This is a genomic window from Isoptericola sp. NPDC057653, assembly GCF_042799955.1.
In the GTDB taxonomy this organism is placed as follows: Bacteria; Actinomycetota; Actinomycetes; order Actinomycetales; family Cellulomonadaceae; genus Isoptericola.
On sequence record NZ_JBHVHP010000001.1, the window covers coordinates 2,316,379 to 2,477,874 of the forward strand.

The window sequence follows — 161,496 nt, forward strand, 5'->3', positions numbered from 1 at the left end:
GCGGGGGGTTCCCCGCCCTCGTGGCGGCCCGGCGGTTCCGCCTGGTCGCGGGGCGCCGGGGGGGGCCCGCGGGCGACTGCCCGCCGCCGTTTGGGTGGGGCCCCCCGCCGCGCCGCCCGCGGGCCCCGGGGGGGCGGCGCGCTGGTAGCATGGTGGGGCCGTATGAACGGCCGCGGATCCAGAGCGCCCCGGTGAACGAGTCCCGGAGCACCGCGCAACGACACCGAAGGAGAGCCATGCCGCTCGACGCTGCCACCAAGCAGTCCATCATCACCGAGTACGCCACTCACGAGGGCGACACCGGCTCGCCCGAGGTGCAGATCGCGCTGCTCACCCAGCGCATCAACGACCTGAACGAGCACCTCAAGGAGCACAAGCACGACCACCACTCGCGTCGTGGCCTGCTCCTCCTCGTCGGCCAGCGCCGCCGCCTGCAGGGCTACCTGCAGAAGGTCGACATCGAGCGCTACCGCGCGCTGATCCAGCGCCTCGGCCTGCGCCGCTGACACCGCCCGCCAGCCCGGTCACCTCTCGCAGGGGCCGGGCTGGTCTGGTGTGATGTCCCAGACGGCGCGACCGTGACGGTTGCGCCGGAACACACAGACCGCACGATGACGGGCGATCGCCCGTCACGCCACCACCGCGCCGCCGGATTCTCGTCCGGTCCTCGGTAGTGGCCCCCCGAACCGTCCGGCCCCCGGGCCGGGTCCGGCTCCGTGGGCCTCGATCGAAGACCGCCGAGCCGTGGCGGCGCCCTCGAGATCAAGGAGGGCACCCGTGGAGGGTCCCGAGATCCAGTTCGCCGAGGCCGTCATCGACAACGGCCGCTTCGGCACCCGCACCGTCCGCTTCGAGACGGGCCGCCTCGCCCGCCAGGCCGCCGGCTCCGTCGCCGCGTACCTGGACGGCGAGACGATGCTGCTGTCGGCCACGACGGCCGGCAAGCACCCCAAGGACCAGTTCGACTTCTTCCCGCTCACGGTGGACGTCGAGGAGCGGCAGTACGCCGCCGGCAAGATCCCCGGCTCGTTCTTCCGTCGCGAGGGCCGCCCCTCGACGGAGGCGATCCTCGCCTGCCGCCTCATCGACCGCCCGCTGCGCCCGCTGTTCGTCAAGGGCCTGCGCAACGAGGTCCAGGTCGTCATCGACGTCCTGGCCATCCACCCGGACGACGCCTACGACGTGCTGGCGATCAACGCCGCGTCGGCGTCCACGCAGATCTCCGGCCTGCCGTTCTCCGGCCCGGTCGCCGGCGTGCGCGTCGCGCTGATCGACGGCCAGTGGGTCGCGTTCCCGAAGTACTCGGACCTCGAGCGCGCCGTGTTCAACATGGTCGTGGCCGGCCGCGTCGTCGGCGACGACGTCGCGATCGCGATGATCGAGGCCGAGGCGACCGACGACGCCTGGAAGCTCATCAAGAACGAGGGCGTCGCCGCGCCGACCGAGGAGGTCGTCGCCCAGGGCATCGAGGCGTCCAAGCCGTTCCTCAAGGCCCTGTGCGAGGCCCAGGCCTCGCTCGCCGCCCAGGCGGCCAAGGAGGTCAAGGACTACCCGGTCTTCCTCGACTACCAGGACGACGCGTTCGCCGCCGTCGAGGCCGAGGTCTCCCCGGCGCTGCGCGACGCGCTCGCGATCGCGGACAAGCAGGACCGCGAGAACCGCCTCGACGAGCTCAAGGAGGGCCTGCTCAGCGCCCTCTCCGAGCGCTTCGAGGGTCGCGAGAAGGAGCTGTCGGCCGCGTACCGCGCGCTGCAGAAGAAGCTCATCCGCCAGCGCGTGCTCACCGAGGGCGTGCGCATCGACGGTCGTGGGCTCGCGGACATCCGCACCCTGTCGGCCGAGGTCGAGGTCATCCCGCGCGTGCACGGCTCCGCGCTGTTCGAGCGCGGCGAGACCCAGATCCTGGGCGTCACCACGCTGAACATGCTGCGCATGGAGCAGCAGATCGACTCGCTCGGGCCGGTCACGCGCAAGCGCTACATGCACAACTACAACTTCCCGCCGTTCTCCACGGGCGAGACGGGCCGCGTCGGCAGCCCCAAGCGCCGCGAGATCGGTCACGGCGCGCTGGCCGAGCGGGCCCTCGTGCCCGTGCTGCCGTCGCGCGAGGACTTCCCCTACGCGATCCGCCAGGTCTCCGAGGCGTTGGGCTCGAACGGCTCCACGTCGATGGGCTCCGTCTGCGCCTCGACGCTGTCGCTGCTCAACGCGGGCGTCCCGCTGAAGGCTCCGGTCGCCGGCATCGCGATGGGCCTCATCTCCGACACCGTCGACGGTGAGACCCGCTACGCCGCCCTGACCGACATCCTGGGCGCCGAGGACGCGTTCGGCGACATGGACTTCAAGGTCGCCGGCACCAGCGAGTTCGTCACGGCCATCCAGCTCGACACCAAGCTCGACGGCATCCCCGCGTCGGTCCTGGCCGGCGCGCTGACCCAGGCCCGCGACGCGCGCCTGACCATCCTCGAGGTGCTCGCCGAGGCGATCGACGTCCCGGACGAGATGTCCCCGAACGCGCCGCGCGTCATCTCCGTGAAGGTGCCGGTCGACAAGATCGGCGAGGTCATCGGGCCCAAGGGCAAGATGATCAACCAGATCCAGGAGGAGACGGGCGCGGACATCTCCATCGAGGACGACGGCACCGTCTACATCGGCGCCACCGACGGCCCCTCGGCCGAGGCCGCCCGCGCGGCGATCAACGCGATCGCCAACCCGCACGTCCCCGAGGTGGGCGAGCGCTTCGTCGGCACCGTCGTCAAGACGACGTCGTTCGGCGCGTTCATCTCGCTCTCGCCGGGCAAGGACGGTCTGCTGCACATCAGCCAGATCCGCAAGCTCGTGGGCGGCAAGCGTGTCGAGAACGTCGACGACGTGCTGTCCGTGGGCCAGAAGGTCCAGGTCGAGATCGGTGAGATCGACCCGCGCGGCAAGCTCTCGCTCGTCGCGGTCACCGAGGACGAGAAGTCCGACGAGGCCGCCGGGTCCGACGCCCCCGCGGAGGCCTGACGCTCTGATGACCTGGCACCTCCCGCTCGTCCCCGCGGGCGAGCCCGGTGCCGACCTGACCGCCGGGCAGGACGGTGCGACCATCCGTCGCACCGTCCTGCCCGGCGGTGTTCGTGTGCTCACCGAGACGATGCCGGGCCTCCGCTCGGCGACGGTGGGCGCCTGGGTCGGCGTGGGCTCGCGCGACGAGACCGACGGTCACTTCGGCTCCACCCACTTCCTCGAGCACCTGCTGTTCAAGGGCACGCCCCGCCGGTCGGCGATGGACATCGCCGAGGCGTTCGACGCCGTTGGCGGCGAGGCCAACGCCGCCACCGGCAAGGAGCACACGTGCTACTACGCGCGGGTGCTCGACGCCGACCTCCCGATGGCCGTCGACGTCATCGCCGACATGGTCACGTCGGCCCGGCTCGACGAGGGCGAGCTCGAGACCGAGCGCGGGGTGATCCTCGAAGAGCTCGCGATGAACGACGACGACCCGGGCGACGTCGTGCACGAGGAGTTCTCGGCCGCCGTGCTCGGCACGCACCCGCTCGGGCGCCCGATCGGCGGCACCCCGGACACGATCCGCGCCGTCCCGCGCGACGCCGTCTGGGAGCACTACCGCTGGCACTACCGGCCCGAGACGCTCGTGGTCTCGGCCGCGGGCGGCGTGGACCACGACGCGCTGGTGGCGCAGGTCGCCGACGCGCTCGACACCGGCGGCTGGGACCTCGCGGCCGGGGCCGCGCCGCGCGACCGCCGGGCCACCGTCGCCGACCGCGTCGGCGTCCCGGACGAGGGCGTGGAGCTGACCGTGCGGCGCCAGGTGGAGCAGGCGAACGTCATCGTCGGGTCCACCGGCCTCGCCGCGACCGACGACCGTCGCTTCACCCTCTCGGTGCTCAACGCCGTCCTGGGCGGCGGCATGTCGTCGCGCCTGTTCCAGGAGGTGCGCGAGCGCCGCGGGCTGGCCTACACGACCTACTCCTTCGCCTCCGGGCACGGCGGCCTCGGCACGTTCGGCCTGTACGCGGGCTGCTCGCCCGCCAAGGTCGACCAGGTGACCGAGCTGCTGGTCGAGGAGCTCGAGCGCATGGCGTCCGAGCCCATCACCGACGCGGAGCTGCGGCGCAGCGTCGGCCAGCTCTCCGGCGGCCTCGTCCTCGGCCTCGAGGACTCGGGGTCGCGCATGAGCCGCCTGGGCAAGGCCGAGCTGGTGTACGGCGAGCTGCTCAGCCTCGAGGAGTCGCTCGAGCGCGTGCGTGCCGTGACGGCCGAGGACGTGCGCGCCCTCGCGGCCGACCTGGCGTCGCGGCCCCGCTCGGTGGTCCGCGTGGGCCCCTTCGGCGACTGAGCGCCGCGCGGCGGCCGGCCCGACGGGCCGGCCGCCGACCCGAAGAACGAGATCGGAGACCTGATCGCATGAGCAAGACCCTCTTGGTGGCCGTGCTCGGCGCGGCGGGGCGCATGGGCGCCACCGTCTGCCGCGCCGTCGAGGAGGCCCCGGGCCTCGAGCTCGTCGCCCGACTCGACGCCGCGGACACGGTCGACGCGGCCGCGCTGGCGGGCGCGGACGTCGTCGTGGACTTCACGGTCCCCGCGGCGACCGAGGCCAACGTGCACGCCGTGCTGGACGCGGGCGCGCACGCCGTCGTCGGCACCACGGGCTGGGACGACGCGTCCCGCGGCCGCGTGTCCGACCACCTGGCGAGCGTGAACGCCGAGCGCGCCGGCGCCGGCCAGGCCGGGCTGGGCGTGCTCATCGCGCCGAACTTCGGGCTGTCCGCCGTGCTGGCGATGACCTTCGCGGCCCAGGCCGCGCGGTACTTCGAGTCGGCCGAGGTCGTCGAGCTGCACCACCCCGACAAGGTGGACGCCCCGTCCGGCACCGCGCGGCACACCGCGGCCGCGATCGCGCGTGCCCGGGCCGAGGCCGGCCTCGCGGCGATGCCCGACGCGACCGAGACGGGCCTCGAGGCGCGCGGCGCCGACGTCGACGGGGTGCGCGTGCACGCCGTGCGGCTGCGGGGCCTCGTGGCGCACGAGGAGATCCTCTTCGGCAACGTCGGCGAGCAGCTGGTGATCCGGCAGGACTCGTTCGACCGGGCGTCGTTCATGCCCGGCGTGCTGCTCGGGGTGCGCGAGGTCGTGTCCCGGCCGGGGCTGACGGTGGGCCTCGAGAACGTGCTGGACCTGTCGTGAGCGACGCGCCGCGCCGGCGGCCGCCGCGCGGGCTCGCGGGGGCGCTCGTCGTCACCGCGCTGCTCGCGCTGTACGTCTGGGCGATCGCCGGGCGCGGCGTCGCGATGGTCCGCACGGGCGAGCCCGTGCTGATCGCCATCGGGATCGCGGTGCTCGTGATCCCGCTGCTGGTCATCCTGCTCATCGCGAAGGAGTACCGGCTCGCGACGCGCGTGCAGCGGATGGCGGACGTCCTGGCCGCCGCCGGGGAGCTGCCGGTGGACGACCTGCCGCGCTCGCCCGGGGGCCGGATCGACCGGGCCGCGGCCGACGCGGCCTTCGACGAGCGGCGCGCCGTCGTCGAGCAGGACCCGCAGAGCTGGAAGGCCTGGTACCACCTGGCGTTCGCCTACGACGCGGCGGGCGACCGTCGGCGTGCGCGGGCGACGCTGCGCAAGGCGTCGTCCCTGTTCACGCCGTCCTCGGGTTCCTGATCGGAGCCGCCTCCACCGCGACCGGCTCGTCGAGCGGTCCGGCGGGGGCGTCGGGCCCCGCCAGCCGCGTCCAGCAGTAGAGGGCGTGCCGGACCCGTCCCGCGCGGTCGGCCAGCTCGCCGAGCGCCACGAGCGCGGGGGCCAGCCGGTCCGGCGGGACCGGCACGGGAAGGGCCGCGCCGGAGCGCGCGACGGCCGCGAGGCGCTCCGGCGTCGCCGCCGCGAGCGCCCGGGCGAGCTCGTCCGAGACGGTCACCACCCACGGGCCCTCGTCCGCGCCGTCGACGACGGCGCCGTGGCGCGGGTGGGCCGTGACCTCCGCGTAGGGCTGCCCGCACAGGGCCGCGGCGATCCGGCCGAGCATGACGAACGGCTCCACGGCCGGGAGGCGCACCGTGTCGAAGAGGGGCCGCCCCGACCCGCGCGCCACGACCGACGGGCCCACCTCCTGGTGCACCACCGTCGCGGCGACCGCGTCGGTGGGCGCCGCGAAGTAGTCCGTGACGATCGGTACCCGGAGGCCCCTTCGCGCAGCGCCGGCGTGATCCATGCGAGCACGGTGGCACCGCGGTGCTACGGGCGCGTCACGGCGTCGTGACGGTCCGGCTACGGGTCGGGCGCGGTGCCTGCCGGGGTCGGGCTACGAGGCCTGCCGGGGGAAGGCCTGGCGCGCCACGAGCACCGCGACGAGCGCGACGGCGACGATGGCGGCGCCGGCGAGCGCGAGGGTGCGGGGGCCGGGCCCGGCGACGATCGCGGCGCCCACGGCCGCGCCGAGGCCGATCCCGAAGTTGGAGGTCGCGTTGACGAAGGCGCCCGCGACGTCGGGCGTCGCCCCCTGGGTCCGCAGGGCGGCCGCCTGGAAGGTCGCAGGGATCGCGCCGAACGCGGCGAGCCAGACGCCCGCCGCGACGAGCACGCCCACGGCGCCCGGGAGCGCGAGCGCCACGCCGACGAGCGCGACGGCGATCGTGGCCATCGCGACGATCGTCAGGGCGCGAGGGCTGCGGTCGAGGTAGCGGGCGGCGCCCCACAGGCCGACGAGGCCGAGCGCCCCGAACACGAGCAGCGCGGGGCCGACGGCGGGCTCCGACAGGCCGGCGGCCAGCAGGATCACCGAGATGTAGGTGTAGACCGTGTACTGGCCGCCGAAGAGCACGGTGTTGGTGCCGACGACGAGCCCCAGCCGGGCGCGCCCGCGGCGGGCGGCCTCGGCGTCGCGCGGCGCGGCCGGCTCGACCGCGACGGACGGCAGGAGCCGCGCGACGAGCAGCGCGGTGACCGCGCAGACGGCGGCGAGGACCCCGAACGACCAGCGCCAGCCCACGGCGGCGCCCAGCGAGGTGGACAGCGGCACGCCCAGCACGAAACCGAGGGTGCCCCCGGCGGTGACGAGGGTGAGCGCCCGGCCCGTGTACAGGGGGCTGACGAGCCGCGCGGCGTACGCGATCGACACGGAGAAGAAGATCGCGTGCCCGAGCCCGCCGAGCACCCGCGCCCCGGCCACGACCGCGTAGGACGGCGCCACGGCGACCAGCACGTTGCTCGCCGCGTAGGTGACGAGGGTGCCGAGCAGCAGCGGCTTGCGGGCGAGCGAGCGGGTGGCGACCGTCAGCGGCACGGCGCACGCGGCGACCACGAACGCGTACACGGTGACCAGCAGCCCCGCGGTGGACTCGCTCACCCCGACGCCCCGCGCGACCTGCGGCAGCAGGCCCACCGGCAGCACCTCGGTGGTGATGGCGACGAAGTTGGCCACGCCGAGCACGGCGATCCCGGCCGCCGCGTCGCGCACGGTGCGGTGGGTCAGGGGGGCGGGCTCGCGGGCTGGTTCGCGGGCAGGGTCGGACGGGGGACCGGCGGGGTGTGGCACCGCCTCATCCTGCCACCGGCGCCCCCGCGGCGAGGGGCGCGTCCGCCGCGCCGTCGGCCACCAGGCGGCCGTCGACGAGGCGCACGACGGCGTCCACGGGGCCGAGCGTCGACTCGTCGTGCGTGACCAGCACGGTGGCGGCGCCGCACTCGCGGGCGAGGGAGGTGACCAGCTCGACGACGGCCAGCCCGCGGCCGTGGTCCAGGGCGGAGGTGGGCTCGTCCACGAGGAGCACGTCGGGCCGGGTCGCGAGGGCGCGCGCGATGGCCACGCGCTGGCGCTGGCCGCCCGACAGCGCGGCGGGTCGCCGGTGCGCCTGGTCGGCGAGGCCGACCGCGTCGAGGAGCTCGAGGGCGCGTTCGCGCAGGCTGGAGGGCCGCCGCCCGCGCAGGTGCGCGAGCAGCTCGATCTGCTCGACGGCGGTCAGCGAGGTGAGCAGCTGCGGCTGCTGGAAGACGATCCCGACGTGGTCGCGGCGCACGCGGGTGGCCTCGGCGACGCTCGTCGTGGGGGAGAGGACCGGCGCGTCCGGGCCGGTGCCGATGGTCACGGTGCCCGAGGTCGGGCGGGTGAGCCCGCCCGCCACGGCGAGCAGGCTCGACTTGCCCGAGCCGGACGGGCCGACGAGCGCGGTCGTCGTGCCCGCGGGCACGGTGAGGGAGACGTCGTCGACGGCGGTGAGCGTCGAGGCGCCGTCGGGGTAGACGAGGGTGATGCGGTCGAGGTGCAGGTCCATGGGGATCTCCAGGCAGTTCGGGGCGAGGGCTGGTCGGGGCGAGGGGTGGTCGGGGCGAGGGCGGGTCAGCGGGCGGCGAGCGCGGCGTGCGGGTCGACGCGGGTGATCCGCGCGACGGCGAGGCCGGCGCCGGCGACGCCCAGCACGACGAGCAGGGCCGCGGGCAGCACGGTCGTGGCGACCGAGACCACCACCGGCACGGCGGCGGGGAGCAGGGCGGCCGCCCCCGCGGCGAGGAGCGCGCCCAGGGTCACGCCGCCGAGGAGCACGACGACGGCCTGCCCGATCGCGTCGCGCAGCAGGTAGCGGGTGGAGGCGCCCAGGGCCTTGAGGACGGCGACGTCGCCGCTGCGCCCCACGGTCCACACGGTGAAGAACGCGCCGACGACCAGCGCCGAGATCGCCAGGAGGAACGCCTGCATGGTGGTGAGCGAGCCGTTCTCCGCCGCGAACGAGCCGACGGCGGACCGCGCGTCGCGCGGGGTGAGCACGGTGGTGCCCGTGGCGTCCGCCGCGGCGGCGAGCGCGTCGCCGTCCAGGTCGTCGCTCAGCGCGACGGCGGTCGCGACGTCACCACCGGCGGCGTCGGCACCGCGGCCGGCGGGCGCGCCCACGGCCTGCCAGTCGTCGAGGGTCGTCCAGACCACGGGGGTGTGGGCGTAGGAGGCGTCGTCGGTCACCACCTGCGCGACCTCCAGGTCCTGGCCCGCGACGACGAGGGTGTCCCCGGCCTGCGCGCCGAGGTCGTCGGCGGCGCCCGCGGAGAGCACGACCTCGCCGTCGGCGACGTCGGCGGCGTCCGGCACCAGGCCGGACCCGGGCTGCACGCCGAGCACGGTGACCGACGTGCCGCCCGTGGCGCCGTCGAGCGTCGCGCGGGTGGTCGCGATGCCGAGCGGCTCCGCGTCGGAGACCCCGTCCTGGTCGGCCCACGCGGCGACGTCGGACCCGTCCACCTGGGAGGCCGTGAAGTCGACCGCGGCACCGTCCGGCACGGACAGGGCGACGTGGTCGACGGGGAGGTCGGTGATCGCGGAGGTCGACTCCCGCGCGAGCCCCGCGGTGAGGGACGCGAGGAACGTCACGAGGAACGTCACGAGGACGACGACGACGGACACGAGGGCGAACCGGCCACGGGCGTGGCGCAGGTCGCGCAGGGCGACGAACACAGGGACCTCCGGGTGCTACGACGGGGACTTCGGCGGGTACCCCTCGAGACTCCCGCCGGAGGGCGCCGGGCGGATCCGGCCCGCGGCCGGTCCGCGGCGGCCGCGAGGCGGAGGCCCGGCTCCACCTTTCGGCCGATGCGGCGCGCCCGCGCGTGGCTACGGTGAAGCCATGCCCGCACGTCCCGCCCCCGCGCCCGGCGACGCCGCGTCTCCCGCGGACCGTCGTCCTGCCCGGACCCCGGCCGACGGGGCCGCGGCAGCACGGCAGGCGGCCGCGCACCCGGTGCTCGCCACGACGCGGGTGCTGCAGGGCGGCCTCGACGTGCTGGTCGTCGGCCTGGTGCTGCTCGCGGTCGGGCAGGTGCTCGTGGCGGGCGGCGGCCGAGGGGGGCCCGTCGTCGTCGTGCTGCTCGCGGCGGCCGTGCTCGCCGTCTACGCCCTGGGCCGCCTGCGCGTGCGCGTCGCGGACCGCCCGATCAGCGCGCCGCGCGGCGCCTGGTGGCCCGGCGGGGCCTGGATGCTCGTGCTGGGCGTGCTGTGGCTGGCGCTCGCCGCCGCGGCCCCCGGGGCCCTCTGGGTCGCGTTCCCGCTGATGCTGCTCCAGATGCACGTGCTGGGCCCGCACCGCGGCGTCGTGGCGGTCGCGCTCACGGCGCTCGCGGCGGTCGCCGCCTGGGCGTGGTGGTCCGGCGCGCTCGTCGTGGGGGCGGTGCTCGGCCCGCTGCTGGGCGGCGCGGTCGCCGTCGGCGTCGTGCTGGGGCTCGAGGCGATGGTGCGCGAGACGCAGGAGCGCCAGCGCATGCTCGCGGAGCTGCAGGCCACGCGGGCGGACCTGGCCGACGCCGAGCGCGACCGCGCCGTCGCCGCCGAGCGCGAGCGGCTCGCCCGCGAGATCCACGACACCCTCGCGCAGGGCTACTCGGCGATCGAGCTGCTCCTGCGCGCGGCCCGCGCCCGGGTGGGCAGCGACGACGACGCCGCCCGTGCCGGGCTCGACCAGGCGCGCGACGTGGCCCGGGAGAACCTCGCCGAGGCCCGGCGGTTCGTCCGCGACCTGGCCCCCGCGGACCTCGCCGGCGCGGACGGGACGGCACTGACGGCCGCGCTGCGCCGCGTCGCCGGCCGGGTCGCCGAGCGGGGCGGCCCCACCGTCAGCGTCACCGTGACCGGCACGCCCCGGCCCGTCGGCGCCCCCGTCGAGACGGCGCTGCTGCGCGTGGCCCAGTCCGCCCTGGCGAACGTCGCCCAGCACGCGGGCGCGCGGGCCGCCGCGGTGACGCTCAGCTACCTCGACGACGCCGTGGCGCTCGACGTCGTGGACGACGGCGTCGGGTTCGACCCGGACGACACGGCGCCCGACGCGCCCGCCGTGCAGGCGGGGTCCGGGGGCTACGGGCTGGTCGCGATGCGCTCGCGCGCCGCCGAGCTGGGCGGCACGCTGAGCGTCGAGTCCGCGCCCGGCCGGGGCACGGCGCTCGCGGTGGAGCTGCCGGTGGCGCCCGCCGGCGAGCCCGGCGGAGGGACGGAGGGGGAGCGGCCGTGATCGACGTCGTGCTGACCGACGACCACCCGGTCGTGCGGGCCGGGCTGCGGGCCGTGCTGGACGCGCAGCCGGACGTGCGCGTGGTCGCCGAGCTGGGCCGGGCCGAGGACCTCGTGGCGCGCGTGCGCCGCGGTGAGCCGGCGGACGTGCTGCTCCTCGACCTGCGCTTCGGCGACGGCCGGCTCGGGGGCGTGGAGGCGACGCGCCAGGTCGTGGCGCTGGGCGGGCCGCCCGTGCTCATCCTCACGACCTACGACTCGGACGCCGACATCCTCGCCGCCGTCGAGGCGGGCGCCGCCGGCTACCTGCTCAAGGACGCGCCGACCGACGAGCTCGCGGCCGCCGTCCGCGCCGCGGCGACGGGGCAGGCGGTGCTCGGACCGGCGGTGCAGCGCCGGCTGCTGGGCCGCATGCGCGCGCCCGGCGTCGCGCCCACGCTGCGCGAGATCGAGGTGCTGCGGCTCGTCGCCGACGGGCGCAGCAACGACGAGATCGCCCGCGAGCTGTTCCTCACCCGCGCCACGGTGAAGTCCCACCTGGCCCACGTGTACGACAAGCTCGGCGTCGCCTCGCGCACCGCGGCGGTCGCCGAGGCGCGCCGCCGCGGCATCCTCGCCTGACCCGCGAGGGCCTGCGTCAGACCTCGAGGCCGTGGCCGAACCGGAACAGCGGGTCGGCGGTGTCGAACGGCACGTCCTCGCGGGAGGCCTCGACGGCCGTCATGGAGCGCGGCAGGTCGAACGGCAGCCGACCCTCGGGCGGCACGGCGCCGGTGAGGGCGTCCAGCAGCGCGGGCGTCGAGGCGCCGAAGTTCGCCACCAGGGTGCCGTGCGCCCCGAGCGCGTCGAGCACGGGCGCGAGGATCGCCGGCCGGTCGAGGTACACGTCGACCACGGTCGGGACCTGCGCGGCGACCTCCGTTACGCGGGCGACGACGTCGGCGGGGAAGTCGAGCGACCCGGCGTGGAAGAAGCCCTCGAAGCCGGGGCCGCGGTCCTCGTACGGCGCCTTGAGCCGCAGCAGCGCGACGTCGGCCTCCGCGGGGGTCGCGACGAGCGTCGCGCCGTCGAGCCCGGCCACGGTGCCCAGGTCGCCCGCGCCCTCCACGAAGACGCGCAGCCCGCGGGCGAGCGGCAGCCGGGCGGTGCCGGCCGCGGCGGACGCGAGCACGGTCACCGACCGCGACTGCGCGCGCCGTCCGGCGGCGACCAGGTCCGTGTGCCCGACGACCGACGCCGCGGCCTCGGGGTCGACGAACCGTGCGTCGTCGAACAGGCCCAGCGCGAACTTCTCGCGCAGCAGGCGCGCGACGGACGCGTCGAGGCGGTCCTCGGTGACCCGCCCGGCGCGGACGAGCTCCAGCACGAGCTCGGGGCAGGCCTCGCCGCCGAGCTGGTCGGCCCCGGCGGCGAGGATCCGCTCGACGCGGTCCAGCGGCGTCAGGTGCTCGACGCCCCAGGCGCGGGCCGGGAAGGGGCGCCCCATGATCTCGGCGTCGGTGACCAGGCCCCAGTCCGTGCAGACGATGCCGTCGAAGCCGAGCTCCTCGCGCAGCAGCCGCGTGAGGACCTGCCGGTTGAAGCCGAAGCCGACCTGCTCCACGGCCTCCGGCCCGTCGCCGAGGTCGGCCTCGAGGCCCACGGGCATGCCGTAGTAGGGCATCACCTGGCGGGTGCCGGCGGCGAGCAGCTCACGGAACGGAGCCAGGTGCTCGGCGAATCGGCCCCCGGGGTACACCTGCTCGCGCCCGTACTCGAAGTGCGGGTCCTCGCCGTCGGCCTGCGGGCCGCCGCCGGGGAAGTGCTTCGTCATCGTGGACACCGAGCCGGTGCCGAACGTGCCGGGCAGCCCGGCCTCGCGGGCGACGTCGCCGGTGGCCTGGAAGCCGCGCACGTAGGCGGCCCCCATCCGGCCGGTGAGCTCCGCGTCCTCGCCGAAGGTGCCGTTCGCGCGGGCCCAGCGGGGCTCGGTCGCGAGGTCCACCTGGGGGTGCAGCGCGGTGCGGATGCCGACCGCGAGGTACTCGCGGCGGGCCGCGTCCGCGTGCTCCTCGACGAGGCGCTCGTCCCGCGTGGCGGCGAGGCCCAGGGTCTCGGGCCACTGGGAGAACGGACCCGACAGCATCGCGGTGCCGGGGTTGTCGGTGAACGCGTGCCGCGGGTCGGTGGAGACCGTCACGGGGATCCCGAGCCGGGTGGACGCGGCGAGCTCCTGGAGCCGGTTGTGCCAGAGCGCGAACTCGCGCGCCGTGGGCGGCGCCATGAGCACGTTGACGTGCGTCATGGCGCGCTTCACGACCATGTCGGTCGTGGCGGGCACGCCCATGGCGGACGGGCCCTCGGACAGCGTGCCGCCGTCGCCCACCTCGATCATGGTCTGGAAGAGCTGGCCGGCCTTCTCCTCGAGCGTCATGCGGCCGAGGAGGTCGGCGACGCGCTCGTCGACGGGTCGCGACGCGTCACGGTACGGGGCGTCGGCGGGGACGGCGGGCAGGGTCGCGGCGGACGGGTCGGCGGCCATCAGCGGGCTCCTCGGATGAACATGGTGGCCACGGCGCCGACGGCGACGATGCCCGCGGAGATGGCGAACAGGGCGGTGTAGTTGCCGCCCCCGCCGAGGGCGAGGAAGGCCGGGGCGAGGGCCGGCGCCACCGACTGCGGCAGGGCGTTGGCGATGTTGAAGACGCCCATGTTCTTGGCGGCCTCGGTCTCGGCGTTGGGCAGCACGTCGGTCACGAGCGCGAGGTCGACGGCGAAGTAGGCGCCGAGGCCGGCGCCGAACAGGGACGCGCCCACGTAGAGCACGGCCGGGTCGTGCGCGACGGCGAACACCGCCAGGCCGGAGCCGGCGAGGAGCGTGGCGACCACGACGAAGACCTTGCGGCGCCCGGTGCGGTCGGAGAGCGCGCCGCCGACGGTGGAGGCGACGACGAGGAGCACGGCCTGCACGACCATGAGGCGCAGCTGCCAGCTCAGCGCCGTGGCGCTGTCGAAGCCGAACCGGTCGGACAGGAAGTAGAGCTGGTACGTGTTGTACAGCGCGAAGCCGAACAGCATGAGGAAGCGGCCGGCGAACGCCCACGCGAAGTCGGGGTAGCGGCGCGGCGACACCCAGAAGCCCTGGAGGAACGCGCCCAGGCGGAACGCCTCGAGGTCGCCCTTCGGCAGGTGGCGGTCCTTGAGGACGGCGACGAGGGCGAGCACGCCGACCAGGGCGAGGGCGGTCGGGACCACGAAGATCCAGATCTGGTCGGCGCCGGCGGCGGTGAACCCGAAGGCGAGGCCGATGCCGACGAGCGGCGCGAGCTGCTGCACCATGCCGAGCAGGCCGGAGACGCGGGCACGCTGCTGCTCGGCGACCTGGTCCGGCAGGATTGCCTGGAGCGCGGCCTGGGTGCCGTTGAACGCCATCTGCGCGATCGCCCAGCCGAGCACGACGACCCCGATCGTGGGGGCGGCGGCGATGAGCAGGAGGCCGACGCTGCCGAGCAGCACGCCCCACAGGAGCCACGGGCGGCGCATGCCGAGCCGCGACGTCGTGCGATCGGACAGCGCGCCGGCGAGCGGGTTCGCGACGAAGGCGAAGAACGCGCCGACGCCGGTGACGAGGGCGAGGTTGCCCGCGCGGTCGCCGGGGGTCGACAGGGCGTCCACCTTGAGCGCCAGCGTGCTGATGACCGGCGTGAGGAGCGCGATGTACAGCGTGAAGTAGGCGAGGACGTAGGCGACCACGACCCCCTTGCCGGCGACACGGCCGTCGCGAGCCGCCGGGCCGGGGGCGGCGCCGGTCGGCACCGGTGGCGCCGGCGGAAGGGTGGGGGACGCGGGGGACTGGCCGGCCGGTGCCGGGGCCTGAACGTCTGCCATGGACGACTCCTGTGTGTCTCTGCCGGGTCCGCCGTCGGGCCCGCGCCTGCGACCAATACCTACCGGATGGTCGGTGAACGGAGGCTACCGCATGGTAGGTATTGATTCCAAGAGGTTCGGCGTGACAGGGCGCGCGGGGACGGGCTCCGGGGAGGCGGCGGGGGACAATGGCGCACGTGAGCGACACGACGACGGACACGACCGGCCGCACGCGCGGGTACGCGAAGGGGCGCGCGAAGCGCGAGGAGATCCTGCAGGCGGCGATCGTCGCGTTCGGCGAGGTCGGGTACCACGGGGCGTCGCTGCGGGAGATCGCGGCCCGCGTCGGCATCTCCCACCCCGGGCTGCTGCACCACTTCCCGACCAAGGCGGCGCTGCTCGAGGCGGTGCTGGAGCACCGCGACGCGGTCGACTTCGCGGACTTCGACACGGACGTCGAGCAGGGGCGCACGATGTTCGAGGCCCTGGTGCGCCTGGTGCAGCGCAACGCGCTGCGGCGGCCGGTCGTCGAGGTCTTCACCGGGCTCGCCGCCGAGGCGACGTCGACCGACCACCCCGCCCACGCGTACTTCGCCGACCGCTACCCGGTCACGGTGGCACGCCTGCGGGCGGAGCTCGACCGGCAGGCCGAGGCGGGTCGCCTGCGCGCCGGCGTCGACCCGGGCGTGGCCGCCCGCGCGATCGTCGCGCTCATGGACGGGCTGCAGGTGCAGTGGCTGTACTCGCTCGAGCGACCGCGCGCCGAGCGGGTCGACATGGCCGGCGACCTGCGGGCCTACCTCGACCTGATCCTCGTCGACCCGGGCGTCTGACCGCCGTTCCGGACGGGCGAGCCCCTGGGGCGCCCTTGTCCCCTTCGAGCACGGGATCCGTCCCGCCGTCCGGCCGGACGGCGGGACGGATCCCGTGCTCGAAGGGGACCTCGGTCAGGCGTTGGCGGCCGCCACGAGCTGGGCCAGCGCGGCGCGGTCGAACCCGGCGAGCCCGAAGTCGGCGATGACGGCCAGCGGCATGTCCGTGGCCATGGCGAGCATCGTCGGGTCGATCGGCGAGGCCTCGAGCGCGGGCCGGATCGCGGCGGCGGCCACGGGGTGCGCCAGCGCCTCGCCGAGGGTCGACAGCTCGTGCAGCGGGAGGGTGACGTCCTCGCCGGTGACGTCGACCGCGAGCTCGGCGCGCAGGTCGCGCGACGACGCGCCGACGCCGACCCGGAACTCGCCGCCCTCGAGCACCCAGCGGCGCAGCACGGGGTGCCAGTACGACAGGTCGCGGGCGTCGAGGTCGAGCGTCACGACCCGCGACTCGGCGGGCTGCAGGAACACCTTGGCGAACGCCTTGAGCTCGCGCTCGGGGCGCTGCACCTGGGCCTGCGGGTCGCCCACGTACACCTGGACGACCTCGGCGCCCGCGACGGCGCCGGTGTTCGTCACGCGCACGGCGACGCGCACGCGCGCGCCGGCCCCGGCGCCGGTGACCTCGGCGGTCGCCTCGTCGTAGGCGAACGTCGTGTACGTCAGGCCGTGGCCGAACGGGTAGGCGACGTCGGCCTTGCGGGCGTCGTACCAGCGGTAGCCCACCAGCAGGCCCTCGCCGTAGCGGACGTGGCCGAGCTCGCCCGGGAAGTTCCCGTACGCCGGGGTGTCCTCGAGGCGCAGCGGCAGGGTCTCGGTGAGGCGGCCCGACGGCGCGACGGCGCCGGTGAGGACGTCGACGACGGCGGAGCCGCCGGCCTGCCCGCCGAGCCAGCCGGTGAGCAGCGCGGGAACGGCGTCCTGCCAGCCGGCGACGGAGATCGCCGAGCCGCCCGCCAGGACGACCACCACGCGCGGGTTCACGGCCGCGACGGCCGCCAGCAGCGCCACCTGGTCGGCGGGGAGGTCGAGGTGGTCGCGGTCGTAGCCCTCGGACTCGTAGGCGGCGGGCAGCCCGAGGAACACGAGGACCGTGCCCGCGCCGCGCGCCGTCTCGACGGCCTCGGCGACCAGGGCCTCGACCGGCCGGTCGTCGTCCGGGCCCTCGGCGAGGGTGTAGCCGGGCGCGAACGGGACGTCGGCCCCCGCGGCCTCGCGCAGGGTGGTGAGCGCGTCGTCGAGCCGGGTCGGGTTGACCTGCGAGGAGCCCGCGCCCTGGTAGCGCGGGGTGCGGGCGAGCTCGCCGACGACGGCGACGTCGGACACGCCGGCGAGCGGGAGCAGCGGGGCGCGGCCCGACGCCGTGCCGACCGGCTCGTTCTTCAGCAGCACGGTGCCCGCGGCGGCGGCCTCGCGGGCCAGCGCGTGGTGGTCCTCGACGTCGAACGACCCGGGGGCCTCGGCGGCCGGGAGCGAGCGGGCGACGAGCCGCAGCACGCGGCGGGCGCCGGCGTCCACGAGCGCCTCGTCGAGCTCGCCCGCGCGGACGGCGGCGACGACCTCGGCGTCGGTGCGACCGCCCGAGGAGGGCATCTCCAGGTCGAGGCCGGCGGCGACGCCGGCGACGCGGTCGCGCACGGCGCCCCAGTCGGACACGACGAGGCCGTCGAAGCCCCACTCGTCGCGCAGCACCGTGGTCAGCAGCCAGTCGTGCTGCGACGCGTACACGCCGTTGACCTTGTTGTAGGCGCACATCACGGTCCACGGCTGCGCCGTCGTGACGACGCGCTCGAACGCCGGCAGGTAGATCTCGCGCAGGGTGCGCTCGTCCACGTCGGCGGACACGCGCATCCGGTCCGCCTCCTGGTTGTTGGCGGCGAAGTGCTTGAGCGAGGTGCCGACGCCCTGGGACTGGATGCCCTCCACCAGCGCGGCGCCGAGGTCGCCGGCCACCACCGGGTCCTCGGAGAAGTACTCGAAGTTGCGCCCGCACAGCGGCGACCGCTTGATGTTCACGCCCGGGCCGAGCAGGACGGCGACGTCGTTCGCGCGGGTCTCGCGGCCCAGGGCCTCGCCGACGCGGCGCAGCAGGTCGACGTCCCAGCTGGACCCGAGCGCGGCGGCCGTGGGGAAGCAGGTGGCGGGAACGCTGCCGCCCAGGCCGAGGTGGTCGGCGGACTCGTCCTGCTTGCGCAGGCCGTGGGGGCCGTCGGTGACCATGACGGACGGGACGAGGGTGCTCCCGTCGCGCTCGATCGGCTGGGTGTGCCAGAAGTCGAGGCCGGACAGCAGGGACGCCTTCTCCTCGAGCGTGAGGGACGCGAGCACGTGCTCGACGTCGAAGGGCGCGCCGGGGGCGGTGGCGGGCGTGGGGGCTGGCGCGGTCTGGTCGAGGGTCACGGGGCGCTCCAAGGGTCGGCGACGGTGCAACGGGCCCACCCTAGCAAGAAACCTACCGTGCGGTAGGAAAAGGGTCGTCGCGCCGTCGCGCCCGTGCCGCGCCCGGGGGAGCGCGGGTCAGATCCCGGCGGACCAGCGCCGCTCGACGACGTCGCGCACGCCCGTCGCCAGGGTGCGGGTCATGCCGTCGGGGCCGAGCCCCGCGGAGGAGAGGAAGCGCTCGCGGGCGGAGTCGTCGTCGAGCACCCACGTGACGAGCTCCTCGGCGCCGTCGGTGCGCAGCCGGTCGACCGCCGCCGACAGCAGGCGCGAGCCGTGACCGCCGCGCTGGTGCCGCGGCTCCACCTCCAGCGCGACGAGCTGGCCGGGGCCGACGGCCGCGAAGCCCACGACCTCGGCGCCGTCGAGGGCGACGAACACCGCGAAGCCGGGCCCCGGCGGCGCGGAGATCGCCCGCGACCAGCGCTCGCGCATCGTCGCGGTGTCGAGCGCGTCGACGACGCCGTCGCCCAGCGCCGTCTCGTGCGTCGAGCGCCACGCCGACACCTGGACGCGGGTCACCGCGTCCTCGTCGCCGGGGACGGCCGGGCGGACCGAGACGTCGGCCGTCTCGCGGAAGAGTGCCATCGGGCCACCCTAGTGAGTCGGGGGCGGGGTCCGGGGCCGGTCCGGGCCGGGCCGGTCCGAGGCCGGGACCGGGGCCTCAGCCCCAGCCGAGGGCGCGCAGGCCGGCCGCCGTGGCGGCCGCGAGCACGACCACGAGGATGAACGGCGCCCGGAGCGCGAGGGCGATCGCCGCGACGGCCAGCGCGGGCACGCGGGCGTCGACGACCAGCGCCTGCCCGTCCGCGAAGGTCTGCACCACCACGAGGGAGACCAGCAGCGCCACCGTGACGAGCGTCGAGGTGCGCTGCACCCGCTCGGTGGCGAGCCAGTGCTCGGGCACGAGGTGGCCGGCGAGCTTGAGCGCGAAGCTGAGCAGGGACGCGACGAGCACGGTGACCCACAGCACGGTCGTGGTCATGCCGTCTCCTTCCGGCCGTCCGCGGGTCGCGGTCCGGCGACGACCCCGACGACGATCGCGGCGGCCGCCGCGGCGAGCACCGGCAGGCCGGCGGGCACCAGCGGGATCAGCGCGGCGGTCACGGCGACCGCGACCGCGGCGACGAGCTGGGCCTGCCGCGACGCGAGCCGCGGCCAGACGAGGGCGAGGAACGCGGCGCCGGCCGCGGCGTCCAGGCCCCAGGCGCGGGGGTCGCCGAGCGCGTCGCCGGCGAGCGCGCCCAGCAGGGTGAACGCGTTCCACAGGACGAAGACGCCGACGCCCGTGACCCAGAACCCGGCGCGCGTCGCGGCCCGCTCCCGCTGCCCGACGGCCACCGCGGTCGACTCGTCGATCGTGAGCTGCGCGGCGGCGAGGCGCCGCCAGCCGTGCGCCCCGAGCAGGGGCGCGACGACGGCGCCGTAGAGGGTGTTGCGGACGCCGAGCAGCGTCGAGGTGGCGATCGCGGCGACGGGGGAGCCGCCCGCGGCGACCACGCCGATCAGGGCGAACTGCGAGCCGCCGGAGAAGAGCAGGAGGCTGAGCGCCATCGTCTGCGGCACGCTCACGCCCGCCACGACGGAGAGCGCCCCGAAGGAGATCCCGTACAGGCCGGTGGCCAGGGCGACCGACGCCCCCTGGCGGACGGCGGCCCGCACCGCCGGGTCTCGTCGAGGGGCACCAGTCACGCCGGTAGTGGACCACGGGTCCCCGCACCGCGGGAAACCGTCCCGGTGCGCGGCCGGCCGCGTCCGCGACGCAGGGGTCGGCGCGCGACGACGCTCAGAGCGCCACGTACACGGTCTCCAGGTACTCCTCGAGGCCCGCCTCGCCGCCCTCGCGACCGAGGCCGGACTGCTTCACGCCGCCGAACGGCGCGCTCGCGTCCGAGACCATGCCCCGGTTGATGCCGATCATGCCCGCGTCCAGCTCCGCCCCGACGCGCAGCGCCCGGTCGAGGGACGAGGTGTAGGCGTAGGCCGCGAGCCCGTACTCCGTGTCGTTGGCGAGGGCGAACGCCTCGTCGTCGTCGGCGAACCCGACCACGGGCGCCACCGGGCCGAAGATCTCCTCGCGCACGGCGCGGGCGTCCGCGTCGACGCCCGCCAGCACCGTGGGCTCGAAGAACGTGCCGGGGCCGTCGGGGCGGCCTCCGCCGGTGAGCACCTGGGCGCCGCGGCTCGTGGCGTCGTCGACGAGCTCGGTGACCTTGGTGACGGCCTTCGCGTCGATGAGCGGGCCGACGTCCACGCGGTCGGCGTCGCCCCGGCCCACCCGGAGCCCGGAGAACCGGTCGGCGAGCCGCTGCGCGAACTCTCGGGCCACGGAGTCGTGCACCAGGAAGCGGTTGGCCGCGACGCACGACTGCCCGGCGTTGCGGAGCTTGGCCACGGTCGCGCCGTCGACGGCCGCGTCGAGGTCCGCGTCCGCGAAGACGACGAACGGGGCGTTGCCGCCCAGCTCCATCGACGTGCGCAGCACCTGGTCCGCCGCCTGCCGCAGGAGCGTGCGCCCGACGGCCGTGGAGCCGGTGAAGGAGAGCTTGCGCAGCCGGTCGTCGCCGAGGAGCGGGGCGACCAGGTCGCCGGAGGTCGCCGTCGGGACGACGTTCAGCACGCCGCGGGGCAGGCCCCGGTCGGCGAGCTCGGACCGGACCACCTCGGCCACCAGCATCGTGGTGAGGGGTGTCTGGTGGGCGGGCTTGACCACGACGGTGCAGCCGGCGGCGAGCGCCGGGCCGATCTTGCGGGTCGCCATCGCGATGGGGAAGTTCCAGGGTGTGATCAGCAGCGCCGGCCCGACGGGGCGCCGGTGCACGAGCTGGCGGTTCGCGCCGGCGGGCGCGGTGCGGACCAGCCCGTCGGCCCGGACCGCCTGCTCGGCGTACCACCGCAGGAAGTCCGCGCCGTACGTCACCTCGGCCCGCGCCTCGGCGAGCGGCTTACCGCACTCGGCGGTGATGAGGGAGGCGAAGGCGTCGGCGCGCGCCACGATCCGCTCGTAGACCGCGCGCAGCAGCTCGGACCGCTCGCGCGGCGCCACCGCGCGCCAGGCGGCCGCCGCGTCGGCGGCGGAGGCGAGCGCCCGGAGGCCGTCCTCGGGGGAGGCGTCCGCGACGTCGAACAGGACCTCTCCCGTGGCCGGGTCGGTCACCTCGAACGTCCGCCCGCCGGAGGCCGCGGTCCACTGCCCGTCGACGAGCATGCCGGTCGGCAGGTGGGCCACGAGCGCGGGGGAGAGCGAGCTCATGCCCCGAGTATGCACAGGCGCCCGTCCGCTCGACACGGGGAACGGCAGACCTCGCCCGCGGCCGGTTCCCGGCGACGTTCCCTACGATCGACGGGTGGGCGACGGGCGGAGCGGGGACGGGGTGACGCTGCTGCTGCTCAACGGGCTGCCCGGCGTCGGGAAGTCGAGCGTCGCGGCGGCGCTCGCGGCGGTCCGGCCGGGCACGCTCGTGCTCGACGTGGACGTCGTGCGCGCCCTCGTCTCGGGGGACCCGGCGGGCACCGCGGAGCCGGCACGCCGGCTCGCCCTCGACATGGCGCGCTCGTACCTGCGCGCCGGCGGGGACGTGGTGGTGCCGCAGCTCGTGGCGCGGCCGGACCAGGTGGCCCGGTTCGCCCGGGCCGCCACGGACGGCGGCGCGCGGTTCGCGCACGCGCTCCTGGAAGCGGACCCCGCGACCCTCGCGCGCCGCGTGGCCGACGACGACGCCGCACACCGCCGCGGGCTGGACGCGGACGCGGTGGCCGCCTACGCGGCCGGCCTGCGGCAGGTGGCGCGGCTCCCCGGCGTGGTCCGCGTCGACGCCGGGACGGGCGACGCGGACGCCGTCGCCGGCCGGGTGCGGGCCCTGCTCGAGGGCTGAACCGGTCCGTCCCCGCCGGTCGCGCCCGGTACGGTTGACCTCATGACGCTCGCCCCCACCGCCGCGCGCCCCTTCGGCGCCGTCCTCACCGCGATGGCCACGCCCATGACCCCCACGGGCGACCTCGACCTCGACGGTGCGGTGCGACTGGCGAAGCGCCTGGTGGACGACGGCAACGACGGGCTCGTGCTGTCCGGCACGACCGGCGAGTCGCCCGCCACGCACGCCCCGGAGAAGGCGGAGCTCGTCGCCGCCGTCGTGGCCGCCGTGGGCGACCGCGCGTTCGTCCTGGCCGGCGCGGGCTCCAACGACACCGTGCACGCCGTCCGCATGGCCGAGCAGGCCGCGGAGGCCGGCGCGCACGGACTGCTCGTCGTCTCGCCGTACTACTCGCGCCCCAGCCAGGAGGGCCTGTACCGGCACTTCGCCACCGTGGCGGACGCGACCGAGCTGCCCGTCATGCTCTACGACGTCCCCGGCCGCACGTGCGTCCGGATCTCGGCGGCGACCTACGAGCGCGTCGCGCGGCACCCGCAGGTCGTCGCCACCAAGGACGCGACCGGCGACGTGGCCTCGGCCGCGCGGCTGGCGGCCGGGACCGGCCTCGCCTGGTACTCGGGCGACGACAGCCTGCTGCTGCCCTTCCTGTCGATGGGCGGCGCCGGCATCGTCTCCGTCTCCGCGCACGTCGTGGCGGGCGCGTTCGCCGAGGTCGTGCGCCGCTGGGACGCGGGGGACACCGCCGGCGCCCTCGCCGCCTTCCTGCCCACCCTGCCCGTGATCGAGGCGCTGAACGGCGCCGGGGCGCAGGCCGTGATGGTCAAGGCCGCGCTCGAGGCGCTCGGCGTCCTCGACAACCGTGAGCTGCGGCTCCCCAACGTGGCCGCCTCCGAGGACGACGTCGCGCTCGTGCGCGACGCCCTCGTGACGGCGGGCTACCTCGACGACGGCGTCCGTGCGGGCGCCACCACACTTCCGTAAGACCGACTGGCCAGGAGGCCCCGTGAGCCACCCTCACCCCGAACTTCCCCTGCCCCCCGCCCTCCCGTCGAAGGGGCTGCGCATCGTGGCCCTCGGCGGCCTGGGCGAGGTGGGCCGCAACATGGCCGTCCTCGAGTACGAGGGACGGCTGCTGATCATCGACTGCGGCGTCCTCTTCCCCGAGGACCACCAGCCCGGCGTGGACCTGATCCTGCCGGACTTCGACTACATCAAGGACCGTCTCGACGACATCGAGGCGATCGTCCTCACGCACGGGCACGAGGACCACATCGGTGCCGTGCCGTACCTGCTGCGGCTGCGCCGGGACATCCCGCTGGTCGGCTCGCGCCTCACGCTCGCGTTCGTCGAGGCGAAGCTCAAGGAGCACCGCATCAAGCCGGTGCTGCGCGTGGTGGCGGAGGACCAGACGGAGCGGTTCGGCCCCTTCGACTGCGAGTTCGTCGCGGTCAACCACTCCATCCCGGACGCGCTCGCCGTCGCCGTGACGACCGGTGCCGGCACCGTGCTGCACACCGGCGACTTCAAGATGGACCAGCTGCCGCTCGACGGCCGCATCACCGACCTGCGCGCCTTCGCGCGGCTGGGCGAGAAGGGCGTCGACCTGTTCATGGTCGACTCCACCAACGCCGAGGTGCCCGGGTTCGTCACCAACGAGGTCGAGATCGGGCCGGCGCTGGACGCCGCCTTCGCGCAGGCGGAGAAGCGCATCGTCGTCGCGTCGTTCTCCTCCCACGTGCACCGCGTGCAGCAGGTGCTCAACGCCGCGCACGCGCACGGCCGCAAGGTCGCGCTCGTGGGCCGCTCGATGGTGCGCAACATGGGCATCGCCGCCGAGCTGGGCTACCTCGACGTCCCGCCGGGCGTCCTCATCGAGCTGAAGCAGGCCGCCAGCCTGCCCGACGACCGCATCGTCTACATGTCCACCGGGTCGCAGGGCGAGCCGATGGCCGCCCTGAGCCGGATGGCCAACGGCGACCACAAGGTGCAGGTGGGCCACGGCGACACCGTGATCCTGGCCTCGTCCCTCATCCCGGGCAACGAGAACTCCGTGTTCCGGGTCATCAACGGGCTCACCCGCCTCGGCGCGCGCGTCGTGCACTCCGGCAACGCCAAGGTGCACGTCTCCGGGCACGCGAGCGCCGGCGAGCTCCTGTACTGCTACAACGTGCTCAAGCCGCGCAACGTCATGCCGGTGCACGGCGAGGTGCGCCACCTGGTGGCCAACGGGGCCCTCGCGGTCCGCACCGGCGTGCCCGCGGACCGTGTCGTCCTCGCCGAGGACGGCGTCGTCGTCGACCTCGTGGACGGCAAGGCCTCCGTGGTCGGCGCCGTGCCCTGCGGCTACGTCTTCGTGGACGGCTCGACCGTCGGCGCGGTCACGGAGAACGAGCTCAAGGACCGCCGCACGCTGTCCGAGGAGGGCTTCGTCTCGGTCTTCGCGGTGGTCGACACCGCCACGGGCAAGGTGCTCGCGGGCCCGCAGATCCTGGCGCGCGGCATGGCCGAGGACGCGGCGGTCTTCGAGGAGGTCCAGCCCGACGTCGTCGCGGCCCTCGAGAAGGCGATCGCCGGTGGGGCCACCGACACCTACCAGCTGCAGCAGGTGATGCGACGCGTCATCGGCCAGTGGGTGAACCGGCGCCTGCGCCGCCGCCCGATGATCGTCCCGGTGGTCGTCGAGGCCTGAGGCCGGTCGACCGCACCGCCCTCGGGCGGGACCGGAGGCGGCGGGGCCGCGCCACTATGCTGGCGCGGCCCCGCCGCCTTTCCTGGAGGTCTCCGATGACGCAGCCCGACCCGTTCGCCCCGCCGTCCGGCGCGGTCCCGCCCGCCTCCGCGCCCGTCGTGCCGCCGCCGCAGCCGCGGTACGGCGCCTACGCCCCGGCCGGGAGTCCCGGCGCCCCGCCGGCCGAGACCGTGCCGGGGCCCCGGGGGCCGGCCGGCTGGGTCCCGGCGCCCGCCGTCCCGACCGGGCTCGCGACGGCGACGGTCGTGATGGCCGTGGCCTGGACGGCGATGCAGGTGGTCCTCCTGGCGACGTCGTTCGCCGCGGTCGAGCCGTACCAGCGGGCCCTCGCGTCGGGGACGTCCGCCGTGTCGGTCTGGACGGCGTACGACGGCCTGGGGTCGGTCGCGATCCCCGTGCAGGTGGCCACGTTCGTCGTCGCGTGCCTGTGGCTCCAGCAGTCCCGCGCCGCGGCGACGGCCCTGTCGCCCGGGGCGCGCCAGGTCCGCGGCCCGGTGTGGGTCTGGCTCGGCTGGGTGGTGCCGGTGGTGTCCCTGTGGTTCCCGTTCCAGGTGGTGCGCGACGTGCGCGCCGCGGCGGTCGGGCGTCGGCCGTCCGCGGGGTTCGGCTGGTGGTGGGCGTGCTGGCTCGTCGGCCTGTGGGCGTCGAACCAGGCCGCGTTCGCGGGGTCGGGCCTCGGGACCCGGGACCCGGGGACCATCCCCGTGTTCGAGGGGATCGCCGCGGTGGCGACGGTGGCCGGCGCGATCCTGTGGGTCGGCATGGTCCGCGAGATCACCCGGGGCCTGCAGGCCCGTACCGCGCCGGGGGCCTGACCCGCGGCGGACCTCAGCGGGCGAGCAGCGCGGGCCCGACGGCGCCGGCGGCGGCGTCGTAGCGCGCGGCGCGCGCGCCCTCGTCCCCGGGCAGCAGCCCGGACAGCTCGAGCGACACGAGCCCGTGGACCAGGCCCCAGAGGCCGACGGCCACGGGCTCGACGTCGTCCGGGGGAGCGGCGAGGACGCGCGCGACGGCGTCGCGCAGCACCCGGAACGTGGGCTGCTCGGTGGCGGCCGGGGCGCCGGCGCCGGGCCGGACGGCGCGGTCGAACATCGTCCGGTAGAAGTGCGGGTCGGCCAGCGCGCTGCGGCGGTACGCCACCCCGAGGGCGCGCAGGTCGCCGGCCGGGTCGTCCGTGCGCGGCACGTCGGCGAGGTGGGTCGCGAAGCGACGGAAGCCCTCGGCGCTGACGGCGGCGAGGAGGTCCTCGCGGGAGCCGAAGAGGGCGTAGACGGCGGAGGCGCTGGTCCCCGCCGCAGCGGCCACCGCCCGGACCGTCACCGCCGGCTCGCCGCCGGTGGACAGCGCCTCGGACGTGACCTCGAGCAGGCGGGTGCGCAGGGCGTCGTCGTGGAGGCGCGGGCGGGGCATGCCGCGAGCGTAGACCCCTTGACGACAGTTTGCGAACGTTGTTTTATAACAGTGTTCGTAAACGTCTCCCGTCTCCCGACCCCTGGAGGTCTCCGTGCTCGAGCTCACCGACGCGACCCGCATCACCGCGGGCGTCGTGCTGCTGACCGTCGTCGGGATCGAGTCCGGCGGGTACTTCCTCGTGAAGGTCGTCACCGGGAGGGTGGCGGCCACACCGTTCCAGACCTCCTTCTTCCGTGCCGGGCACGCGCACGCCGGGGTGCTGGTGATCCTCGGGCTGGTCTGCCTCGTCCTGTCCGAGGCCACCGACCTCACCGGCGGCTGGCGGTGGCTCGCGGCCACCGGCGTGCTCGTCGCCGCGATCCTCATGCCCGCCGGGTTCTTCCTGTCCGCCGCCGGCGCCGGGCGCACCGCGCCCGGCCGGGCGGTCGTGCTGCTCCCCGCGGGGGCGGCGGTGCTGGCCGCCGGCGCGGTCACCCTGGCCGTGGGGCTCCTGGCCGCGGGCTGACCCGGCAACACGCGCCCGGGACCTGCGGCGTCGTGACCCCGCGCCCGGGTACCGTGGGAGCATCATGGCGACCCGGACACCCGCCCGCAGGATCACCGGGACTCCGCGGGGCACGGCGAGAACGGGGCGGACCGCATCCGTGGCCGCCCCCACCCGGCGCGCGCCCGCTCGCACCTCGTCGTCCGGCCGGTCCGGCAAGGGGTCGGGCAGGAGCTCCGGGAAGGGCACCGGCCGGGGGAGCGGGCGCCGCGCGCCGGCCCGACGGCCGGCGCGGTCGGGGCCGTCCTGGCCGGTCCGCGCCGTGCGCGGCCTGTACCTGGGCGTCGCGCACGGGGTCGGCAGCCTGACCCGCAGCATCACCAAGGGAGCAAGAGACCTGGAACCCGAGCACCGCCGAGACGGCGTCGCCTTCTTCCTCATCGCCCTCGCGCTGGTCGTGGCCGCGCGCGAGTGGTGGGGGATCTCCGGCACGTTCGGCACCGTCGTCCACGCCGTCGTCGCGGGCACCGTGGGCCTGGCCGGCGTGGCCGTGCCCGTGCTGCTGCTGTGGCTCGGCTTCCGCGTCATGCGCCACCCCGAACGCGCCCGGGCGAACTCCCGCGTCGCCATCGGCCTCACCTTCATCGTCGTCTCGGTGTGCGCCCTCGTCGCGATCGCCGAGGGCACCCCGGCGCCGGCGGACGGGTTCGCCGCGCTGCAGGACGGCGGCGGCATCATCGGCTACCTCGCGGCCACCCCCGTGGTGACCGGGCTGACCGAGTGGGTGGCCGTGCCGCTCTTCCTGCTGCTCGGCTTCTTCGGGCTCCTGGTGGTCACGGCCACGCCGGTGCACCGCATCCCCGACCGGCTGCGCGGCCTCTACGACCGGCTCACCGGGAACCACCACGACCCCGAGGGCCTCGACGAGGACGGGCTCCCGCTCGCCGACGGCGTCTCCCGGCACGACGGCTCCGACCCGGCCCCGCGCAAGAAGCGGACCCGCAAGACCAAGGCCCAGCGGGCCGCGGAGGCGGCCGAGGCCGACGGCCTCGACGAGTACGCCGGGGACGAGGCGTTCGAGAAGGCGGCGACCCTCGAGAAGGAGGCGGCCGCGGCGCGCGGGGCGAAGGCCGCGCGCGGGAAGGCCACCCAGCGCGTCGGCGCCGCCGCGACGGCCCCGGTCGAGTCGGTCTCCGCCGCGGCGGGCACCACGCCGGACGACCCCGCCGCACCGGCCCCGGCCGGCGACCTGCCGCCGATGGGGCGCGCGGAGCAGCCGATGCTCGACGGCGACACCGTCTACCTGCTGCCGAACGAGGACTCCCTCGTGGAGGGCGCGCCGCACAAGACCCGCTCCGCGGCGAACGACCGCGTCGTCGAGTCGCTGACGAAGGTCTTCGAGGACTTCGGGGTCGACGCGCAGGTCACGGGATTCACCCGTGGCCCCACCGTCACCCGGTACGAGATCGAGGTGGGCGCCAAGACCAAGGTGGAGCGCATCACGTCGCTCTCCAACAACATCGCGTACGCCGTCGCGAGCGCGGACGTGCGGATCCTCTCGCCGATCCCCGGCAAGTCCGCGATCGGCATCGAGATCCCCAACTCCGACCGCGAGACCGTGGTCCTCGGCGACGTGCTGCGGTCGTCGGCCGCGCGCCGCACCGAGCACCCGATGGTCATGGGCGTGGGCAAGGACGTCGAGGGCGGCTTCGTCGTCGCGAACCTCGCGAAGATGCCGCACATCCTCGTCGCCGGCGCCACCGGCGCGGGCAAGTCGAGCTTCATCAACTCGATGATCTCGTCGATCCTCATGCGCGCCACGCCCGAGCAGGTGCGGCTCATCCTGGTCGACCCGAAGCGCGTCGAGCTGACGATCTACGAGGGCATCCCGCACCTCATCACGCCCATCATCACCAGCCCCAAGAAGGCCGCCGAGGCGCTGGACTGGGTGGTGCGCGAGATGGACGCCCGCTACGACGACCTCGCGACGTTCGGGTACAAGCACGTCGACGACTTCAACGCCGCCGTGCGGGCGGGCAAGGTGAAGCCGCTGCCGGGCTCGGAGCGCAAGATCGCGCCGTACCCGTACCTGCTGGTCGTGGTCGACGAGCTCGCCGACCTCATGATGGTGGCGCCCCGCGACGTCGAGGCCTCGATCCAGCGCATCACGCAGCTGGCCCGCGCCGCGGGCATCCACCTCGTGCTCGCCACGCAGCGGCCGTCCGTGGACGTCGTCACCGGCCTCATCAAGGCGAACGTGCCGTCGCGCCTCGCGTTCGCGACGTCGTCGCTCGCCGACTCCCGCGTCGTGCTCGACCAGCCCGGCGCGGAGAAGCTCATCGGCCAGGGTGACGCGCTCTTCCTGCCGATGGGCGCGGCCAAGCCGATGCGTGTGCAGGGCGCCTGGGTCACCGAGTCCGAGGTGCACAGCGTCGTCGAGCACGTGAAGGCCCAGCTCAAGCCGATCTACCGCGAGGACGTCACCGCGCCGGCGGCGGCCAAGAAGCAGGTGGACGAGGACATCGGCGACGACCTCGACCTGCTGCTGCAGGCCACGGAGCTCGTCGTGACCACGCAGTTCGGCTCCACGTCGATGCTGCAGCGCAAGCTGCGGGTGGGGTTCGCGAAGGCGGGCCGGCTCATGGACCTGCTGGAGTCGCGGGAGATCGTCGGGCCGTCCGAGGGGTCCAAGGCGCGCGAGGTGCTCGTGACTCCGGACGACCTGCCGTCGGCGCTCGCGCTGATCCGCGGGGAGACGCCGCAGGCCTACGACCAGGACGCCGACGCGAGCGCGGACGCCCCGGCCGACCCGTACGCCGACGGCACGGACGGGCACGCCCCGCCCGTGGCGACCGACTACCACGACGACGCCGACACCGACCCGGAGCACGGCTGGCGCTGAGCCCTCGGCGCCGTGCCCTCGGCGCCGTGGTCGTCGCGCGGGGCCCGAGGGCGGCGAGGTCAGTCGTCCCGCCGCACGACCTCGGGCGGGGGCCCGGTCGTCACCGTCGGCTCGCGTCGCTCGCGCGCCACGTCGCCGACGGCCTCGCGGACCCGGTCCTCGCGGGCCCGGAGCTCGGCGGCGGAGAGCGTCGTGCTCCCGGGGTCGTCGAGGACGTCCGGCAGGGCGTGCACGCGGTGCCCGGCCGCGATGTCCACCGTGGTCCCCGTCCACCGCAGGCCCGTCACCCGCGTCGCCGCGTCGGGGGTCCGCTGCGTGAACGTCGCGGTGAGCAGGACGCCGTTGCTGGTGCGGGCGTCGCAGCAGTCGGCGCTCTGGTTGGACAGCAGGTTGCCCAGCCCGTAGGCCACCCACATGCCGCGGCCGCCGGGACCCTTGCCGACCCGGTCGATCCGCTGCGGCACGTGCGCGTGGTGCCCGATGACGAGGTCGACGGCCCGGGACCTGGCCAGCCGCCGCACGACCTCCTCCTGCTGCTCGGTGAGCACCTCCGTGTACTCGACGCCGGCGTGCAGGCTCACGACGACGACGTCGGCCCCGGCCTCGCGGGCAGCGCGCGCCTGGGCGATCAGGCGGTCGGCGTCGATGAGGTCCACCGCCCAGGGGGCGTCGGACGGCATCGCCAGGCCGTTCAGCCCGTAGGCCGCGGCCAGGTGGGCGACGGTGATCTCGCGGTCCTCGCGCCGGAGCACGTAGAGCTGCGGCGCGTCCTGCTCGGCTGCGCTGCGCGCCGTCCCGACGTGCCCCATGCCCGCGGCGTCCAGGCGGCGCAGCGTGGCCCGCACCCCGGCGTAGCCGCGGTCGACCGAGTGGTTCGACGCGGTCGAGCAGCCGTCCCACCCCTGCTCGTGCAGGTCGCGGACCAGCCCGGGCGGCGCGCCGAAGAGCGGGTACCCGCTCGGCGGGGTTCCCTTCGGCGCGACCGGGACCTCCAGGTGGCAGAGCGCGAGGTCGGCACCTTGGACCCAGGGGTCGACGCCCGCGAGAAGGGGCGTGAAGTCGGGATCGGCGTCGCCGCCCGCCGAGTCGACGACGGGGCCGTGCGGCAGCACGTCCCCCGCGGCGAGGAGCGTGAACGTGGCCGGCCCGGGCGTCGGGGACGGGGACGGCGCGGGCGTCGAGACCGCGGGCGTGCCGTCGCCCTGCGCGGCGGGGGCGTCACCCGGCCGGCCCCCCGGCAGGAGGCCGCCCAGGGCCAGGGCGGCGGCCACGCCGACGCCCGTACCCACGAGCGCAGCGAGGCCGGCCCGGCGTCGTCGCCGAGGTCCGTCGTCGGACACGTGGTGGGGCACGGCAGGAGGGTACTGCCGCCCACCGGACCTCTGCGCGCGCTGCGCGGTGGGCGGTCGGGGCGCGACCGCGGACCCCTCGCGCCGATAGGGTGTTCCGGTGGTCAACGAAGCGCCCTCGCCCTGGAACGTCGCCAACGCGGTGACCCTCGTGCGCATCGCGCTCGTTCCTGTCTTCGCCTGGACCCTCCTCATGGAGGGCGGCGACTCCGTCACCTGGCGCCTCGTCGCCACCGGCGTGTTCGTGCTGGCCGCCGTGAGCGACCGGGTGGACGGCTACCTCGCCCGGTCGCGCAACCTCGTCACGGACCTCGGCAAGCTGCTGGACCCGATCGCCGACAAGGCCCTCATCGGCACGGCCCTGATCCTGCTCTGCTGGCCGTTGGGCGAGCTGCCCTGGTGGGTGCCCACCGTCATCCTCGTGCGGGAGCTCGGCGTCACCGTGCTGCGGATGGTCGTGCTGCGGTACGCCGTGATGCCCGCGTCGCGCGGCGGCAAGCTCAAGACGGTGCTGCAGTCCGTGGCGATCACGCTCTTCCTGCTCCCGCTGGCGGCCCTGCCGAGCGCGGTGCTCGTCGTGGCCTGGGTCGTGCTGGGCCTGGCGATCGTCGTCACCGTCGTGACGGGGGTCGACTACTTCGTGCAGGGCTGGCGGCTGATGGCCGAGGGTCGCCGGCCCGCCGGACCGCGCCCCGCGGCATGACCGCGCCGCCCCCGGTCGGGGACCTCGCGCGCGCCGTGCTCGACGGCGCCCGGTCCCGCGGGTGGACGCTCGGCGCCGCGGAGTCGCTGACCGGCGGCCTCGTGGTCGCCGCGCTCGTCGACGTCCCCGGCGCGTCCGCCGTGGTGCGTGGCGCCGTCGTCGCGTACGCCACGGACGTCAAGGGCTCGGTGCTGGGCGTCGACGCGGCGCTGCTGGCGCGCCGGGGGCCGGTGGACCCGAGCGTGGCGGCGCAGATGGCGGCCGGGGTGCGCCGGGCGCTGGGGACCGACGTCGGGCTCGCCACGACGGGCGTCGCCGGCCCGGACCCGCAGGACGGGCACGCACCGGGGGAGGTATACGTCGCGGTGAGCACGCCCGCGGGGGACCGGGTCCGCCGGCTGGGCCTCCCGGGCGATCGACCGGCGGTGCGGGCCGCGGCCGTCCGGGCCGTGCTGGCCCTGGCCCTCGAGGCCGAGGAGGGCGGCGACGCACCCGCACCTGTGAAGGAGGCGTGACGAGCCTGTCGGGGCCCGGGAGCGCGGGAACAAGGCCCCGGGTGCGCGCGTTGCGCAGGTGTGATGAGTGACAGGGCACGAACCAGTCTCGATCCGCGCCACGCCAGGCCGGGCGGACCGCGCGCGCGGTACGGTAGTGCCACCCCTGCTGCCAGGGGAACGACAGGACGGACGAGGAACCCGGTCACGACCGGTCCGAACCCGGGACGATCGGCCACGGAGAGGGGGCGCGAGATGGTCGTACTGCGACGTGAGATCGGCGACGTGCTGCGTGATGCGCGGCAGCGCCAGGGGCGCACCCTGCGTGAGGTGTCTTCTGCCGCCAGGGTCTCGCTCGGCTACCTGAGCGAGGTGGAGCGCGGGCAGAAGGAGGCGTCGTCGGAGCTGCTGGCGTCGATCTGCGAGGCGCTCGACGTACCGATGTCCCTCGTGCTCCGTGAGGTGAGCGACCGCATCGCGGTGGCCGAGGGGCTGCACATCCCCGACACCATCCCGGCGGACGTCTTCGCCGGCATGCTCAGCCGCGGCGAGTCGCGCGACACCGACCAGGCGCTGCGAGGCGACCTCGCACCGGTCGGCTGACCCGCAGCCGCAAGGAACTCCACGGAGCCGGTCCCGCGAGCACGACTCGCGGGGCCGGCTCCTGCCGTGTCCGGCACCGTCAGGGCGGTGCCTGGCAGGTGGGGCACCAGTAGATCGCGCGCTCCCCGCCGTCCGGGCGGAGGCCGGGACCGGCCGTGCTGCCCAGCGCGACGGGGGTGCGGCAGCGGCGGCAGGGCGCGCGGTGGCGCCCGTGCACGGCCTGCTCGACGGCGCCGAGGCCCGCGCGGCGTCCCACCTCCACGCTGCGGGACATCAGGCGCCGGGCCGTGGCGAGCAGCTCCCGGCGGGCCGCGTCGTCCAGGTCGCCCACGGGGGTCCAGGGCCAGCGGCGGGTGGCGAACAGCGACTCCGCCGTCCAGATGGTGCCGATGCCGGCGACGGTGCGCTGGTCGAGCAGGGCGACGCACACCGGGCGGCGCGGGTCGGCCCCGAGCCGCCGGGCGCCCTCGTCGAGACGGTCCGGGAAGTCGTCGCCGAGGACGTCGGGCCCGAGGTGGCCGAGCAGGCGGGGCTCGTCGCGCGTGCGCAGCACGTCCAGCATGCCGAGCTGCAGGCCCAGGCAGGTCCAGGTGCTCGTGGCGAGCACGGCCCGCACCGCGGGGGAGCGGCCCGCCGCCTCCCGGGACCCCGTGCGGGCCACGCGCCACGACCCGTCCATGCGCAGGTGCGTGTGCAGCGTGCGTCCGTCGTCCGTGCGCAGCAGCAGGTGCTTGCCGTACGCGACCGACTCGCGCACCGTCGCGCCCACCAGGTCCACGCCCGCCGCCGACGGCCAGCGCAGGTCGGCGCGCACCAGCGGCGAGCCGCACAGCGCTGCCCCGAGCCGTTCGGCCGTGAGCCGCAGCACGTCTCCCTCGGGCACGGTCGCAGCCTAGGCCGGTCGCAGCCCGCGGGGCGTGACGCCGAAGCCGGAGTCCAGGAGGGCGGCCGCGGCCGGTGTGCGGTCGCGCGCGGCGGAGAGCGCGGGGACGCCGTCGACGCGCTGCACCGTCACGCGCCCGAGCCGGCCGGCGCGGGTCTCGGCGGCGAGCAGCCGCGCCGCCGCGGCCAGCCGCGCGCCGTCCCCCGCGTCGCCGCGCCCGAAGGAGAGCACCGTGCGCCCGCCCCGCTCGACGAACAGCACCAGCTCGCCGTCCACGAGCACCACGACGCCGCCCGCCTTGCGGCCCGGGCGGTGCGCGCCCGCGCCGTCGTCGCCGGCCGTGCTCCCGGTGCCCGAGGTGCCCGCCGCGCCGGCCCGGCCCGGAGGAACGGTGGCCCTGCCGGCGCGCGGCCACGCGACCGCGGCGCCGTACGGGTTCGCCGGGTCGGTGGCGGCCAGGAGCACCGCGCCCGGCGCGACGCCCGCGCCGGCCGCCGCGACGCCGCCCGCGCCCTCCACGAGCGCGTCGAGCGCGCGGTCCCGGTCCGCCGCGTCGGTGCGCAGCTGGTCGACCGCGCCGGGCAGCGCGAACTGCGACCCCCCGAGGCCCTCGACGAAGTAGCCGCGTCGCGCCGCGCCGCGCTCCTCGAGGCCGGTGAGCACCCGGTACACGTCCCGGAACCGTGACGTCACGCCCTCCGCGGGCGCGGCCGCGCGGGTCAGCACCCCGTGCCGCTCGAGCAGCACCTGCGTGAGCGCGTGCGCCCGGACGGTCGGGTCCTGCTCCACGGCGGGCAGCGCCGCCCAGCGCCCGCCGCCCGTGCGCGGCACGGCCGCGGCCGACGTGGGCCGGGCCAGGCCGAACCGGGACGGCCGCACCGGCCGGGCGCGGGCCGGCGCCGCGGGGGCCCGGTGGGCGCCGCCACCGCGCCGCGAGGAGCCGCCGAGGGACTCCCGCAGCGGGCCGAGGCGGTCGTTCGTGACCCATCCAGCCCACACCAGGTCCCAGAGCGCGTCGAGGGTGGCGCCCTGCCCGGCGTCCGCGAGCTCCGCGAGCCGCGGCAGGAAGTACCCGCCCGACCCGGTGAGGAGGTCGAGGACCGCGCGGTGCAGGTCGGTGTCGAGCGGCCCGCCCTCCTCGACCGCGTCGGGTTCGCGCAGGGTCAGGGGAGCGCCGTCGGCCAGGTGCAGGCTCACCATGCCGTCGCCGCCGCCCGAGCCGGGCAGCCGCCCGTGCCCGCACCACAGGACCTCGCCCGCCGTCGTGAGCTCGTCGAGGACGGCCGGGGAGTAGTCGGAGACCCGGGCGGGCAGCACGAGGGTCTCGAGCGCGGACGCCGGCACCGCCGCCCCGGAGAGCTGCTCCACGGCCCGCAGCACGCCGTCGGCCCCGCGCAGGGAGCCGCCGGCGGACCCGGCGCCGCCCACGCGCACGCCGATGCCGTGCCAGCGCGGCAGGAAGACGCCGAGCGACTCGGGCTCCACCGGCTCCACCTCGGCGCGGAGCGCGGCGAGGGACCGGCGCCGCAGCGTGCGCAGCACCTCCGGGTCGCACCACTCGTCGCCCGTCCCGCCCAGGGACGACGGGCGCAGCGCCCCGCGGGCGACCGCGCCCAGCGCCTCGAGCCGGGCCAGCACCTGGCCCACGACGGCGATCCCGAGGCCGTAGCGCCGGGCGACGTCCGCCGCGGGGAACGGCCCGTGCGTGCGGGCGTGCCGGCGCACGAGGTCGCCCAAGGGGTCGGCGACCGGTTCCGTGAACGTCTCCGGCACCCCCACCGGCAGCGCCACGCCGAGGGCGTCCCGCAGCCGGCCGGCGTCCTCGACGACCGCCCACTGCTCGGCGTCGTCGCCGCGCGCGCCGCCCCCGCCGAGGCGCACCCGGATCACCCGCCGCGACCGCTCGAGCTCGGCGAGCCAGCCGGCGACGTGGTCCCGGGACTCCTCGCGCGTGCGGGCCCGCAGGCCGGCGAGCGGGTGCGGCCCGGAGCGGCGCAGCACGTCCCACAGGCCCTCCGCGTCCCGGGCCTGCCGGTCGGGTGCGAGCGCCTGCAGCTCCGCCTCGGTCCGCTCCACCGCGCCCGGGTCCAGCAGGTCGGCGAGCGGGGTCGCGCCCTGCTCGCCGAGGAGCTCGGTGAGCAGGTCCGGGTCCAGGGACAGGGCGGCCGCGCGCCGCTCGGCCAGCGGGGCGTCGCCGTCGTACAGGAACTGCGCCGTGTAGCCGAACAGGAGCGCCTGCGCGAACGGCGACGGCGTGGAGGTGGTGACCTCCACCAGGCGCACCCGCCCCGCCTGCAGGTCGCCCATGAGCTCGGCGAGCGCGGCGACGTCGAAGTCGTCGCGCAGGCACTCGCGGGCGGCCTCGAGCATGATCGGGAAGTCCGGGAACTGCGACGCCACCTGCAGCAGCTGCGACGCCCGCTGCCGCTGCTGCCACAGCGGCTGGCGCCGGTCGGGCCGGCGGCGGGGCAGCAGCAGCGCCCGCGCGGCCGCCTCGCGGAAGCGGGCCGCGAACATCACGGAGCCGCCCAGCTCGTCGCGCACCGCGCCGAGCACCTCGTCCGGGTCCACCAGCAGGTCCTCCGTGGTGACGGCCGGCCCGTCCCCGCCCGCGCCGCCGTGCCCGCCGTGCCCGCCGTCCTGGCCGGGCGCGCCGTCCCAGCCCGGCCCGCCGAGATCCCACCCGGAGTCGCCGGCGTCCGGCAGGCGCAGCACGATGCCGTCGTCGGCGTGCATCGCGGCGACGTCGGTGCCGTACCGCGCCCGCAGCCGCGCGGCCACGACGAGCGCCCACGGCGCGTGCACCGGGGCGCCGAACGGCGAGTGGATGACGACCCGCCAGTCGCCGAGCTCGTCGCGGAACCGCTCGACGACGACCGTGCGGTCGTCCGGGAGCCGGCCGGTGGCGCGGCGCTGCTCGCCCAGGTACGACGCGAGGTTGTCGGCCGCCCACCTGTCCAGCCCGGCGTCCCGCAGGCCGGCGCGCCCGCGCGCCTCGTCGTCGGCCAGCAGCGCGTCCGTCTCGCGCACGAAGGCGCCCACGGCCCGCCCCAGCTCGGCGGGGCGGCCGGGGGAGTCGCCCTTCCAGAACGGCAGGCGCCCGGGGAGGCCCGGGGCCGGGGTGACGAGGACGCGGTCGGGCGTGATCTCCTCGATGCGCCAGGTCGACGAGCCGAGGGTGAAGGTGTCGCCGACGCGCGACTCGTAGACCATCTCCTCGTCCAGCTCGCCCACGCGCTTGCCGCCCCGCGGCCGGTCGCCGCCGGCCTCGGCGGGGGAGCCCGCGGCAGGCGGCTCCGTCGCCAGGTAGACGCCGTACAGGCCCCGGTCGGGGATGGTGCCGCCGCTGGTGGCCGCGAGCCGCAGCGCGCCGGGCCGGCCCGACAGGCGCCCCGACGCGCGGTCCCACACGATCCGGGCGCGCAGCTCCGCGAAGTCCTCGCTGGGGTAGCGGCCGGCGAGCATGTCCAGCACGGCGCGCCAGGTCGCGTCGCCGAGGGCGCGGAACGGATGGGCCCGGCGGAACGCGGCGAGCAGGTCGTCGGCCTGCCAGTCGTCGGTCGCGAGCGCCGCCACCACCTGCTGGGCGAGCACGTCCAGCGGGTTCGACGGCACGTGCAGGTGCTCGATCTCGCCCGCGCGCATCCGCTGCGCCACCACGGTGGCCGGCACGAGGTCGCCGCGGAACGTCGGGAACACCACGCCGTGCGACACGGCGCCGACCTGGTGACCCGCCCGGCCGATGCGCTGCAGGCCGCTCGCGACGGACGGCGGGGCCCCGACCTGCACCACGAGGTCGACCGCGCCCATGTCGATGCCGAGCTCGAGGGACGACGTCGCGACCACGGCCGGCAGCCGCCCGGCCTTGAGGTCCGACTCGGTGCGGGTGCGCTCGACGCGGCTCATCGACCCGTGGTGGGCCCGCGCGAGCACCTCGGCCCCGCCGCCCTCGGCGGGCGGCAGGCCGACGGCGGCGCCGGACTGCCCCTGCGTCAGCGCGGGCCACTGGGTGCCGGCCGCCGGCAGCTCGACGCCGGAGCGCTCCGCCCAGATCTCGTTCACGCGGGCGGTGAGCCGCTCGGCCCCGCGGCGGGAGTTGGTGAACACCAGCGTGGAGCGGTGCTCCGCGACGAGGTCCACGACCCGCTCCTCGACGTGCGGCCAGACCGACGCCCGGCGCAGCGGGGACGCGGCGTCGCCGCTGAGGTCGACCTCCTCGTCCCCGAGCCCGGGGGACGGTCCGGGCTGCGGGGCCGTGGACGCCGGGCCGGGCGCGGTCGGGTCGGGCACGGTCGACGCCGCGTCCAGGTCCGCCAGGTCGGGCACCGGCACGACGACCTCGATGTCCCACTTCTTGGTGGCCTCGGGCTGCACGACCACCACCTCGCGGCCGCCGTCGTCGGGCGTGCGGTGCCCGGCGAGGAACTCCGCGACCGTCTCGACGGGGCGGACCGTGGCCGACAGCCCGATGCGCTGCGCCGGCCGGTCGAGGAGCTCGTCGAGGCGCTCCAGGCTGAGCGCGAGGTGCGCCCCGCGCTTGGTGCCGGCGACGGCGTGGATCTCGTCGAGGACGACCGTCTGCACCCCCGCCAGACCGGCCCGCGCCTGGGAGGTGAGCACGAGGAAGAGGGACTCCGGGGTGGTGACCAGCACGTCCGGGGGCCGGGTGGCGAACGCCCGCCGCTCGGACGCGGGGGTGTCGCCGGTCCGGGCGCCGACGGTCACCTCCTCGACGGACAGCCCGTCGCGGGCGGCGGCCTGCCGGATCCCGGCGAGCGGGGAGCGCAGGTTGCGCTGCACGTCGGCGGCCAGCGCCTTGAGGGGGGAGACGTACAGCACCCGGCAGCGCCGCGCGCGCTCGGGCGGCGGCTCGGTCGTGAGGCGGTCGATGGCCCAGAGGAAGGCGGCGAGCGTCTTGCCGGACCCGGTCGGCGCGACGACCAGCGCGTGCCGGTCGGAGCTGATCGCGTCCCACGCCCCGGCCTGGGCCGCCGTCGGCGCCTCGAACGCGCCGGCGAACCACGCGCGCGTCGCGGGGCCGAACCGGGCGAGCACGTCGTCGGGGCTGCCGGGGACGGCGGACGGGGGGACGACCACCCCGCCATCCTGGCAGGGGGGACCGACAGCCCGCAGGGCGGGGCGGCCCCGGGGACCGGGCACCCCCGGACCCGTGCGAGGCTGGTGACGTGCGCTATCGCGAGTTCGCCCAACTGGTCGACGAGGTCTTCGGGCCGGCCTACGGGCGTGCCCTCGTCCGCGAGCAGGTGCTGCCGCGGCTCGACGGGCGCACCCCCGCGGAGGCGCTCGAGGCGGGCGTCGAGCCCCGCGACGTCTGGCACGCGCTCTGCGACGCGCTGGACGTGCCCGAGCCCCGGCGCTGGGGCCACGACGACCGCCGGCAGGCGCCGCCCCCGCGCTGACCGCGCCCCGGCCTGGCCGCGCCCGCGCCGACGTCCGCCGCGCGCGGCATCATGGCGCCATGCCCCGCGCCCGCCCCCCGCTCGTCACGGTGGCGGACGTCCGCGCCGCCCTCTGGTCGCTGGTCTCGACCGCCGCCGGGCTCGGCGTCGCGATCGCGCTGGTCGACGGGGTCCACGCCACCAACCCCTGGTCGGTGCTGCTGGCCGCGCTCGTGGTCGGCGTGGGCGACGCGCTGCTGCGCGCGCCCCTGCGCCGGCTCGCGCGGGCCGGGGGCGCCGTCGGGGCGCTGGTCCTCGGGCTGGGGGCGCAGGTCCTCGTGGTCTGGGCGGCGCTGACCTTCCTGCCCGGGATCACCAGCACCTCGTGGACGGCGGTGCTCGCCGTGCTGGTCGTCGCCGGGGTCGTGATGGCGTGCGGGCACTGGGTGCTCGGCGCGCGCGACAACGCCTACGTGGTGGGCGACCTGCTGCGCCGGGCCCGCCGGGCCGCAGGGCTCCCGCGGGCCGCCCTGCGCACCGCGGCCGGGCCGGACGGCGCGGGCGACGACGGCTCGGGGCCCGCGGCGGACGAGCGGCCCGCGGGCGTCCTCGTCGTCATGCTCGACGGCGTCGCCCGCCCGACGCTGGAGCACGCGCTGCAGGCGGGGCTGGCGCCCACGCTCGACCGGTGGCTCGGCTCGGGCTCGCACCGCCTCGAGTCCTGGTGGGCGCGGGTGCCGTGCACCACCCCGGCCAGCACTCTCGGCCTGCTGCACGGCACGACCGACGCGGTGCCGGCGTTCCGGTGGTGGTCGCGGCGGCTCGGGCGCATGGTCGTGACCAACCGCCCGGCGGACGCGGCCGCGGTGGAGCGCGGGGCGTCCGACGGCCGGGGCCTGCTGGCGGACGGCGGCGTGGCGGTGTCGACGATGTTCTCCGGGGACGCGCCGACCAGCCTGCTGGTGATGAGCCGCGCGTCCGAGGGGCTGGGTCCCGGCCAGCTGTTCGTCCGCTTCTTCGCCAGCCCGTTCGTCCTGGTGCGGGCCGTGGCGGGCACGGTCGGCGAGACGCTCAAGGAGCTGTACCAGGGGTGGCAGCAGGTGGTGCGCGGCGTGCGCCCCCGCGTCTCGCGGCGCGGCTGGTACCCGGTGCTGCGCGCCGTGACGAACGTGCTGCTGCGGGACCTCAACACCGCGCTCGTGGCCGAGCAGCTCGTGCGCGGGGCGCCCGTCGTGTGCGTCGACCTGGTCGACTACGACGAGATCGCGCACCACGCCGGGCCGCTGCGGCCGGAGGCGCTGCGCGCGCTGGAGGGCCTCGACCGGGTGCTCGGGCTGTGGGAGGAGATCGCCCGCGGCGCGCCGCGGCGCTACCGGGTGGTGGTGGTCTCGGACCACGGCCAGTCGCTCGGCGACACCTTCGAGCAGGTCGTCGGGCGCTCGTTCGGCGACGAGGTCCGGCGCCTGCTGCGCGAGCGGCCCCCGGCGCGCGACGTCGCGCCGCGCGGCGCGGCGTCGCGTCGCGGCCGGTCGGACGGCGAGGCCTGGGGCCCGGCGAACACGGCCCTCCACGCCCTGCGGCCGGGCCGCGCGGGCGAGGGCCGGGTCCTCGTCGGGCCGGACCGCGACGTCCCGCCGGGTCCCCCCGCGGAGGGGGCGTCCGCGACGCCGCCCGCCGCGCAGCCCGAGGTGGCGGTCATCGGCTCGGGCAACCTCGGGATGGTCTGGTTCTGCCGGGAGCCCCGCCGCCTGGGCGCCGCCGAGGTCGCCCTGCGGTGGCCGGCCCTGGTGCCGGGGCTGCTCGCGAGCCCGGCGGTGGGCCTCGTCGTCGTGCACGACGACGAGGGGCCGGTCGCGCACGGGCCGGGCGGCACGCACCACCTGGCGTCGGGCCTCGTGTCGGGCCGCGACCCGCTCGCGGGGTACGGCTCGCGGGCGCGGGCGGACCTGGTGCGCGTCGCGGGGCTCGAGGACGCGGGCGACCTGGTGGTGGTCTCGGCGGTCGGTCCCCTGGGGCGCGTGCACGCGCTCGAGGAGCTGGTGGGCTCCCACGGCGGGCTCGGCGGCGCGCAGTGCGAGGCGCTCCTGCTGTACCCCGACGACCTCGTGGTGCCGGACGACGAGCGCGACGACGTCGACGGCACGCGCATGCTGGTGGGCGCCGAGGCGGTGCACCGCCGGCTCGTCGGCTGGCTGGCGCAGCTCGGCCTGCGGGAGGGCGCATGAGTCCCGCCCCTGGGACCGGCCCCGGCCCTGGCCTCGGCCCCGCCCCAGCGCTGCGCGTGACGTGGCTCGGCCACTCGACCGCCGTGCTGGACCTGACCGGCCCGGACGGCCGCACGACGCGGCTCGTGACCGACCCGCTGCTGCGCCGGCACGCCGGGGTGCTGCGGCGCCGGGGCGACCGGCCCGCGGCCGACGCGTGGCGCGGCGCGGACGCGGCGCTCCTGTCGCACCTGCACCACGACCACGCCGAGCTGGGCTCGCTGCGCCTGCTCGGCGACGTGCCGGTCCTCACCGCGCCGGCGAACGCCCGGTGGCTGCGCGGCAAGGGCCTGCGGGGCGTCGGGCTCGAGCCGCCCGCCGGCTCGCTCGGTCGCACCGGGCCGGGCGGGCGCCCCGCGCAGGAGGGCGTGGCGCACGGCGGCGCCTGGTACGAGGTGGGCGGCGCGCGGGTGCGGCTGGTCACCGCGGTGCACGGCGACCGGCCCATGCCGCACCGCCCCAACGCGGCGACGGGCCACCTGGTGCGCGCCGGCGGGGACGGGGGCGGCGCCCCCACGGTCTGGGCCGTCGGCGACACGGAGCACTTCCCCGGCATCGGCCGGGTGCGGGAGCTGGCCGGCGGCCGCGTCGACGTGGCCCTGGTGCCGGTCTCGGGGTGGGGTCCGCGCCTGTCGGGCGGACACCTGGGGCCGGGCGGCGCGGCGGAGGTGTGCGCCCGGGTGCGGCCGCGGGTGGCGATCCCGGTGCACTGGGGCACCCTGCACGTGCCCGGCGGGGAGCACCTGCCGCGAGGGTGGATGGACCACGCCGGGGAGGCCTTCGCGGCGGCCGTCCGCCGGGTCGCGCCCGAGGTGCGGGCGGTGGTCCTGCGGCCGGGGGAGTCGTGGCGCGACACGCCGGACGGCGAGGGGCTCGTCGAACACGTGTTCGGGTAGAGTCTGTCCCCAGGAGGTCCTCGAACGTCGTCGTCCACACCCGCGACGGGCCGCCCCGACCGTGTCGGTGGCCCCGCGTACGGTCGGCAACAACATGAGCACGCAGCCACGAACGCCGGCGCGCAGCCGCCGCGCCCAGAACGCAAAGGTGACCGACATGCCCGCAACGGCAGACCGCGAGAAGGCACTCGAGGCCGCGCTCGCCCAGATCGACCGCAGCTTCGGCAAGGGCTCGGTCATGCGCCTCGGCGACGAGGGTCGTGCACCCGTCGAGGTCATCCCCACCGGCTCGATCGCGCTCGACATCGCGCTCGGCATCGGCGGCCTCCCGCGCGGCCGCGTCGTGGAGATCTACGGCCCGGAGTCCTCCGGCAAGACGACGGTGGCGCTGCACGCGGTCGCCAGCGCCCAGCGGGCCGGTGGCATCGCGGCGTTCGTCGACGCGGAGCACGCCCTGGACCCGGAGTACGCCAAGAAGCTCGGCGTCGACACCGACGCTCTGCTGGTCTCGCAGCCGGACACGGGCGAGCAGGCGCTGGAGATCACCGACATGCTGATCCGCTCCGGCGCGCTGGACATCATCGTCATCGACTCCGTCGCGGCCCTCGTGCCCAAGGCCGAGATCGAGGGCGAGATGGGCGACAGCCACGTGGGCCTGCAGGCGCGGCTGATGTCGCAGGCGCTGCGCAAGATCACCGGCGCGCTGAGCGCGTCGGGCACCACGGCGATCTTCATCAACCAGCTCCGCGAGAAGATCGGCGTGTTCTTCGGCTCCCCGGAGACCACCACCGGTGGCAAGGCGCTGAAGTTCTACGCCTCGGTGCGCATGGACATCCGCCGCATCGAGACCCTCAAGGAGGGCACGGACGCGGTCGGTAACCGGACCCGTGTCAAGGTGGTCAAGAACAAGATGGCGCCGCCGTTCAAGCAGGCGGAGTTCGACATCCTGTACGGCGTGGGCATCTCCCGCGAGGGTGGCCTGATCGACATGGGCGTGGAGCACGGCTTCGTGCGCAAGTCCGGCTCGTGGTTCACCTACGAGGGCGACCAGCTCGGCCAGGGCAAGGAGAACGCCCGGGCGTTCCTGCGGGACAACCCCGACCTGGCGAACGAGATCGAGAAGCGGGTCAAGGAGAAGCTGGGCGTCGGCGCGAAGCTCGACGCCCCCGCGGAGGACGCGGGTGACCCGGCCGCAGGCGTCGGCTCGGCGACCGGGCTGGCGGTCGACCCGGTGCCGGTCAAGGCCGGCGCCAAGGGCAAGAAGGCGCCGTTCTGATCCGCGCGGTCACCGGCGTGTGCGGCGCCGCCCTCCGGCGGCGTCGCGCAGGATGGCGTGTCGCGCCCAGGAGGCTCGCGTGACCACGGATGCCCTGGGCGGTCGCGGCGTGGGGAAGCGTCGCGGCCGCCGGCAGGGCGCGCGCCCGCAGGGCTGGGGCGGTGCCCGCGAGGACGGGGCCGGCCTCGCCGAGGACGGGGCCGGTGATGCAGGCCTCGCGGCCGCCGGAGAGACCGAGGACGACCCGTCGGGCGGCCGGCGCCGGTCGGGGACCCGACAGCCGCGGCGCACCGTGGCGGAGCGGCTGGAGTCGGGCGACCTGAGCCTCGAGGACGCCGCGGAGAAGGCCCGCGAGACGCTGCTGCGGATCCTCACCGCCGCACCCAAGAGCCGCGCGGAGCTCGAGCAGTCGCTCGCGCGCAAGGGGTACCCGGAGGCGGTCGTCGCCCCCGTGCTCGACCGGTTCGACGAGGTCGGCCTGGTGGACGACGCGGCCTACGCGGACATGCTCGTGCGCACCCGGCACGCGGAGCGCGGGCTGTCGCGCCGCGCCCTCGCGATGGAGCTCCGGCGGCGGGGGATCGACGAGGAGACCGCCGCGGACGCGCTCGAGCAGGTGGACGGCGACGACGAGCACGAGGCCGCGCTCGCCCTCGCCCGCAAGCACGTGGCGCGCACCCGCGGGCTCGACCGTGACGTGCGCGTGCGGCGCGCCGTCGGCGCCCTGGGGCGCAAGGGGTACGCGCCCGGGGTCTCGTTCGGCGTGGTGCGCGACGCCCTCTCCGAGGAGGGCGCGGACGACGCCGACGACTACCCCGGCGGGTTCGACTGACCCGGCTCACCGGCTCGACTGACCGGCTCGTCTGACCGGTCGGCCCTGGGACCCCACAGGGGCTGAGCGGTCGCGGCCCACCGGTCAGCGGTGCGCCCCCGGACCGACCCGAGGTCCCGCCGACGACGCCGCCGGCGGACGCACGAGGGGCTCCGGACGTCGCGGACGTCCGGAGCCCCTCGTCGTGACGGGTGCGGTCAGACGCCCCCGCCAGGGTCGCCCGCGACGACGTTGGTGCCCTTGCCGCCGGCGCCCACGGCCGCCACCGGGTTACCGATCCCGGGGCCTGTGGCCGTCTGGCCCGACGTGCGGCCGCTGAGGTACCGGGACAGCCAGCGCGCCACCGCGGTGAGCGCCCAGTTGATGACGATGAAGACGAGCCCCGCGACGGTGAGCGTCTGGAGGTTGTTGCTGTTGAGGTTCCCGAAGATCTGCGCCGCCCGCAGGAGCTCCTCGTAGCTGATGATCTGGCCCAGGGCCGAGTCCTTCAGCACGACCACGAGCTGGGACACGAGGGCCGGGAGCATCGCGATGAGCGCCTGCGGAAGCTGGATGGAGCGCAGCGTCTGGCCTCCGGTGAGTCCGATCGCCAGGCCCGCCTCGGACTGCCCCTTGGGCAGGTTGCCCACGCCGGAGCGGACGAGCTCGGCGATGACGGAGCCGTTGTACAGGATCAGCGCGACGACCACGGCGAGGAACTGAGGCTCGTCGCTGATCTTGTTGAAGCCGAAGAGCAGCCAGAAGAAGATCATCATCAGCAGCACGGGGACCGCGCGGAAGAACTCGACGATCACGCTGCTGATCCACCTGACGGTCCGGGACCGGGCGAGGCGGCCCGACCCCAGGATGAGGCCGAAGATCACGGCCCCGACGATGGCCCAGCCCGCGGCGCGGAGGGTGTTTTCCAGGCCGGGGATGAAGTAGTTCTGCCACGCGCTCGAGGTGAAGATCGGGCTCCACAGCGCGGCGGCGAACTGTCCCCTGTTCGCGAGGGCGACCACGACGACCGCGGCGACGCCGAGCACGACGAGCGCGCCGACCACGTTGCCGAGGAGGATGCGCCGCCGCGCGCGGGGGCCGGGCGCGTCGAACAGGACGGTCTGCTGCGTGCTCATCGGCGCACCGCCAGTCGGTTGGAGAGATACGTGGTCAGCAGGCCGATGGGGATGACGAGGATCACGAAGCCGATCGCGAACAGCGCGAAGATCGCGTAGATGTAGTTCGCGTTGCTGTCGATCATCTCGCGCATGAGGGTGGAGGTCTCCGTCGAGACGCTCACCGCGGCGGCCACGGTGGAGTTCTTCAGGAGCGCGATGAGCGTGTTGCCCAGCGGCGCGATCGCCCCGCGGAACGCCTGCGGAAGGATGATGAGCCGTGCCGCCGGGAGGAACGGAAGGCCGATGGCACGAGCCGCCTCGGCCTGGCCGAGGGGCACGGTGTTGACGCCCGAGCGGATCGCCTCGCACACGAACGCCGCGTGGTACACGGTCAGGCCGATCACGCCGAAGAGGAAGAAGTTCGTCGCGAAGTTGTCCGACAGGCTGATCTGGAGCTGGGTCCAGACGGCCAGGAACAGGAACGTCATGATGACGGTCAGCGGCGTGTTGCGGAGGATGTTGACGTAGGCCGTCCCGGCCCACCGCAGGCTCGCGATGGGGGAGATGCGCATGAGTGCGAGAAGGGTGCCGAGGACGAGCGACCCGATGGCGGCCCAGAACGTCAGCTGGATGTTGACCCAGAACGCGCTCGCGACGGGGTAGTCGCCGAGCAGCGCCCCGAACTGGGACAGGTAGTCACCCACGGTGTGTCAGCCTCCCGGGGGGTGGCGCGGCGGAGCCGCGATGGACGGACTGGTGGTCGACGACCGAGGGGAGCGGCGCGGCACGCCGCTCCCCTCGGTGGGGTCGGTCGGTCGGTGTCAGGCGCAGGGCTCCGGCGTCGGCGGGTTGAGGTCCGCGTTCGGCGTGTACCCCGTGCCCTCGGTGTTCGAGTCGATCGCCTTCTGCCACGAGCCGTCGTCGATCATCGACTGGATCGCGTCGTTGATCTTCGAGCAGGTGTCGTTGTCCTTCGGCAGACCCACGCCGTACTTCTCCTCGGAGAACGGGCTGCCAACGACCTTGACCTTGCCCTTGTTGGCGGGCTGGGCCGCGAGGCCGGCGAGGATGATGTCGTCGGTGGTGACGGCGTCGACCTGGCCCGCGGTGAGCGCGGTGACGCACTCGACGTAGCTGGGCCGCTCGACGAGCTGCACGCCGGTGGCGTACTCGTCCTTGATCCGCTGCGCGGAGGTCGAGCCGGTCACGGAGCACAGGTTCTTGCCCTCGAGCGACTTCGGGCCGGTGATGTCCGTGTTGTCCTGCGCGACGAGCAGGTCCTGGCCGGCGACGAAGTACGGGCCGGCGAACGCGACCTGCTCCTTGCGCTCGTCGGTGATGGAGTAGGTCGCGAAGATCATGTCGACCTGACCGGTCTGCAGCATGGTCTCGCGGTTGGCCGACGGCGCCTCGACCCACTGGATCTGGTCCTCGGAGTAGCCGAGCTTGTCCGCGACGTAGCGGGCGACGTCGGTGTCGAAGCCCGTGTAGTCGCTGCCCTCCTGGAGGCCGAGTCCCGGCTGGTCGAACTTGATGCCGATCTTGATGGAGTCCCCACCGCCGGAGCCGCCGGTCTCCTCGCCGCCGCCACCGCCGACGTCGCCTCCACCGCAGGCGGCGAGCGTGAGTGCGGTCAGTGCGGCGAGCGTGGCGGCACCCATGTGTCGTGTACGCATCGTTCTTACCCTTCGTCGTTGAGAGGCCGGTCCCGTTGTTCCGGTCCCTGCCGGGGTCAGTGGGAGAGGATCTTGGACAGGAAGTCCTTCGCCCGGTCGCTCTTGGGCGCGGTGAAGAACTCCTCGGGCGTCGCCTCCTCGACGATCTGGCCGTCGGCCATGAAGACGACGCGGTTGGCCGCCTTGCGCGCGAAGCCCATCTCGTGGGTGACGACGATCATCGTCATGCCCTCCTTGGCGAGGGCGACCATGACGTCGAGCACCTCGTTGATCATCTCCGGGTCGAGCGCCGAGGTGGGCTCGTCGAAGAGCATCACCTTGGGCTTCATGGCGAGCGCCCGGGCGATCGCGACGCGCTGCTGCTGCCCGCCCGAGAGCTGGGCGGGCATCTTCTGGGCCTGGTTCTTCACGCCGACCCGGTCGAGCAGCTTCAGGGCACGCTCCTTCGCCGCCGACGACTTCTCCCGGCGGACCTTGACCGGCCCGAGCGTGACGTTCTCGAGGATCGTCTTGTGCGCGAAGAGGTTGAAGGACTGGAACACCATGCCGACGTCGGCGCGCAGCTTGGCGAGGGCACGACCCTCCTCGGGCAGCGGCTGCCCGTCGATGAGGATCTCGCCCGAGTCGATCGTCTCGAGGCGGTTGATCGCGCGGCAGAGGGTCGACTTGCCCGAGCCGGACGGCCCGATGACGACCAGGACCTCGCCGCGGCGCACGGTGAGGTCGATGTCCCGCAGCACGTGCAGGTCGCCGAAGTGCTTGTTCACGTCCTTGAGCTCGACGAGGGGTGCTCCGAGGGAGGACGACGCCCCCGCGGGGTCGTTCGTCGTGGTCGCGCCGTCGTGATCCATCTCTCGAACCTATCCACTCGGTGTTTCCGCGACCAGCACCGGTCGGTGCGGTTCCGCAACGGTTGCGTAACAGTGCCGGCACGGTCGTGCGTGCAGGCCCGAGCCCTGGCGTCGTCGACCACGTCGCGCAGGAAGGGTGGGTCGCCACGTCGGGGCCCGGCCGTCGGGCACCGTACCCTAGAGGCGATGTCCAGTACCACGCAGAGCCCCGCCGCGCCGGTCCGTACCACGGACGAGGCGCCCGGCCGCCGCACCTATCTGGTGCGCACCCTGGGCTGCCAGATGAACGTCCACGACTCCGAGCACATGGCCGGCATGCTCGAGCAGGCCGGATACGCCCGCGCCACCGCCGAGGACGAGGCCGCGAGCCGTGCCGACGTGGTCGTGATCAACACGTGCGCGGTGCGCGAGAACGCCGCCACGCGGCTCTACGGGAACCTCGGTCAGCTCGCCGGGATCAAGGCGGACCGGCCGGGCATGCAGATCGCCGTCGGCGGCTGCCTCGCCCAGAAGGACCGCGGCGAGATCGTCTCGAAGGCCCCGTGGGTCGACGTCGTCTTCGGCACCCACAACCTGGACGCGCTGCCGGTGCTGCTCGAGCGCGCGCGGCACAACGCCGAGGCCCAGGTGGAGATCGCGGAGTCCCTGCAGGTCTTCCCCTCGACGCTGCCCACCCGCCGCGAGTCCGTCTACGCGGGCTGGGTGTCGATCTCCGTCGGCTGCAACAACACCTGTACGTTCTGCATCGTGCCGCACCTGCGCGGCAAGGAGCGCGACCGCCGGCCGGGCGAGGTCCTCGCCGAGGTCGAGGCGCTCGTGGCCGCGGGCGCGGTCGAGGTGACCCTGCTGGGGCAGAACGTCAACAGCTACGGGGTCGAGTTCGGCGACCGGGGCGCGTTCGCGAAGCTGCTGCGGGCCTGCGGCGCGATCGAGGGGCTGGAGCGCGTGCGGTTCACGTCGCCCCACCCGGCGGCCTTCACGGACGACGTCATCGAGGCGATGGCCGAGACCCCCAACGTCATGCCGAGCCTCCACATGCCGCTGCAGTCCGGCTCGGACCGCGTGCTGCGCGCGATGCGCCGCTCCTACCGGTCGGCGAAGTTCCTGGGCATCCTCGACCGGGTGCGCGCCGCCATGCCGGACGCCGCCATCACCACCGACATCATCGTCGGCTTCCCGGGCGAGACGGAGGAGGACTTCCGCGAGACGCTGCGCGTCGTGGAGGCCTCCCGCTTCAGCTCGGCGTTCATGTTCCAGTACTCGCCGCGCCCGGGGACCCCGGCCGCGACGATGGAGGAGCAGCTGCCGAAGGAGGTCGTGCAGGAGCGCTTCGAGCGCCTGCTGGAGCTCCAGGAGCGCATCGCCGGCGAGGAGGCCGACCGCCAGGTGGGCCGCCGCGTCGAGGTCCTCGTCGCCGAGGGCGCCGGCAAGAAGGACGGCGCGGCGCACCGCCTCTCCGGGCGGGCCCCGGACAACCGCCTCGTGCACGTGGCGCTGCCCGCCGACGTGCTGGCCGGGGAGGACCGCACCACCGGCGCGCCCGTGTCGCTCGACGACCCGCGCCTGGCGGACCGCGACGCGCTCGACCCGCGGCTGCCGCGCCCCGGCGACGTCGTGACCGTGGACGTCACGCGCGCCGCCCCGCACCACCTCATCGCGGACTCGGCGCTCGACGGCAGCACCTACGCCGTCCGGCGCACCCGGTCGGGCGACGCGTGGGCGCAGCGCGAGAGCGCGCGCCTCGGCGGCGGGGACGACGAGCACGGCCACGGCGGAGCCGCCCCCGCGGGCGGGCCCGTGGTGCTCGGGATGCCGTCGCTGCGCGCCTGAGAGGGCCGGAGCGCCCGGTCAGTCCAGGTCGTCCGGCTCCGGGCCGGGCGCGAGCGCGCCCACGGTGCTGAAGAACTGGGACGACGTGACGAGGCCGCACGACACCGTCGCGGCGAGCTGCTCGTCGGTGGCGCCGTGCTCGAAGTCCGCCGACACCTCGGTGTAGAGGGCGAGCCCGTCACCCTCCGGGCGGGTGTACACCTTGGGCCACACGCGCTCACGGTTCCAGTCGTTGGCCGCCTGCAGCACGGCCATCCGCGAGCCCTCGGGCACGGTGCCGGCCCAGCGGCCGCGCACCTGGAGGATCTCCTCGTGGTCGCCGAGCAGCAGGAACCAGAACCGGTTGCCGTCCCAGGTGCCCGTGACGTCGCCGTCGTCGTCGGTGCGGAACCGGTAGCCGCGGCGCGAGAGGTCGTCCGCGACGCGCGCGCTCGACAGCGGCCGCGGGCCGGCGGCCGGCCGGCCCGGGCGGACGGGTGCCGTGTCGGTGCGGGTCGCGACGCGCGTCCCGACGTCCTGCACGGCGCGGCCGACGGCGTCGGCGGCCCGCCGGGCGCCGCGCAGCACCCGCCGGCCGAGGCCGCCCGACCGGTCCGTGCCGGTCACGACGCGTCCCGCAGCGGGTCGCGGAACGTTGCGTCGAGGTGCTCGAAGAACATCGAGCCGGTGCTGAGCCCGCACTGCAGGAGCTGGTCGAGCTGCGCCTCGCCGACGACGCTGCCCACGTCGACGGTGACCTCGGCGCAGACGACGACGGAGCCGTCGTCGCGCACCCGCACGTAGGCCTTGGGCCAGATCCGCTCGGCGTTCCACTCGTTGCAGATCTCGAGGATCTCGCCCAGGCGGTCGATGGTCAGGTCGCGGTGCCACTGACCGCGCACCTGCAGCACCTCGGCGCGCTCGCCCAGGACGAGGAAGTAGAAGAGCCACCCGTGCCACAGGCCGCCCACGTCGCCGTCGGAGTCGACGAAGTAGGAGAAACCGGACCGCTCCATCCAGTCGGTGACGCGGTCGCGCGACAGCGGCGACAGCACGTCGTCCGGACTGCCGACCTGGTCGGCGAGCAGACCCTCGATGCGGTCGTGGAGCTCGTCGTCGCGCAGGTCGTCCGCGAGCTCGTCGTCCCGGCCGACGGAGGTCGGCCGGATCCTGCTTGCCCGGCGTGAACCGAAGAACCTCACCCGTCCACGCTACACGTCGTCGGCCGGGTGTCGCCGGGCGCGGCCGGGTGATGGTGCGGGCGCGGCGCCCCACCTGCCCCGGCGCGGTGCGCCGGCCAGGGCCGACGGTAGGTTGGACGGGTGCCTGCCCGCGCCGTGGTCCTGCCCGCAACGCCCCTGCTCGTGCCCGGTGCCGGCGGGGGAGCCGACCGGCTGGGCGAGGTCCGGCGCGCCGTCGACGGGGCGCTGGACCGGCTCGTGACGGCGGCGCCGTCGGGTGACGGACCTCTCGTCGTGCTGGCGCCGGTCCCGCGCGGGGCGGGCGGGCGGCTCGGCCGGCTGCGCCCCTCGCTCGCGGGCGCCGGGGTGGCGGACCGCTGGGTGCCCGCGGTCGCCGCCTGGCCGGACCCGCGCGGCGAGGCCGCCCACGTGCCCGCGTCGGTCGCGCTCGTCGCCCTGCGGTCGGCCCTCGACCGGGCGGGGCTCGAGGCCGACGTCGCGGTGGTGGAGGTCGTCGCCGACGGGCCCGGCGACGACGCCCGCGCCGCGCTCGCCCGGGCGTGCGCCGTCGTCGTGGCCGGCGGGGCCGTCCCCGGCACGCCCGGCGCGGCGGCCGACCCGGGCGCCGAGGGCGCGCCGGTGCTCGCCCCGGCGGTCCGCGCCGCCCTCGACGCGGCGGCCGCGCCGGGCGCCTGGGCGTGGCAGGTCACGGACGTCCCGGGCGGGCACGAGCACCTGCCGGCGTCCTACGCGGTGGCCGAGGGGGAGGCCGTCGAGGCCGACCGGCCCGTGCGGGCGTAGCACCCGCACGGGACCGGTGCCTCAGGAGGCCCGCAGCCTCACGAGACCAGGGACGCGGCGACCGCGTCGGCCTCCCCGTCCCGCCCGAGGGCCCGCAGGGTGCCCACGAGCTCGTCGGCCACGGCGGCCCGCGCGTCGCGGTCGTCGGTCACGCCGAGCCCCTCCAGCGCGGCCCGCAGCGGGTCCACCGCGGCCGCGGCGTCGCCGGCGGAGCGGTGCGCGCTGCCGGTCAGCCAGAATGCGTGGGCGGCGTCGCGGGCGAGGCCGGCGCGGCCGAACTCCTCGGCGACGCGCTCGGCCTCGGCCGCCGCCTCCGCGTGCCGGCCCTCGGTCGCGACGAGCCGGGCCCGGACGTCGCGCAGCTGCAGGACCTCGGCCGCGACCTGGGCGGCGCGCCGCTCGGCGAGCTCCCGCGCGAGGTCGGGGGTGGGCGCCTCGGGCAGGCCGTCCGTCGCCCTGCCGAGGTCGTCGAGGGTGCGTCCGACGGCGGCCTGCGCGGCCTCCAGGTCGCCGGCGCGCGCCTGCACCGCGGCGGCGGCGCGTACCACGGGGCCGACGAACACCGGGTCGCTGCCGGCGGCCCGGAGCAGGCCGACGGCGCGCACGAACGCGGGTGCGGCACCCTCGTCGTCGCCGAGGACCGCGGCGATCTGCGCGGCCTCGGCCAGCGCGAAGCCGGCGTCCTCGAGCCGGCCGGCCTCCTCGGCGAGGCGCGAGGCCTCGAGGTAGACGCCGGACGCCGCGACCGGGTCGGGTGTCTCGTCCGCGCGGGCCAGCGCCGCGGCGACCGGGTCCGCGTCGACGAACCCGCCGACGTCGATGCCGGCGGGGGACTGCGCGTCGACGCCCGCGGGCGCGTCGGGCACCGCAGGGTCCTTCGCGGGGCCCACCTCGGCGGCGGCGCGCGCCGCGGCGGCGAGCACGCCGATCTCGACGGGGAGGAGGCGCGACCGTCGCTCCCACGCGGCCTCGAGGAGCCGCGCGTGACGGTCGGTGCCGTTGCGCGCGTCGAAGGCGGCGGCGAGGGGCGCGGCCTGGGCGCGCGCCCAGTCGTCGAGCTCCGCGACCGTCGTCGCGGGCACGCCGGGCAGGTCCACCCGCGCCCCGGGCCGCGACTCGCGCAGGACCCCCGAGGCCACGGCCACGTGGGTGAGGACGGCGAGCCGCTCGCCCGGCGAGTCGGAGACGGTGAGGTGCTCGGCGTGGGCGTGCAGCAGCCGCAGGGCCCGGTCCGGGTGGCCGGCCCGGGCCAGGAACTCCACGTGCCGGGCGACGGAGATCTCCTTCGAGACGGCCGCGTCGAGGTGGCTCATGGCGCTGCGGTGCGCGGCCGCGGCGCCCGCGGCGTCGCCGAGGTCCAGCAGGAGCAGCTCCAGCAGCGCCTCCATGCCCGCGGGCTCGTCCCCGCAGCTCGCGCCCGAGCGCACGGCCGCGGCGACGAGGTCGGCCGCCTCCCGGACGTGGCCGGTCTCGGCCAGGTACTCGGCCTGCTGGCTCGGTGTGCAGGCGGCGCAGTCGGAGAAGCTGTCGCGCGGCGTGGTGATCCACGTGCGGTAGGCGGCCTCGGTGCCCGGGTCGCCCTGCGAGCGGAGCCAGGCGAACCGCTCGCCCGCCACCGCGCTGGTCCCGTTGCCCGCGAGGGCGTAGCGGCGCTCCATGTCGTCGAGCGTCGCGTCGATCTGGGCCGTCGGGACGGAGGGGAACCGGGCGAGCAGCCCGACCATCCACTTGAACGACCAGAACAGCGAGTGCTGGTCGCTGCCGTCGAAGAGGTCCGGGCGCTCGTCCCACCAGCGGACCATCTGGGTGAAGGGCAGGAACGCCTTCTCCGCCTCCGGGGTCGAGGTGTAGGAGTCGACCAGCGCGAACAGGGCGTACGCGCGCGCCTCGTCCGGCCCCTCCGCGGTGATGCGCGCGGCCTCCTGCTCGGCGGCGGTGCTGCGGGCCACGCCGTACGGCATGCCCATGATCGTCGAGACGGCACGGTTCGCCTCGTCCAGGGTGCGGGTCATCGTGCGTCGTCCTCGGTCTCGTGGCCGGACTGGGTGCCAGACGGGTCGGGCGGGGCGGGCAGCGCGCGCTCCAGGAGCGTGCGCAGGGCGTCGTCGAGCAGCCCGGCCTCCGCGCCCGCCAGCGGGCGGCCGGAGGCGAGGAGCGCCGTGACGTAGAGGGACCGTGCGCCGGCCGCGCGGACGGGGGCGTCCGGGGCGGCGAGCAGGGCACGGACCGTCGGGTTGGCGTCGTTCAGCACCAGCCGTCGCGCGCGGGCCGGACCCGTGAGGCCGGCGAGCACCGCGCCCCACACGTCCGCGGGCCCGTCGACCGGCGAGGCCACCTCCCGGGCCTGCCGCGCGTGCTCGCCGTCCCGGTCGGACAGGAGCATGGCGGGCACCTCGACGGGCTCGAAGACGCGCAGCTCGACGTCGCAGTCCTGGTCGGCCAGGTCGTCGCGCAGCGCGGACAGGGCGTCCGTCACCTCGAGCTCGCGCACGGGCGCGACGGCGGCGAGGACGGCCTCGAGGTCGCCCGGTGCCACGGGCGCGAGGCGCCAGCCCGGGTGCCGTCGCGCGACGCGGGCCAGCAGGTCGGCGTCGTACACGTAGCCCGCGTTGAGCACGGGCAGCCCCTGCGCGGCCGCGACGGCGGCCACCCGGCGGTACTCCTCGACGCTCGTGGTCCACAGCACGCGCGCCGGAGCGGCGCCGTCGGCGGGCTCGGCGAGGTCGGCGAGGGTGCGGGTGCCGACGGTGGTCTCGAAGGGCAGCACGCGGGCGGCGAGGTCGAGCATCGCGTCGTCCTGCGCGGCCAGGGCGCGGACGGCCAGGTGGTGCGTGGACAGGAAGGCGCGGGAGAGCGGCGACGGCTCGGCGAGCGTCTCGAGCGTCCAGGCGCGCACCCGCTCGCCGAGCGCCTCGCGCGCGGCGAGCAGGATCTCGTCCTCGAACAGGCCCTCGCGCGACGCCGTGGGGCGCAGCGCCGTGGCGTCCACGACGCAGCGCACGAAGAACGCCCAGTCGGGAAGCAGGCCCTCGACACCCGTGCCGAGCAGCATCCGCTTGAGCGACACCCGGTGGTGCGCCGAGGTGGACGGCGCGACGGCGGCGGGCAGCACGAAGGCGACGCCCGTGAGGCCCGCGACCGGCAGGTCGAGGTCCACGTGCGCCAGCGGCGTGAAGCCGAGCGTGCGCTCGCAGTAGGCCGCCAGCGCCCGGCCGCGCTCGGCGTCGTCCGCGTACGCCCGCCGCCACGGCAGCTCGTCGCCGCTGAGCCGCCGGCCGACCCTGTCGCCGTCGTCCAGGCGCACCTCGATCGACACGTCCACCGGGAGCAGGCCGCCGAAGTCGGCCGCGAGGGCGGCCACCGTGCCGGGCTCGAGCCAGTGCTCCGCGTCCCGCAGGGGCCGCAGCCGCACGACGCTGCCGGGCTCCGTGGGCGCCTGCGGGTCCGCGGGGTCCAGCTCGGTCAGCTCGTACCGGCCGTCGGCGTAGCCGCGCCAGCGCACCGGCGGCGCCCCGGGGGAGCGGGCCGAGCGGGAGACCAGGTCGATCTCGTCCGCGACCATGAACGCCGACAGCAGCCCGATGCCGAACTGGCCCAGGAACTCCTCGCGCCCGCCGCCGAAGCCGCCGCCGAGCGCTCCCGCCAGGGGGTCGGTGGCGGGGTCCAGCGGGTCGGCGTCCCGCTTCGAGCTGCGGCCGATGGTGGCCAGCAGGTCGCGCGCCTCGTCGGTCGTGAGGCCCACGCCCGTGTCGTGCACCTCGAGGCCACCGTCGTCCAGCGGCCGCAGGAGCACGCGAGCGGGCGCGTCGGCGTCGAGGGCGCGGCGCGCCGTGATCGCGTCCACGCCGTTCTGGAGCAGCTCGCGCAGGTAGACCCGCGGGCTGGAGTACAGGTGCCGGCTGAGCAGCTCGACGAGCCCCCGCAGGTCGACCTGGAACGCGTCGGTGCCGCTGCTCACCGTGCGTCGCCGGCGGTCTCGGGCGCGGGGTACCGCTCGTCGAGGGTCTCGAAGAACGACAGGCCTGTGGCGAGGCCGCAGTCGACGATGCGCTCCAGCTGCTCGTCGTTCGCGCCGCTGCGCAGGTCGGTCGCCACCTCGGCGTACACGACGACGCCCGAGCCGTCGTCCTCCGGGCGGGCGAAGACCTTGGGCCAGATCCGCTCGACGTTCCAGGCGTTGAGCAGCCCGGTGAGCGTCTCCAGCTCGGCCACGGGCAGCGTGCGGCTCCAGCGGCCGCGGATCTGCAGGATCCCGCGCGGCTCGCCCACCAGGAGGAAGTAGAACGTGTTGTCGTCCCAGACGCCGCCGAGGTCGCCGTCGTCGTCGATGCCGAAGTACCAGTCCCGGCGCGTCATGAGCGCCTCGAGCCGGTCGCGCGTCAGCGCGGCGGGGGCGGCGGACGCCGCGTCGGTCGGCTTGGTGAAGTAGCCCATGGGTCCTCGGTTCCGTGCGATGGCCGGGGCGCGCGAAGATCGTCGCGCCGGGCAGCGGTGTGGGTGGCGAAGGACACCCTAACCAGCCCGTCCGACAGGCGGCCCGGGCGGGTCGTGGCCGTCGGGCTAGGGTCGTCGCGTGAGCGCACCGCCCCCCGCCCCGAGCCCGTCGGGCGCCCCCGTGATCGTGGCCGTCGTCGGCCCCACCGCCACAGGGAAGTCCGACCTCGCGCTCGACCTCGCCCAGGCCCTGTCCCGCGGGGGCGAGGCCGACCTGCGCGGCGCGGCCGACGCCGAGGTCGTCAACGCGGACGCCTTCCAGCTCTACCGCGGCATGGACGTCGGCACCGCGAAGGTGCCGGCCGTCGAGCGCCGGGGGATCGTGCACCACCAGCTCGACGTGCTGGACCCGCGCGAGGACGCGTCCGTCGCGCGCTATCAGCTCGAGGCCCGCGCCGACCTCGACGCCATCGCGGGCCGCGGCGCCCGCGCCGTCGTCGTGGGCGGCTCCGGGCTCTACGTGCGGGCCCTGCTCGACCACATGGACTTCCCCGGCACCGACCCCGACGTGCGGTCCCGCCTCGAGGAGCGCGCCGAGCGGGAGGGCCGGCGGGCGCTGCACGACGAGCTCGCCCGGCTGGACCCCGGCGCCGCGGCGTCGATCGGACCCCACAACACGCGCCGGATCGTCCGGGCGCTCGAGGTCATCGAGCTCACCGGGCGCCCGTACACGGCGAACCTCCCGCGCCAGGAGCACGTGCGGCCGGCCGTGCAGATCGGGCTGGACTGCGACCGTGAGGTGCTCGACGCGCGGGTGGCCCACCGCGTCGAGCGGATGTGGGACGAAGGGCTCGTCGCCGAGGTCCGCGGGCTCGCCTCCCCGGAGCAGGGCGGCACCGGGCCCGGGCTCGGCACGACGGCGGCCCGCGCCGTGGGCTACGCGGAGCTGCTCGCGTGCTGGCGCGGGGAGCTCACCCTCGACGCCGCCCGCGAGGCGATCGTGGCGAACACGCGCCGCCTGGCGCGCAAGCAGATGGGCTGGTTCGGCCGCGACCCGCGCGTGCGCTGGCTCGACGCCGGGTCGCCCGACCTGCTCGAGGAGGCGCTCGCGGTGGTCCGCGCCGCCGACGGGGGCACGCTGCCGGCGCCCGGCACGCGGGCCGTGCGCCGTAGTCTGGGCTCATGACGCTGCGCTTCACCAAGGGCCACGGCACCCAGAACGACTTCGTGCTGGTCGCCGACACCCGGGGAGACCTTGAGCTGACCCCCGAGCACGTGCGGCGCCTCACCGACCGGCGGGGCGGGATCGGCGGCGACGGCGTCATCCGGCTCACCCCCACGGCGGCGATCGCGCGCTCCGGGGAGCCGGTCGCCGACGCGGTGCTCGCCGAGGAGCCCACGGCGATCTGGTTCATGGACTACCGCAACGCCGACGGCTCCGTCGCGCAGATGTGCGGCAACGGCGTGCGTGTCTTCACCGCGTTCGCCGAGCAGCTCGGCCTCGCCGACCTCGCCGACGGGCAGGAGCTCGCCCTCGGGACCCGGGCCGGCGTGCGCCGGGTCCGCAAGGAGCCGGGCGGCTGGTACGCCGTCGACATGGGCGCCTGGTCGCTGCCCGGCGGGGACGAGGCCGCCCGGCGCGGGGCGGACGCGGCGGTGCTGGTGCGCGGCTGGTCGGCGCCCCGGCCGGCGCTGGGCGTCGACATGGGCAACCCGCACACCGTGGTCGCGCTCGCGCGCACCGAGGAGCTCGAGGACGCCGACCTGACCCGCGCCCCGGAGGTGGACCCGCTGCCGCCCGAGGGCACCAACGTGGAGCTCGTCGTGCCGCTGCCGGAGGCCACGGGTCCCGACGGGAGCCCGGTCGGGCGACTGCGCATGCGCGTGCACGAGCGGGGTGTGGGCGAGACGCGCTCGTGCGGGACGGGCGCGTGCGCCGCGGCGCTCGCGGTGCGCGCCTGGGCGCTCGCCGGCGCGGCCGGCCCCGTGCCGGACATCTGGGAGGTGGAGGTGCCCGGGGGCCTCGTGCGGGTCCGTCTGCTCGAGGGCGGGCACGTGGAGCTCGCCGGCCCGGCGGAGCTCGTGTTCAGCGGCGAGACCGAGCTCTGACCCCTGACCCGTCGAGCCCGCGGTCGGTCAGACGACCCGCAGGACGCGGAACCCCTTCGAGGACGTGGTGCGCTCGACGTCGCGCCCGAGCTCGTCCTCGATCCACCGGGCGAGGGAGTCCGAGCCCAGGTTCTTCTGCACCACCAGCCACGCCTCCGCCTCGGGGGCGAGGCGCGGGAGCCAGGCGCGCATCAGGTCGTGCAGCACCGCCTTGCCCACCCGGATCGGCGGGTTCGACCAGATCGCGGCGAACCGCACGTCGTCCGGGACCTCCTCCGCGCGCACCGCGCGGACGTTCTCCAGGCCGAGCCGGTCCGCCGTCGAGCGCAGCAGGTCGAGCGCCCGCTCGTTGACGTCCACCGCCCAGACGGTCGCGTCGGGCGAGGTCAGCGCCATCGTGAGGGCGATCGGGCCCCAGCCGCAGCCGAGGTCGAGGAGGTCGCCGGTCGCCGGCGGCACCGGCACCTCGCGCAGCAGCACCTGGGTGCCCTTGTCCACGCCCCCGGGGGAGAAGACCCCGCCCGCGACGTCCACCTCCACGTCCTGGCCGGCCAGCCGGACGACGGCGCGGCGGCGCTCGGCGTCGGAGGCCGGGCGGGCGGTGAAGTAGTGGTCGGGCTGCTCGGTCACCCGCCGATCCTAGGTCGCCCGCGGCCCGGACCCACGAAATTCTCTCCGCCGGGACGATCTCGCGTGGGACCCTTGTTGGAGCAGAAGGACGGCCAGGCCGTCGATCCCGACCCGAGAGGCACACCTTGACCCACACCCCGACCAACCCCGACACCCCGCAGGCCGACGAGACCTCCGGCGCCGAGAGCACGGCGGCCGACCGGCGCGCGGCCGAGCGCGACGCCCAGGCGATCGCGCAGGACGTCGTGGCTCGGGTGCTCGCTCGGGCCGGGACGGCGCGCGCCGAGGGCGCCACGGTGCACACGACGCACGACGGCGACCAGCTCGACCTGGAGGAGCGGATCTCGCTGCGCCGCGTCGGCGGGCTCTCCACGGAGCTCGAGGACGTCACCGAGGTCGAGTACCGGCAGCTGCGCCTGGAGCGCGTCGTCCTCGTCGGCCTGTACTCCGGCGGCGAGGCCGCCGCCCGTGACGCCGAGGTCTCGCTCCGCGAGCTCGCGGCCCTCGCGGAGACGGCAGGCTCGCAGGTCCTCGACGGCCTGCTGCAGCGCCGGCAGAAGCCCGACCCGGGTACCTACCTCGGGTCCGGCAAGGCGGCCGAGCTGGCCGAGGTCGTCGCCGCCGTGGGCGCCGACACGGTCGTCGCGGACACCGAACTGGCGCCCTCCCAGCGGCGCGCGCTCGAGGACATCGTCAAGGTGAAGGTCGTCGACCGGACCGCCCTGATCCTCGACATCTTCGCCCAGCACGCCAAGTCGCGTGAGGGCAAGGCGCAGGTCGAGCTCGCGCAGCTCGAGTACCTGCTCCCGCGCCTGCGCGGCTGGGGCGACTCGATGTCCCGCCAGGCCGGCGGCCAGGTGGGCGGACAGGGCGCCGGCATGGGCTCCCGCGGCCCCGGTGAGACGAAGATCGAGCTGGACCGCCGGCGGATCCGCAACCGGATGGCCAAGCTGCGCCGCGAGATCGCGGCGATGGCGCCCGGGCGCGAGACCAAGCGGCTGGACCGCAAGCGGCACGGCGTGCCGAACGTCGCGATCGCGGGCTACACGAACGCGGGCAAGTCGTCGCTGCTCAACGCGATGACCGACGCCGGCGTCCTCGTGGAGAACGCCCTGTTCGCCACGCTGGACCCGACCGTCCGCAGGGCGCGCACCGAGGACGGGCGCCCGTACACCCTCACCGACACCGTCGGGTTCGTGCGCCACCTGCCGCACCAGCTCGTGGAGGCGTTCCGCTCCACCCTCGAGGAGGTGGGCGACGCCGCGCTGCTCCTGCACGTGGTCGACGTCTCCCACCCGGACCCCGAGGGGCAGATCGCCGCGGTCCGCGAGGTGCTGGCCGAGATCCCCGGCATCGCCGACGTGCGCGAGGTCGTGGTGCTGAACAAGGCCGACGTCGCCGACCCGGCCGTGGTCGGTCGCGTACAGCGTCGCGAGCGGCACAGCGTCGTCGTGTCCGCCCACTCGGGCGAGGGCATGGCCGAGCTGCGCGAGCTGGTGGCCGCCGAGCTGCCCCAGCCGCAGGTCGAGATCGACCTCGTGGTGCCGTACTCCCGTGGCGACCTCGTGCACCGCGCGCACGAGACCGGCGGCTCCGTGGCCGAGGAGCACCTCGCCGAGGGCACGCGCCTGCGCGGTCGCGTCGACGAGGGCCTCGCGGCGGAGCTGCGGCACGTCGCCGTCACGGGCTGACCACCCGGCGGCGGGCGCTCCCTCCGGGGGCGTCCGCCGCCGTCCCCCGTCCTTGGCGCGCGGCGTCCGGGGGTCGGTGACCCGCCCTAGGATCGTCGGGTGACCTCCGCCGACACCCCCGACGCCCAGCAGCTCCTCGACCTGGCGGTGGGGGCGCTCGGCGGCGGCCGGCGCGACGGGCAGCACCAGATGGCGGCCGCCGTCGCGGAGTCCGTCGAGGAGGGCCGGCACCTGCTCGTCCAGGCCGGCACCGGCACCGGCAAGTCGCTCGCCTACCTGGTGCCCGCCGTGCGGCACGCCGTCGTCGACGGCAAGCGCGTCATCGTCTCGACGGCCACCCTGGCGCTCCAGCGCCAGGTCGTGACGCGCGACCTGCCCCTGGTCGCGGAGGCGGTGGGGCCGAAGCTGCCGCGCGCGCCCAAGGTGGCGCTGCTCAAGGGCTGGCACAACTACCTGTGCAAGCACAAGGTCACCGGCGGGTACCCGGTCGAGGGCGCGACCCTGTTCGACCTGCCCGCCGACCCCGGCCCGGGCGAGGGCGCCGGTGCCGAGCAGCACCCCGCGCCCACCGCGTCGCGCGGCCGCGGCGGTCGTGCGGACGACGCCGCGAGCCTCGCCGACCACGTGCGGCGGCTGCACGCCTGGGCGGACGAGACCGACACCGGCGACCGCGACGACCTCGTCCCCGGCGTCCCGGACCGCGCCTGGCGCCAGGTGTCGGTCACGGCCCTGGAGTGCCTCGGCAACCGCTGCCCCCTGCTGACGGAGTGCTTCCCCGAGCACGCCCGCGCCGCGGCGCGCGAGGCCGACGTCGTCGTGACCAACCACGCGATGCTCGGCATCGCCGTCTCTGGGAGCCCCGGCGTACTGCCCGAGCACGACGCGGTCGTCGTCGACGAGGCCCACGAGCTCGCGGAGCGCGTGACCGCGGCCGCCACCGTCGACCTCTCGCTGACCGTGGTGGAGCACGCCGCGCGCCTCGCGCGCCGCCACGGGGGCACCGAGACCTCGGCGCTCGACGCGGCGTCCCAGCAGCTCGGCACGCTGCTCGCCACCGCCCCGGCGGAGCGCTTCCCCCAGGGCCTGCCCGACGACCTGCGCGTCGCCGTCGCCGCCGTGCGCGACGCCGCGCGGGAGCTCCTCACCCGGCTCAAGCCCGCGGGGGAGCCCAAGGGCCAGGCCGCGCCGGACGCGGGGATGAAGATGGCGCAGTCCGCCGTGCTGCAGCTCTTCGAGGTCGCGGAGCGGATGGCGGCGGAGGACACGACGGCGGACGTCCTGTGGTGCTCCCGGCCGCCCGAGAACGCCCCCTGGGCCGGCGACGGTGTCACCCGGCTGCACGCGGCGCCGCTGGCGGTGGCGGGCCTCATCCGCACGCACCTGCTCGGGGAGGCCACGGGCGTCTTCACCTCCGCGACCCTCGCCCTCGGCGGCACCTTCGACCCGGTGGCGCGGTCCCTGGGCCTGGCGGGCTCGGGCGGCACGGGCGAGACGGCCGACTGGACCGGTCTCGACGTGGGCAGCCCGTTCGACTACCCGCGCCAGGGGATCCTCTACGTCGCCCGGCACCTGCCCGCCCCGGGCCGCGAGCCGACCACCGACGCCCAGCTCGACGAGATCGCGGGCCTCATCGAGGCCGCCGGCGGCCGCACCCTCGGGCTGTTCTCCTCCCGGCGCGCGGCGCTCGCCGCGGCCGAGGCGATGCGTGAGCGGCTCGACGTGCCGATCCTGTGCCAGGGCGACGACCAGCTGCCCACCCTGGTGAAGGCGTTCGCCGACGACCCGGCGACGTGCCTCTTCGGCACCCTGTCGCTCTGGCAGGGCGTGGACGTCCCCGGGCCCAGCTGCCAGCTGGTGCTCGTCGACCGGATCCCGTTCCCGCGCCCGGACGACCCGGTGAAGGCCGCCCGGGCCCGCTCGGTCGAGCAGGCGGGCGGCAACGGGTTCATGCAGGTCTCCGCCACGCACGCGGCGCTGTTGCTGGCCCAGGGCGCCGGCCGCCTGGTGCGCACGGGGGACGACCGGGGCGTCGTCGCGGTCCTCGACCCGCGGCTGGCGACGGCCCGCTACGGGTCGTTCCTCACCCGGTCGATGCCGGACTTCTGGCCCACCACCGACGGCGAGCTGGTCCGCGCTGCGCTGCGGCGCCTGGACACCTAGCCTGGGCCCGTGGACGGCACACGCAGCACGACCAAGCTCGCGATCGTCGGCGCCGGCGCGGTGGGTTCCACCCTCGCGTACGCGGCGCTCGCCCGGGGGGCGGCGCGCTCCGTCGCCCTGATGGACGTCAACCGCGCCAAGGTCGAGGCCGAGGTCCTCGACCTGCGGCACGGGAGCATGTTCATCCCGCAGGCGGAGATCGAGGGCTCGGACGACGTCGAGGTGTGTCGCGGGGCGGACGTCGTGGCCGTCACCGCCGGGGCCAAGCAGAAGCCGGGCCAGAGTCGCCTGGACCTGGCCGAGGCGACCGTGGGCCTCACCCGCACGATCCTGCCGCAGCTCCTCGAGGTCGCCCCGGACGCGGTCTACCTCATGGTGACGAACCCCGTCGACGTGGTGACGTACGCGGCGCAGGAGATCAGCGGGCTGCCGCGCGAGCGCGTCTTCGGCAGCGGCACCGTCCTCGACTCCTCCCGGCTGCGCGACGCGCTCGCCCGGCACTGCGGGGTCGCCGTCGGCAACGTGCACGCGAACATCGCGGGCGAGCACGGCGACTCGGAGATCGTGCTGTGGAGCTCGGCGACGATCGCCGGGGTGCCGCTGCTGGACTGGCGCCCCTTCCGCGGGCGGCCGCCGCTCGACGAGCCCGCCCGGCACCGGATCGCCACGGACGTGGTGGAGTCCGCCTACCGGGTCATCGCCGGCAAGGGGGCCACGAACTACGCCGTGGGGCTGGCGGCGACCCGCATCATCGAGGCGGTCCTCAACGACGAGCACCGCGTGATGAACGTGTCGTCGCGCCTGGACGGCTTCTACGGGATCAGCGACGTCTGCCTCTCCGTGCCGTCCCTCGTCGACCGGCGCGGTGTGGCGGAGACGATCGACACCCCGCTGTCCGACGACGAGGTCGCCGGCCTGCGGGCGTCGGCCGAGGGCATGCGCGAGGTGCAGCGCCGACTCGGCCTCTGAGCCCCTGACGCGCCGGACCCCCGGCCCGGTGCGGGCCGGGGGTCCGGCGTCTCGTCAGAGGCTGCGGAGCACGGCCACGACCCGGCCGAGCACCTGGGCCTCGTCGCCCGGGATGGGGGAGTAGGCGGCGTTCTGCGGCATGAGCCACGTGTGGCCGCCGGTCTGCTTGAAGGTCTTGACCGTCGCCTCGCCGTCGATCATCGCGGCGACGACCTCGCCGTTCTCCGCGACCGGCTGGCTGCGCACGACCACCCAGTCGCCGTCGCAGATGGCGGCGTCGACCATCGAGTCGCCCGCCACCTTGAGCAGGAACAGGTCCCCGTCGCCGACGACCTGGCGGGGCAGGGGGAAGACGTCCTCGACGACCTGCTCGGCGAGGATCGGGCCGCCCGCCGCGATCCGGCCCACGAGCGGGACGTAGGAGGGCGCCTCGGCCGGCTGCGCGTCCGAGCCGGCGACCGACCCGGCGACGAATCCCGGCGTGCGCGGCGCGGAGACCTGTCCCTCGCCGTCCGACGTCGCGGGCGCCTCGGGGTCGACGACCTCGATCGCGCGCGGCCGGTTGGGGTCGCGGCGCAGGAAGCCCTTGCGCTCCAGGGTGGTGAGCTGGTGCTTGACCGACGAGGGGCTCGCGAGGCCCACGGCCTCGCCGATCTCCCGCATGGTCGGCGGGTACCCGCGGTCCTCGACGGAGCGCCGGATCGTCTCGAGGACGCGCCGCTGGCGCGGGGTGAGCCGGTCGGCCGAGGGGACGATCTCGCTCACCGACGCGAGCGCGGCCTCGGGGGCGACAGGCGTGTCCTCGGGGGTCTCCTGCCGCGCCGGCCACGGCGTGGCAACCGTCGTGGACGCCGGGGCCTGGTCCCGTCCGCTGGTCATCGCGTTCTCCGTCCTGCAGGGGCGCGGCCCGCGGGCGGGCCGATGAAATCCGACAAACCTTCCATCGCGCTGCTGGTCACTCTAGGCCAGTTCCGGCCCGACATCAAACATCTGTTCGATCAGCCCTCGACCGTGTCGCCGGGACGTGGTACACCTAGTACAGCAGTTCGACGTACAGGTGTTCGACGAACGGATGTTCGACGGCAGCCGCCCGACGGGCGACGACGCGACGTGAACCGGAGGCAGGACGATGCAGAACCCGCGCAGCACCACCGACGCACCCGGGTTCCTCGGGCTGGGCGGGCTCCGGCTCAGCCGGCGGGGGCGCGTCGTGATCGCCGCCCTCGTCCTGCTCGTGCTGGTCGCCGCCGGGCTCGTGGGCCAGCGCGCCGTCGCGGACGCGCCGGGGTCGGGCGTGGAGGTCCGGCTCCACACGGTCCAGCCGGGCGAGACCCTGTGGCAGTACGCGCGCTCGGTCCGGGACACGGGCGACGACCTGCGTGACGTCGTCGCCGACCTGCGCCAGCTCAACGGCCTCACGACGGCCGAGCTGCAGGCCGGTCAGGTGGTCCTCCTGCCCGAGGACTGAGCGCGCGCTGCGCGACCTGGGCGGCGACGGTGCGAGGATGGACCCTGCTTGCGCCGGGCGCGGCGTCCCGCTTACCTTGTCGGGCAGCCGGGCGCCGGTCCGGAGCCGAGCGCAGGAGACCAGCGATGCACTGCCCGTTCTGCCGCCACGCGGACTCGCGAGTCATCGACTCGCGCACCTCCGACGACGGTTCGTCCATCCGCCGACGGCGGCAGTGCCCGGCGTGCCAGCGCCGCTTCACGACGATCGAGACGGCGAGCCTGTCCGTCGCCAAGCGCTCCGGCGTCACCGAGCCGTTCAGCCGTGACAAGGTCGTCGCCGGGGTGCGCAAGGCGTGCCAGGGCAGGCCCGTGAGCTCCGACGACCTCGCGCTGCTGGCGCAGCGGGTCGAGGAGACGCTGCGGGCGTCGGGTCGTCCCGAGATCGAGGCGAATGAGGTCGGGCTGGCGATCCTGGGGCCGCTGCGCGAGCTGGACGAGGTGGCCTACCTGCGGTTCGCGAGCGTCTACCAGTCGTTCGAGTCCCTCGAGGACTTCGAGAGCGCGATCACCTCCCTGCGCGCGGAGCGCGAGGCGCGCGCCGACGACGCGGAGCGGGACGGGGACACCGAGGGCGCGGAGCCCGCGACCGTCGGCCGCGACGCGTCGCGCTGACCCAGGGCTCCGCGACCGTTCGCGGCCCCGTGTGCCCGCTCCGGGCGCAATGCTCTTGGCGCGACGCGCGGCGGTAGAGCATGCTGGTCGGCACCAGGTGCTGCGCGGTCTGCCGTGCGAGCACGTCCACCCCGACGATGACGAGGTGATCGTGATGACGACGGACGACGCCAAGGGCGCCAAGCCCAGCGAGGACACGAAGGCGCGCTTCCGGGAGGCGCTGGAGCGGAAGAACGCCGCCAGCCACCCGACCGCCGGCAAGGACGGCAACACCGGGCAGGTGCACGGCTCGGAGACCTCCGGCCCCGTGCAGAAGATGTTCCGCCGCAAGTCCGGCTGAGCAGTCCGGTCCCACGACCACGCGAGGGCGTCCCCGGGTCTCCGGGGACGCCCTCGGCGTGTGTCGGCGTGTGTCGGCCTGTGTCGGCCTGTGTCGGCCTCGTGTCAGCGCGCGGCCGGTCCGGGCGGGAACTCGGGCCGCTCGAAGGCGTCGCGGATGCGCAGCCGGATCGTCGACGGCATGGCCTGCAGCTTCGCGGAGGCGCCGCGCTGCGTGACGTCCGAGATGTCCGTGACCACGTAGCCGACCTCGCCGCGGGTGGCGAGCATCTGCGCCTCGATGTTGGCGCCGTGGTCCGCGAAGACCTGGTTCACGGCGGCGAGGACGCCCGGCACGTTGCGGTGCAGCAGCATGATGCGGCCCACGCCGGTGTGCGCGAGCTGCAGGTTGGGCAGGTTGACCGAGAGGGTCGTCGAGCCGGTCTGCACGAAGTCCCGGAGCTTCTTCGAGACGAACTCGCCGATGGCCTCCTGCGCCTCCTCGGTGGAGCCGCCGACGTGCGGCGTGAGGATGACGTTGGGCAGGCCGCGCAGCGGGGAGGTGAACTCGTCGCCGCGCTTCTTCGGCTCGGCCGGGAAGACGTCGACGGCGGCGCCGCCCAGGTGGCCCGACAGGATGTGCTCCCGCAGCGCCTCGAGGTCGACCACGAAGCCCCGCGAGAGGTTGAGGAAGATCGCTCCCGGCTTCATCCCCGCGAACAGGTCGGCGCCGAAGAGGCCGGCGTTGCCGGGGCGCCCGTCGACGTGGATCGTCACGGCGTCGGCCTCGGCGAGGAGCTCCTCGACCGTCTCGACGCGGTGGGCGTTGCCCAGCGAGAGCTTCTCGGCGGTGTCGTAGAAGACGACCCGCATGCCGAGGTTCTCCGCGAGGACCGACAGCTGGGAGCCGATGTTCCCGTACCCGATGATGCCGAGGGTGCGGCCGCGCACCTCGTGCGCGCCGTCGGCGGTCTTGTCCCACACGCCGTCGTGCAGCGCCTTGTCCCGCACGCTGAGGCGGCGGGTCAGGGAGATGATCTCCGCCACCGCGAGCTCCACCACCGAGCGCGTGTTGGAGTAGGGCGCGTTGAACACGGCGACACCGTGGGCCGCGGCCGCGTCGAGGTCGATCTGGTTGGTCCCGATGGAGAAGGTGCCGACGGCCTGCAGGCCGGGGACGCTCTCCAGGACCTTGCGGGTCACGGTGGTCTTGGAACGGATGCCGAGGATCTGGAAGTCCGCGAGGGACTCGATCAGCTCGGCCTCGTCGAGCGCGCCGGAGCGCGTGACGACCTCGATGCCCGCATCACGAAGATTCTGGGCAGCGACGGGGTGGACGTTCTCGAGAAGGAGGGCTCGCAGCACGAGGCCATGGTGCGCCGTGCGGGCCCGCCCCCACAAACGCGTCTCACGCCGCGGCGAGCTCGACGATCCCCGCGGGCAGCGGCTGCTCGTGCACCACGACGAGGCGCTGGGTGGGCCGCGTCATCGCCACGTAGAGGTCGGAGGCGCCACCGGGCCCCCCGGTGACGGCCACCGGCTCGACGAGGACGACGGCGTCGAACTCGAGGCCCTTGGTCTCCCGCGGGTCGAGCACGACCACCTGCGCGTCCTCGGGGCGCTGCGCGCGCAGGCGGTCCGCCTCCGCGCGCCCGAGCGCGCCGGGGAGCACCTCCGCGACGATCGCGCGGAGCGCGTCGACCTCGTCGGCCGCGGCCACCACCGCGACCCGCCCGGCGCCGTCCGATCCCACGAACCGGGCGGCCAGCGCGGCCACCTGGTCGCGCACCTCCTGGACGAGGGCGGGCCGCGCGGGGCCGGACGGCGTGACGCGGGCGAGCTTGAGCGCGCCGGGCACCTCGCGGGCCGCCGTGAGCGGCGAGGTGGGTAGCCCCGCCGCCGCGGCCATGCGCTGAGCGGCGTCGGCGACGGCGGCCGGCGTGCGGTAGCTGACGGTGAGCTCCTCGAGGCGCCAGGAGCCGCCCAGCACGGGGTCGAGGGCCTGGCCCCACGACCGCGCGCCGGCGGCCGACGACGTCTGCGCGACGTCGCCGACGATCGTCATCGAGCGGGTCGGCACGCGACGCACGAGCATGCGCCACGCCATGGGGGAGAGCTCCTGCGCCTCGTCGACCACGACGTGGCCGTAGGTCCACGTGCGATCCTCGGCCGCGCGCTCCGCGGTGGTCAGGCGAGGCCCGGTCGACTCGAAGCGGGACGCCAGGGTCTCGGCGTCCACGAGGCCGCCGCCGGCGCCCGTGGACTCGAGCACCGAGCGGGCGTACTCGAGCTCGGCCGCGCGCTCCGCGGCACGGGCCTTCGCCTCGGCGCGCGCGATCGAGCCGTCCTCGCCGAGCAGCTCGGCGGCCTCGTCGAGCAGCGGGACGTCGGCCTCGGTCCACGGCGCGCCGGGCTCGCGGCGCACGGCGGCGCGCTCGGCGGCGGACAGCTCGGGGGCGGCCTCCGCGAGCCGGTGGGGCTTCGCGAAGAGGTCGGCGACGAGCTTCTCGGGCGAGATCGGGAACCATGCGAGGTTGAGCGCCACCCGCACGTCGCGGTGGGAGCGCAGGTCCTCCGTGACCATGGCGACGTCCTCGGGCGCGAGCTCGGTGTCCGCGGCGGACCGGTACTGGTCGACGAGGCGGGCGAGCATGTCCCGGACGAACGACGCGCGGGCCTCGTTGTGCGGCTTGTGGGTGCGGCGGGCGCGGGCGATGGCGTCGCGGACGTCGCGCCGGCGCACGACGAGGTCGTAGCCCTCGAGCCGGAACCGCACGTCGCGCTCGGGGACGCGCTCGCGGGCGCGCACGGCGCGGCGGACGACGTCGCGCCACAGGAGGCGGCCCTTGATCTCGGTGGCGACGGGGTCGTCGACGGCGGTGGCACGGATGCCGGGGAGCAGCTCGCCGACCGTCGTCGCGACCACGCCGGTCTCGCCGAGCGAGGGCAGCACCTGGTCGATGTAGCGCAGGAACGCGCGGCTCGGGCCGACCAGGAGCACGCCGCTGCGCTCCAGGACGCGGCGGTGCGCGTACAGCAGGTAGGCGGCGCGGTGCAGCGCGACGGCGGTCTTGCCGGTGCCCGGCCCGCCCTGGACGACGAGAGCGCCGGCGAGCTCGGCGCGGATGATCCGGTCCTGCTCGCCCTGGATGGTCGCGACGATGTCGGTCATCCGGCCCGTGCGCCGCGCGGCGAGCGACGCGAGCAGGGCGCCCTCGCCGGAGAGCGTCGAGGCCGCGAGCGTGCCGCCGCCCTCCTCGCCGTCGTCCCCCTGCAGGGCGTCGAGGTCGAGCACCTCGTCCTCCAGGCCGGTGACGCTGCGCCCCGAGGTCACGAGGTGTCGCCGGCGTCGGACGCCGGCGGGGTGCAGCGCCGTGGCGCGGTAGAACGGGGTCGCGGCGGGCGCGCGCCAGTCCGTCAGGAGCGAGCGGTGCTCGGCGTCGGCGAGGCCGATGCGACCGACGTACCGCGTGCCGCCGTCGTCGAGGTCGAGGCGGCCGAAGGCGAGCCGGTCCTCGACGGCGTCGAGCTGCGCGACCCGGTCCTCGTAGAGGGTCGCGAACGCGTCCCGCTCGCTGCGGTTCTGCGGAGAGCCCGAGGGGCCCGAGCGGCGGACCTCCGCGAGGCGGTCGCGCGTCGCGCGCCGCAGCTCGTCCAGTCGGGCGTAGAGGGTGTCGACGACACCCTGTTCGCGTGCCAGCTCGTCGTGCCTGCCCGCCACGCATCCTCCCAGCGTCCTTGCGCCGCGCTCACCGGGTGACGCGGCCCCTTTGCGGCGGACCATCATTGCAGATGCGGAGGCCTCCTCGGTGCACGGTCCGGGCGGTCGTGCGCGCCGCGGGCCCGGGCGCGAGGCGACGCGCCGGGGCGCCGGGCTCCGGCCGTGCGGGGGCGGCCGGGCTAGGATCTGGCCCATGAGCAGCGGCGACGTCCTGCGAGCAGGGTCCGAGGGACCCGCCGAGGACGCGACGGCGACCGTGCTCCTCGTCGAGGACGACGACGGGGACGCGCTGCTCGTCACGGAGCTGCTCGACGACGCCGACGTGGCGATCGTGCTGCGGCGCGCCCGGTCGGTCGCCGAGGCCGTGGAGGCCCTGTCCCGGCCGGGCGGCTCGCCCGGCGTCGACTGCGTCCTGCTGGACCTCGGGCTGCCCGACGCCGTCGGGCTCACGGCCGTGTCCCGGCTGCGCGAGGTCGCCGAGCGCGTGCACGACGTGCCCGCGCTCGTCGTGCTCACCGGCCTCACCGGGGGCGACCAGGGGCTGCAGGCCGTCGCCGCGGGCGCCGACGACTACCTGGTCAAGGGCGAGACCGACGCCGGGCTGCTCGGCCGGTCGCTGCGCTACGCGCTGCAGCGCCGCCGGTCCGCCGCGCAGCAGCGCGCGCTGTACCGCAGCGCGGTCCGGGCGGAGGAGACGGCGCGGCTGGAGCGCGCGCTGCTGCCCAACCCGCTCGTGGGCGACGAGCGCGTCTCGGTCATGGTGGGGTACCTGCCGGGCGGCGGCGGCCTGCTCGGCGGCGACTTCTTCGACACGGTGGAGCGGCCGGACGGGAGCGTGCTGTCCGTGGTCGGGGACGTCGCCGGGCACGGACCCGACGAGGCGGCCCTCGGGGCCACGCTCCGCACGGCCTGGCGCACGCTCGTGCTGACCGGGACCCCGCCCGAGCACGTCCTCGAGCAGCTGGAGCGGGTGCTCCTCACGGAGCGGGCCCGCCCGGAGGTCTTCGTGACCCTGGCCCAGGTGGTGGTGACGCCCGACCGGTCGGGCGTCGACCTCTACCTGGCGGGGCACCTGCCGCCCCTCCTCATCACGGGGCCGGTGGGGGACCTGAGCTGCGAGCTGCTGGCGCCCACCGGCCGCGGGCGCGCTCTGGGCGTGCCCGTCGAGGGCGGGTGGCACCCGCGCCGCATCGACCTCGACGGACCGTTCGCGCTCATGCTGTACACCGACGGGCTCGTCGAGGCCGAGGTGAACGTGGGCGCGCCGCAGCTCGCGGCCGACCCGGTCACGGGGGAGCCCTCGGTGGACGGGCTCGGCCGGGACGCGCTCGGGCTCGTCGCGCTCCAGGGCGGGGGCGCCCCGCTGGGCCCGCTGCGCCGGCGGGTGCCCCGGCTCGGGCAGTCCGGGCTGCACGACCTCGTCGCCGACGACCTGGACCGGCACGGGATCGTCGGCGTCGTCGAGCGCGTGCTGCGCCGCGTGCGCGCGCTGCACGGAGGCCCCCTGACCGACGACGCGGCCCTCCTCGTGCTCGGCTGGACCGGGCGCGACACCCCGTACCTGGGCGAGCGGTCCTCGACGCTCGCCGACTCGGCCGAGTGGGCCCGCCCGTGAGGCGCGAACGACCGCTGCACGACATCGTCCTGCGGCTGCTGCTCGTCGTCGGCGCGGTGCTGCTCCTCGCCCTCGCCGTCGCGCTGGTGGCGATCCAGCGGTCCCTCTCGCTGCTCCGGGTCGGGGCCGGCGACGAGGCGATGGACGCGGCACACGCCTGGAACCGTGCCCTGCTCGTGGTGGTCCTCGTCCTGGTGCTGCTCGTGGTGCTCATGGGCTGGTTCATGTGGCGCGCCCTGCAGCGCGGGGTGACGCGGCCGCTCGCGCGGCTGGCGGACTCCGTGCGGGCCGCGGCCTCCGGGGCGCACGACCACGAGATCCGGGTCGAGGGCACGGGCGAGGTCGCGGCGCTCGCGGCGGACGTCGAGCACATGCGGCGGGAGCTGGTGGCGCAGGTGGCGGAGGTGCGCGCGTCGCACGAGGAGACGGAGCGCACGCACGCGCAGCTCGCCCAGCAGGCGCGGGAGCTGGCCCGGTCCAACCAGGAGCTCGCGCGCTCGAACCGCGACCTGGAGCAGTTCGCCTACGTCGCGTCGCACGACCTGCAGGAGCCGCTGCGCAAGGTCGCGAGCTTCACCCAGCTGCTGCAGAAGCGGTACGGCGAGCAGCTGGACGACCGGGCCGACCAGTACATCGCGTTCGCCGTCGACGGTGCGCTGCGCATGCAGCGGCTCATCCAGGACCTGCTGAGCTTCTCGCGCGTGGGGCGCTCGGGCGGTCCGAAGGAGGACGTCGACCTCGGGCAGATCCTCGAGCAGGTGCGGCACGACCTGGGCGAGCGCATCGCCGAGGCGGGTGCGGAGGTCACCCACGACCCGCTGCCGGTGGTGCACGGCGAGCGGGCGCTGCTGGCGATGCTGCTGACCAACGTGGTGGGCAACGCGGTGAAGTTCCGCGACCCGGAGCGGCCTCCGCGCATCCACGTGTCGGCGCGCCGCCTGCCCGGCCCCGAGGCGGGCTGGGAGATCTCCTGCGCGGACAACGGGATCGGGATCGACCCGCAGTACGCGGACCGCGTCTTCGTCATCTTCCAGCGGCTGCACCCCAAGGACGTCTACACGGGCACCGGCATCGGGCTCGCCCTGGTCAAGCGGGTGGTCGAGCACCACGGCGGGAGCGTCTGGCTTGAGCCGTCGGAGGCCGGCGGGACCACTGTCCGCTGGACCCTGCCCCACGGTGACGAGGCGACCGGCGCCGTCGTCGGTTAGGCTCGGGGCACGTCGCTGACCTGCGACGACGCACCTGGAGTGCGCCCCGACCGGGGAGCTCGACGACGGCGAGGAGTGGCGATGGCGGACCAGCAGGCGGGTATCGAGGTCCTCCTCGTCGAGGACGACCCGGGCGACGTGCTCATGACGCGCGAGGCGTTCGAGGAGCACAAGGTCGTCAACCGGCTCTCGGTGGTCGCCGACGGCGTGAGCGCGATGGCGTACCTGCGCAAGGAGGGCGAGCACGCGGACGCCGCCACGCCGGACCTGATCCTGCTCGACCTCAACCTGCCGCGGATGGACGGCCGCGAGGTGCTCGCCGCCGTCAAGGCCGACGAGCGGCTCAAGCACATCCCGGTGGTCGTGCTCACGACCTCGGAGGCGGAGGAGGACGTCCTGCGCTCGTACTCGCTGCACGCGAACGCGTACGTGACCAAGCCCGTGGACTTCGACCGGTTCATCCAGGTGGTCCGCCAGATCGACGACTTCTTCGTCACGGTGGTGCGCCTCCCGCGCCGTTGAGGTCGACCCCGGCGGACGGGAAGGATCCTGGCGGCGGGACGGTTGTGACTCGTGCGGGTGCGAGCCCGCCGGCGTGAGCCGGAACCCGAGGAGGAGACCGTTGCTGGACCCGCAGAGCATCTACGAGGTCGACGAGGCCGCCGTCGAGCGCGTCCTGCCCCGCCGTGGGCCCGACGCCCCGCCGACCGCCGACGGACCCGTGCTGCTGCACGCCCTCGACGGGTTCGTCGACGCCGGCTCCGCGGCGGAGGTCGCCGTGGAGCACGTCACCGACGAGCTGACCACCACCCGCCTCGTGACCTTCGACGTCGACCGGCTGCTGGACTACCGCTCCAAGCGGGTCGGCATGACGTTCGACGCCGACCGGTGGTCGTCCTACGACGAGCCGTTCCTGGTGATCGACCACGTGGCGGACCGCGAGGGCACCGGCTTCCTCCTGCTGCACGGGTCCGAGCCGGACCTGCAGTGGGAGCGCGTCGTCGCGGCGGTGAAGGGGCTCGTCGAGCGGTTCGACGTCTCCCTGACGGTCGGCTTCCACGGCATCCCGATGGGCGTGCCGCACACCCGCCCGCTGTCGTTGACGGCGCACGGCACGCGCCCGGGGCTGGTCGAGGACTACACGTCGTTCTTCGGGACGGTGCGCGTCCCGGGCTCGCTGGCGGCGCTGCTCGAGTACCGCCTCGGCGAGGCGGGGCACGACGCGATCGGCTTCACCGTGCACGTGCCGCACTACCTGGCGCAGTCCCGTTACGCCCCGGCGGCGGTGGTGGCGCTGCGGCACGTGGAGCGCGCCACGGGCCTGGACCTGGCGACCGGCCTCCTGTCCGAGGCCGCGGCCGACGCGACCATCGAGGTCGAGAAGCAGGTGGGCGAGTCCACCGAGGTCAAGGCCGTCGTCAGGGCGCTCGAGGAGCAGTACGACGCGTTCACGCGGTCGGTGGGGCGCCCGAGCCTGCTCGCCGAGCAGGCGCCGCTGCCCACGGCGGAGGAGCTCGGCGCGGAGTTCGAGCGGTTCCTGGCCCAGCAGGACGACGACTGACGCCCGCAATCGGCGTTCCGCGGCATCCGCGGCATATCCGTGGCACGTCGGTGTGGTCCATGCCACACTGACCGCGTTGCAGAGGCGTTCCCCGCCGGATCGCGGCGGGGGCCTGTGCGGCGACGGGTGGCCGCCCGGTGTGCCCGTGACCGCGTGACGGAAGGTCGAAGGATCAGCATGGCGCAAGGTTCTGTGAAGTGGTTCAACTCCGAGAAGGGCTTCGGCTTCATCGCACAGGACGACGGCGGCGCCGACGTCTTCGTGCACTACTCCGCGATCCAGTCGCAGGGGTACCGCTCCCTGGAGGAGGCCCAGCGGGTCGAGTTCGAGATCACCCAGGGTCCCAAGGGTCCGCAGGCGGAGCAGGTCGTCCCGCTCTGAGTCCCCGGCTCGTCTGACGACGGCCGCGTCCCGACGGCGGGGCGCGGCCGTCGTCGTGCGCCGGGAGGTTCAGGCGCCGGCGAACCGCGCCAGCTCGTCCCCGACCAGGAGCCGTGCGGGGACGGGCAGGCTGCGCAGGCGGCGCGCGAGCGCGGCGTCGTCCAGGTCGAGCGGCGTCGGAGGTGCTCCGCCGGTGCCGTCGCCGTCCTCGCCGTCCGTGGTCTCGCCGTCGGGCACGGACCGCACGGCCACGAGGACCACGTTGCCGTAGCGGCGCCCCTTGAGGATGGCGTGCTCGGCGAGCACGCCGAGCCGGCCGTCCTCCATCGCGTCGGGGCCGAACGCGGCGGCCAGGTGGCCGACCTCGCGGCGTGCGAGGTGCAGCGGCGGTCGGTCCGCGCAGTTCGCCAGCAGCACGCCTCCGGGCCGCAGCACGCGGTGCGCGGCGGCGGCGAAGCCGGCGTCGGCCAGGTGGTCGGGGGTGCGGTCCCCGGCGAAGACGTCGCGCACGACGACGTCGAACGACCCCGGCGCCAGGGAGGCGAGGGCGTGGCCCGCGTCGTCCGCCCGCAGCCGCAGCCGGGGCGCCCGCGGCAGCGCGAACCAGCCGCGGACGAGCTCGAGGAGCCGGGCGTCGACGTCGACGCCGAGCTGGCGCGAGTCCGGGCGCTCGTGCTCGACGTACCGGGCCAGCGCGCACCCGGCCGCGCCGAGGTGCAGCACGCGCAGCGGGCCGGCGGGCAGGCCGGCCAGCACCGCGGCCATCTGCTGCATGTACTCGAAGGACAGGAAGCCGGGGTCGGCGAGGTCGAGGGCGGAGCTCGGCACGCCGTTGACGTGCAGCGTCACGCGGTCCGGGTGGTCGGGGTCGCGCTCGACGCGGGCCGTGCCCGTGTCGATCGGCACCTCGCCGTCCGGGAGTGTCGGTGCGTCGGTGGATGCTGGGTGGCGTCGGCCGGACCGGCGGTCGGGGCGGGAGCCGCCTCGGGAGGTGCGGGACATGGGCCCAGTCTCCCCGTTCGGCGGCCGGCGCCGGACCTCGGGTCCGGCGGTTGACAGGAATCGAACAGGTGTTCGACACTGGTCGGACGCGGGGAAGGCCGCGGAGCACGGGAGGTGCAGGATGTCGGCTCGCACGGGATCTGCCAGGGCGACGGGCGGTCGTGGCCCGGCCGGCGTGGGCGTGCTGCCCCCGAGCCCCGAGGTGACGAGGCTGCTGGACCGCTCGGACGCCGAGCTCGCCGAGGCGTCGACGGCGACCGACCCGGCGGACCGGTTCGTGCACGCGCACCTCGCCGCTCTGCGCGCGGCGGCCGCGGTCGTCGCGCTGCGGGGCCGCCCCTCGTCGCGATCCCGGGCGCGGTCGGTCTGGGACATGCTGGCGCTCGTGGAGCCGGACCTCGCCGCCTGGTCCGGGTACTTCGCCTCGGGGGCACGGGTGCGGGCGGCCGTCGAGGCGGGGCTCGAGCCCGAGGTCGACGCCCGTCGTGCCGCGGAGCTGGTCGCGTGCGCGGAGGACTTCCGCGACGAGGTCGGCCTGCTGGTCGACCCCCGCGCCGGGTTCGCCCGGCCGCTCGCGGTCGCGCCGGCGGCGTCGTGAGCAGAGGCCCGCGGTCCGCGGAGGCGTTCCGCGACTGGGGCTCGGACGAGTCGGGCACGTCCGTGCTCCACGTCGACATGGACGCGTTCTTCGCGTCCTGCGAGCTCGTGCGCCGGCCGGAGCTGCGCGGGCGGCCCGTGATCGTCGGCGGCCGGGAACGGGGCGTGGTCCTCGCGGCGACCTACGAGGCCCGGGCGTTCGGGGTCCGGTCGGCGATGTCCATGGCGGCAGGGCTGCGGCTGTGCCCGCAGGCGGTCGTCGTGCCCCCGGACCACCGGCTGTACCACGACGTGTCCGAGTCGGTGATGGAGCTGTTGTCCACGATCACACCGATCGTGGAGCGGATCTCCGTCGACGAGGCCTTCCTCGACGTGAGCGGGGCGCGCCGTCGGCTCGGGCCGCCGACGCGGATCGCGGCGCGGCTGCGCGAGCAGGTCCGCGCGGAGCACGGGATCACGTGCTCGGTCGGCGTCGCGCAGAACAAGTTCGTCGCGAAGCTCGCCTCGACCCACGCCAAGCCCGACGGGATGATGCTGGTGCCGGCGGACGCCACGGTGTCCTTCCTGCGCACCCTGCCGGTGGGCGCGCTGTGGGGCGTGGGGGAGAAGACGGAGGCGGCGCTCGCCCGGTGGGGCATCACCACGGTCGCGGAGCTCGCCGACACCGACGTGCCCACCCTGCAGGCGGCGATCGGGTCCGTGGCCGGTGCGCACCTGCACGATCTGGCCTGGGGGCGGGACCCGCGGCCCGTCGTCCCGGGGCACGAGGAGCGCAGCGTGGGGGCGGAGACCACGTTCGAGCGCGACCTGTGGGACCTGGGCGAGGTGGAGCAGCGGATGCTGCTCCTCGCGGACCGTGTCGCGGCCAGGATGCGTCACCAGGGCGTCGTGGCGCGCACCGTCGCGGTCAAGGTGCGCACCAGCGACTTCCGCACGCTGACCCGGTCGCGCACGCTCGCCGGGGCCACCGACGTCGCGCGGGAGATCTACCTCGTCGCGCGGGAGCTCCTGCATGCCGCGGACCTGCGCGGGCTGCCCGTACGGCTGATCGGCGTGCGCGGAGAGAACCTGCAGGTCAGGTCCGGTCTGGCGGAGCAGGTGACCCTCGACGAGGCCGTGGATCCGCGCCAGGAGGCGCGGCGGGAGGCCGAGCTGGCCCTCGACGCGGTGCGGGAGCGGTTCGGGAGCTCGGCGATCACGCTCGGTGCCGCCTCGGGTCGCCGCCGAGGTTCACCCTCGTCGACTACCGCGCCGGGCAGCGCGGGCATATCCTGAGGGCGTTACCGTTCCACCGCGAGACCCGGGGGGACTCGATGCCACTGTCCGAGTACGAGCAGCGAGTGCTGGAGCAGATGGAGCGCGCGCTGAGCAGCGACGACCCCCGTCTGGCCAACACCCTGCAGCAGGCGCGCCGCCGGTCGCCCCTGCGGTATGTCCTGGCCGGCGTAGGAGTCGTCGCGGGGCTGTTGCTTCTCGTGCTCGGTGCCGCGCGGTCGGAGGCCTGGGTCGGCGTCGCCGGCTTCGTCCTCATGTTCGCCGGAGTCGCGTACGCGTTCGCTGCGCCCCGCCGGTCGAAGTCCGGCCCCACAGGCGTCGTCCGCCCCGATGGCACCGTCGACCCGTCGACCAATCCCGACCGGGCGCGCGCCGGTCAGACGGCCCCCCGCCCCGCCCCCGCGGCGAAGAAGGAGGGCTTCCTGTCCCGGCTCGAGGAGCGTTGGGAGCGACGTCGCGACCAGGGTCGCTGAGGCCCGGCTCCGGGGCGCCGCGCCGGCGTCCGGCACCGCGCACCACCTGAACACCGCGAGAGCCCGACCGGTCCACCGACCGGCCGGGCTCTCGCGTGTCCTGGCACGTGCATCCCCGGGCCGGGGACCCGGAGGCCGGAGTCCCGACGAGGTCGGTCCGGACGGGTGCCGTCGGGCTGGAGGGACCTGACCGGCTTCGCCGGGTCAGCGTGCGCCGAGCGTCTCGCCGAGCCCTGCGGTCACGGTGTCGGTGAGCCGTTCCAGCTCGTCCTGCTCGGGGGCGTCGGGCTCGCGCGCGTACCGGCTCGACTCGGCCGCTCCGGCGAGCGTCGTCAGGTCCTCGAGCACCTCGGGTGGCAGGGCCCGGCCGGACCTGGCGGTCACCGCGGAGGCGATCGCCTCGGGCGCGCGGCGGAGCGTCGTGTCCGGCGGGAGGCGCACGCCCTCGGACGCGAGGGCGGCGAGCACCTGCTGCCAGGCGAGCTCGGGGTCCAGGTCCTGCGAGGCGCGTCGGCGTCGTGCCAGGAGGAACACCAGCCCGCCGGCGAGCAGGACGATGAGGGAGCCGGCCGTGATCCACACCCAGGCGGGGAGCCCGGTGTCGACGATCGGCGTGGCGGTCACCGCGGTCGAGGCCGTGGGCGTCGCGTCGTCCGTGGCGGTGGCGTCCGACGTGGGCCGGTGGTCGCGGAGGTCGTTGGACGTCGGCGCCGGCGCGGGCTGCCCCTGCACGCGCGGTGTCGTGTACGACGGCGCGGAGCCGGTCTGCTGCGCCGGGGTGGGCTCGAACCGTACCCACCCGCTGCCGGGGAAGTAGACCTCGGGCCAGGCGTGGGAGTCCTGGCCGGTGATCTCCCAGGTGGTGTCGCCGGTGCGGTCGCCGGGCAGGTAGCCCACGGCGATGCGCGCGGGGATCCCGAGGGACCGCGCCATGACCACCATCGTCGTGGCGAACTGGATGCAGTACCCCGTGCGGTTCTGCAGGAAGTCCCAGACCGGGTCGCCGGTGCCGCCGCGCGGGATCGTCGTCGAGTAGGTGAACCGGGTCGGGTCGCGCAGCCAGCGCTGCAGGGCCACCGCCTGGTCGTACACCGTGTCGGCGTCGTCGACCACCTCGCGCGCCGCCTGCTCCACGTCCGCCGCGTGCGCCGTCTCCGGCACCTGCGTGTAGATCGGGTCGAGGTCGGCGGGCGGGGCCTCCCGCAGCCGGTCGGGGGTCAGCTCGCGCTCGTGCACGGTGAGCGTGTAGGAGTCGCCGGCGCCGGTGAGGCCGCCCACGACCTCGTCGCGGACCGGGTCGTAGCCCCAGCTCCCGCCCGCGTCCTGGGCGTCGACCGCGCGGGGGTCGATGGAGAGGGGGAGCTTGTCGTCCCGCAGCTCGCCGACGTCGAGGGCCACCGAGCGGACGGGGCCCTTCCCCGACGGCGGGTCGTCCGGCCACAGGACGTCGTCGGCGGTGAAGTCGCGGCCGGCGCGCTCCTCCCCGCGCTGCCAGCGGCGCCCGTCGAAGGCGGTGGCGGTGTAGCTGCGCAGGGGGCCGACGTCCGCGTCGGACCCGGTGTCGTAGGTGAGGACCACGGAGCTCGAGCGCTCGGTGAGGCTGCGCAGGATGTCGAGGTCCTCGGAGAGCCGGATCGTGTCGCCCGTGGTCGTGAAGGCGCGGTACCAGCCGGCGGGCCCGCCGGGCAGGGCGGCCGACGCGCTGCCGACGAGGCCCGCGACGATGGCGAGGACGGCGGCGGCCGCCGTCGTGGCCACGGCGCGGGAGCGCTCCGCGCGCCGCACCGGGGCGGGGGTGCGTTCCTGCCGCCGCGTGCGCGCCGCGAGCGGCCCGTCGAGGGTGAGGAGCAGCAGGAGGGCGGTGACGGTCACCACGAACACGCCCCACGGGACCCGTCCGGTGAGGACGAGGGGAGGCGCCCAGAGGGCGAGGAGCGGCAGGCCCACCGCGGCGGGCCGCCGCAGCGCCCCCGCGATCGCGTCCGCGAGCAGGAGCACCACGAGGGTGCCGCCCACCGCGAGCAGGCCGATCGGCACGCTGCCGGCGACGGGGGCGACCTCCGTGCGCGCGATCTCGCCGGCCTCGCCCAGCCTGGCCACCACGCGCGCGACGTGCTCGGGAGTGACGAAGAACGTCGGGTCGGCCGTGGGCCCGCCGAAGCGGGCCAGCACGAACCACGCGGCGACGACGCTGCCGAGGAGGCTGGGCCACGCGGACCCCGTCTCGCGGGCGCGGCGGCCCCGGGCGCGGGCGCGCCGCTCGAGGACCACCCGCGTCGTGACCGTCGTCGCGCTGACGAGGACGATGCCCACCAGCCCGGCGCGCGTCCAGCCGCCGGGCACCACGATGCTGGTGAGCGCGAGCATCGACGCCGCGACGGCGACGGCGACGAGCACCCCGGAGGCGATGGTGCGGGCGGTCGGGCCCGCGTGGGCGGGGATCATGCGATCCCCTCGGCGAGCAGCGCCCAGGCGCGGTCGGGCGGCGTCCCGGGCGGGCAGGTCGCGACCCGCCAGCCCGCGGCCCGCAGGTCGCCCACGACGGTCTCGGCGCCCGTCGGCGCGGCGGCGTCGCGCGTGCGCGCCTCGGGGGCGGCGACGACGAGCGCCCAGCAGGTGCCCTCGACGCCGAGCTCGGCGATCTCCCGCAGGGCCGCCCCCGGCTGCGACCCGAGCACCGCCACGAGCACCTCGTCCTGCGACCGGTTGGCACGGAGGGCCCGGACGGTCTCCAGGACGGCGCGCTCGGCGTCGGCCGCGCCACGATGCCCGTGCAGGTCGACGGTCGAGTCGAGGATCGTCGCGCGGCCGGTACGGGCGCCGGCCGCGAACGGCACGGGCGCGGGACCGGTGCCCGTGGGCACCAGGCGGGCGGGGTGCCCCGCCTCGAGGAAGGACACGGCGATCGAGGCCGCGAGCTCCACGGCCAGCTCGCCCTCCGCGTGCGTGCGGACGCCGCGCGAGGACGGCCAGACGCCGGTGCGGGGGTCGACGGGCGGCGGGAGGAGGGACCGGTCCAGGAGCACCGTCACCGGCCGCACGCCGGCGCTCTCGTCCGCGCGGACCATGAGCCGGCCCTGCCGGGCCGAGCCGGCCCAGTGCACGCGACGGGGGTCGTCGCCGGGGACGTACTCGCGGAGCACGGAGTCGTCGGTCGAGGCGAACCGTGCGCCGGTGGCGGCGCGGTCGACCTCGCCGAGGACGCGGGTCCGCGTGGGCAGCTCGACGGTGCGCGGCCAGACGGCCACCTTCGTGGCGACGCCGAGGGGCTGGGTCGTGCGGACGAGCCCGAAGGCGTCGGTCCTCGTGGTGAGCAGCGGGCCGAGCGGCCAGCGCCCGCGCCGCGAGGGGGTGAGCGCGTAGGAGACGGCGATGCGGTCCGGGTGCGCCGTCACGCGGGCGCGGATGCCGTGCGGCCCCGCGAGCTCGTGCGCCGCCTGCTCGGAGAGCTTGAGCCGCGCGAGCCGCTCGTAGGCGGCGCCGGTGCGGGCCCGGGCGCCCACGACGAGGCGGACGGACGCGATCTGGTCGCGCACCACCGGGTTCGGCGTGAGCTCGCGGGTGACGACGAGGGCCCCGCGGCCGGCGTCGAGCCGTTGCGTGCCCATGAGCGCCCACGCGAGCAGGACCGCCAGCACGGCGGCCGCGCCGAGTCCCACGACGTCGGGCAGCTCGAGGAACGCCCCGAGGGCCGCGAGCACGAGGCCCGCGACCAGCAGGGCCGTGCCGCGGCGGGTCGGGCGGACCCGGGTGAGGCGGCGCATCGCGGGGTGCGCATCGTCCCGCGGGGCGGTCCCCGGGGAGGTCGGGCCGGTCGCGCCGGCCTCGGCACGGCCCGGGTTGGGCCGGACGGCGGCGTCGTCGCCGGTCATGGTCGGTGCCCTACCGGCCGCGCGAGGGGCGTGCGTACGACCCGGCGGGCGGGAGCGCGGACACCGCGCGGCCGCCGGGCACGTCCGTGCGCCGGACGATCTCCTCGACGACGTGCTCGGGCGTCACGCCGCCGAGCCGGGACTCGGTGCTGAGGATGAGCCGGTGCGCGAGGACGGGGACCGCCAGGCCCTGGACGTCATCGGGGAGCACGTGCTCGCGGCCCGCCATGGCGGCGACGGCCTTCGCCGCGCGCAGGAGCTGCAGCGAGGCGCGCGGGGACGCGCCCAGGCGCAGGCCCTCGTGGCCGCGCGTCGCGCCGACCAGGTCGAGGACGTACTGCTTCACGGGCGCTGAGGCGTACACGGCGCGCACGACCTCGGCGTACCGCACCATGTCGTCCCCCGTCGTGACGGGAGACAGGTGCGCGAGCGGGTCGGCGGACTCCTGCCGGTCGAGCATCTGCATCTCGGCGTCCGTGTCGGGGTAGCCGACCGTGAGACGGGCCATGAAGCGGTCGCGCTGCGCCTCGGGCAGCGGGTACGTGCCCTCCATCTCCACGGGGTTCTGGGTGGCGACGACGAGGAACGGTCGCGGCAGCACGTGCGTGGTGCCGTCGATCGTCGTCTGGCCCTCCTCCATGCACTCCAGGAGCGCCGACTGTGTCTTCGGCGAGGCGCGGTTGATCTCGTCGCCGATGACGACGTTGTTGAACACCGGGCCGGGCCGGAACTCGAAGTCGTGGGTGGCCGTCCGGAAGATGTTGACGCCCGTGAGGTCGCTCGGCAGCAGGTCGGGGGTGAACTGGATGCGCCCGACGCGGCAGTCGATGCTCCGGGCCAGCGCCTTGGCGAGGGTCGTCTTGCCGACTCCGGGGACGTCCTCGATCAACAGGTGACCCTCGGCGAGGAGGACGGCGACGGTGATCTCGGCGAGGCCGGGGCGACCCGAGACGACGGAGTCGACCGCCTCCCGCACCCGCGTGGTGGCGGCGACGAGCGCGTCGAGGTCGCGTGCCAGGGCGACCGGGTCGGCCCCTTCCGCGCGGAGGCCCCGAGCCGCGGTGCCCTCCGTCTCCGTGCGTGCGCCGGCGAGCGTGGGGGAGACGGGTTCTGGGTGCACGGGTGACCTCCGGTTCACGTGCTCGTGACGGTCCTCGCAGCCTAGTGGAATCGCGGCCCACCGTGATCACGATCACTCGGTTCACCCGCTCCACGTTCCTCCACGACCCGCCCCGCGACCGCCGTGGCGGCCACGGAGGGGCGCGGGAGCCGCATCACCCCGCCCCTGTCAGCGTGTGCGGCGCCGGCGGCGGCGCGGTTCCTCCACCGCCCTCCACCGGGCCCTCCACCACGCTCCGGAGCCCTGACCTGGGGCGATGTGTGCGGACTGTGAGGGGAGCGGGTGAGATGGGGAGAACTGCCCGTCCTTTGCCGCGCCCGGTGGAGCAAAGTGGAGTAGCGTGGAGGATGCGGGAGCGCGAGGGGAGGTGCGAGCCGTGGCAGGTCTGGAGGACACGTTTCCGGGAGCCGGGCTGCTGCTTGGCACCTACACCCCCAAGCTCGACGAGAAGGGCCGCCTGATCCTCCCCGCGAAGTTCCGGGCCCGACTCGCTCCCGGCCTCGTCATGACGAGGGGGCAGGAGCGCTGCCTCTTCCTCCTCCCCATGGACGAGTTCGGCCGCATGTACGAGCAGGTGCGGCAGGCTCCCGTGACCAGCCGGCAGGCGCGCGACTATCTCCGCGTGTTCCTGTCGGGTGCGAGCGACGAGCTGCCGGACAAGCAGGGGCGGGTCGTCATCCCGGCCGCCCTGCGCGCGTACGCCGGTCTCGACCGGGACGTCGCCGTGATCGGCGCCGGGACCCGCGTGGAGATCTGGGACCGGAGCACCTGGGAGACCTACCTGGCCGAGCAGGAGTCGTCGTACTCCGAGACGTCCGAGCAGATCTTCCCCGACCTGCAGTTCTGACCGACCACAACCGCACAGCAGCACCGGCGCCCTCCACGGGGCGTCACCGGGCCCCGCACGACGAGGCCTCCTCCCGCAAGGGTCTGGCGCACTTCCCCGGCGCCAGAACGGCGCGGAGGGAGACCTGGCCGGGCGGGGCCCGAGCACCACAGGCAGACGAACGACGATCGACGAGAGGGGGCCACCGATGACGACACCGGACGACGCGCGGCCGACGGGCGACCGCCACCTGCCCGTGCTGCTCCAGCGGTGCGTGGACCTCCTCGCGCCCGCGCTCGCCGAGCCGGGCAGCGTGCTGGTCGACTGCACGCTGGGCATGGGCGGGCACACCGAGGCCGTGCTGGAGCAGGTCCCCACGGCCCGGGTCGTGGGCATCGACCGCGACACGCAGGCGCTGCGGCTCGCGGGGGAGCGGCTGGGCCGGTTCGGCGAGCGGTTCACGCCCGTGCACGCGGTCTACGACGAGATCGGCGACGTCGTCGCGGACCTCGGGCTCGACGGCGTGCAAGGCGTCCTCATGGACCTCGGGGTGTCCTCGCTCCAGCTGGACGAGGCCGACCGCGGCTTCGCGTACGCGCAGGACGCCCCGCTCGACATGCGGATGGACCAGACGCGCGGCGTGACGGCCGCCGACGTCCTCAACACCTACGACGAGCGCGCCATCGCGCGGCTGCTGCGGGAGTACGGCGAGGAGCGGTTCGCGCCGCGCATCGCCCGGTCGATCGTGCGGCGCCGCGAGGAGCGCCCCTGGGAGCGGACGGGCGAGCTCGCCGACCTGGTGCGCGCGTCCATCCCGGCCGCCGCACGGCGGACGGGCGGCAACCCGTCGAAGCGGACGTTCCAGGCCCTGCGGATCGAGGTGAACGGCGAGCTCGAGGTGCTCGAGCGTGCCGTCCCGGCCGCGATCGAGGCCCTGGCCGTCGGCGGGCGGATCGTCGTCGAGGCCTACCAGTCCCTGGAGGACCGCATCGTGAAGCGGGCCCTGGCGCGGGGGACGACGTCGAGCGCCCCGCCGGGCCTGCCCGTCGAGCCGGAGACGCACAAGCCGTACCTCGAGGCCCTCACCCGGGGCGCCGAGGAGGCCGACGAGGCGGAGCTGGAGCGCAACCCGCGCGCTGCCTCGGTGCGCCTGCGCGCCGCGCGCCGCGTCCGCCCCACCCCCGACCACCTGCGCACGACCACGCGTCCGACCACGACGCGCACCACCAAGGAGGACCGCCGATGAGCGCCCTGCGTGCCCCCGCCACCCCCGGGACCCGTCCCGCCGCGGCACCCCGCCGCGCGCCGCTGACCTCGCTGCCGGGCGGTGCGGCCGACCGGGGGCGCCGGCTCGACGCGGTCCGGGCCCCGCTCCAGGCGACGTCGGGCGTGCCCTTCCTCGTGCTGTGCGCGCTCATCCTGGCCGGGGCGCTGCTCGCGGCCCTGCTCCTGAACACCACGATGGCGCGCGGGTCCTACGAGGCGGCGCGGCTGCAGGCCCAGGTCGGCCAGGTCGCCCAGGACGTGCAGGGCAAGCAGGAGGACCTGCGGGCGGCGGAGGCGTCCCTCGCGAAGCGGGCGACCGACCTCGGCATGGTCCCGGCGCAGGACCCGACGATGATCAGCATCGAGAAGCGCGCCACCGTCGGCATCGGCGAGGGTGGCGCGAAGGCGGGCGGCACCGCCGGGTCCCGGTGAGCGAGCGGCGCACGTCCTCGTCCTCGTCGTCGCGCGGCGCGGGTCGTGGATCGGGGCAGGGATCGACGGCCGGGCGTGCGACACGCCCGGCCTCGGGTCGCCCGGGGCGGGCGGCCGCCCCGCAGACTCGAGGAGTGAGCTCCTCCCGCACCTCGTCCGGCACCTCCGCGCGGTCCGCGGGCCGCAACGCGAACCCGGCGACGCCGCGGGGCGCGTCCGGGACGTCGCGGGGCGCCGGCGGCCGGCCGACGACCGCGCGGCGCACGGGCTCGAGCGCCGTCCGACCGGCAGGCGGGCGTTCCCCCGCCCGTGGCTCCGGGACCCCGCCGCGCCCGCGTCCGGGCTCCGGGACCCGGGGCGGCCCGGGCGACCCGAGCCGCCGGCAGCGGTGGATCATGGTCCTGGCGGCGCTCGTCCTGACCGTGTTCGTCGGGCGGCTCGTCCAGGTGCAGATCTTCCAGGGCCCGGCCCTGGCGGCGAAGGCGCAGAAGGAACGGACCACGCAGTCGGTCGAGATCGCGCACCGCGGGGACATCGTCGACGCGAACGGCCGCGTGCTCGCGACCTCGGTGGACCGCTACACGATCTCGGCCGACACCAAGGCGATCCAGGGCTTCCGCGGCGGGCAGCGCGCGGACACGGAGACGGGGAAGGCGGTCCAGGACGGCGCGCTGGGGATCGCCCAGCTCCTCGCTCCCGTCCTCGACGCCCAGCCGGCCGAGCTCGCCGCGAAGCTGAACGGCAACGACCGGTACGTGATCCTCAAGCGGGACGCGGTCCCGGAGATGCAGCGGGCCGTCACCAAGCTGCAGCTGCAGGCCTACATCCGCACCGACCTCACGTCGCGCCGCACGTACCCGGCAGGGGTCGTCGCCGGCACGCTGGTGGGCTACGTCGACCGCGACCAGGTGGGCCAGGGCGGGCTCGAGCGCGCCTACGACGACGTGCTCGCGGGCACGGACGGCAAGGTCACCTACGAGCGCGGCCGCGACGGCGTCCAGATCCCGAACTCCGAGCAGGACTCCACCCCGGCGGTCCCGGGGAGCGACGTCCGTCTCACCATCGACTCCGACGTGCAGTGGAAGGCCGAGGAGCTCATCGACGACGCCGTGTCGTCGTCGGGCGCGAAGTACGGCATCGCCGTGGTGCAGGACGTGCGCAACGGCACCGTGCTGGCGGTGGCGGACTCGGGGGACGTGGACCCGAACGACCGGTCGACGTCGGCGGTGGCCAACGGCTCGCGCGCCGTGAAGGACGTGTTCGAGCCCGGGTCGACGGGCAAGGTCATCACGATGGCCGCCGCGCTGGAGGGCGGCTACTGGAAGCCCGACAGCCAGTTCACGGTGCCGTACCGCTACACCGCCCCGAACGGCGAGACGTTCAAGGACTCGCACGAGCACCCCGTGCAGCAGCTCACGCTCGCGGGCGTCCTGGCGCACTCGTCGAACACGGGCACGGTGCAGATCGGCGAGAAGATCCCCGAGCAGGTCCGGTACGACTACCTGCGCAAGTTCGGGTTCGGGGAGCAGACGGGGCTGGGTCTGCCGGGGGAGTCCGCCGGCATCCTGCCGAGCAAGCAGAGCTTCGCGCACGACGCCCGCACGCCGTACACGATCCTGTTCGGCCAGGGCGTGGCCGTCAACGCGATGCAGGCCACGCAGGTCTTCTCCACGGTCGCGAACGGCGGCGTCCGGGTCGAGCCCAGCATCTACGCCGGGACCACGGCGCCGGACGGCACGTTCACGCCCGCGGCGGCCCCCCAGAAGACCCGCGTGATCTCGGAGAAGACGTCGACCTCCCTGATGCGCATGATGGAGTCCGTCACGGGGGAGGAGGGCACCGCGGCCAACGCGCGGGTGCCCGGCTACCGCGTCGCCGGCAAGACGGGCACCGCCCAGATGTGGCTGCCCGGCGGCGGGACCACCTACATGGCGTCGTTCATCGGCGTCGCCCCGGCGGAGGACCCGCGCTACACGGTGTCCGTCTTCCTGCGCAGCCCGCAGTCGTCGATCTACGGCGGCGTGGTCGCCGCGCCGGTGTTCAGCGACCTCATGGGCTACACCCTGCAGAAGATGGACGTGCCCCCGAGCACGAAGCCGTCCGACCCCTACGACCTCACCTGGTGAGCCCGGCGCCGATCGCCCGCGGGGCGGCCGTGACGGTCGTCATGCCCGGCACGTCCCGTGCCGGGCGGGCAGCGAGCAGACGGTAGGTTCTTCTCCGTGACATCCCCGCTTCCCCGTATCCGGCCCGCGGGCACGACGCCCCGACGGGTGCGGGACCTCGCCCTGACCTTCGGGCTCGAGGTGACGACGCCGGCAGGACCGCAGGACGGGCCCCGGACGCAGGTCCCCGCCGACGTCGTCGTCACCTCGGTCGCGTCCGACAACCGCGTCGTCGCCGACGGCGACCTGTTCGTCGCGCTCCCGGGAGCCCATGCGCACGGCGCGCGGTTCGCCGCCGACGCGGTGTCGCGCGGCGCCCGCGCCGTGCTCACCGACGCGGCCGGCGCCGCGGCCCTCGCGGCCGGGCCGGACGCGCTCGACCGCGCGGTGCCCGTGCTCGTCGCCGGGGACCCGCGCGCGGTCCTCGGCCCCGTCGCGGCGTGGGTCTACGGCGAGCCGGCCGAGCACCTCATGACGTTCGGCGTGACCGGCACCAACGGCAAGACCACCACGACCTACCAGGTGGACCACCTCCTGCGCGCCCTGGGCTGGACGGGCGGCCTGATCGGCACGGTCGAGATGCGCGCGGGCGACCGCGTGCTGCCGAGCCGGCTGACCACGCCCGAGGCCGCCGACCTGCAGGCGCTGCTCGCCGCCATGTGCGAGGACGAGGTGCGCACGCTGGCGATGGAGGTCTCGTCGCACTCGCTGTCCATGCACCGCGTGGACGGCATCGAGTTCGGCGTCGTCGGGTTCACCAACCTCAGCCAGGACCACCTCGACTTCCACGGCGACCTGCAGTCCTACTTCGCGGCGAAGGCGTCGCTGTTCACGCCCGAGCACGCACGCCGCGGCGTCGTCGTGGTCGACGACGTGTGGGGCGAGCGGATGGCGGCGGCCGCGCAGGTGCCCGTCGCGACGCTGCGGACCCGCGCGGCCCGCGACGGCGAGGCCGGCGCGGACTGGACCGTCACCGACGTCGCCCCGCACGGCACCGGCTCGGCCTTCACGCTCACGCACGCCGACGGGCGCTCCCTGCGCACGTCGACCTCGCTGCCCGGCGCCTTCAACGTGGCGAACGCCGCGCTGGCCGTCGCGATGGTGCTCGAGGGCGGCGCGCACGTCGAGGACGTCGCCGAGGCGCTCGCCGGCGCGGACGGCCTGTCGGCCGTGGTCCCCGGCCGCATGGAGGTCGTCGGGGCGGGCGGCGACGGGCACCCGCGCGTCGTCGTGGACTTCGCGCACAACACCGAGGCCCTCGAGCTCGCGCTCGCCGCGCTGCGCCCGACGACGGCCGGCCGGCTGGTCGTCGTCTTCGGCGCGACCGGTGACCGGGACAAGGGCAAGCGGCCCGCGATGGGCGCCGCAGCCGCCGCCGGCGCGGACGTCGTCGTCGTGACCGACGACGACCCGCACGGCGAGGACCCGGCCGCGGTGCGCGCCGTGGTGCTCGAGGGCGCCCGCGCGGCGGCGGACGCCGCCGGCGCGGCGGGGCGCGACGTCGTGCTGAGCGAGGTCGCGCCCCGCGCGGCCGCGATCGAGACCGCCGTCCTCGACGCGGGTGCCGACGACACGGTCCTGGTCGCGGGACGAGGCCACGAGACCATCCAGGAGGTCGCGGGGGTCGACCTCGAGCTCGACGACCGGGAAGAGGCCCGCCGCGCGCTGCAGCGGCGGCACGAGAGGACGACCGCATGATCGCGCTGACCGCCGCCGACGTCGCCGAGGCGACCGGGGGACGGCTGCACGCCGCCGCCGACACGCCGGTGACCGGGCCCGTCGAGGTGGACTCCCGCCGCGTCGGGGCCGGGAGCCTGTTCGTCGCGCTCCCGGGCGAGCGGGTCGACGGGCACGACTTCGCCCGCGGCGCGGTCGAGGCCGGAGCCACGCTGGTCCTGGCCGCCCGTGAGCTCGAGGGCGTGCCGACGGTCGTGGTCGACGACGTGCAGGCCGCGCTGGGCGACCTCGCCCGCGCCGTCCTGGCGCGCGTGCGCGCCGGGGGCGACCTGCGGGTCGTCGCGGTCACCGGCTCCGTGGGCAAGACGACCACCAAGGACCTGCTGGGCCAGCTCCTGGCCGACCTGCTGCCCGAGGGCGTCGCGCCCGCCGAGGCGCTCGTGGTGCCGACGGGCTCGTTCAACAACGAGGTGGGCCTGCCGCTGACCGTCCTGCGGGTCACCGCGGCCACCCGGTACCTCGTCCTGGAGATGGGCGCCGACGGCCCCGGCAACATCGCGTACCTCACCCGGGTCGCGCCGCCCGACGTGGGCGTCGTGCTCGCCGTCGGCGTCGCCCACGTGGGCAAGTTCGGCTCGGTCGAGGCGATCGCGGCGACCAAGGCCGAGATGGTCTCGGGCGTCGTGCCCGCGGGCACCGTCGTGCTCAACGCCGACGACCAGCGGGTCGCGGCGATGGCGTCGCTCGCGACGCCGGAGCACACCGTCACCACCTTCGGCACCATCTCGTCGGCCGACGTGCGCGCCGCGGACGTGGAGGTCGACACCTCCGGCCGGGCCCGGTTCGGCCTCGTCGTCGGCGGAGCGGACGCGACCCCGGTGGAGCTGCGGCTCGTCGGCGCGCACCACGTGAGCAACGCGCTCGCGGCGGCCACCGTCGTCCTCGCCCTCGGGGGCACGGTGGAGGCGGTCGCGGCCGGGCTGTCGCGTGCGACGCCCGTCAGCCCGCACCGGATGGCCGTCACCGAGCGTCCTGACGGCGTGACCGTCGTGGACGACGCGTACAACGCGAACCCGGACTCGATGCGCGCCGCGCTGCGCGCGCTGGCCGTCATGGCCGGTCGGTCGCGCCGGTCGGTCGCCGTGCTCGGCGAGATGCTCGAGCTGGGGGACGGTGCGCGCGCCGCGCACGACGCGATCGGCCGCCTCGTGGTGCGATTGAACGTCAAGCTGCTCGTCGTCGTCGGCGACGGGGCGTACCACATCCACGAGGGAGCCATGCAGGAGGGTTCCTGGGGAGAGGAGTCGGTCTTCGTGCCTGACCTCGACGCCGCGCGCGCGGTGCTCGCCGAGGCGCTCGAGCCCGGCGACGTCGTCCTCGTGAAGTCGTCCCTCGGGTCCGGGCTGTGGGAGCTCGGCGACGAGCTCGCCGCGGGTGGTCCGGCGTCCGCCGAACCCGCCGTGGAGGTCGCCCCGTGATCGCGATCCTGGTCTCGGCCGGCGTCTCCGGGCTCGTCGCGCTCTTCGGGACGCCCCTGTTCATCCGGTTCCTCATCCATCGCAACTACGGCCAGTTCGTCCGCCAGGACGGTCCGACGGCACACTTCACCAAGCGCGGCACCCCGACGATGGGTGGCGTCGTCATCATCGCCGCGGCGCTCGTCGGCGTGGCGGTGTCGATGCTGGTCGCCGGCCGGCCGCCGAGCGCGTCCGCGCTGCTGTGCCTCTACCTGATGACCGGTCTCGGCGTGGTCGGCTTCCTCGACGACTTCACGAAGATCCGCAAGCAGCGGTCGCTGGGCCTGACGCCGAAGGCGAAGATCATCGGCCAGGGCTTCGTCGGGATCAGCTTCGCGGTGCTGGCCCTGCAGTTCCCGAACGCGAACGCCCGGACGCCCGCGTCCACGCGCATCTCGTTCCTGCGGGACACCAACCTCGACCTGGCCTTCGCCGGCGTGACGGTCGGGCTGATCCTCTTCGTGGTCTGGGCGAACTTCCTCATCACGGCCTGGTCCAACGCGGTGAACCTCACCGACGGCCTGGACGGCCTGGCCACCGGTGTGTCGATCATCGTCTTCGGCGCGTACGTCCTCGTGTGCATCTGGCAGCTCAACCAGTCGTGCCAGCGGCTCGCGGCGGCCGGGCCGCGCTGCTACGAGGTGCGCGACCCGCAGGACCTGGCGATCGTCGCCGCGGCGGTGGCGGGCGCCTGCATCGGCTTCCTGTGGTGGAACGCCAGCCCCGCGAAGATCTTCATGGGCGACACCGGGGCGCTCGCCCTCGGCGGCGCCCTGGCCGGCATCTCGATCCTGTCGCGCACGGAGATCCTCGCCGCCATCATCGGCGGGATGTTCGTCATCATCGTGATGTCGGACGTCATCCAGATCGGCTTCTTCAAGATGACCGGCAGGCGCGTGTTCAAGATGGCGCCGCTGCACCACCACTTCGAGCTGTCCGGGTGGGGCGAGGTCACGATCGTCATCCGGTTCTGGCTCATCGCGGGCCTGTTCGCCGCGCTCGGCATGGGCATCTTCTATGCCGAGTGGGTGGCCACGTGACGCAGCCGGTCCCCGCGACCCTGCCGGACGGCGCGCGCGTCGTCGTGGCGGGTCTCGGCGTCACCGGCCGGGCGGTCGTCGAGGCCCTCGCCGGCCGGGCGGGCTCGGTCGTGACGGTCGACGGCCGGGCCGCCGACGCCGACGTGCGCGACGCCGACGACCCGGCGACCGCGGCGCGGCTGGTCGCGGAGGCGGACCTCGTGGTCGCGTCGCCGGGGTGGGCGCCGCGCGCGCCCCTGCTCGCGGCGGCGCGCGCCGCGGGCGTCCCCGTCTGGAGCGAGGTGGAGCTCGCCTGGCGGCTGCGGGTCGACCGCACGCCCGGTCCGGACGGCGCCGGCCCCGAGGAGCGCCGCGGGCCCGCGCCCTGGCTCGCCGTCACGGGCACCAACGGCAAGACGACCACCGTCGAGATGCTCGCGTCGATCCTCGCCGCGGCGGGCCTGCGCGCGGCGGCCGTCGGGAACGTCGGCACCCCTGTCGTCCAGGCCGCCCAGGACCCCTCGCTCGACGTCCTCGCCGTCGAGCTGTCCAGCTTCCAGCTGCACCACACGCTCAGCACGTCGTTCGAGGCGGCCGCGGTGCTCAACGTCGAGGCCGACCACCTCGACTGGCACGGCACGCTCGAGGCGTACGCCGCCGACAAGGGCCGGATCTACACCCGCGCCCAGCGGGCGTGCGTGTACAACCTGGCGGACCCGCGCACCGAGGAGCTCGTGCGCGACGCCGATGTGACCGAGGGCGCGCTCGCCGTCGGGTTCACGCTCGGTGCCCCCGGCCCCGGCCAGCTCGGCGTCGTGGAGGACGTGCTCGTCGACCGCGCCTTCCACGCGGCGCCGGGCGCCCGCGACCGGCAGCGCACCGCTGCCGAGCTGGGCACCCTCGCCGACCTGGCACACCTCGCCCCGGGCCCCGAGGGGAGCGCCGTGCCCGCGCACGTCGTCGCGAACGCGCTGGCCGCGGCCGCGCTCGCCCGCGCCCACGGCGTGTCGCCCGCCGCCGTGCGGGACGGCCTGCGGGCCTTCCGGCCGGGGGCGCACCGCATCGCCCGGGTGCGCGAGCTCGACGGCGTGGCCTGGGTGGACGACTCCAAGGCGACGAACGCGCACGCCGCGGCGGCCTCGCTCGCCGGCTTCCCCGCGGGGACGGTGGTGTGGGTGGCCGGAGGCCTGGCCAAGGGGGCGTCGTTCGACGCGCTGGTCGCGGACCGTGCCGACCGCCTGCGCGCCGCCGTGGTGATCGGCGTCGACCCGGAGCCGATCCGGGGCGCGCTGGGCCGACACGCCCCCGAGGTCCCCGTCGTCGTGGTCGATCCCGGCGACACTGGGTCCGTGATGCGGCGCGCGGTCGCGGCGGCACGGGACCTGGCACGGCCGGGCGACACCGTGCTGCTGGCGCCCGCCGGTGCGTCGCAGGACCAGTTCGCCTCCTACGCCCGGCGCGGGGAGGCGTTCGCCACGGCCGTGGCGGAGCTGTAGGCGGCAGGCAGCCGTCGCAACGCGAGCGAGGGGTGTCGGGATGGCGGTCACGACGGGCACCCGGCGCGGACCCCGCGGGTCCGCGGGCCGGCCGTCGAAGGGCCGGACCCCCGGCCCGTCGAAGGGGGCGTCGAAGAAGTCCGCCGAGCGGCCGTGGCTCGGGCAGTGGAACTCCACCGTCACGAGCTACTACCTGCTGGTCGGCGCCACCGGGCTGCTGCTCGTCATCGGGCTCGTCATGGTGCTCTCCAGCTCGACGGTGACGTCGATCGCGGCGGGGAGCTCGCCGTACGCCGCGTTCCTGGTGCAGGCGCGGTACGCCCTCATGGGGCTGCCGGTCATGCTGATCGCCGCCCGCCTGCCCGTGCGCTGGTACAAGCGGTTCGCCTGGCCCGCCCTGATCGTCGCGCTCGCGCTGCTGGCCGCGGTGGTCCTCTTCGGCGACACGGTGAAGGGCAACCAGAACTGGCTGTCGCTGGGACCGCTGCGGATCCAGCCGTCCGAGCTCGCCAAGCTCGCCCTCGCCGTGTGGCTGGGCGCGGTGCTGGGCCGCAAGCAGCGCCTGCTGGGCAGCTGGACCCAGGCGCTGGTCCCGGGCGCGATCGGCCTCGCCGCGGTGCTCGGGCTCGTCATGATGGGCAACGACCTCGGCACGGCGCTCATCATCGCGCTGCTGGGACTCGGCGCGTACTGGGTCTCGGGCGCCCCGGCGTCGATGCTCGCCGTCGGCGGGGTGGGCGCGGCCCTCGTGGTGGGCTGGGCGTTCATCGTCAACCAGGGGAGCTCCGACCGTCTCACCCGCATCCTCGCGACCTACGGCTCCACCTGCGACGCCGCGAGCGAGTGCTACCAGTCGATCCACGGCCTGTACGGGCTCGCGACGGGAGGGCTGTTCGGCGTCGGGCTCGGCGCCAGCCGCGAGAAGTGGAAGTACCTGCCCGAGGCGCACAACGACTTCATCTTCTCCGTGATCGGGGAGGAGCTCGGCCTGCTCGGGACGCTGCTGGTGCTCGCGCTGTTCGCCGTCCTCGGGGTCGCGATGGCGCGGGTCGTGCGCCGGCACCCGGACCCGTTCGTGAAGATCACCACGGCCGCCGTCGGCTGCTGGGTGGTGGGCCAGGCGTTCGTCAACATCGGCGTGGTCACCGCGGTGCTGCCCGTGATCGGCGTCCCGCTCCCGCTGGTCTCGGCCGGCGGGTCGGCGTTGATCACCACGATGGTGGCCCTCGGCATGGTGATCAGCTTCGCGCGCAGCGAGCCCGGCGCCGCCGAGGCCCTCGCCGCGCGCCGCAGCGTGGTGCGGAGGTCTGTCGCCGTGCTCTCGCGCCGCGGGCGTCGCGGAGGCGGGCAGGGCCGCGGGGACCGCTCCGGCCGATAGGGTCCTGCGTGTGAAGAGCTCTGCAGTCACGTCCGTCGTCCTCGCCGGGGGCGGCACCGCCGGCCACGTCAACCCCCTCCTCGCCGTCGCGGACGAGCTCCGCGCCCGCGAGCCGGAGGCCAGGATCCTCGCCCTCGGCACCACGTCGGGGCTCGAGGCCGACCTCGTCCCGGAGCGCGGCTACCGGCTGTGGCCGATCCCGCGCGTGCCGCTGCCGCGGCGCCCGAGCGTCGACCTGCTGAAGCTGCCCGGCCGGCTCAGCGCCGCCGTGAAGGCGGCGGAGGCCGCGATCGACGAGATCGGTGCCCAGGCGGTCGTCGGGTTCGGCGGGTACGTCTCGACGCCGGCCTACCTCGCCGCCCGGCGCAAGGGCGTCCCGGTGGTCATCCACGAGCAGAACGCGCGCGCCGGCCTGGCCAACAAGCTCGGCGCCCGGTGGGCGGCCCGCATCGGCGCGACGTTCCCCGGCACCCCGCTGCCCGGCGCGCAGGTCGTGGGCCTGCCGCTGCGTGCGGAGATCGCGGACCTCGTCGCCCGCCGCGAGGCGGACCCGGTCGGCGCGCGGGTCGAGGCGGCCGACGCGCTCGGACTCGACCCTGCGCTGCCCACCCTCGTCGTCACGGGCGGCTCCTCGGGCGCCGCCTCGGTCAACGCGGCGCTCGCCGGCGCGGTCGACGCGCTGCTGCGCGCAGGCGTCCAGGTGCTGCACCTCACGGGCAAGGGCAAGGACGGCCCGGTCCGTACCGCCGTCGAGGCCGCCACGGCCGCAGGCGGGCACGAGGCCGCGCGCTACCAGGTGCGCGAGTACCTCTCGGAGATGCAGCTCGCGCTGGCCGTCGCGGACCTCGTCGTCGCGCGCTCGGGGGCGGGCACCGTGTGCGAGCTGGCGGCGCTCGGCGTGCCGGCGGTCTACGTGCCGCTGCCCATCGGCAACGGCGAGCAGCGGCTCAACGCCGCGCCCCTCGTCGAGGCGGGCGGCGGTCTCCTGGTCGACGACGCGGACCTCACCCCCGCCTGGGTCGCCGAGCACGTGCCGGCGCTCCTCGCCGACCGGGCCCGCCTCGAGTCGATGGCGGACGCGGCGCGGGCGACCGGCGTGCGCGACGGCGCCGCCCGCGTGGCGGACCTCGTCGCGGAGGCCGTCGCGGCGGGCGCCGGGTCCCGTGCGGGGGACCCGGCGTGAGCGCCGCGGACGTGCTGCCGGTCGAGGCCCTCGGGCGGGTGCACCTCGTGGGCGTGGGCGGGGCGGGCGTCTCCGTCGTCGCCCGGCTGCTGGCCGCCCGCGGGGCGGACGTGCAGGGCTCGGACGCCGTCGCCGGGCCGGCGCTCGAGGCGCTGCGCGCCGACGGCGTGCGGGTGTGGGTCGGCCACGACGCGGCGCACGTCGTGGGCCCGGACGGCGCGCCGCTGGTCGACACGGTGGTGGTGTCCTCGGCCGTGCGGGAGACCAACCCCGAGCTGGCGGCCGCGCGCGCGGCCGGCGTCCGGGTGCTGCACCGCTCGCAGGCCCTCGCGTCGCTGATGCTGGACCGTCGTGCGGTGGCCGTCGCCGGGGCGCACGGCAAGACCACGACCTCGGCCATGGTGGCGACCGTGCTGCGCGCCTGCGGCGTGGACGCCTCGTTCGCGATCGGCGGGACCGTGCGGGTCCTCGACGCCGACGGCCACGAGAGCGCGGTGCCCGGCGGGCACCTGGGCGCCTCCGACGTGCTGGTCGCGGAGGCGGACGAGTCCGACGGCTCGTTCCTCAACTACGCGCCCTTCGTGGCGGTGGTGACCAACGTGGAGCCCGACCACCTCGACCACTACGGGTCCCAGGAGGCGTTCGAGCGGGCCTTCGAGGAGTTCGCGGGCCGGATCGTCCCGGGCGGCACGCTCGTGGCGTGCGCGGACGACGCCGGATCGGCGGCGCTCGCGGCCGCGCACCGGGAGGCCGGGCGCGCCGTCGTCACCTACGGCGAGGCGGCGGGCGCGGACGTCCGCGTCAGCGACGTCGTGGTCGGCGCGGGCACGGTGTCCGCGGTCGTGTCGGGAGGCCCGCTCGGGGCGGCCGCGCTCGAGCTGCGGCTCGCCGTCCCCGGCGCGCACAACGCCCTCAACGCGACGGCGGCCGTCGTGACCGCCGTGCTGCTCGGGGCCGACCCCGCCGCGGCGGCCCGCGGCGCGGCGACGTTCGTCGGCACCGGCCGGCGCTTCGAGCCCAAGGGCGAGGCCGACGGCGTCCGGGTCTTCGACAGTTACGACCACCACCCGACCGAGGTGGCCGCGCTGCTGCGGGCCGCGCGCCCGCTGGCGGGGGACGGCCGCATCGTCGTCCTCTTCCAGCCGCACCTGTACTCGCGCACGCGGATCTTCGCCGACCGGTTCGCCGCCGCCCTGGCGCTCGCCGACGAGGTGGTCGTCACGGGGGTGTACCGGGCCCGCGAGGACGTCGACCCGGCGGTCGGCCCGCGGACGATCACCGACCTGCTGGAGCGCACGGCCTCCGGCGGGGGAGTGCGTGCCGTGGAGGACCGGCTCGAGGCGGCGCACGTCGCCTCCGCGCTCGCCCGGCCGGGCGACCTGCTGCTCACGGTGGGCGCGGGCGACGTGACCGAGCTCGGACCCGTGATCCTCGCGGACCTCGCCGCGCGTGGCTCCGGCGTGGCGTCGCCCGCCGGCTCGCCCCGCGACGAGAGCATGGGGTGATGCGACCGCCAGCCCCACCTCGCCCCGGCCCGGGCAAGCGTCCGGCGACGGGCGCGACCCGCTCGGCGTCGTCGCGCCCGGCCCCGGCGACCGCCCCCACGGGCTCGCCGTCGGCCCGCGCGAGCCGCGCACCGCGGACCGCCGCGCGCGGCACGGAGCGGGCCGAGCCGGCGCGGACCCAGGCGACCGCGGTCGTCCCGGCCGGGCTGGAGGTGTCCCCGCGCGTGTCGACCGCGATGGCGGACCGGCTCGCCGAGCGCACGGCGATGCGGCGGCACCGCGCCTGGCGCCGCGTGCTCGCGTGGGTGCTCGCGGTGGTGCTGGTGGTGGGACTGGGCGTGGCCGCCCTGTGGTCCCCGGTCCTGGCGCTCGAGAAGGCGCAGGTCTCGGTCTCGGGCGTGGACCAGTACGTCGACGAGGGGGCGGTCCGCGAGATCGTCGAGGCTCCGGACGGCACGCCCCTGCCGCGGCTCGACACGGTGTCGCTGCGGGAGCAGGTGCTGCGGCTGCGCGGCGTCAAGGACGTGCGCATCGCGCGCTCCTGGCCCCACGGGCTCGCCGTGGAGGTGACGCCGCGGGTCCCGGTGGCGGCGGTGCCCGACGGCGACGGTCTCGCCCTGCTCGACTCCTCGGGCGTCCGCGTGGCGACCCGCGGCTCGGCGCCCCAGGGGCTCCCGCAGGTGGACGTGCCGCTGGACGACGCGCTGGCGCTCCAGGCGGCGCTGCACGTGCTCGCGGCGCTGCCGCCGGGGCTGGCGAAGCAGGTGGAGCAGGTCAGCGCGGACACCCAGGACGCCGTCACGACGGTGCTCGACGACGGCACCACGGTCGTGTGGGGCGGGAGCTCGAGGCTGGCCCTCAAGGTCGAGGCGGTGCGCACCGTGCGCAAGCTGGACGACGGCGCGCGCACCATCGACGTGTCGTCGCCCGAGCTGCCGGTGACCCGGTGAGCCGGGCCGTCCCGGGCGCAAGCACCGGGCGCGCGCGACACGCCGGGAGACGTCCGGCGCCGCGCCCGACGCGGCGCCTACCGTCGATCGCAGCAGCAACCTGACATAACTCTAACCCTCAACTCGAACCTTAAGGTTAGACCCTGGCGGGGTCGACGAGGGGGAGCGAGGACCGGACGTCGGGACAAGGAACGACCCGAGAGGCAACGACGTGGCAACTCCGCAGAACTACCTGGCAGTGATCAAGGTGGTCGGTATCGGCGGTGGCGGCGTGAACGCCGTGAACCGCATGATCGAGGTCGGGCTCAAGGGTGTCGAGTTCATCGCCATCAACACCGACGCACAGGCGCTGCTGATGTCGGACGCCGACGTCAAGCTCGACGTCGGTCGCGAGCTCACGCGCGGCCTGGGCGCCGGCGCCGACCCCGAGGTCGGCAAGAAGGCGGCCGAGGACCACGCCGAGGAGATCGAGGACGTCCTGCGCGGCGCCGACATGGTCTTCGTGACGGCGGGCGAGGGCGGCGGTACCGGCACGGGCGGCGCCCCCGTGGTGGCGCGCATCGCCCGCGCGCTCGGCGCGCTGACGGTGGGTGTCGTCACGCGGCCGTTCACGTTCGAGGGCCGTCGCCGGTCCGTGCAGGCCGAGCAGGGGATCGAGGCGCTCCGCGAGGAGGTCGACACCCTGATCGTCATCCCTAACGACCGGCTCCTGTCGATGTCGGACCGGAACGTCTCCGCGATCGCGGCGTTCCACTCCGCCGACCAGGTGCTGCACTCCGGCGTCCAGGGCATCACGGACCTCATCACGACCCCGGGCCTCATCAACCTCGACTTCGCGGACGTGAAGTCCGTGATGCAGGGGGCGGGGTCCGCGCTGATGGGCATCGGTTCGGCGAGGGGCGAGGACCGCGCGGTGCAGGCCGCCGAGCTCGCGATCTCGTCGCCGCTGCTCGAGGCCTCCATCGACGGCGCCCACGGCGTCCTGCTGTCGATCCAGGGCGGCAGCGACATCGGCCTCTTCGAGGTGCACGAGGCCGCGCGCCTGGTCCAGGAGGCCGCGCACTCCGAGGCCAACATCATCTTCGGCACCGTCATCGACGACGCGCTGGGCGACGAGGTGCGGGTGACCGTCATCGCCGCCGGGTTCGACGGCGGCGTGCCCCAGGCGCGCAAGGACGGTCGCGGCCTCGGCCAGATCGCCGGCGCGTCCGCCAAGCCGGCCACGTCGGCCGACGGGACGCCGGCCACCGCGCCCGTGCCGCCGCCCGGCGTGCAGACGGCGCCGCCGCGCCCGCCGCAGCCCGCCACCCAGTCGGTGCCGGCGGCGAGCGTCCAGCCCCGGCCGATCCCCGCCGAGCCCGACGACGTCCCCGTGAGCCTCGACGCGCCGCCGGCCCCGCCGGTGAGCGCGCGGCCGGCGGACGGGCGTCGTCCCTTCACGGTGGTGGAGGACGCCGAGGGCGAGGGCGTCACGGTGGAGCGCCCCGTCGAGGTGCCGCGGCTGTTCGAGGAGCCGCGCCGCCCTGCCGAGGAGCTCGACGTGCCCGACTTCCTCAAGTGAGCGCGGAGTGAGCGGGACGGTCGGCTGGGCCCAGGAGGCGTTGTTGCCGGCGCAGTTCGGCGCAGGGTTGCTGCGGGTGGACCTCGGGGAGGGCGTCGTGGCGGGCTTCACCACGCGCCACGGCGGGGTGTCGCCCGCCCCGTGGTCCTCGCTCGACCTGGGTACGTCGACCGGCGACGACCCGGTCCGGGTGCGGGAGAACCGTGCCCGGCTCGGGGAGTGGGTCGGCGCGCCGGTGGCCTTCGCCGCGCAGGTGCACGGCGACCGCGTGCTCGACCTCGGCGCCGCGGAGCTCGCGGAGTGGTCCTCGGCCGAGCCCCCGGGGGCGGCGGGCGAGGCCGACGCGATGGTCACCGCGGAGCCGGGGCTCGCGCTCGGGGTGCTCGTGGCGGACTGCGTCCCGGTCGTGCTCGCCGACCCGGTGGCCCGCGTGGCCGCCGTCGCGCACGCGGGGCGCAAGGGCGTCGCCGTCGGCGTGGTCCACCGGGTCCTCGACGGGATGCTCGCGCGCGGCGCCCGCGTCGAGGACGTGCGCGCCGCCGTCGGTCCGGCGGTCTGCGGCACCTGCTACGAGGTGCCGGCCGAGATGCGTGCCGAGGTGGCCGACGTCGTCCCCGAGACGTGGTCGACCACCGCGGCGGGCACGCCCGCGCTCGACCTCCCCGCCGGTGTGCTGGCCCAGCTGTCCGCGCGAGGGGTCGACGCGACCCGGGTGGACCGGTGCACGCTCACCGACACCGACCTCTACTCCCACCGTCGCGCGACCGCCCAGGGCACGACGACGGGCCGGCAGGCCGGGGTCGTCGTCCTGATCTGACGTGGTGCGAGGAAGACACGCCCTGCGAGCGCGACACACCGGCGTGTCGTGCGCCGATGCCGCTGTGGGCGTGGTTAACGTCGTGACACCGTCCGGGACGGAGGGCGGGACGTGGCGACGAACGGAGCAAGGCGATGGGCGGAGCGCTTCGCAAGACGATGCTGTACCTGGGGCTCGCCGACGACCAGGGGGAGTCGGAGGAGTACCTCGACGAGTACGAGGAGCTGGAGGCACCGGTGCGTGACCGTGACGACTACCAGGCGCAGGTCACCCCGCTGCACCGCGGCGGGTCGAGCGAGTCGGTGATCGCCTCCGACCTGCGGCGCATCACGACGATCCACCCGCGCTCGTACAACGACGCCCGCACCATCGGTGAGGCGTTCCGCGGCGGCACCCCGGTGATCATGAACCTGTCGGACATGGACGACGCGGACGCCAAGCGCCTCGTCGACTTCTCCGCGGGCCTCATCTTCGGTCTCCGCGGCTCGATCGAGCGCGTCACCAACAAGGTCTTCCTGCTCTCGCCGGAGCACGTCGAGATCTCCGGCGAGGAGCCGCCGCCGCCGGAGAAGCCGACCGGCCGCGGGGCCTTCTACAACCAGAGCTGATCGCTCGAGCCGGTCGACAGGCCGGCCGCCCACCGATCGCGCCGACGGATCCGTCCGCCGCAGGGCCGGGGCTTTCTGCCCCGGCCCTGCCGCGTGCTCGGGTAGGTTCGTCCCGTGAACGCAGTGTTTACCGTCATCGGCTTCCTCCTCGGCCTGTTCCTGCTCTGCCTCGTCGTGCGCCTGGTGTTCGACTGGGTGCAGTTCTTCGCCCGCGACTGGCGGCCCCGCGGGGTCATGCTGGTCATCGCGGAGGCCGTGTACACGGTCACCGACCCGCCGCTGCGGGCGCTGCGGCGCGTGATCCCGCCCCTGACGCTCGGTCAGGTGCGCCTGGACCTCGCGTTCCTCATCCTGTTCATCGGGACGTCGATCCTCCAGCAGCTGTTCCTCAACCTGGGTCGGTGACGCTCGCCACGGCGCTGACGTGTGAAGACGTCGTGTGGGCGGGACGACCCGACCTCCCCGGACGAGTCGCCCGGCAACGTGTCCGCTACCGTGGTCACCCAGACGGCCCGCGACCCGGGTCTCCGACGATCCTGCAAGACGATGAGGTGAGACGATGGCGCTGCTGACGGCAGAGGACATCCTGAACAAGAAGTTCGCCGCGACCAAGTTCCGCGAGGGCTACGACGTCGAAGAGGTGGACGACTTCCTCGACGAGGTCGTGCGGACCCTGACGGCGGTGCAGGAGGAGAACGACGACCTTCGCTCCAAGCTCACCGCGGCGGAGCACCGGGTCGCCGAGCTGAGCCGCTCGGACGCGGCCCAGCAGTCGCAGCCCACGCCGACGCCGGCCCCCACGCCGGCGCCCGCGCCGGCCCCCGCGGCGGCGAAGCAGCAGCCGGCGGAGCCGGAGTCCGCGACCGGCATGCTCCAGCTGGCCCAGAAGCTGCACGACGACTACGTGCGTTCGGGCCAGGAGGAGGGCGACCGCCTCATCTCGGAGGCCAAGTCCGAGGGCACGCGCATCGTCCGCGAGGCGGAGGAGACGAGCCACCGCACGCTGTCCCAGCTCGAGCAGGAGCGGTCGCTCCTCGAGCGCAAGATCGACGAGCTGCGCCTCTTCGAGCGCGACTACCGCACGCGCCTCAAGAGCTTCCTGCAGAACCTGCTGGGCGACCTCGACGCCCGGGGCTCGGCCCTGCCGCCGCAGCGGCAGAACGCCGCGGCCGGCCGCGGCTCGGAGCTCTGAGCGGGGGGCCGTCACCCCGCGCACCCCGCTCCCTCGTCCTAGCCTCTCGCCGAGCGGTCCGCACGACTCACGCGCCACCCCGCGCGTGCTGTTGTGCGGGCCGCTCGGCGCACTTACGCTGCGGTGACTCGTCGTCGACGCACCACGGAAAGGGCACCGATGGCCAAGCTCTCGACCACCACTCGCGCGGCACTGCGCGAGAACTTCCCGCACCTCTCGCGGGACGTGAAGTCGTTCCCGGTCCGCGAGGGCGAGGAGCCCTGGACCCTGCACGAGGTGGAGGAGCTCGCGGCCTTCCTGCTCGAGGACAAGGAGCGCCTCGAGCGCGAGCTCGCCGTCGCCGACCAGGAGCTGTCCGACCTGCTGCGCAACTCCGGCGACGGGGCGGGTGACGACCAGGCCGACTACGGCTCGAGCGCCCTCGAGCGTGAGCAGGAGCTCACGCTGGTCAACAACATGCGGGACCTCCTGGCGCAGACGGCGCACGCCGTCGACCGCATCCGCAAGGGCACCTACGCCACCTGCGAGATCACGGGGCTGCCCATCGGCAAGGCCCGCCTCCAGGCCTTCCCGCGCGCGACGCTGTCCGTCGAGGCGAAGGCGCGCGAGGAGCGGCGCTGACCCTGCTCGCGTCCGGCGGCGCCGGTTCGGCGCCGCCGGTCCTGCGGCGGGCGCCGTCCGCCTAGACTGGCCGACGATGTCGACCACGCCCGCCGGCTCCGCCCCGGCCCCCGAGCCCGCGCCGCGCGACGGCGCCACCGAGCCGCCCGTGACGGGCGCGCCCGCCGACGCCGCCCCCGAGAGCGCGTCGACCGAGCCGGAGGCGGACGCCGCGCCCGTGCCGGCCGAGCGCCGTCGCCGCCTCATCACCTGGACTTTCGTCCTGGCCGCGCTCGTGCTGCTGGTGGACCAGCTCACCAAGTGGTGGGCGGAGTCCGCGCTGGTGCTCGGCGGCGAGCCGAAGCCGCTGGTCGGGGAGCTGCTGCAGCTGCGGCTGATCTACAACCCGGGCGCGGCCCTGTCGATCGCGACGGGGATGACGTGGGTGCTCACGATCGTCGTGGTCGTGGTCGTCGTGGTGATCCTGCGAGCGATCCGGCGGATCGGCTCGGTGGGCTGGGCCGTCGCGCTGGGCCTGCTGCTCGGCGGCGCGGTGGGCAACCTCGGCGACCGCTTCTTCCGCGAGCCGGGCTTCGCGCGCGGGTACGTGGTCGACTTCATCGACTACGGCGTCTTCGTCGGCAACGTGGCAGACATCGCCATCGTCGCGGCGGCGGCGCTCATCGTCATCCTGTCGTTCCGCGGGATCGGCCTCGACGGCCGCCGGCACGTCGACGAGGGGCGCTGAGGAGTGTCCACGCGCACGCTGCCCGTCCCGGACGGGCTCGCCGGCGAGCGGGTCGACGCGGCCCTCGCGCGGATGCTCGGCTTCTCGCGCACCCAGGCGGCCGACCTCGCGGCGTCGGGCGCCGTGCTGCTCGACGGGCGGGAGGTCGGCAAGTCCGACCGCGTGGTCGCCGGCGGCTGGCTCGAGGTGACGGTCCCGGAGGCCCGCGCGGCGACGCCGGCCGTGGTCGCGGAGCCCGTGCCCGGCATGTCCATCGCGTACGAGGACGACGACGTGGTCGTCGTCGACAAGCCGGTCGGCGTCGCGGCGCACCCGTCGCCCGGCTGGACCGGGCCCACCGTCGTGGGCGCGCTCGCCGCGGCCGGCTACCGGATCGCGACGTCCGGCGCCGCCGAGCGCCAGGGCATCGTGCACCGGCTCGACGTCGGCACGTCGGGGCTCATGGCCGTCGCCAAGAGCGAGGCCGCGTACACCGGTCTCAAGCGGGCGTTCAAGGAGCGCACGGTCGAGAAGGTCTATCACGCGCTCGCGCAGGGCCACCCCGAGCCGACCACCGGCACGATCGACGCACCCATCGGCCGCCACCCCAGCGCCGACTACAAGTTCGCCGTCGTGGCGGACGGCAAGCACTCCGTGACGCACTACGAGGTGCTCGAGATGCTGCCCTCCGCGTCGCTCGTCGAGGTGCACCTCGAGACCGGGCGCACGCACCAGATCCGGGTGCACTTCCAGGCCGTGCGGCACCCGCTCGTGGGCGACCTCACCTACGGGGCGGACCCGGTGCTCGCCTCGAAGGTCGGGCTGGAGCGCCAGTGGCTGCACGCCGTGCGGCTCGGTTTCGAGCACCCGCTCACCGGCCGCTGGGTGGAGGTCACCAGCGAGTACCCCGACGACCTGGCGCACGCGCTCGAGGTCGTCCGCGGGGCGTACCGGTAGGTACCCCGGTGCGCGACCTGCCGGTCTGGGCCGACCTGCTCCTGGGGCTCGTCGTCGCCGTGCTCGCCCTGTGGGGCGTGCTGTTCGTCGGACTGCTCGTCGTGCGCCGGCGCACCGGCCGCGGCTCGCTGCGCGGCGCGGTACGGCTGCTGCCGGACGTCCTGCGCCTGGTCCGGCGGCTCGCGGTGGACCGGACCCTCACCCGCCGCGTGCGCGCGCTGGTCGCGGTGTTGCTCGCCTACCTCGCGATGCCGTTCGACATCGTGCCCGACGTGATCCCCGTGCTGGGCTGGGCCGACGACGTCGTCGTGGTCGTGCTCGTCCTCCGGGCGGTGGTGCGCAGCGCCGGGCCCGACGTCGTGCGCCGCCACTGGCCGGGCACGGAGGACGGGCTGCGCGTGCTGCGCCTCCTCGTGCGCTGGTGACACCGGTGTGAGGCGGCTCTCGGCGCGTGCGTCCGGGGGCGTCGGTGGCGCCTCCTAGACTCGTCGACATGCCGGCCGAGACTGACGACTTCGTCCATCTGCACGTCCACACCGAGTACTCGATGCTCGACGGCGCGGCGCGGATGAACGAGCTGTTCAGCGAGGTGCAGCGCCTGGGCCAGAAGGCCATCGCGATCACCGACCACGGCTACCTGTTCGGCGCCTTCGACTTCTGGAGCACCGCGCAGAAGTACGGCGTGAAGCCGATCATCGGCGTCGAGGCCTACGTCACGCCCGGCACCAGCCGCAAGGACCGCACCAAGGTGCTGTGGGGCGAGCAGCACCAGCGGCGCGACGACGTCTCCGCGGGCGGCGCGTACACGCACATGACCCTGTGGGCGCGGGACAACGAGGGGATGCACAACCTCTTCCGCGCGTCGTCGCTCGCGTCCCTGGACGGCCAGATGGGCAAGTGGCCGCGCATGGACCGGGAGCTGCTCGAGACCTACGGCAAGGGCCTCATGGGCACCTCCGGCTGCCCGTCGGGCGAGGTGCAGACGCGGCTCCGGCTGGGCCAGTGGGACGAGGCCGTGCGGGCTGCGGGCGAGCTGCAGGACATCCTGGGCAAGGAGAACTTCTTCGTCGAGCTGATGGACCACGGGATCGACATCGAGTCCCGGGTGACGAAGGACCTGCTGCGGCTGGCGGAGACGATCGACGCGCCGCTGGTGGCCACGAACGACCTGCACTACACGAAGCAGGAGGACGCGCACTCCCACGAGGTCCTGCTCGCGGTGAACTCGGGGTCGACGCTCGACGAGCCGACCTACGACCAGGGCGGCAGCCGGTTCGCGTTCAGCGGCGACACGTTCTACGTGCGCTCGGGCGCGGAGATGCGCCGGCTGTTCTCCGAGCACCCGGAGGCGGTCGACAACACCCTGCTCATCGCGGAGCGCTGCGACGTCTCGTTCGACACCAAGGCGAACTACATGCCGCGGTTCCCCGTGCCCGAGGGGGAGGACGAGGTCAGCTGGTTCGTCAAGGAGGTCGAGGCGGGCCTGCGCCGCCGCTACCCGGACGGCATCGGCGGCGACGTCCGCAAGCAGGCGAACTACGAGGTCGAGGTCATCATCCAGATGGGCTTCCCGGGGTACTTCCTCGTGGTGGCCGACTTCATCAACTGGGCCAAGGACCAGGGCATCCGCGTGGGGCCGGGCCGTGGCTCGGCGGCGGGCTCGATGGTGTCCTACGTCATGGGCATCACGGAGCTCGACCCGCTCAAGCACGGCCTGATCTTCGAGCGCTTCCTCAACCCGGAGCGCATCTCGATGCCCGACGTCGACGTGGACTTCGACGAGCGCCGGCGCGCCGAGGTCATCCGGTACGTCACCGAGAAGTACGGCGACGACCGCGTGGCCATGATCGTCACCTACGGCTCGATCAAGGCGAAGCAGGCGCTCAAGGACGGGTCCCGCGTGCTGGGCTTCCCCTTCGCGATGGGGGAGAAGCTCACCAAGGCGATGCCGCCGGCCGTGATGGGCAAGGACATCCCGCTGTCCGGGATCTTCGACCCGAAGCACGAGCGGTACGCCGAGGCCGCCGAGTTCCGCGCCGTGCACGACGCCGACCCCGAGGCGCAGCGCGTCGTCGAGACGGCGCGCGGCATCGAGGGCCTGAAGCGTCAGTGGGGCGTGCACGCCGCGGGCGTCATCATGTCCAGCCACCCGCTGATCGACATCATCCCGATCATGCGGCGCCCGCAGGACGGCGCGGTCATCACGCAGTTCGACTACCCGACGTCCGAGGGCCTCGGCCTCATCAAGATGGACTTCCTGGGCCTGCGCAACCTCACGATCCTCGACGACGCGCTCGAGAACATCGTGATGAACGGCAAGGACCCGGTGGCGATCGAGACGGTCGAGCTCGACGACAAGCCCACCTACGACCTGCTGGCCCGCGGCGACACGCTCGGCGTGTTCCAGCTCGACGGCGGCGCGATGCGCTCGCTGCTGCGCCAGATGCGGCCCGACAACTTCGAGGACGTCTCCGCCGTCATCGCCCTGTACCGGCCGGGGCCGATGGGCATGAACTCGCACATCAACTACGCGCTGCGCAAGAACGGCATGCAGAAGATCGAGCCGATCCACCCCGAGCTGGAGGAGCCGCTCGCGGAGGTGCTCGGCGAGACCTACGGCCTCATCGTCTACCAGGAGCAGGTGCAGCGCGCCGCGCAGATCCTCGCCGGCTACTCGCTCGGCCAGGCCGACCTGCTGCGCCGCGCGATGGGCAAGAAGAAGAAGGAGATCCTCGACAAGGAGTTCGTCCCGTTCCAGGCGGGCTGCCGGGAGCGCGGCTACTCCGACGCGGCGATCCAGGCGGTGTGGGACGTGCTCGTCCCGTTCGCCGGGTACGCGTTCAACAAGGCGCACTCCGCCGGCTACGGCGTGGTCTCCTACTGGACGGCCTACCTCAAGGCGAACTACCCGACCGAGTACATGGCCGGCCTGCTCCAGAGCGTGCGGGACGACAAGGACAAGATGGCGCTCTACCTGGGCGAGTGCCGTCGCATGCACATCACGGTGCTGCCGCCCGACGTCAACGACTCCGCGGCCAAGTTCACCGCCGTGGGGAAGGACATCCGGTTCGGCCTCACGGCGATCCGCAACGTCGGCGCCAACGTGGTGGACGCGATCATCGCCGCCCGCGAGGAGAAGGGCGCCTTCACCTCGTTCACGGACTTCCTCGACAAGGTGCCCGCCGTCGTCTGCAACAAGCGGACCATCGAGTCGCTCATCAAGGCGGGCGCGTTCGACTCGCTCGGGCACCCGCGACGTGCGCTGCTCGTGGTGCACGAGCAGGCGGTGGACTCGGTCATCTCGGTCAAGCGCAAGGAGGCGGAGGGCCAGTTCGACCTCTTCGCCGGCTTCGGCGGCGCGGACGACGACGCGGCGATGACGTTCGCCGTCGACGTCCCGGACCTGCCGGACTGGGACAAGAAGCAGCGGCTCGCGTTCGAGCGGGAGATGCTCGGCCTGTACGTGTCCGACCACCCGCTGTCCGGGCTGGAGCACGTGCTCGCGCGCGCGGCGGACACCTCGATCGCCGCCCTGATGGCCGACGAGGGTCGCCCGGACGGGTCCACCGTCACGGTGGCCGGCCTGCTCACCAGCGTGCAGCGCAAGATGAGCAAGAACGGCAACCCGTGGGCCGCGGTCACGGTCGAGGACCTCGAGGGCGGCGTCGAGGTGATGTTCTTCGGCGAGACGTACCTGGCCTACTCGACGATCCTCGCGGAGGACCAGGTGGTCACGCTGCGCGGTCGCGTGCGGCGCCGCGACGACCAGATGCAGCTGCAGGCCATGGAGGTGTCGCTGCCCGACACGTCCGCCGTGGCCGACGCGCCCGTCCTGGTGACCGTGCCGCACACGCGGTGCGTCGAGCCGGTCATGGCGCGGCTGCGCGAGGTGCTCGCCTCGCACCCGGGCTCGGCGGAGGTGCACGTGAGCGTCGCGGAGCCGGGCAAGCGCACGATCGTCCGGGCCGCCGACACGCTGCGGGTGGAGAAGTCGCCCGCGCTGTTCGGCGACCTGAAGGCTCTCCTCGGCCCGGCGTGCCTCTCGTGACCGGGTCCGCTCCCGCGACGGCGGGCTGGGACGACGGCTCCGCCGATCACCGCTTCCGGGTGGTGCCCGCGGCCTACCTGTACCTGCGCCGGGAGGGGCAGGTCCTGCTGCAGCTGCGCCAGGGCACGGGCTTCATGGACGGGCACTGGGCCGCCGCGGCGGCCGGGCACGTCGAGGCGGGGGAATCCGTGCAGGAGGCGGCCGTGCGGGAGGCCCGGGAGGAGCTCGGCGTCGTCGTCGACGCCGCGGACCTGGTCCCCGTCACGACGATGCATCGCGGGCTGCCCGGCGGGCCGGCCCTGGAGCAGCGGGTCGACTTCTTCTTCACCGCCACCCGGTGGTCGGGCAGCCCGGAGATCCGGGAGCCGGGCAAGGTCGCGGACCTGCGGTGGTTCCCGTTCGTGACGCTGCCCGACCTGGTGGTGCCGCACGAGCTGACCGTGCTGCGCGCCCTGCACGACGAGGGCAGGCACGGCACCCGGGTGCCGCCGATCCTCTCCGACGGGTTCTGACGGGCGGCGACGGGCGCTGACTCCGCCGCCTGCGGGAGCGCCCCTCAGTGATGGTGCCCGAGCGCCGCGTGCGGGTCGTACGGCGCGGCGCCGGGCCGGGCCCACTGCGGGACGGGGCGGCCGCGGTCCTTCCACCAGGTCGCGGTGGGGTGCTGCGGCCAGCCGGCCGGGGAGTCCTCCCACCGCTCCTGGCGCCCGTAGACGGTCATGTCGAGCAGCTGCGCCTGCGCCATGATCGCCTCGACCCCGCGGTGCGTCGTCTCGTTCGTGAGGAAGACCCGGTCGCCGACGCGCAGGTAGCAGGAGATGAGGCCGCGGTCGTCGCTGAGCCCGCCGCCGACCGCCTCGTCCGTCACCCCCTGCATCGAGTACCACGGGACCTCGTAGCCCATGAACGCGACGTACGGTGCCACCTCCTCCCACGGACCCTCGCAGAAGACGGCGAACGTGGCCCCGCGATGGTGGAGGTAGGCGGCGTCCTGGACGCTCCAGATGCTCGCGGTGCACCCCTCGCACTGGCCCTCGACCGGCTGCCCGGCGTGCCACATGTGCTTGTACGCGACGAGCTGGTCGCGGCCCTCGAACACCTCGAGGAGCGGCGTCGGCCCGTGGGGCCCGACGAGGACGGCGCCGGCGTCGACCTCCGTCATCGGCAGGCGGCGGCGCGCGGCGGCGATCGCGTCGCCCTCGCGGGTGTGGGCCTTCTCGCGGTCGCGGAGCGCCGAGCGCTCGCGCAGCCACCTGGCGCGGTCGACGGCGGCGGGCACGGGCGCGCCGCCCGGGGCGGGGGACTGCGCGGGGCGGCTGGCGGGGGTGGGCTCGGAGGGCATGGCGTGGCTCCTCGGCAGGGCGGACCGGTCGCGGATGAGACCGGCGGCCCGTCCCGGACTCATCGGCGTCCGCCGTAGGCTCGTGGCGTGTTCCGCCTCAACCCCGAGCAGCTCGTGTTCGTCACCGAGCGCCATCTCGCCACCCTGACCACGCTCCGCGCCGACGGCAGCCCGCACGTCGTGCCCGTCGCCTTCACCTGGGACGCCGACGCCGGGGTGGCCCGCACCACCGCGCGTCGCACGTCCGTCAAGGTCGCGAACGCCCGCCGGTCGGCCGCGGACGGCTCGCGCCCGCGGGCCGCGCTGTGCCAGGTGGACGGGGGCCGGTGGCTCACGCTCGAGGGCACGCTCGAGGTGAGCGAGGATCCCGCGGAGGTGGCCGACGCGGTGGCGCGGTACACGAAGCGGTACCGGCCGCTCGAGCACGACCCGGACCGCGTGGTGCTGCGCCTCACCCCGGACCGCGCGATGGCGTCGACCTACATGGCCTGAGCGTCGTCGCGGGCCGCGGGAGCGCCTCGTCAGGCGACGACGACGGACTCGTCGCCCTCGGGGAGGGAGACGGTGACACGGTCGCCGCGCACGAGCTGGCGGCCCCGTCGCGTCTCGACGTCGCCGTTGACCTGCACCTCGCCGTCCGCCACGAGGTCGCGGGCGTGGGTGCCGGACTCGGCGAGGCCGGCGAGCTTGAGGAACTGCCCGAGGCGGATCATGTCGTCGCGGATGGGGACGTCGGTGGCGGCGCTCATGCGTCCATTCTCCGGCAACCGGCCCCGGATCCCGACCTGCGCTGCCTAGACTGGCCCGGTGATCCGACGCATCGACCTCCGCGGGCAGGAGCTGTCCCGCACCGAGCTGCTCGGGGTGCTGCCGCGCCCCGAGATCGGGGTGGACCAGGCGACCGCCGCCGTCGCCCCGATCCTCGCCGACGTCCGGACCCGGGGCGCCGCCGCGCTGCGCGACCTGGCCGAGCAGTTCGACGGGGTGCGGCCGGAGCATCTGCGGGTGCCGACGGCCGCGCTGGCGGAGGCCCTGGAGCAGCTCGACCCGCAGGTGCGGGCGGGGCTCGAGGAGGCGATCCGCCGCGTCCGCGCCGTGCACGCGGCCCAGGTGCCCACGGAGCACACGACGCAGCTCGGTCCGGGCGCCGTGGTCCGCCAGCGCTGGATCCCGGTCCAGCGGGTGGGGCTCTACGCGCCCGGCGGCCTCGCCGTCTACCCGTCGTCCGTGATCATGAACGTGGTCGCGGCGCAGGAGGCCGGCGTGCCCGGTCTCGCCGTCGCGTCGCCGCCGCAGAAGGAGTCCGGCGGGCTGCCGCACCCGACGATCCTCGCCGCATGCGCGCTGCTCGGCGTCGACGAGGTGTACGGCGTGGGCGGGGCCCAGGCCGTGGGGATGTTCGCCTACGGGGCCGCGGGCACCGAGCCGCAGGACGGCACCGTGCTGTGCGAGCCGGTGGACGTCGTGACCGGGCCGGGCAACGTCTACGTCGCGGCCGCCAAGCGGCTCGTGCGGGGTGTGGTCGGCATCGACGCGGAGGCCGGGCCCACCGAGATCGCCGTGCTGGCCGACGAGACGGCCGACCCGGGGCACGTCGCGCTCGACCTCATCAGCCAGGCCGAGCACGACCCGATGGCGGCGTCCGTCCTCGTGACGCCGTCCGTGGAGCTGGCCGGCGCGGTCGAGGCGCGGCTGAGCGACCTGGTCGGCGCCACGAAGCACTCCGCGCGGGTGCTGCAGGCGCTGAGGGGCCCGCAGTCGGCGGTCGTGCTGGTGGACGACCTGGAGCGTGGTCTCGCGGTCGTCGACGCCTACGGCGCCGAGCACCTCGAGATCCAGACGGAGGACGCCGCCGCGCTCGCGGAGCGGGTGCGGTCGGCCGGCGCGATCTTCGTCGGGCCCTGGTCCCCGGTGTCCCTCGGCGACTACATGGCCGGCAGCAACCACGTCCTGCCCACCGGGGGTTCCGCGCACTTCTCGAGCGGCCTCGGGGTGCACGCGTACCTGCGCTCGGTCCAGGTCATCGAGTACACCCGGGACGCGCTCGAGGAGCTCGCGGACCGGATCGTCGCCGTCGCGGACGACGAGGACCTGCCCGCGCACGGCGAGGCCGTGCGCGGCCGCTTCCTCTGACGCCGGTGTCGCCCTCCCGCCGCCCGCGACCGTGATCGCCGGCGACGAATAGTGTGCCAAGCGGCGGGCGTCGACCCGCCCGCCGCGTCGGAGGCGCGTGCGAGCATGGACGCATGCCCGCCCCGCCGCCCCGCCTCGACCCCGTCGTCGTGGGAGGCATCGTCGGCACCGCCACGTTCCGGCGCGCCCAGGGGTACGAGCGCTCGGGGATGGTCTCGACGTGGCGGTGGGACCCCGACGGGCTGGTCCTGACCTCGCGGGTCGCGGGGAGCGGGTCGCAGCCGTACACGTGCCGGGTGACGTTCGAGGTCGACGCCGAGGGCCGGTACGCCTACGTCGGCTCGTCGTGCACCTGCCCCGTCCGCGAGGAGTGCAAGCATGTCGCGGCCACGCTCCTGCACGTGGGACGCCGTGCCGAGGCGGCCGAGCTCGACGGCTCCGCGGGCGACGGGCCCGTGGCGGCGACCGGCTGGCGGGGCCGGCTCGCGGCGGTGACCGGAGGGACCCGGGGGCACGGGGCGGGGGAGCCGCCGGTCGCGTCCGGCGGCGGGATCCTGCCCGTCGCGCTGCGCTTCCGCCTGGACGAGGCGTTCGGCGACCTGCCGGCCCAGCTGTCCGTGCGCCCGGTGGTGCGCGGCCGCACGGGCTGGAAGGTGGCGCCCGAGGCGAGCTGGGAGGCCCTGGCCACGGGGCTCTACGCCTTCGCCGACGTCCGCGCCACGCCCGCACCCGCCGTGCGCCGCTGGTTCGCCGACCTGGGCTCCGCCCTCGCCGACGGCGGCTTCGGCCGCGGGCGGCAGGCGTGGCGACCGCTCGCCGCCGGGGGGCGCGGCCTCTGGGCGCTCCTCGCCGAGGCCGCGGACCTGGACATCCCCCTGGTCGCGCACGGCTCGCGTGACGAGGTCCACCTGGCGCGGGGGGCCGAGGCGCGGCTCCTGGTCGGCGCCGCCGACGACGGCGTGCGGCTCGACCCCGTGGTGGCGTTCGACGGCACGGACGCCCCCGAGGGCGCCGCGCTGGGCGCCGTCGGCGACACGGGGCTGTACGCCGTCGAGACGGAGGGGAAGCGCACGGTGCTGCGGCTCGGGCCCACGGCGCGGCGGTTGTCCGACGCGGCGCGGGAGCTCGTGGCCGTCGGCCGGGTGGAGGTGCCGGCCGACGACGTCGGCGAGCTGTTCGCGGAGCACGTCCCGGTGCTGCGCCGCGCGGTGCGCGTGCTCTCGGACGGGTCGGTGACCCTCCCCGACCCGCCACGCCCCGTGCTCGTCGCGGAGGTGGGGTTCGCGTCCCCCGAGCACGCACGGCTCGCGTGGGCCTACGAGTACCCCGCGCCCCCGCACCTCGCCCCGTCCGCGCCGCCGCGCCGTGTCCCGCTCGAGGGCGCGGCGTCGGACCCCCTGCGCGAGCCGGACGTCGAGGAGGAGATCCGCGCCAAGGCACAGGCCGCCGTGCGCGGCGTGCCCGGCTTCGAGCGGTTCGACCTCGCCGCCCGGACGGAGCTGCGGGGGCTGGACGCCCTCGACCTCGCGCACGGCGTGCTCCCCGTGCTCGCGGCGGAGGCCGACGTCCGCGTCGAGTCCTCCGACGTCCCGCACTACCTGCACCTCGACGCGGCCCCGCGGGTGGTGGTGTCCGGCGCCCCCTCGGGCGACTCCGACTGGCTCGACCTCGGCATCGCGGTGACCGTGGCCGGCAAGGAGCTGCCCTTCGCCCGCCTGTTCACCGCCCTCGCGCGCGGTGACAAGCGCCTCCTGCTCGTCGACGGCTCGTGGCTGCGCCTCGACCAGCCCGTGCTGGGTCGGCTGCGGGACCTCATCGCGGAGGCCAACGCGCTGAGCGACCGGCCCGGCCGCGCCCGGGTGAGCCGGTACGACGCGCACCTGTGGGGCGAGCTCGAGGACGTCGCCGACGTCGTGGAGGCGGCCGAGGCGTGGCGCCGCTCGCTGGCCGGGCTGCGGTCGTTCGCCGCCGGGCAGAGCGTGCCGGAGCCGACCGCGGTGCCGGCGGGGGTGCGCGCGGAGCTGCGCCCCTACCAGCGGGAGGCGTTCGAGTGGCTGGCCTTCCTGTGGAGCCACGGGCTCGGCGGGATCCTGGCCGACGACATGGGGCTGGGCAAGACGGTCGAGGCGCTCACGTTCCTCGCGCACGCCCGCGCCGCCGCGCCGGACGCACCGCCGTTCGTCGTCGTGGCGCCGGCGTCCGTCGTGGGGAACTGGGTGGACGAGGCCGCACGCTTCACCCCCGGGCTGCGCGTGGCGTCGATGCCGGCGACGGCGCGCACCCTGGGCTCGGGCGTGGCGGAGCTCGCGGCGGACGCGGACGTCGTCGTCACGTCCTACGCCGTCTTCCGGCTCGAGTTCGACGCCTTCGACGCCCACGCCTGGAGCGGGCTGATCCTCGACGAGGCGCAGGTGGCGAAGAACCCGCGCACGAGGGCGCACGAGACGGCACGCCTGCTCGACGCCCCGTTCAAGCTCGCGATCACGGGCACGCCGCTCGAGAACAACCTGCTGGAGCTGTGGGCGCTGCTCGCCGTCGTCGCGCCCGGCCTCTACCCGTCGATGCACCGCTTCCGCGCGGAGACGGCCCGCCTCGTCGACGCCGCCGCCACCGACGACGACCCGCAGGTGGTGGCGGCCGGCAACCGGGCGCTCGCGCGGCTCAAGCGCCGGATCCGCCCGCTCGTGCTGCGCCGGACCAAGGATCAGGTGGCCCCCGAGCTGCCCGAGCGCCAGGAGCGCGTGCTGCGGGTGCCGCTCACCGCGGACCACCGCAAGGTGTACGACACCCATCTCCAGCGCGAGCGGCAGCGGCTGCTCGGGCTGCTGGAGGACTTCGAGGCGAACCGCGTGGCCATCTTCCGCTCGCTGACCACGCTCCGGCGCCTGGCGCTCGACGCCTCCCTCGTCGACGACGCGTACGCCGGGGTCGGATCGGCCAAGCTGGACGTGGTGACCGACGAGCTGGTCGAGATCGCCGCCGAGGGACATCGTGCCCTGGTGTTCTCCCAGTTCACGTCGTTCCTGCGCCGCGTGGAGACGCGCTGCGCCGAGGCCGGGCTGCCCGTCGCCTACCTCGACGGCGCCACCCGCCGCCGCGCGGACGTGATCCGCGGCTGGAAGGAGGGCGACCAACCCGTGTTCCTCGTCAGCCTCAAGGCGGGCGGGGTGGGCCTCAACCTCACCGAGGCGGACTACGTCTACCTGCTGGACCCCTGGTGGAACCCCGCCGCCGAGGCCCAGGCCGTCGACCGCACCCACCGCATCGGGCAGACCCGGCACGTCGTGGTCACGCGCCTCGTGGCCCAGGACACCATCGAGGAGAAGGTGATGGCGCTGGCCCGGCGCAAGGCGGCCCTGTTCGACGCCGTCCTCGACGACGCGTCCGGCGCCTTCGCGGGAGCGCTCGCGGCCGACGACGTCCGGGGGCTGCTCGAGCCGTAGGGCATGTCCGGGCACACGAGAGCCCCCGGTCCCGGTGGTCGTGACCACCAGGACCGGGGGCTCTCCGTGCGAGAGGCGTCGGCTCAGCCGACGGGCCTCACTTCGCGGGGTTGGTGCCCTTCTCCCAACCCACGTTCTCCACCGGCTGCAGGCCGAAGAGGTCGAGACCGGTGTAGGTCTCGGGCGTGAGGTTGGCGAGGCCCTTCGTGGCCATGGAGATCCACGGGCCGTTGTACAGCGGCAGGATGCCCCAGGTCTCGGAGATGATCTCCGACTCGAGCTTCATGCCGGCCGCGGTCTGCTCCTCGGCCGTGGGCAGCGCGGACACCTGGTCGGCGATCTTCTTGTCGATCTCCTTGGTGCCGGTCGCCGACAGGTTCAGGCCGGAGTCCGAGCAGTACAGCTGGCACATGTACGCCACGCCGTACGGGTCGCTCGACGAGAAGCCGAGGATGACCAGGTCCCAGTCCTTGGTGGACAGGACGGTCGAGAAGTCGCTCGCGGGGCGCTTGTCGATGTCGAGCTTGAAGCCGATCGCGGCGAGCTGCTGCTGGACGACCTTGGCGCGGGCCTCGGTGATCGGCTCGTCGCCGAAGATGGGCAGACGGCCCTCGAACTTCTCGCCGTCCTTCTCGCGGACGTCGCCGTTCTTGGTCCAGCCGGCCTCGTCGAGCAGCTTGTTGGCGCCCTCGACGTCGAACTTGTAGCCCGCGTTGGCGAGAGCGTCGACGTAGCCCTCCTGGAACGGGAACAGGTTCAGCGAGCCGGCGTCGGGCTCGGTGTAGTTGAGGCCGTTCCAGACGACCTCCTTGATCTGGTCGCGGTTCACGGCCTTGAAGAGCGCCTCGCGGACCTTGAGGTCCTTGAACTGCGGCCGCTCGGCGTTGAGCTCGAGGAGGTTGGTCGACGTGCGCTGCGCGCGGTACGTCTCGGCGTTGTCGACGTCCTTGAGCTGCTCGAGGTTGTCCGCCGACAGGTTGTCGACGTAGTTGACCTCACCGTTCTGGAAGCCGTTGACCGCCGCGGTGGGCTCGAGCACGCGGAACGTGACCTTGTCGAGCATGGGCTTGTCGCCCCACCACTTGTCGTTCGGCACGAACGAGATGACGCCGCCGTTGAGGTCGAAGTCCTCGATCTTGTACGGGCCGGCACCCCAGTCGGCGTGCGCGTCCTCGATGTAGCCCTCGTTGAAGGCCTTCGGGGAGTTCACGGCCGGGTTCATGATGTGCCAGAACAGGCCGTCGGTCCACGGGAACTCGGTCTTGAAGGTGACGACGGCCTGGCGCTCGTCCGCGCCCTGCTCGACCGACTCGATCTGCGAGTAGCCGTCGGTGGAGCTGGGGACGTAGCCCTCCTCCGTCGAACGGTTGGCCTTCCAGAGCTCCTCGTACGACTTCCAGGTGATCGGGCTGCCGTCGTTCCAGACCGCCTTGGGGTTGATCGTGTAGGTCACGACCGTCTTGCCGTCCTTGACCTCGGTGGTCCAGTCGGACAGGTAGTTCGGGTTCGCCGACGCCTCGCCCTCCGGGGACATGAGGATCATCTGCGGGTTGTACCACTCCCAGATCCGCGCGGTGTCGACCGAGCCGTCGGAGTGGTTCGGGTTCATCTGCGGGGTGATCTCCGTCAGCGGGAAGGTCACCTCGCCACCCTGCTCGAGGTTCTCGCGGGGCTGCGGGTTGTAGTCCGCGCCCTGGATCGTCTGGGCCTCGGCCGTCGGCTTGTCGCCGCCGCCGTCGTTGCCGCCACCGCCGCAGGCGGTGAGGGCCAGGGCAAGCACGCCGGCGACGGCGACGCTGCCGGCCAGTCTCTTCTGCAGCCTCATGGGTGCTCCTTTCGCGCCTCGTGGGCGCTGACTTGATGGTTGGGAGTGAGCGATGGATGGAGAAGCATGGTCAGCGGTGGTGGCAGGCGTTCACGTGGACGCCCGTCCGTCCGCTGAGTGCGGGCACCTTCGTGTCGCAGGCGACCCGCTCGGGGTCGTCGAGCGTCTGGTAGAGCGGGCACCGCGAGACGAAGGCGCAGCCCTGGATGGTGTCCGTCGGGCTCGGGAGGTCGCCCTTGAGCACGATGTGCTCGCGGCCTCGCTCCACCACCGGGTCCGGCACCGGGATCGCCGACAGGAGCGCCTGCGTGTACGGGTGCTGGGGGTCGTCGAACACCGCGTCGACCTCGCCGTGCTCGACGAAGCTGCCGAGGTACATCACGGCGACGCGGTCCGCGATGTGCCGCACGACGGACAGGTCGTGCGCGACGAAGAGGTACGACAGCCCGAGGCGGACCTTGAGCTCGTCGAGCAGGTTGATCACGCCGGCCTGGACGGAGACGTCGAGCGCGGACACCGGCTCGTCGAGCACGACCAGCTTCGGGTTGGTCGCCAGGGCGCGCGCGATGCCGATGCGCTGCCGCTGGCCGCCGGAGAACGCCGCGGGGAAGCGGTCGCTGTGGGCGGGGTCCAGCCCGACCAGGCCCATGAGCTCGTCCACCCGGGGGCCGACCTCGGCGTGCGGGGTCCCGACGGTGCGCAGCGGCTCGGCGATGACGTCGAAGACGGTCATGCGCGGGTCGAGCGAGCCGACCGGGTCCTGGAAGACGATCTGGACGTCGCGACGCAGCTGCCGCTCCTCGCGCCCGCCCTTGATGTCGGAGACGCTGGTGCCGACGATCCGGATGTCGCCGTCGTCCTGCGCGGCGAAGTCCATGATCTGCAGCAGCGTGGTGGTCTTGCCCGACCCGGACTCGCCGACGATCGCCATCGTCTCGCCCTCGCGGATGTCGAAGCTGACGCCCTTGACGGCGTGCACCTCGCCGACCTTCTTCTTGCGGAAGGAGCCCTTGAGGAGCGGGAACGACTTCGTGAGGTTCTCGACCTCGAGGGTGGGCTTGCGCAGGTCGCGCGGCACCTCCTCGAGCGTCGACGCGGGGATCTCCGGGACCGGGTACACCGGGCTGTCGTCGATGCGGCCGGCACGGATCTCCTCCGCGCGGATGCAGGCGGCGCGGTGGTCCGGCTGCCCGGCCACGGCGAGGAGCTCCGGCTCGGCGGTGCGGCAGGCGTCGGTGACGATCGGGCAGCGCGCCGCGAAGGGGCAGGCGTCCGGGAGGTCGACCAGCAGCGGCGGGCTGCCCTTGATGGGCACGAGCGGCTGCTTCACGGACTTGTCCACGCGGGGGATCGCGCCGAGGAGGCCGATCGAGTACGGCATGCGCGTGTCCGCGAACAGCGTCTCGACGGGGGCCTGCTCGATGGCGCGGCCGGCGTACATCACGACCACGTCGTCCGCGATGTTGGCGACCACGCCCATGTCGTGCGTGATCATCATGACCGCGGCGCCGGTCTCGTGCTGGGCCGTCTTGATGAGGTCCAGGATCTGCGCCTGGATCGTCACGTCGAGGGCGGTGGTCGGCTCGTCCGCGATGATCAGCTTCGGGTTGTTCGCCATCGCGATGGCGATGACCACGCGCTGGCGCATGCCGCCCGAGAACTCGTGCGGGAACGACTTCACGCGCTCCTGCGGCCGGGGGATCCCGACGAGGCGCAGCAGCTCCACGGCCCGGTCCCAGGCCGCGCGGCGCGACATGCGGGCGTTGTGGATCGTCAGGGCCTCGACCAGCTGGTCGCCGACGGTGAACACCGGCGTCAGCGACGTCAGGGGGTCCTGGAAGATCATCGCGATGCCGTTGCCGCGGATCTTGGACATCTGGGAGTCGCTCTTGCCGAGCAGCTCCTGGCCCTCGAACATCACCGAGCCGCCGATGCGGGCGTTGTCGTCCAGCAGGCCCATGACGGCCAGCGACGTGACCGACTTGCCGGAGCCGGACTCGCCGACGATCCCGAGGGTGCGCCCCTCGGCGACGTCGAAGGAGACGCCGCGGACGGCGTCGACGCGCCCCGCCTCGGACGGGAAGGAGACGGTGAGGTCGCGGACGGAGAGAACAGGGGTGGTCATGCGCGGCCTCCCGCAGCGGAGGTGGGATCGAGGGCGTCGCGCAGGCCGTCGGCGACGAGCGCCATCGAGACGGTCAGCAGGGTCAGGGCGGCGGCCGGGAAGTAGAACATCCACGGGGCGCTCGAGATGCTCGAGGCGCCGATGCCGATGAGGGACCCGAGCGACACGTCGGGCAGCTTGACGCCGAAGCCGAGGAAGGACAGGCCGGTCTCGGCCATGACCGCGCCGACGACGCCGAGCGTGAAGTTGATGACGAGCAGCGACCCGATGTTCGGGATCAGGTGGCGCATCACGATCCGCAGACCGGGGACGCCCATGTACCGCGCGGCGTGGACGTACTCCCGCTCGCGCAGCGACAGGGACAGCGTCCAGATCGTGCGGGCCTGGAAGAACCAGCTGACCAGGATCAGGACGAGCGCGATGACCTTCCAGTCGCCGCCGGAGTCGTTCGACATCATGGCGAGCAGCAGGAACGTGGGCGCCACCATCAGGAAGTGGATGATGAACAGCGCGACCCGTTCGATGCGGCCCCCGAAGTAGGCGGCCGCGGTGCCGATGACGGCGGACAGGACCGTCGTGCCCGTGGCGACCACGACGGCGATGAGCAGCGAGCGCTGCAGGCCCACGACGACCATCGCGTAGAGGTCGTTGCCCGCGTTGTTGGTGCCGAACCAGTGCTCGGGGCTGGGCGGGTCGGACAGCGCGAGGAAGTCGAGCTCGACGTGGTCGTACTTCTGGAACAGCGAGCCGAACAGGGCGAACAGCACCAGCAGCACGAAGATGACCACGCCCACGAGGGCGGGACGGTTGCGCGCGAACCGGCGGCTGTACAGCCGCCACTTCGACAGGCGCTTGCGCTCGCCGGTCTCGGCGACGGGGGGCACGGTCTCGGCCTCGGCCAGAGGGTCGACCATGGAGGGATCGGTTGCCATGTCAGCTCACCCGCACTCGGGGGTCGAGGGCGACGACGGCGATGTCCGCCAGGATCGCGCCGATCGCGGTCATGACCGCGCCGAACGCCGCGACCGCGACCACACCGTTGATGTCGTTCTTGGAGATCGTGTCGATGAAGTACTGCCCCATGCCCTTCCAGGCGAAGATCGACTCGGTCAGCACGGCGCCGGTGAAGATGCCGGGGATCGAGAACGCGACCTGGGTGGTGACGGGGATCAGCGACGTGCGCAGCGCGTGCTTGCGGATCGCCTGCTGCTTGGTCAGGCCCTTGGCCCGCGCCATGCGCACGTAGTCGGACTTGATGTTGTCGAGCAGCAGGGAGCGCTGCAGGAAGTGGTACTGCGCGTAGCCGACGATGATCAGGGCCAGCGTGGGCAACGTCAGGTGCTGGATCGTGTCGACCAGGGTGGGGAAGAACCCGCTCACCCCGGGACTCGATGATCCGGTGACGTAGAAGACCGTGGTGCCGACGGCGCCGTTGAAGGCGATCGCGAGCAGCACCAGGCCGAGCGCCGCCACGACGATCGGGATGTTCATCGTGATGATCGACGTGCCCTGGGCGATCCGGTCACCGACGCGGTACTGGCGCGAGGCGCTGTAGACGCCCAGCGCGATCCCGATGAGGGTGAGGAGGATCGTGGCGCCGAGCATCAGCTCAGCCGACACCCACATGCGGTACGAGACCTGCTCGTTGACCGACTGACCCGTGGGGCTGACGCCCCAGTCCCAGTGGAAGAGGATTCCGCTGAACCAGTTCCACCACCGCACGAGGAGCGGCGTCTGGTCGTCCAGGTTGCGCGGCTCGAGCAGGTTGTGGATCTGCTCCTCGCTGAGCGGGGGCCGCCTCCCCACGTAGTTGCTCCGGGGGTCGAGGTAGGCCCAGGCGAGGAAGTACGTCAGGTTCGTGACGGCCACGACCATGAGCAACCAGCCTGTGGTGCGGCGCAGCAGATATCGGGTCAATGTCGGAGGGGCTTTCTTCAGGGACGATGGCGGTGCCGTGAGATTACAGGCGTCCGGAGTGGCCTCCGACACATCTGCGCCGCGCGGACTCGGATCGTTACGGTTTTGTGCCCGAGGCTCACATTCCCGAAACATGCGGGACCGCCGCCGGAGCGAGGGCTCCGCGGCGGTCCCGTACGGCCGGTGGGGTCAGCGCACGCCCAGCACGAACGGGTGCACGGCCGTCGCCCCCGCCTGGCGCAGCAGACGGGCGGCGACGGTGAGCGTCCAGCCCGACTCGGTCCAGTCGTCGACCAGGAGCACCGAGCGCCCGGGCAGCCCGCGCAGGGCGGCGTCGTTCAGCTCGAGCCGGAGCCGCCGAGCCACCCCGGCGAGGCGCATCGCCGAGTTCACGTCGTGCCGGGCCGGCTCCTCGGCGCCCTGGGCGGGGCCCACCGCACCGATGAGGGGCACGCCGAGGTAGGCGGCCAGGCCCGACGCCAGGTGGTAGGACAGCTGCGGCCGGGTGGTGGAACGGACGGCGACGACGCCGTCGACGAGGGTGCGGCGCGCACCCTCGGCACCGTCGTCGGACGACGTTCCCTCGGCGGGACCGCGGACGGCTTCCCAGTCGTCCAGCACCCGTGCCGCGGCGCGGCGCAGGGGCACCGGCACCTCGCCGTCGGGGGCGCCGGGCGCGAAGAGGTCGCGCAGCGGCCCGGACCAGCCCAGCCCGTCGAGCCGGGCGACGGCGCGGCCCGGGGCGGCGCGCTCCTCGGGCGCGATCTTGCCCTTGAGGTCGAGCCCGAGCGCGGCCAGGCCCGACGGCCACATCGCGCGGGGGCCGACCTCGACCCCCGGCCGGTCCATCTCGGCGCGCGCCGAGGCGACGGCCTCGGCGTCGGGGACGGCGGGCAGCGTGACGCCGCCGCACCGGTCGCAGCGGCCGCAGGTCCAGCCCTGCGGGAGCTCCGGGTCGTCCAGCTGCGCCCGCAGGTACGCCATCCGGCACCCGTCGGTGGCGACGTAGTCGACCATCGCCTGCTGCTCGGCGTGCCGGGTGGCCTCCACGCGGGCGTACCGCTCGGCGTCGTAGGCCCACGGCGTGCCCGTGGCGACCCAGCCGCCCTGCACGCGCCGCACCGCCCCGTCGACGTCCAGCACCTTGAGCATCGTCTCCAGGCGGGAGCGCTTGAGGTCCACCTGGGTCTCGAGCGCCGCGGTGCTCTGCGCGCCCTCGGACGCGGACAGGGCGCCGAGCGTCGCGCGCACCTGGGGCTCGGCCGGGAACGCCTGCGACCCGAACCAGTCCCAGATGGCGCGGTCCTCCTGCCCGGGCAGCAGGACGACGACGGCGTCGTCGACGCCGCGGCCCGCGCGGCCCACCTGCTGGTAGTAGGCGATGGGCGACGACGGTGCGCCCAGGTGCACGACGAACGCCAGGTCCGGCTTGTCGAAGCCCATGCCGAGTGCCGACGTGGCGACGAGGGCCTTGACCCGGTTCTCCTTGAGGTCCTCCTCGAGCTGCTCCCGCTGCGTGGGGTCCGTGCGCCCGGTGTACGCGGCGACGGCGAGCCCGGCCCCGCGCAGCTGCTCGGCCACCTGCTCGGCCGCGGAGACCGTGAGGCAGTACACGATCCCGGAGCCGTCCACGTCCTGCAGCGCCTCGACGAGCCACGCGACGCGCGTCGGCTGGTCCGGCAGCTCGAGGACGGCCAGGTGCAGCGACTCGCGGTCGAGCCCGCCGCGCAGCACGAGGACCTCGTCCCCGCCGGCGGGGCCACCGGTGCCCTCGGCGCCCTCGGCGGCCGGCAGCGACCCGTGCACGGCGAGCTGCTCGGCGACGTCGGCCGTGACGCGGGCGTTCGCGGTCGCGGTGGTCGCGAGCACGGGGATGCCCGGGGGCAGGTCGGCGAGCAGGGTGCGGATGCGGCGGTAGTCCGGGCGGAAGTCGTGGCCCCAGTCGGAGATGCAGTGGGCCTCGTCGATCACGACCAGGCCGGCGTCGGCGGCGAGCCGGGGGAGCACCTCGTCGCGGAAGGCCGGGTTGTTGAGCCGCTCCGGCGAGCAGAGCAGCACGTCCACCTCGCCGGCGGCGATCGAGGCGTGCACCTGGTCCCACTCGGTGACGTTCGAGGAGTTGATCGTCACGGCCCGGATCCCGGCCCGGGCGGCCGCCGCGATCTGGTCGCGCATCAGCGCGAGCAGCGGGGACACGATGACGGTCGGCCCGGCACCCCGGGAACGCAGCAGGGAGGTGGCCACGAAGTAGACCGCGGACTTGCCCCACCCGGTGCGCTGCACGACCAGGGCGCGCCTCCGGAAGGCGACCAGCGCCTCGATCGCACGCCACTGGTCGTCGCGCAGGGCGGCGTCCTCGCGGCCGACGAGCGCCCGGAGCGACTCCTCCGCCTGCTCGCGCAGCGTGCCGCCGCCCTCGCCCGCGCTGTCGAGGAGGCCGCGCAGCATGGCGAGCTTCGCGCGCTTCGTGGGGTCGGCGTCCCCGGCCGCCGGCCCCGGGGCGGCAGGCGGCTCCGGAGCCTCGGAGGCCGGGGCGACCGGCGCCGGGGCGGGAGGCGCGTCCGCGGGCGGCGCGGGACGCACCGCCCGGCGGGCCTCGGGCTCGGGAGCCTGGTCGTCCGGCGGCGGGGCGTCGTCGTCGGTCGGGTCGAAGACGAGGTCGGCGTACGGGTCGTCGGGATGGCTCACGCTCCCGATCGTAGGGGGCGCCGCCCACGGCGGGCGGCCGTCCTCCACAGCGTGCCGCGACCTGCCGGGGGGTCGGTCAGCGCACGTACTCGCGCAGCAGCGCGACCGCCGACGCCACCACCGCCACGACCTCGGACACCGCCGCGAGGAGCTCGTTCGTCCCCGCGAAGGTCTCGTTCACACCGTAGAAGCCGACCGTCGTCGACAGCACGAACGCCAGCAGGGTCAGGCCGCCGAACCCGATGCCGCCGACGAGGGGCAGCCAGTGCCGCCAGACCACCAGGAGCACGGCGAGCACGAGCCCCGCCACGGCGTTGAGCAGGAACAGCGGCCCGACGACCGCGATGGCGTCGTAGCCGTCGACGTACAGCAGCACGTGCACGATCGCCGACACGAGCGCCGCGGCGGCCGCGGCCAGCCGCCATCCACGGGCGAAGGGCGGCCGTGCACCACCCGTGGCCCGGGGGCTGGGTGGCACCGCGCCGTGGGACGAGTCCATGATGATGATGCTCCCACTCCTCGGGCCCGCCGTCTCCGGAGCGGGACGCGCACGCGGCGTCGTCCGGGGACCGACCAGCCCGGAGGCCCCATGCCCACCACGCCCTTGCCCAGCTCGACGATGCCCCGCACGCCGTCGCCCACGCCGACCGCCGAGGCGGTGCGCGCCTGCGCCTGCGGGCCGACCCGCCGGCAGCTGCTGCGCGGCACCGGCGTGCTGGCGGGCGCGGTCGCCGGCGCGGGGGTGCTCGCCGCCTGCGTCGAGCAGAAGCCCACCCCGCAGCAGGCCGCGGCCTCCGCGAGCGCCGCGGGGGCGGGGACCGTCGTCGTGGCGCTCGCGGACGTGCCCGTGGGCGGTGCGGTGTCCGCGAAGGTGGCGGGCCAGGACGTGCTGGTCACCCGGCCGACCGAGGGGGAGGTGCACGCGTTCAGCGCGATCTGCACGCACGCGGGGTGCACCGTGGCGCCCGGCGACGGCGAGCTCGTGTGCCCGTGCCACCAGTCGCGGTACGCGCTCACGGACGCCGCGGTGCTGGGCGGGCCGGCTCCCGAGCCGCTGCCGGCGATCCAGGTCGAGGTGTCGGGGTCGGACGTCGTCCTCGCCTGAGCGCCCGGGGCGTGCGGCAGGTCCGGTGACGCGACGAGGCCCGGCGGCACGCGCCGCCGGGCCTCGTCGCGTCGCGGACCGGGGAGCGTCAGCTCCGCATGTCCATGACGACGCGGCCGTCGATCTTGCCGGCGATCATCTCGTCGAAGATCGCGTTGATGTCGCCGAGCGGGCGGACGGTGTAGGTCGGGTCGACCTTGCCGCGGGCGAAGAAGTCCAGGGCCTCGGCCATGTCCTTGCGCGTGCCGACGATCGAGCCGCGGACGGTGAGGCCGAACAGGACGGTGGTGAAGATGTCGAGCGGGAACTTCTCGGGGGGCAGGCCGACGAGCGAGACCGTGCCGCCGCGGCGCAGGGCCCCGACGGCCTGGGGGAAGGCGTGCGCGTTGACCGCCGTGACGAGCGCGCCGTGCACGCCGCCGCCCGTCTTCTCCTGGAGCTCGGCGGCCGCGTCGGCCGACGTCGCCGCGTTGACCGTCACCTCGGCGCCGTGCTTGCGCGCCAGCTCCAGCTTCGCGTCGTCCACGTCGACCGCGGCCACGCGGCGACCCATCGCGACCGCGTACTGGACGGCGATGTGCCCGAGCCCGCCGATGCCGGAGATCAGCACCCACTCGCCGGGCTTGGTGTCGGTGACCTTGAGGCCCTTGTAGACGGTGACGCCGGCGCAGAGGATCGGCCCGACGGCGGACAGGTCGACGCCCTCGGGGACGATCGGCGCGTAGCGGGAGTCGACGAGCATGTACTGGCCGAAGGAGCCGTCGACCGAGTAGCCGCCGTTCTTCTGGTTCGGGCAGAGCGTCTCCCACCCGGTCTCGCAGTACTCGCACTCGCCGCAGGCGCTCCACAGCCAGGCGTTGCCGACGGTGTCGCCGACCTTGACGCGCGTCACCTGGTCGCCCACGGCGACGACGTGGCCCACGCCCTCGTGCCCGGGGACGAACGGCGGGGCCGGCTTGACCGGCCAGTCGCCGTGGGCCGCGTGCAGGTCGGTGTGGCAGACGCCGGTGTAGTCCACCTTGACGAGGGCCTCGTGGGGTCCGGGGGCGGGGATCTCTCGGTCCTCGACGACGAGGGGCTCGGTGAACGAGTGGACGACCGCGGCCTGCATGGTGCTCATCTGCTTCTCCCTTCACGGGCCGCGCGACGGGCGGCCCACACGGCGTGCTGCTGATATCTCGACGGTAGGCGCAGAGCACCGCCGTCGCACCGGGAGCGGCTTGTGAAGACCATCACAAGCCGCAGGATCCGGCCCGTCGTGGCATGTGAAGGCATTCACAAGCGATCGGGCGTGGGACGCGGAGCGGCATCCGGGGGTGCGGGGCGACGTCGGGGCGGGGGTGTGCGACAGGGCACGCGGCCGAGGGGCGGACGGCGCTCCCGGCGTCCCGCCGGTTCCGTAGACTGACGAGGTGACCACCCCTCTGTCCGCCCCCGCGCCCGCGGGCGGGGTCGACGGCGCGCGGCTGCCGCTGCGCCCGGAGCTCGCCGACGAGGCGCCCTACGGCGCCCCGCAGCTCGACGTCCCCGTGCTGCTGAACGTGAACGAGAACCCGTACGCGCCGTCCGAGGCCGTCGTCGCGACGATCGCCCGCTACGTGGCCGACGCGGCGCGCGGGCTCAACCGCTACCCGGACCGCGACTTCGCCGCCCTCCGCGGCGACCTGGCCGACTACCTGGAGCTCGAGTCCGGGGTCCGCCTCGCGCCCGAGCAGGTCTGGGCCGCGAACGGGTCCAACGAGGTCATGCTGCACCTCCTGCAGGCGTTCGGCGGCCCCGGACGCACGGCGGTGTCGTTCGCGCCCACCTACTCGATGTACCCCGAGTACGCGCGGGACACCCACACGCGCTGGGTCACCGGCCGGCGGGAGAGCGACTTCACGCTCGACGTCGACCACGCGGTCGCGACGATCGAGGAGGTCCGCCCGTCGGTGATCCTCCTGGCGAGCCCCAACAACCCGACCGGGACGGCGCTCCCGCTCGCGACGGTGGAGGCGATCCTCGCCGCCGCGGCCCGGGTCGAGGTGCCGGACGCCCCGGCGCACGCCGGCCGCCGCGCGGGCGCCGTCGTCGTCGTGGACGAGGCCTACGCCGAGTTCCGCCGCCCGGGCACGCCGTCGGCGCTCGAGCTGCTCGCCGCGCACCCGCACCTCGCGGTGACGCGCACGATGTCGAAGGCCTTCGCCGCGGCCGGGCTGCGGCTCGGCTACCTCGCGGCGTCGCCCGCGCTCGTCGACGCGCTGCGGGTCGTGCGCCTGCCGTACCACCTGTCCGCCGTGACGCAGGCGGCCGCGCGGGGCGCGCTCGCCCACCACGAGGAGCTGCGCGCCCAGGTGCGCGACCTGCGCGGCGAGCGCGACGCGCTCGTGGGCTGGCTGCGGGAGCAGCGGGTCGCGGGCCGGCCCCTGCAGGTGGCCGACTCCGACGCGAACTTCGTGCTGTTCGGCACGTTCGGCGACCGGCACGCGGTCTGGCAGGGCCTGCTCGACCGCGGCGTCCTCATCCGCGAGACCGGCCCCGACGGCTGGCTCCGGGTCTCCGTGGGCACGCCCTCGGAGAACGCCGCGTTCCGGGCCGCCTTCACCGAGGTCGTCACCGGCGCTGAGGCGCCCGAGAAGGAGGACTGATGCAGCACCGCACGGCCCGCGTGGAGCGCACGACGAGCGAGTCGAGCGTCGTCGTCGAGCTCGACCTCGACGGCACGGGGCGCACGGAGGTCTCGACCACCGTGCCCTTCTACGACCACATGCTCACGGCGCTGGGCAAGCACTCGCTGATCGACCTCACCGTGCGCGCCACGGGCGACACCCACATCGACGCGCACCACACCGTCGAGGACGTCGCCATCGTGCTCGGGGAGGCCCTGCGCGAGGCGCTCGGGGACAAGCGCGGCATCTCCCGCTTCGGCGACGCGACGGTGCCGCTCGACGAGGCGCTCGCGCTCGCCGTGGTCGACGTCTCGGGCCGCCCGTACCTGGTGCACTCGGGGGAGCCGGAGGGGCAGGAGTACCACCTCATCGGCGGGCACTTCACCGGGTCGCTCACGCGGCACGTGCTCGAGTCGATCGCGCACCACGCGGGCATCTGCGTGCACGTGCGCGTCCTCGCCGGCCGCGACCCGCACCACATCGTCGAGGCCCAGTTCAAGGCGCTGGCCCGTGCGCTGCGCGCCGCCGTCGCCCCCGACCCGAGGGTCGAGGGCGTCCCGTCCACGAAGGGTGCGCTGTAGAAGCATGACCACCGATCCCGACCAGCACCCTGACCAGCAGCCGGGCCTGCCGGACGAGCTGCCCGAGGGCTTCGAGGTCCCCGACGACCTCTCGGGCCTCGACGGCACGTCGGCCGACCCGGACCTGGCCGTCCTGATCACGCAGATCGCGGGGGCGGAGCCCCTGGCGGCCGCCTGCGCGCTCGCCGAGCTCGACGTCGACGCCGCGCCCACGCCGGTCGGCGCGCTCGCCGTGCTGCGCTCCACCGGCGACGACGCGCCCGCGCAGGCCGCCGCCGCGATCTCGAAGCTCGTGGCCGGGGTGCCGCTCGTCCTCGTGACCCGCCAGGGGGAGCAGCTCACCTGCGTGCGCTATGTCGACGGCGCCGCCGAGGGCGAGCTGCCGCCGGGGCTGGTGCTCGGCGGCGCGCCGGAGGCGCTCGAGGACCTCGTCACCGGTCAGATCACCGTGGCCGACCTGCCGGGCGTCGTGCCGTCGGCGAGCATCGGCCGGTTCAAGGCGATGCGGATGCTCACGGGCGCCGCGCGCAAGGCCCGCAAGAAGCAGCAGTAGGGGGACGGATGCCCGACACGCCTCGCGAGGGGGCCGACCTGGCCGCCGTGCAGGCCGCCGCGGGGATCTCCCCGCTGCTGCCGCACGGTGGCGCCGCCGCCGACCTGAACCCCGCGCCCACCACGCCGTCGGCCGGGCGCCGCCGCGTGGTGGTGCTCGACTACGGCTTCGGCAACGTCCGCTCGGCCGTGCGCGCGCTCGAGCGCGTCGGCGCGGAGGTGGAGCTCACCGCCGACCTCGCGCGCGCCGCAGAAGCGGACGGGCTCGTCGTCCCCGGCGTGGGTGCCTTCGCGGCCTGCATGGCCGGCCTGCGCGCGGTGCGCGGCGACCAGGTGGTCGACCGTCGCCTCGCCGGCGGGCGACCCGTCCTCGGCATCTGCGTCGGCATGCAGGTCATGTTCGACGCCGGAGTGGAGCACGGCGAGCGCGCCGAAGGGCTGGGCGAGTGGCCCGGCGTCGTCGAGCGCCTCGAGGCCCCGGTCGTGCCGCACATGGGCTGGTCGCCGGTCGAGGTGCCCGACGGGTCGCGCCTGTTCGCCGGCGTCGAGCACGAGCGGTTCTACTTCGTGCACTCCTACGCCGCGCAGGAGTTCACCCAGGGGCACGACGGCGACGCGGACCCGCGGTACACGCCGCCGCTGGTGACGTGGGCCCGGCACGGCGCGCCCGGCTCCGAGGCGCGGTTCGTCGCCGCCGTCGAGAGCGGTCCGCTGGCCGCCACGCAGTTCCACCCCGAGAAGTCCGGCGACGCCGGCGCCACCCTGCTGGAGAACTGGGTGCGCTCGCTCTGACCCCCGCCGCCCGGCCCGCGCAGCGCCGGGGGCACCCCGACCTCACCGACCGATGGAGAGAACCCCGTGACCGACCGCCTCGTGCTCCTGCCCGCCGTCGACGTCGCCGACGGCCAGGCCGTCCGCCTCGTGCAGGGGGAGGCCGGCTCCGAGACGTCCTACGGCGACCCGCTGGCCGCCGCCCGCGACTGGCAGGCCGGCGGCGCCGAGTGGATCCACCTCGTCGACCTCGACGCCGCCTTCGGCCGCGGGTCGAACGCCGAGCTCCTCGCGCAGGTCGTGGCCGAGCTCGACGTGCAGGTCGAGCTGTCCGGCGGCATCCGTGACGACGCGTCCCTCGAGCGCGCCCTCGCGACCGGCGCGCGCCGCGTCAACATCGGCACCGCGGCGCTCGAGGACCCGGAGTGGACCGCCCGCGTCATCGCCGAGCACGGCGACGCCGTCGCGGTGGGCCTCGACGTGCGCGGCACGACGCTCGCCGCCCGAGGCTGGACGCAGGAGGGCGGCGACCTGTGGGAGGTGCTCGCGCGGCTCGACGACGCCGGGTGCGCGCGCTACGTCGTCACCGACGTGACCAAGGACGGCACGCTGCGCGGCCCCAACGTCGACCTGCTGCGCGAGGTCGCGTCGCGCACGCCCGCCAAGGTGGTCGCGTCGGGCGGGATCTCGTCCCTCGCCGACCTGGAGGCGCTGCGCGCCCTGGTGCCGGACGGCGTCGAGGGCGCCGTCGTGGGCAAGGCGCTGTACGCCGGGGCGTTCACGCTCCCCGAGGCGCTCGACGTGGCGGGCCGGCCGTGACGACCCCCGCCGGCGGCACCGGCGAGGCCGACGAGGGGCGGGCCCTGCCGGGCCACCTGAAGTCGATCCAGCCCACCTCGCAGTTCGCGGGCGACGACGGCACCGCCGACCCGGAGCTCGCCCGGCTGCTCCGGGCGCACGCCGACGGCGCCGGGTCGCTCCGGGACGTCGTCCGCCGTCTCGCCGCCACCCGCGTGCTGGTGCCCGTGCTGGCCGAGCTCGCGGTGGCGGACGTCGTCGAGCACGAGGGCCCGTCCGGGACGCAGGAGCTGCACGTCGACAAGGAGGCCGCGGCCGGCGTCGTGGCGATCGAGGCGCCCGACGGACGCCGCGCCCTGCCCGTCTTCACGTCGGTCGACGCGATGCGGGCCTGGCGCGCCGATGCGCGCCCCGTGCCCGTCGAGGCGCCCCGCGCGGCGCTGTCGGCGGTCAGCGAGGACTGGTCGTTGCTCGTGGTCGACCCCGCCGGCCCGGCCACCGCCCTCGTGCCGCGGCCCGCGGTGTGGGCGCTCGCGCAGGGGCACGAGTGGCTGCCCGCCCTCGTGGACGGCCCGGAGGGTGCCCCCGAGGTCGACGCGGAGGTCGCCACGGCCGTGGCGGACGCCGCGGCCCCCGTGCAGCACGTCGTGCGCGCGCACGCCGAGCGCGGCCGGCGCGCGGAGATCGCCGTCGTCCTGGCGCTCGACCCCGGCCTGGACCGGGCGGGGCTGGACCGCGTGCTCGCCCAGGTGAACGCCCGGCTGGGCGCCTCGGCGGTGATCTCCTCGCGCGTCGACTCCCTCGAGCTGCGCGTCGGCGCCGCTCGCTGACCGCGCGCCCGGCGCGGCTACGGCTCGTCGGTCGCGGTGCCGGAGGGGCGGTCCGTCGCCTCGCCCGAGGGCGGGTCCGTGGGCTGGTCGGTCGGCTCGGCGCAGGGCGGCAGCGCCCGGAAGCCGTCGGTGTCGTCCAGCACGCGCTCGAGCGTGGACACGGGCACCAGCAGGGACCGGTCGTCGGAGGTCTTCGCGTACACGACGCCGATCACCCGGCCGTCCTCGTCGAGGGCGGCGGACCCGGACGACCCGGGCTCGACGGTCGCGTCGGTGAGCAGCACCTCGCCCAGGTTCTCGTGCAACGGGTCCGTCGTGGGCCCGATGACCTCCCCGGCCGTGATCGTGAGACGGCCGCCCTCCGGGTAGCCGACCACGGTCACGGCGTCGCCCGGTGCCGGGTCGGCGTCGGCGAGGGTCGGGTGGCTGGGCAGCGGGTCGGCGGTACGCACGAGGGCGAGGTCGGCGAGCGACGCGCTTCCCGCGGCCGCGACCGTGAGGTCACGGCCGTCGTACGTGCTGACCTCGAGCGTCTCCGAGTCGGCCACCACGTGCCGGTTGGTGATCAGGGTGTGCTCGTCGACCGCGAAGCCCGAGCCTGTCGACAGCCCGCTGCAGCCGACGTTGCGGATCCGCACGGCCATCCGCTGGACGGCGTCGAAGCCGTCGGGGGAGAGGCCCTCGGCGCCGCTCGGGTCGAGCGACGGGGCGGCGCTGGGGGCCACGCCGGTCGGCACGACGTCGCTCGGCACCGGGTCGGGCAACGAGGGCAGCACCCCGCACCCGGCGAGGGCCGCGGCGAGGAGCAGGACGGGCGCCGGCCGCAGCGCCCGTTCGGCCCGGCGGCCGGGCGGCCGGGTCACTGATCGAGCTCCCGCTGGAGCTGGTCGCTCGCCTTGGAGGCCTGCTTGCACAGCGTGCCGACGTCGGACGCGAACCGGTCGAGGTCCTTCGCGTCGTAGGCGTCGCGGTCCTCCAGCGCGGAGATGAGCTGGGACTGCGCGTCGACGCAGTCCCCCAGGGCGGTCGTCACGACGCCCGCCGCCTCGCTCACGCGGCGCTGGTAGTCCACGTACTGCTGCGAGGCCACGTTCTCGTCGCCGAGCTGGGCCTTCTCGTTGGCGAGGTCGGTGATGCGGGCGGTCGCGGTGGCGAGCTGCTCGCGGGCGGCGACGAGCTCGGCGTCGGTGGCGTTCAGCTCCGCGTCGAGGGCCGCGACGCGGTCGGCGTACCCACGGGCCTCGCCCTCCCAGGTGTCGCTGTGGGCCTGCCAGCGCGCCGTGGTGACCCACAGGTACGCGCCGACGCCGAGCGCGCCGGCGAGGAGCAGGGCGAGCACGACGACCGCCGTCCGCCGGTCGCGGCGTCGCGCCGGCCCGGCGCCGGCCGGCGTCGCCGGGTCCGGTGCCGGGTCCGGCGACGGAGGCGGCGGCCAGGCGGACGGGGCGGACATGTCAGACGACGGAGCCCGTGTACTTCTCGCCGGGGCCCTCGCCCGGGGCGTCCGGCACGACCGACGCCTCGCGGAACGCGAGCTGCAGCGACTTGAGCCCGTCGCGCAGGGAGCGGGCGTGCTGGTTGCCGATGTCGGGGGCGCTGGCCGTGACGAGCGCGGCCAGCGCGGTGATGAGCTTGCGGGCCTCGTCGAGGTCGAGGTGATCCTGCGCCTCGGCGTCCTCCGCCAGGCCGCACTTCACGGCGGCGGCGCTCATGAGGTGCACCGCGGCGGCGGTGATCACCTCGACGGCGGCGACATCGGCGATGTCGCGCGTCGCGGAGTCTTCGGTGGTGGTGGGGGTCGCGTCGGGCGTGGTGCTCATGGGGACCATCTTCGCATCGGGGCGGGCGGGCGACGACGGCCGAGGCCGGGCCCCCGGCGGGGACCCGGCCTCGGCTGCGCGTGGTGCGACGGTCAGATGCCGACGGGCTCCACGTCGGGGCCGGAGCCGACCGCCGTGGGGCGGGGGGCACGGCCGGCCTCGACCTCGGCGCGCAGCTTGGCGCCGAGCTCGGCGTCGACGCTCGTCCAGTAGCCGAAGAAGCGCTCGCGGATCTCGTCGATCGTGATCGCGAGGCCCTGGCCCGTGAGGGTCTCGAGGAAGCGCGCCTTGGCGCCGTCGTCGAAGACCTCGCGGTAGAGGGTGCCCGCCTGGCCGAAGTCGGAGTCCTCGGAGCGCAGGGTCTGGGCGGAGCGCAGCAGGGCGCCGTCCGACTCCCACGCCGCCTCGGCGCCGCGGGCCGGGTCGGCCACGGGGCCGCCCTCGGTGCCGAAGGAGTTCGGCGTGTAGACGCGGTGCTCCGGGCCGTTGAAGTGGTACTGCATCGGGCCCTGGTGCATGTAGTTCGCCACGGGCGCGGCGTGCGCCTGGTTCACCGGCAGCTGGTTGAAGTTGGCGCCGATGCGGTGGCGGTGCGCGTCGTTGTAGGCGAACACGCGGGCCATGAGCATCTTGTCGGGCGAGATGCCGGTGCCCGGCACCTGGTTGCCCGGCGAGAACGCGGCCTGCTCGATCTCCGCGAAGAAGTTGCGCGGGTTGCGGTTCAGCGTGAACGTGCCGACCTTGATGAGCGGGTAGTCCGCGTGCGGCCAGACCTTCGTCATGTCGAAGGGGTTGAAGCGGTAGTCCTTGGCGTCCTCGTACGGCATGACCTGGACCTTGACGTCCCACGAGGGGAAGTCGCCGCGGTCGATGGCCTCGTACAGGTCGCGGCGGTAGTAGTCCGCGTCCTCGCCCGCGATGCGCTCGCCGTCCTCGGCCGACATGTGCTCCACGCCCTGGGCGGAGATGAAGTGGTACTTCACCCAGAAGCGCTCGCCCTCGGCGTTGACCCACTGGTAGGTGTGCGAGCCGTAGCCGTTGAGGTGGCGCCACGACTTCGACAGGCCGCGGTCGCCCATGACGTAGGTGACCTGGTGGGCCGTCTCGGGGGAGAGGGTCCAGAAGTCCCACTGCATGTCGGCGTCCCGCAGGCCCGAGGCGCCGAGGCGCTTCTGGGAGTGGATGAAGTCGGGGAACTTCATCGCGTCGCGGAGGAAGAACACCGGGGTGTTGTTGCCGACGATGTCGAGGTTGCCCTCGGTCGTGTAGAAGCGCAGCGAGAAGCCGCGCACGTCGCGCCAGGTGTCGGGGGAGCCCTGCTCGCCCGCGACGGAGGAGAAGCGCAGGAGCGTCTCGCTCGTCGCGCCCTTCTGGAAGACGGCGGCGCGGGTGTAGCGCGAGACGTCCTCGGTGACGACGAGCTCGCCGAAGGCGCCGCCGCCCTTCGCGTGCGGGTTGCGCTCGGGCACGCGCTCGCGGTTGAAGGAGGCGAGCTTCTCGACCAGGTAGCGGTCGTGCAGGACGGTGGGCCCGTCCGCACCCACGGTCAGGGAGTGCGCGTCGCTCGCGACCGGGGTACCGGTCTGCGTCGTCGTGAACGGCGTCGTCATGTGATGACGTCCTCTCTCAGGGGGGTTCCGGTTCAGATGGTCGTGCCGGTGGACCCGGCCGCCGGGACGGGGTCGGCAGCGGTGCCGCCGGCACAGGTGGGGCACAGGCCCCAGAAGGTGACCTCGGCGAGGTCGACGGCGAAGCCGTGGGACGCGCTCGGCGTCAGGCAGGGCGCGTGCCCCACCGTGCAGTCGACGTCGGCGACCGTGCCGCAGGAGCGGCACACCACGTGGTGGTGGTTGTCGCCGGTGCGGCGCTCGTACCGCGCGGGGTGGCCCGCCGGCTCCATGCGGCGCAGCAGGCCGACGGACGTGAGCGCGTGCAGGCAGTCGTAGACGGCCTGCACGGACACCGAGCCGAAGTCGGCGCGCACCGCGCGCACGACGTCGTCCGCGGTGGCGTGCTGGTGCTCGGAGAGCGCGCGCAGGACGGCGAGCCGCGAGCCGGTGACGCGCAGTCCGCGCTCCCGGAGCAGCACGTCGTCCGTCCCTGCCGTGGTCATGACGGCGACCCTGCCACACATTCTGGAACGATTCCAGTAAAGTCCGCGGGGTGGCGTCGGGGGCGCGCGGGAGCCGCACGTCACACCCGGCGGGCCGGGGCCGAGACCGTGCCGGCGCCGATCTCGTGCTAGTCTCGATGGCTGACCGACCTGTATCCGTGCGCACGGTGCTCCGAGCGAGCCGCCGTCGCCGGGTCCAGGTGCATCAAGTGGATTCCATCCCACCCGAGCACCGACCGAGCGCCCATGGCGCCGACAGGGGCCGGGTCCCGGTCGGACGCTCGTCGTGGGCGTCCGCCTCGGTCGCCGGAGCGTTCGCGCCCCGGCGTCGGTAGATGGCCTCCACCTGTGCTCAGGTCGGGGGCCTTTCCCGTCCCTGGCGGTCTACCGACGAGTTCCTAGGAGCATCACCATCAGCGAGCCTCGCATCAACGATCGGATCCGCGTCCCCGAGGTCCGACTCATCGGCCCGGGCGGGGAGCAGGTCGGCGTGGTCGCCACGGGAGTCGCCCTGAAGCTTGCCCAGGACGCCGACCTCGACCTCGTCGAGGTGGCCCCGGACGCCCGTCCGCCCGTCGCCAAGCTCATGGACTTCGGCAAGTTCAAGTACGAGTCGGACATGAAGGCGCGCGAGGCGCGGCGCAACCAGGCGAACACGGTCCTCAAGGAGATCCGGTTCCGCCTGAAGATCGACCCGCACGACTACGGCACCAAGAAGGGCCACGTCGTCCGCTTCCTCGAGGCGGGGGACAAGGTCAAGGTCATGATCATGTTCCGCGGTCGCGAGCAGTCGCGCCCGGAGATGGGCGTGCGCCTGCTGCAGCGCCTCGCGGAAGAGGTGTCGGACCTCGGCTTCGTCGAGTCGATGCCGAAGCAGGACGGCCGCAACATGACCATGGTGCTCGGCCCGGTGAAGAAGAAGGCCGACGCCAAGGTCGAGCAGCGCAAGCGGTCCAGCGAGATCAACGCGCAGCGCAAGACCAAGTCGGAGGTCAAGGCCGAGGCGCGTGCGCGCGCCGAGGGCGACACCACGCCGGTCTCCGCCGAGCCCGTCGTCGACGAGGCCCCCGAGACGCCCGTCGTCGAGGAGGCGCCCGCGGTCGAGCAGGCGCCCGTCGTCGACGAGGCTCCCGAGACTCCCGTCGTCGACGAGGCCCCCGAGACGCCCGTCGTCGAGGAGGCGCCCGTCGCCGAGCCGGCTCCGGAGCCCCGGAAGGTGGCCGAGAAGAAGGCGCCCGCCCCGGCCAAGGCCGCTCCGGCGAAGGCTGCTCCGGCCAAGGCCGCTGCGGCGGCGCCGGCCAAGCCCGCCGCTGCGCCGAAGCCCGCGACCCCGGCCAAGCCGGCTGCGGCCGCGACGCCGAAGCCCGCGACGCCGAAGCCCGGCACCCCGCGGCCGCCGGCCCCGCGTCCGAAGCCGACCCCCCGCGCGGGGCGCTGAGGCCTCATACCGACCATCTGGCACCGGGCCGCTCGCCGGCCCCGGTCCGCACCACGTCCCCGCCACCCGGCGGGTGACCGACACGAGGAGAGACGGCAGTCATGCCGAAGAACAAGACGCACTCCGGCGCCAAGAAGCGTTTCCGGGTCACCGGCAGCGGCAAGGTCATGCGTGAGCAGACGAACGCTCGCCACTACCTCGAGCACAAGTCCAGCCGCCGTACCCGCCGTCTGGCCCAGGACCAGGTGGTCTCGGCCGCCGACGTCAAGACCATCAAGAAGCTGCTCGGTATGTGACGCCCTCGGCGGTCACCCGCTCTCCGGTACCACACCGGCGAGCTCGACCGCCGGGTCCACTTCCGGTCCCGACACTGCAAGGAGCATCACGTGGCACGCGTGAAGCGGGCGGTCAACGCCCACAAGAAGCGCCGTACGACCCTCGAGCGCGCCAGCGGCTACCGCGGCCAGCGTTCGCGCCTGTACCGGAAGGCGAAGGAGCAGGTCACCCACTCCCTCGTCTACTCGTACCGCGACCGCAAGGCGAAGAAGGGCGACTTCCGCAAGCTGTGGATCCAGCGCATCAACGCTGCGTCCCGCGCGCAGGGGCTGACCTACAACCGCCTCATCCAGGGCCTGAAGGCCGCTGGTGTCGAGGTCGACCGTCGCATGCTCGCCGAGCTCGCGGTCAACGACGTGGCGGCGTTCAACGCGCTCGTCCAGGTCGCCAAGGACGCGCTGCCGGCCGACGTCAACGCGCCCAAGGCCGCCTGAGCCGACCGCTCAGCACCCCGGACGCCCGGACACCCCTGATCTGTCGATGCCCCGCATCCCCGACGTGACGCTCGCCAACCCGCGAGCCGACCGGGTCAAGCAGGTCAGGGCGCTGTCCGGGCGTCCTGCGCGTTCCCGGCACGGACAGTTCCTCGTCGAGGGACCGCAGGGCGTGCGCGAGGCGGTGCGCCACGCGCCCGCCGACGTCCGGGACCTGTACCTCACCCCGGCGGCGGCCGAGCGCTACGACGAGATCGTGGCGGCGGCCGACGACGCCGGGCTGCGCCTGCACGTGGGCACGCCCGAGGTGCTCGAGGCGATGAGCCCCGACGCCCAGGGCGTGCTCGCGGTCGTGCGGGCCCGCCCGCTCGCGCTCGACGACGCCCTGCGCGGGCTCGACGCGCGGCCCCTGCTGGTCTCCGTGCTCGCGAACGTCCGCGACCCGGGCAACGCCGGCACCGTCATCCGCGCGTCCGACGCCGCCGGGGCGGACCTCGTGGTGCTCGCCGGCGAGAGCGTCGACGTGCACAACCCGAAGGTCGTGCGCTCCACGGCCGGCTCGCTCTTCCACCTGCCGGTCGTGACGGGGGTGCCCCTGGCCGACGTCGTCGGCGCGGTGCACGACGCGGGCTGCGTCGTCCTCGCCGCCGACGGCACGGGCGTCCACGACCTCGACGACCTGCTCGACGTGGCCGGCTCCGCGCCGGCCGGGCAGCCAGACCTCGCCGGCTCCACGGCCTGGGTCTTCGGCAACGAGGCGTGGGGTCTGCCCGAGGCGGACCGCGCCCTGGCGGACGCCGTCGTGCGCGTGCCCATCCGCGGCCGCGCCGAGTCGCTCAACCTGGCCACCGCCGCCACGGTCTGCCTCTACGCGAGCGGGCGCGCGCAGCGCGCGGTCCGCTCCGACTGACTCCACGCCAGCGGCCGCGCCCAGCGCTAGCCCACGGGTCGCGCGAGGCGCCCCTCCGCCCGGTCGCGGATGCCGCGCAGCATCGCGGCCGACATCACCCAGCTCACCAGCTGGGTGGCCTCCACGACCAGGCGTCCGGCCGCGCCCCGCGCCCGGTAGCGCTCGCGCACCAGCAGCCGCGTCCCGACGGCGCGCCCCTCCCACGGGAGCAGCACGAACGCCCACGAGAAGTCGAACGGCGGCGGACCTGCCGCCGGCCCACCAGGCCCGGGACCGCCGCCGTGCAGGACGAGGTGGCGCCCTTGCTGCATGGCCGCCACCCGGAGCCCGAACCCGTCGGCGAGGTCGACCTGGTCGCCCACCGCGAGGTCCTGCCACGCCGCCTCCACGCGGTCCGCGGAGCGGATGTCCAGCCCGACCATCCGCTCCAGGCGGTCGTGGGAGTAGAACCCCCCGCGTCCGTACCCGAGCTGGACGAGCCAGGGCCACACCTCGGACGGCGGCGTGCCGATGCCGACGGCGCGGGTCGCGACGACGTCGGCCGCCGGCACGAGGTCGTCGCCGGGCAGCGGGAGGTCGGCCTCCAGGGCCGACGTGCCCCAGGTCTGCGTCATCCGTCGCGTCAGGAGGGCTGCCCCGACCCCGAGGGCGGCCAGGGTCGTCGCGGCGAAGACACGTCTGGACGAGGGCATGAGCTCAGCCTGCCGTCACCCGGGGCGGGGCGCGCGGGAACGGGCGCGGACCTGCCCGGTCGCCCGGTGCGGGCCTAGCATCGCGCCATGCGCCTCTTCACGGCCGTGTACCCGTCCGCCGCCGCCGGAAGCCACCTCGAGCTCGCCCTCGCGGGGGTGGGCGGCGGCGCGCGCTCGGACCCGGGCCGCGGCCTGCGCTGGGTGCCGCCCGAGCAGCGCCACGTGACGCTCGTCTTCCACGGCGAGGTACCCGACGGCGCCGTGCCCGGCTACGTGGAGGCGCTGCGGCTCGCGCTGGCCGACGTGCCGCCGTTCGGGCTGGTCCTGGCCGGGAGCGGGTCCTTCGGCGGCCGGACGCTCTGGGTGGGGGTGGCGGGGGCGGTCGACGACCTGCGCCGCGCGGCCGGGCTCGCGCAGGACGCCGCGGTCGGCGCTGCCGGCCTGCCCGCCTCCGACCGCGCCTCGGGCCGCCCGCACCTCACCGTCGCGCGGGCCACCCTGCGCGCCGGGGACGGCGGCCGGGCCGTGGCCGGCGCGCGCGGCGGCTCGCGGCGCCCGCGCGGCCGTGAGCCGGAGGCCTCGCCGCTGGTGCCGTGGGCGCAGGCCCTCGCCGTCTACCGCGGGCCCACCTGGGAGGTGGACACCGTCCACGTGGTCGCCTCGCGGCTCGGCGAGGGGCGCTCCGGTGGCCCGCTGCACGAGGACGTCGCGGTCGTCCCGCTCGCGGGCCACGACGGCGCCGAGCCTCCCGTGCCATGATGGGGGGCGTGACACACCGCGACCGTCGATTTACCGGGCCCGCCACGGGCCCGGTCCCGGCTGCGCCCGCGCGCTGAGCGCGCGCGGCACCGCGGACGCCGACCTGACAGGCCCTGGCGGGCACCTAAACTGACCCCGCCGCCACACCCCTTCGCAGGGACCCTCTCAGGAAGGCACGCATGTCCACGCCCGCACCCCCCTCAGACCTCGGCCCCGACCCGCTCGACGTCCCGGCCCTCGACGCCGCGGTCGACGACGCCCTCGCCGCCGTCGCCGCGGCGAGCGACCTCGACGAGCTCAAGGCCGTCCGCAGCGCCCACACCGGGGACAAGAGCCCGCTCGCGCAGGCGAACCGCGCCATCGGAGCCCTCCCCGGCGCCGACAAGGCCGCCGCCGGCAAGAACGTCGGCCCCCGCCGCGGCCGCGTGAACCAGGCGATCGCCGCGCGCCAGGCCGAGCTCGAGGCCGAGCGGGACGAGCGCGTCCTCGTCGACGAGGCCGTCGACGTCACGCTGCCGACCGACCGGCGACCGCTCGGGGCGCGGCACCCGATCGAGCTGGTCCAGGAGCGCGTCGCGGACTTCTTCGTCGGGATGGGCTGGGAGATCGCCGACGGGCCCGAGGTCGAGGCGGAGTGGTTCAACTTCGACGCCCTGAACTTCGACCCGGACCACCCGGCCCGGCAGATGCAGGACACGTTCTACGTGGAGGGCGAGGGCGGCAAGCCGTCCAACCTCGTGCTGCGCACGCACACGTCGCCGGTGCAGTCGCGCTCGCTGCTCTCCCGCGGCGTGCCGCTGTACGTCGCGTGCCCGGGCAAGGTGTTCCGCACCGACGCGCTGGACGCCACGCACACCCCGGTCTTCCACCAGGTCGAGGGCCTCGCGGTCGACAAGGGCCTGACGATGGCGAACCTGGTCGGCACGCTCGACGCGTTCGCGCGCGCCATGTTCGGCCCGGAGGCGCGCACGCGGCTGCGCCCGAGCTTCTTCCCCTTCACCGAGCCCAGCGCCGAGATGGACCTGTGGTTCCCGCAGAAGAAGGGCGGGGCCGGCTGGATCGAGTGGGGCGGCTGCGGCATGGTCAACCCGAACGTGCTGCGGGCGGCCGGGATCGACCCCGAGGAGTACCAGGGCTTCGCCTTCGGGATGGGCATCGAGCGCACGCTCATGCTGCGTCACACGATCGCGGACATGCACGACATCGTGGAGGGCGACGTGCGCTTCTCCACCCAGTTCGGGACGGAGATCTGATGCCTCGCATCGTCACTGACTGGCTCGGCGACCACGTCGAGCTGCCGGCGGACCTCACCGCGGAGCAGCTCGCGGCGGCGCTGGTGAAGGTCGGCCTGGAGGAGGAGGAGATCCACCCCGCCGCCGTCACCGGCCCGCTCGTCGTGGGCCGCGTGCTCGCGCAGACGCCCGAGCCGCAGAAGAACGGCAAGACCGTCAACTGGTGCCTGGTCGACGTCGGCCCGGAGCACAACGCCACGCAGATCAAGGGCGTCGACGACGCCGACGTCCCCGCCGGCGGCGCGCGCGGCGTCATCTGCGGTGCGCACAACTTCGGCGTGGGCGACCTCGTCGTGGTGTCGCTGCCGGGCACGGTGCTGCCCGGCGGCTTCGCGATCGCGGCGCGCAAGACCTACGGCCACGTCTCGGACGGCATGATCTGCTCCGTGCGCGAGCTGGGCATCGGCGAGGACCACGACGGCATCCTCGTGCTCACCCGCGCCGGCTTCGACGCCGCGGACCTCACCCCGGGCCAGGACGCGATCGCCCTGCTGGGGCTCGGCGACGAGGTGCTCGAGATCAACGTGACCCCGGACCGCGGGTACGCGTTCAGCTACCGCGGCGTGGCGCGCGAGTACTCCCACTCCACGGGCGCGCGCTTCACGGACCGGGGGCTCGCCGCGAACCTCCCCGTGCCCCCGCCGGCCGCCACGGCCGACGGGTTCGCGGTCGAGGTCGACGACGCGGCGCCGATCCACGGCCAGGTGGGTTGCGACCGGTTCGTCACCCGCGTCGTGCGCGGCATCGACCCCGCCGCCCCGACCCCGGACTGGATGAAGCGGCGCCTGGAGGGCTCGGGCATGCGCTCGATCTCCCTGGCCGTCGACGTCACCAACTACGTGATGCTCGACCTGGGACAGCCGCTGCACGCCTACGACCTGGCCGGGGTCGCCGCGCCGATCGTCGTCCGCCGGGCGGCTCCGGGGGAGCGCCTCACGACGCTCGACGACGTGGACCGCGCGCTGGACGCCGAGGACCTGCTCATCACCGACTCGCCCGCGGGCGGGCGCGGCGCGCGGGTGCTCGGCCTGGCCGGCGTCATGGGCGGGGCGTCGTCCGAGGTGGGCGACGCGACCACCGACGTGCTCGTCGAGGCCGCGCACTTCGACCCGATCACCGTGGCCCGCACGGCGCGCCGCCACCGGCTGCCGTCCGAGGCGGCCAAGCGGTTCGAGCGCGGCGTGGACCCGCTGCTGCCCGCCGTCGCGGCGCAGCGCGTGGTCGACCTGCTGGTCGAGCTGGGCGGCGGCACCGCCGACCCGGCCGTGAGCGACCTGGACGCGACGACGCCGCCCAAGCCCGTGCGGCTCGACGTGACGCTGCCCACCCGGCTGTCGGGCGTCGAGTACGACCGGGCGCAGGTGGTGGGCATCCTCGTCCAGATCGGCTGCACCGTGACCGACGCGGTGGCGGGTGCCGCCGTGGACGCGGTGCGCGTGACGCCGCCGTCGTGGCGTCCCGACCTCACCGAGCCGGCGGCGCTGGTCGAGGAGGTCGTGCGCATCGCGGGCTACGACCAGATCCCGTCGGTGCTCCCGGCCGCGCCCGGCGGGCGCGGCCTGACCACCGAGCAGCGCGCGCGCCGCTCGGTGGCGCGCGCCCTCGCGGAGGCAGGGCTCGTCGAGGTGCTGTCCTACCCGTTCGTCGGGCAGGCGGACCTGGACGCGCTCGGCCTGCCCGCCGACGACGTCCGCCGCGAGACGCTGCGGCTGGCCAACCCGCTGGCCGACGACCGCCCGTTCCTGCGCGCCGACCTGCTCTCGACGCTGCTCGAGACCGCGCGCCGGAACGTGTCGCGCGGGCTGCCGGACGTCGCGGTGTTCGAGGTCGGCCTGGTCACGCGGCCGGTGCCGGGCACGCCCGCGCCGCCGCAGCTGCCCGTCGGCGTCCGACCGTCCGACGAGGACCTCACGGCGCTGGTCACCGCGGTGCCCGCCCAGCCGCGGCACGTCGCGGGGGTGCTCACCGGCAGGGCGCGCCCGGCCGGCTGGTGGGGCGACGGCCGCGCGGCCGACTGGACGGACGCGCTCGCGGCCGCCCGCCTGGTGGCCGAGCGGACCGGGGCCGAGGTCACGGTCGTGGCCGACGCGGTCACCATGCCGTGGCACCCCGGGCGCTGCGCGGCGCTCACGCTCGCCGACGGCACCGTCGTCGGGCACGCGGGCGAGCTGCACCCGAAGGTCGTCGAGGCGCTCGCCCTGCCGGCCCGCGCGGCGGCGTTCGAGCTCGACCTCGGTGCGCTGATCGCCGCGGGCGGGGACGAGCCGGTCACGGCGTCCCCGGTGTCGGCGTTCCCGGCCGCGAAGGAGGACTTCGCGTTCGTCGTCGACGCCGCGGTGCCCGCCGCGGACGTGCAGGCCGCCGTCGTGGCGGGCGCCGGCTCGCTGCTGGAGGACGCGCGCCTGTTCGACGTCTTCACCGGCGACCAGGTGGGGGAGGGCAAGAAGTCTCTCGCCTACTCGGTGCGGCTGCGCGCCGCGGACCGCACCCTCACCGCGGACGACGTGCGTGCCGTCCGCGAGGGCGTCGTCGCGGCGGCCGCGGAGCGCGTGGGGGCCGTGCTGCGTGGCTGAGCAGGCCGGGTCGCGCGTCGGCCCCGGGCCGCGGGAGGTCGTCCCCACGACGGTCCCCGCGGCCCGGACCGCGCTCGTCACCGGCGCGAGCCGGGGCATCGGCCGCGCCGTCGCGCTCGGGCTCGCGGCGGCGGGCCTGGACGTCGCCCTCGTCGCGCGCGACCCCGGCCGCCTCGCGGAGGTGGCGGCCGAGGTGCGCGCTCTCGGCCGGGTCGCCCTCCAGCTCCCGACCGACGTGACCGACGTGGCCGCCGTGGCGGCCGCCGTGCGGTCCGCCGAGGCGGCACCGGCAGACGGCGGGCTCGGCTCGGTGGACCTGCTCGTGAACAACGCGGGCCGCATCGACGCCGAGGTGCCGCTGTGGGAGGCCGACCCCGACGAGTGGTGGGCGGTGGTCGAGACCAACGTCCGCGGGCCGTTCCTGCTGGCCCGGCACGCGGTGCCGGGGATGCTCGCCCGGGGCGGCGGGCGCGTCGTCGACCTCAACAGCGGCGCGGGCTCGCACGACAACGCGGACGCGACGGCCTACAACGCGAGCAAGACGGCGCTGATGCGCCTCGGCGCCGGCCTCCACGACGCCGGCCACTCGCGCGGCCTGCGGGTCCTGGAGGTCGCGCCCGGGGTGGTGCGCACGGACATGACGGGCGCGATGCGCGCGCACGTGGGGCGGACCGAGTGGACGCCGGTCGAGCGGACCGTGGACCTGGTGACGGCGTTCGCGCGCGGCGACCTGGACGCCTGCTCCGGGTGGTTCGTCCGCGCCTCGCACGACACCCCGGACTCGCTGTCGCGGCTCGCGCGCGCCGCGACGGCGCCGGCCGCACGCCGGCTGCGGGTGCAGCCGGCGGCGGACGACGACCCGCTCGGCCCGATGCTCGTCGGTCGTTGACGTGCTCACCGGTCGCTGACCGGCGGCCGGCGGGCCCAGGGCGGACGGGTCAGTGGCGCTCGTCGCGCCAGCGGATCCACTGCTCGACGAGGGACAGGTCGTAGTCGGGCCCGCTCGTGCCGATCGTGAACAGGGTGGCGCCGGCGTCGAGCAGCTTCTGCCCGACCTCCTCCGGCGGGGCACCCACGCCGACCGAGCGCTCCACGAGCGCGGCGGTGTCGCGCCCGACGGCCGCGCCGTGCTCGTCGAGGATCGCGGACTTGCGGGTCAGGGTGTCGACGTCGCCGAACGAGTGCCAGACGTCGGCGTGCTCGGCCACGAGGCGCAGCGTCTTCTTCTCGCCCCCGCCGCCGATCAGGACAGGGATCTCCCGCGTCGGGGCGGGGTTGCCCGCCGCGAGCCGCGCCTTGATGCGGGGGAGCGCCTCGCCCAGGTCGGCGATGCGCGAGCCCGCGGTGCCGAACTCGTACCCGAACTGCTCGTAGTCCTTGGCGAACCAGCCCGCGCCGATGCCGAGGATCAGCCGGCCGCCGCTGATGTGGTCGACCGTGCGGGCCATGTCCGCGAGGAGCTCGGGGTTGCGGTAGGAGTTGCACGAGACGAGCGCGCCGATCTGCACGCGCTCGGTCTGCTCGGCCCAGGCGCCGAGCATCGTCCAGCACTCGAAGTGCTTGCCGTCGGGGTCGCCCGAGAGCGGGAAGAAGTGGTCCCAGTTGAAGATCACGTCCACGCCGGCGTCCTCGGCGCGCCGGACGGCGTCGCGCATCTGGGCGTAGTCGGCGTGCTGCGGCTGGAGCTGGACCCCGATGCGGATCGGGTGGGTGGTGTCGGTCACGTGCCCGAGCCTACGACCGCCGGACGGAGCCCGGGTCATGCCGTCCGCGTGGCGACCGCGAACACGCGGCGGAAGGCCAGCGGGGTGCCGAACGGGCGCCGCGGGTAGGCCGCCCGCAGCTCAGCGCCGAACTCGGCGTCGAACCGCGCGCGCAGGCCCGTACCGTGCGCGGCGTCGTGGGCGTCGAGGGAGTGCAGCACCGGCTGCGCGCCCGTGGCCGAGATCCAGCGCAGCACCGGGTCCTCGCCGTCGAGCACGTGCGTGTAGGTGGTCTCCCAGGTGTCGACCGACCAGCCGGGCGCGGCGAGGATCTCGAGGTACTCCGCGGGGTCGGCGACGGCGCGGCGCTCCACGGTCCCGACGGCGTCGGCGTAGGGCTCGCGGCCCGCGACCTCGCGCAGCAGCCGGTGGCTGGGGGCGTCGTGGTTGCCGGGGACCGAGAACGCGAAGGTCTGGCGGGCGGTCGCGGCGAGCGCCGGGAGCAGGTCGAGGTGCCCGGGCACCCACTGGAGCGTGGCGTTGCTGATCACGAGGTCGGCCTCGGGAGCGGGGCCGCGGCCGGCGGCGTGGTCGCGCACGTCGGCGAGCTCGTACCGTCCCGAGGGGTCGGCGGCCCGGGCGCGCTCGATCATCGCGGGCGACGCGTCGAGGCCGACGAACGAGGCGTGCGGCCAGCGCTCGCGCAGCACCGGGGTGAGGTGGCCCGGGCCGCAGCCGAGGTCGACGACGCTCGCCGGCTCGCGCAGCACGCGGGCGACGAGCTCGCCGAAGGGGCGGGAGCGCTCGTCGGTGTAGCGCAGGTACGCGGTGGGGGACCAGTCGGCCACGGCAATTCCTCTCGACGTCAAGTCTCTTGATGTCGAGAGACTAGCGGGCGCGGACGCCACGCACCAGGCTGTCGGCATGGAACCCGACGCCACCACCATCCCGCCCGGCCGCTCACCGGGCAGCCCCGCCGCCGTCGTGCCCTACCTGGCCGTGCGCGGTGCGGCCGAGGCCATCGACTTCTACCGGCGGGCCTTCGGCGCGCAGGAGCAGTTTCGGATCGAGGACGACGGCGTGGTCGGCCATGCCGAGCTCCGCATCGGCGGCGCGACGGTCTACCTCGCCGACGAGTGGGAGTCGATGCGCGTGCTCAGCCCCCTCACGCTCGGTGGCTGGTCGGTGTCGCTGGCGATCGAGGTCGACGACGCCGACGCGTTCGTCGCGCACCTGGTGGATGCCGGGGTGCGGCTCGAGCGCGGCGTCGACGACGGGCCCCAGGAGGGGTGGCGGAACGCCTGGGTGGTGGACCCCTACGGCCACCGCTGGCACGTGTCGGGCCCGGCGGCGCGCTGACGCCGGGCGGGCGGGCCCGGCGCTGCGCCGGTCAGGGGACCAGGAGCACCTTGCCCGTGGTGGCTCGCGCCTCGAGGGCGCGGTGCGCGTCCCCCGCCGCGGCGAGCGGGAGGGTGGCCCCCACGCGGACGTCGAGGTCGCCCGACGCCGCGGCGCCCAGCACCTCGGACGCGCGCCACTCCAGCTCCCCGCGGGTCAGGGTGTAGTGCGCCAGGGTGGGCCGGGTGAGGTACAGCGAGCCTCCCGAGTTGAGCCGCTGCGGGTCGAACGGGGGCACCTGGCCGGACGCGCCGCCGAACAGCACCAGCGTGCCGCGCGGGCGCAGGGAGGCGAGGGAGGCGTCGAACGTCGCGCGCCCCACACCGTCGTACGCCACGTGCACGCCCCTGCCGTCGGTGAGGTCGCGCACGACGGCGGGCAGCTCCGTGGCGATGTCGCCCATGGCCGCGTAGTCCACCGTGTGGGCGGCACCCGCCGCCGACGACAGTGCCGCCTTCTCGGGCGAGGAGACCGTCGTGATGACGCGGCCGCCGCGCGCCACGGCGAGCTGCGTGGCGAGCAGGCCCACGCCGCCCGCGCCGGCGGTGAGCAGGACGTCGTGGCCGGGGCCGACCTCGAAGGTGGACGCCACCAGGTAGTGCGCCGTCATGCCCTGCAGCGGCAGCGCCGCCGCCGTGACGAGGTCGAGGCCCGCGGGGACGCGCACGGCGTTCGCGGCGGGCACGACCGCCAGCTCGGCGTACGAGCCGGGCGCCTCGTTCCAGGCCACGCGGTCGCCCACGGCGAATCCCGTGACTCCGTCGCCGAGCGCCTCGACCGTGCCGGCGCCCTCGACCCCGACGACGTGCGGGTAGTCCACCGCGTACACGCCGGCGCGGCGGTACGTGTCGATGAAGTTGACCCCCGCTGCCGCGACGCGGACCAGCAGGCCTCCCGGGCCGGGCGACGGGTCGGGCCGCTCGACGTACTCCAGGACCTCGGGACCACCCGCCGCGCGGGCCACCACTGCGTGCATGGCTCCGAGCCTACGCACCGTCGACCGGCTGCCGGTCGGGGCAGGTCGGGCGCGTCCCGTCAGGCCATCCGCTCCCCGGCGCGCACGGGCGCGCCGACCCGGTTGCCGGCGGGCGCGAGCGGGCAGGTCCACGCCGGGTCGTAGCGGCACGACGGGTGGTAGGCGAAGTTGAGGTCCACGACCATCCGCCCGCCCGTCCCGCCGAGGTCCGCGCCCTTGGTCGTGTCGAGCAGGTAGCGGCCCCCGCCGTACGACCCGGCCCCGGCCGTCCCGTCCCGCAGGGGCACGAACAGCCCGCCGCCGTACTGGGCCAGCCACCAGACGTCGAGCGTGCCGAGGCCAGGCAGCTCGAGCACGCCGACCCGCTCCATCGCGGTCGTGCCGTCCGCGCCGGTGTCGACGTCGAGGGTGGCCGGGGCGGCCGGCCGCAGGGGCAGCTCGAAGCGCAGCGCGGGGTCGTAGGGCCAGAAGGGCAGGCCCGACGCGCGCAGCGGGTCGCCCGCCGGCAGCGGGCTCTGGGGGTGGGTGCGGAACAGGTCGTCGCGCCCCTGCCGCCATGTCGCGTGGCCCTCCACCGGGTCCGGCGCGGCCCGCACCGCCGCGTACAGCTCCGCGACGCGGCGGCGCCAGTCCGCGAGCTCGAGGGCGGCGGCGGGGGTCACGACGCCGCCCCGGCGGAATCCGCGGAGCGGTCGTCGAGCGCGCAGGACGCGGCGACCTCGGCGGCCGGCTCGCGGTGCCTGGCGCTCTCGTCGTAGGTGGCGGCGCGGGCGTCGTAGGCCGCCGCGACCGCGGCCGAGACGGCGTCGTGGGTGGGGGTCGAGGTCACGGCCCGACCCTATGCTTCGCGGGTGACCGGAGACACTCGCGCCCCGCTGACGATCCGCCCCACGACCGACGACGACTGGCCGGCGCTGTGGCCGATCGTCGACGGCGTCGTGCGGGCGGGGGAGAGCTACGCCTACCCGTCCGACCTCACGAGCGACCAGGGTCGCGCGCTGTGGCTGGAGCGGGCGCCAGGCGCGACCGTCGTCGCGGAGGGCGCGGACGGCGCCCTCCTCGGCACGGCCAAGATGGGCCCGAACCGCCCCGGTCGCGGTGACCACGTGGGCACGGCGTCGTTCATGGTCTCGCCCGCCGCGCGGGGTCGCGGGGTGGGCCGGGCCCTCGGCGAGCACGTCGTCGCCTGGCACCGGGAGCAGGGCTACCGGGGGATCCAGTTCAACGCGGTGGTCGAGACGAACGAGGCCGCGGTGCGGCTGTGGCGCTCGCTCGGGTTCGAGGTCGTGGGCACGGTGCCGGGCGCCTTCCGCAGCGCGGCGCACGGGTACGTCGGGCTGCACGTGATGTACCTGCCGCTGGCCGGCTGACCCCCCCGCGCGGGCTCCCCGCCGGGGTCGTGCCCGGCTCCTGGAAGGGGGGTCCCCGCGCGCTGCATACGTATGTATAGTGCTGCATATGGTCAGCACTGAGTCGCGCACGTTCCGTGTCGCCGTCGCCGGTGCCTCCGGGTACGCCGGGGGCGAGTTCCTGCGCCTCGCGGCGCGTCACCCCGCGCTGGAGGTCGGAGCGCTCACGGCCCACTCGAACGCCGGCGCAGCCCTGGGCGCGCTGCAGCCGCACCTGCGCTCGCTCGCCGACCGCGTCCTGGAGCCGACCACGCCCGAGGCGCTCGCGGGCCACGACGTCGTCGTCCTCGGACTCCCGCACGGGGCCTCGGGCGAGATCGCCGCGCAGCTGCCGGACGACGTCCTCGTGCTCGACCTCGGCGCCGACCACCGGCTCGCCTCGGCCGCCGACTGGGAGCAGTTCTACGGCTCCCCGCACGCGGGCACCTGGCCCTACGGCCTGCCGGAGCTGCTCCACGCGGACGGCGCGGGCCACGTCACCGGCGCCCAGCGCGACCACCTCGCCGGCGCCCGCCGGATCGCGGTGCCCGGCTGCAACGTCACCGCCGTCACCCTCGGCCTCCAGCCCGGGGTCGCGACGGGGCTGGTCAGCCCGGCCGACGTCGTCGCCGTGCTCGCCAACGGCTACTCGGGGGCGGGCAGGTCGCTCAAGCCCCACCTGCTCGCGGCCGAGGGCCTCGGCTCCGCCGCGCCCTACGCGGTGGGCGGCACGCACCGGCACATCCCCGAGATCACGCAGAACCTGCGCACCGCCGGCGCCCCGGCCGTGACGATCAGCTTCACGCCCACCCTCGTGCCCATGTCGCGCGGCATCCTCGCCACCGTCACGGCCCGGCTCGCGCCCGGCCACGAGGGCGCCACCGCCGCCGACGTGCGCGCGGCCTGGGCCGACGCCTACGCCGACGAGCCGTTCGTCGAGCTGCTGCCCGAGGGGCAGTGGCCCACGACGGCCGCCACGCTCGGCGCGAACACCGCCCTCGTGCAGGTCGCGCTCGACGCGGCCGCCGGGCGGGTGGTGACCGTCACCGCCATCGACAACCTGGTCAAGGGCACCGCCGGCCAGGCGGTCCAGGCCATGAATCTTGCCCTCGGCCTGCCGGAGACGGCCGGCCTCGTCACCGAAGGAGTCGCTCCATGAGCATCACCGCACCGGCCGGGTTCCGGGCCGCCGGCGTCGCCGCCGGCCTCAAGGCGTCGGGCGGGCGCGACGTCGCGCTCGTCGTCAACGACGGCCCGCGACGTACGGCAGCGGCGGTGCTCACGACCAACCGCGTGCAGGCCGCGCCCGTCGTCTGGACGCGCCAGGCGGTGAGCGACGGCGCCGCGCGCGCGGTCGTCCTCAACTCCGGCGGCGCCAACGCGTGCACCGGCCCCGAGGGCTTCGGCGACACCCACCGCACGGCGGAGCACGTGGCCGCCGCGCTGTCCGCGGGCGCCGCGACGCCCGAGGACGAGGTCGGCGCCGGCGACGTGCTCGTGTGCAGCACCGGCCTCATCGGCCTGCGCCTCGACATGGACGCCCTGCTCGGGGGCGTCGACGCCGCGGCGGCCGCGCTCGGGGGCGACGGCGGCGACGCCGCCGCGGACGCGATCCGCACCACCGACACCGTCTCCAAGCAGGCCCTCGCGCAGCGCGACGGCTGGAGCGTCGGCGGGATGGCGAAGGGCGCGGGCATGCTCGCGCCGGGCCTCGCGACGATGCTCTCGGTGGTCACGTCCGACGCCGTGGTCGACGCCGCCGTGGCCGACGCCGCGCTCCGTGCCGCCACGGCCGCGACGTTCGACCGGGTGGACTCGGACGGCTGCATGTCGACGAACGACACCGTGATCCTGCTGGCCAGCGGCGCGTCGGGCGTCGAGGTGGGGCTCGAGGACCTGACGGCCGCGGTCACCGAGGTGACGGCCTCGCTCGCGCGCCAGCTCGTCGCGGACGCCGAGGGCGCCAGCCACGACGTCGCGGTCACCGTCACCGGCGCCACCACCGAGGAGGCGGCCGTCCTCGTCGCCCGGGCCGTCACGCGCTCCAACCTCTTCAAGGCGGCGATCTTCGGCAACGACCCGAACTGGGGCCGCATCGTGTCCGCCGTCGGCACCGTGCCCGAGGACGTCGCGCCCTTCGACCCGCTGGCGCTCGACGTCACGGTCAACGGCGTGCAGGTGTGCCGGGCCCAGGGGGTGGGGGAGCCGCGCGAGCTCGTCGACCTCGCGGCGTCCCGCGAGGTCACCGTCGTGGTCGACCTGCACGCCGGGGGCGCGTCCGCCACCGTGTGGACCAACGACCTCACGCACGACTACGTGCACGAGAACAGCGCGTACAGCTCATGAGCAGCGACGTCGTGAACGGGCTCGCGCCCGAGCAGAAGGCGGAGGTGCTCGTCGAGGCGCTGCCGTGGCTGCAGGAGTTCGCCGGCGCGCTGGTCGTCGTCAAGTACGGCGGCAACGCGATGATCGACGACGGGCTCAAGGCCGCGTTCGCGCAGGACATGGTCTTCCTGCGCCAGGTGGGGCTGCGCCCGGTCGTCGTGCACGGCGGGGGCCCGCAGATCAACGCGATGCTGGAGCGGCTCGACATCCACAGCGAGTTCCGCGGCGGGCTGCGCGTCACCACGCCCGAGGCGATGGACGTGGTGCGCATGGTGCTCACCGGCCAGGTGTCGCGCGAGCTCGTGGGCCTCATCAACGCGCACGGCCCGCACGCCGTCGGGCTCTCCGGCGAGGACGGCGGCCTGTTCGGCGCGGTGCGCCGGCACGCGGTCGTCGACGGCGAGCCGGTCGACGTCGGCCTGGTGGGAGACGTCGTGCAGGTGCACCCGTCCGCCGTCCAGGACCTGCTGGACGCCGGCCGCATCCCCGTCGTCTCGACGGTGGCCCCCGACGTGGACGACCCGACCCAGGTGCTCAACGTGAACGCCGACACGGCCGCCGCGGCGCTCGCGGTCGCGCTCGGCGCCACGAAGCTCATCGTGCTCACCGACGTCGAGGGCCTGTACACCTCGTGGCCCGACAAGGACTCGCTCGTCGAGGAGATCTCGGCGCCCGACCTCGCGACGCTGCTGCCGAGCCTGACCGCAGGCATGGTGCCCAAGATGGAGGCGTGCCTGCGGGCCGTGCAGGGCGGCGTGCCGCGTGCCACGGTGATCGACGGGCGCCAGCCGCACTCCGTGCTGCTGGAGGTCTTCACCACCCGCGGCAACGGCACGATGGTCGTCCCTGCGCGCACGTCGGCCGACCAGTCCGGAACCACCCCGAGCAAGGAGGCCTCCGCGTGAGCGACACCCTGCAGGCCGTGAGCGGCGGCGCGCTCGCCGACGCCTCGAACGCCGCCTGGACCGAGCGCTACACCCACGCCGTGATGGACACCTTCGGCCCGCCGCAGCGCGTGCTGGTGCGCGGCGAGGGCGCGTACGTGTGGGACGCGGACGGCCGCCGGTACCTCGACCTGCTCGCCGGGATCGCGGTCAACGCCCTCGGCCACGCGCACCCCACCCTCACGGCGGCGATCAGCGCGCAGCTGGGCACGCTCGGACACGTGTCGAACTTCTTCGCCACGCCCACGCAGATCGGGCTGGCCGAGCGGCTGCTGCACCTCGCGGGCGCCCCGGCCGGCTCGCGGGTGTTCTTCACCAACTCGGGCACCGAGGCCGTCGAGGCGGCGTTCAAGATGGCGCGCCGCAACCGCGGCGAGGACGGGTCCCGCACGCGGGTCCTCGCCCTCGAGGGCGGCTTCCACGGACGGTCGATGGGCGCGCTCGCGCTCACGGCGAAGGCCGCGTACCGCGAGCCGTTCGAGCCGCTGCCCGGCGGCGTCGAGCACGTCCCCTTCGGCGACACGGCCGCGCTCGAGGAGGCGTTCTCCCCGGCCGCGGTCGCGGAGCGCGGCGGCGTCGCGGCCCTCGTCCTCGAGCCGCTCCAGGGCGAGGCCGGCGTCCGGGCCCTGCCCCCGGGCTACCTGGCGCACGCCCGCCGCCTCACCACCGAGGCGGGCGCGCTGCTCGTGCTCGACGAGGTGCAGACCGGCGTCGGCCGCACCGGCTCGTGGTTCGCGTTCCAGCAGCCCGAGGTCGGCGGCGGCGTCGTGCCCGACGTCGTCACCGTGGCCAAGGGGCTCGGCGGCGGCTTCCCGGTCGGCGCGGCGATCGCCTTCGGCGAGAACGCGGCGACCCTGCTGGGCCGCGGGCAGCACGGCACCACGTTCGGCGGGAACCCCGTCGCGGCGGCCGCGGGCCTCGCGACGCTGGGCGTGATCGAGCGCGACGGGCTGCTGGAGAACGTCCGCCGCGTGGGCGACCTCCTGCGCACCGGGATCGAGGCCGCCGGCAACCCGCTCGTCGCGGGCGTGCGGGGCCGCGGCCTCCTGCTCGCGGTGCAGCTCACCCGGCCCGTCGCGGCCGAGGTCGCCGCCGCGGCGCTCGAGGCCGGGTTCGTCGTGAACGCCGTCGCACCCGACGCGATCCGCCTCGCCCCGCCGCTCGTCCTGACCGCCGACCAGGCGCGCGACGCCGCCGGCTTCTTCGCGGCCGTCACCGTCCCCGACACCTCCGAGAGCGAGCACTGATGCCCCGCCACTTCCTGCGTGACGACGACCTCACCCCCGAGGAGCAGCGGGAGGTGCTCGAGCTCGGCATGGCGTTCCGCGAGGACCGGTTCGTGCGCGCCCCGCTGGCCGGGCCGCAGGGCGTCGCCGTCCTCTTCGACAAGCCGACGCTGCGCACCCAGGTGTCCTTCTCCACGGGCGTCGCGGAGCTGGGCGGGTTCCCCGTGATCGTCGACGGCCGCCTCGCCCAGGTGGGCGTGCGGGAGTCGGTCGCGGACGTCACCCGGGTGCTGGACCGCCAGGTGTCCGCCATCGTGTGGCGCACCTTCGGGCAGGACCGCATCGAGGAGATGGCGGCCGTGTCCCGGGTGCCGGTGGTGAACGCCCTCACGGACGGCTTCCACCCGTGCCAGATCCTGGCCGACCTGCTCACGGTCGCGCAGCACCGGGGCGGGATCGGTGCGCTCGCCGGCCAGCGCCTCGCCTACGTCGGCGACGCCGCGAACAACATGGCGGCGTCCTACCTGCTCGGCGGCGTCACCGCCGGCCTGCACGTCGCCGTCGCCGGCCCCGAGGGCTACCTCCCGCCCGAGGACGTCGTCGCCCGCGCCCGCGAGATCGCTGCCACGACGGGCGGCTCCGTCACCGTGACCACCGACGTGCGCGCCGCGGTGGCCGGGGCCGACGTCGTCGCCGCGGACACCTGGGTGTCGATGGGCGACGAGGAGGAGGCGGCCGACCGGCTCGCCGACCTCGCCGGGTACGGCGTCGACGACGCCCTCATGGCCGGCGCGGCCGACGACGCGATCTTCCTGCACTGCCTGCCCGCCTACCGCGGCAAGGAGGTCGCCGCGTCGGTGATCGACGGGCCCGCGTCGGTCGTGTGGGACGAGGCGGAGAACCGCCTGCACGCGCAGAAGGCGCTGCTGACCTGGCTGCTGGAGCACCGGTGAGCGCCCCGGACGGCGCCTCGTCGTCGGGCCAGGTCGCCACGGGGCCGGCGACGAAGGCCGCGCGCCACGCGCGGATCGTCGAGATCGTGCGCCGCACGCCGATCCACTCGCAGGCCGAGCTGGCCCGCGAGCTCGCCGACGCGGGCGTCAGCGTCACCCAGGGCACGCTGTCGCGCGACCTCATCGAGCTGCGCGCCGAGAAGGTGCGCAACGCGGCGGGCTCGCTCGTCTACGCGGTGCCCGGCGAGGGCGGCGACCGCAGCGTCCAGGCGGCCGGCGAGGGGGAGAGCGAGGTCGGCTACGTCGCCGCGCGGCTCGCCCGGCTGTGCAACGACCTGCTCGTGTCGGCGGAGGCGTCCGGGAACCTCGTGGTGCTGCGCACCCCGCCCGGCGCCGCGAACTACCTGGCGTCGGCGATCGACCACTCCGTGTTCCCGGGCGTCCTCGGCTCCATCGCCGGCGACGACACGATCCTCGTGATCGCCCGCGACCCCCTCGGCGGCGACGAGGTCGCACGCCGCTTCCTCGAGCTCACCGGGCCTTGAGCCCACCGTGCCCTGAACCCACGCCCCCGGGGGCTCGTGCCCGCGGGGAGACCCCTGCCAGACTTGACCTGACCCCACGCCAGAAAGAGAACTGTGATGACTGATCGCGTCGTGCTCGCCTACTCGGGCGGCCTGGACACCTCCGTGGCCATCGGCTGGATCGCCGAGGCCACCGGGGCCGAGGTCGTGGCCGTGGCCGTCGACGTCGGCCAGGGCGGCGAGGACATGAACGTCATCCGCAAGCGCGCCCTCGACTGCGGCGCCGTCGAGGCGTACGTCGCGGACGCCCGCGACGAGTTCGCGGCGGAGTACTGCATGCCCGCGCTCAAGGCGAACGGGATGTACCTGGACCGCTACCCGCTGGTCTCGGCGATCTCCCGCCCGGTGATCGTCAAGCACCTCGTGCGCGCCGCCCGCCAGTTCGGCGCGACGACGGTCGCGCACGGCTGCACCGGCAAGGGCAACGACCAGGTCCGCTTCGAGGTCGCGACGACCTCGCTCGCCCCCGACCTGAAGTCCATCGCCCCGGTGCGCGACCTCGCCCTGACCCGCGAGAAGGCCATCGACTACGCCGAGCGTCACGACCTGCCGATCGCGACCACGAAGAAGAACCCGTTCTCGATCGACCAGAACGTGTGGGGCCGCGCCGTGGAGACCGGCTTCCTCGAGGACATCTGGAACGAGCCCACCAAGGACGTCTACTCCTACACCGACGACCCGACGTTCCCGCCGGTCGCCGACGAGGTCGTCATCACCTTCGACCAGGGCGTGCCCGTCGCGCTGGACGGCGTGGCCGTGACGCCGCTGCAGGCCATCCAGGAGATGAACCGCCGCGCCGGCGCGCAGGGCGTGGGCCGCATCGACATCGTCGAGGACCGCCTGGTGGGCATCAAGTCCCGCGAGATCTACGAGGCGCCCGGCGCCATCGCGCTCATCGCCGCGCACCAGGAGCTGGAGAACGTCACGCTCGAGCGCGAGCAGGCCCGCTTCAAGCGCCAGGTCGAGCAGCGCTGGTCCGAGCTGGTCTACGACGGCATGTGGTTCTCCCCGCTGAAGAAGAACCTCGACACCTTCGTCGACGAGACCCAGAAGTACGTCTCCGGCGAGATCCGCATGGTGCTGCACGGCGGCCGGGCCACCGTCACGGGCCGCCGCTCGGAGTCGAGCCTGTACGACTTCAACCTCGCCACGTACGACGAGGGCGACTCGTTCGACCAGTCGCACGCCCGGGGCTTCATCGAGATCTACGGCCTCGCCGCCAAGCAGGCCGCGGCCCGCGACGAGAAGTTCGGCAACGGCGTGGACTTCGGCACCGGGGAGTTCTGACGTGGGGTCCGAGGTCACGCCCGGCGGTCCCGACGGGACCGTGAGCCGGCAGTCCGACAACGTGTCCCTGTGGGGCGGCCGGTTCGCCGGCGGCCCGTCGCCGGAGCTGCAGGCGCTGTCGCAGTCCACGCACTTCGACTGGGTGCTCGCCCCGTACGACATCCGCGGGTCGCGGGCGCACGCCCGCGTGCTGCACGCCGCGGGCCTGCTCACCGACGACGAGCTGGCGGGCATGCTCGAGGCGCTGGACGTCCTGCTCGCCGACGTCCAGTCCGGGGCGTTCCTGCCCGTGCTCGGCGACGAGGACGTGCACACGGCCCTGGAACGCGGCCTCATCGAGCGCGCCGGCCCCGAGCTCGGCGGCAAGCTGCGCGCCGGCCGGTCGCGCAACGACCAGATCGCCACGCTCGTGCGGCTCTACCTGCGCGACCAGGCGAAGACGGTCGTGGGCCAGGTGCTCGACGTCGTGGACGCGCTCGTCGGGCAGGCGCAGGCGGCGGGCGACGCCGTCATGCCCGGGCGCACCCACCTGCAGCACGCCCAGCCGGTCCTCGTGGCGCACCAGCTCCTCGCGCACGCGTGGCCCCTGCTGCGCGACGTCGACCGCATCCTCGACTGGGACGTGCGCGCGGCGCGCTCGCCGTACGGCTCGGGGGCGCTCGCGGGCTCGTCGCTCGGGCTGGACCCGGCCGCGGTGGCGGCCGAGCTCGGCTTCGACGGCCCGGTGGAGAACTCCATCGACGGCACCGCGGCGCGCGACGTCGTGGCGGAGTTCGCGTTCGTCGCGGCGATGGTCGGCATCGACCTGTCGCGGCTGAGCGAGGAGATCATCCTCTGGAACACGAAGGAGTTCGGCTTCGTGCGGCTGGACGACTCGTGGTCGACGGGGTCGAGCATCATGCCGCAGAAGAAGAACCCGGACATCGCCGAGCTCGCCCGCGGCAAGGCGGGGCGACTCGTCGGCGACCTCACCGGCCTGCTCACCACGCTCAAGGGCCTGCCGCTGGCGTACAACCGGGACCTCCAGGAGGACAAGGAGCCGGTGTTCGACCAGGTCGCGACGCTCACGGTGCTGCTGCCCGCGTTCGCCGGCATGGTGCGCACCCTGACGTTCGACACCGACCGGATGGCCGAGCTCGCGCCGCAGGGCTTCTCGCTGGCCACGGACGTCGCCGAGTGGCTGGTCCGCTCGGGGGTGCCGTTCCGCGTCGCGCACGAGGTCGCGGGCGCCTGCGTGCGCGTCTGCGAGGAGCGCGGCATCGAGCTGTGGGACCTGTCGGACGCCGACCTCGCGGCGATCTCGGAGCACCTGACGCCGGGTGTGCGCGACGTGCTGAGCGTCGAGGGCTCGGTGGCGTCGCGCGACGGCGTCGGCGGCACGGCCCCGGTGCGCGTCGCCGAGCAGCTCGAGGAGGCCGCGGGCCGCTCCGCGGAGTTCCGCTCCTGGGCGGAGGGCTGAGCCACACCGCACGGCGACGGCCGCGCCTCCCCACGGGGGGCGCGGCCGTCGGCGTCCGCGGCGACCGCCGGCAGGCAGAATGGCCGACGTGACGACGACGGACCCGGCGAAGGGGGAGCGGGCGTGACCGTGCCCCAGGGAGTGCTGGACCGCCTGGTGGCGCGCGTGCGCGCGGCAGCGCCGCGGCTGCCGGCGGCGGGCCCGGACGGGACGGCGGCCGACCGGCCGGCCGGCGGGACGCGGCTCGTGGTCGTGGACGGCCCGGCGGGCTCGGGCAAGTCCACGCTGGCCGCCCAGCTCGCGGAGGCGCTGCCCGCGCAGGTGGTCCACATGGACGACCTCTACGACGGCTGGTCGGGGCTGGCCGCGGGCGTCGAGCGGCTGCACGAGCAGGTCCTCGCGCCGCTCGCCCGCGGCGAGGACGGTCGCTACGAGCGCTACGACTGGGGCACCGGTCGGTACGCCGAGTGGCACGACGTCCCCCGCGCCGAGTACCTCGTCGTGGAGGGCTGCGGCGCCGGCGACCCGCGGGTCGACGACCTCTGCGCCCTGCTGGTCTGGGTCGAGACCGACGACGCGCTCCGGCTCACGCGCGGCCTGGCGCGCGACGGCGAGGACGCGCGCGGGCACTGGAAGGCCTGGATGGCGGCCGAGAACGCGCTCTACGCGGCGCACCGGACCGCGCGCCGGGCGGACGTGCGCCTGGACGGCTGGGGGCGGGTCACGTGGCCCGCGCACGGGATCTGACCGTGCGGGGCGAGCGGGACGTCGCCCCCGCGCCCGGGGCCGCCGTCGTGCGGGACCGCGCGTGGTTCGAGCGCGACGTGCACGTCGTGGCGCGGGACCTGCTCGGCGCGCTCCTCACCCGCCGCACCTCCGACGGCGCCGTCACCCTGCGGATCACCGAGGTCGAGGCGTACGCGGGCCCGGCCGACCCGGGCTCGCACGCGTTCCGCGGGGAGACGGCGCGCAACCGCACGATGTTCGGCGAGGCCGGGCGGGTCTACGTGTACCGGCACCTGGGGCTGCACCACTGCATGAACGTCGTGTGCAGCCCGCCGGGCGAGGCGTCGGCCGTGCTGCTGCGGGCCGGCGAGGTGGTCGAGGGCGCGGACCTGGCGCGCGAGCGTCGCGCGGCCGCGGGCGTGACCCGTGCGGACCTGGACCTGGCCCGCGGCCCGGCGCGACTCACGGTGGCGCTCGCGGTCACGCGCGACGACGACGGGCGGGACCTGACCGACCCCGCGGGCGACCTCGTCCTGCGCGTGCCCGTGACGGCCGACCGGGGTGACGCCGAGGTCGCCGCCGGTCCGCGGGTGGGCGTGAGCGGCGACGGGGGCCGCGCGGACCTGTTCCCGTGGCGGGTCTGGCTGGCCGGCGAGCCCACGGTCTCGCCGTACCGCGCCGCGGGACCGCGGCGCCGGTCGCGGTAGCGGTCGGGCACACTAGGAGGGCGACCCGGCCGGGTCGCGACCCCCTTTTCCCGAGGAGCACACGGTGACCGACGTTCTCGACGAGCTGCACTGGCGAGGCCTGGTGGCGCAGTCCACCGACGAGGCCGCGCTGCGTTCTGCGCTGGCCGAGGGCCCCGTCACCTATTACGCGGGCTTCGACCCGACGGCGCAGAGCCTGCACGTCGGGCACATGGTCCAGCTGCTGAACATGCGCCGCCTGCAGCTCGCGGGGCACCGGCCCCTCGCGCTGGTGGGCGGCGCCACGGGGCTGATCGGCGACCCGCGACCCACCACGGAGCGCTCGATGCAGTCGCGCGACGTCGTGGCCGGCTGGGTGGACCGCATCCGCGCGCAGATCGAGCCGTTCCTCGACTTCGAGGGCCCGGCCGCGGCCCGGATGGTGAACAACCTCGACTGGACCGGCTCGATGTCGGCGATCGACTTCCTGCGCGACGTCGGCAAGCACTTCCGCGTGGGCACCATGCTGTCCAAGGACATCGTGGCGCGGCGCCTGCGCTCGGACGAGGGCATCAGCTTCACCGAGTTCAGCTACCAGGTGCTGCAGGGCATGGACTACCGGGAGCTGTACGAGCGGGACGGCTGCACCCTGCAGCTCGGCGGCAACGACCAGTGGGGCAACCTGCTGTCCGGCGTCGAGCTGATCCGCAAGGCGCACGGCGCGTCCGTGCACGCCCTCACCTCGCCGCTCATCACCAAGGCGGACGGCACCAAGATGGGCAAGTCCGAGGGCGGGGCCGTGTGGCTCGACCCGGAGCTGACGAGCCCGTACGCCTTCTACCAGTTCTGGCTCAACACGGCGGACGCGGACGTCGTCAAGTACCTCAAGGTGTTCACCTTCCGCTCGCGCGAGGAGATCGAGGCGCTCGAGGGAGAGGTGGCCGAGCGGCCCTTCGCCCGCGAGGCGCAGCGCACCCTGGCCGGCGACCTCACGACGCTCGTGCACGGGCAGGGCGCCACCGACGCGGTGATCTCGGCGAGCCAGGCGCTCTTCGGCCGCGGAGAGCTCCGGGGCCTGGACGCCGGCACGCTCGGCGCCGCGGTGGCCGAGCTGCCGCGGACGACGGCGAAGGCGGGCGACCTCGTGGTCGACGCGCTCGTCGGGTCGGGCCTCGTCGCGTCGAAGGCAGCCGCGCGCCGGGCCATCGGTGAGGGCGGCGCCTACGTGAACAACGCGAAGGTCGCGTCCGAGGACGCCGCGCTCGCACCCGAGGACCTGCTGCACGGCCGGTACGCGGTGCTGCGTCGGGGCAAGCGGACCCTCGCGGTGGCCGTGGCGGAGTGACGGGCCGGCGCGGAGCGCCGTGACCGGGGCCCGGAGGGGAGCGCACGTGCTCCTGTCCGGGCCCTCGGTCGTTCCGCTGGTCGCCCCGCACGGTCGCACCGCGGACATTCGTGCAGGTCAGAGCGCGATTTGGCACCTCCCCGGAACTGTGTGTAATGTTCTGGTCGTTCGCCCGACAGGGAGAACGGACACCGAGGAGACAGCCGAGAGGCTGGGTACCGGTGGCCGGCCCGGGGCGGACAACCCGAATCCTTCTTCACGAGGACGCCGAGTGCGCCCTCGTTCGGGAACGGGTCGTTCGAACCAGCACTTCAAGGCTTCGGCCGGAAGTTGACGGGGCAGGACGAACCGAGTAAGGTTGAGGGGTTGCCCCGGCGGGGTCGGAATCGAAGGGTTCTGGTCTTGTGGGTGTGCGTCGGTTGTTTGAGAACTCAACAGTGTGTTTGATAGTCA

At 75.2% G+C, this 161,496-nt stretch carries 146 protein-coding genes; 94 read left to right on the top strand and 52 right to left on the bottom strand.

Annotated elements, in window-relative coordinates; translation table 11 throughout:
* The first annotated feature begins 236 nt into the window (after positions 1-236).
* The 5 genes from rpsO (at position 237) to ACFU9A_RS10610 (ending at position 5,663) form a co-directional block, all read left to right on the top strand.
* Complete coding sequence (gene rpsO / locus ACFU9A_RS10590; RefSeq protein ID WP_380243829.1) at positions 237-506, top strand: 30S ribosomal protein S15; 270 nt, start codon at positions 237-239, stop codon at positions 504-506.
* 271 nt (positions 507-777) lie between these two features.
* Positions 778-3,006: a polyribonucleotide nucleotidyltransferase gene (locus tag ACFU9A_RS10595; RefSeq protein WP_430575174.1), complete on the top strand. Its 2,229-nt coding sequence runs from the start codon at positions 778-780 to the stop codon at positions 3,004-3,006.
* A 7-nt stretch (positions 3,007-3,013) separates the two neighbouring features.
* Complete coding sequence (locus ACFU9A_RS10600) at positions 3,014-4,342, top strand: M16 family metallopeptidase (protein ID WP_430575175.1); 1,329 nt, start codon at positions 3,014-3,016, stop codon at positions 4,340-4,342.
* Between the two features lie 68 nt (positions 4,343-4,410).
* Positions 4,411-5,190 (top strand): 4-hydroxy-tetrahydrodipicolinate reductase, encoded by a 780-nt coding sequence (dapB, locus tag ACFU9A_RS10605; protein ID WP_430575176.1) that lies wholly within the window; start codon positions 4,411-4,413, stop codon positions 5,188-5,190.
* Entirely contained in the window at positions 5,187-5,663 is a 477-nt protein-coding gene (locus ACFU9A_RS10610; RefSeq protein WP_430575177.1) for a hypothetical protein, read from the top strand. Before dapB ends, ACFU9A_RS10610 begins: the two co-directional genes overlap by 4 nt.
* Here ACFU9A_RS10610 and ACFU9A_RS10615 read toward each other — a convergent pair.
* From ACFU9A_RS10615 to ACFU9A_RS10630, 4 genes are all read right to left on the bottom strand, one after another.
* On the bottom strand, positions 5,641-6,213 hold the full coding sequence (locus ACFU9A_RS10615) for a hypothetical protein (protein ID WP_430575178.1): 573 nt from the start codon (positions 6,211-6,213) through the stop codon (positions 5,641-5,643). The two genes, ACFU9A_RS10610 and ACFU9A_RS10615, sit on opposite strands and share 23 nt — an antisense overlap.
* 90 nt (positions 6,214-6,303) lie before the next feature.
* On the bottom strand, positions 6,304-7,536 hold the full coding sequence (locus ACFU9A_RS10620) for an MFS transporter (RefSeq protein WP_430575179.1): 1,233 nt from the start codon (positions 7,534-7,536) through the stop codon (positions 6,304-6,306).
* 4 nt (positions 7,537-7,540) lie between these two features.
* Positions 7,541-8,272 carry an ABC transporter ATP-binding protein gene (locus ACFU9A_RS10625; RefSeq protein WP_430575180.1) on the bottom strand — a complete coding sequence of 244 codons (732 nt, stop codon included), beginning with the start codon at positions 8,270-8,272 and terminating at the stop codon, positions 7,541-7,543.
* Positions 8,273-8,337: 65 nt separating this feature from the next.
* A complete protein-coding gene (locus ACFU9A_RS10630; RefSeq protein WP_430575181.1) occupies positions 8,338-9,441 on the bottom strand; it encodes an FtsX-like permease family protein in 1,104 nt (367 codons plus the stop codon).
* Positions 9,442-9,610: 169 nt separating this feature from the next.
* On the opposite strand from ACFU9A_RS10630, the gene ACFU9A_RS10635 reads away from it, so the two are divergent.
* Together ACFU9A_RS10635 and ACFU9A_RS10640 are read left to right on the top strand one after the other, a co-directional pair.
* Positions 9,611-10,984 carry a sensor histidine kinase gene (locus tag ACFU9A_RS10635; protein ID WP_430575182.1) on the top strand — a complete coding sequence of 458 codons (1,374 nt, stop codon included), beginning with the start codon at positions 9,611-9,613 and terminating at the stop codon, positions 10,982-10,984.
* Complete coding sequence (locus ACFU9A_RS10640) at positions 10,981-11,604, top strand: response regulator (RefSeq protein WP_430575183.1); 624 nt, start codon at positions 10,981-10,983, stop codon at positions 11,602-11,604. Before ACFU9A_RS10635 ends, ACFU9A_RS10640 begins: the two co-directional genes overlap by 4 nt.
* A gap of 16 nt (positions 11,605-11,620) precedes the next feature.
* Here the strand turns inward: ACFU9A_RS10640 and ACFU9A_RS10645 are convergent, their stop codons facing one another.
* Entirely contained in the window at positions 11,621-13,504 is a 1,884-nt protein-coding gene (locus tag ACFU9A_RS10645) for a glycoside hydrolase family 3 protein (RefSeq protein ID WP_430575184.1), read from the bottom strand.
* A complete protein-coding gene (locus tag ACFU9A_RS10650; RefSeq protein ID WP_430575185.1) occupies positions 13,504-14,850 on the bottom strand; it encodes an MFS transporter in 1,347 nt (448 codons plus the stop codon). Before ACFU9A_RS10650 ends, ACFU9A_RS10645 begins: the two co-directional genes overlap by 1 nt.
* A gap of 176 nt (positions 14,851-15,026) precedes the next feature.
* Here ACFU9A_RS10650 and ACFU9A_RS10655 point away from each other — a divergent pair, with 176 nt between their 5' ends.
* Positions 15,027-15,662, top strand: coding sequence for a TetR/AcrR family transcriptional regulator (locus ACFU9A_RS10655; RefSeq protein ID WP_430575186.1), 636 nt, complete (start codon positions 15,027-15,029; stop codon positions 15,660-15,662).
* A gap of 114 nt (positions 15,663-15,776) precedes the next feature.
* On the opposite strand, the gene ACFU9A_RS10660 is transcribed toward ACFU9A_RS10655, so the two are convergent.
* The 5 genes from ACFU9A_RS10660 to ACFU9A_RS10680 form a co-directional block, all read right to left on the bottom strand.
* Positions 15,777-18,101, bottom strand: a complete 2,325-nt coding sequence (locus tag ACFU9A_RS10660) for a glycoside hydrolase family 3 C-terminal domain-containing protein (protein WP_430575187.1) — start codon at positions 18,099-18,101, stop codon at positions 15,777-15,779.
* A 117-nt stretch (positions 18,102-18,218) separates the two neighbouring features.
* Positions 18,219-18,728: a GNAT family N-acetyltransferase gene (locus ACFU9A_RS10665; RefSeq protein WP_430575188.1), complete on the bottom strand. Its 510-nt coding sequence runs from the start codon at positions 18,726-18,728 to the stop codon at positions 18,219-18,221.
* A 76-nt stretch (positions 18,729-18,804) separates the two neighbouring features.
* Complete coding sequence (locus tag ACFU9A_RS10670; protein ID WP_430575189.1) at positions 18,805-19,125, bottom strand: AzlD domain-containing protein; 321 nt, start codon at positions 19,123-19,125, stop codon at positions 18,805-18,807.
* Positions 19,122-19,832 (bottom strand): AzlC family ABC transporter permease, encoded by a 711-nt coding sequence (locus ACFU9A_RS10675; protein WP_430575190.1) that lies wholly within the window; start codon positions 19,830-19,832, stop codon positions 19,122-19,124. Before ACFU9A_RS10675 ends, ACFU9A_RS10670 begins: the two co-directional genes overlap by 4 nt.
* Before the next feature lie 94 nt (positions 19,833-19,926).
* Entirely contained in the window at positions 19,927-21,393 is a 1,467-nt protein-coding gene (locus ACFU9A_RS10680) for an NAD-dependent succinate-semialdehyde dehydrogenase (protein ID WP_430575191.1), read from the bottom strand.
* 94 nt (positions 21,394-21,487) lie between these two features.
* Between ACFU9A_RS10680 and ACFU9A_RS10685 the strand changes: the two genes are divergently transcribed.
* From ACFU9A_RS10685 to ACFU9A_RS10700, 4 genes are all read left to right on the top strand, one after another.
* A complete protein-coding gene (locus tag ACFU9A_RS10685; protein ID WP_430575192.1) occupies positions 21,488-22,015 on the top strand; it encodes an AAA family ATPase in 528 nt (175 codons plus the stop codon).
* A 42-nt stretch (positions 22,016-22,057) separates the two neighbouring features.
* Positions 22,058-22,996, top strand: coding sequence for a 4-hydroxy-tetrahydrodipicolinate synthase (gene dapA / locus ACFU9A_RS10690; RefSeq protein ID WP_430575193.1), 939 nt, complete (start codon positions 22,058-22,060; stop codon positions 22,994-22,996).
* Positions 22,997-23,018: 22 nt separating this feature from the next.
* Positions 23,019-24,704 (top strand): ribonuclease J, encoded by a 1,686-nt coding sequence (locus ACFU9A_RS10695; protein ID WP_430575194.1) that lies wholly within the window; start codon positions 23,019-23,021, stop codon positions 24,702-24,704.
* 95 nt (positions 24,705-24,799) lie between these two features.
* Complete coding sequence (locus ACFU9A_RS10700; RefSeq protein ID WP_430575195.1) at positions 24,800-25,579, top strand: DUF4328 domain-containing protein; 780 nt, start codon at positions 24,800-24,802, stop codon at positions 25,577-25,579.
* A 13-nt stretch (positions 25,580-25,592) separates the two neighbouring features.
* Here the strand turns inward: ACFU9A_RS10700 and ACFU9A_RS10705 are convergent, their stop codons facing one another.
* Positions 25,593-26,174 (bottom strand): TetR-like C-terminal domain-containing protein, encoded by a 582-nt coding sequence (locus tag ACFU9A_RS10705; RefSeq protein ID WP_430575196.1) that lies wholly within the window; start codon positions 26,172-26,174, stop codon positions 25,593-25,595.
* A gap of 94 nt (positions 26,175-26,268) precedes the next feature.
* Here ACFU9A_RS10705 and ACFU9A_RS10710 point away from each other — a divergent pair, with 94 nt between their 5' ends.
* Positions 26,269-26,682: a hypothetical protein gene (locus tag ACFU9A_RS10710; protein WP_430575197.1), complete on the top strand. Its 414-nt coding sequence runs from the start codon at positions 26,269-26,271 to the stop codon at positions 26,680-26,682.
* Between the two features lie 64 nt (positions 26,683-26,746).
* Positions 26,747-29,563, top strand: a complete 2,817-nt coding sequence (locus tag ACFU9A_RS10715) for a DNA translocase FtsK 4TM domain-containing protein (protein WP_430575198.1) — start codon at positions 26,747-26,749, stop codon at positions 29,561-29,563.
* Positions 29,564-29,622: 59 nt separating this feature from the next.
* Here ACFU9A_RS10715 and ACFU9A_RS10720 read toward each other — a convergent pair whose 3' ends face one another.
* Complete coding sequence (locus ACFU9A_RS10720; RefSeq protein WP_430575199.1) at positions 29,623-30,915, bottom strand: CapA family protein; 1,293 nt, start codon at positions 30,913-30,915, stop codon at positions 29,623-29,625.
* 97 nt (positions 30,916-31,012) lie between these two features.
* Here ACFU9A_RS10720 and pgsA point away from each other — a divergent pair, with 97 nt between their 5' ends.
* The 3 genes from pgsA to ACFU9A_RS10735 all read left to right on the top strand — a co-directional run bounded on the left by pgsA (position 31,013) and on the right by ACFU9A_RS10735 (position 32,712).
* Positions 31,013-31,615: a CDP-diacylglycerol--glycerol-3-phosphate 3-phosphatidyltransferase gene (gene pgsA / locus ACFU9A_RS10725; protein ID WP_430575200.1), complete on the top strand. Its 603-nt coding sequence runs from the start codon at positions 31,013-31,015 to the stop codon at positions 31,613-31,615.
* Positions 31,612-32,130 (top strand): CinA family protein, encoded by a 519-nt coding sequence (locus tag ACFU9A_RS10730; RefSeq protein ID WP_430575201.1) that lies wholly within the window; start codon positions 31,612-31,614, stop codon positions 32,128-32,130. The genes pgsA and ACFU9A_RS10730 overlap by 4 nt, the downstream gene beginning before the upstream one ends.
* 234 nt (positions 32,131-32,364) lie before the next feature.
* On the top strand, positions 32,365-32,712 hold the full coding sequence (locus ACFU9A_RS10735) for a helix-turn-helix domain-containing protein (RefSeq protein WP_430575202.1): 348 nt from the start codon (positions 32,365-32,367) through the stop codon (positions 32,710-32,712).
* 79 nt (positions 32,713-32,791) lie between these two features.
* Here the strand turns inward: ACFU9A_RS10735 and ACFU9A_RS10740 are convergent, their stop codons facing one another.
* On the bottom strand, positions 32,792-33,595 hold the full coding sequence (locus ACFU9A_RS10740) for a DNA-formamidopyrimidine glycosylase family protein (protein WP_430575203.1): 804 nt from the start codon (positions 33,593-33,595) through the stop codon (positions 32,792-32,794).
* 9 nt (positions 33,596-33,604) lie between these two features.
* Positions 33,605-38,692 (bottom strand): DEAD/DEAH box helicase, encoded by a 5,088-nt coding sequence (locus ACFU9A_RS10745; protein ID WP_430575204.1) that lies wholly within the window; start codon positions 38,690-38,692, stop codon positions 33,605-33,607.
* Between the two features lie 89 nt (positions 38,693-38,781).
* On the opposite strand from ACFU9A_RS10745, the gene ACFU9A_RS10750 reads away from it, so the two are divergent.
* From ACFU9A_RS10750 to ACFU9A_RS10770, 5 genes are all read left to right on the top strand, one after another.
* The gene (locus tag ACFU9A_RS10750; protein WP_430575205.1) at positions 38,782-39,015 is read left to right on the top strand and encodes a DUF3046 domain-containing protein; all 234 of its coding nucleotides are present in this window, start codon (positions 38,782-38,784) and stop codon (positions 39,013-39,015) included.
* Between the two features lie 59 nt (positions 39,016-39,074).
* Positions 39,075-41,219 (top strand): alkaline phosphatase family protein, encoded by a 2,145-nt coding sequence (locus tag ACFU9A_RS10755; protein ID WP_430575206.1) that lies wholly within the window; start codon positions 39,075-39,077, stop codon positions 41,217-41,219.
* The gene (locus tag ACFU9A_RS10760) at positions 41,216-42,154 is read left to right on the top strand and encodes an MBL fold metallo-hydrolase (RefSeq protein WP_430575207.1); all 939 of its coding nucleotides are present in this window, start codon (positions 41,216-41,218) and stop codon (positions 42,152-42,154) included. The genes ACFU9A_RS10755 and ACFU9A_RS10760 overlap by 4 nt, the downstream gene beginning before the upstream one ends.
* Before the next feature lie 157 nt (positions 42,155-42,311).
* Positions 42,312-43,430 (top strand): recombinase RecA, encoded by a 1,119-nt coding sequence (recA, locus tag ACFU9A_RS10765; RefSeq protein ID WP_430575208.1) that lies wholly within the window; start codon positions 42,312-42,314, stop codon positions 43,428-43,430.
* 79 nt (positions 43,431-43,509) lie between these two features.
* Positions 43,510-44,262 (top strand): regulatory protein RecX, encoded by a 753-nt coding sequence (locus tag ACFU9A_RS10770; protein WP_430575209.1) that lies wholly within the window; start codon positions 43,510-43,512, stop codon positions 44,260-44,262.
* A 197-nt stretch (positions 44,263-44,459) separates the two neighbouring features.
* Here the strand turns inward: ACFU9A_RS10770 and ACFU9A_RS10775 are convergent, their stop codons facing one another.
* The 4 genes from ACFU9A_RS10775 to ACFU9A_RS10790 all read right to left on the bottom strand — a co-directional run bounded on the left by ACFU9A_RS10775 (position 44,460) and on the right by ACFU9A_RS10790 (position 47,886).
* Positions 44,460-45,377 (bottom strand): amino acid ABC transporter permease, encoded by a 918-nt coding sequence (locus ACFU9A_RS10775; RefSeq protein ID WP_430575210.1) that lies wholly within the window; start codon positions 45,375-45,377, stop codon positions 44,460-44,462.
* The gene (locus tag ACFU9A_RS10780; RefSeq protein ID WP_430575211.1) at positions 45,374-46,063 is read right to left on the bottom strand and encodes an amino acid ABC transporter permease; all 690 of its coding nucleotides are present in this window, start codon (positions 46,061-46,063) and stop codon (positions 45,374-45,376) included. The genes ACFU9A_RS10775 and ACFU9A_RS10780 overlap by 4 nt, the downstream gene beginning before the upstream one ends.
* Before the next feature lie 117 nt (positions 46,064-46,180).
* Positions 46,181-47,035: a glutamate ABC transporter substrate-binding protein gene (locus ACFU9A_RS10785; RefSeq protein ID WP_430575212.1), complete on the bottom strand. Its 855-nt coding sequence runs from the start codon at positions 47,033-47,035 to the stop codon at positions 46,181-46,183.
* A 56-nt stretch (positions 47,036-47,091) separates the two neighbouring features.
* Entirely contained in the window at positions 47,092-47,886 is a 795-nt protein-coding gene (locus tag ACFU9A_RS10790; protein ID WP_430575213.1) for an amino acid ABC transporter ATP-binding protein, read from the bottom strand.
* A gap of 186 nt (positions 47,887-48,072) precedes the next feature.
* On the opposite strand from ACFU9A_RS10790, the gene miaB reads away from it, so the two are divergent.
* Positions 48,073-49,716, top strand: coding sequence for a tRNA (N6-isopentenyl adenosine(37)-C2)-methylthiotransferase MiaB (miaB, locus tag ACFU9A_RS10795; protein ID WP_430575214.1), 1,644 nt, complete (start codon positions 48,073-48,075; stop codon positions 49,714-49,716).
* A gap of 18 nt (positions 49,717-49,734) precedes the next feature.
* Here miaB and ACFU9A_RS10800 read toward each other — a convergent pair whose 3' ends face one another.
* Both ACFU9A_RS10800 and ACFU9A_RS10805 read right to left on the bottom strand, forming a co-directional pair.
* Complete coding sequence (locus ACFU9A_RS10800; protein ID WP_430575215.1) at positions 49,735-50,322, bottom strand: YbjN domain-containing protein; 588 nt, start codon at positions 50,320-50,322, stop codon at positions 49,735-49,737.
* Positions 50,319-50,897, bottom strand: coding sequence for a YbjN domain-containing protein (locus ACFU9A_RS10805; protein ID WP_430575216.1), 579 nt, complete (start codon positions 50,895-50,897; stop codon positions 50,319-50,321). The genes ACFU9A_RS10800 and ACFU9A_RS10805 overlap by 4 nt, the downstream gene beginning before the upstream one ends.
* A 120-nt stretch (positions 50,898-51,017) precedes the next feature.
* Between ACFU9A_RS10805 and ACFU9A_RS10810 the strand changes: the two genes are divergently transcribed.
* On the top strand, positions 51,018-51,677 hold the full coding sequence (locus ACFU9A_RS10810; RefSeq protein ID WP_430575217.1) for a hypothetical protein: 660 nt from the start codon (positions 51,018-51,020) through the stop codon (positions 51,675-51,677).
* A gap of 38 nt (positions 51,678-51,715) precedes the next feature.
* On the opposite strand, the gene ACFU9A_RS10815 is transcribed toward ACFU9A_RS10810, so the two are convergent.
* The 3 genes from ACFU9A_RS10815 to ACFU9A_RS10825 are packed head-to-tail and all read right to left on the bottom strand — an operon-like array spanning position 51,716 to position 56,111.
* A complete protein-coding gene (locus ACFU9A_RS10815) occupies positions 51,716-53,689 on the bottom strand; it encodes a hypothetical protein (RefSeq protein ID WP_430575218.1) in 1,974 nt (657 codons plus the stop codon).
* Positions 53,686-55,635, bottom strand: a complete 1,950-nt coding sequence (locus ACFU9A_RS10820) for an HSP90 family protein (protein WP_430575219.1) — start codon at positions 55,633-55,635, stop codon at positions 53,686-53,688. Before ACFU9A_RS10820 ends, ACFU9A_RS10815 begins: the two co-directional genes overlap by 4 nt.
* Positions 55,632-56,111 carry a YbjN domain-containing protein gene (locus ACFU9A_RS10825; protein ID WP_430575220.1) on the bottom strand — a complete coding sequence of 160 codons (480 nt, stop codon included), beginning with the start codon at positions 56,109-56,111 and terminating at the stop codon, positions 55,632-55,634. The genes ACFU9A_RS10820 and ACFU9A_RS10825 overlap by 4 nt, the downstream gene beginning before the upstream one ends.
* A gap of 139 nt (positions 56,112-56,250) precedes the next feature.
* On the opposite strand from ACFU9A_RS10825, the gene miaA reads away from it, so the two are divergent.
* On the top strand, positions 56,251-57,297 hold the full coding sequence (miaA, locus tag ACFU9A_RS10830; protein WP_430575221.1) for a tRNA (adenosine(37)-N6)-dimethylallyltransferase MiaA: 1,047 nt from the start codon (positions 56,251-56,253) through the stop codon (positions 57,295-57,297).
* Positions 57,294-58,220 (top strand): diaminopimelate epimerase, encoded by a 927-nt coding sequence (gene dapF / locus ACFU9A_RS10835; RefSeq protein WP_430575222.1) that lies wholly within the window; start codon positions 57,294-57,296, stop codon positions 58,218-58,220. The genes miaA and dapF overlap by 4 nt, the downstream gene beginning before the upstream one ends.
* Before the next feature lie 27 nt (positions 58,221-58,247).
* On the opposite strand, the gene ACFU9A_RS10840 is transcribed toward dapF, so the two are convergent.
* Positions 58,248-58,850 (bottom strand): class I SAM-dependent methyltransferase, encoded by a 603-nt coding sequence (locus tag ACFU9A_RS10840; protein WP_430575223.1) that lies wholly within the window; start codon positions 58,848-58,850, stop codon positions 58,248-58,250.
* A gap of 125 nt (positions 58,851-58,975) precedes the next feature.
* On the opposite strand from ACFU9A_RS10840, the gene hflX reads away from it, so the two are divergent.
* From hflX to ACFU9A_RS10855, 3 genes are all read left to right on the top strand, one after another.
* Positions 58,976-60,541 carry a GTPase HflX gene (hflX, locus tag ACFU9A_RS10845; protein ID WP_430575224.1) on the top strand — a complete coding sequence of 522 codons (1,566 nt, stop codon included), beginning with the start codon at positions 58,976-58,978 and terminating at the stop codon, positions 60,539-60,541.
* 99 nt (positions 60,542-60,640) lie between these two features.
* The gene (locus ACFU9A_RS10850; protein WP_430575225.1) at positions 60,641-62,701 is read left to right on the top strand and encodes an ATP-dependent DNA helicase; all 2,061 of its coding nucleotides are present in this window, start codon (positions 60,641-60,643) and stop codon (positions 62,699-62,701) included.
* 9 nt (positions 62,702-62,710) lie between these two features.
* The gene (locus tag ACFU9A_RS10855) at positions 62,711-63,670 is read left to right on the top strand and encodes an L-lactate dehydrogenase (RefSeq protein WP_430575226.1); all 960 of its coding nucleotides are present in this window, start codon (positions 62,711-62,713) and stop codon (positions 63,668-63,670) included.
* 54 nt (positions 63,671-63,724) lie between these two features.
* Here the strand turns inward: ACFU9A_RS10855 and lexA are convergent, their stop codons facing one another.
* Positions 63,725-64,549: a transcriptional repressor LexA gene (gene lexA / locus ACFU9A_RS10860; RefSeq protein ID WP_430575227.1), complete on the bottom strand. Its 825-nt coding sequence runs from the start codon at positions 64,547-64,549 to the stop codon at positions 63,725-63,727.
* 250 nt (positions 64,550-64,799) lie between these two features.
* Here lexA and ACFU9A_RS10865 point away from each other — a divergent pair, with 250 nt between their 5' ends.
* The 3 genes from ACFU9A_RS10865 to ACFU9A_RS10875 all read left to right on the top strand — a co-directional run bounded on the left by ACFU9A_RS10865 (position 64,800) and on the right by ACFU9A_RS10875 (position 66,131).
* Entirely contained in the window at positions 64,800-65,138 is a 339-nt protein-coding gene (locus ACFU9A_RS10865) for a LysM peptidoglycan-binding domain-containing protein (protein ID WP_430575228.1), read from the top strand.
* A 125-nt stretch (positions 65,139-65,263) separates the two neighbouring features.
* Entirely contained in the window at positions 65,264-65,791 is a 528-nt protein-coding gene (gene nrdR / locus ACFU9A_RS10870; protein ID WP_430575229.1) for a transcriptional regulator NrdR, read from the top strand.
* Between the two features lie 154 nt (positions 65,792-65,945).
* On the top strand, positions 65,946-66,131 hold the full coding sequence (locus ACFU9A_RS10875; RefSeq protein WP_430575230.1) for a DUF5302 domain-containing protein: 186 nt from the start codon (positions 65,946-65,948) through the stop codon (positions 66,129-66,131).
* 104 nt (positions 66,132-66,235) lie between these two features.
* Here the strand turns inward: ACFU9A_RS10875 and serA are convergent, their stop codons facing one another.
* The gene (serA, locus tag ACFU9A_RS10880; protein ID WP_430575231.1) at positions 66,236-67,474 is read right to left on the bottom strand and encodes a phosphoglycerate dehydrogenase; all 1,239 of its coding nucleotides are present in this window, start codon (positions 67,472-67,474) and stop codon (positions 66,236-66,238) included.
* A 43-nt stretch (positions 67,475-67,517) separates the two neighbouring features.
* The gene (locus ACFU9A_RS10885; protein WP_430575232.1) at positions 67,518-69,830 is read right to left on the bottom strand and encodes a HelD family protein; all 2,313 of its coding nucleotides are present in this window, start codon (positions 69,828-69,830) and stop codon (positions 67,518-67,520) included.
* A gap of 193 nt (positions 69,831-70,023) precedes the next feature.
* Here ACFU9A_RS10885 and ACFU9A_RS10890 point away from each other — a divergent pair, with 193 nt between their 5' ends.
* The 5 genes from ACFU9A_RS10890 (at position 70,024) to ACFU9A_RS10910 (ending at position 74,595) form a co-directional block, all read left to right on the top strand.
* Complete coding sequence (locus ACFU9A_RS10890) at positions 70,024-71,445, top strand: PP2C family protein-serine/threonine phosphatase (protein ID WP_430575233.1); 1,422 nt, start codon at positions 70,024-70,026, stop codon at positions 71,443-71,445.
* Entirely contained in the window at positions 71,442-72,653 is a 1,212-nt protein-coding gene (locus ACFU9A_RS10895; RefSeq protein WP_430575234.1) for an ATP-binding protein, read from the top strand. Before ACFU9A_RS10890 ends, ACFU9A_RS10895 begins: the two co-directional genes overlap by 4 nt.
* Before the next feature lie 81 nt (positions 72,654-72,734).
* Positions 72,735-73,175 (top strand): response regulator, encoded by a 441-nt coding sequence (locus ACFU9A_RS10900; protein WP_430575235.1) that lies wholly within the window; start codon positions 72,735-72,737, stop codon positions 73,173-73,175.
* A gap of 100 nt (positions 73,176-73,275) precedes the next feature.
* Complete coding sequence (locus ACFU9A_RS10905) at positions 73,276-74,214, top strand: proteasome assembly chaperone family protein (protein WP_430575236.1); 939 nt, start codon at positions 73,276-73,278, stop codon at positions 74,212-74,214.
* A 177-nt stretch (positions 74,215-74,391) separates the two neighbouring features.
* Positions 74,392-74,595 (top strand): cold-shock protein, encoded by a 204-nt coding sequence (locus ACFU9A_RS10910; RefSeq protein WP_079576248.1) that lies wholly within the window; start codon positions 74,392-74,394, stop codon positions 74,593-74,595.
* 69 nt (positions 74,596-74,664) lie between these two features.
* Here ACFU9A_RS10910 and ACFU9A_RS10915 read toward each other — a convergent pair whose 3' ends face one another.
* Positions 74,665-75,501, bottom strand: coding sequence for a spermidine synthase (locus ACFU9A_RS10915; protein ID WP_430575237.1), 837 nt, complete (start codon positions 75,499-75,501; stop codon positions 74,665-74,667).
* A gap of 298 nt (positions 75,502-75,799) precedes the next feature.
* Here ACFU9A_RS10915 and ACFU9A_RS10920 point away from each other — a divergent pair, with 298 nt between their 5' ends.
* Genes ACFU9A_RS10920 through ACFU9A_RS10930 form a run of 3 tightly spaced genes read left to right on the top strand, consistent with a single transcriptional unit; the run spans position 75,800 to position 77,942 of the window.
* Positions 75,800-76,195: an SAV_6107 family HEPN domain-containing protein gene (locus ACFU9A_RS10920; RefSeq protein ID WP_430575238.1), complete on the top strand. Its 396-nt coding sequence runs from the start codon at positions 75,800-75,802 to the stop codon at positions 76,193-76,195.
* Positions 76,192-77,469 carry a DNA polymerase IV gene (locus ACFU9A_RS10925; protein ID WP_430575239.1) on the top strand — a complete coding sequence of 426 codons (1,278 nt, stop codon included), beginning with the start codon at positions 76,192-76,194 and terminating at the stop codon, positions 77,467-77,469. The genes ACFU9A_RS10920 and ACFU9A_RS10925 overlap by 4 nt, the downstream gene beginning before the upstream one ends.
* Before the next feature lie 38 nt (positions 77,470-77,507).
* Positions 77,508-77,942: a DUF3040 domain-containing protein gene (locus tag ACFU9A_RS10930; protein ID WP_430575240.1), complete on the top strand. Its 435-nt coding sequence runs from the start codon at positions 77,508-77,510 to the stop codon at positions 77,940-77,942.
* Positions 77,943-78,146: 204 nt separating this feature from the next.
* Here ACFU9A_RS10930 and ACFU9A_RS10935 read toward each other — a convergent pair whose 3' ends face one another.
* The 3 genes from ACFU9A_RS10935 to ACFU9A_RS10945 are packed head-to-tail and all read right to left on the bottom strand — an operon-like array spanning position 78,147 to position 82,934.
* On the bottom strand, positions 78,147-80,387 hold the full coding sequence (locus ACFU9A_RS10935) for a transglutaminaseTgpA domain-containing protein (RefSeq protein WP_430575241.1): 2,241 nt from the start codon (positions 80,385-80,387) through the stop codon (positions 78,147-78,149).
* Entirely contained in the window at positions 80,384-81,814 is a 1,431-nt protein-coding gene (locus tag ACFU9A_RS10940) for a DUF58 domain-containing protein (protein WP_430575242.1), read from the bottom strand. The genes ACFU9A_RS10935 and ACFU9A_RS10940 overlap by 4 nt, the downstream gene beginning before the upstream one ends.
* A 10-nt stretch (positions 81,815-81,824) precedes the next feature.
* Positions 81,825-82,934 (bottom strand): AAA family ATPase, encoded by a 1,110-nt coding sequence (locus ACFU9A_RS10945; RefSeq protein ID WP_430575243.1) that lies wholly within the window; start codon positions 82,932-82,934, stop codon positions 81,825-81,827.
* 412 nt (positions 82,935-83,346) lie between these two features.
* Here ACFU9A_RS10945 and mraZ point away from each other — a divergent pair, with 412 nt between their 5' ends.
* The 23 genes from mraZ (at position 83,347) to ACFU9A_RS11060 (ending at position 109,370) form a co-directional block, all read left to right on the top strand.
* A complete protein-coding gene (gene mraZ / locus ACFU9A_RS10950) occupies positions 83,347-83,781 on the top strand; it encodes a division/cell wall cluster transcriptional repressor MraZ (RefSeq protein WP_430575380.1) in 435 nt (144 codons plus the stop codon).
* A 187-nt stretch (positions 83,782-83,968) separates the two neighbouring features.
* On the top strand, positions 83,969-85,006 hold the full coding sequence (gene rsmH, locus ACFU9A_RS10955) for a 16S rRNA (cytosine(1402)-N(4))-methyltransferase RsmH (protein WP_430575244.1): 1,038 nt from the start codon (positions 83,969-83,971) through the stop codon (positions 85,004-85,006).
* On the top strand, positions 85,003-85,458 hold the full coding sequence (locus ACFU9A_RS10960; RefSeq protein WP_430575245.1) for a hypothetical protein: 456 nt from the start codon (positions 85,003-85,005) through the stop codon (positions 85,456-85,458). The genes rsmH and ACFU9A_RS10960 overlap by 4 nt, the downstream gene beginning before the upstream one ends.
* Positions 85,459-85,592: 134 nt before the next feature.
* Positions 85,593-87,584, top strand: coding sequence for a peptidoglycan D,D-transpeptidase FtsI family protein (locus ACFU9A_RS10965; RefSeq protein WP_430575246.1), 1,992 nt, complete (start codon positions 85,593-85,595; stop codon positions 87,582-87,584).
* A 96-nt stretch (positions 87,585-87,680) separates the two neighbouring features.
* Entirely contained in the window at positions 87,681-89,321 is a 1,641-nt protein-coding gene (locus ACFU9A_RS10970) for a UDP-N-acetylmuramoyl-L-alanyl-D-glutamate--2,6-diaminopimelate ligase (protein ID WP_430575247.1), read from the top strand.
* On the top strand, positions 89,318-90,778 hold the full coding sequence (gene murF / locus ACFU9A_RS10975; RefSeq protein WP_430575248.1) for a UDP-N-acetylmuramoyl-tripeptide--D-alanyl-D-alanine ligase: 1,461 nt from the start codon (positions 89,318-89,320) through the stop codon (positions 90,776-90,778). Before ACFU9A_RS10970 ends, murF begins: the two co-directional genes overlap by 4 nt.
* On the top strand, positions 90,775-91,857 hold the full coding sequence (gene mraY, locus ACFU9A_RS10980) for a phospho-N-acetylmuramoyl-pentapeptide-transferase (RefSeq protein WP_430575249.1): 1,083 nt from the start codon (positions 90,775-90,777) through the stop codon (positions 91,855-91,857). The genes murF and mraY overlap by 4 nt, the downstream gene beginning before the upstream one ends.
* Positions 91,854-93,332, top strand: a complete 1,479-nt coding sequence (gene murD / locus ACFU9A_RS10985) for a UDP-N-acetylmuramoyl-L-alanine--D-glutamate ligase (RefSeq protein ID WP_430575250.1) — start codon at positions 91,854-91,856, stop codon at positions 93,330-93,332. Before mraY ends, murD begins: the two co-directional genes overlap by 4 nt.
* A 40-nt stretch (positions 93,333-93,372) precedes the next feature.
* Entirely contained in the window at positions 93,373-94,710 is a 1,338-nt protein-coding gene (gene ftsW / locus ACFU9A_RS10990; RefSeq protein ID WP_430575251.1) for a putative lipid II flippase FtsW, read from the top strand.
* A gap of 10 nt (positions 94,711-94,720) precedes the next feature.
* Positions 94,721-95,893 (top strand): undecaprenyldiphospho-muramoylpentapeptide beta-N-acetylglucosaminyltransferase, encoded by a 1,173-nt coding sequence (gene murG, locus ACFU9A_RS10995; RefSeq protein ID WP_430575252.1) that lies wholly within the window; start codon positions 94,721-94,723, stop codon positions 95,891-95,893.
* Complete coding sequence (gene murC, locus ACFU9A_RS11000) at positions 95,890-97,398, top strand: UDP-N-acetylmuramate--L-alanine ligase (protein WP_430575253.1); 1,509 nt, start codon at positions 95,890-95,892, stop codon at positions 97,396-97,398. The genes murG and murC overlap by 4 nt, the downstream gene beginning before the upstream one ends.
* Positions 97,398-98,348 (top strand): cell division protein FtsQ/DivIB, encoded by a 951-nt coding sequence (locus tag ACFU9A_RS11005; protein ID WP_430575254.1) that lies wholly within the window; start codon positions 97,398-97,400, stop codon positions 98,346-98,348. The genes murC and ACFU9A_RS11005 overlap by 1 nt, the downstream gene beginning before the upstream one ends.
* Before the next feature lie 211 nt (positions 98,349-98,559).
* Complete coding sequence (ftsZ, locus tag ACFU9A_RS11010) at positions 98,560-99,909, top strand: cell division protein FtsZ (RefSeq protein WP_430575255.1); 1,350 nt, start codon at positions 98,560-98,562, stop codon at positions 99,907-99,909.
* 7 nt (positions 99,910-99,916) lie between these two features.
* Positions 99,917-100,726, top strand: coding sequence for a peptidoglycan editing factor PgeF (gene pgeF / locus ACFU9A_RS11015; RefSeq protein WP_430575256.1), 810 nt, complete (start codon positions 99,917-99,919; stop codon positions 100,724-100,726).
* A gap of 134 nt (positions 100,727-100,860) precedes the next feature.
* A complete protein-coding gene (locus ACFU9A_RS11020; RefSeq protein ID WP_430575257.1) occupies positions 100,861-101,334 on the top strand; it encodes a cell division protein SepF in 474 nt (157 codons plus the stop codon).
* Between the two features lie 114 nt (positions 101,335-101,448).
* A complete protein-coding gene (locus ACFU9A_RS11025; RefSeq protein WP_430575258.1) occupies positions 101,449-101,739 on the top strand; it encodes a YggT family protein in 291 nt (96 codons plus the stop codon).
* Between the two features lie 154 nt (positions 101,740-101,893).
* A complete protein-coding gene (locus ACFU9A_RS11030) occupies positions 101,894-102,526 on the top strand; it encodes a DivIVA domain-containing protein (protein ID WP_430575259.1) in 633 nt (210 codons plus the stop codon).
* A gap of 159 nt (positions 102,527-102,685) precedes the next feature.
* Positions 102,686-103,147: a TraR/DksA family transcriptional regulator gene (locus ACFU9A_RS11035; RefSeq protein WP_430575260.1), complete on the top strand. Its 462-nt coding sequence runs from the start codon at positions 102,686-102,688 to the stop codon at positions 103,145-103,147.
* Between the two features lie 76 nt (positions 103,148-103,223).
* Positions 103,224-103,874 carry a signal peptidase II gene (locus ACFU9A_RS11040; RefSeq protein WP_430575261.1) on the top strand — a complete coding sequence of 217 codons (651 nt, stop codon included), beginning with the start codon at positions 103,224-103,226 and terminating at the stop codon, positions 103,872-103,874.
* 3 nt (positions 103,875-103,877) lie between these two features.
* Entirely contained in the window at positions 103,878-104,810 is a 933-nt protein-coding gene (locus ACFU9A_RS11045) for an RluA family pseudouridine synthase (RefSeq protein ID WP_430575262.1), read from the top strand.
* Positions 104,811-104,818: 8 nt separating this feature from the next.
* The gene (locus tag ACFU9A_RS11050; protein ID WP_430575263.1) at positions 104,819-105,235 is read left to right on the top strand and encodes a YkvA family protein; all 417 of its coding nucleotides are present in this window, start codon (positions 104,819-104,821) and stop codon (positions 105,233-105,235) included.
* A 68-nt stretch (positions 105,236-105,303) separates the two neighbouring features.
* Positions 105,304-108,858, top strand: a complete 3,555-nt coding sequence (gene dnaE, locus ACFU9A_RS11055) for a DNA polymerase III subunit alpha (protein ID WP_430575264.1) — start codon at positions 105,304-105,306, stop codon at positions 108,856-108,858.
* Positions 108,855-109,370, top strand: a complete 516-nt coding sequence (locus ACFU9A_RS11060) for an NUDIX domain-containing protein (protein ID WP_430575265.1) — start codon at positions 108,855-108,857, stop codon at positions 109,368-109,370. The genes dnaE and ACFU9A_RS11060 overlap by 4 nt, the downstream gene beginning before the upstream one ends.
* Before the next feature lie 44 nt (positions 109,371-109,414).
* On the opposite strand, the gene ACFU9A_RS11065 is transcribed toward ACFU9A_RS11060, so the two are convergent.
* Entirely contained in the window at positions 109,415-110,200 is a 786-nt protein-coding gene (locus ACFU9A_RS11065; RefSeq protein WP_430575266.1) for a DUF899 family protein, read from the bottom strand.
* Positions 110,201-110,287: 87 nt separating this feature from the next.
* Between ACFU9A_RS11065 and ACFU9A_RS11070 the strand changes: the two genes are divergently transcribed.
* A complete protein-coding gene (locus ACFU9A_RS11070) occupies positions 110,288-110,692 on the top strand; it encodes a pyridoxamine 5'-phosphate oxidase family protein (RefSeq protein WP_430575267.1) in 405 nt (134 codons plus the stop codon).
* A gap of 29 nt (positions 110,693-110,721) precedes the next feature.
* On the opposite strand, the gene ACFU9A_RS11075 is transcribed toward ACFU9A_RS11070, so the two are convergent.
* Positions 110,722-110,949, bottom strand: a complete 228-nt coding sequence (locus ACFU9A_RS11075) for an RNA-binding S4 domain-containing protein (RefSeq protein ID WP_380316390.1) — start codon at positions 110,947-110,949, stop codon at positions 110,722-110,724.
* Positions 110,950-111,007: 58 nt separating this feature from the next.
* Between ACFU9A_RS11075 and hisD the strand changes: the two genes are divergently transcribed.
* The gene (gene hisD / locus ACFU9A_RS11080; RefSeq protein WP_430575268.1) at positions 111,008-112,333 is read left to right on the top strand and encodes a histidinol dehydrogenase; all 1,326 of its coding nucleotides are present in this window, start codon (positions 111,008-111,010) and stop codon (positions 112,331-112,333) included.
* Between the two features lie 113 nt (positions 112,334-112,446).
* The gene (locus tag ACFU9A_RS11085) at positions 112,447-115,776 is read left to right on the top strand and encodes an SNF2-related protein (RefSeq protein ID WP_430575269.1); all 3,330 of its coding nucleotides are present in this window, start codon (positions 112,447-112,449) and stop codon (positions 115,774-115,776) included.
* 97 nt (positions 115,777-115,873) lie between these two features.
* Here ACFU9A_RS11085 and ACFU9A_RS11090 read toward each other — a convergent pair whose 3' ends face one another.
* The 6 genes from ACFU9A_RS11090 to ACFU9A_RS11115 form a co-directional block, all read right to left on the bottom strand.
* On the bottom strand, positions 115,874-117,601 hold the full coding sequence (locus ACFU9A_RS11090) for an ABC transporter family substrate-binding protein (RefSeq protein ID WP_430575270.1): 1,728 nt from the start codon (positions 117,599-117,601) through the stop codon (positions 115,874-115,876).
* Between the two features lie 70 nt (positions 117,602-117,671).
* Positions 117,672-119,726 (bottom strand): dipeptide ABC transporter ATP-binding protein, encoded by a 2,055-nt coding sequence (locus ACFU9A_RS11095; RefSeq protein WP_430575271.1) that lies wholly within the window; start codon positions 119,724-119,726, stop codon positions 117,672-117,674.
* Complete coding sequence (locus ACFU9A_RS11100; protein WP_430575272.1) at positions 119,723-120,658, bottom strand: ABC transporter permease; 936 nt, start codon at positions 120,656-120,658, stop codon at positions 119,723-119,725. The genes ACFU9A_RS11095 and ACFU9A_RS11100 overlap by 4 nt, the downstream gene beginning before the upstream one ends.
* Position 120,659: 1 nt before the next feature.
* On the bottom strand, positions 120,660-121,643 hold the full coding sequence (locus tag ACFU9A_RS11105) for an ABC transporter permease (protein ID WP_430575273.1): 984 nt from the start codon (positions 121,641-121,643) through the stop codon (positions 120,660-120,662).
* Between the two features lie 189 nt (positions 121,644-121,832).
* Positions 121,833-124,091 carry a RecQ family ATP-dependent DNA helicase gene (locus tag ACFU9A_RS11110; protein WP_430575381.1) on the bottom strand — a complete coding sequence of 753 codons (2,259 nt, stop codon included), beginning with the start codon at positions 124,089-124,091 and terminating at the stop codon, positions 121,833-121,835.
* 316 nt (positions 124,092-124,407) lie between these two features.
* Complete coding sequence (locus ACFU9A_RS11115) at positions 124,408-124,830, bottom strand: hypothetical protein (protein WP_430575274.1); 423 nt, start codon at positions 124,828-124,830, stop codon at positions 124,408-124,410.
* A 90-nt stretch (positions 124,831-124,920) separates the two neighbouring features.
* Here ACFU9A_RS11115 and ACFU9A_RS11120 point away from each other — a divergent pair, with 90 nt between their 5' ends.
* Entirely contained in the window at positions 124,921-125,436 is a 516-nt protein-coding gene (locus ACFU9A_RS11120; RefSeq protein ID WP_430575275.1) for a Rieske (2Fe-2S) protein, read from the top strand.
* A gap of 88 nt (positions 125,437-125,524) precedes the next feature.
* Here ACFU9A_RS11120 and adhP read toward each other — a convergent pair whose 3' ends face one another.
* Positions 125,525-126,556, bottom strand: coding sequence for an alcohol dehydrogenase AdhP (adhP, locus tag ACFU9A_RS11125; RefSeq protein WP_430575276.1), 1,032 nt, complete (start codon positions 126,554-126,556; stop codon positions 125,525-125,527).
* A 292-nt stretch (positions 126,557-126,848) separates the two neighbouring features.
* Between adhP and ACFU9A_RS11130 the strand changes: the two genes are divergently transcribed.
* From ACFU9A_RS11130 to ACFU9A_RS11155, 6 genes are all read left to right on the top strand, one after another.
* A complete protein-coding gene (locus tag ACFU9A_RS11130; protein ID WP_430575277.1) occupies positions 126,849-128,063 on the top strand; it encodes a histidinol-phosphate transaminase in 1,215 nt (404 codons plus the stop codon).
* A complete protein-coding gene (gene hisB, locus ACFU9A_RS11135; RefSeq protein WP_430575278.1) occupies positions 128,063-128,665 on the top strand; it encodes an imidazoleglycerol-phosphate dehydratase HisB in 603 nt (200 codons plus the stop codon). Before ACFU9A_RS11130 ends, hisB begins: the two co-directional genes overlap by 1 nt.
* A 4-nt stretch (positions 128,666-128,669) precedes the next feature.
* Entirely contained in the window at positions 128,670-129,218 is a 549-nt protein-coding gene (locus ACFU9A_RS11140) for a hypothetical protein (protein ID WP_430575279.1), read from the top strand.
* Positions 129,219-129,226: 8 nt separating this feature from the next.
* Positions 129,227-130,009: an imidazole glycerol phosphate synthase subunit HisH gene (gene hisH / locus ACFU9A_RS11145; protein WP_430575280.1), complete on the top strand. Its 783-nt coding sequence runs from the start codon at positions 129,227-129,229 to the stop codon at positions 130,007-130,009.
* Positions 130,010-130,075: 66 nt separating this feature from the next.
* Positions 130,076-130,807, top strand: a complete 732-nt coding sequence (gene priA / locus ACFU9A_RS11150; RefSeq protein WP_430575281.1) for a bifunctional 1-(5-phosphoribosyl)-5-((5-phosphoribosylamino)methylideneamino)imidazole-4-carboxamide isomerase/phosphoribosylanthranilate isomerase PriA — start codon at positions 130,076-130,078, stop codon at positions 130,805-130,807.
* The gene (locus ACFU9A_RS11155) at positions 130,804-131,616 is read left to right on the top strand and encodes an SseB family protein (protein WP_430575282.1); all 813 of its coding nucleotides are present in this window, start codon (positions 130,804-130,806) and stop codon (positions 131,614-131,616) included. Before priA ends, ACFU9A_RS11155 begins: the two co-directional genes overlap by 4 nt.
* Before the next feature lie 17 nt (positions 131,617-131,633).
* Here the strand turns inward: ACFU9A_RS11155 and ACFU9A_RS11160 are convergent, their stop codons facing one another.
* From ACFU9A_RS11160 to ACFU9A_RS11180, 5 genes are all read right to left on the bottom strand, one after another.
* Positions 131,634-132,479: a S1C family serine protease gene (locus ACFU9A_RS11160; RefSeq protein ID WP_430575283.1), complete on the bottom strand. Its 846-nt coding sequence runs from the start codon at positions 132,477-132,479 to the stop codon at positions 131,634-131,636.
* The gene (locus tag ACFU9A_RS11165; RefSeq protein WP_430575284.1) at positions 132,476-133,069 is read right to left on the bottom strand and encodes a hypothetical protein; all 594 of its coding nucleotides are present in this window, start codon (positions 133,067-133,069) and stop codon (positions 132,476-132,478) included. Before ACFU9A_RS11165 ends, ACFU9A_RS11160 begins: the two co-directional genes overlap by 4 nt.
* 1 nt (position 133,070) lies before the next feature.
* Positions 133,071-133,436: a DUF1844 domain-containing protein gene (locus ACFU9A_RS11170; RefSeq protein ID WP_430575285.1), complete on the bottom strand. Its 366-nt coding sequence runs from the start codon at positions 133,434-133,436 to the stop codon at positions 133,071-133,073.
* Positions 133,437-133,528: 92 nt separating this feature from the next.
* A complete protein-coding gene (locus ACFU9A_RS11175) occupies positions 133,529-135,046 on the bottom strand; it encodes a catalase (RefSeq protein WP_430575286.1) in 1,518 nt (505 codons plus the stop codon).
* Between the two features lie 32 nt (positions 135,047-135,078).
* On the bottom strand, positions 135,079-135,549 hold the full coding sequence (locus tag ACFU9A_RS11180; RefSeq protein ID WP_430575287.1) for a Fur family transcriptional regulator: 471 nt from the start codon (positions 135,547-135,549) through the stop codon (positions 135,079-135,081).
* 463 nt (positions 135,550-136,012) lie between these two features.
* Between ACFU9A_RS11180 and infC the strand changes: the two genes are divergently transcribed.
* From infC to ACFU9A_RS11200, 4 genes are all read left to right on the top strand, one after another.
* Positions 136,013-136,987, top strand: a complete 975-nt coding sequence (gene infC, locus ACFU9A_RS11185; protein WP_430575382.1) for a translation initiation factor IF-3 — start codon at positions 136,013-136,015, stop codon at positions 136,985-136,987.
* A gap of 101 nt (positions 136,988-137,088) precedes the next feature.
* Positions 137,089-137,283: a 50S ribosomal protein L35 gene (rpmI, locus tag ACFU9A_RS11190; protein ID WP_430575288.1), complete on the top strand. Its 195-nt coding sequence runs from the start codon at positions 137,089-137,091 to the stop codon at positions 137,281-137,283.
* Positions 137,284-137,373: 90 nt separating this feature from the next.
* Positions 137,374-137,757, top strand: a complete 384-nt coding sequence (rplT, locus tag ACFU9A_RS11195; RefSeq protein ID WP_079576292.1) for a 50S ribosomal protein L20 — start codon at positions 137,374-137,376, stop codon at positions 137,755-137,757.
* 46 nt (positions 137,758-137,803) lie between these two features.
* Positions 137,804-138,667: a TrmH family RNA methyltransferase gene (locus ACFU9A_RS11200; RefSeq protein ID WP_430575289.1), complete on the top strand. Its 864-nt coding sequence runs from the start codon at positions 137,804-137,806 to the stop codon at positions 138,665-138,667.
* A 26-nt stretch (positions 138,668-138,693) separates the two neighbouring features.
* On the opposite strand, the gene ACFU9A_RS11205 is transcribed toward ACFU9A_RS11200, so the two are convergent.
* A complete protein-coding gene (locus ACFU9A_RS11205) occupies positions 138,694-139,359 on the bottom strand; it encodes an SRPBCC family protein (protein ID WP_430575290.1) in 666 nt (221 codons plus the stop codon).
* Between the two features lie 87 nt (positions 139,360-139,446).
* On the opposite strand from ACFU9A_RS11205, the gene ACFU9A_RS11210 reads away from it, so the two are divergent.
* The 4 genes from ACFU9A_RS11210 to ACFU9A_RS11225 all read left to right on the top strand — a co-directional run bounded on the left by ACFU9A_RS11210 (position 139,447) and on the right by ACFU9A_RS11225 (position 144,872).
* Positions 139,447-140,118: a 2'-5' RNA ligase family protein gene (locus tag ACFU9A_RS11210; RefSeq protein ID WP_430575291.1), complete on the top strand. Its 672-nt coding sequence runs from the start codon at positions 139,447-139,449 to the stop codon at positions 140,116-140,118.
* Positions 140,119-140,297: 179 nt separating this feature from the next.
* Positions 140,298-141,371: a phenylalanine--tRNA ligase subunit alpha gene (pheS, locus tag ACFU9A_RS11215; RefSeq protein ID WP_430575292.1), complete on the top strand. Its 1,074-nt coding sequence runs from the start codon at positions 140,298-140,300 to the stop codon at positions 141,369-141,371.
* Positions 141,371-143,983 carry a phenylalanine--tRNA ligase subunit beta gene (gene pheT, locus ACFU9A_RS11220; RefSeq protein ID WP_430575293.1) on the top strand — a complete coding sequence of 871 codons (2,613 nt, stop codon included), beginning with the start codon at positions 141,371-141,373 and terminating at the stop codon, positions 143,981-143,983. Before pheS ends, pheT begins: the two co-directional genes overlap by 1 nt.
* Positions 143,976-144,872, top strand: coding sequence for an SDR family NAD(P)-dependent oxidoreductase (locus ACFU9A_RS11225; RefSeq protein ID WP_430575294.1), 897 nt, complete (start codon positions 143,976-143,978; stop codon positions 144,870-144,872). The genes pheT and ACFU9A_RS11225 overlap by 8 nt, the downstream gene beginning before the upstream one ends.
* A 49-nt stretch (positions 144,873-144,921) precedes the next feature.
* Here ACFU9A_RS11225 and ACFU9A_RS11230 read toward each other — a convergent pair whose 3' ends face one another.
* A complete protein-coding gene (locus ACFU9A_RS11230; RefSeq protein WP_430575295.1) occupies positions 144,922-145,707 on the bottom strand; it encodes an LLM class F420-dependent oxidoreductase in 786 nt (261 codons plus the stop codon).
* Positions 145,708-145,742: 35 nt separating this feature from the next.
* On the bottom strand, positions 145,743-146,534 hold the full coding sequence (locus ACFU9A_RS11235) for a methyltransferase domain-containing protein (protein ID WP_430575296.1): 792 nt from the start codon (positions 146,532-146,534) through the stop codon (positions 145,743-145,745).
* A 76-nt stretch (positions 146,535-146,610) separates the two neighbouring features.
* Here ACFU9A_RS11235 and ACFU9A_RS11240 point away from each other — a divergent pair, with 76 nt between their 5' ends.
* Positions 146,611-147,045, top strand: a complete 435-nt coding sequence (locus ACFU9A_RS11240; RefSeq protein ID WP_430575297.1) for a VOC family protein — start codon at positions 146,611-146,613, stop codon at positions 147,043-147,045.
* Positions 147,046-147,076: 31 nt separating this feature from the next.
* On the opposite strand, the gene ACFU9A_RS11245 is transcribed toward ACFU9A_RS11240, so the two are convergent.
* The 3 genes from ACFU9A_RS11245 to ACFU9A_RS11255 are packed head-to-tail and all read right to left on the bottom strand — an operon-like array spanning position 147,077 to position 148,889.
* The gene (locus ACFU9A_RS11245; RefSeq protein WP_430575298.1) at positions 147,077-148,060 is read right to left on the bottom strand and encodes a quinone oxidoreductase family protein; all 984 of its coding nucleotides are present in this window, start codon (positions 148,058-148,060) and stop codon (positions 147,077-147,079) included.
* Positions 148,061-148,119: 59 nt separating this feature from the next.
* Complete coding sequence (locus ACFU9A_RS11250) at positions 148,120-148,722, bottom strand: DUF1684 domain-containing protein (RefSeq protein ID WP_430575299.1); 603 nt, start codon at positions 148,720-148,722, stop codon at positions 148,120-148,122.
* Positions 148,719-148,889 carry a hypothetical protein gene (locus ACFU9A_RS11255; protein WP_430575300.1) on the bottom strand — a complete coding sequence of 57 codons (171 nt, stop codon included), beginning with the start codon at positions 148,887-148,889 and terminating at the stop codon, positions 148,719-148,721. Before ACFU9A_RS11255 ends, ACFU9A_RS11250 begins: the two co-directional genes overlap by 4 nt.
* 22 nt (positions 148,890-148,911) lie before the next feature.
* Between ACFU9A_RS11255 and ACFU9A_RS11260 the strand changes: the two genes are divergently transcribed.
* From ACFU9A_RS11260 to tyrS, 12 genes are all read left to right on the top strand, one after another.
* Positions 148,912-149,430 (top strand): GNAT family N-acetyltransferase, encoded by a 519-nt coding sequence (locus ACFU9A_RS11260; protein ID WP_430575301.1) that lies wholly within the window; start codon positions 148,912-148,914, stop codon positions 149,428-149,430.
* Positions 149,431-149,518: 88 nt separating this feature from the next.
* The gene (gene argC, locus ACFU9A_RS11265; protein WP_430575302.1) at positions 149,519-150,607 is read left to right on the top strand and encodes an N-acetyl-gamma-glutamyl-phosphate reductase; all 1,089 of its coding nucleotides are present in this window, start codon (positions 149,519-149,521) and stop codon (positions 150,605-150,607) included.
* A complete protein-coding gene (gene argJ, locus ACFU9A_RS11270; protein WP_430575303.1) occupies positions 150,604-151,794 on the top strand; it encodes a bifunctional glutamate N-acetyltransferase/amino-acid acetyltransferase ArgJ in 1,191 nt (396 codons plus the stop codon). The genes argC and argJ overlap by 4 nt, the downstream gene beginning before the upstream one ends.
* The gene (gene argB / locus ACFU9A_RS11275; RefSeq protein WP_430575304.1) at positions 151,791-152,738 is read left to right on the top strand and encodes an acetylglutamate kinase; all 948 of its coding nucleotides are present in this window, start codon (positions 151,791-151,793) and stop codon (positions 152,736-152,738) included. Before argJ ends, argB begins: the two co-directional genes overlap by 4 nt.
* Positions 152,735-154,024: an acetylornithine transaminase gene (locus ACFU9A_RS11280; RefSeq protein ID WP_430575305.1), complete on the top strand. Its 1,290-nt coding sequence runs from the start codon at positions 152,735-152,737 to the stop codon at positions 154,022-154,024. The genes argB and ACFU9A_RS11280 overlap by 4 nt, the downstream gene beginning before the upstream one ends.
* Entirely contained in the window at positions 154,024-154,956 is a 933-nt protein-coding gene (gene argF, locus ACFU9A_RS11285) for an ornithine carbamoyltransferase (protein WP_430575306.1), read from the top strand. Before ACFU9A_RS11280 ends, argF begins: the two co-directional genes overlap by 1 nt.
* On the top strand, positions 154,953-155,501 hold the full coding sequence (locus ACFU9A_RS11290) for an arginine repressor (RefSeq protein ID WP_430575307.1): 549 nt from the start codon (positions 154,953-154,955) through the stop codon (positions 155,499-155,501). Before argF ends, ACFU9A_RS11290 begins: the two co-directional genes overlap by 4 nt.
* A 96-nt stretch (positions 155,502-155,597) precedes the next feature.
* The gene (locus ACFU9A_RS11295) at positions 155,598-156,827 is read left to right on the top strand and encodes an argininosuccinate synthase (protein ID WP_430575308.1); all 1,230 of its coding nucleotides are present in this window, start codon (positions 155,598-155,600) and stop codon (positions 156,825-156,827) included.
* Between the two features lie 40 nt (positions 156,828-156,867).
* Complete coding sequence (gene argH, locus ACFU9A_RS11300) at positions 156,868-158,286, top strand: argininosuccinate lyase (protein ID WP_430575309.1); 1,419 nt, start codon at positions 156,868-156,870, stop codon at positions 158,284-158,286.
* A gap of 123 nt (positions 158,287-158,409) precedes the next feature.
* The gene (locus tag ACFU9A_RS11305; RefSeq protein WP_430575310.1) at positions 158,410-159,033 is read left to right on the top strand and encodes a uridine kinase; all 624 of its coding nucleotides are present in this window, start codon (positions 158,410-158,412) and stop codon (positions 159,031-159,033) included.
* Positions 159,034-159,035: 2 nt separating this feature from the next.
* Positions 159,036-159,719 carry a DNA-3-methyladenine glycosylase gene (locus ACFU9A_RS11310; protein WP_430575311.1) on the top strand — a complete coding sequence of 228 codons (684 nt, stop codon included), beginning with the start codon at positions 159,036-159,038 and terminating at the stop codon, positions 159,717-159,719.
* Positions 159,720-159,783: 64 nt separating this feature from the next.
* Entirely contained in the window at positions 159,784-161,043 is a 1,260-nt protein-coding gene (tyrS, locus tag ACFU9A_RS11315; RefSeq protein ID WP_430575312.1) for a tyrosine--tRNA ligase, read from the top strand.
* The last annotated feature ends 453 nt before the right edge of the window (positions 161,044-161,496 follow it).

Bases quoted from the DNA above. Each gene is read 5' to 3' on its own strand.
- ACFU9A_RS10815 (WP_430575218.1), bottom strand. From the start codon at position 53,689: ATGACCCGCACCCTGGACGAGGCGAACCGTGCCGTCTCGACGATCATG.
- ACFU9A_RS10790 (WP_430575213.1), bottom strand. From the start codon at position 47,886: ATGGATCACGACGGCGCGACCACGACGAACGACCCCGCGGGGGCGTCG.
- ftsW (WP_430575251.1), top strand. From the start codon at position 93,373: ATGGCGGTCACGACGGGCACCCGGCGCGGACCCCGCGGGTCCGCGGGC.
- ACFU9A_RS10670 (WP_430575189.1), bottom strand. From the start codon at position 19,125: ATGACCACGACCGTGCTGTGGGTCACCGTGCTCGTCGCGTCCCTGCTC.
- ACFU9A_RS10715 (WP_430575198.1), top strand. From the start codon at position 26,747: ATGGCGACCCGGACACCCGCCCGCAGGATCACCGGGACTCCGCGGGGC.
- ACFU9A_RS10930 (WP_430575240.1), top strand. From the start codon at position 77,508: ATGCCACTGTCCGAGTACGAGCAGCGAGTGCTGGAGCAGATGGAGCGC.
- ACFU9A_RS11090 (WP_430575270.1), bottom strand. From the start codon at position 117,601: ATGAGGCTGCAGAAGAGACTGGCCGGCAGCGTCGCCGTCGCCGGCGTG.
- ACFU9A_RS11205 (WP_430575290.1), bottom strand. From the start codon at position 139,359: ATGCCCTCGTCCAGACGTGTCTTCGCCGCGACGACCCTGGCCGCCCTC.
- hisH (WP_430575280.1), top strand. From the start codon at position 129,227: ATGCCCGACACGCCTCGCGAGGGGGCCGACCTGGCCGCCGTGCAGGCC.
- ACFU9A_RS11035 (WP_430575260.1), top strand. From the start codon at position 102,686: ATGGCCAAGCTCTCGACCACCACTCGCGCGGCACTGCGCGAGAACTTC.
- ACFU9A_RS10650 (WP_430575185.1), bottom strand. From the start codon at position 14,850: ATGGCAGACGTTCAGGCCCCGGCACCGGCCGGCCAGTCCCCCGCGTCC.
- dapB (WP_430575176.1), top strand. From the start codon at position 4,411: ATGAGCAAGACCCTCTTGGTGGCCGTGCTCGGCGCGGCGGGGCGCATG.
- ACFU9A_RS11170 (WP_430575285.1), bottom strand. From the start codon at position 133,436: ATGAGCACCACGCCCGACGCGACCCCCACCACCACCGAAGACTCCGCG.
- hisB (WP_430575278.1), top strand. From the start codon at position 128,063: ATGCAGCACCGCACGGCCCGCGTGGAGCGCACGACGAGCGAGTCGAGC.
- ACFU9A_RS10760 (WP_430575207.1), top strand. From the start codon at position 41,216: ATGAGTCCCGCCCCTGGGACCGGCCCCGGCCCTGGCCTCGGCCCCGCC.
- dapF (WP_430575222.1), top strand. From the start codon at position 57,294: ATGACGCTGCGCTTCACCAAGGGCCACGGCACCCAGAACGACTTCGTG.
- ACFU9A_RS10705 (WP_430575196.1), bottom strand. From the start codon at position 26,174: ATGCCCCGCCCGCGCCTCCACGACGACGCCCTGCGCACCCGCCTGCTC.
- ACFU9A_RS11110 (WP_430575381.1), bottom strand. From the start codon at position 124,091: ATGCTGCGCGGCCTCCTCGACAGCGCGGGCGAGGGCGGCGGCACGCTG.
- ACFU9A_RS11030 (WP_430575259.1), top strand. From the start codon at position 101,894: ATGGCGCTGCTGACGGCAGAGGACATCCTGAACAAGAAGTTCGCCGCG.
- ACFU9A_RS10785 (WP_430575212.1), bottom strand. From the start codon at position 47,035: ATGCGTACACGACACATGGGTGCCGCCACGCTCGCCGCACTGACCGCA.
- rpmI (WP_430575288.1), top strand. From the start codon at position 137,089: ATGCCGAAGAACAAGACGCACTCCGGCGCCAAGAAGCGTTTCCGGGTC.
- dapA (WP_430575193.1), top strand. From the start codon at position 22,058: ATGACGCTCGCCCCCACCGCCGCGCGCCCCTTCGGCGCCGTCCTCACC.
- ACFU9A_RS10940 (WP_430575242.1), bottom strand. From the start codon at position 81,814: ATGACCGGCGACGACGCCGCCGTCCGGCCCAACCCGGGCCGTGCCGAG.
- ACFU9A_RS10635 (WP_430575182.1), top strand. From the start codon at position 9,611: ATGCCCGCACGTCCCGCCCCCGCGCCCGGCGACGCCGCGTCTCCCGCG.
- lexA (WP_430575227.1), bottom strand. From the start codon at position 64,549: ATGACCAGCGGACGGGACCAGGCCCCGGCGTCCACGACGGTTGCCACG.
- ACFU9A_RS11140 (WP_430575279.1), top strand. From the start codon at position 128,670: ATGACCACCGATCCCGACCAGCACCCTGACCAGCAGCCGGGCCTGCCG.
- ACFU9A_RS10865 (WP_430575228.1), top strand. From the start codon at position 64,800: ATGCAGAACCCGCGCAGCACCACCGACGCACCCGGGTTCCTCGGGCTG.
- ACFU9A_RS11120 (WP_430575275.1), top strand. From the start codon at position 124,921: ATGCCCACCACGCCCTTGCCCAGCTCGACGATGCCCCGCACGCCGTCG.
- ACFU9A_RS11115 (WP_430575274.1), bottom strand. From the start codon at position 124,830: ATGGACTCGTCCCACGGCGCGGTGCCACCCAGCCCCCGGGCCACGGGT.
- ACFU9A_RS10645 (WP_430575184.1), bottom strand. From the start codon at position 13,504: ATGGCCGCCGACCCGTCCGCCGCGACCCTGCCCGCCGTCCCCGCCGAC.
- ACFU9A_RS10960 (WP_430575245.1), top strand. From the start codon at position 85,003: ATGAGCGCCCTGCGTGCCCCCGCCACCCCCGGGACCCGTCCCGCCGCG.
- ACFU9A_RS11175 (WP_430575286.1), bottom strand. From the start codon at position 135,046: ATGACGACGCCGTTCACGACGACGCAGACCGGTACCCCGGTCGCGAGC.
- adhP (WP_430575276.1), bottom strand. From the start codon at position 126,556: ATGAGCACCATGCAGGCCGCGGTCGTCCACTCGTTCACCGAGCCCCTC.
- ACFU9A_RS10825 (WP_430575220.1), bottom strand. From the start codon at position 56,111: ATGGGCTACTTCACCAAGCCGACCGACGCGGCGTCCGCCGCCCCCGCC.
- recA (WP_430575208.1), top strand. From the start codon at position 42,312: ATGCCCGCAACGGCAGACCGCGAGAAGGCACTCGAGGCCGCGCTCGCC.
- ACFU9A_RS11200 (WP_430575289.1), top strand. From the start codon at position 137,804: ATGCCCCGCATCCCCGACGTGACGCTCGCCAACCCGCGAGCCGACCGG.
- ACFU9A_RS11005 (WP_430575254.1), top strand. From the start codon at position 97,398: ATGCGACCGCCAGCCCCACCTCGCCCCGGCCCGGGCAAGCGTCCGGCG.
- murF (WP_430575248.1), top strand. From the start codon at position 89,318: ATGATCGCGCTGACCGCCGCCGACGTCGCCGAGGCGACCGGGGGACGG.
- argJ (WP_430575303.1), top strand. From the start codon at position 150,604: ATGAGCATCACCGCACCGGCCGGGTTCCGGGCCGCCGGCGTCGCCGCC.
- ACFU9A_RS10755 (WP_430575206.1), top strand. From the start codon at position 39,075: ATGCCCCGCGCCCGCCCCCCGCTCGTCACGGTGGCGGACGTCCGCGCC.
- rpsO (WP_380243829.1), top strand. From the start codon at position 237: ATGCCGCTCGACGCTGCCACCAAGCAGTCCATCATCACCGAGTACGCC.
- ACFU9A_RS10600 (WP_430575175.1), top strand. From the start codon at position 3,014: ATGACCTGGCACCTCCCGCTCGTCCCCGCGGGCGAGCCCGGTGCCGAC.
- rsmH (WP_430575244.1), top strand. From the start codon at position 83,969: ATGACGACACCGGACGACGCGCGGCCGACGGGCGACCGCCACCTGCCC.
- ACFU9A_RS11075 (WP_380316390.1), bottom strand. From the start codon at position 110,949: ATGAGCGCCGCCACCGACGTCCCCATCCGCGACGACATGATCCGCCTC.
- ACFU9A_RS10900 (WP_430575235.1), top strand. From the start codon at position 72,735: ATGGCGGACCAGCAGGCGGGTATCGAGGTCCTCCTCGTCGAGGACGAC.
- ACFU9A_RS11100 (WP_430575272.1), bottom strand. From the start codon at position 120,658: ATGGCAACCGATCCCTCCATGGTCGACCCTCTGGCCGAGGCCGAGACC.
- ACFU9A_RS10775 (WP_430575210.1), bottom strand. From the start codon at position 45,377: ATGAGCACGCAGCAGACCGTCCTGTTCGACGCGCCCGGCCCCCGCGCG.
- ACFU9A_RS10625 (WP_430575180.1), bottom strand. From the start codon at position 8,272: ATGGACCTGCACCTCGACCGCATCACCCTCGTCTACCCCGACGGCGCC.
- ACFU9A_RS11210 (WP_430575291.1), top strand. From the start codon at position 139,447: ATGCGCCTCTTCACGGCCGTGTACCCGTCCGCCGCCGCCGGAAGCCAC.
- ACFU9A_RS10665 (WP_430575188.1), bottom strand. From the start codon at position 18,728: ATGGCACTCTTCCGCGAGACGGCCGACGTCTCGGTCCGCCCGGCCGTC.
- ACFU9A_RS10680 (WP_430575191.1), bottom strand. From the start codon at position 21,393: ATGAGCTCGCTCTCCCCCGCGCTCGTGGCCCACCTGCCGACCGGCATG.
- argF (WP_430575306.1), top strand. From the start codon at position 154,024: ATGCCCCGCCACTTCCTGCGTGACGACGACCTCACCCCCGAGGAGCAG.
- ACFU9A_RS11095 (WP_430575271.1), bottom strand. From the start codon at position 119,726: ATGACCACCCCTGTTCTCTCCGTCCGCGACCTCACCGTCTCCTTCCCG.
- ACFU9A_RS10910 (WP_079576248.1), top strand. From the start codon at position 74,392: ATGGCGCAAGGTTCTGTGAAGTGGTTCAACTCCGAGAAGGGCTTCGGC.
- ACFU9A_RS11165 (WP_430575284.1), bottom strand. From the start codon at position 133,069: ATGTCCGCCCCGTCCGCCTGGCCGCCGCCTCCGTCGCCGGACCCGGCA.
- ACFU9A_RS10890 (WP_430575233.1), top strand. From the start codon at position 70,024: ATGAGCAGCGGCGACGTCCTGCGAGCAGGGTCCGAGGGACCCGCCGAG.
- ACFU9A_RS11180 (WP_430575287.1), bottom strand. From the start codon at position 135,549: ATGACCACGGCAGGGACGGACGACGTGCTGCTCCGGGAGCGCGGACTG.
- miaB (WP_430575214.1), top strand. From the start codon at position 48,073: ATGTCCAGTACCACGCAGAGCCCCGCCGCGCCGGTCCGTACCACGGAC.
- pheS (WP_430575292.1), top strand. From the start codon at position 140,298: ATGTCCACGCCCGCACCCCCCTCAGACCTCGGCCCCGACCCGCTCGAC.
- ACFU9A_RS11245 (WP_430575298.1), bottom strand. From the start codon at position 148,060: ATGCACGCAGTGGTGGCCCGCGCGGCGGGTGGTCCCGAGGTCCTGGAG.
- ACFU9A_RS11295 (WP_430575308.1), top strand. From the start codon at position 155,598: ATGACTGATCGCGTCGTGCTCGCCTACTCGGGCGGCCTGGACACCTCC.
- ACFU9A_RS10735 (WP_430575202.1), top strand. From the start codon at position 32,365: ATGGTCGTACTGCGACGTGAGATCGGCGACGTGCTGCGTGATGCGCGG.
- ACFU9A_RS10730 (WP_430575201.1), top strand. From the start codon at position 31,612: ATGACCGCGCCGCCCCCGGTCGGGGACCTCGCGCGCGCCGTGCTCGAC.
- ACFU9A_RS10615 (WP_430575178.1), bottom strand. From the start codon at position 6,213: ATGGATCACGCCGGCGCTGCGCGAAGGGGCCTCCGGGTACCGATCGTC.
- argB (WP_430575304.1), top strand. From the start codon at position 151,791: ATGAGCAGCGACGTCGTGAACGGGCTCGCGCCCGAGCAGAAGGCGGAG.
- dnaE (WP_430575264.1), top strand. From the start codon at position 105,304: ATGCCGGCCGAGACTGACGACTTCGTCCATCTGCACGTCCACACCGAG.
- ACFU9A_RS11240 (WP_430575297.1), top strand. From the start codon at position 146,611: ATGGAACCCGACGCCACCACCATCCCGCCCGGCCGCTCACCGGGCAGC.
- ACFU9A_RS11085 (WP_430575269.1), top strand. From the start codon at position 112,447: ATGCCCGCCCCGCCGCCCCGCCTCGACCCCGTCGTCGTGGGAGGCATC.
- ACFU9A_RS11040 (WP_430575261.1), top strand. From the start codon at position 103,224: ATGTCGACCACGCCCGCCGGCTCCGCCCCGGCCCCCGAGCCCGCGCCG.
- pheT (WP_430575293.1), top strand. From the start codon at position 141,371: ATGCCTCGCATCGTCACTGACTGGCTCGGCGACCACGTCGAGCTGCCG.
- ACFU9A_RS11065 (WP_430575266.1), bottom strand. From the start codon at position 110,200: ATGCCCTCCGAGCCCACCCCCGCCAGCCGCCCCGCGCAGTCCCCCGCC.
- ACFU9A_RS10935 (WP_430575241.1), bottom strand. From the start codon at position 80,387: ATGATCCCCGCCCACGCGGGCCCGACCGCCCGCACCATCGCCTCCGGG.
- nrdR (WP_430575229.1), top strand. From the start codon at position 65,264: ATGCACTGCCCGTTCTGCCGCCACGCGGACTCGCGAGTCATCGACTCG.
- ACFU9A_RS10875 (WP_430575230.1), top strand. From the start codon at position 65,946: ATGACGACGGACGACGCCAAGGGCGCCAAGCCCAGCGAGGACACGAAG.
- ACFU9A_RS11020 (WP_430575257.1), top strand. From the start codon at position 100,861: ATGGGCGGAGCGCTTCGCAAGACGATGCTGTACCTGGGGCTCGCCGAC.
- argC (WP_430575302.1), top strand. From the start codon at position 149,519: ATGGTCAGCACTGAGTCGCGCACGTTCCGTGTCGCCGTCGCCGGTGCC.
- ACFU9A_RS10700 (WP_430575195.1), top strand. From the start codon at position 24,800: ATGACGCAGCCCGACCCGTTCGCCCCGCCGTCCGGCGCGGTCCCGCCC.